The sequence below is a fragment of the Variovorax sp. ZS18.2.2 genome (assembly GCF_024701975.1).
Lineage (GTDB): Bacteria > Pseudomonadota > Gammaproteobacteria > Burkholderiales > Burkholderiaceae_C > Variovorax.
In genome coordinates this window covers 218972-445109 of record NZ_JANLNM010000006.1, presented here as the reverse complement: position 1 = coordinate 445109, position 226138 = coordinate 218972, and the positions used below count along the sequence as shown (strand labels likewise).

Below are 226138 nucleotides of genomic sequence, written 5' to 3'. Positions count from 1 at the left end.
TGCGGCAACGAGGCGCGCGCCCGAGAGGTCGCCACTGCATTGCTGACCATCGAACCACTTTTCACGATCGAGCGGTTCGTCGCCCGATCTCCAATGGCCAATTCACCGCAACTGCAGGAAATCGTGCAAAGCATGCGCATTGCCGGTCTTCCAACCCACTGACCAGGAACAGAAACCATGAACAAGTTCAGCGCTGAAAACATGTCCGGTATGTCGGGAATGTCTGGCATGTCCGGTATGTCTGGAATGATCACCATGGACTTCACGAACGCAGCCAATACGTTTGCTGGGTATTCAGGAGCCATCAGCAACCCTCTGCTTTACGGCGCCATGGATCTCAGCCGGCAATATGCATCGCCAGCTCATGCGCCTGACCCCGTGGAACCCGCCAAATACCCTACAAGTTCACAACCTGCTTACCTTCAGCAGAACGACGCGAGAACCCGGTTTCATCTGCTCACGCAAGAGTGCCTGGAGGGATTGCGCCTCGTAAGCCCGCAACCCGGAAATGGACCTCTCGAAGTTCAACTTCAATACGTGGGATCGCCGTGGGCCGTGCTCAAGCGACCCGAGATAAACACTTTCGGATCTCAAGCGAAGCTCGTGCTGGCTCGAAGGGCCGAGCGACCGGAGCGGATGGCGGAAATCATCTCTCAGGTGACGCCCCAGTTCGCATTCTGGGCCAGCATCTGCAACCTTCATCCCGAGAGAAATCGATACACGATCGAACTGGCATTTGTGCTTTTGCATGTGACGATGCAACTGGTTCAGCGCATCAAGCATGAGCTTGCGTGCCCCCGGCCGGCTGCATGGAGCGCCGATGTCCAGCCGTGCATCCAGACGCCCGCCTATTTCAGTTGGCCGAGCGGGCACGCCACGGAAGCCTTCTTCTTCGCATCGTTGATGTCGCACCTGCGGCCGAATCGGGTCTGGCAGAACGAGCGTCTGCATGCGCTGGCCCATCGCATTGCGGACAACCGGGTGGTAGCCGGTCTGCACTTTCCCATCGACACGCCACCGGGCCAGTTTTTGGGGCACCGCCTGGCGGCCTACTTTGCCGCACGCGCCGGAAACGAGGGGCCAGGCCCACGGCAGGTTGACTGCTGGTCTTTGGCTGGAGACATGTTGCCGATGAACAGCAACCCCGAGATATCCAGAGCCAACGATTCGGGTATCCACCTTCTTGAAGGGAGTGGCGTCACGCGCGGCGTCAATGGCGGATTTGTGATCGAGGTCGAGGAGTCCAAGTCGCTCCATTGGCTTTGGCACAAAGCGCAAGAAGAAATTTCTTACTGATCATTCAGGGAGCTTTCGATGCCCGAACCTACGCGCACCGTCGTTGCCGCATTGACGCAAGACCCCTATATGGAGTGGGCGCTGTTGAAGGGATTGAAATTCACCACCTGCGGCTTGCCGTCGCCTGGACCCAAGAGCCTGCAGTTGGTGCTCGAGTGCGATGAAGCGCTCAAGGACGACCTCCAAGCTCAGGCACAGGGAACAAGCGGGCCGCATGCCGAATACTTCAGCATGGCATTTCATGAGATTGCCGATGGCGAAAGCGACAAGAAGATCTACAGCGTCTCCGCAACTGACGAACAAGTCGCGAGCTGGCGCGACGTGGGGAAGCTTCGTGCCGTTCGCGCGGAGTACTCGACAGCTCGCACCGTACCGCTCATTCGATTCGTGAACTCGTTTTCACCCACGCTCGCTCTTGAAGCAACCCAAGCAGCATGGTCAAGCGCCCCTCCGTCGAATACGTCTGTTCCATCGCTGACCGGCAACGTGATGGTCATCATTGACGACGGACTGGCCTTCCTGCATGACGCCTTTCGCAAATCGGACGGCCAGTCCACGCGGATCGCCTATTTCTGGGATCAGGACCCCTCGCACGTCGTGGTGCGGCAATCAAACGGCCAGATCGAAGAATTCGACCCCTTCGAACCGGAGGGGTCGTCCGGGCCCTATCCAACCGAATGGAGTCCCGTGGCCGACTTCGCCTACGGGCGAGAGCTCGCCGCCGCAAAGATCGACACGCTCATCGAGAACCTCTCCGACAGCCGGTCCGAAACCCGGATGTACAGCGATCTTCGCTACGACCGCGTACGGCTCGCACTCGCGCACGGGACCCATGTGGCGGATCTGGCCGCTGGGAGGCAACCTCCGAGGCACGGCCCCGCTGCCGCGGACGATGCAGGCTCCGACGCAACGCACATCGTCATGGTCCAGCTCCCGCCTCTGGTCTCGCAGGACACATCGGGCGGGGGACTCGCGAAACATGTGCTGGACGCGCTCACCTACGCCTTGCGCAAGATCGACGACACGGCCAGCGTGGTCGTGAATCTCAGCTTCGGCGCAACGGGTGGTCCGCACAACGGCAGCAGTCTGTTCGAACGCGCGCTCGACAGCATCATTCAGCGCGAGCGCAGCAAGGGGCGGGACTTTGCATTGGTACTTCCGGCCGGCAATCACTTCGACGCTGCAGGGCACGCGGCGGGGGTCGTCCGGCCAGCATCACCGGTCCAACTTGGTTGGCAGGTGCGGGTCGAAGACCCGACCGAGAGTTTCTGCGAGCTGTGGATCGAGACAAGCCGCATCGGGGATGTGATGGTCGATCTGATGAAACCGGACGGCTCCCACGGCGGTCGAGCCCAGGTCGGCATGACCGTGTTCGATGGCGACACCGTTGAGTCGTCTTGCTGTGCCATTTCCACGTCGACAGGCAGCGTCCCCTCGGCCCCCGCGATGTCCTTGATCCTGATTTCGTTGCTTCCGACGCGTCTCGAAAAAGATTGCTCTGTTTCTGCACCGCATGGGCTGTGGACCATCAAGTTGTCCATCGCAGACTGGAAGGCGCCCGTTGCCTTCGATGCATGGATTCAGCGCGACGAAGCCATTCCAGGCGCGCGCTATGGCGCGCGGCAATCGCTGTTTCTGTCCACGCGCCCACGTCAGCCGGCCACGGTCGACGACGTCGCGGAGGATCCGGTCAAGCGTCGCGGCACCGGCAACAGCATTTCGAATGGCCTGCACCCCATCGTCGCGGGAGCGTGCTACGCCACGTCGGGGCTTCCATCGCCTTATACGGCCGCCCGTGTCGCTGTTCTATGCAGCGGGCGGCACCAATGGCCAGATCTCGTTGCACCCGGAGACCAGGCAGAGACGGCCCCTGGCCTGCTCGCCGCCGGTTCGCGCAGCGGCACGACCATACGGATGAACGGGACCAGCGTTGCCGCCCCTCAGGTTGCGCGCGCCATCCTGAATCTGTTCGCAGGCAACAGAGGCGGGCCGTCGTCCAAACCGCCGTCCCCGGGCATGGACAGCGCGGAGATCACCAATGCGCTGCTGACAGGCACAGACCAAGGCTGCCGGATCCATTCGGTCAAGGCACCGCTCAACCCGCTGTTACCGCTGGATCCGCTCACACAAGCCCGAATCGGCGCGGGCTGGTTGAATGTGGGCTGTGACAACGCGGCATTCGTGCCGGTCACCGCCAACTCGGCAAGTCGCCTGGCTACCAGCGCGCAGGAAGGTCGCACACAAGAATGAGCATCCGCCGGTCAACGGCGATGTAGCCGCCTTCCTCCAGGTCCTTCATCAACCGACTGACCATCTCCCGCGAACACCCGATCTCGCTAGCGATCGCCTGGTGCGTCAACCGCTCCGCAATGCAACGCCCCCCATCCGGCTGCATCTGCGCCCGCTCCTCGAGCAGTCGCTTCAACCGGCTGTAGACATCCAGCAGCGCGATGCTGCGGGTGCTCTCTGTCGCCAGCCGCGCGCGCCGGATCAGGCGCACGACGAGCTCCAGCGCGAACTCCGGATCGCGCGCCAGGTGCCGCAGCATCGTTTCCCGCGTCAGCACCGCGCACACCGTGGGCTCTGCCGCCTGCACGCTGGCCGAGCGCAAGCCCCCGTCGAGCGACATCTCGCCGACGTAGTCCCCTGGGCCGTGATAGCCCAGCGTGACCTCGCGGCCGCGGGCGTCCGAGACATAGGCACGCAGCCGGCCGCTGAGCACGACAAAAATGGTGTCGCCCGCGTCGCCTTCCTGAATCAGCAGGGTGTGTGTGCGATAGCGCCGCTGCACGCCGAGCGCGGCCAGTTTCAGGACCGCTGGTGGCAGTTCGGGCGGGGCAGGCGTCGGCATGCGCGGACTATAGCCGCGCCCTCTGACACCGATGCCGGGTCAGTTGGGGGCGGCCATCCGCAATGCCGACATCAATTGCGGCATCCGCGACACGCGATGCACGACCTCGCGAATGCTGGTGCTCCCGGTCTTCAGGCGAACGTTCTTGATATGGGTGCGCACGGTCGACAGGCAGACGCCCTGCTGGCTGGCGATCTCTTCGGCGCGCTGCCCGGCGCAGAGCTGTGCCAACACGGTTTGCTCGGCGCGCGTGAGCTGCCTGGCCCGCGCGAACATCTGCATGGTGAGCGCCTCGCAGCCATCGGCGCGGCTGCACATGACGAGCACAGCGTCGATGCCGCGCGAGGCCAGGGGAACGAAGGCCAGCGAAAGCGGCCAGTTGGCATGCTCGAGTTCGACCAGACTGCGGCAGCCGCGCTCCGCATCCTGGAGCGCGCGTCGAATCGCGGTTCGGCCGACGGGTTGCGTGGCACAAAGCAGGCCGTCGCTGTTGCACAGGGCGCGCAGTCCCGACAGCTCACGCCGCGCCAACTGGTTGGCATGCAGGATGCGGCCGCTCATGTCGACCAGCAGCAGCCCATGGTCGATTTCGTCGAGCACGCAAGCCAGGAGGCTCGCTTGCCACGCATCCGGTGGCGGCATCGGCATCGCGTGCTCTGTGGGGCTGCTGTGCGGCAACCGCACATCGGTGGCAGGGCTCATCTTGTTTCTCCTCATCCGTAGGGATGAAGAAAGTGTCTGAAATCCCTGCCCCGGCGGATGGGCACTATTGCCGGGGCGTTTGTGACTTATTCACATCAGCCGGTGAGGCGCTCCAGCGCCTCGCGATACTTTGCAGCAGTCTTCTCGATCACCTCAGCCGGCAGGCGCGGCGCCGGCGGCGTCTTGTCCCAGGGCTTGCCGTTGATCTTCGTGGCCTCGAGCCAATCGCGCACAAACTGCTTGTCGTAGCTCGGCGGATTCGTGCCGGCAGCCAGCGCAGCTTCGTAGCCTTCAACGGGCCAGTAGCGCGAGCTGTCCGGCGTGAGCACTTCGTCCATCAGCACCAGCGTGCCGGCTTCGTCCAGGCCGAACTCGAACTTGGTGTCGGCAATGATCATTCCCTTGGTCAGGGCGATCTGCGCGGCGGTTTCGTAGATGGCGATGCTGGTCTCGCGGATCTGCTGGGCCAGCTTGGGGCCGACGATCTCGACCACGCGCTCGTAGCTGATGTTCTCGTCGTGCTCGCCGGCCGCGGCCTTGGCGGCGGGCGTGAAGATCGGACGCGGCAGCTTGCTCGCGTTGGTCAGACCCTCGGGCAGCGGCACGCCGCAGACCGAACGCGATTCCTGATATTCCTTCCAGCCGCTGCCGGCGAGATACCCGCGCACCACGGCTTCGACCGGGATCGGCTTCAGGCGCTTGACCAGCATCGAGCGCTGGGTGACCTGGGGCACCTCTTCGGCCGTGACCACGCTCTCGGGCGCATCGCCGGTCAGGTGGTTGGGGCAGAGCTGGCCGAGCCGCTCGAACCACCACAGCGCCATCTGCGTGAGGATCTCGCCCTTGCCGGGAATCGGCTCGCCCATGATCACGTCGAAAGCGCTGAGCCGGTCGCTCGCGACCATCAGGATGCGGTCTTCGCCGACGGCGTAGTTGTCGCGCACCTTGCCGCGCGCAAGCAGGGGCAGGCTCTGGATGGAGGAGGTGTGGACGGTGGTCATGGGAGCAAAGAGGGGGAGATGCTGTGGGGAAACGGGTGACGGGAAAGCGGATTGTGCGCGCAGAAAAAAGCCACCGCGAACGGTGGCCTTCGAATCGCGGGGAAGTTTTTAGACGACTTCCTGGGCCAGTTCGCCCTTGGCGTACTTGGCGGCCACGACCTGCAGCGTGTCGCCCTTGATCTTGGCGCCCTGGCCTTCGCAGCCGAATTCGATGTAGCGCTGCTTGCAGATCAGCTTGGCGGCTTCGCGCGCGGGCTTGAGCCATTCGCGGGCGTCGAACTTCTCGGGGTTTTCGGCCAGGAACTTGCGCACCGCGCCGGTCATGGCCAGGCGGATGTCGGTGTCGATGTTGATCTTGCGCACGCCGTGCTTGATGGCTTCCTGGATTTCCTTGACGGGCACGCCGTAGGTTTCCTTCATGTTTCCGCCGTACTGGCGAATGATCGCCAGCAGTTCCTGCGGCACGCTCGACGAGCCGTGCATCACGAGGTGGGTGTTGGGAATGCGGCGGTGGATTTCCTTGATGCGGTCGATCGCCAGGATGTCGCCGGTGGGCTCGCGCGTGAACTTGTAGGCGCCGTGGCTGGTGCCGATGGCGATGGCCAGCGCGTCGATCTGGGTGCGCTTGACGAAGTCAGCGGCCTGCTCGGGGTCGGTCAGCAGCTGCTCGCGCGTCATGGTGTCGTCGGTGCCGTGGCCGTCTTCCTTGTCGCCCTTCATGGTTTCGAGCGAGCCGAGGCAGCCGAGCTCGCCTTCGACGGTCACGCCCAGGCGGTGGGCCATGTCGGACACCTTCTTGGTGACGTCCACGTTGTAGTCGTAGCTGGCGATGGTCTTGCCGTCGGCCTCGAGCGAGCCGTCCATCATCACCGAGCTGAAGCCCAGGTCGATGGCGCCCTTGCAGACGTCGGGGTTCTGGCCGTGGTCCTGGTGCATCACCAGCGGAATGCCGGGGTACTGCTCGATCGCAGCCTGGATCAGGTGCTTGATGAAGGCTTCGCCGGCGTATTTGCGGGCCCCTGCACTGGCTTGCAGGATGACAGGAGCGCCGGTTTCCTTGGCGGCCTCCATCACGGCCTGGACCTGTTCGAGATTGTTGACGTTGAAGGCCGGAATGCCGTAGCCATTGGCTGCGGCGTGGTCCAGCAGTTCGCGCATCGAGACGAGTGCCATGGGGAATTACCTCGCGGGAATTAGGGGAAAAAGAAGGCTGAAAGACGAGAAAAACTACCGTAATTCTACCGAGCCCCCTTGTGGGACAGGACTGACGCCAACCCGAGGAAGTGCATGACCGGCGGCAGCACCGGACCGCCGAGCCACTGGATCGGCTTGCCGAACGCGCCGATCAGCGTGACGTGGCTGAGGTTGTCGAACAGCTGCACCTGCACCGGAACCCCGGCGGCACGCAACGCTGCGGCCATCTGGCCAGTGTTGCGGTCGGGGTAGACGAGGTTGTCCTTCGATGCCGCCATCAGCAGCGCGCGGGGCGACGCCGCGCTCGCATGCGCGAGCGGCTGGGAGTCGCGCGGCGTGTTCGGCCAGTTGAAGGCGGCCTGCGCCTGCGGGTCGCCGATGGGCAGGAAGTCATACGGGCCGGCCAGGCCGATCCAGCCCGCGAGCTGCCTCGGGCTGGCGCCGAGTTCGCCGAGCCAGCGCTCGTCCAGCGCCACCATCGCGGCGTTGTAGCCGCCCGAGCTGTGGCCCATCACATAGACCTGTTTCGGGTCGGCGCCGAGCTGCGCGGCGTTGTCGAGCGCCCATTTCACCGCCAGCGCGCTGTCGCGCACGAAGACCGGGTAGGTGTAGACAGGCGAGAGACCGTAGTCGGGAATCACGACCACCGCGCCCCGGGCGGCCAGCGCCTCACCGACGAACTTGTAGCTCGCGCGGTCGCCGCTGCTCCACGTGCCGCCGAAGAAAAACACCACGAGCGGCCGCACGCCCCTTGCCGGCGGCGTGGCGGGCAGCGGCTGGTAGACGTCGAGCTGCTGCCGCGGTGCGGTGCCATAGGCGATGCCGCCTTGGAACTGGTAGGTGTCTTCCGGCACCAGCCCGTTAAGCACCTTGATCGGGGAGCAGGCCGACAGCACGGCGGCCGCGGTGACGGTGAAGGCTGTGGTGATGGCGCTGCGGCGCCGGCGCAGGGACGCGAAGGTGGGAAAGCTCATCGCACCAGTACGCACGCGGGCGCGCCGCGGTTTCGTCAGATCGGAAGCTGCGTGGTCGACAGCACCTGCTTCAGGACCACGAAGGTGCGGATCTGCCGCACGCCCGGCAGGTACAGCAGCTGCTCGGCGTGCAGGCGGTTGAAGCTGTCGTTGTCGCGGGTGCGCACGAGCATGAAGTAGTCGAATTCGCCCGAGACCACATGGCATTCGAGACAGCCCGAGACCTTCTGCGCGGCCTTCTCGAAGTCGGAGAACGAGTCGGGCGTGGAGCGGTCGAGCACCACGCCGATCATCACGAGCATGCCGACCTCGAGTGCGTCCGGATCGAGCAGGGCGACGATGCCCTTGATGAACCCGGCCTCCTTCAGGCGTTCGACGCGGCGCAGGCACGCGGGCGCGCTGAGGTTCACCTTGGCGGCAAGCGCGACGTTCGACACCGAGGCGTCGCGCTGCAGCGCGCGCAGGATCGCGCGGTCGGTGCGATCGAGCTCCGGCGTGGCACGCAATTTTGTTGCGCTCATGGTGTTCTCCTTGGCTTGAAAATTCTTTGCCTCTCCATCTTGCCTTCTTTCATCGAAGAATCTCTTCGAACTTCGCAAGCACGTTGCGAGCCCTTCTTCCTACGATCGATGGCTTCAATCCCCTCGGAGCCGCGTCGATGAACCTGAAGAAATTTCCCCGCCACGCCCTGACCTTCGGCCCCACGCCGATCCATCCGCTCAAGCGCCTGAGCGCGCACCTGGGCGGCAAGGTCGAGCTCTATGCCAAGCGCGAGGACTGCAACAGCGGCCTCGCCTTCGGCGGCAACAAGACCCGCAAGCTCGAATACCTGATCCCCGAGGCGCTCGAAGGCGGCTACGACACGCTGGTGTCCATCGGCGGCATCCAGTCGAACCAGACGCGCCAGGTCGCCGCCGTGGCCGCGCACCTGGGCCTCAAGTGCGTGCTGGTGCAGGAGAACTGGGTCAACTACTCGGACGCGCTGTACGACCGGGTCGGCAACATCGAGATGTCCCGCATCATGGGCGCCGACGTTCGGCTCGACGCCGCGGGCTTCGACATCGGCATCCGCAAGAGCTGGGAAGACGCGATGGAAAGCGTGCGCCAGGCCGGCGGCAAGCCTTTTCCAATTCCGGCGGGTTGCTCCGAGCATCCGAGGGGCGGCCTGGGCTTCGTGGCCTTCGCCGAAGAAGTGCGCCAGCAGGAAGCCGAACTCGGCTTCAAGTTCGACTATGTCGTGGTCTGCGCCGTGACCGGCAGCACGCAGGCCGGCATGGTGGTCGGCTTCGCAGCCGATGGCCGGGCCGATCGCGTGATCGGCATCGACGCCTCGGCCAAGCCGCAGCAGACCTTCGAGCAGATCCTGCGCATCGCCAAAAACACGGCCGAGCTGGTGGAGCTGGGCCGCGAGATCACCGAGAAGGACGTGGTGCTGGACCGCCGCTTCGGCGGCCCCGAGTACGGGCTGCCGAACGAAGGCACGCTGGAGGCGATCCGCCTCAGTGCGCGCTTCGAGGGGATGCTGACCGACCCCGTGTACGAGGGCAAGTCGATGCACGGGATGATCGAGAAGGTGCGGCTCGGAGAATTCCCGGCGGGATCGAAGGTGCTGTACGCGCACCTGGGCGGGGTGCCGGCGCTGAACGCCTACAGCTTCCTGTTCCGCAACGGCTGAAACGGGCTGGGCCGCACAACGAAAAAGGCCGGCATGCGCCGGCCTTTGCTTTGCTGAGCGCGTGCTCAGCTCGCGCGGCAGATCTTCAGCATGTTGGTGCCGCCGGGGGCACCCATCGGCTCGCCGCAGGTGATGGCGTAGACGTCGCCGCTCTGCACAATGCCGCGCTTCTTCAGGTGGTTCTCGGCCTGCTGCAGCGCGGTGTCGCGATCGCTTTCCGAATCCATCAGCAGCGGGCGCACGTTGCGATACAGCGCGAGCTTGCGCTGCGTGGCCAGCCGCGAGGTCAACGCGTACATCGGGATGTGCGCGCGGTGGCGGCTCATCCAGAGGATGGTGGAGCCCGATTCGGTCAGCGCCACGATGGCCTTGGCGCCCAGGTGGTGCGCGGTGAAGAGGGCGCCCATCGCGATCGACTGGTCGATGCGGCTGTAGGCCTTGCCGCTGAAATCGGCATCGAGCGTCTTGTCTTCGGCCGCTTCGGCGGCTTCGCAGATGCGGCTCATCTCCTGCACGGTTTCCAACGGGTAGCGACCCGAGGCGGTTTCGGCAGAGAGCATCACGGCATCGGTGCCGTCGAGCACGGCGTTGGCCACGTCGCTCACCTCGGCGCGGGTGGGCACGGGGTTGGTGATCATCGACTCCATCATCTGGGTCGCAGTGATCACCACCTTGTCCATGTCGCGCGCCATGCGGATCATCTTTTTCTGCAGCGCGGGCACGGCGGCATTGCCGACTTCCACGGCCAGGTCGCCGCGGGCGACCATGATGCCGTCGCTGGCGCGCAGGATCTCTTCGAGCTTCGGAATGGCTTCGGCGCGCTCGATCTTGGCGATCATGCCGGGCTTGTGGCCGTATTCGGCGGCCGCCACGTTGCACAGCTGGCGGGCCATTTCCATGTCGGTGGCGTTCTTCGGAAAGCTCACGGCCACGTAGTCGGCCTGGAAGCTCATCGCGGTCTTGATGTCTTCCATGTCCTTGGCGGTCAGCGCGGGGGCGGTGAGGCCACCACCCTGCTTGTTGATGCCCTTGTTGTTCGAGAGCTCGCCGCCGAGCTTGACGGTGGTGTACACCGCTTCGCCCTTGACGCCGTCGACCGTCAGCACGATGAGGCCGTCGTTCAGCAGCAGCTTGTCGCCGGGCTTCACGTCACGCGGCAGGTCCTTGTAGTCGAGGCCCACGGCATCGATGTCGCCCAGCTCGGTGCGCGAGGCGTCGAGCACGAACTTGGCACCTGCTTCGAGCAGGATCTTGCCCTGCGCGAACCGGCCGACGCGGATCTTGGGACCCTGCAGGTCGGCCATGATGGCCACTTCGCGGCCCGCCTTGCGGGCGGCTTCGCGCACCATGGTGGCGCGGTCGATGTGGTCCTGCGCGGTGCCGTGGCTGAAGTTCAGGCGCACCACGCTGACCTTGGCCAGGATCATCTTTTCCAGCAGTTCGGGGGTGCTGGACGCCGGGCCGAGCGTGGCAACGATCTTGGTGGCGTGGCGGGGGATGCGATCCGTGCTCATGAAGTTGGTCTCCGTTTTGTATTCGCTACTGTATACACTTTGTGTGTCTGACGGAAGTCACCCTCACGAGATTCCCCGCCGCCGAACTCAACCGGCCGCGCGCTTGGACAGGATTTCAAAGGCCGGCAGCGTCTTGCCCTCCAGCACTTCGAGGAAGGCGCCGCCGCCGGTCGAGATGTAACCGACCTGCTTTTCGATGCCGTACTTGGCAATGGCCGCCAGCGTGTCGCCGCCGCCAGCGATCGAGAACGCGCTGCTCTCGGCGATCGCCTGCGCGATGGCCTTGGTGCCGCCCGCGAACGCATCGAACTCGAACACGCCGACCGGCCCGTTCCAGACGATGGTGCCGGCTTCGCGCAGCTGCGCCGAAAGAATCGCGGCGGTCTTGGGGCCGATATCCAGGATCAGGTCGTCGTCGGCCACGTCGCTCGCGTCCTTGACGGTGGCGGGCGCATCGGCCGCGAAGGTCTTGGCCGTGACCACGTCCACCGGAATCGGCACGTCAGCGCCGCGCGCACGCATGGCCTCGATCACCGCCTTGGCCTGGTCGAGCAGGTCGGGCTCGGCCAGCGACTTGCCGATCGAAAGGCCCGCGGCCAGCATGAAGGTGTTGGCGATGCCGCCGCCCACGATCAGCTGGTCCACATTGGCCGACAGGCTCTTCAAGATGGTGAGCTTGGTGCTGACCTTCGAACCCGCCACGATGGCCACCAGCGGCCGCTTGGGCTGGGCCAGCGCCTTGGTGATGGCGTCGATTTCGGCGGCGAGCAGCGGGCCGGCCGCGGCGATCTTCGCGAACTGCGCGATGCCGTAGGTCGTGGCCTCGGCGCGGTGGGCGGTGCCGAAGGCGTCGTTCACATAGATGTCGGTGAGCGCGGCGAGCTTGCGGGCCAGCGCCTCGTCGTTCTTCTTCTCGCCCTTGTTGACGCGGCAGTTCTCCAACAGCACGACCTGGCCGGGCTCCACGTCGACGCCGTCGACCCAGTTGGCGACCAGCGGCACGTCGCGGCCGAGCAGTTCGCCCAGGCGCTTGGCCACGGGGGCGAGCGAGTCTTCGGGTTTGAACTCACCCTCGGTCGGGCGGCCCAGGTGCGAGGTGACCATCACGGCCGCGCCGGCGTCGAGCGCCAGCTGGATGCAGGGCACCGAGGCGCGGATGCGCGTGTCTTCGGTGATGTTGCCTTGGTCGTCCTGCGGCACGTTGAGATCGGCACGGATGAAGACGCGCTGGCCGGCGGCCTTGCCCTGCGCGCAGAGGTCGGTGAATCGAATGACGTTCATGGGTCTCTGGAGATAGTGGAAAACAGGTCGTCTTGCATTGTAGGTATCGCCCCACGGCCGCTCTATGCGCCTCTTGCAGCGTTCCGATGCTTTTCAACCCTTCGGCTGCGACTTCGCGAAGCGCTCCAGGATCTCGACAAAGCTCGCCGCCGCGGGCGAGAGCGCGCGCCGCGCCGCGCTGTAGACGCACACCTCGCGATGGAAGTCGGGCGACTCGAGCCGCACCATCTGCAGCCCGTGGGCGCGCACCAACGGCGCGGAATACGTCGGGCACACCGTGAGCCCGAGCCCCGCGGCCACCATGCCGAGCGCGGTGGTCATGTACGACACCTCCTGGGTGCCGGGACGCAGCATGTAATCGCGCTCGGCCGGGGCCAGCTCGGGCAGCACACGCTGGCGGAAGTCGCGCGTGGGCGCGATGAAGGTGTAGGGGCCAAGCTCGTGCCAGCGCACCTTGCGGCGCCTTGCGAAGGCATGGTCCGGCGGGCAGATCAGCCAGTGCCGGTCGCGAAACAGCGTGCGGCGGTCGATGGCGCCATCGACCGCCACGTCCTGCCCCACCGCCAGTTCGACATCGCCGGCCATCACGCCGGCCAGCAGGTGCTCGGGCAGCGTGTCGGCCAGGCGCACGTCGACGTCGGGGTACGCCTCGCGGTAGAGCGCGATCACGCGCGGCATCAGCGTGCAGGCCATGAGCTGCGGCGCCGCAAGGCGCAGCACCCCTTTCTTCTTGTCACGCAGATCGGTCACCCCAGCCACGGCACTCGTCAGGTCGCCGAGCAGCCGGTGCACCGAAGGCAGGAACTCGCGTCCGGCCTCCGAGAGCTGCACGCGCCGGGTGTGGCGATCGAGCAGTTGCACGCCCATCTCGCGTTCGAGCTCGCGCACCAGCACGCTGAGCGCCGACTGCGTGAGATGCAGCTGCTGCGCCGCGGCGGTGAAGCTGCCGGCTCCGGCGACGGCGGCGAAGGCGCGCAGCTGGCGCAAGGTCAGATTCATATGGATATTTCATCAATCGATGAATTAATTTCGATTGCATCATAGGACGCGGCATCGCCCAATCAAGGCTTACCGGAGACACGTATGCCGACCACAACTGCCACCACCGCTCCACCTGTGCGCGGGCTGCACCACTTCGCCTGGCGCTGCCGCGACAGCGAGGAAACCCGCCACTTCTACGAAGACCTGCTGGGCCTGCCGCTCGCGCACATCATCCAGAGCGACCACGTGCCCAGCACCGGCGAGTACTGCCCCTACGTGCACATCTTTTTCCAGATGCGCGACGGCTCGTACATCGCCTTCTTCGACCTGGGCGACGACACCGCCTCGCTGCCTTCGCCCAACACGCCCGCGTGGGTGAACCACATCGCGCTGCGCGTCGACTCGGTGGACGACCTGCTCGCCGCCAAGGCGCGACTCGAAGGCGCGGGTGTAGAGGTGCTGGGCGTGACCGATCACCACATCATCGAATCGATCTACTTCTTCGACCCGAACGGCATTCGCCTGGAGCTGACGACGCCGACCGTGCCGCAGGCCGAGATGGATGCGCATGCGCGGCGCGCCCGCGCGGACCTCGATGCGTGGACCGCGCGCAAGGCAACCCTGCGCGCGGCGAAGGGCGCGACGAATGTCTGATCTGCAACTCGCCGTCATCGATGTGAAGCCCGGCGCTGCGATGGAGAGCCAGTCGGGCCTGCAGCTGCTGCGCCCGCGCATCTACGGCGCCTTCCGCGCGCCAGTGAGCCCGAAGAAGATCGGGGCCATCGTGATGCATCCGACCAGCAACTTCATGGGCCACTACCTGATCGGCCCGCTGGCCGAACGCGGCATCTGCTGCATGGGGCTGAACTCGCGCTTCGTGGGCAACGACACGGTGCTGCTGATGGAGCGCGCCATTCAAGACCTTGGTGCCGGCGTCCAGTACCTGCGCGCGGCCGGCTACGAGAAGGTGTTCCTGGTCGGCAACTCGGGCGGCGCAGCGCTCGCGGCCTTCTACCAGGCGCAGGCCGAGAACCTCACCGCCACGCACTTGCCCGACGGCGATCCGACGCACCTGCACGCGAGCGACCTGCCACCGGTGGACGGCATCGCGCTGTGCGCCGCCCACCTGGGCCGCACGCGATTGATGCGCGACTGGATCGACCCTTCGGTCACCGACGAGCACGACCCGCTCTCGGTGGACCCCGACCTCGACATGTACGACCCGCGCCATCGCGTGCCCTACGACGCCGAATTCCTCGCCCGCTTCAGCGCGGCGCAGAAGGCGCGGCTGGATCGCATCGAGCAGTGGTGCATCGAGCGCCTCGCGCTGCTGCGCAGCACGCCCGGCGCGCCGCGCGACCAGACCTTCATCGTCTACCGCACGCATGCCGATCCGCGTTGCGTCGATCTGTCGCTCGATGCGAACGAACGCCTGCCGGGCAGCGTGTGGGGCGACGCGCGCCAGGTGAACTACTCGGCGAATGCGATGGGCCGCACCACGTCGCTGACCGCGTTCCTCTCGCAATGGTCGTCGCGCTCGCAGGCGGACGGACCGGCCAACCTCGCGCGCACCACGGTGCCCAAGCTGCTGCTGACCTACACGGGCGATCAGTCGACTTTTCCGAGCACGCGCGATGCGTGGATGGCGGCGGGTGGCGCGCGCATCCGCAATGTTGACATCGTGGATGGCAACCACTACCTGGCGGGGCAGCCCGAGTTGATTCCGAAAGCGGCGGACGCCATCGCCGAGTTCGCCCATGCGCTGTAGGCGTGCCGTGGAAATCGCTGCGCTACCAGCCGGCCCAGAGGTGCAGCGGCAGGTACACCGCCATGCCCGCCAGCATGGTGCCGAGCACGCCGCGGCGCCAGAAGTAGTAAGCACCGCCGACCACGGCCGCGTACAAGCGTGCGTCGTGCAGCGTGGTGATCAGGTGGCCCTGGGTCATCACGATCTCGGGCGCGATCACGCCGGCCAGCGCGGCCGCTGGCGCGTAGTGCAGCGCGCGGTGCGCCCAGTCCGGCAGGCCCCACGGGCGGTCGAGGATGAAGAAGAAGCAGCGCGTGAGCACGGTGACGAGGGCCAGCCCGGCGATCACGCCCAGCGTCCAGAGGTCGGTGCCTCTCACTTGTCGTCCTCCGCATCGGGGTCGAGCCCGAACTGCTTCTCGAGCCAGAAGCACAGCAGCACCGCGGCGCCGATCGCCACGACGATGTTGAGCTTGAGCGGCAGCGCATAGGCCGCGACGGCCGTAGCGCCCGCGATCAGCGCGGCCAGGATGCGCAGCGGCGTCGTCGCCATCGAGCAGACGATCGCCACCAGACTCAGCACACCGGCAAAGCCGAGGCCCCAGGTCTGCGGAATCAGGTTGGCAAGCGCAACGCCCAGCAGGCTCATGCCCATCCACGAGCACCAGGTCACGAAGTAGTTGCCGGTGAGATAGGCCTCCTGCGACTGCTGCTCGGCGAGGGTCACGGGCGGCACCGGGTACTGCCGGGTGAAGAGCGCGTAGCTCAGGTCCGCCGTCAGGTAGCCGTGCGTCATGCGCCGTAGGCGCGGCATGTGCATGAGGTAGGGCCGCAGGTGCAGGCTGAAGACCACGAAGCGCAGGTTGACGCAGAAGCCCGTTGCCAGGATCACCCAGGCCGGCGCGCCCGCGAACAGGAGCGGAATGGCCGCGAGCTGCGAACTGCCGGCATAGACGAACAGCGTCATCGCCACCGCCTCGACCACGCTCATGTTCGACTTGACCATGGCCACGCCGGTCATCAGGCCCCAGGCACCGATGCCCAGCGCAGCCGAGGACATGTCGCGGATGCCCCTGCGGAATTCGGGGCGCTGGCGGATGGCTGCTGAAAGGAACATCAGCCGAACGCCTGCCCGGGCTTCAGGTCGAAGCCGCGCAGGAAATCGGCCACGGGCAGGCGCTTGCCGCCCGGACGCTGGAGCTCGGTGAGCAGCACGCCCGAATCTCCGGCAACCACCGCGACGCCGGTGTCGTCGACGGCCAGAATCGTCCCGGGCGCGGCCGGCGCGCCGGCGGGCACCGCGTGCGCGGTCCAGAGCTTGATGGTCTCGCCGTCGAGCGGACTGTTGGCGCCCGGGAATGGATCGAAGGCCCGGATGCGCCGCACGATGGCGTCAGCGGGCTGGGCCCAGTCGATCAGCGCTTCGTGCTTCTCGACCTTGTTGGCGTAGGTAACGCCTTCGGCCGGCTGCGGCGTGCAGGTCAACCCGCCGAGGTTCGCCAAAGCCTCGACGATCATCCGGCCGCCCAGCTCTGCCAGGCGATCGTGCAGGCGGGCGGTGTTGTCGCTGCCGATGTCCACGGCTTCGCGCAGCAGCATGTCGCCGGTGTCCAGGCCCGCGTCCATCTGCATGATGGTGATGCCGGTCTCTGCATCGCCGGCCTCGATGGCGCGGTGGATCGGCGCCGCGCCGCGCCAGCGCGGCAGGAGGCTCGCATGGATGTTCAGGCACCCGTGCACCGGAAGGTCGAGCACCCACTGCGGCAGGATGAGCCCATAGGCGGCGACCACCATCACGTCGGGTTGCGCCTGCAGCAGGGCATCGCGACCGGTCGCGGCTTCGTCCGGGTACTTGCCATCCAGGCGCAGGCTGCGCGGCTGCGCCACCGGCCAGCCGTTGGCGACCGCGCACTGCTTGACGGGGGAAGCCTGCAGCTTCATGCCGCGGCCCGCGGGCCGGTCGGGCTGGCTCAGCACCAGCACGATGTCATGACCGGCGGCGGCAATGGCCTCCAGGGCAACGCGCGCGAACTCGGGCGTGCCCGCAAAAGCGATCTTGAGCCGGCTCAATCCCGGACCCGTTCGAATTCGAGGTCATCCCCCGTGTGATAGCGACGGACCACGCCGGTGGGGTCGATATAGATATAGAGCATGCGGCGCTCGTTCACGGCCTTGTAGCGCCAGGTCCAGACGACGCCGTCGAAGGAACTCACGCGGTCGGTCTGGTAGGGCCGGCCGTAGAAGGCCATGACATCGTTCTGGCGCCACTCGTTGACCTTGATGTCGTAGCCAAAGCGCGCCTCGCTCAGCACCTGCGTCACCGAAACGACCTTGCCCGAGGCATCCACGTCGATGTCGGTGACCTCGAAGCCGGCCGGCATGCGCGAATACTGCAGCCGCTCGCCGCCGTTGTTGAGCGGGTAGCGGCCGGTGGGGGCACCCAGGCGTTGCAGGGTGTCGGCAGCGGTGGTGCCAGGCTGGATGCGGGTGGGCTCGTTGGCGCAGCCCGCGACCGTTGCGAGAACCACCAATGCCGCGAGGGAGCCGAGGCTGCGCAAGGTCATGGGATTCAGGCCCGTTCGCGCGTTTCTTCGCGCTGCTGCTTGAGCAGCTTGCTCTTGATGCGGTTGCGCTTCAGGGGCGAGAGGTATTCGACGAACACCTTGCCCAGCAGGTGATCGAGTTCGTGCTGGACGCACACGGCCAGGAGGCCGTCGGCCTCGATGGTGCGCATTTCGCCGTTCTCGTCGAGCGCCTGGACCTTGACGGAGGTGGAACGCATCACGCCGTCATAAATGCCCGGCACCGAAAGGCAGCCCTCTTCATTGAGCACCTTTTCTTCGCTGGCCCAGGTGATTTCGGGGTTGATCAGCACGATCGGCTTGTTGCGCTCTTCGGACACATCGATGACGACGAGCCGCTCGTGCACGTCGACCTGGGTCGCTGCCAGGCCGATGCCTTCGGCGTCGTACATGGTCTCCAGCATGTCGGCGACCAAGGCCTTGATGCGCGCGTCGACGCCCTGCACCGGCTTGGCCACCGTGTGCAGGCGCTTGTCCGGGTAACTCAGAATGATTCGTTTGGCCATGAAATCGGGGGGAAGTTGTGGCTATTTTCGCCAATTCCGCGACGCGAGGCCGCCTCCGGACCCGAAAACGTTGCCCTCTCAAGGGCTTCGGGCGCAGAATTCGTAGCAAATTGTGAGATTCGTATGCGCAACGATACGTCGTGCGCTCACCCATCCAGACATGAAAAAGCTCAGATCCACCGAACGCCAGCGCCCCAATTTCCTCGCCACGCTGACCGCCCTGGCGGTAATCGGCAGTTGCGGCGCCACCACGGCCTGGGCTCAAAACTACCCCGTCACGCCGCAGCAGCGCGCCACCGCCCAGCAGACCGCCCAGGCGGGCGTGCCGCTGAGCGAGCTGTCGCCGAAGGCACCCGACGAATACACGGTCAAGTCCGGCGACACGCTCTGGGCCATCTCCCGCCTCTACCTGCTGCGCCCCTGGCGCTGGCCGGAACTGTGGGGCATGAACATCAACGAGATCGCCAACCCCCACCGCATCTACCCCGGCCAGGTCCTCTATCTGGACAAGAGCGGTGGCCGGGCACGCCTGACCACCCGCCGCGGCGGCGTCAGCGGCGACGGGGGCACCATCAAGCTCTCGCCCCGCACCCGTTTCGACTCGCTGGCCGGCATGGCATTGCCCACGCTCAACCCGAGCCTGATCGAGCCCTTCCTCAGCGAACCGATCGTGGTGGACGCCGGCACACTCGAAAGCGCGCCGCGCATCGTTGCCGGCAATGACAGCCGCGTGCTGCTGTCGCGCGGTGACCGGGCCTACGCCCGCGGCAACCCCGAGTCGCCGCTGGTCGAAGTGCCGGGTCCGATCCAGAACTTCCGCATCTTCCGCAACGCCACACCGCTCAAGGACCCGGGCACGGGCGAAATCCTCGGCTACGAGGCGCAGTACCTGGGCAAGGCCCAGTTGCAACGCGGCGAATCGACCACCATCGAGACGGTCGAGGACAAGGACATCATCACGGTCGTCCCTGCCAGCATCGACATCGTGGCCTCGCGCGAAGAAATGCGCGCTGGCGACCGCCTGCTGCCCGAACCGCCGCGCCAGCTGCTGAGCTACGCACCGCGCGCGCCCTCGACGCAGGTCGATGGCCGGATCATCTCGGTCTACGGCAACGCGGTGCAGTTCGCGGCGCAGAACCAGGTGGTGGCCATCAACAAGGGCACGCGCGACGGCATCGACAGCGGCCATGTGCTGGCCATCCTGAAGAACGGCGAAACCATCCTCGACCGCACCGGCGCGCGCAAGGAAACCATCAAGCTGCCGAACGAACGCATCGGCCTCCTGATGGTGTTCCGCACCTTCGAGAAGGTGTCCTACGCCCTGGTGCTCGAGATCAACGACACCCCGAAGGCGGGCGACTTCCTCGTCAACCCCTGATCGGCTTTCCGGCACCCACGTCCTCGCCCCTACCCGTTTGGAACGCGCAGAACTCGCAGGCTGGCTGCGGCTTTCACTGACGCCGGGCATCGGCGACGGCACCGCGCGCAAGCTGCTCGCGGCATTCGGCCTGCCCGAAGGGGTTTTCGCACAAGGCAATGCCGCGTTGCGGCAGGTCGTCAGCACCGCGCAGGCCGAGGCGCTTCAACAGGCGCCCCACGGCCTGCAGGCATCGATCGACCAGACCTGGCAATGGCTTCAAACGGTCGAGGGCAACGGCGTCACCCGCCGCCTCGTCACGCTCGGCGATGCCGGCTATCCGGCCTCGCTGCTCGAAATGGTCGACCCGCCGCTGATGCTCTACGTGCTCGGCGCCGCGGACTTCGACCTGACGCAGTTGCAGAACAGCATCGCCGTCGTCGGCAGCCGCAATCCGACGCCGCAAGGCGCCACCAATGCACGCAGCTTTGCGCGGGCCTTGGGCGATGCGGGACTGCCCGTCGTGTCGGGCCTCGCGCTGGGCGTAGACGGCGCAGCGCACCAGGGCGCGCTCGATGCAGCCGGCGATGCGCCGCGGCTCGCCACAGTGGCCGTGGTCGGTACCGGCCTGGACCGCGTGTACCCCGCGCGCCACCGCGACCTCGCGCACCGCATCACTTTGCAGGGGCTGATCGTGAGCGAGCTTCCGCTCGGCACGCCGCCCCTCACCCAGAATTTTCCGAAGCGCAACCGGCTCATCGCGGGGCTGGCGCGCGGCACGCTGGTGGTTGAGGCGGCTTTGGCATCGGGCTCGCTCATCACCGCGCGGCTCACCTCGGAACAGGGCAAGGAGGTGTTCGCCATCCCGGGCTCGATCCATTCGCCGCAATCGCGCGGCTGCCATGCGTTGATCCGCCAGGGCGCGAAGCTGGTCGAGTCGGTGGCTGACATCCTCGAGGAGCTGCCGCCGCTGCGCACAAACGGCACAGCCAGCGCCGCCCCCTCGAACGGCCACGCAGGCAACGACGCATCGGCCTCCGAAGACCCGCTGCTCGACGCGCTCGGCTTCGAGCCCGTGAGCCTCGACGCGCTCAGCGCCCGCACCGGCTGGAGTGCCGCTGCGCTGCAAGCGAAGATGCTCGAACTCGAACTGGACGGGCACATTTCACGCCTGCCCGGTGGGCTGTTTCAGCGAATGGCATCCACCTAGCCTGCCTTGCACATTCGTGGGCTATATTGGGCTCATGTTCGAAGTGCTTGTTTTTGTCTACGAAAACTATTGGCGCGGCGATGCCTGCCCCGAACCCGAACAACTGGGCCGCAAGCTCAGTGCCCACGGTTTCGAGGCAGACGAGATCCGCGATGCCCTTCACTGGCTCGACGGCCTGAGCCTCGCAACGCAGGGCATGCAGCTGGAGCTCGATGCCGACGACGATGCCTCCGCCACGGTCACCTTCCGCGGCGCGCCTGAAGCCTCCCTGCCCCAGTCGGACGACGCCATGCGCGTCTACTCCCAGGCCGAGCAGGAACACCTGGGCGCCGAATGCCTCGGCTTCATCCGCTTTCTCGAATCGTCGAACGTGCTGCCGTGTGGATTGCGCGAGATCGTGATCGAGCGCGCGATGGCGGCCCCGGGCGATCCGGTGGCGCTCGACGAGCTCAAGATCATCGTGCTGATGGTGCACTGGAGCACCGGCATCGAGCCCGATGCATTGGTGCTCGACGAGTTGTGCGAAAGCCGCGAAGGGCGAATCGCGCACTGAGCCTGCCGCGTCGGCTGGCTACTAGTTCAGCAAGCGCTCGGGATTCGCGTCGAGCTTCGCCAACGCCTCGCGCGTGGCGCGCACCGTGAGCGTCTCTTCCTCGGCCGGCACCAGCAGGCCGGCCTGCAGATAAGTTGCCAACCGCCCCGCCTGGATCAGGAAGCTGCGGCCGTCCGCCGTGGCGAACAGGTGCAATTGCTTCCGATCGCTGCGCCAGACGAACTGCACCTGGCTCACGCGGTCGTTGTGGTCCAGCATGAACCAGTTGCCCACTTGCAGCTCGTGCGCCCAGGCCAGCATGTCTTCGGGCACCTGCACGCCGGCGGCATCGGGCACCACCTCGATCGAGGCGGCGTCCACGCCCAGCAGCAGTTCGATGCTGTGGGCATCGAGCGGCAGATCGGCGGTGCCGCCGATGTCGCTCACGAAATCCTCCAGATGCGCCAGGCGCTCGGCCATGGCCTCGATCTTGGCCTGCGGGATCGCCTCGGTCTTCGACAGGAAGGCGTCGGACAGCGTGGCGCCGATGGTCTTGATGTGCGCTTCCTGCGGCTCGTCGACGATGCCCAGCAGTGCCATGCCCTGGCGCAGGCGCTGCAGCAGTTGCGGCAGGTCCTGGATCACACGTGCGCGGTCGGTGCGGTTGGGCTTGGCGCTCGCGGCCCAGACCAGCTCGGAGGCCACGCGCTTCAACATCACGGTCTGCTCGCCCTGTACACCGTAGCGCAGCGCGGCAATCGCCAGCACCTCGGCCCAGATCTTGAACAGGAACTCGCGGATCTCGTCGCGCACCGGCATGTCGTTGAGCATCTTGCGCAACTCGATGGTGTACTGGATCGCCATCGTTTCCTTCTGCTCGACCTGCTGCGCCACGCTCATCACGCGCTGCGTGGTGTCGCTCTGCGTGAGGTAGCGGTTGAGGAAAGCGACGAACTCGTCGAACACCAGCTTGAACACGCGCTGCCCGGTCTCGGGGTATTGCTCGATCACCTGCACCACGCGGCGGATTTCGCCCTCGAGCGCGCTGCCGGTGATGGCCGCCGCGTCGAAGCCCATCACGCAGGAGCCCATGCGGTCGATCAGCATGCGCGCGGGATGCTGCAGCGTGCCGAAAAATTCAGGCTCGGCGATGGCCACGCGCAGCACCGGCATCTGCAGCCGCGCGAACCACACGCGCGCCGAGAACGGAATCCGCTCCTCGGCCAGGATGGCCTGGAACATGAGCGCGACGATTTCCACGGTGGCCTTGTCGGCCGTGGTGGGGGCGCGCTTCTTGAGCTCGGTGCTGCGCCGGCGCAGGTCCACCGCGGTCTGCTGGATGACCGTGGCCTGCTCACCCGACGCGTCCATGTACTGCGTGGCAGCCATGCGGTAAGCCGCCTCGGCTTCGGCGATGGCGCCGGCAAAGGTCCTGGAGAACTGCCGCGGGGCGGTGTTGCCGCCGCCGCCCGCGGTGCCGCCGCCGGGACCGGTCGCGCGCCCCCCCGGGGCGGTGCCGGTGATCGAATTCTGGACGGCAACGGTGGTGCTGTCGCCGCCGATGCGCCCCGTGACGAATCGCTTGAGACTCAGCAGCGCGGTCTGGGCGCGCTGCCGCGCGATCATCAGCGGCGAGCCGCCGATCGTCGACGAGGCGGGCATCGGCACGGAGGCCTGCGGTTGCGGCTGCTGTGATTGCTGCGGCGCCTGTGCGCCATAGCCGGGACGCTGCTGCTGGCCGCCGCCGTCCATCATCGGCGCGGTCGCCGAAGCGGCCCCGCCCGAAAAGGAAGTGTTGAAGCCGGCGCTGTTGCCCGCGCCTGCGGCATTGCCGGTGCGCCGCACGAAGCTCTTGAGGTCGATCTCCTGCATCACGCCGTTGGCGATCAGGTAGGCATTGGCGCTCTCGTAGGCCTTGACGATCACGTCGAGCAACTGCAGCTGCACCGTGTCCTGCACGCGGCTCCAGAGTTCGCGGCTCAGGCCGGCGGCCAGCCACTGCTCCACCAGCAGCCTGGCCAACGTCTCGGGCTTGAGCACGTCCTTCGAATCGAGCTCGCTCGTGCCTTCGAGGTGCTGGATGCGCAGGCGCAGGTCGCTGAGTTCGAAGCTCGCCTTGTCGTGGATCACCTGCGCGAGGCGCGAGGCAAGGATGTTGGTCTCGACCACCTCGTCGCCGATCAGCTCGAGCCGCAGCGCCGTGGGAAAGGTCGTCAATCCGCCGGTTTGCGTGGCGGCGCCCAGGGCCTTGCGCCAGCCTGTCTGCGCGAGCGTCACCCATTGCGTCGCCTGGCCCTGGAACGCCACGAAATCGTCGCGGTGTTCCTGCATGGCGCGGGCGTTGCTCACCTCCGAAGCCAGCTGCGTCAGCCGGTCGCGGATCGCGCGGGCCAGCGGGACGATGGCCCCTTCCGTGGCCAATACGAAACGCTCACGCGTCTCGCGTGCGAGCTGCAGGGAAGAGGCGGACCGCGCAATGCTCATTGAAGGATCGGGAAGGCCAGGGGGAACTGTTCGTCGGCAACACCCGCGAGCTTGCATCGGGAAGCGCCACCGCACAAGTGCGGAGCGTGCCCGGCGTTGCATGCGAACAGCGGTGCGGCCGTGCCGCCCGCTTTTTTGTTGAACCCTGAAGTATCCGTCAGACGACGGCGCCGGCGTTCGGGTCGTCCTCGGCGTCGCCTTCGCGCTTGGTCGGCGGGCCGCCGCCCTTGATCAGGTCTTCGCGCTTCACGCCCAGCCACATCGCGATGGCAGCTGCCACAAAACACGAGGAGTAGATGCCGAAGCAGATGCCGATGGTCAGCGCCAGGGCGAAGTAGTGCAGGGTCGGGCCGCCGAAGAAGAACATCGACAGCACCACCAGCTGCGTGGAGCCGTGGGTGATGATCGTGCGGCTGATGGTCGAAGTGATCGCGCTGTCGATGACTCCGGCCGTCGTCATCTTGCGGTAGCGGCGGAAGTTCTCCCGCACACGGTCGAAGATCACGACCGATTCGTTCACCGAGTAGCCCAGCACCGCCAGCACCGCCGCCAGCACCGCCAGCGAGAACTCCCACTGGAAGAAGGCGAAGAAGCCCAGGATGATCACCACGTCGTGCAGGTTGGCCAGCACGGTAGCCAGCGCAAACTTCCATTCGAAGCGAAACGCCAGGTAGATCATGATGCCCGCGACCACCATGGCGAGCGCCTTCAGGCCGTTGCTGGTGAGCTCGTCGCCCACCTGCGGGCCGACGAATTCATTGCTGCGCAGTTCCACCGTCGGCTCGACCGCCTTCAGGGCGCCCATCACCTGGTCGCTCTGCTGGGTCGAGGTCATGCCCTTGGCCACCGGCAGGCGGATCTGCACCGCGGTGCCGAAGCTCTGCACCTGCACCTCCTGGTAGCCCAGCTTGGCGACGACCTCGCGAACCTTGCCGACGTCGGCCGACTGCTTGTAGGCCACTTCCATCACCGTGCCGCCGGTGAACTCCACCGACAGGTGCAGCCCGCGGTGGAACAGGAAGAACACCGCCAGCGCGAAGGTGACGAAGGAAACGATGTTCAGCACCAGCGCGTGGCGCATGAACGGGATGGTCTTGTGGATCCGGAAGAATTCCATGGCTGTCTCTTATTTGGTTTCGGCCACGGCTGCGGCATCGGTGCCATCGGCGACATCGGTCTTCGGACGCCAGACCGTGCCGATCGACACGCTCTTGAGCTTCTTCTTCTGCCCGTACCAGAAGTTCACCAGACCGCGCGAGAAGAACACGGCCGAGAACATCGAGGTGACGATGCCGATGCAGTGCACCACCGCGAAGCCGCGCACCGGACCCGAGCCGAAGGCCAGCAGCGCGATGCCCGCGATCAGCGTGGTCACGTTGGAGTCGAGAATCGTGCCCCAGGCGCGCTCGTAGCCCGCGTGGATCGCCGCCTGCGGCGACGCCCCGTTACGCAACTCTTCGCGCACGCGCTCGTTGATCAGCACGTTGGAGTCGATGGCCACGCCGATGGCCAGCGCCATCGCGGCAATGCCGGGCAGCGTGAGCGTGGCCTGCAGGATCGAGAGGATGGCCACCAGCAGCATCAGGTTGACCGCCAGCGCGATCGACGAGAACACGCCGAACAGCGCGTAGTAGAGGCACATGAACACCATGATCGCGGCGAAGCCGTACATCACGCTTTCATAGCCCTTCTTGATGTTCTCGGCGCCTTGCGTCGGGCCGATGGTGCGTTCCTGGATGATCTCCATCGGCGCGGCCAGCGAGCCGGCGCGCAGCAGCAGCGCGAGGTCGTTGGCTTCAGACACGGTCATCGAGCCCGACACCTGGAAGCGGTTGCCCAGTTCGCCGTTGATCGAGGGAGCGGTGAGCACTTCGCCCTTGCCCTTCTCGAAGATCAGCATGGCCATGCGCTTCCTGTAGTTCTCGATGCTGACCTGCCGCATGATGCTGCCGCCCTTCGAGTCCATCGTCAGGTCGACCTTGGGCTGGTTGGTCTGCTGCTCGAAGCCGGGCTGCGCGTCGGTGAGGTTTTCGCCGGTGACCAGCACCTGCTTCTTCACGATCACGGCACGGCCGCCGCGGTCGAGGAATTTCTCGGAGCCGAACGGCACCGGCCCCGTGCCCTGTTCGGCCGCGCGGCCTTCGGCGCTTTCGTCCACCAGGCGCATTTCGAGCGTGGCGGTGCGGCCGATGATGGTCTTGGCCTGGGCCGGATCCTGCATGCCGGGCAGCTGCACGACGATGCGGTCGATGCCCTGCTGCTGGATCACCGGTTCGGCCACGCCGAGTTCGTTGATCCGGTTGTGCAGCGTCGTCACGTTCTGCTTGAGCGCCGCGTCCTGGAAGCGGCGCGCGGCTTCGGGCTTGATGCTCGCCACGATGCGCGACTCGGTGCCCTGCTGGCTCTCGACGGTGCTCAGGTCGGGCATCTGGTCCTGGATCAGGCGCCGGGCGATCTCCAGGCTGTCGGCATCGCGCAGCGTGATCTCGACGGTCTGGCCGTTGCGGTTCACCGCGCTGCCGCGCACCTTCTTGTCGCGCAGGGCGGAGCGGATGTCGCCGGCGAAGGACTCGGCCTTCTTGTCCAGCACGCCGCGCATGTCCACCTGCAGCAGGAAGTCGACCCCGCCGCGAAGGTCGAGGCCCAGGTACATCGGGAAGGCATGCAGCGCCGTCAGCCAGTGGGGCGAGCGCGACACGAGGTTCAGCGCCACCACATAGGAGGCTTCGTCTGCGTTCGGCACCAGGGCCTGTTGCAGTGCGTCGCGCGCCTTGATCTGGTCGTCGGTGCTGACAAAGCGCGCCCGCACGGCGGTCGGCTCGAGCGTCAGCAGGTCGGGCGCGAGGCCCGCCGCCTTGAGCACGCCCTCGACCCGGGCCTGCGTCGACGCATCGATCTTGATGGTGGACTTGGCCGCCGACACCTGCACCGCAGGCGACTCGCCGAAGAAATTGGGCAGGGCGTAGACGAGCCCCACGAGCAGCACGATCACGATGATCGTGTACTTCCAGACCGGGTAACGGTTCATGAGAAAGCGCTTTTCAAGAAACGGGACACGGCGTGAATTGGGGCCCTGCGCCGCAAAGCGCAAGGATCAGCTCACGCTTTTATTTGACGGCGCCCTTGGGCAGGACCTGCACCACGGCGCTGCGCTGGATCTTGACCTCGATGCCGTTGGCGATCTCGAGGCCGAGGTACTGGTCGCCGATCGAGGTGATCTTGCCGAGCACGCCGCCGGCCGTTGCGACTTCGTCACCCTTGGCCAGGGCTTCGATCATGGCGCGGGCTTCCTTCTGGCGCTTCATTTGCGGGCGGATCATGACGAAATACAGCACCACGAACATCAGCACCAGCGGCAGCATGCTGCCGAGGGAAGACAACATGTCGCCGCCGCCGGCGGCTGCGGGCGCGGTCTGGGCGAAAGCAGAGGAAATGAACAAGAGAGTCTCCAACAGAGGGAAGAGAAGAAAGCGAGAGGAGCGCGGGCCGGGCCTGCCATTCCATCTCTGAGCGGTCGCGGGAAAAACCGGCCGCAAATCAAAGCTCGGCGGGGCTTGGCCACCGCACAGCACCGGGCATTGTATTCGGGGCACGGCGCCCTTCGGAGCCCTAACCCGGCGCGTCGCACGGGGCTTTCAGGAGACTCCATGCACTGCGGGCGCTACGCTTTTGATAGCTCCTATTGCAAGTAATGCCGCATTCGCTGCTCTTTTCAGACTGGCTGGCACCGCAGGCGCGAGGCGCGCCTGCGGCAACCGGACAATTCCGCCCCGCCCCGCCCCGCCCCGCACCACACGCGCAAAGCAAGGAGAACCCATGAGCAAGCGCAACAGCTTGACGACAGCCGATGCCCCCGCCGCCCTTCACAGGGGCGGCTCCGACCTGCTCCTGACAGACCTGCGCCAGTTGATCGAGCAGGCCCGGCAGACAGCCGCAGCGGCGGTGAACGCAGGCCTGACGCTCCTGTATTGGCACATCGGCCAACGCATCCGCACCGAAGTGCTGGGCGGCCGGCGCGCCGGCTACGGAGAGGAAATTGTCGTATCGCTGTCGCGACAATTGGCAAGCGACTACGGGCGCGGCTTCGAGGAGAAAAACCTCCGGCGCATGGTGCAGTTCGCCGAGGTGTTCCCATCCGAGGAAATTGTCGTACCGCTGATGCGACATTTGAGCTGGACGCACTTTCTGGCGCTGCTGCCGGTCAAGGATCCGCTGGCCCGCGACTTCTACGCGCAGATGTGCCAATTGGAAGGGTGGAGCGTCCGCACGCTGCGTGAGCGCGTCGGCTCGCTGCTCTATGAGCGAACCGCACTTTCGCGCCAGCCCGAGGCGTTGATCCGCCAGGAACTCGGCGAGTTGAAGAACCAGAACCCTGCCGAGCCGGCCTTGCTGCTGAAAGATCCCTACGTGCTCGATTTCCTGGGCTTGCAGGATCGCCACCTGGAGAAGGACCTCGAAGACGCCATCTTGCGCGAGCTGGAGGCCTTTCTGCTCGAACTTGGCGCCGGTTTCAGCTTTGTGGCCCGCCAGCGCCGCATCCAGCTCGATAACGACGATTTCTATATCGACCTGTTGTTCTACAACCGCAAGCTGCGCCGACTGGTGGCGATCGAGCTGAAGCTTGGCGAATTCCGCGCCGAGTACAAAGGCCAGATGGAGCTGTACCTGCGATGGCTCGCTCGCCACGACCAGGAACCGGGCGATGCGCCGCCATTGGGCATCATCCTTTGCACCGGCAAGAAGCAGGAGCAGATCGAGCTGCTGGAGCTGGACAGGTCAGGTATCCACGTGGCGGAGTACCTCACCGTCCTGCCGCCACGCGAAGTGTTCGAACAGAAGATCCACGGCGCCCTGATGGCCGCCCGAGCCCGGCTGAACAGCCGGCTCGAGAGCGGCAGCACCGACTGATCAGGCCGCCGCGCGCTGCCCCTGCGGATTACGCCACTTGGCCATCAACTCGCTCCAGCGCGTGCGGGCCGCCACGAGGTTGCGATCCTTCACATGCCCGTAGCCGCGGATCTGCTCGGGCAGGCTCGCGATCTCCAGCGCCAGCGCGTGGTTGTCGGCACGCAGGGCGCCGATCACCTCGTCGATGCTCGCGCGGTACTCGGCGATCAGTGCGCGCTCGGTCTTGCGTTCTTCGGTGCGGCCGAAGATGTCGAGCGCCGTGCCGCGCAGGCCCTTGAGCTTCGCGAGGAAGCGGAAGCCCGTGAGCATCCAGGGGCCGAACTTCTGCTTCTGCAGCTGGCCCTTGGCGTTCTTCTTCGCAATGATCGGCGGGGCGAGGTGGTAGTTGAGCTTGTAGTCGCCCTCGAACATGCCTTCGACGCGGTCAAGGAACGAACGGTCGGTGTGCAGGCGCGCGACTTCGTACTCGTCCTTGTACGCCATCAACTTGAACAGGTAGCGCGCCACCGTCTCGGTGAGCGCCGTCTTGCCCGGCAGCGACGATTCCGACTGCTGCACCTTCGCCACGAACTGCTTGTATTCCTCGGCGTAGGCGGCGTTCTGGTAGCCGGTCAGGAACTCGGCGCGGCGTGCCACCAGGCCCTCGACGGTCTCGCGCTTCTTGAACTCGATGACCTGGCCCGGGCGCACGCGCTTTTGCAGCTCCTCGGGGCGAACCGCAGCCTGGCGGCCCCATTCGAACGCGGTCTTGTTGTTCTCGATGGCCACGGCATTGAGCTCGATGGCGCGCATCAGCGACTCGTGCGCCAGCGGCAACCAGCCCTTTTGCCAGGCGTAGCCCAGGATCATCGGGTTGACGTAGATGCTGTCGCCCATCAGCGTGGTGGCGGCCGCGTCGGCGTCGAAGGTGCCGATGCCGACGATGCCCACGGCGCGCGCGATCTCGGCGGCGCAGGCGTCTTCGGGGTTCTGCCAGTTGGCGTTGCGCACGAAGGCGGCCGTCGGCGAGCTGTGGCTGTTGAGCGCCACGTGCGTGCGCCCTTCGCGCATGCGCGCCATGGTTTCGCCGTTGACGGTGACCAGCGGATCGCAGGCCAGGATCAGATCGGCGGCCGCGGTGCCCACGCGCGTGGTGCGGATGTCGTCCTGCGTGTCGCCGATGAGCACGTGGCTCCAGGTGGCGCCGCCCTTTTGCGCCAGGCCCGCCGCGTCCTGCGTGACGATGCCCTTGGCCTCGATGTGCGCGGCCATGCCGAGCAGCTGGCCGATGGTGATGACGCCGGTGCCACCGACGCCCGCCACCACCACGCCCCAGACCTTGCCGCCGGCCAGCGACGGAATCACGGGCTCCGGCAGCAGGCCGAATTCGGCCGGCGTCGCGCCCTTGCTCTTGCTCTTCTTCTTGAGCTGGCCGCCCTCGACCGTCACGAAGCTCGGGCAGAAGCCCTTCAGGCAGCTCATGTCCTTGTTGCAGCTGCTCTGGTTGATGGTGCGCTTGCGGCCGAATTCGGTCTCCAGCGGTTCTACGCTCAGGCAATTGCTCTGCACGCTGCAGTCGCCGCAGCCTTCGCAGACCAGCTCGTTGATGACCACGCGCTTGGCCGGATCGACGGCCGTGCCCCGCTTGCGGCGGCGGCGCTTCTCGGTCGCGCAGGTCTGGTCATAGATGATGGCCGTGGTGCCGGGCATCGCGCGGAACTCGCGCTGGATCTCGTCGAGCAGGTCGCGGTGCTTCACCTGCACGTGGTCGCCCGGAATCGAGACGCCCTCGTACTTCTCGGGCTCGTCCGTGACGATCACGACCTTCTTCGCGCCCTCGGCATGCAGGCTCTCGGCAATCTGCAACACCGAGTGGCCTTCGGGGCGCTCGCCGACCTGCTGGCCGCCGGTCATCGCGACCGCGTCGTTGTAGAGGATCTTGTAGGTGATGTTCACGCCGGCCGCGATGCTCTGGCGAATCGCGAGCAGGCCGCTGTGGAAGTACGTGCCGTCGCCCAGGTTCGCGAAGATGTGCTGGTCGGTCGTGAAGGGCTGCTGGCCCACCCATGGCACGCCCTCGCCGCCCATCTGCGTGAAGCCGATGGTGGAGCGGTCCATCCAGGTCGCCATGAAGTGGCAGCCGATGCCGCCCATCGCGCGCGAGCCTTCGGGCACCACGGTGCTGGTGTTGTGCGGGCAGCCCGAGCAGAACCACGGCTGGCGCGTGGCGTCGGCCACGCTGGTGGAGGCCTGCTGCACCACCATCGAACGCTCCTTGGCTTCGAGGATGGCGAGCTGCGCGTCGATGCGCGCGGTCATGTCGGCGCCGGCCGCGGCCAGCAGGCCCGTCTTCTTCAGGCGCAGCGCGATCGCCTTGGCGATCATCGCGGGGTTCAGGTCGGCGTTGGCGCGCAGCAGCGTGTGCGAGGTCGGGTTCGGCACCGACCATTCGCCGCCCGAGTAACCCTCGGCCGCATGCACCTCGCCCTCGTCGAACTTGCCGACCACGTTGGGCCGCACATCCGAGCGCCAGTTGTAGAGCTCTTCCTTGAGCTGGTATTCGATGACCTGGCGCTTCTCCTCGACCACCAGGATCTCCTGCAGGCCCGTGGCGAATTCGCGCGTGAGCTGCGCTTCCAGAGGCCACACCACGCCCACCTTGTGCAGGCGGATGCCGAGCTGGCGGCAGGCCGCGTCATCGAGCCCCAGGTCGAGCAGCGCCTGGCGCGTGTCGTTGAAGGCCTTGCCGCTGGCCATGATGCCGAAACGGTCGTTCGGGCCTTGAATGACGTTGTGGTTCAGGCGGTTGGCGCGGATGTAGGCGAGCGCGGCGTACCACTTGTAGTGCATGAGCCGGGCTTCCTGCTCCAGCGCATGGTCGGGCCAGCGGATGTGCAGGCCGCCGGGCGGCATTTCGAAGTCGGTGGGAATGACGATCTCGACACGCTCAGGGTCGATCATGGCCGTGGCGCTCGACTCGACGATCTCCTGGATCGTCTTCATGCCCGACCACACGCCCGAGAAGCGGCTCAGCGCGAAGGCGTGGATGCCCAGGTCCAGGATTTCCTGCACGCTGGTCGGAAAGAACACCGGCGTGCCGCAGGCCTTGAAGATGTGGTCGCTCTGGTGGGCGGCGGTGGAGCTCTTGGAGATGTGGTCGTCGCCCGCCACCGCGATCACGCCGCCGAATTCGGTGGTGCCCGCCATGTTGGCGTGCTTGAAGACGTCGGAGCAGCGGTCCACGCCCGGGCCCTTGCCGTACCAGATGCCGAAGACGCCGTCGAACTTGTTGGTGCCGGCGGGTGAAAAGCCCAGTTGCTGGGTGCCCCATAGCGCAGTGGCGGCAAGTTCTTCGTTCACGCCCGGCTGGAAGACGATGTTCTGTTCCTTGAGGAACTTGCTGGCCTTCCACAGCGCCTGGTCGTAGCCGCCGAGCGGGGAGCCGCGGTAGCCGCTGATGAAGCCGGCGGTGTTCTTGCCGGCCTGCTTGTCGCGCAGTTGCTGCAGCATGGGCAGCTTCACGAGGGCTTGCACGCCGCTCATGAACGCGCGGCCGTAGTCGAGGGAGTATTTGTCGTCGAGCGTGACGGTCTCTAGCGCGCGGCGAATGTGCTCGGGCAGCGGGGCATTCATGTTGTCTGTCTCCGTATTGGCAGGGCCTTGTGGGCCTGGCTGGATTGGCTGTGGGTCTGTGCCCGGTAGGGCGCGAGCCCATGATCACGCAAAGTGTATGCCGGGGTTCGCGACAGGTGTTTGCGTTCTTTGCCCCGAAAAACGCGCTTCCAGAAAGAATCTTGCTTAATATCCATCCCCATGGAAAGCATTGACAAGTTCGACCTCGCAATCCTGCAAGAACTGCAGGCCGACGGCCGCCTCACGAACGCCGAGCTTGCGCAGCGCGTCGGGCTCTCAGCCGCGCCCTGCTGGCGGCGAGTGCGCGCGCTGGAAGAAGCCGGCTTCATCAAGGGCTACCGCGCCGAGATCGACCGCCACAAGATCGGGCTGGGCGTGCTCGCTTTCGTGCGCGTAGACACTGAGCGCGTCACCAACGAGGCCACCCGCAAGCTGGAAGACGCGATCCGCAAGATGCCCGAGGTAGTGGCCTGCCACTACATCAGCGGCACCGGCACCTTCGAGCTGCAGGTGGTGGCGCAGGACCTGAACGGTTTTTCGGCCTTCGCGCGGCAGCATTTGATGAATTTGCCGAACGTGAAGGACCTGCACACGAGCTTCTCGCTCGGTGAGGTGAAGGCGAGCAGTGCGTTGCCGCTGGGGCATCTGGCGAAGTAGCGGCGCGCCTCGGTCCAGCCCATGACTTTTGCCCGCTTCGCGCGGGTTTTGTGCGAGCCCCGCGTGCAGGGGTGACCATTGTTGGCATTGCGAAATCGGTGAGCCGACAAGACTGTGGAAACCAGACCGGGACGGGTCCGGCTCTCCACTTTCTTCTTCACGGTTCGCATGATCCTCAGCCCACCTTTTCTGCCTGCCCGCACGTCGCAATCCGAAGCAGCCTGGCTCGACGCCGCCATGGCGCAGCCGACCTCCCGGCTCTCCAACACCAACGCCCCCGAGGGCTCGTTTCCCCTCAGCCTCCGGCTGGCCTGGCACAACGGCATCCACATCCAGGCACCGCAGGCCGCGGGCGCGTACCTGCCGGTGCGCGCCGTCGCCGACGGGACCGTCGTCTTCGTGCATCCGCCGACCGTGCCCAACAACGACGTCAACCACGCGCTCAACTACAACCCGTTCAACGGAGGCACGCCCAGCCCTGCGTGGACCAGCGACGGTTTCGTCGTCATCGAGCACAAGGGCGAGATCGGGGCGGCAGGTGCGGTGGCCACCGAGTTCGTCTACTACAGCGCCTGCATGCACCTGGGGAGCCTCGCCAACCACGCAAGGACGCGCCAGCCGCTGAAGGCCGGCGACGTCGTCTTTCGCAAGGAAGCGCTGGGCACGCCAGGACAGATCTACGGCCACGACGGGCAGGTTCATTTCGAGATCTGCTGCGACGAGGCGAACCTCGAAAAACTCACCACCCGCCAACGGAACTGGGCCGATCCGCTGGCGCCCCAGCCACCGACGGCCAACGGCCGCACCGACGCCGTCTTCGGCAGCCTCTACATCTATGTGCCCGCAGGCACGCCGACCCGCTCGAGCCAGCCGACCAGTCACTTGCGCTCGGCCGTCCACACAGGCGGCGCAGCGAGCGCCGCCACCGATTTCTTCCTGCCCGACACCTTGCGCGCCGCGCAGTGGGTGCAGATCACTTATGAGCACGGCAGCGCGATCCTCGCCAGCTACGACAAGCTGGGCGCGCCGATCGGCCAACCCCGCAACGACAGCCGCTACGACTACATCACCGTTGCCACCATGCGCCCCGGCGCCTCGCAGAGCTTCGAGTACGACCTGTCCGCCGTCGCCAACGACCGCCACGGCACGCTCGATGCCGCCACGCAAGCCATGAGCAGCCCGAGCGGTTGGTACGAACTGCTGCGCTTCGGCCGCAACCTGGGACCCGACGCACTGCCGGCCAACGCCGCCCACTGGCGCAAGGTCGTCACGCCGGAAGGAGGGCTCTGGGTCGATCTCAATGCGCCCGGCACCTTCAAGTTCAGCGATGCCGATTTCCTGGCGATCACGGGCTGGAATTGCTTCGACGATGACCCGACCCCGACCGACCAGCGCTGCGATTCGCTGCGCATGAAGACGCTGATCCGCGATCCGGACCGGACGAACGACCGGCGCATGGAGCGGGCGCAGTTGGCGCGGCGATTGGGAGAACCCGAGGTGCGCAACAAGTTGCGCCGTGCGATCTGCAAGTTTCCGAGCGAGTGGGACCAGAAGGATGTCGAGAAACGGTACGGCTGGCTGGAAACGGAGGACTTCAAGTCAACGGACGACGACGCGACGGGGGCGCAGAAGTGGGAGCGGTTTGTGAGGCATGCGAAGGCGGTCACGTTTCTTGAATTACCGGAGGCGTTTTTGAAGGCGGACTGGCGGTTTCATCCTCGAGAATTCGTGGGGCATATGAGGAAATGCGGATGGTTAAGTCGCAGCGAGATGGAGAAAATTTACAAAAGCCACGATCTCCGCAACAACAATCCCGCCAGATTCGATGCCATCAGGAAATATCAAATTTCGCTGAATTCGATGACGCGCAAATATCTGCTGAATACATCAAAGAGATTGCCTCATATTTTAGGTCAAGGGGCGGAAGAGTCCAGTTTTCTGACAGCAATGCAAGAAGACTCCATGACCGGGAGTGCGGTGAATGGAGAGGTTCACGGTCAAGTTGGCGGGAAAGACCCGCAATCCCTTCGCAACGAACTCGATTTTGGCCATTGGTGGGGCTTCAGTCCGAATGAAAGAGTGGATTGGTACGGATCAAAAAAATTCAACAGCAAAGGACTTCTCATTGCCAGCTCGTACAACTGGAGAATGGGCAACCTCGGAGATCCGGACGCTCAAAAATTTCGAGGCAGAGGATTCAAGCAATTAACGGGCAGGCTCAACTACGTTCAATATTGGGTATACCGCGGATGGTTGGCCAGAAGCAGCTTTGACAATCAATGGTGGACCGATCCGCAATATGTGGCAAGAAATGCCCGGGGAATGACCAGAACCCCAGGCATTGTCGATAACCCCGAAGTCATTGGAACATCAATTTATAACTGCATGGATGCCGGAGGCTGGTATATGACATTTCAGCGTCCCGCCGTGCTTCGTGCAATGGACGGCGACATGGATTACCTGGCTGTCGGCGCCAACGAGCTGGCTCAAGAAACCACGGTATCCAAAGCGGTCACGCTTGCCATCAATGGCGGAGAGATCGCTTGGGACAGGCGGCTGAAAAACACAAGGTCCGCGAAGAAAATCATCCTCGACCAATGAGATCCAAAATGCTGAAAAAAACAATTCTCGCCGCATCTTTTTTCATGATGCATTCACTCTGCCTGTCACAGGAAATAAGCGCGTTAAAGACCGATCGACAAATTTTGACGCTGAGCAAAAACTCAGAATCTTTGTCCTGTCGAGTCAATCTGGATTTCGAGAGCTTTCGATACTCAGGCGATCGTCATTTTTTGATTTTCAAACAAGTCAAAAAAGGCTTCTACGCTCCCTTTTACACGAATTTTGTCAAACTGACCGATGCGTACGATCAATGCAAAAAAACCTCGCGAATTCAGCTATCACACGACCCGGCCGGCGAGAATATTCTGGACATCAATGCGGTAGGAAAAATTTACATAACCTATTTGGAAGACATGCACCACATCGGCGGAGGCACATTGGCCACCCGGGTTTCTTATGCGGTCAGGCGCCTGCCTGGCTCAAAGGAAATCATGTTCCCATTCAGCGTCAGAAAAAATGAATCCGATGAAAAGGCGATGCAAAGAATAGGTCGCACTGGAGGCATGTCATCTTATGAATTTGGAATTGTTCCAGATGGCATCCGCCTGATATCAAAAAATGGAAAATACATCGCCCCCGCCGGCATTTCTTGTAGTACGGAAAATCCTTACGAAGACGTCTGGAGTCTTGAAACACGAAGGAAGATTTCCGCAAAAGAAATGGAGGGATTGAAGCGGAAGAACGTCCGCTGCGAAGATCTTTTTGGCTGACCGTCAACGAGAGGCGACGTGCCAGCATTTCTGCCAGCCTGAAATCCTCCGGCGCGGTATGCGAGCATCCATCCCTCACCGAGACGAGAAAGAACAGGGAGCCGCATGAATCTCGACCCCAGCCGCCGCGCACTGGACCATCTGCAGCAGGTCCGCCTGCTCACCGACGCCGAACACGCGGCGGCCGCCAACGATCCGGAGTTGCCCAATGCCCTGTTTCGCACGCCAGCCGAAGCCCTCGCCTGGGTCGTCGCCCGCGAGATCGTTCCGCAGGCGCAACTCGCCGACCTCCCTGCCCGCGCCGCCGCCGCGGGCCAGGAGAACGAAGCCCAGGCCATCGTCTCCGAAGCCACCGACCTCATCAGCGGCGAGTTCCCGCTGCCACCTTGGGCGCAGCTGCACATGCGCCTGCTGGACCGCCGCGTGCACGACGGCGTCAGCGCGAACGCGCTCGATCAGTTGCTGAGCCTGCAGTTGATCGACGCGACGCAGCACGCGCACAGCCTCTCGATGCTGCCCACCCACGAGGAAGCCTGGGCCGCGCCCGATTCGCTGCCCGCCACGCTCGCCTGGACGGTGCTCCGGTCGGGCGCGCTGAGCGAGGACGAATTGAGGGCGCTCGCCGGCCGCACGGAGCATGAGGACATCGTCGCGGACGCCATGGCCCGCGTGTCCGGCGCGCGGACGGAGATGCGAACGACGAAGACCACGACGACGTTCTCCATCGATTCGCTCGACTTCACCACCTCGTCGTCTTCGTCGACATCTTCCTTGCCGTCCGTGCCGTTCGCGTTGCCACCGTCTTCCGGCTCGCAGACGCGGACGTTCACCTGGACGTCGTCCTCGCTTTCAGCGCCTGCCCCGAGCAGCTGGAAGAAGAAGTTGATCGGCGTCGTCGTGGTCGCGCTGATCGCGCTCTACCTCCTCTTCGGCCGCTGAAGCAGAAGATCAGCGCCGCTCACTGCGGCTCGCATCGCGCGTCGCGCGGAATTCCGATCCCTGCCCCCATTCGGGCCAGCGCTTGCTGTTCGCCAGCGTCTCGCCCACGCGATAGAGCAGCGGCAGGTCGTGCGCCATGCCGGTGAAGGACCAGTCGGCCTTCCATTCGTCGGCCGGCTGGTGGTAGCGCTCGGCGGTGTAGGCCTTGCTGGACGCTTCGCCGGCCGCGAGGCCACCCTCGACCCAGTCGTTGCCCGAGGCGAACGAGAGCGCCGGCACGCCGCGCTTGGCAAAGGAGAAATGGTCGGAGCGGAAGAAGTAGCCGGCCTCGGGGTGCGGGTCCGGTGCGTAGGCCAGGCCAAAGCCGTTGGCCTGCTCGACCAGCAGGTCCTGCAGCTGCGACACGGCACTGCCCGAGGTGCTGAAGTTGCGCGCCGGGCCTTCGGGGCTTAACGCGTCCATGTTGATGACGGCCACGGTCTTCGCCAACGGGTACAGCGGCTTGGCGCCGTAGAACTCGGAGCCCAGCAGGCCGCGCTCCTCGGCGGTCACGGCCAGAAAGACGACGGAGCGCTCGGGCTTCTTCGGCGCGCTGGCGAAGGCGCGGCCCATCTCGATGAGTGCGGCGAGGCCGGTGCCGTTGTCGACCGCGCCGTTGTAGATCCTGTCACCCTTGGCATCGGGCGCGCCCACGCCCAGGTGGTCCCAGTGGGCGCTGTAGATCACCGTTTCGCCGGGGCGCTGGCGACCCTCGACGCGGCCGACCACGTTCTTCGAGACGATCACCTGCCGGTCGATCGCGTACTCGGCCGTGAGGCTCGCGTCCTTGAGCAACTGGGGCTGGAACTCGCGTGTCTGCGCGAGCTTCTTCTGCGCCTCGAAGTCCAGGCCTGCGCGGCGCAGCAGCTCGACCGCCACATCGCGCTGGATCCACGCCTCCAGCTTGGGATGCACCGCAGCCGGCTGGTCGCGCTCGATGTCGAGCATGGTCGCGGTGTTGGAGTTCTTCACCGTGGCCCAGCCGTAGGCGGCAGGCGCGGTCTCGTGCACGATCAGCACGCCCAGGGCGCCGCGGCGCGCGGCCTCCTCGAACTTGTAGGTCCAGCGGCCGTAGTAGGTCATGGCCTTGCCGCCGAAATCACCGCTCCCGGTTTCGAAGTCGGGGTCGTTCACCAGCACGACGGCGATCTTGCCCTTGAGGTCGACGCCCTTGTAGTCGTCCCAGCGCCGCTCGGGCGCGCTCACGCCGTAGCCCACGAAGACCAGCGGCGCCTGCTGGATCGAGACCGACGTCGAGCCGTCGAGCGCTGCACGCACCGCGATCTGCTCGCCCTGCACCAGCGCATCGCGCTGCGTACCGACCTGCAGCGCGAACTGCGGCGTGCCGCGGAACTCGGTCTTCACCAGCGGCACCGACTGCGTCCAGCCGCGCTTGCCGCCCTCGAGGTCGCCGCCGGGCACGAGGCCCGCGGCCTTGAACTGCGCCACGAGGTAGTCGACCGTCTTCGCCTCCGCCGGCGTGGCGGGTGCGCGGCCCTCGAAGTCGTCGCCGGAGATGGTCTTCACGATCTGCGACAGGCGCTGCGGATCGAAGCGCGGCGCCGGATCGTCGGCGGCCAGCGCGCTCGTGGCGCTCCATGCCAGGCCGATGCCGCAAAGAAGAAAGGCAGGTCCAAGTCGCCGGGTCATGCAGAGCTCCTGAAAGGGGAAGCCCCGGATACTAGACAGCGCGCCATGGCCGCCGGGCGATGTCCCCGGCCCCGCCCGGAGAACCTTAGTTAGCCCTTGGGCGCGCTTGCGGCGAGGACTCAGTCGAAGCACTCACATTCCGCTTTGCGGAGGGCACGAAAGGGAGGCCGATAGCGCCAGCCTAAAATCCTCGCCCACCACCTGCCGCCTTTCGCGGATCGAAGAGGACCCTCGAATGAACCCCATCCGCCGCGCCCTGGCTTCCGGCCTTGTCGGCCTCGCTGCCGCCATGCTCGCCTTCGGCACCCAGGCCCAAACCCCGAACCGCGAACTCACCGTGGCCTCCAGCGCCACCTACGCCCCCTTCGCGTTCGAGAACAAGGACAAGCAGATCGTCGGCTTCGATATCGACATCATCAACGCCATCGCCAAGCAGCAGGGCCTGAAGATCAAGATCGTCAACACGCCGTTCACCGGCATCTTCGGTGCGCTGAACAACGGCGACGTCGACCTGGTGATCTCGGGTGTGACCATCAACGACAAGCGCAAGCAGAGCTACGACTTCACGCCGCCCTACTTCGCGGCCCGCCAGCTGATTGCGCTGCCGAAGAACAGCACGGTCGCCTCGCTGAAAGATCTGGCCGGCAAGAAGATCGCGGTGGTGAGCGCCTCCACCGCCGACGACATCGCCTCGCGCGAATTCGGCAAGACCAGCCCCAACATCCGCCGCTTCGAGAGCACGCCGCTCATCATTTCGGAGCTGGCCGGCGGCGGCGTCGATGCGGCCATGGGCGACAACGGCGTCATTGCCTACCGCGTGGCGCAGCATGCCGACCTGAAGACGCTGGACGACAAGTCCTTCCCCGAAGAGGGCTTCGGCATCGTGGTGAAGAAGGGCGACAAGGCACTGCTCGACAAGCTCAGCGCGGGCCTGGCCGCAGTGCGCGCCGACGGCAGCTACGTCACGATCTACAAGAAGTGGTTCAACAAGGACCCGAACGTGCGCTGAGCCGCACGGCACCTGTGACCCGATCACGGCCGCCCTCGAAGCGGCCGTTTGTTTTTTTGAGAGTGATGACGCGAAGGCGATGAATATGGAACAACCGATCCTCCTGTTTGGATGGTTCCGCTGGGACATCCTGGTCGAATACAAGGACCTGTTCTGGCAAGGCGCGTGGATGACGCTGCGCATGACGGTGGTGTGCGTGCTGCTGGGTTCGAGCTGGGGCCTGTGCCTCGCGCTCGCGCGCCTCGCGCAGCCGCGCCACGCACCATGGACCTGGGTCGCGCGCTTCTTTCTGCGCTGGCCAGCCACGGTGTACGTGAGCTTCTTCCGCGGCACGCCGCTGTTCGTGCAGATCCTCTTGATCCACTTCGCGGTGATGCCGGTGTTCATCCATCCGACGAGCGGCATCCTCATCGACGGCGAGCTCGCGCGCACCTTGAAGCAGGAGCACGGTGCACTCATCTCGGGTGTGGTGGCGCTCACGCTCAACTCGGCGGCGTACATCTCGGAGGTGTTCCGCGCGGGCATCCAGTCGATCTCGCGCGGGCAGTTCGATGCGGGCCGCTCGATCGGTTTTTCGCCCGCACAGGTGATGCGCTACGTGGTGCTGCCGCAGGCCTTCCGCCGCATGCTGCCGCCGCTGGGCAACAACGCGATCGCGCTGCTGAAAGATACCTCGCTGGTCTCCGCCATCGGCCTGGCCGAGCTGGCGTATGCGGCGCGCACCGTGGCCGGCGCCTATGCGCGCTACTGGGAGCCGTACCTCGCGATTTCTGTCGTCTACTGGGTGATGACGCTGGTGCTGACGACGATGCTGCGCAGGCTCGAACATCGCCTCGCGCGCAGCGACCGTGGCTGACGGCAATAAGCCGACGCCACAATAGCGCCACATGCCCCCCATAACGACCGAAGAGACACCCCTTCCGCCCACGCGGCCGCAACCCTCGAAGTTCGCGGCCCTCGAGCCCCTGAAGCTCCCCGTGTTCCGCATGCTGTGGAGCACCTGGCTCATCGCCAACATCTGCATGTGGATGAACGATGTGGCCGCGGCGTGGATGATGACCTCGCTGACCACCTCGCCGATCTGGGTCGCGCTGGTGCAGTCGGCCTCCACCTTGCCGGTGTTCCTGCTGGGCCTTCCGAGCGGTGCGCTGGCCGACATCCTCGATCGCCGGCGCTGGCTGGTGGCCACGCAGTTCTGGCTCGCCGGCACGGCCATCGTGCTGTGCGCGGCACTGGCGCTCGACCTCATGACCGCGCCGCTGCTGCTCGCGCTCACCTTCGCCAACGGCATCGGCCTCGCGCTGCGCTGGCCGGTGTTCTCGGCCATCGTGCCGGAGCTCGTCCCGCGCCCGCAGCTGCCGGCGGCGCTCGGCCTGAACGGCATCGCGATGAACGCCTCGCGCATCATCGGCCCGCTCACGGCCGGCATGCTGATCGCGAGCGCGGGGACCATCTGGGTGTTCGCGCTCAACGCGGTGCTGTCGGTGGCCTCGGGCTTCGTGGTGCTGCGCTGGCGGCGCGAGCACACGCCCAATCCGCTGGGCCGCGAGAAGCTCATCAGCGCGATGCGCGTGGGCGTGCAGTTCGTGCGGCAGTCGCAGCGCATGCGTGCGGTGCTCACGCGCATCTCGATCTTCTTCTTCCACTCGACGGCGCTGCTCGCGCTGCTGCCGCTGCTGGCGCGCAACCTCAAGGGCGGCGATGCAGGCACCTTCACGCTGCTGCTGGCCGCGATGGGCTCGGGCGCAATCGTCGCGGTGCTGTTCCTGCCGCGGCTGCGCCAGGCGCTCGGGCGCGACCAGCTGGTGCTGCGCGGCACGCTGCTGCAGTCGGGCGCCACGGCGGTGATGGCCTTCGCGCCCAATGCGTGGGTCGCGGTGCCGGCGATGTTCTTCGGCGGCATGGCGTGGATCACGGTGGCCAATTCGCTCTCGGTGTCGGCGCAGCTCGCGCTGCCCGACTGGGTGCGGGCGCGCGGCATGTCGATGTACCAGATGGCCATCATGGGCGCGAGCGCGATCGGTGCGGCCATCTGGGGCCAGGTGGCGACCATGACCGCCCTGAACCTGAGCCTGGCGGTGGCTGCGGTGAGCGGCACGCTGCTGATGCTCATCGCCCTGCGCTTCGTGACCGATGTGACCGGTGAAGACAACACCAGCCCCGCCGAAGCCGGCTGGGCCGCGGGTCCGCCGGCCGAGGCGCCGCTGGAAGAAGGGCGCGTGGTGATCACGGTCGAGTACCTGATCGAACCGGCGCGCGCCGCGGCCTTCCACATCGTCATGCAGCAGACGCGCCGCGCGCGCCTGAGCCAGGGCGCCATCGGCTGGGAGCTGCTGCACGACATCGCGCAGCCCAGCCGCTACGTGGAGCAGATCGTCGACGAGTCGTGGACCGATCACCTGCGCCGCTTCAACCGCGCGACGGCCAGCGACATGGTGCTGCGGGAGCGGCGGCTGGCTTTTCACATGGGCGAGACGTCGCCGGTGGTCACGCGGTACATAGTGCGGCGATGAAGGACGCCAGGGGCGCCTGGATTTATCCAGGTCGTCTGATTTGCTGCATGGGCACCGCTCTTGCTTACGGGGTACGGGTAAACGCCGAGCTACTTTTTTTGACCGATCGGATAATTTAGGCCATCATCCAGCCGTCGCGTCACGAGGTACACCCCGATGAATCCGCCCACACTGCGCAGCCGCTTCTGGTCCGACCTGACCAGCGAAGAGTTCTCCCGCCTCGACCGCGAACGGCTCATCGCCGTGCTGCCGGTGGGCGCCACCGAGCAGCACGGTCCGCACCTGCCGATGTCCACCGACACCGCCACCATCGACGGCATGGTGCGCGCCACGCTCCCGCACCTGCCCGACGACCTGCCGGTGCTGTTTCTGCCGACCGTGCCCTACGGCAAGAGCAACGAGCATTCGCGCTACCCGGGCACGCTCACCGTGTCGGCGAACACGCTGATCTCGCTGTGGAAGGACATCGGCGCCTGCGTCGCGAAGGCCGGCGTGCGCAAGCTGGTGCTCTACAACAGCCACGGTGGCCAGATGAGCGTGATGGACATCGTGGCGCGCGACCTGCGTGAGGAACACGACATGATGGTCGTCGCCGCCAACTGGTACACGCTGGGCCTGCCCGAGGGGCTCTTCACCGCGCACGAAGGCAAGCACGGCATCCACGCGGGCGACCTCGAAAGCTCGGTGATGCTGCACCTCACGCCGGACTACGTGCGCCGCGACCAGTTCCAGAACTTCAGCTCGATGACCGAGCAACTGGCCGCAGAAAACAAGTTCCTCTCGATCACCCCCAGCGGCAAGCTCGGCTGGCAGATGCACGACATCAACCCCTCGGGCGCAGCCGGCGACGCCACGCGCGCCACCGCCGAGAAGGGCGCCGCGGTGCTCGACCATGTGGGCCGGCGCTTCGTCGAATTGCTGCACGAGGTGGACCGCTTTCCCCTGTCTCGTCTCGCCAACGAACCTGCCTGGCGCTAGGCTCCCGGCTCAAAGAACGCGCCATGGAAAGCACCACGCCATCCACCCCGCCGCTGGTCAGCCTGCGCCATGTCAGCAAGCGTTTTGCCAACGGCACGCTCGCGCTGCAGGGCATGACGCTCGACATCGGTGAGCACGACTTCATCAGTTTTCTCGGCCCCTCGGGCTGCGGCAAGAGCACGGCGTTGCGTCTGATTGCCGGCCTCACCCGGCTCAGCTCGGGCGAGATGCACTGGTCCGGTGCCAATACCGGTAAGACGCAGAGCGACCGCGACCTGGGTTTCGTGTTCCAGGAGCCCACGCTCATGCCCTGGGCCAAGGTGTTCGACAACGTGTGGCTGCCGCTCAAACTGGCCGGCCAGAGCCGCGATGCGGCGGCGCCGGTGGTGCAGCAGGTGCTGGAGATGGTCGGCCTCTCGCGCTTTGCCGACGTGTACCCGCGCGAGCTCTCGGGCGGCATGAAGATGCGTGTGTCGATCGCGCGCGCATTGGTCACGCATCCGCGCCTGCTGCTGATGGACGAGCCCTTCGCTGCGCTGGATGAAATGACGCGCATCAAGCTCAACAACGACCTGCTCGCCATCTGGCGCGAGCACCGCTTCTCGGTGGTGTTCGTCACGCACAGCGTGTACGAGTCGGTGTATCTGTCGAACCGCATCGTGGTGATGGCCGCGCGCCCGGGCCGCGTCATTGACGAGATCCGCATCGACGAGCCTTATCCGCGCGGCGAAGAGTTCCGCACCTCCAGCCGCTACAACGCGCACTGCACTGCCGTGTCTCAATCCCTGCACGGAGCCCTGCATGGCGTCGACATCGATCACTGAACCCGTGGCCCTCGCGGACGTGGACACGGCGCCTTCCGAGGCCTCGTTGCGCGCGCACGAAGACAAGTTGCGCCGGCGCGAATCGCTGCTGCGCATCGTCGTGCCCGCGGCCATCGTCGTGGTGCTGCTGCTGATCTGGGAATGGACGGTGCGCGCCAACAACATCCCGCACTACATCCTGCCCGCGCCCTCGCTCATCCTGAAGACGCTGTTCGACAACTGGGACACGCTCTCCAGCGCGCTGTGGTTCACCGTAAAGCTCACGCTGCTCGCACTGCTGGCGGCCATCGTCGGCGGCGTGCTGCTGGCCATCGCGTTCGCGCTCTTCAAGTGGGTGGAGATCGGCCTCTTCCCCATCGCGGTGATCCTTCAGGTGACGCCGATCATCGCGATCGCGCCGCTGATCCTGATCTACGTCTCGAGCACGACCGCGGCGCTGCTGCTGTGCGCGTGGATCGTGGCGTTCTTCCCGATCCTGTCGAACACCGTCATCGGGCTCAAGAGCGCCGACAGCAACCTGCGCGACCTGTTCCAGCTCTACAAGGCCTCGCCCTGGCAGACCTTCCGCTACCTGCTCGCGCCGAGCGCGCTGCCGTACTTCATGGCGGGGCTGAAGATCGCAGGCGGTCTGAGCCTGATCGGCGCAGTGGTGGCGGAGTTCACGGCCGGCACGGCGGGCAAGGAAACGGGGTTGGCCTCGCGCATTCTCGAATCGAGTTTTCGCACCGAGATTCCGATGATGTTCGCGGCGCTGCTCCTGGTGTCGTTGCTCGGCATCGTGATCTTCATCGTGTTCGCTGCGTTGTCGCGCATGGTGCTCGGCCACTGGCACGAGAGCGAGATGCGCCGTGAACGCTAGGCCAATGCACACGGTCATCGACTGGGACGCTGTCCGCGAAGACCTGCGCGGGCTCAACCTCGTCACCGCACCGAACCAGCGCAAGCAGCTGTCGAAAGACTTCTACTGGTACAGCCCCATCCTCACCGCGCAGCTCGTGGGCTGCGTGGCCGATCTTGTCGTCAAGGTCAGCACCGAGGACGACGTGCGCCAGGCCGCGGCTGTGGCCGCGAAGTGGAAGCTCCCACTCACCGTGCGCGCGGGCGGCACCGGCAACTACGGCCAGTGCGTGCCGCTGGCAGGCGGCATCGTGCTCGACGTGACGCAGATGTGCCGCGTGCTCGACATCCAGGACGGCCGCCTTCGCGTGGAGGCCGGCGCGCGCATGCACGACATCGACCTCACCGCGCGCGAGACCGGGCAGGCGTTGCGCATGTGGCCTTCGACCTGGCATGTGGCCACCATCGGTGGCTTCATCGCGGGCGGCTTCGGCGGCATCGGGTCGTTCCGCCACGGCATCCTGCGCGACCCCGGCAACCTGCTGCGCGCGCGCGTGATGACGGTGGAGCGCGAGCCGCGCATCATCGAGCTGCACGGCGACGAGATCCAGCAGGTGCACCATGCCTACGGCACCAACGGCGTGATCCTCGATGTCGAAGTGGCGTTGAGCCCGGCCGTCGAATGGGTGCACTGCACGGCGCTCTTCGAGACGTACCGCGGCGCCCTCGACTTCGGCATTGCGGCTCAGGCGCCGACGCTCGACATCTTTTTGCTCTCCACTGTGGAGGCGCGTTTCTCGCCGTACTACACGGCGATGCGCGACCGCTTTCCGATCGACAAGCATGCGGTCTTCACCATGGTCTCGCCCGAGTCGATGGCCGAGTTTCGCGCGCTGGCCGATGCGCACGGCGGCACGATCTCCGTTGCGGGCACCGAGGCCGAGCTGCTCGCCGACGGCCTGCCGCCCGCCTACGAATGCGCGTTCAACCACACGACGCTGCAGGCGCTGAAGGCCGACCGCGGCTGGACCTATCTGCAGGTCGCGTATGCGCAACCGTTCGATCCTTCAGTAGTCGAGCGTCACTTGAAAATCTTCGGCGACGACGTGCTGCAGCACCAGGACTTTGCACGCGCCAACGGCGAGTGCGGCACCTTCGGCATCCTGCTCGTGCGCTGGAAGGGCGAGGCCCACCAGTACGAGGTGATCCGCGAGATCGAGTCGCAGGGCGGCTGCCAGATCTTCAACCCGCATGTGGTCACTATCGAAGACGGCGGCATGAAGACCATCGACACGCAGCAGATCGAGTTCAAGAAACGCAGCGACCCGATGGGCCTGATGAATCCCGGAAAAACACGCGGCTGGACGCCCGAGATGGCCGTCGAACGCTGAAAAGATTTAGTCTCCGCATCCCGTACTTTCCAAAACCTCCCAGGAGTCCGTCCCCATGCGCATCCCCGCTTTCAATCTCCGACCGCTTGCCTTCGGCTTGGCTCTCGCTGGCGCCGCCTTCGCCGCGCAGGCGCAGGAAAAAGTGGTGTTCGCCACCAACTGGAAGGCGCAGGCCGGCCACGGCGGCTTCTACCAGGCGCTGGTGGACGGCACCTACAAGAAGTACGGCCTGGATGTCGACATCCAGCAGGGCGGCCCGATGGTCAACAACCGGCCGATGCTGCCGGCCGGCAAGGTCGACTTCCTCATGACCGGCAACCTGCTGCAGTCCTTCGACAACGTGAAGAACGGCGTGCCCACCGTGGTGGTCGCGGCCTTCTTCCAGAAAGACCCGCAGGCCATCTTCGCGCACCCGGGCCAGGGCTTCGACACCTTCAAGGACATGACCAAGGCGCCCGTCGCCTTCATCGGCAAGGACGGCCAGTTCAGCTTCTGGCAGTGGATGAAGTCGGAGCACGGCTTCAAGGATTCGCAGCTCAAGCCTTACACCTTCAACGTCGGCCCGTTCCTCGCTGACAAGAAATCGATCCAGCAGGGCTATGCGATCTCGGAGCCGCTGTCGATCAAGGCACAAGCGGGCTTCGACCCGGTGGTGCAACTGCTGGCCGACAACGGCTTCTCGACCTACTCGACCACCATCGAGACGCGCGCGGACCTCATCAAGACCAAGCCCGAGACGGTGCGCAAGTTCGTCGAGGCCTCGATCATCGGCTGGAACAACTACCTCTATGGCGACAACAAGGCCGCCAACGAGATGATCGCCAAGATCAACCCCGACTCGCCCGTGGCCTCGTCGCAAGGGTCCATCGAACTCATGAAGAAGATGGGCATCGTGGACAGCGGCGAATCGCTCACCAAGGGCATCGGCGCGATGGACGAAGCCCGCGTGAAGGACTTCTACGACAAGATGGTCAAGGCCGGTCTCTACAAGGCGGGCGAGGTCGATCTCTCGAAGGTCGTGACCACGCAGTTCGTCAACAAGGGCGTCGGTGTCGACGTCCGCAAGAAGCTCGCCGGCAAGTAAGAACACTTTCGATTTTTCCCGTGGGTCGCGCGGGGCTTGCGCCGGGGTCAGATGCCGGCGCCTGGGTTGCCATAAGGCACCGCGCGGCCCTTCACTCCTTGGGCTCTGACCCCGTCTCGCCGACAGGCGAACCGGCCCTTCACCATGAAAACGCTCGTCGTCCACTGCCATCCGAACCCTGACAGCTTCAACCACGCGCTCTACCGCACCGCGCTCGACGCGCTCGAACACCGGCATACCGTCCGGACCATCGACCTCTACGCAGAGGGCTTCGATCCGACGCTCACCCGCGAAGAGCGCATCGCCTACATCGACAACCCCGACCTCATCCGCGAACGTGTGAAGCCACATGTCGAAGCGCTGCTGTGGGCCGAGCACCTGGTGTTCGTGTTCCCCATCTGGTTCTATGGGCCGCCCTCCATGCTCAAGGGCTGGCTGGAGCGGGTCTGGCTGCCGGGCGTGGCCTTCCTGCCGGCCGAGCGCAAGGGCCAGCTCACGAAGTCGGGCATGCGCCACATCCGGCGGCTCACGGTGGTGACCACGGGCGGCTCGCCGCGCTGGTTCCTGCAAGTGATCGGCGACCCCTGCCGGCGGCTGTTCACGCGGGGCCTCCGCGCGCTGTTCGCGTGGCGCTGCAAGGTGACGTGGCTGCAGTTGCACGACATGAACGCCGTCACCGAGCGCGACCGCACGCATTTCATCGAGCGCGTTTCGCGCAAGCTGCAGAACATCTAGAGAGCAGAGAGAGGGAGACAACAACCATGAGCCTCGAACGCACGCTGACCGTCCGCGTCGAACGCATCTCGCGCGAGACGCCGGAGATCCTGGCCTTCGAGCTGGCGCATCCGTGGGGGCGCGCGCTGCCGGGGTACGAGGCCGGGGCGCACATCGATGTGCACATGCCCGGTGGGTTCTCGCGCCAGTACTCGTTGGCGCGGGCGCCGTCGAATGCGCCTTCGTACGTGATCGGCGTGAAGCGCGAGCTTGCGAGCCGCGGCGGCTCGGCCTCGATGCACGAGCGCGTGCGCGAGGGCGACCTGATCGCGATCAGCACGCCGCGCAATACCTTTCCGCTGCGCGAAGAGGCCGCGCACCACTTGTTGATGGCAGGTGGCATCGGCATGACGCCGCTGCTCGCGATGGCGCAGGCGCTCGCGGCGCGCGGCGCGTCGTTCACGCTCTGCGTGTTCGCGCGCAGCGAAGAGCACCTGGCATTCGCCACTGCATTGCGCGACCCCGCGCTCGCGCCGCACCTGCGCCTTCATCTGGACCAGGGCGATGCATTGCAACGCATCGACCTTCAAGCATTGCTGGCCGAGCGCGCGCCAGGCACACACCTCTACGTCTGCGGCCCCGGCGGCTTCATGAAGGCCGTGCGTGAAGCCGCTTCGCACTGGCCCGAAGACGCCCTGCACACCGAATACTTCGCCGCGCCGACCGATGCCAACACCACCACCGGCCTGCCCTTCACGCTGAAGCTCGCGCAGCGCGGCATCACGGTGCCGGTGGCGGCGGACCAGACGGCCGTCGATGCGCTGCACGAAGTGGGCATCGACATTCCCGTGTCCTGCCAGCAGGGCCTGTGCGGCACCTGCGTGGTCGAGGGCGACGGCGAAGGCGCGGAGCACCGTGACTTCTGCCTCACCGGCACCGAGCGGCGCAGCAAGGTGGCGCTGTGCTGCTCGCGCGCCAAGGGCCTCGAACTGGTGCTGCAGCTGTGACGGTAGAGGAAACCGACAGCGAAGCACCGGCCACGCGCGGCCGCTCGCGCAAGTACACGCAGGTGCTGGGCGTCATCTACCAGGCCGCCATCGAGGTGTTCGCAAGCGAAGGGCTGGCCGGCGCCTCGACGCAGGCCATCGCCGACAAGGCCGGGCTCTCGAAGGCGCAGCTGCACTACTACATCGACAGCAAGGAAGCGCTCTACCGGCTGGTGCTGCAGGACATCCTCAACGACTGGATCGTGGTGTTCGGCTTCAGCGACGAGGCCTTCGGCCCGCGCAAGGTGCTGAGCGACCTGATCCATCGCAAGATGGTGTTCTCGTTCCAGCACCCGCTGCGCTCGCGCATCTTCACCGCCGAGATGATGCGCGGCGCGCCGGTGCTCAACACCATGATGGACACGAGCAAGGCGCGCACCGACCAGGCCGCCGCCGTGATCCAGAACTGGATGAACCAGGGCCTGATGGACACCGCCGACCCGATGCTGGTGCTGTTCCACATCTGGGCGGTGACGCAGTTCTATGCGGACCATGCGACGCAGGCCGCGTACTTCCGAAACGTCGCGCAGGACGGCGACGACAAGGACCGAAGCTACCTGATCGCGCAGGTGACGGATTTCCTGCTCAAGGGCGCGGGGGTCAAGTAGCCCGCGGCAAATACATCGTCGCTTCGACCTCGACCAGCACCTCATCGCCCGGCAGGAAGCGCGACACTTCGACCACCGTGCTCACCGGCGGCTCGCCCGGATAGAAGAGGCCGCGCACGCGGTTGTAGAACGCGTAGTGCGGCAGGTGGCGGAAGTACTGCACCAGCTTGACCACGTCGTCCATCGTGCCGCCATGCTCGGCCGCGATCTGGCGGATGCGTTCGAGCACGAACCAGCTCTGCGCGACGATGGGCGCTTCGAACACATCGACCGACATCTGGCCGGTGGCGTAGCCCACGCCCTGCAGGGCGGTGCGGGCTTCTTCGGGAATGTCGTCGTAGCCCGCGACCGCGCGGCGCTTGGCCGGATCGACCGCGACCACGCCGCTCATGAAGACGAAATCGCCGACGCGTTTCGCGGCGGCGTAGTTGGCCATTGGCTTGCCCATGCTCATGTTGTTTTCTCCAGAATTCGACCGGCACGGATGACAGTGCGTTCGCGCCCGCGCGGGCCGACGAGTTCATGCTCGTCGGTCGCCGCGAGCACCACCAGGTCCGCGGGGCAGCCCGGTGCGATGCAGCCGTCCCACGCCAGGCCAAGCGCCTTCGCGGGGCTGACGGTGATCGCATCGAGCCAATCGCCCGCGGGCGCGAGGTGCGCCATCTGCACGCCGAGGCCGAAGGTCTCCACGAGGTCGTAGCTGCCGTAGGGATAGAAGGCGTCCTGCACGTTGTCCGTGGCCAGGCTCGCACGCAAGCCCCGTGCCGCGGCTTCGTGGATGCGCGTGATGCCGCGCGGCACGGGGGTGCGGTCCCAGGCACCTTGCAGGTAGAGGTTGGTAGTGGGCAGCGCGACGATGTGGATTCCTGCACCGGCGCAGAGTGCGAGCGTTTCGTTGGCGACAGCGTCGTCCTGCACCGAGAGCGAGCAGCAGTGGCCGCAAACAACGCCCTGCTTGAAGTCTCGCGCGCGCACGAGTTGGGCGATGCTGCGCAGGCCCGTGGCATCGGCATCGAGCCCTTCGTCAACATGGAAGTCGAGGCCGAGTCCGTGTTGCTGCGCGAGATCGAACACGCGGCCCAGCTTGCGGACGATGCCTTCGTTGCGGTAGACGAACGCGCCGAGCACGCCGCCCGCGCGCTTCACTTCGCTAGCGATGCGCTCGCCGGCCACGAGGTCCGCGAACACATCGAGCGGGGTGAGCGAGACGAACTGCAGTTCGATGCGGCCACGCCACTCCTCGCGCAGCCCTTCGAACACGGCCAGCGCGGCCGGCGCCTCAGGCTGCACCCAGTCGATGTGCGTGCGCAGTGCGCGCGTGCCCGACTGCCAGGCGTCGTGCAGTGCGCGTTCCATGCGCAGGCGCAGCGTTTCGCCGGTCCAGCCGGCGCGGTGTTTCTCCATGCGCTCGATGGCCGCGAACAGGTTGCCCTGCGCCGCGCCCACGTCCTGCACCGTGTAGTTCTTGTCGATGTGCGCGTGCGCCTCGACCAGCGCGCTCAGCAGCGTGCCGCGCGCCTGGGTCTGCGAAGCGCTGGGCACGATGGCAGCGACCTTGTCGCCATCGAGCGTGACGTCGAAGACCTGCGCATCGCCCGCCGCGAAGCCACGCAGCGGCGCCGGGATGCGCAGCGCATCGAGCTTCATGCGCGCTGTTGTTGCAGTGCGCGCAGCCAGCCCAGGCCGGCCGACGTGCCGCCGGGCTCCGAACCGCGCTTGGGTCGGTACTCGCAGCCGACCCAGCCCTGCCAGCCGCTCTGCTCGGAGACCTCGTCGATCACATCGAAGAGATAGCCGTAGTTCTGCTCGCCGATATCCGGCTCGTGCCGCTCGGGCACGCCGGCGATCTGCAGGTGGCCGACGCGGCCGGTCGGCAGGTATTTGCGGATCTTCATCGCCACGTCGCCTTCGACGATCTGGCAGTGGTACAGGTCCATCTGCACCTTGAGGTTGGGTGCGCCGATGGTCTCGACGATCTCGTGCGCGTGGTCTTGCCGGTTGAGGAAGAAACCGGGAATGTCGCGCGTGTTGATCGGCTCGATCAGCACGTCGCGGCCCGCCTTCGCGGCCTCTTCGGCGGCCCAGCGCAGGTTGTCGAGGTACACGGGCTGCACCGCATCGCGCTGCAGATCCGCGGGCACGAGGCCGGCCATGACGTGGATGCGCGGGCAGTCGAGCGCCACGGCGTAGTCGATGGCCTTTGCAATGCCGTCGCGGAACTCGGCATCGCGGCCGGGCAGGCACGCGAGGCCGCGCTCGCCGCCCTCCCAGTTGCCGGGCGGGCCGTTGAAGAGCACCTGCTGCAGGCCGTTGTGCTTCAGGCGCGCGACGATGTCTTCTTTTGCGAAGGCATACGGGAACAGGTATTCGACGGCCTTGAAGCCGTCTTTGGCTGCGGCATCGAAGCGGTCGAGGAAATCGAGCTCGGGATAGAGCATCGAGAGGTTGGCTGCGAATTGAGGCATGGTTTGTCTGACTACCAGCGCGCACCGAAGGTGGTGCGCAGTTCATCGATCTGTTGGGCATCCAGCGGCTCAGGCCTTGCGGCACTCATGAGCATCTGGAGCCTGGCGGTTTCTTCGAGTTCCTCGAGCACGGCCATGGCGGCGGCCGGCGTCTCGTGCCACACGTTGGGGCCGAGGCGTTCGAGCATCACGGCGCGCAGGGGCGTGCCCGCGGCGCCGAAGCGCTCGATGGCTTGCGCCACCTTCTCCGCCGCCTCCGGCGCACCGGGGCGGTGGTACGGAATGAGTGGCACGTGGCCGACCTTCATCACGAAGTACGGCGTGAGCGCGGGCAGCAGTTCGTCGCCCGCTGCATTCAGCGTGAGCGCGACGCAATGCGTGCTGTGCGTGTGGATCACGCAGGCTGTCTGTGCATCGAACTTACGCGCGGCTGCGTAGATGCGCGTGTGCAGCGCGATGGTCTTGCTGGCGCGGTCGCCGCCGGTCTGCCGGCCGTCCGCATCGAGCCGCGCAAGCCGCGCCGGGTCGAGAAAGCCGAGGCACGCATCGGTCGGCGTGATGAGGAACCCATCGTCCAGCCGCACGCTGATGTTGCCCGCCGTCGCATGCACATAGCCGCGCTCGAACAGGCTGCGGCCGACACGGCAGATTTCTTCGCGTGCTTGGTTCTCGGTCATGCCAGCACTGTAAAGGCCTTGGTGAAGAAATCGTCGCCGCCGAAGTTGCCCGACTTGAGCGCGATGTGCATGCCCGCGCCATCAGTGGTTTTGGCGGCTTCGGCCCGCGCATGGCACCACGGCACGCCGGGGTCGATCTGCGGGCCGATCTGCATCTGCGCGATGCCCAGCGCCTGCACGCAGGCGCCCGAGGTTTCGCCACCTGCAACGACCAACTGGCGCACGCCCTGGTCGACCAGGCCGCGTGCGATGGCGGCGATGGTGCGTTCGACCATCGCGCCCGCTTCCTCGACACCGAGCTTGCCCTGCACCGACTTCACGGCGCCGGCCTCGGCGGTGGAATAGACCAGCACCGGTTGCCTGGCGACGAGCGGCGCGGCCCATGCCAACGCTTCGGCCGCGACATCGACGCCCGCCGCGATGCGCAGCGGATCGATGGCCAGCGCCGCGCCGCCGCGCTGGATGAAGTCGAGCACCTGCCGGTTGGTGGCGAGCGAGCAGCTGCCCGACACGATGGCACGCAGCCCGCTCGCTGACGGCAACGCGCTGGCTTGCGAAGAAGGCGAGAGCCCGAAGTTGGCGGGCAGCCCGATGGCCACGCCCGAACCGGCAGTGACCAGCGGCATCTTCGCGAGCGCCGGGCCGAGGCGGAGCAGGTCGTCGTTCGACACCGCATCGACGATCGCGATCGAAACGCCCTCGCCCTTGAGTTGCGCGATGCGTTCGGTGATGGCCGCATCGCCGCGCGCCACCACTGTGTGATCGATCAGCCCCACCTTGCGCGTGCACTGCGCCTGCAGCACGCGCACGAGGTTCGCATCGGTCATCGGCGTGAGCGGATGGTTCTGCATGCCGCTCTCGTTGAGCAGCACGTCGCCCGCGAACAGGTAGCCCTTGAAGACGGTGCGCTTGTTGTCCGGGAAGGCGGGCGTGGCGATGGTGAAGTCGCAGTTCAGCGCCTCCATCAGCGCCTCGGTGACCGGGCCGATGTTGCCCCTGACCTCGCCGGTGAACGTGCTGTCGAAGGTGGAGCAGTACTTGAAGTAGATCTGCTGCGCGCCCTGCGCCTGCAGCCAGCGCAGTGCGTCGAGCGATTGCGCAATGGCCTCGGCCGGCGTGATGGTGCGCGACTTGAGCGCGACCACCACCGCATCGACATCCGCATCGAGCGGCAAAATTTCGGCCCCCACGCTCGGCACTTCGTGTCCTCGCTGCCCCCCAAGGGGGCGCGCGCTTGCTTGGGGCGGCCCGGCGCGGCGCGCCTCCGGCACGCCGATGGCCTGCACCACGCGCATGCCGGCGCGCACGAGGTTGTTGGCGAGGTCGGTCGCGCCGGTGAAATCGTCGGCGATACAGCCGAGCACTAATTTGCCCATCGATCAGTCCTTGGTGGCAACAGGCAACTTCACGGCCTGCGGGTTCTCGCGCACGTAGTCGCGCAGGATGGCGTCGAAGCTCGCATCCGCTTTGAGGCCCAGCGCCTCGGCGCGCGCGGCGTGGATGCGGCTCGGCCAGCTGGTGACGATCTTCGCGACCTGCGCGTCGGGCGTCCAGTCGATCAAACCCGTGGCGTCCTTGCCCGCGATGCGTTCGAGCGCATCGGCCATCTCGCGCACTGTCGTGGTCAATGCGGGCAGGTTGATGGCGGTGCGTGCGCCCCATTCGGCCGCGCTCGCGGTGGCCGCGCGCACGATGCCCGCGACGGTGTTGCCGGGCGAGGCCAGCGCGACCGGTGTTTCAGGCGCCACCGGGCAGCGCGCGCGTTCGCCGGCCAGCGGCTCGCGCAGCATGCCGCTCAGGAAGCTGGAGGCGGCGCCGTTGGGTCGACCAGGGCGCACCGACACCGTCATGAGCCGCACGTTGCGGCCCTGCACGAAACCCTTGCGCGTGAAGTCGGCCACGAGCTGTTCGCCGATGAACTTCTGGATGCCGTAGCTGTTCTGCGGCGTCGGCAGCGTCGTGTCCTCGATCACCGCGGGCAGGCGCTGCTCGGGCGAATCGCCGAACACCGCGACCGAGCTGGAGAACACGAACACCGGCGCATGGCCCGCGCGGCGGCAGGCATCGAGCAGCGCGCGGGTGGTGTCGAGGTTGCTGCGCATGCCGAGGTCGAAGTCCGCCTCGCATTCGCCGCTCACGGCCGCTGCGAGGTGGAAGACGGCATCGGTGTCGGCCAGCAGCAATGCGCCGTTGCCGGCCTGCTCGTAGAGGTCGCCCTGCACGAACTGGATGCGGGCGTCGGCTGCGAGGTCGGCGGGCGGCGGCACGCGGTCGGCCAGCGTGATGCGCGCGATGTCCCTGGCCGGGCCGCCGGCCAGTGCGAGCGGTCCGCCCGCGAGCAGCGTGCGCGCGAGGCGTGCGCCGAGAAAGCCGCAGCCGCCGGTGATGAGGATGTTCATGGTGTCGTCTTGGTCTTGTCTTAACTGGATTCAGGAAATGGCGGGCAGGAAGCGCAGCAGCGCATCGGCCACCGCATCGGGCGCTTCGCGCTGCGGGAAGTGGCCCACGCCGTCGAGCAACTCGCGGCGATAGGGACCGCTGAAGAAGCGCTCCTTGTCGGCCGAGGTATCGGGATGGTTGCAGCTGTCGGCCGCGCCGTGCAGCACGAGCGTGGGCACGGGCAGCACCGGCGCGGGGCTGAGCGCGGCATCGTCCGCCGCATAGCGCGGATCGCCGGGCGCGAAACCCCAGCGGTGGCGGTACGAATGCAGCACCACCTTCGCCCAGTCGTCGCCTTCGAACGCGGCGGCGGTGGCTTCGAATTCGGCCGGGTCGTACCAGCCCTCGGGTGCCCAGGTGTTCCACATCAACCGCGTGAAGGCGATGCGGTCGTCGTGCACCGTGCGCTCGCCGCGCGGCGTGGCCATGTACCAGTGATACCAGTAGTTGCGCGCCTGCTCGAGCGCCATCGGCTGGTCGGGGGCGTTGGTGCCGTAGCCGACCGACATCAGCACCAGCGCACGCGCCACGTCGGGTCGGAGGCCACAGGCATTGGCGACCGCGCGGGCGCCCCAGTCGTGGCCGACCAGCGCGGGCTTGTCGAGGCCGAGCGCATCGATGAAGTCGAGCATGTCGCGGCCCAGCGCCGAGAGCTGGCCGCTGCGCGGCGTGTCGTCATGCAGGAAGCGCGTGGGCGCGAAGCCGCGCAGCGCGGGGGCGAGCACGCGCCAGCCGGCTTCGGCGAGCTTGGGCGCCACGCCGCGCCAGCCGCGCGGGCTGTCGGGCCAGCCGTGCATCAGCACGACCGTGGCGGCGCCGCCCGGGTTCCATTCCTCGTAGCCGATGCGCAGCAGCGGCGTGTCGACTGTCTTGATGTCGCTCATGGTGTCTTTCCTTTTGCAGCCGGCAGTTCGATGCCGGGAAAAATCTTGATGACCGCGCTGTCGTCCTCGCGCGCGAAGCCCGCGGTCGATGCCTGCATGAACATCTGGTGTGCGGTGGACGACAGCGGCAGCGGAAACTTGCTTGCGCGCGCCACGTCGAGCACCAGCCCCAGGTCCTTCACGAAGATGTCCACGGCCGACAGCGGCGTGTAGTCGCCCGCGAGCACGTGCGCCATGCGGTTCTCGAACATCCAGCTGTTGCCCGCGCTGTGCGTGATGACCTCGTAGAGCGCATCGGGGTCCACGCCTTCGCGCAGGCCGAGCGCCATCGCCTCGGCCGCCGCGGCGATGTGCACGCCGGCCAGCAGCTGGTTGATGACCTTCACCTTGCTGCCCGCGCCGGCCGAATCGCCGAGGCGGTAGACCTTGGCGGCCATCGCGTCGAGCATGCCGCCGGCCTTGGCGTAGGCGGCAGGGGTGCCGGCGGTCATCATCGTCATCTGGCCGCTCGCGGCCTTCGCGGCGCCGCCGGAGATCGGGGCGTCGAGGTACAGGATGCCCTGTGCGGCGAGACGTGCTTCGAGCGCGACCGACCAGTTCGGATCGACGGTGGAGCACATCACGAACAGGCTGCCGGGCTTCATCGACGCCGCGCAGCCGGGCGTGGTGCCGTCGCCGAACAGCACCGACTCGGTCTGCGCCGCATTGACGACCACGCTGACCACGATGTCGCACTGCGCGCCGAGCGTGGCGAGCGTGTCGCACGCCGTGCCGCCGTCGCGCGCGAAGGCTTCGGCCACGCCGGGGCGCACGTCGAACACGTGCGGCGCATGGCCCGCGCGGCGCAGCGATTGCGCCATGCCGCTGCCCATGGCGCCGAGGCCGACGAGGCCGACGACGGGGGGAGTGTTGGGGGTATCTGTCATGGTGTCGTTGCTCCGATCAGCGGTTGACGAGTTGCTTGGGCGTGAGCCACACGCCGATGGCCCCGAGCACCAGGGCAGCGGCGAGCACGTACATGCCGATCTGCGTGCTGCCCGTGAGGTCCTTGAGATAACCGATGAGGTACGGGCTCACGAAGCCCGCGAGGTTCCCCACCGAGTTGATGGCCGCGATGCCTGCGGCCGCGGCCGTGCCCGAAAGGAATGCGGTGGGCAGCGACCAAAAGAGCGGGGCGCAGGTCAGCACGCCGGCCGCCGCGAGCGAGAGGAACGCGAGCGACACGGCCGTGTTCTGCGTGTACGACGCGGCCACGGTGAAGCCCACGGCGCCCATCATCGCGGGCACGATCAGGTGCCAGCGGCGCTCCTGCCGGCGGTCGGCGCTGCGGCCGAAGAGGTTCATCGCGACGATCGCGCAGAGAAACGGAATCGCGCTCAGCAAGCCGATGTTGAAGTTGCCCTGCACACCCGTGGCCTTCACCAGCGTGGGCAGCCAGAAGGTCAGCGCGTACTGGCCCATGACGAAGGCGAAGTAGATGAGCGCCATCCACCACACGCGCGCATCGCGAAACACCGCGGCCACCGAATGCGGGCCCTTGGCGCTGTGCGCCTGGTCGCGCTGGACCTCGCGCTGGAGCAAGGCCTTTTCCTCGGGCGAGAGCCAGCGGGCCTGCTGGATGCCGTTGTCCAGATAGAAGAGCACCATCACGCCCACAAGCACTGCGGGAATGGCTTCGATGATGAACATCCACTGCCAGCCGTGCATCGACGAGACGCCATGGAAGGCATCCATGATCCAGCCCGACAGCGGATTGCCGAAGATGCCCGCCACCGGGATCGCCGACATGAAGACCGCGATGATCCGCGCGCGACGGTGCGAGGGATACCACTGGGTGAGGTAGAGGATCACGCCGGGATAGAAGCCCGCCTCGGCCACGCCGAGCAGGAACCGCAGGATGTAGAAGCTGGTGGGCGTTTCCACGAACACGAAGCATGCGGAGAGCAAACCCCAGGTGATCATGATCCGCGCGATCCACATGCGCGCGCCGACGCGGTTGAGCAGCAGGTTGCTCGGCACCTCGAAGAGGAAGTAGCCGAGAAAGAAGATGCCGGCGCCCAGGCCGAACACCGTTTCGCTGAAGCCCAGGTCCTGCCCCATCTGCAGCTTGGCGAAGCCGACGTTCACGCGGTCGAGGTAGGCGACCACGTAGCAGAGCATCAGGAAGGGAACGATGCGCCAGAAGACCTTGGCATAGGTGCGCTTCTCGAGCGCGGTGTCGGCGGGCAGGTCGGCCATGGCCGAAGGCGCGCCGGCCTGGAGGGTTGGAGTCATGGCAGGGAAGTCCGCTTGCAGCTTTGGATGAGAAAAGCCTGGATGAGGGAAGCGAGGTCGTCCCGTCGCCATGCAGCGCGGCCGCCTCTTGATTTGTCAGGTCATCATACAAATTCAAGGCAAGTTGACCGACCCGGGTAAACCCTCAAGCAACACCTCGTTTCCTTCTTATTTGCCCGCGGGCCAACCTTCGACCAGCGGCCGCGCGAGCTGCGCGCCTTCCTGCTGCCAGAAGGCCGGATCGGCCTGCTCGATGCGGCGGATCGCGTTGTCCATGTGGGACTTGGCGGCCTCGCGGGCGCGCAGCGCGTCGCCGGCCTCGATGGCCTCGACGATCTGCGCATGCTCCTCTGCGACCTCGCGCGCGAAGTCCGCGCGGCGCGCCTCGTTGGCGCGGGTGACGCGCGTGGCGCCGTGCAAAAACTGCCGCAGGTATTGCAGCGTGCCGATCAGGAACGGGTTGCGCGCGGCCTCGGCGATGGCGCGGTGAAAACGCACGTCTTCGTCGGCGCCATTGCCGCCGGCCGCCACCGCGGCATGCAGCGCGTCGATGGCATCGCGGATGCGCTGCACGTCTTCGGGCGTGCGGCGCTCGGCGGCCAGCGCGGCCACTTCGGCTTCGAGCGCGCGGCGCAGTTCGACCATCTGGATCACCGCTTCGCGCGAGGCCACGTGCGGCATCTCGAAGCGCAGCGGCTCGACGCCGGCAGCGCGCACATACACGCCGCTGCCCTGGCGCGAATCCACGAGCCCCAAGGACTTGAGCCGTGAGACCGCCTCGCGGATCACGGTGCGGCTCACGCCGAACTGCTCGGCGAGCACCGCTTCGGTCGGCAACCGGTCGCCTTCGGACAGGCGTCCGCTGCGCACCTCGGCCGCGAGCGCATCGGCCACCTGGTCGGCCAGGCGGACGGCGGGGGCGAGGGATTGGAAGCGGGCGGTCATGGACCGCGCGACTCTAACGCAGGCCTGCCCGCTCTACACCCCCGCCGGGGCTCAGCCCAGCGCGTACCGCGCAGCCCGCGCGATGCTCGCCGCGTCCACGCTGAAGAACGCGCGCAACGCGGCGCGCGTGTCGCTGCGCCCGAACCCGTCGGTGCCGAGCGTGAGGTAGCGGCGGCCTTCGGGGAGGAAGGCGCGCACGCTCTCGGGCACGCTGCGCACGTAGTCGGTGGCGGCAACGATCGGGCCCTTGCCCTTGCCGAGCTGCTGCGCGATGAACGCCTCGCCGGCCGCTTCGCCGGCAATCGCGCGCTGCTCGCATGCCACGCCGTCGCGCGCGAGTTCGCTCCAGCTCGTGACGCTGAACACCTCGGCCTCGATGCCTTCGTCGGCCAAGAGCTGCGCGGCCTTCACGACCTCGGTGAGGATCGCACCCGAGCCCATCAGCGTGACCTTCTTCTTGGCTTTTCCAGAAGCCGGCGCATACGTGCCGAAGCGATAGCACCCGCGCAGGATGTCCGCCTCCGCGCCTGCGGGCACGTCGGGCTGCGCGTAGTTCTCGTTCATGAGCGTGACGTAATAGAAAACGTCCTTCTGCTCGACCATCATTTCGCGGATGCCCGCATCGACGATCACCGCCATCTCGCCCGCATAGGCCGGGTCGTAGGCCTTGCAGTTCGGGATGGTCGCGGCCACGAGGTGGCTGCTGCCGTCCTGGTGCTGCAGGCCTTCGCCGCCGAGCGTGGTGCGCCCCGAGGTGGCACCGAGCAGGAAGCCGCGCGAGCGCTGGTCGGCCGCGGCCCAGATCGCATCGCCCACGCGCTGGAAGCCGAACATCGAGTAGTAGATGTAGAAAGGCAGCATCGCCAGGCCGTGCACGCTGTAGCTGGTGGCCGCCGCGGTCCAGCTCGCGATGGCGCCGGCTTCGCTGATGCCTTCTTCGAGGATCTGCCCGTCGGTCGCTTCGCGGTAGCTGAGCACCGAGCCGATGTCTTCGGGCGCATAGCGCTGGCCCACGCTCGAATAGATGCCCACCTGCTTGAAGAGATTCGCCATGCCGAAGGTGCGTGCCTCGTCGGCCACGATGGGCACGATGCGCGGGCCGAGGGCCTTGTCCTTCATGAGGTTGCCCAGCATGCGGACGAACGCCATGGTGGTGCTCATCTCCTTGCCGGCCGCGGCGGTGGCGAACTGCGCGTAGCTCGCGATGTCGGGCTTGGGCACCACGTCGCACGCGGTCTCGCGGCGCGGCATGGCGCCGCCGAGTGCTTCTCGGTGCTGGCGCAGATAGCGCATCTCGGCGCTGTCCTCGGCCGGGCGGTAGAAGTCCATCGCGGTGGCCTGCGCATCGGTGAGCGGCAGGTTGAAACGGTCGCGGAATTCGATGAGGTCCACGTCGCCCATCTTCTTGTGCGAGTGCGTGGTCATCTTGCCCTGCGCGGCGCTGCCCATGCCGTAGCCCTTCTTGGTGTGGGCGAGGATCACGGTGGGCTGGCCCTTGTGCTTGGCCGCCGCCGCATACGCGGCGTGGATCTTCACGAGGTCGTGGCCGCCGCGCTTCAGGCGATCGATCTGCTCGTCGGTCATGCCTTCGGCCAGGCGCGCGAGCTCGGGGTTTTGGCCGAAGAAGTTGTCGCGGTTGAAGCGGCCGTCCTTCGCGGCGAAGGTCTGCATCTGGCCGTCGACGGTGTTGGCGAACACGCGCGCCAGGGCACCGCTCACGTCCTGCGCGAAGAGGCCGTCCCAGTCGCTGCCCCACACGAGCTTGACGACGTTCCAGCCCGCGCCAGCGAAGAGCTTCTCGAGCTCGTCGATGATGCGGCCGTTGCCGCGCACCGGGCCATCGAGGCGCTGCAGGTTGCAGTTGACGACCCACACGAGGTTGTCGAGCTTTTCGCGCGCGGCGAGCGTGAGGGCGCTCATCGATTCGGGCTCGTCCATCTCGCCGTCGCCGAACACGCCCCACACCTTGCGACCCTCGCAGTTCAGCAGATTGCGGTGCGTGAGGTAGCGCATGAAGCGCGCGTGGTAGATCGAGCTGATCGGGCCGATACCCATCGAGCCGGTGGGGAACTGCCAGAAGTCCGGCATCAGGTACGGATGCGGATAGCTGCTGAGGCCGCGCGCGCCGCTGCCTTGCGTGAAGGCCGGCGCGGTGAGTTCCTGGCGGTAGTGCTTGAGGTCTTCTTCGCTGAGACGCCCTTCGAGGAACGCACGCGCATACACACCCGGCGCGCTGTGCGGCTGGAAGAACACGAGGTCGCCGCGATGCTGCTCGCTGCGCGCATGGAAGAAGTGATTGAAGCCGGTCTCGAACAGGTCGGCCGCGCTCGCGTAGCTCGCGATATGGCCGCCGAGTTCGCCATACGCCTGGTTGGCCTTGGCCACCATCGCGAGCGCATTCCAGCGCATCAGCGAAGCCAGGCGCTCTTCCACCGCGAGATCGCCCGGGAACGGCGGCTGGTCTTCGGCGGCGATGGTGTTGACGTACGGCGTCGCAAGCTCGGGCTGCCAGCCGATGCGCTGCTGACGCGCAACGCGGGCCAGCTCGACCAGCATCTGGCGCGCGCGCTGCGGGCCATGCGTTTGCGCGAGCGCCAGGAAGGCGTCGCGCCATTCGGCGGTCTCTGCGGGATCGGGGTCGTGCGACATCGGGCTGTCGAGCAAGAGGGCGCGCATCTGGTCGGCGGAAATCGGGGCGTTCATGACGGCACTTTAAGCCGGTGCGCGGAAAATTGGCTACCGGCGCTAACAATTCTGCGCTGGCTATGCAGCATAAAATTCCGCCATCTCTTGATTTCGAAGCATTTCATGCAACTCGATGCCATCGACCTCCGCATTCTCGACGAGCTGCAGCGCGACGGCGCGCTGTCGAACGTGGAGCTCGCGCGCCGCGTGCACCTGTCGCCCTCGCCGTGCCTGGCGCGCGTGAAGGTGCTCGAAGCGAACGGCGTGATCGACCGCTACGTGGCGCTCGCGAACGCGAAGGCGCTGGGCCTCGGGCTCAACGTGTTCATCTCGATCAGCCTCACGACGCAGAGCAAGCAGTCGCTCGCGGACTTCGAGCAGCGCATCGCCGAGCACGACGAGGTGATGGAGTGCTACCTGATGACGGGCGACAGCGACTACCTGATCCGCATCGCCGTGGCCGACATGGCGGCGCTGGAGCGGTTCATCATGGAACAGCTCACGCCGATTCCGGGGATCGAGAAGATCCGCTCGAGCTTTGCGCTCAAGCAGGTCAGATACAAGACGGCGCTGCCGTTGCCGGCAGCGCCGTCCTGAATCCGCAGCGCCGGTGGCTTACTTGGTGAGCTTGGGCTGGATCGGATCGGCCGTGAGGTAACCGACGGCCGCGGCGTAGCGTTCCTTGTAGTTCGCACGCACGTACGGATCGAGGGTCGCCTGGACCTTCGAGTGGATGCCGCCCCAGTCGCCCGGGTGCTGGAAGTTGCTCATGATGTAGGTCCACCCGTTGATCTCGTCCACGGCATGCAGGCCGGTCGACTCGCCGCCCGCGGGGATCGACATCAGGCGCGCCAGCTTCTTGGTGTCGATGTTGTAGGCCCACAGGAAGTTGTTGACGTGGCTGCTGCTGTCCTCGCCGATGAACAGGGTGCGCATCTTCTCGGAGAACTTCAGGTTGTCGGGGTTGCCGATCGTGTCCGGGTTCGAGGTGTTGCCCAGCGCATCGGGCGTGGGAAGGTCCTCGCCGACGATGAGCGCGTGGGTCTGGGTCGGCGCCCATTCGCTGTTGATCGCGCTGCCTTCGCTGTCCTTCTGACCGCCCGCGAGGTTGTGCGCCATCACGCCACCCGCGCTGAGCTTCTTCGGCAGGGCGATGTTGGTGCCGGCGGACCAGCCCTTGCCGCCGCTGACCATCGAGTCCTGGATGTTCTGCAGTGCCGAGTAGGCGACCTTGTCCTTGGCGTTGACAGTGGTGCCTTCCATCTTGGTGAAGGCCATGCTCGCGCCCTTGAGGTTGGCGTAGCGGTGGGTCTCGAGGAAGGCGGCTGCCTTCTCCATGCCCGGCTTCAGGCGGACCCAGTTGGCGGCGCCGTCGCAGAAAATCTTGGTGTAGCTCGCGTCGGACGGATCGCTGTAGACCACGTCCATGATGTCGCTGGCCTTGAGCGAATTGGCCAGGGCCTCGATCTCGGCGCTGGTGGCGTGGCCGAGCTTGATCCACGATATCTTCGTGGCGGCCGCGGCCGGGTCGATCGAGTAGCCAGCGTCGTACCTGGCGACGTAGAGCGTGCCGGCCGAGAGGTCCTTCTCCTTGTCGGCCACGAACATGAAGAAGCCGCCGTTGGTGTAGTCGTCGCCCATGATGGCGGTACGCATGTCGGGCATGACCTGGATCAGCTCGTGCGAGATGCGGCCGAGGCAATAGTGCTTCTTCACGCTGCCGGTGCCGTCGGCATTGACCGTGATCTCGGGCAGGTGGCCGTAGTGGTACGGGTTGGCCGTGGTCTCGTCGCCGAACACGTTCTTGCTGTAGGCCTTGAACATGGCGTTGCCGGCGATGTTCGCCGCGTCGGGCTCGTACTCCTCGCTCGACAGGTGGGTGCCCCAGGGCGAGAGGCTCGCGCCGCAGGTGATCCACAGGCCGTGCGCGCTCGACATGTCGACGTTGTGGTACTTCACCAGGCTGAGCTTGCCGGTGGCCTGGTCCTGGTCGAGCGTGAGGACCGCGATCGGCGAGGGCAGCGTGCCGTAGGTGCTGTTGCCGGCGAGGTCGCGCGTGGTGTATTCGAACTGGACCACGGCGAAGACCGGCTTGCCCTTGACGCCATCGACCTTGGCGTTGGCCACGGCCAGCAGCGAGGTGCCGTCGGGGCTGTCGGAATAGAACTGGCGCGTGTTGACCGGCACCGACTTGTCCAGGATGGGCTGGTTCTTGATGTCGTAGTAGCCGCCGGCCAGGACCTTGCCGCCCTTGCCGTCCGGCACCAGGTCGCCGGTCAGGAAGAAGGGCTGGTAGGCGAGGCGGTAGTCGGTCGAGCTGCCGTTGTCGAACGAGATCTTCAGCGTGGAGCCGACCGTGGTGGTGGCCATGGCCGCGGGGTCGGCCAGCGTGGGCGCGGCCATGCCGGTGAATTCGGCCGACTTGAACTGCGCGGCGGGAGCCGGGGGCGGCGCCGGCGGGGGCGGAACGATGGGCAGGAAGCCGTTGCCGCCACCACCGCCGCCGCCGCAGGCGGTCAGGAAGGCAACGCCGCCGAGCGGCAGCATCGGCGCGGCACCGAGCAATTTGAGGGCGTGACGGCGCGAGGCGCCGGAGGGCGCCTTGGAATCGGACATGTGAATTCTCCCGAGTTATCGTGGGTGTTGCGGGTGGATGACCGTGCAGCCTCTCTCGCTGCCGGTCAGGCGTGAACCTTAGTTATCCACTGTGACGACGGCATGCATCGCACATGACAAGGCGATGACGCCGCGCACGCGAACGCGACGACAGCCGCGTGTCGTCCACTCTCGGGAGTCACACCTGTGGACCGGCGAGGCCGGTCCACGGTGCGGGGTCTCAGAGACCGATCCGGCCGCCGTCGTTCTTCGTGATCACCACCGTCGCCGAGCGCGGGCGGGAAGTGCCGCCGTCCGGCCAGTGGCTGATGGGCGCCGTGATGTCGCTCGTACCTTCACCCGGATGCTGGATGTTCACGAACAAGGCGCGGCCGTCGCCCGATTCGGCGATGCCGGTGATCTCGCAGTCCTTCGGGCCGACCAGGAAGCGGCGCAGACTCTCGGTGCCGGGTGCCTTGCCGACGAAAGTCGCCTGCGTGCCGGTGGTGCCGCCGTCCACGTTGGTGATGGTCTTGGCCGCGCCGTCGCCGACCTTGCCCGGCAGTGCCGCGAGCAGCATGCAGTTGGTCACGTCGGTGTACTTGCCGTCGTCGGTCTCCAGCCACAGCAGGCCGGGGGCGGCCTCGCTGAACCACATGCCATCGGGGCTGGAGAAGTCGTTGTCGGCGCCCAGGGCCGACAGGTTCACGTCGGCCGACGCGGTGGAGCGCGCGCCGAAGAGGTAGCAGTCCCAGGTGAAGGTCACGGCCGTCGGGTTGCCGCCGGCGTCGGCGAAGCGAACGATGTGGCCGTTCGGGTTGCCCTTCTGCGCGGCCCCGTTCTTCGGGTCGTTGTACGAACGCGGATTGGCCGCGTCGGTGCCACCGACCGGGCGCGCCGTGTTGTTGGTGAGGGTGAGGTACACCTCGCCATTCTTCGGATTCACGGCCGTCCACTCCGGGCGGTCCATCTTCGTGGCACCGGCCGCGTCGGCGGCGTGGCGCGCGTTGATCACAACGTCCGCCGCGTCGGCGAATGCGTATTTGGCGTAGCCCGAGGTGATGTTGTTCACGCCCAGCTTCAGCTCAAGCCAGTTGCCCGTGCCGTCGGCGTTGAACTTGGCGACATAGAGCTTGCCGTCGTCCATGTACTTGTCGCCAGCCGCGATGCCGCCGCCGATGTCGGCCGCATCCCAGGCCTTGGTCGAGACGAACTTGTAGAGGTACTCGTTCTGCGAGTCGTCGCCCATGTACCAGACCAGCGGCTTGCCGACCACGACCGGGCCGAGGCAGGCGCCCTCATGGCCGAAGCGGCCGAGCGCGGTGCGCTTCTTCGGCGTGCTGGCGGGGGTGAACGGATCGATCTCGACCACCCAGCCGTAGGTGTTGTGCCCGTTGCGGAAGTCGTCGGTGGCGGTGGCGCCGATGACTTCGGTGTTCCAGCGGCCGTAGAGGTTGTCGATGGTGTCGGGCGTGACGGTGGCCCAGCGTTCGCGGCCCAGGCCGTCACTGCCGGCGACGCCGTAACGGCTGAAGCTGGCGAGTTCCTTGGCAGTGCGCTTGGCGTCGTCGTTGGCCTTGATGCGACGGAAGTAACCAGCCCAGTTCTCTTCGCAGGTCAGGTACGTGCCCCAGGGCGTGGTGCCGTTGGCGCAGTTGTTGAGCGTGCCGCGGGTCTTGCTGCCGTCGGTGGAGTACTTGGTCTTGAGGTAGTCGGTCTTGGCAGCCGGGCCCGAGAAGCTCATCTCGGTCAGCGTGTGGACGCGGCGGTTGAGGCTCGAGTCCTGCTTGTAGCTCCAGGCGTTGCCGGTCTTGTTGACCTCGATCACGCTCACGCCGTGCAGGTAGAACTCGCGCTGCACTTCGTCGGCGACGGTGCGAACGCCGCCCACCACCGTCTGGCCGGTGGGGTGCAGGAACAGCGGCGTGATGGCTTCGTGGTTCATCACGAGCAGGCCGCGCGATGCGCCGGCCGGGTCCCACTTGTTGGACGCATTGATGCCGAAGAAGGTCATGCCGTCGTGGTGGTCGCCGGCGCGGCGGTCGTACGTGGCCGGTGCGTCGGTGCCGTCGTTGGCATAGGCGGGCACGCCGGCGGCAATCGGGTCGCCCAGGCGATAGAGCACGCTGGCGGTGTAGCCGGCAGGAACGCTCACCACGTCGTCCAGGCTCTTGGCCACGGCATTGAAGTTGAGCTTGAGCGGCGCGGCCGGTGCCGGCGGCGGAGCGGGGGGTGCGGGCGCCGGTGCCGGCGGCAGGATCGGGAAGGAAACGCCACCGTCACTGCCGCCGCCGCAAGCCTGCAGCAGCGCCGTGCCGGCCGTGCCGACACCCAGGCCGAACAGATGGCGGCGGCTCAGGCGCGATGCGATCAGGTCGGTGAACGAGGGGTTGGCGGTGGGGTTGGTACCGATATCGTCGAGATCGATCCCGGATTCGTCGGAGCGGTTGTTTGCGGTCATGCGCAATTTCTTTCGTGGGTTGGAGAAAACAACCCACGAAGCTAGGCACTTCGTATGACACTCCCGTGAATTGATCAGGTTCCCGTCAGGTTGTTCTGAAAGGCGTGGCTCGCCCCCAGGCTTCGCGCACTTCGTGTCGCTTCTCCTCCCCCCCTACCGGGGGCAACACCAGAGGCCCGGCAAAGCCGGTTCCTCGGTGTTTCTGGAAGGGACCAATCCGATCCCCTCTTTGGTCAGGGAGCGGGGAGTTGCCTTGGCCACAGGGCCCAGAGGCGCAGTGGCTGGTTCACGCTCGCAGCGAGCCGGCCTGCATCGGGGCCGGTACCTGCGAAGTAATCGGCGCGCACCGCGCCGAGGATCGCGCTGCCGGTGTCCTGCGCCACCACCAGCTTCTGCAGCTGCGCCGCCGGCCCGCTCGATGCGAGCCACACCGGCGTGCCGTACGGAATGCTCTCGCGGTCGACCGCGATCGAGCGGCCTGCCGTGAGCGGCACACCCTGCGCGCCGCGCGGGCCGAAGGCGGCGTCGACCTCGCTCATGATTTCCTCGCGGAAGAACACGTAGCGCGGATTGCTCCACAGGAGCTGCGACACGCGCTGCGGGTTCTGCACGGCCCAGGCCTTGGTGTCGTCGGGCCACTTGCCGACCTTGCTCACGCCCTGGCTCATGAGCCACTGCTGCACGCTGCGATAGGGCTGCTCGTTGGTGGCCGCGAAGGCCACGCGCACGGTGTGCTGGTAGCCGTTGGCCTCGGTGATGCGCAGGCGCCCGGAGCCCTGGATGTGCAGCATCAGCGCATCGATGGGGTCGGCCATCCACGCGATCTCGCGGCCGCGGAGCGCCGCCTGGGCTTCGGGCAGGGTCTCGATTTCCTGGCGCGTGTACCAGGGGCGCTTGGGCACCAGCCCGTCGGGCGTCTGGTAGATCGGCACATTGAAGGCGGCACTCGGCACGCGGGAGGCTTCGTACACCGGCTCGTAGTAGCTGGTGAGCTTGCCTTCGCTCTGGCCCGCGAGCGATTCGACGCGGTAGGGCTGCAGCCGGTCGGTCATCCACTGGCGCTGCTCTTCGGGGGTGGCGATGGCCAGCTGGCGCACGTCGCGGCACAGCGGCGCGAAGGCGGCGTTGGGGCGCACGCAGTTGGCCAGCAGCGCGATCCAGGCTTCGTGCAACGGGTCTTCGCTGAAGCCCGGGAGCTCCGCCCAGCCGACGGGCACCCAGCGGCTCTTGGGGTGCGCGAGCGATCCGGTGAGCGGTCCGAGCTCGCGCGGCGGGGTGGCGGAAGGTCGGGTGGGGGCGTCGGGCACGCGGGGACCGACGGAACAGCCGGCGAGCGTTGCTACGATCACAAGCCCGACCAGCCACTGGAGTCCATTTCTCATGGGTTTGATTCTGCTTGAAGCCCTCGCCGCGGGACTCGTGTTCATCTTGATCATCTGGTGGACCATGTTTTCCGGCCGCAGCAAGGGTGAATTGCACGACGACACCGAGCCCGAAGCCGACCGCGCGCCCGACGATGGGCGCCCGCCGCCGAAACCGTGAATTGCTCCATGTAGCCCACGGCCGCGCGCCTGTGTCGGAGAAGTGCCTGTTCGCTATTACTTTAGTAGCAATCATCGCAGCATTCACGCGGAACGGCGAAGGTTTTCTTATTTTCCATAGGGCCTTCCGCCCGTACCATCGCGTACCCTCCCCAGCGCTAAGCTGTGCCCCGCTTGACTCAACATCGAAAGGGATCGCCATGAAAAAGTTCGTACTCGCCACCTGTGCCACCGCCATCGTCCTGTCCGGCTGCGCCGGCGGCATGACCGACACCCAACGCAACACCGGCATCGGCGCCGGCATCGGCGCACTGGGCGGCGCCGTCATCGGCTCGGCCACCGGCGGCAACCGCGGTGCCATCGGCACGGGCGCGGTGGTCGGCGCGGCAGCCGGCGCGCTCGGCGGCTACCTGTGGTCGCAGCGCATGGAAAACCAGAAGCGCCAGATGGAAGCCGCCACCCAGGGCACCGGCGTGGCCGTGACCCAGACCCAGAACAACGAGCTGAAGCTGGCCATTCCGAGCGACGTGTCGTTCGACGTGGGCCGCGCCAACATCAAGCCGAACTTCGCACCGGTGCTCGACCAGTTCGCGAGCGGCCTGCGCAACAACCCGAACGCCGAAGTGCGCATCATCGGCCACACCGACAGCACCGGCTCCGACGCCATCAACAACCCGCTGTCGGTCGAACGTGCCACCAGCACGCGCGACTACCTGGTCGCACGCGGCGTGAACGCGGCGGCCTTCCGCATCGAAGGCCGCGGCTCGCACGAGCCGGTGGCCGACAACAACTCCGACGCAGGCCGCGCACAGAACCGCCGCGTCGAAATCTACGTGGGTGAGCGCGGCCCGCAGGGCTAGGATGAAACTTACCCCCAGTCTTCGCGCACTTCGTGTCGCTTTGCCAACCCCCTTTCAGGGGGCGACACCAGCGGCCCGGCAAAGCCGGTTCCGCGGTGTCTCCCGACTGGATCGCGGCAGTTTGATGCGTCGCGGGTCACGCGAGGGCGTGGTGGAAAGCTGAGAAGGCACATCCACCGGGGAAACCGGCCGCGTCGAACGGCCGGTTCCCGTCACTGTTTTTTATTGATCCATAAGAGGGAAAACTCATGAGGAAGCTTCTTGTCACCGGTGCAGCAGCAGCGGCTGCGTTGATGTTCATTGCAGGTTGCGCTTCGCAGTCCGCACCGCCGCCGGCACCCGCACCGGCCGCGCAGCCGGCACCGCCCGCCAACAGCTGGACCGCGCGCCTGGCCGCACTGAAGGCCGACCTGGAAGCCTCGACCAAGGGCACGGGCGTGGTGATCGAGCAGACCGCCGACAACCAGCTGCACGTGGTCATTCCGAATGAGCTCTCGTTCGACACCGGTCGCGCCAACGTCAAGCGCAACCTCGCGCAGGTGCTCGACAAGGTCGCCGAAGGCCTGAAGACCGCCACCGCCGCCAGCGTGCGCGTGGTCGGCCACACCGACAACACCGGCAGCGAAGAAGGCAACGAGCGCCTCTCGGTGAGCCGCGCCGACAGCGTGCGCAACCACCTGGTGGGCCGCGGCGTCTCGACCACCGCGATCACGACCGACGGCCGCGGCTCGCGCGAACCGCTGGCCGACAACGGCACGCCGGCTGGCCGCGCTCAAAACCGCCGCGTCGAAATCTTCGTCGCGGAAAAGGCCTGATCTCCTAGAGATCCCGAAGTCGGTTCGCCAATTCGACGGCCGACTTCACTTCCATCTTCTCGAACACGCGCGCCCGGTGGACCTCCACCGTGCGCACGCTGATCGCCAGTTGATCGGCGATCAGCTTGTTCGGCAGCCCCTCGACCACGAGCCGCATCACATCGCGCTCGCGGTCCGTCAGTTCGGCGATGCGCTCGGTGAGACTACGGCGCACGCTCTGTACCTCGAGCGCCCGCAACGACGCACCGAGCGCCTGCTCGATGCGGTCGACCAGCGCGTTGTCCGAGAACGGCTTCTCGCAGAAATCGAAGGCACCGCGCTTGACGGCGTCGACGGCCGTCGGCACGTCCGCATGGCCGGTGAGAAAGATCACCGGCATCGCGTCCAGCAGGCCGCGCTCCGCGAGCCGGTCGAACAGCACAAGCCCGCTGGTGCCGGGCATCCGCACATCGAGCAGCAGGCAGCGCGGCTGATCGGGCAGCGGACCCTGTGCAAGCAACTGCTCGAAGGCCTCGGCACTGCCGAAATGCTCGCTGGCCAGGCGGCGCGAGCGCAGCAGCCAGGCCAATGCCTCGCGCACGCTGGCGTCGTCGTCGACGATATAGATGAGTCCATCGATCAGCGGTTGCATATCAACAATTCCAGAACAGGCGAGGGCCGCGAGCGCGTCATGTGCTCGGCAGAGTGAATCGGAAAACCGTGCCGCGCGGCCGGTTGGGTTCGTGCATGAGCGCGCCGCCATGCTGCTCCACCACCGTGCGGCACAGGCTCAGCCCGAGGCCCATGCCGTCGGCGCGCGTGGTGAAGAAGGGCGTGAAGAGCCGCTCGGCCACGTCTTCGCCGATGCCGCAGCCGAGATCAGCCACCGAGAACTCGAGCCAGCGCCGTGCGTCCTCTGTGCCCGGACCGCCGACCGCCACGGCGCGCGCCACGCGCAGCCGCAGCACGCGGCTGCCGACGTTGTCGGGGCTGTCCATTGCCTGCATCGCATTGCGCGCGAGGTTGAGCAGCACCTGCTCGACCAGCGTGCGGTCGCACATGGCCGCGGGCAGCCGGTCTTCGAACACCACCTCGATGATCACGCCGAGCTTGCGCGCCTGCAGCCGCACCAGCGGCAGCACCGCGTCGATGAGTGCCTGCGGCGCGACGGCCTCGCGCGTGCGGTCGCGCCGGCGCACGAAGTCATGCACGCTGCGGATCACCTGGCCCGCGCGGTCGGCCTGCTCGGCGATGCGCCTGACGGCCATCGCGACTTCGCCCTGGTCGCCCTTGGCGTTCGGTCCGAGCAGGTTGAGCGAACCGCTCGCGTAGCTGGCAATCGCGGCCAGCGGTTGCGTGAGTTCGTGGCTCAGCAGCGATGCCATCTCGCCGACCGTCGCGAGCCGCGCACTCGCTTGCAGGCGCTCCTGGCTCGCGCGCGAAAGCTCCTCGATGCGGCGCTGTTCGCTCACATCGATGAACGCGCTCATCCAGCCGGTCTGCACGCGGTGCGCGTTGATGAGCGGCGCCTCGAAGATCAGCACCGGAAAGCGCGTGCCGTCCTTGCGCATGAAGACCGACTCGAAGCCCTCGCGCGGCGGCATGCCGCCGGCCAGCCGCCGCGCCTGGCGCTGCTGGTACTCGTGCGCCAGTTCAGTGGGCCAGTAGGGCGCTTCGGGCGCATCGGCGCTGTCGGCCATGAGCTCCTCGGGGGTGAAGCCGACCATCTCGCAAAAGGCTGGATTCACGTAGGTGATGCGGCCCTGCAGGTCGCGTGCGCGCAGGCCCGTGATGACCGAGTCTTCCATCGCCTTGCGGAAGGCGAGCGCATCGGCCAGGTCGCGCTCGGCGCGCAGGCGCATCCGCGTGTCGCGCGCGAGCAGCACCAGCACCGACACCAGCGCAATCGAAATCGCGGTGACCAGCGCCGTGAGCATGTTCGGGAACAGGTCGGGGGCGGCGCGCCAGCCGTCCACCCGCAGCATCAGCGCGGCACCCGGCAGGTCGATCAGTTGCTGCGAGGTGAAGACGCGCGTGCCGACGCGGCGCGAACTGCCGAGCGCTACCAGCCGCGTGCCGTCGGTCTCGGTGAACGCGACTTCCTGTCCGCGCGTGAGCGTAGGGCCGACCAGCTCGATGAGTGCGTCGCGCAGCGAATAGCTCGCGACGAGGAAGCCGCCGGCGTCGATGGGCACGCAGAACTCCATCACCTCGACGCCGCCGCCACCGGCAATCGGCACATAGTGGCTCGGCGAGTACGCGCCCGCGCCGAGCTTGCGGGCGGCCGCGCAGGCCAGCATCACGTCGGACTGCTCGGGGCCGCGGCTCGCCTCGTCCAGAAGGCGCATGCGGTAGGGCGTGTTGATGGCTTCGAGCGGTCGCAGTCCGGCATCGCGCCATTCGAGCCTGAGCCATTCGCGGTGCTCGCGCAGCAGGGCGGCCGCGGCATCGTTCCATTGCGCGCGCCCGGTGCCCGGCGTCTGCGTGGCGCGCAGGCTCTGTGCATTGCGCTGAAAGCCGCTGCGCAGGTCGGAGACGGCATCGGCGGTGTCGCGGTCGAGCTGGGCCTGCACCTGCTCGACCTCGTGCCGCCCCGCGAGCCACACCACCGTGACCAGCAGCACCGACACCAGCACCGCGAGCAGCAGCCACAAAAACCAGCGCTGCCACAGCGAACGCAGCCGCCCGTACGCGGAACGCGCCCACCGCTGCGGTGCGACGGTCAGCAGCGCATCGGACATCGCGGCTAGAGAACGCAGTGCGACAGCACGGGCAGCTGGGTGCGCGTGCGCTCGATCTGCTTCGCATCGATGTCGAACAGCACCACGCCTTCGTCGCTGGCCTGCTGCGCCACCACCGTGCCCCAGGGATCGATGACGAGCGACTGGCCCCAGGTCTGGCGGCCGTTCTCGTGCGTGCCGCCCTGCGCGGGCGCCACCACCCATGCGAGGTTCTCGATGGCGCGGGCGCGCAGCAGCACCTCCCAATGGGCCGCGCCTGTCGTGCGGGTGAAGGCGCTGGGCACCAGCAGCAGGTCGGCGCCCTGCTTGGCAAGCGCGCGGTACAGCTCGGGAAAGCGCAGGTCATAGCAGACGCTCATGCCGATGCGCCAGCTGTGGCCGTCGCGCGAGGGCAGGTCGAACACGACCGGCTTGGCGCCCGGCGCGATGACGCGGCGCTCGTCGTAGCGCTCGGTGCCGTTGTCGAAGAAGAAGAGATGGATCTTGTCGTAGCGCGCCACGCACTGGCCGTCGGGCGCAAAGGCCAGCGAGCTGTTGAAGACGTGCTCGGCGTCGGTGCTCTCGATCGGCAGCGTGCCGCCCACGATCCACAGGCCGAACTCGCGCGCCGCATCGGCGAGGAAGCCCTGCACCGTGCCCGCGCCGGCCGTCTCGCGCAGACCCAGCTTGTCGGTGTCGCGCGCGCCCATCATGCAGAAATACTCGGGCAGCACCGCGAGCTCGGCGCCGGCCGCGGCGGCCTCTGCGAGCAGGTCGTGGGCGCGCGCGAGGTTGGCTTCGCGGGCGATGGCCGACACCATCTGGATGGCTGCGACTTTCATTGCGTGGTCTCCGTTTTCTTGCCTTCTTCCGCCGCCGCGGAACCGGTCCGGCCCGATGATCCCGGCAATCCCGGGAGGCTTGGCAGTTGCAGCGTGCGCGGCACCTTGGCTATTTTGGGGTCGGCCCAGGTGCCTTCGATGTGGAACTCCTGCGTGGCGGCGGCGGCGAGCGGCTTGCTCAGCACCCATTGCGCGAGGAAGGTGCCGAGGCCGATGGCCGGGTTGATGGCGGTGGCCACCAGCGCGGCGGTGCCGGCGTTGATCTCGGGCACCACCACCACGCGCAGGTTCTGCGTCTCGCGCACGATGTCGGCCGAGCCGTCCATGAGCGCGGCGGCATTGACGCCCTTCATCTGCAGGTTGTTGGTGCTCGCGATGCCCTTGTCGATCTTGGCGTCGCCGCGAATGAAGTCGAAGGCGAAGCCCTCGCTGAACACGTCGCGGAAGTCGAGCGTGAGCCGCCTGGGCAGCGCCTGCAGGCTCAGCACGCCGAGCAGCTTGGCCAGCCCCGGGTCGGCCTTGAGGAACTGGCCCGACTCCACATCGACCTGCAGCTGGCCGCCCAGGCTCGGGTAGTCGAGCGAGAACGGCGAGCCGCGCCAGTTGACGTCGCCTTCCAGCCGTCCCTTGCCGCGCCGCAGCACGCCGGGCATGCCGAAGCGCGCGAGCAGGTCGCCGGCATCGGCGATGTCCAGCTTGAAGGTCATGGCCGTGCGGCGCTGGCCCGCGGCGGCGCCGGGGATGGCGGCCCAGGTGCCCTTGGCCGCGAAGCTCGCCTCGGGCATCGTGAAGGTCAGCTTGTTGAGCAGCCACTCGCGCCCTGCGCCGCCGCGGTTGACCGCATCGATCTCGGCGCGGCCCAGGCGCTTGCCGAGCAGCTCGAAGTCGTCGATCACGATGTCGAGCGCGGGCAGCGTGCCCGGCTGCTCGTCGAGCAGGGCCTCGACCTGGGTTGCCTCGGCCGGCGCGATCTTCAGGCGTGCGAGCCGTGCGTAGAGCCGGCCGGCCTGCGTGTGGCGGTATTCGGCGTAGCCGCTCAATTCGGTGGCATCGATGTTGGCGCGCCAGAGCGCGCCCTCGCGCGTGCCGCCCAGCACCACGTTGTGCAGGGTGCGCCCGGCAATGCCCAGCTGCTGCGCGCGCACCGCGATGCGCGTGGGCAGGTAGGCTTGCGCACCCTCTTCGGCAGCGGCGGGCGCTTCGCTCGGGGTGCTGCTCGCGGCGGCGCCCAGCAGGGCGTCCCACGCGGCGATGTCGAGCTTGGCCACGTTGACGTTCGCGAACACGCCCTTGTCGGGCAGGCTCGCGGTCTCGCCCGCCGAGAGACCGACGCCGATGCTGCCGCGCAGCACGCGCGCCTCGGCGCCCGAGATGTCGCGCACGAACTGCACCGCGCCGACGCGGCCCAGCTCCAGCGAAAGCTGGTCCTGCGTGGCGACGGTGGCGCCGCCCTGCCGGCTGTCGCGGGTCTCGCGCACCAGCACCTTCTTCTCGATGCGCAGCGGCATCTGCTCCTCGGCGGTCTTCACCAGCGGTGCCGGCAGTTGCAGGGCAAGGCCTTGCAGGCTGCTCGTCAGCGAGAGCTCCGAGGCGCCATCGCGCACCGAGAACGTGGCCGCATACGGCGTGCTGCCGGTGGCCTTCTCGGCGAGCCGCGCGAGCCAGTCGGCCTCGCGCGCGCCGCGCAGGCCCTCGGCGGTGGCCGTGCCCTGCGCCTTCAGCGCGACCTCGCGGTTGGGGCCGGTGAAGCGGCCCTTGCCTTCGATGCGGATGTCGCCGCCGAGCAGCCTGGCCTGCACGCCGGCCAGCGAAAAGCCGGTTTCGGTGAAGCTCAGCGTGCCCTTGGCCTGCGTGAGCGAGGGTGCCTCGGGCACGAACTGCAGCTCGTTGTCGGCGAGTGCGATGGTGGCCTGCACCTTGGCGTTGTCGATGGCCGCGAGGGGCAGTTCGAGGTGCAGCTTGTAGTCGGCGGAACCGGTGGCGCGCGCGCGCAGCATGTGCTCGCCGACCCCGTCCTTCTCGCTGCCGGCCAGCGGCGCGCCCACGCGCAGCACCTCGCCGAGCGGCCCCTTGGCCTGCACGTCGACGCGCAGCAGCGGCGTGTGGCTCGACAGCTCGGGGATCTGCGCCTCGGCCTTCGTCACCTCGAGGCCGTTGGTGCCGGCCAGCCGGCCGCGCGCATTGCGCACCAGCATGCTGTCGCGCTCGAACACCAGTTCGCCCGAGACGCCGGTGAGCGGCGGCCACACCAGCGCCGGCGCGCCGGTGCGCGCGGGAATGGCGGTGGCGCTCGGCGGCACGTAGGCGTAGTTGACGTCGGCCACCTTGGCCACGATGCGGAACTCGCCCCGCTTCGGGTCCAGGAACGGCATGTCGTGCAGGTCGCCGCGCACGCGGAAATCGACGGTGCTGGCCGTGCCCTTGGTGACCGAGTCGCGCACGTAGTCGCGCGTGTGCTGGGGAATGTCGAGCGGCAGGTAGCGGAACACGCGCGTGCCGTCGGCGCGGGTGAGCTTGCCCTGCAGGTCGAGCACGCCGGGGAAACGGCCCTTGCTGCTGGAGACGGCCGGGTCGCTGGTGCGCCAGCTGGCCTCGGCATCGCCCTCGGCGTCGGTGTTGGCGAAGCGCAGCTTGGAGGCCTGCACCTGCGCGTTGCCGTTGTCGAGCTTCCACTGGAGCTGGGTGGAGAGCCGGTCGATCGGGATCACGGGCTCCTCGAAGACGCCGGGGAATTCGAGCGTGCCCTGTGCAATGGCCAGCGTGGCCGTGCCGCCGGCCTGGGTGGCGTCGAAGTCGATGGTGGCGCCGCTCAGGCCGGGCGTGCCGGGGTGGGCGCGAGGGGGTGTTGCGGCGGCAGCTGTGGTTGTGGGAACCGTTGGTGCAGGAGGCGCGGGTGGTGCCGGCTGCGAGGCGACGCGCAGGCCGCTCACGCGGCCGCGCGCCTGGTACTTGTCGGGCGCGCCCAGCGAGCCCTGCCAGCTCAGGTCGATGTGCTCGACCAGCCCGCGCGGCGCATAGCTGTCGAGCACGCGGTGCGTGGCTTCGCCCAGCGGCAGCCGGTCGGCGATGAGTGCGAGCGCGGCCAGATCGAGCCGGTCGGCGCGCAACGCGCCCTTCTCGGGCGTGCGGCCCTTGGCCGGTGTGTGCTGCAGCCAGAGGTTGCCGCCGGGCCAGCGCAGGCCGTCGGAGGTGTCGAACTGCAGCGCGGTGGTCGAGAACTCGAGGGTGTCGTTGTCCAGCTGGCCCGCGAGGCGGCCGGTGACCGAGCGCAGCACCAGCGGCTGCAGCCCCTTGCCCAGCGAAGCATCGACGCGGTCGAGCCCCAGGTCGGCTGCGCCGCCCACGAACTGGCCGTCTTCCACATCGGCCCAGAGGCGCACCGCGCCGTTGCCCTCGCGGATGCGCGCGTCGAGCGAGACGTATTGGCCCAGACGGGTGACATCGATGTAGGGCAGGTCGGCGTAGATCTGGCCGTCCCAGGTCTGCCAGCGGCCGGTGCGCACCGACAGCAGCGGCTGGCGGAACTGCCCGCGCAGCGTGAAGCGCTGGCCCCAGCCCACAGGCGGCGTGGCGTCGAGCCGGAGGCCGTGGCGGCGGCCGCCGTTGCGCGCCACGAAGCGCACGTCGGTCAGCAGGAGCGGCTCGGCCTGGCGCTGCTCGTCGGTCCAGCGGACGGTGCCGCCTTCGATGACCAGCTCACGCTGCGCGAAAAACCAGTCGGCGGCGCGGGTCTCTCCGGTCGTATCGGTGGCCATGTGCAATCCAGCCACATGGAGTTTTCCCTGAGCATCGCGGCGCACATCGAGCTGCGGACCCTCGATGTAGAGCTGCTCGAAATTCAGGCGCCAGAGCGATCGCGGCGACACACTGGCTACCACGCGCACGAGGCGAAGCGCCTCGCGTTTGTCCGCATCCTGCAGCACCACGTCGCGCAGTTCGAAGGCGGGGAAAAGCCCCTCGGGGCGGGCGGTGATAGACCCGATGCGCACCGGCACGCCGATGGCCTTGCTAGCCTGTGCCTCCAGTGCGCCGCGAAAATCACCGATTCGCGGCACAATCCACGCGTGTAGGACAACGACTGACAGCGCCAGCAGAAGCCATGCAGCGATCAGCAAACCCAACAGCCAGCGCGCCGTCACAGCGGTGATTTTGAGCAGACGTGAAGGGGTAGACGCCGTGTCGTTCATTGAGGATCGCGCTGTGTCGGGAATTATGACCGCCAGCATTCAGAGGGGTTCCACGGAAACCGAAAGCAGTGTGAACCAGTTGCCAGCCACTTCGACGCAGATCGCGCAGATCGCGTTCTCTTCCTGCTCCCGTTTCGTCCAGCGCCTGCGTCGCAGGTATGCGGGCGAACTTGCATTGCTTCCCCCCGGTGCGCCGCGGCGCGAGTCGATGACAGTGGCTTACGAGGCATTGCGCCAACGAGGGGACAGCGTCGGCGATGCATTGAGGATTGTGCGGCAGCTCGTGATGGAGCGGCTGGTCACGCTCGATTGCGACGAACAAGCGCCTCTCGCCGTGGTGACCACCGCGGTCACCGAACTCGCCGAATTCGCGCTCGACGTGGCCTGCGCCGATGCCTGCCGCGAACTCGATGCGGTGCATGGCGCGCCGCTCGGCCCCGACGGCCAGCGCGCGCAGCTCTGGGTGATCGGCATGGGCAAGCTCGGTGCGCGCGAGCTCAACGTGTCGAGCGACATCGACCTCATCTACCTGTACGACCTGGACGGCGAGACCCAAGGCGACGCCGACGGGCGCGGGCGCCTCGCGAACCAGGAGTACTTCTCGCGCGCCGTGAAGCGCATCTATGCGCTGGTGGGCGACACCACCGAGCACGGCTTCGTGTTCCGCATCGACCTGGCGCTGCGGCCCAACGGCAACTCGGGGCCGAGCGTGGTCTCGCTCGATGCGCTCGAAGAATATTTCCAGGTGCAGGGCCGCGAGTGGGAGCGCTTCGCGTGGCTGAAGAGCCGCGTGGTGGCGCCGCGCGACGTCGTGCTCGGCGGCAACGCACAGGGCCTGCGCGGTGCGGTGCTGCCCTTCGTGTTCCGCCGCTACCTCGACTACAGCGTGTTCGATTCGCTGCGCACGCTGCACCGGCAGATCCGCGAGCAGTCGGCGCGCCGCAGCGCCGGACGGCCCGAGCGCGCGAACGACGTGAAGCTCTCGCGCGGCGGCATCCGCGAGATCGAATTCACCGTGCAGCTCTTGCAGGTGGTGCGCGGTGGGCAATTCCCCGAGCTGCGCACGCGGCCCACGCTCGATGCGTTGCAGCGCCTCGCACGCGCCAACCTGATGCCGCAGGAAACCGCCGATGCGCTGGCCCTGGCCTACGAGTTCCTGCGCCGCGTGGAGCACCGCATCCAGTACCTGGACGACCAGCAGACCCACGTGCTGCCGGTGGCCGACGACGACCTGCGCTGGATCGCGCAGTCGATGGGCTATGCCGACTGCTGTCCTTTCCTCGAACAGCTCGACACCCACCGCGAGTTCGTCGCGCAGGAGTTCGACAAGCTGCTCGGCGGCGAGAAGCCCTGCAACGGCAAGTGCAGTGGCAAGAAGGCCGCGGCGCCCGCCGACCTGGCTGATTTGCTGGACGACCTGCCGCCCGTTTTTGCCGAGCGCATCCGCGACTGGTGCGAAACGCCGCGCGTGCTCGCCCTGCGCGAAGAAACGCGGGGGCGGCTGCGCCAGCTGGTGCAGCGCACCGGCCAGTGGCTCAAGGAGCCCGATGGCGACGGCGCGGGGCAGACACCGCGCCACGTCGATGCCGCGATGCGCTGGGCCGACTGGATCGAGCCACTGATGCGCCGCGAGAGCTATCTCGCGCTGCTGGTCGAACGGCCCGCCGTGCAGGAGCGCCTGCTGCGCCTGCTGGGCGCCGCGAAATGGCCCGCGCGCTACCTGATGCAGCACCCCGGCGTGATCGACGAACTGGCGAGCGACGAGATGCTGTCGGGCCGCTTCGTGGCCGAGGAATTCGAGCGCGAGCTGGAGTCACGCCACACCTCGCTCACCCGTACCGGCGAGGCCGACGAAGAGCGCCTGCTGAACCTGCTGCGCCATGCCCATCACGCCGAGGTGTTCCGCACGTTGGCGCGCGACGTCGACGGGCGCATCACCGTCGAGCAGGTGGCCGACGACCTGAGCGCGCTGGCCGACACCACGCTGCGCGTGACCGCCCGCTGGTGCTGGCCGCATGTGCGCAACCGCCATCGCGAGGTGGCGCAGTTCGCGATCATCGGCTACGGCAAGCTGGGCGGCAAAGAGCTGGGCTACGGCAGCGACCTGGACATCGTGTTCGTCTACGACGATGACGACGAGCGAGCCGGCGAGGTCTATGCGGCCTATGTGCGCAAGCTGATCAACTGGCTCACGGTGAAGACGCGCGAGGGCGACCTCTTCGAGATCGACACGGCGCTGCGGCCCAACGGCAACTCGGGCCTGCTCACCACGAGCTTCGAGGCGTACGAGAAGTACCAGCTCGGCCGCGGCAGCAACACCGCGTGGACCTGGGAACACCAGGCCATGACACGCGCGCGCTTCGTGCTCGGCAGTGCGGACCACGGCGCCGAGCTGGGTGCGCGTTTCGACCAGGTGCGCGAGGCCGTGCTGGTGTCGCCGCGCGACCGCGAGTCGCTCAAAGCCGAGATCATCGCGATGCGCGACAAGCTGCGCGGCGCACGGCCGGTGAAGGCCGACCGCTTCGACGTGAAGCACAGCCCCGGCGGCATGGTCGATGCCGAGTTCGCGGTGCAGTTCCTGGTGCTGTCGTCGTCGGGCGAGCACCCGGAGCTGATTCCGAACGTGGGCAACATCGCGCTGCTGCTGCGCGCCGAACTGGCCGGGCTGCTGCCCGAAGGCATCGGCCGCAGCGCGGCGCGGGCCTATCGCGAGTTGCGCCGCGTGCAGCATCGCGCGCGCCTGAACGAAGAGCCGACACAAGTCACGCCTCCCGCACTGGCCGCCGAACGCGACGCCATGCTGGCGCTCTGGAAGGCGGTATTTGGCTGACGGAATCCGCGCCCACACGACCACCGCGCTGGCTGCGTGCGCGGTTGCCGTCGCCGTCCTTCTGGCCGGCTGCGCGAGCGGACCCCGTGGAGGAAGCGGCGGCGGCGTAGCAAGCGGTCGCGACGGCCCGGGCACCAACATCCCCTCGGACCTGGACCGCGTACCCGACGCCGAGCCCCGCATCGAATCCATCCGCAGCAGCGGCGGCACCAGCAAGCCCTACACGGTGCTGGGCCGGGGCTACCAGCCGATCACCGACGACCGGCCATTCCGGGAGTCGGGTCTGGCCTCCTGGTACGGCCGCAAATTCCACGCCGCATCGACCTCCAGCGGCGAGCCCTACGACATGTACGCGATGACGGCCGCGCACAAGACGCTGCCGCTGCCGAGCTATGTGCGGGTGCGCAATCCGGCCAACGGGCGCGAGGTGATCGTGCGGGTGAACGACCGCGGGCCGTTTGTCGACGGACGCGTCATCGACCTGAGCTACACGGCCGCGCTCAAGCTCGACCTGCTGCGCGGCGTGGCGCCGGTGGAGATCGAGCGGATCACGAACGAGGACATCCGCACGGGGGCATGGCGACGGGATTCGGGGACCGCGTATGCGGCCGCCTCGCCGGCCCCGCGCGCAACCGCTGCGTCGGTGCCTGTGCCTTCAGCCTGGGTGGCGCCGGTGGCGATGGTGAATGCGCCGGCGGCTGCCACGATGCCTGTCGCACCGCAAACACCGGCGACGGCGATGGCAGCTGTGGAGCAGCAGCCTGTCGAAGCAGACGCACCGCCGCCACCGCGTCAACCGATCGTGGTCACCGACCTTGCGCCGATGGCACCGCTCGACGTACCTGCACGGCCGGTGTCGGCAGCTTCGGCGGCCGCGTCGTCTGCCGCCGCGGTGGCTGGCTTCTGGGTGCAGCTCGGCGCCTTTCGCGAACGCGACGGTGCGGAGACCCTGCTGAGCCAGGCGGCGCACGGATTGCCTTCGCTGGCGCCCCAGCTGCGCGTATTCAGCGAGGCCGGCACGCACCGGCTGCAGGCCGGGCCGTTCGCCTCGCGCAACGCCGCCGGCGAAGCCGTCACGCAGTTGCGCGAGAGCCTGCGGATCGCGCCGATGGTGGTCGAGCGCCGCTGAGGACGAAACCGCTCAGTCCAGCGCCTTCACGGCGACCGGCACACGCATGCCGACGTTGATGCGGTTCCAGGTGTTGATCTGCGCGACCGCCACGGTGAGCTCGGCGATCTCGACGTCGCTGAACTGCGCCTTCAGGGCTTCGAACTCGGCTTCGCGCTCGTCGTGATGATCGGCCAGCCGCGTGAGCGATTCGGCCCAGGCCAGCGCCGCGCGCTCGCGCTCGTTGAAGAAGCTCACTTCGCGCCAGGTGGCCAGGCTGTTGATGCGCTGCCATCCTTCGCCTTGCTTGCGCAGGTCGCGCACATGCATGTCGAGGCAGTAGGCGCAGCCGTTGATCTGCGAGACGCGGGCAAAGACGAAGTCGAGTGTCGTCTTGCCGACGGTGCTCGCGTCGATGCTGGCGCTGACGGCCAGGATGGCTTCGAAGGTCTTGGGGATCGTCTTGAACCAGTTCAGGCGAGGTGTCGTGTTCATGAGAAGGCTCCAGTGGATGGGTGAAGAAAAATCTGCTTCCTACCCACTGAAGACGGGCCAGCCTTCGGCCCTGTGACACGCCGCGCGAACTATTTATTTCGAGGCAAAGCGCTGCGCGATGCGGGCGAGCTTGTCGGGATTGCGCTGCACGCGGATGCGCGCGATGCGTTCGTCCTCGATCTCGAAGGTCTGCGCCGATTCGAGTTCGCCATCGATGAAGCGCAGAAGGCCGGGCTCGCCGTTGATCTCCACCAGCTCCATGCGCACCACCGGGCCCATGCGACGCCAGAGCGAGAAGTAGAGCTGCGCGAGACGCTGGTTGCCGGCGAGGACCTTGCTGAACGACTGCACCTTGCCGCCGCCGTCGCCGATGAGTTCGACGTCCTCGACCATCAGCGCCTTCAGGTCCTGCATGCTGCCGCGCGCGGCGGCGTCGGCGAAGGCGCGCAGCAAGCGCTGGTGGGTTTCGCGCGAGACCTGGTAGCGCGGGCGCGCGTCCTGCACCTGCGCCTTGGCGCGGTGCACCAGCTGGCGGCAGGCGGCTTCGCTCTTGCCGAGCGTGAGTGCCACTTCGTCGTAGTCAGCGTCGAACACCTCGCGCATCAGGAAGGCGGCACGCGCCTCGGGGGCCAGGCGCTCGAGCACGGCGAGGAAGGCGACGGAGATGTTGTCGGCGCGCTCGAGCGATTCTTCGGGCGTGTCGGGCGACTCGGTCAGCGTCGGCTCGGGCATCCAGGCGCCGATGTAGTGCTCGCGCTGGACCTTGGCGGTGCGCAGCCGGTCGATCGACAGCCGCGTGACGACCGTCACGAGCCAGGCTTCGGCGCTGTCGAAACTGGCCTTGTCGGCTTCATGCCAGCGCAGCCAGGCGTCCTGCACCACCTCTTCGGCCTCTGCAACGGAACCGAGCATGCGGTAGGCAATGCCCTGCAGGCGGCGACGGTGGCTGTCGAAGGTGAGGGTCGGGTCGTCCATGCCCGATTAGACGTTCGGTGCCCGCGGGTTGTGACACCGGTCGCCCAAAAAAATCGCCCCGGGGTGCGGGGCGATTTTTTGTTTGCTTATGCGCCTTGGTACTCAGGCTTGGGACCGAGCGTGGCGGCGATTTCCTTGCGGTACCGGTTCAGCTCCTGCACGGTCTTGAAGCTGCGGTTCATCAAGAGGCTCAGGTTGTGCAGGATGCGCTCCCCGACCTTGGTTTCCCAGACGGCATCGAACTTGATCTGCTTGTCGAGCCAGTGCTCGAGCCAGTCAGGGTCGGGCATGCGGCTCTGGATGGTGTCGTTCGGGAACAGCGACTTGTTGACGTGCAGGTTGGTCGGATGCAGGGCCTGGGCGGTACGGCGCGCGCTGGCCATCAGGACGCCGACCTTGGTGAACGCGGCACGGGCCTCGTCGCCGAACTTCTCGAGCGCACGCTTCATGTAGCGCAGGTACGCGCCGCCGTGGCGGGCTTCGTCCTGGCTCAGCGTGGTGTAGATGTGCTTGATGACCGGCTCGGTGTGCCACTGGGCAGCGCGGCGGTACCAGTGGTTCAGGCGGATCTCGCCGCAGAAATGCAGCATGAGGGTTTCGAGCGGGGGGGCCGGGTCGAAATCGAAGCGCACTTCGTGCAGTTCGGCTTCGGTGGGCGCGTGCTTGGGGCTGAAGCGCTTGAGGTACTCCATCAGCACCAGGGAGTGCTTCTGCTCCTCGAAGAACCAGATCGACATGAAAGCGGAAAAATCGCTATCGTGACGGTTGTCGCGCAGGAACATCTCGGTGGCCGGCAGCGCCGCCCACTCGGTGATGGCATTCATCTTGATGGTCTGGGCCTGCTCTTCCGTCAGCAAGGAAGCGTCGAACGACTGCCAGGGAATGTCCTTGTCCATGTCCCAGCGGACGGATTCGAGTTGTCTGAAGAGTTCCGGATAGAGCATCAAAGTCTTTCTATGGCCGCCGATTTTAGTCGGCCCGTTTGGCGCGACCGTGACAGACGCGCGATGATGCGAATACGTGCGCCGTAGCGGCACGGATGCACACCCCCCTTTTTGAACCAGGAGCCCGCCATGCGAACCCTTTTCTTATTGTCGACGCTCTGGCGCTGCATTCCGGCTGTTTCCCTCGTGGCGGGGCTGTTTGCGACGCTTCCGGCGAGCGCGCAGACACCACCTGCAACGCCAGCTCCGGCAGAGGCTGCCGGGTGCCCCGCCATCCTTCAACACACCTTCGCGCGGCTGCAGGACGAAAAGCCCCAGGCTTTGTGCCAGTACTCCGGAAAAGTGGTCCTGGTGGTCAATACGGCGAGCTTTTGCGGCTTCACGCCGCAGTACAAAGGCCTGGAGGCGCTGGACATGAAATACCGCAACCGCGGGCTCGTGGTGCTGGGCTTCCCGTCGAACGATTTCTCCCAGGAATCGGGTTCCAACAAGGAAATCGCCGACTTCTGCGAAAGCACCTTCGGCGTGAAGTTTCCGATGTTCGCCAAGTCGTCGGTGCGCGGCACGGACGCCAACCCGCTCTTCAAGCAACTCGCCCAGGCCTCCGGCACCACGCCGAAGTGGAATTTCTACAAGTATCTGATCGGGCGCGACGGCAAGGTTGTCCAAGCCTGGTCGAGCATGACGGCTCCGGACGAAAACGGCTTTGTGAACGTCATCGAGAAGCAGCTCGGGACAAATTAAGACTGACCAGTTCACAAAAAAACGAATCGGTAATATTATTTACCGATGCGTCCACACCATCGTGAACTGAACGTCACAAACGCTTACCACTGCGCCGGGAACCGGGCCCCGGGAGGCGCGCTCATAATTTGCGTGGGTGGCCAAAGCCCACCGGTTTTCATGTTGCGAGGTCTTCCAGGCGCTTGTCGTCTGGTCGAAATCCCGAGGCGATTCTTCTCCTCCTCCCTCCCTCCCTCCTTCGCGTCGGGGCGCCTCGCAGCATTTTTGTATTCCCGCCGGATCGGGGGCTCGCGATGACGCAGCCCCTTCGAGTCGCCATCATCGGCGCCGGCATCTCGGGACTGGCCGCAGCGCACGCCCTTCGCGACGCGGCCCGCATCACCCTCTTCGAAGCCAGTGACTACTTCGGCGGTCACGCCCACACGGCAACGATCGAGTTGCCGCGCTCCCCAACCGACCCGACCCGTGTCCCCCACGGCGTCGACACCGGCTTCCTGGTCTACAACGATCGCACCTATCCGAACCTGATCCGCCTGTTCGCCGATCTCGGCGTCGAGACTGCGCTGTCCGAGATGTCGTTCTCGGTCCAGGCCACACGCGACAACGGCGGCCACCTCGAGTGGAGCGGCAACACCCTCAGCACCGTCTTCGCCCAGCGGCGCAACCTCGCCGATCCGCGCTTCCTCGGCATGCTGGCCGACCTCTTGCGCTTCAACCGTCTGACCACCCGCATCGCGCAGGCCGGCACGGAGGGCGAACTGGCCCAGCCGCTCGGCGAGTTCCTGGACGCCCACCGCTTCGGCGCTGCCTTCCGCGACTGGTACTTCCTGCCGATGATGGGCTGCATCTGGAGTTGCTCGACCGCGCAGATGCTGGCGTTCCCGGTCGCGACCATGATCCGCTTCTGCCACAACCACGGGCTGATCCAGATCGCCAACCGGCCGCAATGGCGCACCGTGCGCGGCGGTTCCCGCCACTACGTCGAGAAGATCGTCGCAGGCCTGGAAGACAAGCGCCTGCGCACCCCGGTGCGCCGCATCACCCGCACGGACGACGGCGTGCTCGTCGCCACCGACGCCGGCACCGAGCGCTTCGACCACGCGATCCTCGCCACCCATTCCGACCAGTCGCTCGCCATGCTCGGCGACGCCAGCCCCGCCGAAGCTGCCGTGCTCGGCGCGATCCGCTACCAGCCGAACCACGCCGTGCTCCACACCGACGCCTCGGTGCTGCCGCAGCGCCGATCCGCCTGGGCCGCCTGGAACTACGAGCGCGCGGCGGCCAGCGAGCGCGAATCGGGCCGGGTCTGCCTGCATTACCTGTTGAACAAGCTGCAACCGCTGCCTTGGGAACAGCCGGTGATCGTTTCGTTGAATCCGGTCCGCGAGATCCAGCGTAGTCAGGTCATGGCCGAATACGACTACGACCACCCGGTGCTCGACCTTGCCGCGATCCGCGCGCAAGCCGAGGTTCCCGCCCTGCAGGGCCAGCGCAACACCTGGTTCGCCGGCGCGTGGATGGGCTACGGCTTCCACGAAGACGGTCTCAAGGCCGGCCTGGCTGCGGCCGCCAGCCTGCGGGCGGCGAGGTCTGCGGCATGACCCAGGAGCGCCCGCTCCCGCTGATGGGCTTCGGCGAGGTGCGCCACGCGCGCCTGCGCCCTGCACGCAACGCCTTCATCTACCCGACCTATTTCCTGATGCTGCCGATGCGCTCCCTGCAGGCGGACGGCAGCGATGCACTCGCGCTCAACCGCCGGGCGGGGCTGTCTTTCCATGACATCGACCACGGCGACGGCCGCGCGCCCGCGCAAGGCGGTGCACTGGCCTGGATCGACGAGTTGCTGGCCGCCCACAAGATCCACGACGCGACCGGCGAGGCCTGGCTGCATTGCTACCCGCGCGTGTTCGGCTACACCTTCAAACCAGTGAGCTTCTGGTACTGCCACACGGCCGAAGGCGCGCTGCGGGCCATCGTGGTCGAGGTGAACAACACCTTCGGCGAGCGCCACTGCTACCTGCTGGACCACCCGGCCTACGGCCAGGAGCTTAAGGCCACCAAGGCCTTCCACGTGTCGCCGTTCTGCCAGATCAGCGGCGACTACCGCTTCCGCTTCTTCGTCGATGCCGAGTTCGCCCACACCGTGGTGCGCATCGATCACGACGACGCCGACGGCCCCCTGCTGCAGACCAGCGTGAGCGGCGAACTGGGTCCGCTCACGGCGGCCAGCGCACGGCGTGCGCTCTGGCGCTACCCCGCCATGACCTTCGGGCTCATCGCGCGCATCCACTGGCAGGCCGCGAAGCTCTGGCTCAAGCGCGTGCCTTTCGTCGCGAAGCCCGCGCCGCCCCTTCATTTCGTGTCCAGCGACCACCAGCAGCAGGCGAACCCATGAACCCGACCACCACCGCCTCCCAGGTTCCACGCTTCTCGTTGCCGCAGGACGCCCCCGGCGCCGCGCGCACGGTGCTCGGCCTGTTGCAACGCCTCGCCCACGGCTCGCTCACGGTGCGGCTGCCCGACGACTCGGTGCGGCACTTCGGCGCCGCGCCCGGCAGCAGCAACCTCACGGCCTCGCTCACGCTGCGCAACTGGGAGGTCTGCAAGGCCGCGCTCAAGTCGGGCGACATCGGCTTTGCCGAGAGCTACATCGCGGGCGACTGGACCACGCCGAACCTGGTCGAGCTGATCAAGGTGTTCATCGCCAACCGCCGCGCGATCGAGGACGTGGTCTACGGCAGCTGGTTCGGCCGCCTCGTGTACCGCGTGCGGCACCTGATGCACCGCAACAGCAAGGCCGGCAGCTCGCGCAACATCCACGCGCACTACGACCTGGGCAATGCCTTCTACAAGCTCTGGCTCGACGAGACGATGAACTATTCGTCGGCCTGGTTCGAGGGCAACCTCGACAAGCCGATGCCTGACGCCCAGCGCGCCAAGGTGCGGCGCGCGCTCGACATGGCCGGCGTGAAGCCCGGCGACCGCGTGCTGGAGATCGGCTGCGGCTGGGGTGCGCTGGCCGAGATGGCCGCCTTCGATTTCGGCGCCTCCGTCACAGGCGTGACGCTCTCCACCGAACAGCTCGCCTTCGCCCGCCAACGCACCGCGGGCCTCTCTGCCGACCTTCGCCTGCAGGACTACCGCGACATCGACGACGCGCCCTTCGACGCCGTCTGCTCCATCGAGATGGTCGAAGCCGTGGGCCGCGAATACTGGCCGACCTACTTCCAGAGCGTGAGCCGGCTCCTCAAGCCCGGTGGCCGCGCCTGCGTGCAGAGCATCGTGATCGACGACCAGCTCTTCGACCGCTACATCGACTCGACCGACTTCATCCAGCAGTACATCTTCCCGGGCGGCTGCCTGCCCTGCCCACGCGAGTTCCGGCGCGAGGCCGAGGCCGCGGGGCTTGCGGTGGTGGACGAATTCGCCTTCGGCGCCGACTACGCCGAGACGCTGCGCCGCTGGCGCGAGCATTTCCTCGCGCAGCGCGCACAGATCCTGCAGCTGGGCTTCGACGAGCGCTTCATGCGCATCTGGGAGTTCTACCTCGCCTACTGTGAGGCGGCGTTCTCGCAGGCCAACATCGACGTGGTCCAGTACACGCTGCAAAAACGCTAGCCCTTCGTGTCCACTTTCGGACCTCTGGCTGGTGTGCGCTACGGACTGCTCGGCCTGCCGCTCGCCTTCGTCGCGCTGCCGCTCTATGTGCTGCTGCCGAACCACTACGCCCGCGCCTTCGGCGTGCCGCTCGCCACGCTGGGCGCGGTGCTGTTGGGCGCGCGTCTGCTCGATGCGCTGATCGATCCGCTGCTCGGGCGGCTCAGCGACCGGCTTCATGCGCGCTCGGCGCAGGCGGTGCTGGGTTTCGGCGCTGTCGCCGCGGGTGTCCTGCTGCTGGGCTTCGGGCTGCTTTTCTTTCCCCAACTGCTGGTCGACCCCGCGCGCCATGGCGCGCTGCTCGTGGTGGCCGCCGTGCTGCTCGCGCTGACCTACGCGGGCTACAGCATGCTGAGCATCGCGCACCAGTCGTGGGGCGCGATGCTGGGCGGCGACGCCTCGCAGCGCAGCCGCATCGTGGGTTGGCGCGAAGGGATGGGGCTCGTCGGCGTGGTGCTGGCATCGGTCGCGCCGACGCTGGCGGGACTGCCTGCGATGGTCGCGCTGTTCGGCGTGCTGCTGGTGGCGGGGTGGATCTTCTGGACACAGGCGCCACGGCCGGCGCGCACCGCCGCGCCGCACACGGCGGTCGACCTGCGGCTGCCGCTGCGCCGTGCGCCGTTTCGCCGCCTGCTCGCGGTGTTCGTGCTCAACGGCATCGCGAGCGCGGTGCCGGCCACGCTGGTGCTGTTCTTCGTGCAGGACCGGCTGCGTGCGCCGGCTGCGATGGAGCCCGCATTCCTCGGCCTTTACTTCGTGGTGGCCGCCGCATCGATCCCGGCGTGGCTGCGCATCGTGCGCCGCTGGGGACTCGCACGCAGCTGGCTCGGCGGCATGTGCATGTCGGTGGCGGTGTTCGCATGGGCCGGCGCGATGGGCGCGGGCGACGCGGTGCCCTTTCTCGTCGTCTGCGCGCTGTCGGGTTTCGCGATCGGCTCGGACCTCGTGCTGCCGAGTGCGCTGCTCGCCGGAATCATTGCCGAGGCCGGCGACCAGCCGCATGCCGGCGCGTACTTCGGCTGGTGGAATTTCGCGACCAAGCTCAACCTCGCGCTGGCCGCCGGCCTCGCGTTGCCGTTGCTCGGTCTGGCCGGCTACGTGCCGGGCACGCGCGATGCGTCGGCGCTGCAGGCGCTGTCGCTCGCCTACTGTCTTCTGCCCTGCGTGCTCAAGGTGATCGCGGGTGCGGCGCTGTGGGCGCTGGTGATTCGATCGCCCGCTTCCGCTGCGCCCTTGCCGCTTTCGACGAAGGCTGCGCCGTGAAGCCCTTCAATCCGCCGCTCGCCGACTGGCGCGGCAAGACGGCATGGATCGTCGGCGCGTCCTCGGGCATCGGCCGCGCGACGGCGCTGGCACTGCTCGAAGGCGGCGCGCGGGTCGCCGTGTCGGCCCGCAACGGCGAAGCGCTCGAGGAGCTCGCGGCACTGCACAACGACGCCGCGCGGCCGCCACGCGTGATCGTGCTGCCGCTCGACGTGCGCGATGCCGCCGCGGTCGCCGCCGCGTATGCGCAGCTGCAGGCGATGGCCGGTCCTGTCGACCTCGTGCTCTTCAACGCGGCCATCTACGGCGTACTGCGCGCCGACGCCTTCGCACTCGACGAAATGCTCGCGCACCAGCAGGTCAACTACGTCGGCGCCTTGAACGTGCTGGCTGCCGTGCTGCCCGGCTTCGTGGCGCGTGGCGCGGGCCATGTGTCGCTCACGGCGAGCGTCGCCGGCTTTCGCGGGCTGCCGAAGAGCCTGGCCTACGGCCCGACCAAGGCCGCGCTGACCCACCTGGCCGAGGTGCTCTACATCGACCTGCATGCGCGCGGCATCGGCGTGAGCGTGATCCAACCCGGCTTCGTGACCACGGCGCTCACGGCGAAGAACGATTTCCGGATGCCGGCGCTGATCACGCCCGGGGAAGCGGCCGAGGCCATGCTCGAAGGCTGGCGCCGGGGCGCGTTCGAGATTCACTTTCCGCGGCGCTTCACGCTCTGGATGAAGCTGATGCGGCTGCTGCCGTACCGGCTCTACTTTCCGGCCGTCGCCAGGTTCACCGGGCTCTGAAAAAGAAAAAGGCGCCGCGTGGCGCCTTTGTTCGGACTGTGCCGCCTCAGGGCTTCGTGTCGATGAAACTGGGACGGAGCATGAGCTTGTCGTACAGCTTCGCAAGATTGCCGTGCTCGCCGCGCCAGTCGATATCGGGAAAGCGCAGGCTCAGCCAGCCCAGCGTGCAGCCCACCGCGATGTCCGACAGGCTCAGGTGAATGCCGCTGCAGAAGGGCTTGTCGCCCAACCCCTTGGACATGGCGGACACGCCGTCCACGACCTTCGTGCGCTGGCGCTCGATCCAGGTGGTGCTGCGCTCGTGGTCGTTGCGGCCGGACCAGGTGGATTCGAGGCGCCAGAGCACGCCGGCATCCATGACGCCATCGGCCAGCGCTTCCCAGGTCTTGACCTCGGCGCGCTCGCGGCCCTGCTGCGGGATGAGCTTGCCTACCGGAGACAGCGTGTCGAGATATTCCACGATCACGCGCGAATCGAACATCGCCTCCCCGCCTTCCATGATCAGGCAGGGCACCTTGCCCAGCGGATTGGAGTTGGAGATGGTGGTGTCGGCGGACCAGACGTCCTCGAGCACGAACTGGTAATCGAGCCGCTTTTCGGCCAGCACCACGCGCACCTTGCGCACATAAGGGCTGGCGGCGGATCCGATCAGTTTCATGAAGGCTCTCTCCCTTTGTTCTTGGCTGATGACACTTGTTCATAATCATTTTAGGTGAACGGGACCACCGGGGGCCCGGATACACCCCGATGTGTCGGTACGGCCCCACGGACCGCCGGCCGCCTAAAATTCGGGCATGAGCTTTTCCACCGTCTCCGCCCTCTCCCCCCTTGACGGCCGCTATGCGGCCAAACTCGCGGCCTTGCGCCCGCTGATGAGCGAACAGGGCTACATGCACCGGCGCGTGCAGGTCGAGGTGGCGTGGTTCATTGCGCTGTCCGACTGCGGCTTCGCCGAATTCAAGCCCCTCACCGGCGGCGCCCGCAAGTACCTGCTGGGCCTGGTGTCCCACTTCTCCGAGGCCGATGCGCTGGCCATCAAGGAGATCGAGAAGACCACCAACCACGACGTGAAAGCCGTCGAATACTGGATCAAGTCCAAATTCGAAGCCCGGCCCGAGCTGCTCGCCGCCGCCGAGTTCGTGCACTTCGCCTGCACCAGCGAAGACATCAACAACACCAGCCACGCCCTGCAGATCCAGGCCGCGCGCGAAAAAGTGGTGCTGCCGGCCATCGACGGCCTGATCGCCAAGCTGCGCGAAATGGCGCACCAGTTCGCCGGCGTGTCGATGCTCTCGCGCACCCACGGCCAGACCGCCAGCCCGACCACCGTCGGCAAGGAAATCGCCAATGTGGCGGTGCGCCTGTCGAAGGCCCGCGCGCAGATCGCCTCGGTGCAGCTCTTGGGCAAGATGAACGGCGCCGTCGGCAACTACAACGCCCACCTGGCCGCCTGGCCCGATTTCGACTGGGAAGCCTTCAGCCGCAAGGTCATCGAGACGCCCGCGCCGCTCGGCCTGGGCCTGAGCTTCCAGCCGTACAGCATCCAGATCGAGCCGCACGACTACATGGCCGAACTCTTCGATGCGGTGGCGCGTGCCGACACGATCCTGATCGACTTCTCGCGCGACGTCTGGGGTTATGTGAGCCTGGGCTACTTCAAGCAGCGCCTGAAGAAGGGCGAGATCGGCTCCTCGACGATGCCGCACAAGGTCAACCCGATCGACTTCGAGAACGCCGAGGGCAACCTGGGCCTGGCCAACGCGGTGCTGCGCCACCTGAGCGAGAAGCTCCCCATCAGCCGCTGGCAGCGCGACCTGACCGACAGCACCGTGCTGCGCAACATCGGCGTGGCCTTCGGCTACGCCACGCTGGCCTACGCGAGCCTGGCCACGGGCCTCGGCAAGCTGGAGCTCAACGAGGAAGCGCTGGCCGAAGACCTCGACGCATCGTGGGAAGTGCTGGCCGAGCCGATCCAGACCGTGATGCGCCGCTACGGCGTGCAGGGCGCCTACGAGCAACTGAAGGAAGTGACGCGCGGCAAGACCGTCACGGCCGAGGCGCTGCACGGGCTGATCCGTTCGCTGGCCATTCCAGACGAGGAAAAAGCCCGCCTTCTGGCCATGACGCCCGCCAGCTACGTCGGCAAGGCCGCGGAACTCGCCAGTAGAATCTAAAGTTCCCGTGTATCGATCCACCAACCGCAGCGAACGGTTGGTCTGACGCGCACGCGGACCCCCAACTTCCCAGCCAACGCGTCTTTTCACCGGCGCGCCAGCCAACAACCATGACGGGACTCCTCGAGGTCCCCGTGATTCATGCTGCGCGCTCCGCTGCGACGTCTCTGGCTGAAGATCCACCGCTGGACCGGGCTCACGCTCGGCCCGATCCTGGCCCTCACGGCGCTGCTCGGCGCGGTGCTGGTGGTGAGCCGGCCGATCGATCGCCAGGTCCATTCGGACCTCTTCGTCTCGCGCAGCGCGGGTGATGCCATCGCGGCCGCAGCCGCACTGCCGCTCGAGCCGCTGCGCCAGCGCATCGTGTCCGAATTCGGCCCCGACACCAATTTCACGCTGCGCCCGCCGCACCACGCCGACGAAACGCTTTGGGTACTGGTGCGCGGCAAGTGGAGCGGCACGCTCTACCTCGATCCCGCCAATGGCGCCGAGCAAGGCCGGCGCGGCACCGAGGAAGGTTTCTACAACCTCGCCTACAAGATCCACAACAGCCTGCTGCTCGAGGGCACCGGCAAGGGCATCCTGGCTTTCGTGGCCCTGTCCTACCTGTTCCTGCTGGTGACGGGCCTGGTGCTGTGGTGGCCGGTGCGCTGGCCGCCGTCGCTGCGCATCGTGCTGAACCGCGGCCTCTTGCGCGGGCTGTTCGACCTGCACCGCACGGGCGGCGCGGTACTCGGTCTCCTGATCGCCGTGTCGGTCGCCACGGGGGCCTACATGGCCTGGCGGCCGCTGGGCGATTTCATTTCCGCCGCCATGGGGCAGAAGCCGGTCAAGGCCCCGGCGATCGCCAAGGGCAGCGCGAGCGGCCCGCGCATGCCGCTCGACGAGATCGTGGCGCGCGCCCAGAAGGTCTACCCGGGCCAGCCGATCGGTTACGTGCTGGTGCCCGGCAAGGCGGACCAGCCGATCCGCGTGCGCTTCCGGCTCGCGGACGATCCGCATCCCAACGGCATCAGCTCCGTGTGGCTCCACCCGGTCAGCGGCGAGGTGCTGGCCGCACGCAAGTGGCAGGACCTCGATGCCGGCAACGGTGCGGTGGCGGTGATCTTTCCGCTGCACACGGGCGAACTGGGCGGCGTGGCCCACCAGGTCGTCACCGCGCTGCTCGGCCTCGCGCTCGGCGGCCTGGGTTTCAGCGGCATCTGGCTCTGGTGGCGCCGACGCGCCATGGCCGCCGCGGCCCGCAACAACAACGCGCTTTCCAGTCGAACGACGTCCTGAAGAAAAAAAGCCCCACGGCCTGTCACACGTTTCTTGTTTTTATCCCGGAGGAGTTCCCCTTGTTCCCGCACAAACGCACCGCCATCGCGATGGCCCTGTTACCCCTGAGCCTGCAGAGCTTCGCCGCCGACGCAGACCCTGCCGCCGACCCGTCGAAGTCGCTGGAGACCATCACCGTCACCGGCGACTGGCTCGCCAGCCCCAACGAGACCAAGGTGCTCGAACACGCCGGCGCGCGCAGCATCGTCGAACGCAAGCAGATCCAGGAAAGCGGCGCCTCCAGCGTGCGCGACGTGCTGCGTCAGATCCCTGGCGTGCAGGTGCAGGAGAGCAACGGCACCGGCGGCAGCGACATCTCGCTGAACGTGGGCGTGCGCGGCCTGACCTCGCGGCTCTCGCCGCGCTCGACCATCCTGCTGGACGGCGTGCCGCTGGCCTACGCGCCCTACGGGCAGCCGCAGCTCTCGCTGGCGCCGCTGTCGCTCGGCAGCATCGAGACGGTCGACGTGGTGCGCGGCGCGGGCTCGGTGCGCTATGGCCCCCAGAACGTGGGCGGCATCATCAACTTCGTGACGCGCGCGATCCCCAAGCAGTTCTCGGGTGAAGTCGGCGTGGGCGTCGAAAGCGCGGGCCACGGCGGCGGCACCAAGACCACGCCCACACTGTTCGTCGGCGGCACCAACGAGAACGGCCTGGGCCTCGCGCTGCTGTACTCGGGCACGCATGGCGACGGCTTCCGCGAGAGCAACGACCACACCAGCATCGACGACCTGATGCTCAAGGGCGCCTACCGGATCTCGAGCACCGACGACATCGCGGTGTCGCTGCACCACTTCGAAGGCAAGGGCCGCATGCCGGGCGGGCTGACCACCGCGCAGTTTGCGGCGAACCCGTTCCAGTCGGACCGCCCTTTCGACGAATTCAGCGGCAGCCGCACCGATGGCTCGGTCAAGTACACGCACAACGACGGCGTGAACAAGTTCGAGATGTTGGGCTACTACACCGACTCGTTCCGCAGCAGCTACCTGGAGCAGGAAGGCACCGGCGCCAACGCCGGCCGGCGACGCCTCACATCCTCGCCACGCAACTACAAGACCTTCGCCATCGAGCCCCGCTATTCGCGCCTCTTCGATTCGGGCAGCGTGGTGCAGGAAGTCAGCGTCGGTTTCCGTTACCTCAAGGAAGAAGCCTCCGAGGTGGCAACGCGCAGCACCTACTACACACCGCGCCCGGGCTTCGATGCCTACAGCCTGGCCAACCCCGCCTACCAGACCAGCAAGGGCGGCACGACCGCGCATGCGTTCTACATCGACGACCGCATCGACTTCGGCAACTGGACGGTCACGCCCGGCGTGCGCTACGAATCCTTCAGCTCGCACAACGACGTGTTCACCGTGGCGAACAACCGCATCACGAACGCGATCTATCCGAAGATCGATTCCAACGAAGTGCTGCCGACGCTGTCGGTGCTCTACCGCGCGAGCGAGCGCTGGTCGCTGTTCGCGAATGCCGGCGTGTCGTTCGGTCCGCAGCAGTACGCCCAGCTCGCGCAGTCCACCACCAGCCTGCATCCCGAGAAGGCCAAGACCTATGAAATCGGCACGAAGTACAAGGGCGAGGCCTGGAGCGGCGAGCTGACGCTGTTCAACATCAACTTCGACAAGGAACTGCTGCTGGCGCGCTCCATCACCGGCGACGTCGGCCAGTGGACCGACCTGGGCGCCACGCGCCACCGCGGCCTGGAATCGGCACTGCGCTACGACCTCGGCGACCTGAGCGCATCGCTCAAGGGCCTGTCGGTGTCGGGCACGTACACGTACACGCAGGCCACGTCCAAGGCCGGCAACTTCGCGGGACGCGACCTGCCGTTCTACTCGCGCCAGATCCTGACGCTGGGTGCGCGTTACGAGCGCGGTCCGTGGACCTTCAATGCCGACGTGTATGCGCAGTCGAAGCAGCGCTCGCCGGGCTCGCCGGACGATGGCAAGCCGTACATCACGCTGGAAGATTCGACCGGCCGGTTCGGCAACATCCCGGGCTACAGCACCGTGAACCTGCGCGCCGCGTACGACTTCGGCCCGTCGATGAGCAACCTGAAGCTGGCCGTCGGCATCAAGAACCTGTTCGACCGCCGCTACTTCAACCGCTCGGTGGACAACAACGGCGGCAAGTACGTCGGCCAGCCGCGCACGGTGTACCTGCAGGCGTCGGTGGCGTTCTGAGGCCGGGGGTGCGTGCGTCTGCGGCAGGCATACTCGCGCACCCATGGCCCTCAAATCCACCATCTTCAAGGCCACCCTCGCGGTGGCCGACATCGACCACGGCTACTACGCCGACCACGCGCTGACCCTGGCGCGCCACCCGAGCGAGACCGACGAGCGGATGATGATCCGCCTCGTCGCGCTCGCCCTCAACGCCCACCAGCTGCAGGACATCTGCCAGGGCGACGGCACGCTGGCCTTCGGCGCGGGCCTCTCGAACGTCGAGGAGCCCGACGTGTGGCTGCGCGACTTCACGGGCGAGACCAAGATCTGGATCGAGGTCGGCCAGCCCGAGGACAAGCCCATCCTCAAGGCCTGCGGCAAGGCGGACGAGGTGATCGTCTACTGCTTCAACCATGCGGCCGAGATCTGGTGGCGCGGCATCGAGAACAAGCTCACGCGGCCGCAGAACCTGAAGGTCTACCGCGTGCCGACCGAGGCCTCGCAAGCGCTGGCCGCGCTCGCGCAGCGCAGCATGCAGCTGCAGGCGACGATCCAGGAAAACACGCTGACGTTGGGTGACGGCACGAACAGCATCGACGTAGAACTGCTGCGCTGGAAGTAGCTCTCAGGCCTCCGCAGCGCTAGGCCGCCGGCATCATCTCGCCGCACTGCCAGCACTGCTCGAACCCGCCTTCGATCCGCTCGCCGCAAACGCACTGCCAATTGCGCTGCGGCCGGTGCTGCACCGCGTGCAGCAGTTCTTTCGCACGATCGAACTGGCTCTCGTCGTCGATCCAGATTTCCGGCAGGCACTGGTCGGGCGGCAGCTGACCCATGACGGCGCCGAGGAACTCGCGCTGCACCGTGGCTGCGACGCCGTCCTCGCGCAGGGCGTGCACCCACAGGGTCGCAATCGCAAGATTGGGCGCTTGGGCGAGGCGGCGCATGCGGTTGGGTCTCTTCAGGGCGTGTCGTCAGGGCCGACGGGTTCGGCGGGATCGTCGGGCCACTGTGGCGGCTCGGCTTCGCGCGCCCGCTCGGCGTACTTGTTAAAGCGCCAGGCCGAGTCTTCCATCGTGATGCGGCGCCAGGTCACGCGCTTCTCGACCGGCGTCATGGCGGGCCAGTGCTGCACCTCGTCGAAGCTGCGGCCGCAGCCCTTGCATTCGTCGTCGCCCTGGCTGGTGGAGCAGATCGCGATGCAGGGCGTGTCGGGGGTGCTGTGATACCAGTCGAGCCAGGCGGCCCAGGCCTTGGGCGGAAAGCCGACCTCGTCGACCTCGTCCTCGTGGTGGAACACCATGAGCGCGTAAACCTCGGCCAGCGCGCGCAATTCGGGTGCCAGCGTGATGCCGTCGGGCGAGGGACTTTTCGCGCGCCAGTGGTTGATGGCGGCCTCGATGTCGGTGATGTGGATGGCGGCCATGAAGAGTGAAAAAGCAGCGAGCGGCGATCATAGTCCGCCAATGTCCCGCAGCCTCGAAGGGGCATGAGCGCTACAAATCAGATAGCGCGAAAGCCCCTGTCCATAGGCTCTTCCGGGCGGTTCTCTTTAAATGCCTGAAAACTTTCGGTTGCCACGTCGCGGCCTTCGATGCTCTAATCCCGCCCACGAAGGGGAGTAGCTCCCGACCGCTGCACAACGGCGGAAATCGACAGGTCGTCAATACGAAGCACAACACTTCCGGCCTCTCGGACAACGCATGCGCACTGGCGCAGGCGCTGTCGAGCAAGACCTTCGATTTGAACCTGTGCAGGTTTGGTCGAAGCGTTCGCAAGTCCCCGGAATCACCCGGCGTCTTCGTTTCCTCGCTTTCGACCAGTCCCGCACGGGATGAATCGAAACGCATCGGTATGCGCCCGCCCGTCGAGATCCAATCAAGGAGCGGCAGGAACGGCGCGAAGACAAAGAGGAATCTATGGAACTGTTCATGACCCCGGAGTTCTGGGTCGCTGTCGGTCAGATCATCATGATCGACATCCTGCTCGGTGGCGACAACGCCGTCGTCATCGCGCTGGCTTGCCGGAAGCTGCCGCCGGCCCAACGCACCAAGGGCATCCTGTGGGGTACGGCCGGCGCCATCATCCTGCGCGTGATCCTGATCTTCTTCGCGCTCACGCTCCTGGCCATTCCGTTCCTGAAGCTGGTGGGTGCCATCCTGCTGGTCTGGATCGGCATCAAGCTGCTGGCACCCGAGCATGACGACGCGCACGGCAACATCACCGGCAGCGACAAGCTGTGGGGCGCCGTCAAGACCGTGATCATTGCCGACCTGGTGATGAGCGTGGACAACGTGATCGCCATTGCCGGCGCCGCACAGGGTGCAGGCGAAGGCCACCAGATGCCGCTCGTGATCTTCGGCCTGCTGGTGAGCATTCCGATCATCGTCTGGGGCAGCCAGCTGGTCATCAAGCTGATGGACCGCTTCCCGATGATCATCACGCTGGGCGGCATGCTGCTGGGCTGGATCGCCGGCACGATGGCTGTGTCCGACCCCGCCCTGGCGAACACCGCCGCCTGGAATTGGGTGCCGAAGGTGCCGCAGACCGACACGATCAAGTACGCAGCCGGCATCGGCGGCGCGCTGCTGGTGCTCGCGGTCGGCAAGTGGGTGGCCATGCGCCAGGCCCGCAACAAGCCGGAAACGGCTGTGACAACCGGCTGAGCACTGGCTTACCCCATTGATCGCCAGAAACTTCGCTGAGAAACTTTCCTGTCCAAACCAGTCTCTGCCACTCTAACTATCTGAAGGAGCACTCATGGAAAAGATCATTCTTTATGTCGACGACGCCGTGTATGCCAGCGAGCAGTTCGCCGAACTCGCACCGGACGCGAACAGCGTCGTGGCGCGCCATTGGGTGCTCGTGGCCTGCGCGCCGCGCATGACGCATCGCATCAGCAAGTGGGTGAGCCACAGCGCGCGCGAGAACTGGCGCGCCAAGTGGTTCAGCAAGGTGCAGGCCCAGCTGCTGCCCCTGCTCGAGCGCAATGGCGGACAGGTGACGGCGGTGCTGGCCAAGGGCCCGCTCGCCGAACTGACGCAGCAACTCAAGCGCGAGCACGGCGCCAGCCACGTGGTCGATGCACGCCGCCCGAAGATCGGCGTCGACCTGGAACCGGTCACGCCCGACCAGACGCCCGCGCACCAGTCGGGCTGGGCCTTTCCCGGCGCGGTGATGGGCATGGGCGCATTGCTGGTGCTGGCGAACGAGCTGGCTGAATAGGCGAAGCAGACACTCCCGACGAGCCCCGGCGCGGCAACGCTCCGGGGCTCGTTGTTTTGTTGGGGGGCTCTGGGGTATCCTGCACCGCATGCGCATCATCATCAAATGGCTGCTCAGCGCCGTCGCGCTGCTGGCGGTGGCTTATCTCTATCCAGGTGTCCAGGTCGCGAGCTTCGGCTCCGCACTCATCGCAGCCGCGGTGATCGGGCTGCTCAACATGATCGTGCGGCCGGTGCTGGTGGTGCTGACGCTGCCGGTCACCATCGTCACGCTCGGGCTGTTCCTGTTCGTGATCAACGCGCTGCTGTTCTGGGCCGCGTCGGGGCTTCTCGGCGGCTTTCACGTCAACGGCTTCGTGGCCGCGCTGATCGGCTCGCTGATCTACTCGCTGCTGGGCCTTCTCATCGAGACCGCGCTGGGCGGACTGCTCTCCAAGCGCTGAGCACGGTTACTTCAGCGGCGGCTCTTCCGCCTGCTGCTTCACCAGCACCTCGACGGCCCGCGCGCGGGTGTCGATGATCGACGCCTCGTAGTGGTCGATCGGCGCGCCCGAAGCGCCCGACTTGCGCACCAGTTCCTGCGCCGCCTTGAAGCGATCGCGCGCCGCGGGGTAGTCGAGGATCGCCACATTGGCTTCGGCATCGGCGCGCACCGCGCGCAGCGTGTCGTTCTGCGCGCCGTACAGGTTGCCCAGCACGCGCCACGCCGTGGCATCGCGCGGGTTGGCGGCCACCCAATCGCGCAGCACGGGGATCATCGGCGCGGGTTGGCGTGTCGCGGTCGCGGCTTCGGCCGCGAGGATCATCTCGGGCCGCTCCTTCGACTTGGCATCGAGCAGCGCGGCGGCCTTGACCGGGGCGCCTGAGGCCAGTTCGATCTCGGCACTGAGCCAGCGCGCCTGCTTCGCCGCGGCCGGGTCTTCCGCCGTGCGCGCGACGAGCCGCTCGGCCAGCGTGCGCGCCGCCTTGTAGTCGCGCAGTTCCTTGGCCGCCAGCGCCGCCGCATAGAGCGTCCCTGCCTGCTGGGCCGGCGTGCTTTTGGCGAACTCGCCGCTTGCGGCCGACTGGATCCAGAGCCGCAGCACGTCGACGCCCGGTCGCGTCAGCACGCGGGCGCGCGAGGCGATCATCGCGTGGTCCATCGCGAGCGGCAGCGCGGGTGCGGTGTCCATGCGGAACTGGAAGCGGCCCTGCATGTCGGAGATGCGCTCGGTCGTGAGCGGGTGGCTGCGCAGGTACGGGTAGGAGCCGTTGTCGTTCAGGCGCGAGGCGTACTGCAGCTTCTCGAACATCGCCGCCGCGCCTTGCGGCGCAAAGCCCGCCTGTGTCATCACGCCGAAACCGATGCGGTCGGCCTCGCGCTCCATGTCGCGCGAGAAGCTCAGCTGGTTCTGCATGAAGAGCGCCTGGCTGCCCATGATCACGGCCTGGCCGGCGTCGCCGTTGCGGCTCTTGCTGGCGGCGATCATCCCGAGGATGAGGCCCGCGATCATCAGCGGCATCTGCTTGCCCTGCTTGCTCATCATCCGGGAGATGTGGCGCTGCGTGACGTGCGAGAGCTCGTGGCCGAGCACCGTCGCCAGCTCGTCGCGGCTGCCCACGGCAGCCACGAGCCCCAGGTTCAGGCCCAGGTAGCCGCCCGGCAGCGCAAAAGCATTGATGTTGCGGTCGCGGCCGAGGAGGACGGTCCAGGCGAAGCGCTCGTCGAGCTCGGGCGTGAGCTCGCCGCGCGCGCGGGCGGCAGCGAGCAGGCGCTGCCAGATCTCCTGGACGTAAGCGGCGATCACCGGATCGTCGATGTAGTCGGTGTCGCGATAAAGCTCGCGGGCGATCTGGTCGCCCAGGCTGCGCTCGGCGCTGGCGGTCATTTCGCCGCCGTCGCCCAGGCCCGGCAGGATCGGCTGCATCTGCGCGCCGGCGGGTATCGGCAACAGGGCCTGCGCCGCTATCAAAACGGAAGCGCATAGCGCGCGCAGGGTGGGCGTTGCAGTGGTCTTTGGCTTTGCGGAGAGAGTCAAGCGCAGCATTCCTCGTCCATGGCTCGGGCTCGTATGATGCATCTTCAAAACGAACGTTCACCCATGAGCGCCGCGCCGGGCGGCCCCAAGCAAGCTCGCACCGCAGTGCGAAGCACGAAGGTACCCAATCCATGAACACCCTCACCCATTTTGACGCCCAGGGCCAGGCCCACATGGTCGACGTGGCCGCCAAGCCCGCCACCCACCGCGTGGCCGTGGCCACAGGACGCATCGAGATGCAGGCCGCGACGCTGGCGCTGATCGAATCCGGAACGGCGAAGAAGGGCGATGTGCTGGGGATCGCGCGGATCGCCGGGATTCAGGCGGCGAAGAAGACGAGTGACCTGATTCCGCTGTGCCATCCGCTGGCCTTGACGCGTGTGGCGGTGGCGTTTGCGCTGGCTGAAGGGGGGAGCACGCCGCAGGTCGCTTGTACTGCCACTGTCGAAACCGTCGGGCCTACCGGCGTGGAGATGGAGGCGCTGACGGCGGTGCAGGTGGCGTTATTGACGATCTACGACATGTGCAAGGCGGTGGACCGGGGGATGCGGATTACGGATGTGCATGTGCTGGAGAAGCATGGGGGGAAGTCGGGGAGTTGGGTGGCGGAGCGAGGCACGCCATCCCAACAGCCTTAGCGCCAGCAGGTTTCCTTCGTACCCGGGGTATCTGCGGCCATGTCCTTGGCGCCTTTGGCATCCAAAGTGAAGTCGCCGCACTTGCTATCCGCAGTTTGCGCCCCCGTACGCTGGGCCTTCAATGTGTAGTCCGTGGCGGAAGCATCCATCACACTCAATGTGTAGTAGCCGTTCTGCGACGCGGCGCCGCCCGGTAGCTTCAGCTTCGTCAGGTCGGTGGTATAGCTTCCGTTCTGTGCACGGTAACGCTCTTGTCGTGCGGCAGCATCATTGAGCAGGTTCTGCCCCTCCACCCGCCGGGACCGCTTCACATACTCCTGGTATGACGGGAGAGCAATAGCCGCCAGGATGGCGACGATGGCCACCGTGATCATCATCTCGATCAGGGTGAAGCCCTTTTCAGCATTGCGCACTGGTTTCTCCTTCAATAGACATGCTTCGCGCCGCTTGGGCGAGTACGGGTGGCATCGGGCAACACCCCCGCCTTCGACATCCCGGCGGGGGTGAGCTTGAAACATCAGTTCGGCGGCTGCTTTCGCCAGCTTTGCCGGCCAAACTGCAACCCGTGGTTGACAGCCTTCTTGGGATCTCCGCTGGGGTCCAACACCTGCCCGCCGCCCACGGTCTGACTGCCCCCTCCTGTTGGCGTGCCATTGACCTGGCCCCTCGCGATCATGTCGGCGGAATTGAACACCCCGTCGCTGTTCATGTCGAACACGACGTAGTCGGTGCGGCCGCCACCGTTCGGATCGATGCCGTAGATCGTTCCGTTCAGGCCCGCCGCGCAGGCGTCGTCCGAAGTTCGCACCGACGTGAGGAACAGCCCTCGTCCGTACAACGTCATGTCGTAGACCATCTTTTCCCCGTTGCGCGGCAGATCCACGATCCAGCCCCATTTTTCGACATCGGTGTCTCGTGTGCCGGTGGCGTTGGCCTTGTACCAACTCACCGTGTTGTTCGTCAGCGAGAAGTTGCCCGTACCGGCCCCCAGCTCCTCGAACGACTGGCTCTGCAGGTCGCCGCGCCCCTTGGACACTGTCGGCAACGGCGTGGGTGCCGTCGCCCCCCTGCCGCTGTAGCGGTCCCAGATGCCATACGCGGTCTGCCTCTGCGTGCTGCTCTTGTCGCTGGCCGTCAGCAGGCGGCCCGTACCGAAGATCACCAGATCGCCCGTTCCCGTGGGATGCGGTACCACGTAAGGGGCCGTCGTGATGGCCTGGCGCTTGTCGTTCGCGTCCTTGGCGGTGTAGAGCTTCTGCACCGTCCACGCCGAGATATTGCCGCTGCTCATGTCGAAGCGCCACACATTGCCCGCCAGGTCGCCGGCGTAGGCCAGGTCCACCTTGCCATCGCGGGTGTTGTCCACCGCGCTCACACGCGACAGTCCGTTGCCCAGGGGCAGCGAAGCCGCCAACTCCTCGGCCGTCATGCCGCCATCGAGATCGAATTGCCGGAGCACGGTGCCGTTGGAAATATCCAGGACGAACAGGCTGGCGCCGCCGCCGCCTGCCGTGCTGTTGCCGCCCTGGTAACCACCGGGTACCAACGCGACCCATTTGCCCTTGCCGGTTGCGGGATCGTTGAGACGGGCAATGGTCGGCTTCGGCAACGAGTTGCCCATGTTGGCGTTCTGGTCGGAACCGAACTCCCACAGGAGACTGGGCGACGCGGGGTCGGTCACGTCCAGCGCGAACACCCCCCTGCCGCCCGCACTCAGGCTGCCGATCACCACCTTGTGCCACGCCGCGCCGAAATACACGTCCGAGGCAACGGGCGAGCCATCGACGTAATAGCGATGGGACGTACCGTCCTTCTTGCCGTAGTCGGGCGCGGTGAGCGTGTTCAGGTTATTGCGCACTGCCGTGGGAATGAAGGCGAACTGCTCCACGCCGTCCGCCGCGCGGAAGGCATGGAACATGCCATCGTTGGCGCCAACGTAGATCATCTCGTCCCGTCCCGCCTGAGTCGTGGCATAGGTCGCGTAGTTGCTGCCGGTGCCTTCCAGCGCATCCGCCGGGGCCGCCCTGTAGAGCGCGCCGCCCACGCGCAGAGGCGAGGAGTTGACGATGTCGCCCAGCACGTTGGAGCTGAGGTTGGTGCCGGTGCCGGTGGACACCTTGTTGCGGGCGCGAAACGCGTCGTTCTCGCCGCGCAGGAAAGCGATGCGCTGTTCGGCCTTGCCGTCGGCGCGGGCCGGACTTGTGCCGGGCTGCAGGTTGAGCGCCGTAAGCCACGCCAAATCGGCTGTCTGTGCGGAGATGCCCGTGAAGGTAAAGGGGCGCAGGGTCGGCGTGGTGGCACCGGCGCCCGCGTACAGGATGTTGCGCGTCGTCTTGACGCGCGCAGCCAGTTTCTCCGCAGCGCTCCACTGACGCACGGTGTTGAAGCTGGTGGTGGTGGTGCCGCCAGGGCCGGCGGTGTTCGTCGCGGTGAGCTTGTCCCGGATCACGTCGCCTGCCCAGCCATCGGCCTCGAACAGCGTGCGGTAGACATCGGCGCCCGCGGCGATCGTGCCACCGGGCAGGCTCAACGACACCGCCGTCACCGAATTGTTCTTTTGCAGGATGTCGTTGAAGGCCTTGGTCATCTGCGCCTTCAGCGTGGTGGCGTTGGTGACCAGGAAATAGTTGTCCGGGTCGCCCGCGACCTTGGTCGGATCGCGCCCCGGCATCCCGTACTTGGCCGCATACCACAGCGGATTCTTGAGAAAGCTGCCCGAGGAACCCGTGGTGCTGGGCGTGAAGGTGCGGCTTGCCGTGAGCGGCAGGTTGGCGCACGACGCGTTGTCGGGTTTGTCCGCGCAGAAACCGGGCGGCTGCCCTTGGGGCGTGTTCAGTGCGTAGTAGACAGAGCCGGTGTCCTTGTCCCGCACCTCCAGGTACATGCCGTCCTGGGTGGTGCCCGAGATCACGTAGCCCATGTGCTGGCCGATGCTGCCCGCGGCGTACTCGGACAGCATGTCGACCGTCACCGTGCCGTTCGCCTGCAGCGCGACGGTGTAGCGCGAGATGGCATCCATGTCGTGATCGGCGCCCTGCTCCACGTCCTCGTAGTTGATGCGGAATTCCGCATAGGGCCGCCCCCCGTTGATGCTGGCGTTCTGGTCCGCCGCGCCGGTATTGGCGATGCGGTCCACGTAGTAGTCCACGATCTGGTTGGTGGGTGCGAAGGCCGTGGGATTGATGTTGTAGCCGGCCACCGACTTGGCAAAGGGGGAGATCGTCACGAACCGGCCACTGCCCACCGGAAAGCGGATCTCCGGCAGCGGGGAAGCGATGGCCACGGAATAAGTCATCAGCGCGTTCTTCACCGTGCCACTACCGAACACCGCGTTGTTGGCAGCAAAGCGCGATACCCCTGCGGAGTAATAACTGCCTTCCTTGCTGGGCTCCTGAGGCGACAGTCCGCGGACCAGGGAGAGATCGTCGACCGTCTTCACCGAGGGTGCGCCATTCCCGTTGGTCAAGGTCGACTGGCCGATGAAGAAGTTCTTGCCGTTGATCCCCTCGGCCGTGCCGATGGCCTGCACCTCGTTCGCGACATTGAAGCCGGTCAAGGCGCTCGCATCGGCGTCGATGGCCTGATAGCGGCTGCCCGGCATCTTCGTGTCGTACGAGGGATTGATGTCGCTGAGCACCGTCATCACCGGACGCGCGCAATACGGGTAGCCGCCGCCGCCGTTGGCCTTTGCCGTGTAAGGCGCAACCCATGCGGGCTTGGAAAGATTCAGCGGGTCCGCACTGTCCTTGGCACCGGTGCCATAGTCGTACTGGCTGTGGGCGCCCGAGGCTCCGGCGAAATAGCGCAGCGTCTCGAACATCATCTCGCCCACGGGGTTGCCCCACATCGAACACATCGACGGATCGGCCTTGGTGCTGATCGGGCCGTCTACGATCCAGCCGCAGTCGTTGTACTGGCTGCCGTTGAAGCCGATCAGGCGCAGGCGGTCCATGTTGGTCACGATGCCGGCAACGTCGGTCTTGAACTGTCCTGTCTGCGGATTGACTTCCTCGGAAAATTTGCTGACGTTGCGCCGCAGGATGCCGCCCGCAATGTTTTTCTGGTACGAGCCGGAGAGCAGCCCAAAGTACATCTTTTCGTTCTCGCCGAAGTCGTGCAACAGGCCGGTCGGCTTGAAGATGGCCGTGCCGTTGTTGTTCGGATAGGACTTGCAACTGGCTTCGCGCAACGCCGAGTTGGTGCTGGAGCAGGCCTCCACCCGGATCTTGCGGGTCACGATGGTGCTGACAGGCTGTACGGCCACCTGCAAGGCCAGTCCCCAGTTGTCGTCGCCTGAGCCCTCGACATGGCGGAATACGACCGTGTTCCAGCCCTTCGCGAGGGTGATGCTCTTCGAGTGATTTTTCAAGCCGTCTTGGCTGCGGTCTGCGCCGTGGCCGCCATACCAGCCCCAGCTTGTGCCAGCGATGGTGGCCTCTACGGCGTCATCTCCATCAACGGCAAAGGTGTAGGTCCCTGCCTCCGGAACGTTGACATCGCCCTTGATCTCCGTCAGGTAGTTGTCCTGGCCGCAGCCTTTGCTAGTGCTGGGAAACGGGTTGTTGCCGCCACCGGCGGTATTGATCACTTGAAGCGTGCCCGTGCCACATAGGTTCTTGCTTACTGCGTTGGCGGCGAAGAACGCGGCCATTTCTGTCGCATTTCCCGGTGTCGCATCGTTGTTTCTTGTCTTCTTCCACGTCATGATGCTCAGCTTCTGGAACGAAGTGCTGGGCAACATCTGGAATACCGTGCCCGATGCGCATGGCACGCCACCCAAACAAGCGTCCTGCCCCGCGGTCCCCTCCTTGGACACCCAGTCCCATATCTGGAACTGCGAGTCGTTGAGAACACGCAGGCGGGGAATGGCGCCATCGCCGGTCTCGCCCAGCGTGGTCACGGCAAACAGATGGCGGGTGCCGCTCACCGGTGCAGCCAGCGGCGCGTAGTCGCTGATGTTGTAGACGGTGCCATCGCGAACGGGGTCGTAGGCCTTGCCCCACGCATGCGCGTCCCGCGGTATATAGGCGCCTTGCAGCACGGTGCTGGTGGCGGTGTCGATCACGCGCGTTCCGCCGTAGAGCACCCGGCGGATGGCATCCATGCGCGATGTGGTGAGGTAGTTCAGGAAGTCGCCGCTCCATCGGGTTCCGCCGCAGAGCTTCTTCTTGTCGCCTGTGGCAGCCGCAGCGGGCGTGAACTTCTCGTCGGCGTAGTCGTAGCAGGCGTTGTTGTTGAAGTAGCCGTAGTAGTCGATCTGGTTGGGCTTGTAGCCCACGTCGATCACGCCGTCGCCATTCAGGTCGGAGGCGTCGTTGTAAGCCTCGTAGTAGAGCTTGTGGTCGCGCCCCATCACCAGCATGTTCAGTGGCGGATTGCTCTCGCTCACGAACAGCGGCGTCTGCGCCAGGGCCGTGTCTCCGCCGTCCTGCGCTGTCGCGAGGTGCTGGCCGAACAACATGGCCGCCGCGGCCGCGAGCAAGCCGACCGTGTGGAAGATGCGAAAGGGTGAACGCTTTGAAGGTGTGGAGCGAGCCATTGCAGCCCTCCTCGATTATTGGATGAACAGATTGATCGTGGAACGCAGGCAGAACGCCTGCGGGCCGCAGATTTGCACGCTGGTTTCGGCGGTGGCCTGGGCGTTGAGTTCGTAGAACTCCATGCAGCCGGTGCTGGCGGCTTCGAGCGCGGATGTGGCGCTCCCCCCCTTGGGGCAGACCGTGGAAACGTAGCGCGGATACCAGTAGCCGGACGGGTCTTCGTAACTGGACCCGAATCCGATGGCCTTGGTGTTCACGGCGAACGAGGTGTTGAGCCCGGACTCGTCGGTGCGTGCTTCCCCGACGTAGCACGGCTTGGCGCCGTCAAGAGGGCTGGTCGCAGCGCCGGCGCACTTGGCAAGCGACAGGCCGTACTTCTGGATGACGCGTTCGCCTTGGCGCAGCGCGCCGTCCGCCGTTTCCTGCAGCCTCTGGCTCTGGAGCATGTTGCCGGCGATGCGCGACTCCAGCGTGATGGTGCGCATGCCGACCACGGCCAGCACCAGCACCAGCAGCATCATGATCATTGCGACGAACAGCGCGGCGCCGCGCTGGCGAACCCGCGAGGAAGGGGCGAGGGAAAACGGGGGGTGACGTGGCACGCTCATGGCATCAGGTTTCTCAACGTGAGGGATCCGCTGGACAGCTGGTAGAGCTGGCCCTTGCTGGGGTCGCAACTAGCGCCGGCACCGCCCGCAGCTTCCCAACGGGTGCACACGGTCGATTCCACGCCGCCCGTGACCCTCTGGGCCGTACTGGCCAGCAAGACGGAATAGCGCAATGCACGGATGACGTCGCCGGGTGCGAGGGCGCCGGACTTGAACGCTTCGACCTGCCGCATGGCGAACGAGTCGCTGCCCTTGCCGACGCCAAACTCGAAGAACACACCTTGCACGCCGGCGGCCACTTCCTCCCCGCCCTCGGCTTGACTGCCGGCCTGGCAGACCAGCGCGTTACCGGCGACCTTGTACCTTTCGACAAACAGGCCCGCGCCCAGGGCCGGCGCGGGCGGCGCTTCGTAAGGCTTCAGGCCGGCGATACCCGCCACCGATCCCGCGCAGTCTCTCTCGCTGTTGTCGCGCGGCTGATAGCGGATGCACAGGTCGCTGCCGTTGATGTTGATCGCCTCGCCCCGCGCGAACTGGCAGCCATTGGGAAGGGCGGCGGCATCGGCCGGGAAGGCCTCGTCCATGGACTGCGTCGGGTCGCGCCGGTAGCCGGCCTTCGTGAACTCGTTGTCCAGGGTCGCCAGCGTATAGCGGCTGTTGCCGAGGTTCTCGCTCTGGCTGGTGCGGAAACCGAAGTTGCGCAGGCCTTCCATGTAGATCGTCGTGGCGATCAGGATGATGATGAGGCCCACGGCAACTGCCACCATGAGCTCCACCAGCGAGATGCCCCGCTCGGTTGCTCGAGAGCGGCGGGTGGCGCTGCCGCGCAGCATCAGCGGAAATTTGTGCGACATGGGCTCAGAGCCTCGATCGCAATGTGAAGGTGCAAAACTCATTCTCGGTTCCATCCAGGCATTGGCCCTTCTTGACTGGCCAGGCGACGGTGATCGCGATCACGCCGCTCGCCGCATCCAGACCGACTGCAAAGTCGCTCGTGACAAGGTCATCGGGCAGCTCGGGCATGAGCTGCTTGGCGCGCAGCCCCCAGCAACCCAGCCGCTTGGCGGGAGCGGCGGCCAGCGGCTGGCAATCGCCAGCGGCGGCTTCCACGCCAGTTCCCTTCGCTTTCGCGTAGCCACCCAGATCCCCTTTGGGCGTGCCGTCGGCTTGCAGGATGGTGAGCGTATCGCCGCGCATCGTCTCCATCAATTCGGAGGCGACCATGGATGCCATCTGGCGCCGCTCGGTATCGGTGCCGAATTGGATGGCGCGCACGTGCATGCCTGCGGCGCCGAGCAGGCCGACACTCACCAGCAGGACGGCCATGAGAACCTCGATGAGGCTCAGGCCCGCTTGCCGGGACGACGATGGGGAACGAGGGATGTGCATGGAAGAAACCGTGTCAAAGATGCCGGGGTCTCATGGGCAGGCTTGTCCAGCCGGCACGCTTGGAAGCAGCCGCACCAGGCCCGCGCGGGTCACGCTGAGGCACTGCACGCGTGTCGCATTGGTGGCGGAAAACGTGACTGCGTACGAAGTGGCGCCAGCAGCGGCGCTGGCCTGGCCCGACACGTCGAAGGTCACGCCACCGGCAGAGCCGGGCGCAACGCTCACTGCATCTGGCAGCGTCGCCTCGCGCAGCACCACTGCCCCCGCCTTGGCTTGCCATGTCTGCCCCGCCACGGTCACGGTGGTTTGCGTGCGCTTGTAGACACCCTCGGCACGGGCGAACTGGAGCAAGGTCAGCAGCTCCTGTGCGGCCGAAGTCACCCGCTGATTGGCGATCATGGTCGTGAACGACGGCAGCGCCAGCGCGGCCAAGATACCGACCAGGACGACGACGACCATCATCTCGATCAGAGTGAAGCCCTTCTGCCGCTGCGGTGGGGAAGCTGATTTATTCATTGCGTGCCGGAGCTATCGAGCCGAGGTGTCAATTCAAGTGAAGAACGTTTCTGACAGTAACGTTTGTACCTGCAATTGTTACCATAGCGAGAGTCCGCTCGCCCGCCTGAGGCGACCGTTTGTCTGAAAGCGCCGGGGGCACGCGCCTGAAGCTTTCAGACGTTTGTCGGCGCCGATGGAAGGACGCCCCCCACCCACGGTCGACCGACCGGTACGAAGGCTCAGGCAGCCGATGAAATCAACGGCTGCCCTCGAGCCACCGTTCGTACGCAGCCGGAAACGCCACGCGAAATCGCTCGATCTCGGCTTGGGCTTCGCGGGAATGCCCCGACAGCTGCGCGCTTTCGATCAGCTTGATGATCACGCGGGGCTCGGGCGAGAAATGGACCGTCGATCTGGCCATTTCGTACATGCGCTCCGCATTGGCGGGGGTGACGTCGGTCAGCGTGAGTTCGGCAAATCTCACCTGGTTTGCGAACAGCCAGGAGCCTTGCAGCTTGGCCAGCGTGTCGTCCTGGTAGCCGCTCAGGCGTTCGCTGCGCGGCAGATAGATCTGGCTGATGCGGGTGTAGTCCCAGGCGGCATAACCCAGGCAGCTGAGCAGTGTGACGGCAGCGAGAGTCAGCCACTTGCGCGTCCCGCCGAGCGCGGCGAGACCGCGCTTGCGGACCGGAAATTGCGGCAATTCGTTGCTGCTGCCATGGGTCTGCGGCCACAGCATGCCGAGACAGACGCCAAAAACCAGTTGAAACGGGCCGTACCAAAGTGGGTACTCGAGAAGGCTGTGCAGCAGGATGACACCGAGCAATCCCCAGGCCATCAGTCGTGTGGGAGAGCGTTCGGCCCATGGCCGCGCTGCAATCACCATCCAGACAAAACCGCCGCAGATAAGCAGCGCAGCGGGAATGCCGAGTTCCACGGCCAGGTGCAACGGCAGGTTGTGGGCGTTGTCGAGGATTACGGGGAAGCGCGGGCCCGCATACAGGGTGCTGTAGTGCGCGTAGCTCAGCTCACCCCAGCCCCAACCAAGCCACGGGCGCTGGGCGATCAGCGTCAGCACGTTGCTCCAGAGATCCAGCCTGCCTTGGCCCGCCACTGCGCCTTGGCGCAAGCGTCCGAACATTTCCTGGACCTCACCGCCAACCAGAAGTGGCAGCAGCCAACTTGCGGCGAAGTACAGAGGGATCAGTGCGAGCAATGCGAGGGATGAGGGCAGGCGGAATGTGGAGTCGCCGCCGGCCGTTCTGGCAGCCCGGCGCTCGCGGTGAGCCATGAATGCAGCAAGTCCGACGACGAGAAGCAGCTGCAGCAGTCCGGTTCGCGAAACCGATGCGGCGAGCCCGACAGTCAGCAGGCCAGAAGCGCCCATCAACAAACGTCTGCGCCATACGCCGCGACAGCCGGCATGCAGCCACAGCGCGGCGATCAGTGCCATGCTGAGCAAGGTGGCGAACTGGTTGCGTTGGCGCAAGCTTCCGTAGGCTTGGCCGATGCCCGGCTCAGTAATCCATGGGGCGAACAACTCTGCGAGGTCGTAGTACTGGAGCAGGCCGATTGCGGCGCTGATGAGTCCGGCGATCAGCAGGCCAAAAGCCAATGCATGTTGTGTTCGTATGTCCTCTCGCATCAACCCAGCGCCAACGCATGCGGCCATGCCGATTACGGCGACAGCCGCGCCGGTTGCCGATGAAAGCCCCGCACCAAGCTCTGTGTTGCTCCTGAGAAAAATGGCAATCGCCGTCGTTCCGAGCCACGCCAGAAGTACTCGATGAGGGTCTGCGGCTGGCCCCTTGAATGTGAGCAAACCCACACACAACCACGAGACGAGTAGTTGCCACAGGCTGATGGAGGGACCGGCGGCGAATGAGACAACGAATGGAAGTCCAAACAGCACTGCGCAGATGGACTCGCTCGATGCAAAACTCTGACGAAACGCGACAGTTATTTTGTGCAGAGAGAAAGACGTGCTGGAAGGGATCGAGGCTGTCACTCTTGCTGAAAACTCGAGCAGCCACGCAGAACTATAGCCGGCCTCCGAATCCTCCGAATCCCGTATGAGCTGGATTCACTGAAGTTTTGGATTCACCTCTCAGGATTCGCCGTGCAGGTCAGGGTAGCTGATTTCCGGGAGATTCGCACGATGCCAGATACCAGCGAAACGGCTGATTCGTCCACTACTCAGCACTGCAAGGGCAAGCTTTGCATCGACTGTCGAATGGCCCGTTGATCTTATGAATTCGGCGTGAAGGTCGGCATGACTGTCACGCACAAGCAGAGCTAGTGGTGACACGCGCAGCTTCACGGGTAACTCCTGCAATGACCGCACGCTGATCGAACAAATCGATCTGTGAAGGTGTGCAAAGCGCAGCAAGATTCTCGCGCCAATGCACCCATCTGTTGCGCCTACTAAATGGACAAAACGATAGTTGATGCAATCAATCCGATTCAATTGGAATCTGACTCTAACCCTCTTCAGCGGCTGGCCTGAACTCAACTCAACAAAGCGGCGACTTGGCCGGGGAACGCCTGCGACCAGCAGCTCCAACGTCCCGAATCGGCTGCCGCCCTCAGCAATTCTTTGGACGGTACTTTGCATCGATGGTGCCCTCGCACGACCAGCTGATGCTGCCTGCATTGATTGCGGGGCGAAGGACAAGGGTGCCACCAGCGACCAGCGAACTCGTGCCGCTCGCGCCACCTGCCGCCTGCATCGTGGCCGTGATGACGCCTTCATTGACGGCTGTGCTTGCCACGTATTTGCCGGTGACATCCGTGGCGGCGGGAATATTGCCTGTGCCGCTATCGATTCCGGTCAGCGCAACGTTTTGCATTGCATTTTCGGAGACCTGCATCTTGAGGCCGGCAGCTAACGTCATCGCTTCGGTTACCTGAGTACGCGCGATGTAGTTCTGGTACTGCGGGAGAGCGATTGCGGCCAGGATACCGATGATCGCCACGACGATCATCAATTCGATCAGGGTGAAACCCTTTTGCACATTACGTGCGACAGAGCGATGGTTCATTTCACTAACTCCAGGTTGTTTTTTACCTCCGGGACCAGCCCGGCACACAATGCCTTCCGCAGCATTTATGCCACCTGCATTCAGCGTCTTTGTCACTCCAAAAACTCACGCCCCTCGCCTAGGCATGTGAGTTTTTTAGCTGCCCAAGAGATTCTGGAAAGGAAGTTTGCTCGACCGAATGGACTGTTCCGCGATGGGCTTAGCAACTTCTTCTATCTACTTGGTCAAGATGACTGCCGATCGTTGCCGCCAAGCCCGATAGAACCAATCGGCTAGGGGTAATGCCCCCCAAAACTCATGCTTCTTTTTGCGAGGAGCGAGAAAGAAAACCGCTTGGTAGCAGCTTCACTTATTGACTCGCTGCACTGCCGGAGCATGTTGGCTGCAGACAAACAAAAAGGCCCGCGATCAGATCGCGGGCCTTTCAGATAAGCAGGTTACGTCTTAGCAGCTCTTCGGACGGTACTTGACATCAATGCTGCCACCACAAGTCCAGCTGATGCTGCCTCCGTTCATTTGCGGCGTGAGGATGAGCGTTCCACCGCCGACAAGCGTGCTTGTACCGTTGGTGCCAGAAGCCTGCATCGTCGCGGTGATGATCCCGGCTGCGACCCCCGTGGACAACACGTACTTGCCGGTAACGTCCGCCGCAGCGGCAATACCATCACTGCCACTGGCGACGTTAGCCAGTCCGCCGTTTTGCTGGGCGATTTCTGCGACTTGCGTCTTCAAGCCGGCTGCCAGCGTCATTGCTTCGCTCACTTGAGCGCGAGCGGTGTAGTTTTGGTATTGCGGCAAGGCAATAGCAGCCAAGATACCAATGATCGCCACAACGATCATCAATTCGATAAGGGTAAAGCCGGCCTGTGCGCGGCGGGCGATCTTGCGAACGTTCATAAGAAAAACTCCAGGTTGGTTTGTTGAGCCCGGGAACCAGCCCGGAGCGAAGTACCTTCCGCAGCATCTGTGCCACCCGGTTTCCCACCCTTGCAGTGACCGAACGCGTCACCTTTGTTCACATTGGCGTTACAGCAAGTGACACAACTTGCTTCAAGATGCTACAAGCGGTGACAAATTTGTCATGCCGAGCGGCCAGCCAGCAAGGGATCAGAAAGTCAAAATCCCATCTGCCTTCAGCCAACGAATATCCCTCTGCGCCAGCCCCGCCACCTGCCGCCCCGCCAGCATCTCGATCTGGCTCATGATCTCTTCGGTTTCCGCCGGCTTGGTGTGGGTGATGTAGATCGGGTAGCGCTTGTCCGGATCGATGTGTGCCAGCTCGTCGGCCAGCACCTCGGGCGACAGGTGCAGGCTCCGCTCGGCCAGCGCCTGCTCGCGGCTGCTGAAGGCGGTTTCGATGATCAGCATCGCCACGTCGAGCGCGTTGACGCGGTCCCAGAAGGGCGCGTTGCGCTCGGTGTCGCCGCTGAAAACCCAATGCGCGCCGCCGGTCGCGCGACGCACGGCAAAGCCGCAGGCCGGCACGGTGTGGACGGCCGGCAGCACCTCGATGAGCTTGGGCGCGCTGGTGCCCAGTTGCAGCATCTGGCCGACCGAGATGTCGTGAAAGCTCACGAACGGCGCTTCGGGGCTCGGGATGCTCTCGAAATCGGGCCAGATGACGTTGTTGAACACGTGCGCCCGCAGCGCCTCGATGGTGGCGTGCAGCGCATGCACGCGCAGCGGCTGCGTGCGGCGGCTGCCGATGGCATCGAGCATCAGGGGGAGTGCGGCGATGTGGTCGAGATGGCTGTGGGTGAGCACAACATCGTCGATGCGGGCCATCTCGTCGAGGGTGAGGTCGCCGACGCCGGTGCCGGCATCGACGAGCAGGTCCGTGTCGACCAGGAACGAGGTCGTGCGGCAGTCTTTGGCGATGGCGCCTGAGCAACCCAGCACACGAACCTGCATTGTGAGAGACCCCTTGAAGGTGTTGGGCTGCGCGCATGCGCAGGTGTCTGTCGTCATTTGGTTTCGAACCGGGTTGCGCCGTCCCAGCCTGGGTCTTGCGGACGCAACGCCATCGAGGCTAATCGCTGGGCGTAGAGCTGGTAAAGGACTTTTTTCGCATCGGCGGCGAGCAGGGGGGCGAGCAAGTTCCGGCCCATGGCCCAGTCCTGGCGGCGGTAGGCGGCGAGCACCTGGGCCCAGCGCTGGAGTTGCCCGGTGCGCTGCGCCGCAATGGCGGCCTCGGTGGTGAGCGGCGTGAAGACGGCCACGGCCTGCGCCTTGCCCTTGACGAGCACGCTGTCCAGCTCCTGCCAGGTGCAGCAGTCGGGCGCGAGATCGCGGGTGGTGCCGCTGGCCACGATCTCGACGCCGTAGTGCCCGCTCAGGCCCTCCAGCCGCGACGCGAGATTGACCGCATCGCCGACCACGGTGTAGCTGCGGCGCGCGGCCGAACCCATGTCGCCGACGCTCATCACGCCGCTGTTGATGCCGATGCCCACGCTGATCTCGGGGCGGCCGCTCGCGCGGTGGATGCGGTTGATGTCGCGCACCGCATCGGCCATGTCGAGCGCCGCGCGCACGGCCAGCGCGGCGTGGTCGGGCGTGTCGATCGGCGCGCCCCAGAAGGCCATGACGCAATCGCCCATGTACTTGTCGACGGTGCCGCGGTGCGCGCTGATCACGTTGGTGAGCCGGCTGAAAACGGTGTTCAGGAAGGCCTGCAGTTCGGCCGGTGCCATCTGCTCCGACAGGCGGGTGAAGTCGCGCATGTCGCAGAACAGCACGGTCATCTGCTTGCTCTCGGCGCGCATGCTGTAGCTGCCCGGGCGCTGGAGCATTTCGTCGACCAGCTGCGGCGGCACGTAGGTGCCGAAGAGCCGCACCAGCCCGCGCCGCGCGCGCGATTCGACGAAGTAGCCCCAGCTCATGTTGAGCACGAAGGCCAGCGCCGTCATGACGAGCGCCGACGCGAGCGGCAGCACGAGGCTGTGGCCGGCGTAGAGCCAGGTGTTCAGGCCGATCAGCACCGCGGCCGTTCCCCCGCCCAGCAGCACCGCCCGCGGCGCCGACAGCAGCGACAGTCCGAACGCCAGCACGAGCCCCGCGACCAGCACCGTCAGCACCTCGTAGCCGGGCGCGTAGTCCGGCACGGCGAGCAGGCGCTGATCGAGCAGGCCGGAGACGATGTTGGCGTGCACCTCGACGCCCGGAAACGCCGCGCCGACGGGCGTCGCGCGCAGGTCCTGCAGGCCGGGCGCCGTCGCGCCCATGAGCACGATCTTGTCCTTCAGCTCGCCGGGTGCGAGCCGGCCTTCGACCACGTCGGCGGCAGCCACGTAGCGGAACGAGCCGCCGTCCGCTCCTCCGGGTCCGCGAAACGGCACCTGCATGCTGGCGGTCTGGTCGACGGGGATGCGCAGGCGCCCGAGCGCCAGCGATTCAAGCCGCGGCATGCCGCCGCCCGGCGCGAGGAGCGGCCGCATCGGCGGCGATCCGTTCGCGAGCCGGTAGACCGCGAGGGCCAGCGACTCGTAGTAGCCGGGCGTCGCCTGGTCGCCTTCGTAGCGCGCGATGAGCGGCACGCTGCGGATGACGCCGTCGCCGGTCTCCCCGACCAGCGTGTTGAGGAAACCCGCGACCGGCGCAGCGTCCGCCAGCATCGGCAGGCTGGCGCCGAAACCGCTCCAGCCCGTGGCGTAGGAGGCGCCTTCCGGAAAGGTGTCGGACGGCAGCAGCGGCGCCGCCGGCAATTGCCCTTTTGCGCTCGGCGTCGGCGTCCGGGTGAAGTAGTAGCCGAGCGCGATCCGCCGGTTGCGCAGTGCCGCGGCGAAGGTGACGTCGTGGTCGAGCGTGGGCGCGAGCCGTTCGATTTCGGCGGCAAGACCCGTCATGTTGCGCAGCGGCCCGCTCGCGAGCTGGCGCAGCCTCTGGAGGCCCGAACTCCGGTCGGGCTCGAGGAACATGACGTCGAATCCGAGCACGGCCACCTGCTGGCGGATCAGGAGCTCGGTCGTGAGCCGGGCCATCGTGTCGCGGGCCCAGGGCCACTGCCCCTGGCGCGCCAGGCTCGCGTCGTCGACGTCGACGATCACGACGCGCGTGTCGAGCGTCCGCGGCATGGTGGCGCGCAGGCGCATGTCGTAGATCAGGTGGTCGAGGCGCTCGAGGGCCGACAGCTGCCAGAGGCCGGTGGCATGCGCCAGCGCCAAGAGCACCGGCAACAGCGTGATGGCAATGCGCGGCCAATGCCGCTGCAGCGCGTTCATGGCGCCTCGATCAGCCGGCCTGCGCCGCACCGTGAAAGAAGAAGAAAAAGAGGCTCAGACCCGCACGAACTGCATGCGGGTGGCGCCACCCAGTTCGAGCACGTCGCGCTCCTGCAGGGCGACGGCATCGGTGCCGAGCACCGCGCCGTTGAGCGTGACATCGCCCATGACGCTGGCGGCCACGTAGCCTTGCCGGCGGCGCGTGACGACCGCGACGGCCACGCCGGGCTTGCCGATGGTGGTGACCACCTTCTGCAGCGGCACGTCATGGTTGTCGCTGCCGCCCGAGAGCACGCGAAGCATCGGAATGCCCAGCTCGATGAGCGCGCCGGATTCCGTGGGTGCCGAAGACAGCGGGATGGAAGTGGAGAACTCGCCCGGCGCCGTGCGCGTCGAGGAAGAAGCGCCAACGGCCAGATTGCTGCGGGCGCGAAAGTGGATGCGGCAGCCGCCGACCTCGATGACGTCGTTGTCCTCGAGCGTCTGCTTCTGAACGGCCAGCGCATTGACGTAGGTGCCGTTGGTGCTGTTGAGATCTTCAATTTGGACTTCGCCATCGCTCATGTACAGCACGGCATGCTCGCCGCTGACCGCCAGGTTGTCGATCACGATGTCGTTGTAGGCGCGCCGTCCCAGCGTCGTGCGGTCCTTGGCGAGCGCCACTTGCCCGATGACAACGCCATCGACCGAAATGATCATCTTCGGCATTGCCGACTACCCCCCAAGTGCAGAACTGCTGTATCGACTGCAAGCGCGGCGGCTGGTTGCCGCCCCGGCCTGCTACCCGGCCATGCGCGACGTGTCGCCCACGTCCGCCCTTGCCAGAACAACCGAAATGTTGTCCCGGCCGCCATTGTCGTTTGCAATTGCAACCAAAAGTTGTGCTTTTTTCTGAAGGCCGGCATCGTGTTCTAAAAGCGTGAAAAGCTGCGTATCCGTCACCATCTCGCTCAGTCCGTCTGAGCAAAGCATATACAGGTCGCCGGGTCTTGCGCTGTGTTCATGCATCTCCAGCAAGACCTGGGCCTCCACGCCGACCGCCCGGGTCACGAGGTTGCGGGTGGGCGAACTCAGGGCTTCCTCGGCGGTGATGGCGCCCGCGTCCAGCTGCTGCTGGCGCAGCGAATGGTCGCGCGTGAGCAGTTCCAGCTTGTTGTTGCGCAGGCGATAGCAGCGCGAGTCGCCGATATGGCCGACCAGCACGCGCTGCGTCTGGAAAGCCGCCAGCACCAGCGTCGTTCCCATGCCCTGCAGTTCCTCCTGGGTCGAGCCGGCATGGAGGATCGACGCGTTCGCCTCGTCCGTGGCGGCCTGCAGCGCCCGGCGCACCACGCGCGCCGGCGCCTGCGGCCCGCCCTGGGCGAACCAGCGGCCGAAGTTGGCATGGAGCAGCGAGACGGCCATGGCGCTCGCCACTTCGCCGCCTTTGTAGCCGCCCATGCCGTCGGCCAGCACGGCCAGCCCGAGCGCGGGGTCGACGTGGACGGCATCCTCGTTGTGGGCGCGCACGCGGCCGACGTCCGTCAGCGCGGCGAACTCCCAGCACAGCGCCGGCCGGCTCGAGAAAAGGGAAGCGCCGACGCTCGCCATGGTTTGCAGGCGTCGGCCGGACAAAGGCTCAGTGCGCAGCGGCGTGGGCGCGCCGTTGCAGCAGACGGCCCGCGGCCACGACGAACACCGCACCGGCGGCAGCGGCCGCGTAGTGCAACCAGGGGTTGGCCACCAGCACGTCGCGCAGGGCAACGTCGCTCACGATGGTTTCGCCGCCGACCCAGCCGATCAGCGCGGCGCCCAGCATCACGATGATCGGGAAACGTTCCATGAGCTTGATCATGAGCGTGCTGCCGAAAATGACCAAGGGAATGCTGATCGCCAGGCCCAGGATCAACAGGACCATGCTGCCCTGTGCGGCCGCCGCGACGGCGATCACGTTGTCCAAGCTCATCACCAGGTCGGCCAGGAGGATGGTGCGCACCGCGGCCATCATGCTGCCGTATTCCTTGGATTCGCCCTCGCCGTCCTCTTCTTCGCCCAGCAGTTGCAGGCCGATCCACAGCAGCAGCAGGCCGCCGATGATCTGCAGGTAAGGCAACGCCAGCAGCTTGGCCGCCACCACCGTCAGCACGATCCGCAGCACCACGGCCGCGCCCGAGCCGAACAGCACGGCCTTTTGCTGCTGCGCGGGCGGCAGCGAGCGCGCCGCCATGGCGATCACCACGGCGTTGTCGCCCGAAAGAATGATGTTGATCCAGATGATCTTGACCAGACCGATCCAGAAATCTGTGCTTTGAAGGAGTTCCATGTCTCTGATCCCACTGTGTTTTATTTGAAAAAAGCGCCCGCAATCGAGTGCGGGCGCTTTTTTATTTCTGTGGTCCTCGCATGACCCGGCTCTGTGGCCGGTGTCCTGCAAACATCTCTTACAGCTTGGCCTTGAGCAGCTTGGCCAGTTCCGAGAAGTTGCGCGTCACGGTGAAGCCGCACTCTTCCATGATGGAGAGCTTGGCGTCGGCCGTGTCGGCACCGCCCGAGATCAGCGCGCCGGCGTGGCCCATGCGCTTGCCGGGAGGGGCGGTAACACCGGCGATGAAGCCGACGACCGGCTTCTTCATGTGTTCCTTGCACCAGCGGGCTGCGTCGACTTCATCGGGGCCGCCGATTTCGCCGATCATGATGACGGCGTCGGTGTCCGGGTCTTCGTTGAAGGCCTTCATCACGTCGATGTGCTTGAGACCGTTGATCGGATCGCCGCCGATGCCCACTGCCGACGATTGGCCGAGGCCGATTTCGGTCAGCTGAGCCACGGCTTCATACGTCAGCGTGCCCGAGCGCGAGACCACGCCAATACGGCCCTTGCGGTGGATGTGGCCGGGCATGATGCCGATCTTGATTTCGTCGGGCGTGATCAGGCCGGGGCAGTTCGGGCCCAGCAGCAAGGTCTTCTTGCCGCCGGCCGCTTCCTTGGCCTTCATCTTGTTGCGCACTTCGAGCATGTCGCGAACCGGGATGCCTTCGGTGATGCAGATCGCCAGGTCCAGGTCGGCTTCGACAGCTTCCCAGATGGCGGCCGCGGCGCCTGCCGGCGGCACGTAGATCACCGACACGGTGGCGCCGGTTTGCGAAGCGGCTTCCTTCACCGAACCGAAGATCGGGATGTTGAAGATCGACTCGCCGGCCTTCTTCGGGTTCACGCCCGCCACGAAGGCGTTCTTGCCGTTCGCGTACTCCTGGCACTTCTCGGTGTGGAACTGACCGGTCTTGCCGGTAATGCCTTGCGTGATGACTTTGGTGTCTTTGTTGATATAGATCGACATGACTTGTTCCTTAGGCCTTCTTGACTGCTGCCACGACCTTCTGGGCCGCGTCCGCCATGGTGTCGGCGCTGATGATCGGCAGGCCCGAATCGGCCAGCAGCTTCTTGCCTTCGACTTCGTTGGTGCCCTTCATGCGAACGACCAGCGGCACTTGCAGGTTCACGGCCTTGCAGGCTGCGATCACGCCGGTGGCGATGGTGTCGCACTTCATGATGCCGCCGAAGATGTTCACGAGGATGGCTTCCACGTTCTTGTTCTTCAGCATGATCTTGAAGGCTTCGGTGACCTTCTCGGGGGTGGCGCCGCCGCCCACGTCCAGGAAGTTGGCCGGCTCGCCGCCGAACAGCTTGATGGTGTCCATGGTGGCCATGGCCAGGCCGGCACCGTTCACCAGGCAGCCGATGTTGCCGTCCAGCGAGATGTAGGCGAGGTCGAACTTGGAGGCTTCGACTTCGGCCGCGTCTTCTTCGTCGAGATCGCGCAGGGCCACGATTTCGGGGTGGCGGAACAGCGCGTTGCTGTCGAAGTTGAACTTGGCGTCCAGCGCCATGACGTTGCCCTTGCTGTCACGGTTGAGCGGGTTGATCTCGACCAGCGAGGCGTCCGTCTCCATGTAGCAGGCGTAGAGCTTCTTGAGGATGTCGACCGTTTGCGCGGTCGAGTCGGCCGGCATGCCGATGCCGTCGGCGATCTGCTTGGCCTGTTCGTCGGTCAGGCCCTTTTCGGGGTCTGCGAACACGGTGATGATCTTCTCGGGCGAGGAGTGGGCCACTTCCTCGATGTCCATGCCGCCTTCGCTCGAAGCGATGAAGGCCACCTTCTGGGTGGCGCGGTCGGTCACGGCCGAAACGTAGTATTCCTTGTTGATGTCGGCGCCATCTTCGATGTAGAGGCGGCGCACCTTCTGGCCTTCGGGGCCGGTCTGGTGGGTCTTGAGCTGCATGCCGAGGATTTCGCCGGCGAGCTTCTTGACGTCTTCGATCGACTTGGCGACCTTGACGCCGCCGCCCTTGCCGCGGCCACCCGCGTGGATCTGGGCCTTGACGACCCAGACCGGGCCTCCAAGCTTCTGGGCGGCTTCGACAGCCTCCTGAACCGTATAGGCCGGAATGCCGCGCGGCACCGGCACGCCGAACTTGGCAAGGATTTCCTTGCCTTGGTACTCGTGAATCTTCATGAGGGATGTCTCTCGGAAGGAGGAGGTTGAGAACGGGAGATCTGGGGTCTGAGGCTTATATTGGCTCTGTTGTTCGCGGGCGACGGCAGCCTGACGGCTGGGGGCGGCGAACAACCGCGGACTGTATCATGGTGCGCCGCACCAATACTGTACGTGCGCTTGCGGTCAATACGTACTTTCTTCTAGCCACTCCACACGCACTCCGATATGGCCAAGATTTTCATCGACGGCGAAGCCGGCACCACCGGCCTTCAGATTCGCGAGCGGCTGCAGACGATGCCGCAGATCGAGCTCGTGAGCATCGCGCCCGAGCTGCGCAAGGACGTGAACGCCAAGCGCGAGCTGATGGCCGGCGTCGACCTTGTGGTGCTGTGCCTGCACGACGACGCGGCCCGCGAATCGGTCGCGCTGATCGACCAGTTGCCCGGCAAGAAGCCCAAGATCATCGACGCCTCCACCGCGCACCGCGTGGCGCCCGGCTGGGTATTCGGCTTCCCCGAACTGGCCGAAGGCCACTGGCAGGCGGTGGCGAAGGCCGACCGCGTCGGCAACCCCGGCTGCTACGCGACCGGCGCCATCGCCATGGTGCGTCCGCTGGTCGATGCGGGCATTCTGCCGGTCGACTTTCCCGTGTCGCTGCCCTCGGTGAGCGGCTATTCGGGCGGCGGCCGGGCCATGATCGAGGAGTACGAGAGCGGCAAGGCGCCGCTGTTCGAGACCTACGCGCTGGGCCTGAAGCACAAGCACATTCCCGAAATCATGGCGTACACCGGCCTCACCCGCCGGCCGGTCTTCATTCCCTCGGTGGGCAATTTCAAGCAGGGCATGCTGGTGCAGTTGCCGCTGCACCTCGACCTGCTGCCCGGCAAGCCGAAGTCCGGCGACCTGCAGGACGCGCTCACCGCGCATTACGCGCGCAGCAACACGCCCGAGCAGTTCGTGAAGGTGCTGCCGCCCACTGAAAGCGGCAAGCTCGACGCGCTGGCGCTCAACGACACCAACCAGCTCGAGATCCGCGTGTTCCCGAACGAAGACCACCGCCATGCCGTGGTGATCGCGCGCCTGGACAACCTCGGCAAGGGCGCCAGCGGCGCCGCGGTGCAGAACCTGAAGCTGATGCTGGCGCTCTGAGCGCCACGCACTTTTTTCGTCTTACTTGACGAGCCAGAGGCCCACGCCCAGCAGGACGGCGTGCGCGCCCAGCGCGATGTAGAGCGGCTTGCGCGAAGGCGTCGACATCTCCTGCAGCGTCTCGTTGATGCGGCGCGTGAGCAGCGCGCGAAGCGCCGGATCTTGCGCCGCGCCCTCCCCCGCCACCGGCTCTCCATGCTCGACGCGGCTCTGCTGCCACTCGGCCAGCATGTCGCTCAACGGCAGCCGGTTCACCACGAAGGCCACCACCGATCGCACCGCCCTGCCCTCGCCCAGCACCGGCGCGAGCTGCTTGGTCAATGCATCGACCGACAGCCAGTCGGCCGTACGCTGCAGCGCGCCGTGCGTGCGCGGCATCGCCTCGATGCGGCCTGCGACGGCGCCCGCCAGCCGCTGCGACACCGCCTCGCCGCGCGCCGCGACCAGGTGCTGCATCGCCTTCGCACGCCCCTGGTGAACGCCCAGCATCGTGTACACGACAACGAACAGAAGCAGCAGCACCGCGATCAGCGCCGCGGGCGAAGTGACGAGCGCCACGATGGCCCCGGCACCGCCGGCCCGCGCCGCTGTATTGCCCGGCCCGTTCAGCTGGCTCAGGTAGAAAAAGAAGACACCACCACCGAGCACCACGCCGAGCAATCCGCCCTTGATGACCGAGCCGGCGAAGCTGAGTCCGGCCTTGGCGCCGGTGCGGACGAGAGATGGTTGGTTGACGGGTTCAGATGACATGGAAGCTCCTCCGGTTTTTTTCACGCCGCCTCGTACGAGGCCGGTCGCCGCAGATCATGCCATCGACGTCCAACACCATAATCCCGCCACATCACAACGAGGAGAGAGTCGCCATGGCAGCAGTCAAGTTTCAGAAACCGACCGGCGCATTTGTCGCCGCATCCTGGGCCGCGCTGATCATCGGCGCCATCGTCTACCTGATCGGGCTGTGGAACGCCTCGATGCAGCTCAACGAGAAGGGCTACTACTTCACCATCCTCATGTATGGCCTCTTCTCCGCCGTGTCGCTGCAAAAGACCGTGCGCGACCGCATCGAAGGCATGACCGTGACCAGCATCTATTACGGCCTGTGCTGGATCTCGCTGTTGCTGTCGGTCGCCCTGCTCTCGGTCGGCCTCTTCAACGCCACGCTGGCCGCCAGCGAAAAGGGCTTCTACGCCATGGCCTTCCTGCTGAGCCTCTTCGGCGCTGTGGCGGTGCAGAAGAATGTGCGCGACATCGCGGCGCACAAGGGCGAGGCGCCGGCGTTCGACGACACGCCCGAAGCCAGCTGAAGCCGCCGGCTCAGTCCGCTTCGAGCAGCCGCTTCAGCGACTGCAGGTCGCGCGCGATCCACGCGGCGTCGCGCTCGAAGGCCGCATCGTCCATGTGCGGCTGGCGAAGCAGCGTGAACTGCAGCTCGCAGGCGTCCGGCGCCACGCCGATCACGCGGAACGGCAGGTAGACCTCGGGTACGCCCTCGGGTACGCCCTCGGGGGCGACCCAATGGTCGAGCACGCCGAAGTCGTTGGCGGGCGCAAAGCGCATCTGGGCGTCACCGCTCTCGGTCGTCTTCACGGTCCAGTGATCGCCATTGCGCACCAGCGCGCTCTTGGCAAGGCCGCTGGCCCAGTCGGGCAGGCGCGCCGGGTCGGCGGCGACCCGGTAGGCGCGGCGCCATTCGCAAGCCACGCGCTGCACGATGACGCGCGACTGCACGCCGCGGTCTTCATTCGTCTGCTGATTCATCATCGAAATCGCTCCTGAGCACCTTGGACACGACGGCGCCCGAGAAACCGCGCGCCATCAGGAATCGCATCTGCTTCGCCCGCTCCTTCGCATCGGTCGGCGGCGCATCGAAGCGGCGGCGCCACAGGGCGGTGGCGCGTTCGACCTCGGTGTCCTGCAATCCAGCCACCGCCTCGGCGATGGCCTCGGGCGCAATGCCCTTGGCCTGCAGTTCCTGCCGCACCCGCAGCGCGCCCGAGCGGGCGGCGCGCTGGGTCAGCACCGAGGCCACCACGCGCGGCTCGCTGATGAAGTCCTTGGCGGCCAGTTCGTCGAGCGCCTTCGCCAGCGTGCCGGGCTCTTCTTCGTGCTTCGCGAGCTTGCGCTCCAGCTCCGCGCGCGAATGCTCGCGCTGGCTCAGGAGCCGCAGCGCGCGGCCTTTGAGAGAGGGGGCACCGAAAGCCATTCGAAGGGTCGCTCACGCGGCCCCGCGCAATTCGCGACGGGCCGCCAGCTCGAACTTACTCAGCCGCCTTGTCGGCCTTCGGCGCCTTGGCAGGCTTCTCGGCCTTCTCCGGCTCCGACCCGGCATCGGCGGCCAGCAGCGGAATGCCCAGCGACTCGCGCACCTTGTTCTCGATCTCGCGCGACAGCTCGGGGTTCTCGCGCAGGAACTCGCGGGCGTTGTCGCGGCCCTGGCCGATCTTCTCGCCGTTGTAGGCGTACCAGGCACCCGACTTGTCGACGATCTTGGCCGTGACGCCCATGTCGATGACCTCGCCTTCGCGGCTGATGCCTTCGCCGAACAGGATGTCGAACTCCGCCGTCTTGAACGGGGGCGAGACCTTGTTCTTCACCACCTTCACCTTGGTTTCGTTGCCGATGGCCTCGTCGCCCTTCTTGATGGTGCCGATGCGGCGGATGTCCAGGCGCACCGAGGCGTAGAACTTCAGCGCGTTGCCGCCAGTCGTGGTTTCGGGCGAGCCGAACATCACGCCGATCTTCATGCGGATCTGGTTGATGAAGATGACCATGCAGTTGGTCTTCTTGATCGTGGCGGTGAGCTTGCGCAGCGCCTGGCTCATGAGGCGAGCCTGCAGGCCCGGCAGCGAGTCGCCCATTTCGCCTTCGATTTCGGCCTTGGGCGTGAGCGCGGCAACCGAGTCGATGACGATCAGGTCCACGGCGCCCGAGCGCACCAGCGAGTCGACGATTTCGAGCGCCTGCTCACCGGTGTCGGGCTGGCTGATCAGCAGGTCGGACAGGTTGACGCCGAGCTTCTGGGCGTACTGCACGTCGAGCGCATGCTCGGCGTCGACAAAGGCGCAGGTGCCGGCCTGCTTCTGCATGGAGGCGATGACCTGCAGCGTGAGCGTGGTCTTGCCCGACGATTCCGGGCCGTAGATCTCGATCACCCGGCCGCGCGGCAGGCCGCCGACGCCCAGCGCGATGTCCAGGCCGAGCGAGCCGGTGGAGACCACCTGGATGTCTTCCAGCGCCTCGCCTTCGCCCAACCGCATGATCGTGCCCTTGCCGAACTGCTTTTCGATCTGGGCCAGCGCGGCCTGGAGGGCCTTGGCCTTTTCACTGTTGGCGACCGAGATGCTTGCGCCCTTGACGACTGCGTCCATGTGGAAATCTCCTTGAAAATCAACGGGTTGTGTCTGGTTTCAATCCATCTGCTTTTAACCACAGGCTGGATGCTTGAACAGTAGTGTAGAGGCTCACTGGTTTGCGTAAACCCATTTTTTGGTCAGTTTGCTTTACTATCTGACGCCATGGCCGAAGCCGCTTTCCCGACCGATTCCGACGCCTGGCGCCAGACCCACCTGGGCCGCCTGCTGGGCCATGCGATGCGCCGCTTCGACGAGCGCGTGCTGGCGCTGATGGCGCACGACGTCGACGTGCCGCTGGCCCTGTCGAACCTCGCCGCGCGCGCCCAGGTGAGTGCCGCGCACATCCACATCACCCGGCATCTCGCGCGCGAGGGTTCGCGCCTGACCGAGATGGCCGAGCGCGCCGGCATGACCAAGCAGGCGATGGGCGCGCTGGTGGACCAGTGCGAGGCCTGGGGGCTGGTCACGCGCGGCCCTGATCCGCTCGATGCGCGCGCGCGGCGCGTGCTCTTCACCGCCGACGGCCTCGCCTGGCTCGACGCCTTCCGCAGCGCGGTGACCCAGGCCGAGCGCGAGTTCCGCAGCAGCGTCGGCGATGAGATCGCCACCGTGGTAACCATCGGTCTCGAAGCCTACACAGCGGGCTAGACTCCGCCAGAGAGACAAATGCGAACGGCGCCACCGCGGCGCCCGAACCGGCCGGAGGTGGCTCATGCGAATACTGATTGCCGAAGACGACCAGGTGCTCGCCGATGCCCTGCTGCGCAGCCTGCGCACCTCGGGTGCGGCGGTCGATCATGTGGCCAACGGATCGCAGGCCGACACCGCGCTCATGACCCACAGCGAGTTCGACCTGCTGATCCTCGACCTGGGCCTCCCCAGCCTGCACGGCATCGAGATCCTGAAGCGCCTGCGCGCCCGCGGTTCGCAGTTGCCCGTGCTGGTGCTCACCGCGGCCGACAGCGTGGAAGAGCGCGTCAAGGGCCTGGACCACGGCGCCGACGACTACATGGCCAAGCCCTTCAGCCTGCAGGAGCTCGAAGCGCGCGTGCGCGCCCTCACCCGCCGCGGCATGGGCGCCACCAGCAACGCGATCCGCCACGGCCCGCTGGTCTACGACCAGGCCGGCCGCGTGGCGACCATCGACGGCAAGATGATCGAGCTCTCGGCGCGCGAACTCGGCCTGCTCGAAGTGCTGCTGCAGCGCGCCGGCCGGCTCGTGAGCAAGGACCAGCTGGTCGACCGCCTGTGCGAATGGGGCGAGGAGGTGAGCCTCAACGCGATCGAGGTCTACATCCACCGCCTGCGCAAGAAGATCGAGAAGGGGCCGGTGCGCATCGCGACGGTTCGGGGTCTCGGCTACTGCCTCGAAAAGATCCCGTGACGATGGCGCAGCCGCCCCGCGCGCGCGGCATGCCGGAGGGTTCGGCCCGATGAAGTTGTTCCAGCGCGCCCAGCGCTCGCTTTTCGGCGAGATCCTCGACTGGATGCTCACGCCGCTCCTGCTGCTGGTGCCGGTGAGCATCGGCGTCACCTGGCTGGTGGCACAGGGCATTGCCAATGCGCCGTTCGACCGCGCACTCGAGCACAACGTCAAGGCGCTGGCCGAACTCGTCACGGTGAAGGAAGGGCGCACGGAGTTCGTGCTGTCCCAATCGGCGCGCGAGATCCTGCGGGCCGACAACGCCGGCCACGTGTACTACCAGCTGCTCGACGGCCACGACACGCTGCTCAGCGGCGATCGCGATCTTCCGATGCCCGGCCTCGACGAGCCGCTGCCGCCCGGCCAGGTCTTCCTGCACAACAGCGCCCTGCACGGCAAGGAGGTGCGCGTGGCCTCGCTGTGGATCGCCAGCGGCGTCGAAGACGTGCCGCCCACGCTGCTGCAGCTGGCCGAGACGCGCGAGAAGCAGTCGGTGCTCGCCCTCGAGATCATCAAGGGCGTGCTGCTGCCGCAGTTCGCGATCCTGCCGCTCGCGGTGCTCCTGATCTGGCTCGCGCTGGTGCGCGGCATCAAGCCGCTGTCGGTGGTGGAGGCGCGCATCCGCGAACGGCGGCCGGGCGATTTGAGCCCGCTCGACGAATCGTCGGTGCCGCTCGAAGTGGTGCCGCTGGTGTCGTCGGTCAACGAGCTCCTGAACAAGCTCAACGATTCCATCGACACGCAAAAGCGCTTTCTCGCCGACGCAGCCCACCAGCTCAAGACGCCGCTTGCGGGCCTGCGCATGCAGGCCGACCTGGCGCAGCGCGAGGGCGCGAATGCCGACGAGCTCAAGCAGTCGCTCAAGCAGATCGGCCGTGCCAGCGTGCGCGCCACCCACACGGTGAACCAGCTGCTCTCGCTCGCGCGCGCCGAAGCCCACGGCGCCAACACCCGCCACCAGCCCTGCGACCTGGCGCGGCTCACGATCGAGGTGGTGCGCGAGGCCGTGCCGCGCGCGATCGAGAAGCGCATCGACCTCGGCTACGACGGCGCCGAGACGGGTGCGCCCGGCGTGATGTTCGACGGCAATCCGACGCTGCTGAAGGAGCTGGTGCGCAACCTGGTCGACAACGCGATCAACTACACGCCCTCGACGCCCGAGCACCCCGGCGTGATCACCGCGCGCGTGCTGGCCGACCCCTTCGGCCATGTGCTGCTGCTGCAGGTGGAGGACAACGGCCCGGGCATCGCCGAGTCCGACCGCGAGCTGGTGTTCGAGCCCTTCTACCGCGTGCTCGGCAACGAGGCCGACGGCTCGGGGCTGGGCCTGCCGATCGTGCGGGAGATCGCGAACCAGCACCTTGCACAGGTGAAGCTGGAAGATGCGCACCCGGGCAAGCATCCGCCCGGCGCACGCTTCACGGTGCGCTTCGAGAGCGGGGCGCTTTCATGAATCGCACGGCCGAGGAATCCCTTGCCATCGAATCGCTGCGGCAGCGCTTCAATGCGATCCGCATCGACACCGACGTGTCGGACATGTTCGACTTCGGCGCGGATCTGCTCGAACTGCAGTCGCCTGAAGCGCTCGACTTTCACTACGCGTTGCTGCGCGACACCGGCATGGACGGCGAGCTGTACGACTGGCTCTGCCGCAAGTTCTCCGACCGCGGCGATGCCGGCGAGGACCATCTGCATGCCCGCTTCGCGCAGGAGCAGGACGCATCGCTGCAGGCCACGGTGCTGCAGATGCTCGGGACCTTCAAGTACCGCAAGGGCCGACGCCTGAAGGACACCGCGGCGCTCGCCCGCGCTGCTCTCGGCTCGCCGCACGATGACCTTCGCTGCAAGGGCCTGTGGGTGATCGGCTGGCTCGGCACGACGGCCGACATCGCCAAGGTGGCGCCGCTGCTCGCGAAAGACCCCGTGCCCGCGAACCGGCACTGGGCCGCGAGCGCGCTGATGCAGATCTTCTTCAATCACCGCAGCGCGGCGCCCAGGGCGCTGGCGTGCCTGCGTGAAGCACTCGAAGCCGAGACCGACGCTGTCGTGCTCGGCGGCATCCTGGTCGCGGTCCAGGAGATCGCGGGCAAGAAGTTCGGGCTCGCCTCGAACTCGCACGAGGCGCCGTCTGCGGAAAAACTGGAGGCCGCGCTGGCCAAGGCGCGCCGCATGTTTGCGCGCGCTGCCTGAGCCTGGTTACGGCGCGGGTGCGCCGGCCTTGGCTTCCTTGCGCACCTGCACCCACTCGGGCTTGATCTGCCGCGACACGCGCTGCGGCTCGCGCTCGTTGAGGCTCGCCGGCGCGAGGCCGAAGCCCACCAGATCGCCGCGTGCCCACAGGAAGTAGCCGGCATTGGCCAGCAGCAGAACGATCAATGCCAGGCGCAATTTCATGGTGATGCTGTTCAGAGCGCCATGCCGCGAGGGCGCACGCTCACTTCGTCGCTCGTGATGGTCTGCAGGCCCGCGGCCGTGCGCACCTGCAGCTCGCCGCTCCAGGCCACGCCTTCGCAGAGCCCTGCGGTGCCGTCGCTGAGCACCACCTCGCGGCCGCGCAGCACGTCGCGCGCGGCAAAACGTTCGGCGAACTGCGCGAAGCCCTGCGCCTCGAACGCGAGCACGTTGCGCACCAGCGGCTCGGCGACTTCGCGCAGCACGTCGGGCGCGGTCGCGTCGGGACGCCATTGATGCAGCCACGCGGGCGGCGTGCGCATGCCGTCGGATTCGCGCGCGCCGATGTTGATGCCGATGCCGATCACCACGTAGCGCTGCGCACCGGGTCCACCGGCGTGCGGCAATGCGGTTTCGATGAGGATGCCGACCAGCTTGCTGTCGTTCACCCAGATGTCGTTGGGCCACTTGAGGCCGACCTTGTGTGCGCCCGATGGATCAAGGCTCTCGGCCACGCTGACACCGACCGCGAGCGACAGGCCCGACCAGTCGGCCGGTGCGAGCGGCAGGCCGACCGAGAACAGGAGCGACGTCTGCTCCTGGCTCTGTGGCGTGCTCTGCCATGCGCGGCCGAGGCGACCGCGGCCCGCGGTCTGGCGCTCGGCCACCAGCAGCACCGGCTCGACGCGGCCGGCGCGCGCGCGGCGCATCAGCTCGGTGCTGGTGGAATCGATCTCGGCCACGGCCTCGACCGCGAACCCCGGCAGCAGCGGCGCCACCGACGCGGCGATCCGGTCTTCCTGCCAGGCGACCGTGGTGCTGCTCATTGGAGTACCTTCGTGCTTCGCACTGCGGTGCGAGCTTGCTTGGGGCGGCCCGGCGCGGCGCTCATGCTCAGTCCTTCTTGGACTTCTTCTTGTCGGTTTTTTCAGCCTTGTTGTCGGCTTTCTCCTCGGCCTTCTTGGCTTCTTTTTTCTTCTCTTCTTTTTTCTCGGCCTTTTTCTTTTCGGCCTTCTTCTTGGCTTTCTTCTTCTTTTTCTTCTCTTCGTCCTCATCCTTGGGTGTCAGCAGCGTGCCGCGGCACTGCTCGGAGCCGCACCAGCAAGGAAATTCGGACAAGAGCTTCGGCGTGTACGGCTCGTCGATGATCAACCCGTAGTCGTAATTGAGCTCTTCTCCTGCAGCGATGTTGCGCAGTGCCTTGATATAAACGCGCCCATCGGTTTCGTCGGCCTCGCAGTTCGGCTCGCACGAGTGGTTGATCCAGCGGGCGTCGTTGCCCTTGACGTTGCCGTCGATCACACGACCGTCGTCGATGTGGAAGTAGAAGGTGTGGTTGGGCTGGGCCGGGTCGTGCGGATGGCGGCGCAGCGCCTCCTTCCAGTTGATGAGCTCGCCCTTGTATTCGATCAGCGTCTCGCCTTCGGCCAGGTCGTCGACGGCGAACACGCCGTTGCCATGGACATCCGAGCGCCGCATCTGGATGCGGCGGCCGGCGAGTTGTGGGGATTTGGAAGGCATCGCCGAAGTCTGTTAGTTTGAATATGCACACATGCGTGTGCGCGCGTGCGTACGCGGGAAGCCGCAGAGTATAGAGAGCCCTTAGATGACAAAGACGTTGGTAATCGCAGAAAAGCCGTCGGTGGCCCAGGACATCGTCCGTGCCCTCACGCCGGTGGCCGGCAAATTCGACAAACATGACGAGCATTTCGAGAACGACAGCTATGTCGTGACCAGTGCGGTCGGTCACCTGGTCGAAATCCAGGCGCCCGAGGAGTTCGACGTCAAGCGGGGCAAGTGGAGCTTTGCCAACCTCCCCGTGATCCCGCCGCACTTCGACCTCAAGCCGGTCGACAAGACCAAGACGCGCCTGAACGCCGTGGTCAAGCAGGCCAAGCGCAAGGACGTGACGCAGTTGATCAACGCCTGTGACGCGGGCCGCGAGGGCGAACTGATCTTCCGCCTGATCGAGCAGTACGCCGGCGGCAAAAGCCCGCTGGGCAAGCCGGTCAAGCGCCTGTGGCTGCAGTCGATGACGCCGCAGGCGATTCGCGACGGCTTCGATGCGCTGCGCACCGAAAAGCAGATGCAGGGCCTGGCCGACGCCGCGCGTTCGCGCTCCGAGGCCGACTGGCTGGTGGGCATCAACGGCACGCGCGCGATGACCGCATTCAATTCGCGCGACGGCGGCTTCTTCCTCACGACCGTGGGCCGCGTGCAGACGCCGACGCTCTCCGTCGTCGTGGAGCGCGAGGAGCAGATCCGCAAGTTCGTTTCGCGCGACTACTGGGAAATCCACGGCAGCTTCGCGGCCGAGGCCGGCCATTACCCGGGCAAGTGGTTCAACCCCGACTGGAAGAAGGCCAACGCGCCGCTCCTGGCCAACGGCGAACCCGATGCCGAGCAGCGTGCCGACCGGGTGTGGAGCGAGCAGGAAGCCCGCGCCATCGCCGACGCCTCGCGCGGCAAGCCCGCCACCGTCACCGAAGAGAGCAAGCCCACCACGCAGGCCTCGCCCGCGCTGTTCGACCTGACCTCGCTGCAACGCGAGGCCAACGGCCGTTTCGGCTTCAGCGCCAAGACCACGCTCGCGCTGGCGCAGAGCCTGTACGAACGCCACAAGGCGCTGACCTATCCGCGTACCGATTCGCGCGCGCTGCCCGAAGACTATCTGCCGGTGGTCAAGGACACCATGGGCATGCTGGCCAACAGCGGCATGAAGCATCTGGCGCCGTTCGCCAAGCAGGCGGTCGACGGCAACTACGTCAAGCCCAACAAGCGCATCTTCGACAACGCCAAGGTGTCGGATCACTTCGCCATCATCCCGACGCTGCAGGCCCCGAGCGGCCTGAGCGAAGCCGAGCAGAAGCTGTATGACTTCGTGGTGCGCCGCTTTCTCTCGGTGTTCTTCCCGAGCGCCGAGCACCAGGTGACCACGCGCATCAGCACGGTGGAGCAGGGCGGCAAGAAGTACCCGTTCCGCACCGACGGCAAGGTGCTGGTCAAGCCGGGCTGGCTCGCCATCTACGGCAAGGAAGCGCAGGACGACGAGAAGGAAGACGACAAGGACGGCAAGCGCCTCGTGCCGGTGAAGCCGGGCGAGATCGTGCAGAACGAGTCGGCCGACCTCAAGGGCCTGAAGACGCGCCCGCCCGCACGCTACTCGGAAGCCACGCTGCTGGGCGCCATGGAAGGCGCCGGCAAGACCATCGACGACGACGAGTTGCGCGAAGCCATGCAGGAGAAAGGCCTGGGCACGCCAGCCACGCGCGCGGCCACCATCGAAGGGCTGATCGCCGAGAAGTACATGCTGCGCGAAGGCCGCGAGCTGATTCCGACCGCCAAGGCTTTCCAGCTCATGACGCTCTTGCGCGGGCTGGGCGTGGAAGAACTCTCCAAGGCCGAGCTCACCGGCGAGTGGGAATACAAGCTCGCGCAGATGGAGAAGGGCGCCTTGAGCCGCGACGCCTTCATGCGCGAGATCGCCGAGATGACGGAGCACATCGTCAAGAAGGCCAAGGAATACGACCGCGACACCGTGCCGGGCGACTACGCCACGCTCGCGACGCCGTGCCCCAACTGCGGCGGCATCGTGCGCGAGAACTACCGCCGCTACGGCTGCGTGGGCAAGAGCGGCACGGGCGAGGACGCCTGCGGCTTCTCGTTCGGCAAGTCGCCGGCCGGGCGCACCTTCGAGGTGGCCGAGGCCGAGGCGCTCGTGCGCGACAAGCACATCGGCCCGCTGGAAGGCTTCCGCTCCAAGGCGGGCTGGCCCTTCACCGCCGAGATCATCCTCAAGTACGACGAGGAAGAATCGAAGAACTGGAAGCTGGAGTTCGACTTCGGCGACGACAAGAACGGCGACACCGGCGAGATCGTCGACTTCAGCGAGCAGGACACCGTGGGCCCGTGCCCGGTGTGCGGCGCGCCGGTGTTCGAGCACGGCAGCAACTACGTCTGCGAGAAGTCGGTGCCGACCAATGCGCAGCCGACACCCAGCTGCACCTTCAAGACCGGCAAGATCATCCTGCAGCAGCCGGTGGAGCGCGCGCAGATGGAAAAGCTGCTCGCCACCGGCAAGACCGACCTGCTCGACAAGTTCGTGAGCATGCGCACCCGCCGCGCCTTCAAGGCCTTCCTCACATGGAACGCCGAAGAAGGCAAGGTGACCTTCGAGTTCGCGCCGCGCGAAGGCGGCAGCAAGTTCCCACCGCGCAAGACCTTCGGCAAGCCGGCGGCCAAGACCGCGGCTGCGAAGAAGGTGGCGGCGAAGAAGACGCCTGCGGCCAAGAAGGCTCCGGCCGCGAAGAAGGCGGCCGCGCCACGCAAGCCCGGGGCAGGTCTGAAGCCGAGCGACTCGCTGGCCGCGGTGATCGGCGCCGAACCGGTGGCGCGCACCGAGGTCATCAAGAAGCTGTGGGACTACATCAAGGCCAACGGCCTGCAGGACGCGACCAACAAGCGCGCGATCAATGCCGACGCGAAGCTGAAACCCGTGTTCGGCAAGGACCAGGTGACGATGTTCGAACTCGCGGGCATCGTGGGCAAGCACCTCTCGGCGCCTTGAGGCGAGATGCGAAGCCCGGACACGGGCCAATCAATGGTGGGGTGGGGGTGTTGTTACAAGGCCGCGCAGGGTGCCGGCCTATAGTGGCCGCTACCCCCATCCTCTGGAGTTTTTCGTGAACCCATTCATTGCAGCTGCTTTCGCCATTGCCATGGCCGCCCTGGTGGCGGGCTGCGCCGGCACGGGTTCGGCGGGTTCGACCAGCGGTGCATCCAGTGCCTCATCCGGCAACGGCGTCACCGTGTTCGGCACCATCGACGCCAGCGTCAGCGGCAGCACGAACCGCTCGGACCGCCGCTGATCCTTTTTCAGCGCCGCAGCAGCGCCTGGCGCAGCACCCGCGCCGCGCGGTCGCGGATCTTGCCGGAGCCCGAGCCCGGCGGCGTCTTCGGCGCGACCTTGGCGGTCGCGCAGGCCCAGAGGAAGTCATGCAGGATCGGCGTGTCGTCGACCGTCTCGGTGCTGCCGTACTTGTGGAATTCGGGGTGCCACTGCGTGGCGGCGATGTAGCTGCGGCCGCGCTCGGGCCGGCGGCGGATGGCTTCGGGCACGCGGTCGGGCAGGCTCCAGGCCTCGATCTCGAAACCCGGGGCGAGCCCCTTGATGCCCTGGTGGTGGATGCTGTTGACGCGCGCGGTGTCCACCTGCGGGTAGAGCTTGGAGAGGCGCGTGCCCTGCACGATCTCGATCTGGTGGAAGTTCTGGTCGTAGGTCACCGGGTCGCGATGGCGCAGGCCCCCTTCGTGCTGTTCCTCGATGTCCTGGTAGAGCGTGCCGCCGAAAGCCACGTTGATGAGCTGCAGCCCGCGGCACACGCCGAAGACGGGCTTGCCGGCCTGCTCGAAGGCCTCGACCAATGCGAGGTCGTAGAGGTCGCGGATCTGGTCGCCGATCCATGCGTCCTTCAGCGGCACCTCGCCGTAGCTGCCGGGCCAGACATCGGCGCCGCCGTGCATCACCACGCCGTCGAGCCATTCCGCGTAGTGCGAGAGCTTGGTGTCGCCGCGCGCGGTTTCGCCGGTGGGGCAGGGCACCATCACGACCATCGCGCCGGCGGACATGAGCCAGTGCGCGATCGACTGCTCGACGTACTGCAGCGTCTTGTTGGTGAACAGCGACCGGGCCGGGTCGGCGTGCGAGAAGCAGGCGGACAGGCCGATCTTGAGCCGGGCGGAAACAGGTTGTGTCATCGCGGGACTGTCAGCGGGAACTGAGCGGGAGGTGCGAAAAGGAAAATCCATTGTGGCTCGTTGGCCTCTCGCACGGGGTCGGACGACACGCCAAGTATGCTTTCAACGCCGCCACGACGCATAAGGAAGACAAGCCATGAAAACGATCAAGGGCCCCGCCATATTCCTGGCCCAGTTCGCCGGAGACACCGCCCCCTTCAACACGCTCGACGCCATTGCCGGATGGGCCGCAGGCCTCGGCTACAAGGGCGTGCAGATTCCGAGCTGGGACGCGCGCCTGTTCGATTTGAAGAAGGCGGCCGAAAGCAAGACCTACTGCGATGAAGTGAAGGGCACGCTCGCTCAGCACGGGCTGGAGATCACCGAGCTTTCGACGCACCTGCAGGGCCAACTGGTCGCGGTGCACCCGGCCTACGACGCGGGCTTCGACGGCTTCGCGGCGCCCGAGGTGCGCGGCGACCCTGTCAAACGCCAGCAGTGGGCCGTCGAGCAGCTGCACTTCGCGGCGAAGGCCTCGGCCAACCTCGGGCTCACGGCGCATGCCACCTTCTCGGGCGCGCTGGCGTGGCCATACCTTTATTCGTGGCCGCCGCGCCCGCCGGGACTCATCGAGGAAGCCTTCGACGAACTCGCGCGCCGCTGGCGCCCGATCCTCGATGCCTTCGACGCCGCGGGCGTGGACGTGGGCTACGAGATCCACCCCGGCGAAGACCTGCACGACGGCGTGAGCTATGAGATGTTTTTGGAGCGCGTGGGCAACCACCCGCGCGCCTGCCTGCTGTACGACCCGAGCCACTTCATGCTGCAGCAGCTCGACTACCTCGCGTACATCGACCACTACCACGAGCGCATCAAGATCTTTCACGTGAAGGACGCCGAGTTCAACCCGACCGGCAAGCAGGGCGTGTACGGCGGCTTCCAGAGCTGGATCAACAGGGCAGGGCGCTTCCGTTCGCTCGGCGATGGGCAGGTGGACTTCAAGGCCATCTTCTCGAAGATGGCGCAGTACGACTTCCCCGGCTGGGCGGTGCTCGAGTGGGAGTGCTGCATCAAGCACCCCGAAGACGGCGCGCGCGAGGGCGCGAAATTCATCGCCGACCACATCATCCGCGTGGCCGACCGGGCCTTCGACGACTTCGCGGCGGGCGGCGTGGACGTGGCGGCGAACAAGCGGATGCTGGGGATCGGCTGAAGCCTTTTCAGAGCAGCGCGACGAGGCGGCGGATCGCGCCGTCGATCTGCGATTCGTCGATCAGGCCGTAGCCGAACGCGAGGCCATTGGGCGCGTCGGGCGCCTGCGGGTCCAGCGCGTAGCGCGAGAGCGGCGGCAGCGTGATGCCGGCCGCGACGGCGCGCTCGACCACGGTGCGGTCACGCGTGTCCGTGCGCAGCCAGGCCGACAGGTGCAGCCCCGCATCGGAGGGAATCACCTCGAGCCGCCCCGCGCCGTGCTTCGCCAGCGCGTCGAGCAATGCGGTACGCCGCGCGCCATAAATCTTGCGCATCTTGCGGATGTGGCGCGCGAGATGCCCTTCGGCGATGAACGCGGCGAGCGCCTCCTGCCCGAGCACCGGCCCGTGCCAGTCGGCCAGTTCGCGCGCCCGCACCAGCGCCGCGCGCGCCCACGGCGGCGCCACCACGAAGCCCAGCCGCAGCGCGGGGAACAGGCTCTTGGAGAAGGTACCGACGTAGCAGACCGACTCGGCGCGGTCGAGCGTCTGCAGCGCGTCGAGCGGGCGGCCGGCGAAGCGGAATTCGCTGTCGTAGTCGTCCTCGATGACGACCGCGTTGCGCGCCCGCGCGAAGGCCAGCAGCGCCGCGCGGCGCTGCGGCGACATCGCGACGCCGGTCGGGAACTGGTGCGAGGGCGTCACGCAGATCACGCGCGCCTCGGGCGGCAGGCGATCGACGCACAGGCCCTCGACGTCGGTCGGCACGGTGACCACCTTCGCGCCCGCGACGGTCATGGCCTCGCGCAGCGACGGATAGAAAAGCTGCTCGACCGCGACCACGGTGCGCCCCGGTACGACGAGGATGCGCGCGAGCAGCCCGAAGGCCTGCTGCGCGCCGGCGGTGACGACGATGTCGTCCGCCGTGCAGCCGACCGCGCGGGTGAACGACACGTGCCTGGCGATCGCCTCGCGCAGCGCGGCCTGGCCCTGCGGCTCGGCGTAGTCGGCCGGCTCGCGCGCGATGCGGCGCAGCGCGCGATCGGACAGGCGGCGCCAGATGTCGAAGGGAAACGTGCCGATGTCGGGCAGGCCGACGCGAAAGTCGTCGCGCGCGCGTTGCGGCTGCAGCGTGGGCGCGAGGTCGGCGCCCGCCACGTCCAGCGGCACCAGCCGTGGATCGCGCCGGCTGGACACGCCTTTGAGCACGCGACCGCGGCGCGACTGCGGCAGCGTGTCGGCTACATAGGTGCCGGCGCCCGGGCGCGCGAGCAGGTAGCCCTCGCTCAGCAGCAGGTCGTAGGCCGCGAGCATGGTGTTGCGCGACACGCCCAGCCGCCCGGCGAGCGAGCGCGTGGCAGGCAGGCGCGCGCCGGGCTGCAGCCGGCCGTCGAGGATGGCGTCGCGCAGCTGCCGGTGCACCTCGCGCAGCAGGTCGCGCGAGCCGGTGCCCGGCAGGCGAATGGCGAGTTCGAAAAGTGGCTCCATGAAGTTCGCAGATTGTGGTTCTTTTGAAGAGCCAATCGCAAGCCTATTCTGAAGGCCTCAGAACGCTCACCGGAGTCTCTTCATGAACACCGAACCCCTTGCACTGCAACCCGCCGAACGCCTGCCCATCAGCCTGGCCTGGCTGGCACTGGGCGCCTTCGCCCTGGGCACCGAGAGCTTCATGGTCGTCGGCCTGCTGCCGATGCTGGCGGCCGACCTGCAGGTGAGCGCCACGCGCGCCGGGCAGCTGGTGCTGCTGTTCGCGCTCAGCTACGCGATCGGTTCGCCGCTGATGGCGGCGCTGCTCGCGCGCTTCGGCCGGCGGCCGCTGCTGGTTGCCAGCCTCGCGGCGTTCGCGGGCATCACGCTGGCGGGCTCGATGGCGCAGGGCTTCGCGCAACTGGCGCTGGCGCGGGTCGCACTCGGATTGGTTGCCGGCGTGTTCCTGCCGACCGCGAGCGCGGTGGCGGCGTCGATGGTGTCGCCCGCGTTGCGCGGCCGGGCGCTCGCCATCGTGACGGGCGGCGGCACGGTGGCGGTCGCGCTCGGCGTGCCGCTGGGCGCGTGGATCGCGGGCTGGGGCGGCTGGCGCACGGCCTACCTGCTGGTCGCCGCGGTGGCGGCGCTGGCCGCCTGGGGCGTGGCCGTCGGCCTGCCGCGCGGGCTGGCGGCCCCGGCGACTGCCGTGCGTGCGCCGTCGTCATCGTTCTCCGTGACCCGCGCGCCCGGCGTGCTGCCGGCGCTCTTGACCACCGTGCTGTGGACCACCGGCGGCTTCAGCTTCTATACCTACATCGCGTCGTTCCTGTCGGGCACGGCGGGCTTCGGCGCCCAGGGCGTGAGCGCCGTGTTCTGCGCGATCGGCATCGCGGCCGCCCTCGGCACCGCCACCGGCGGCTGGGCCACCGACCGCTTCGGCGCCGACCGCGTCGCACAGGGCTTCGCGCTCGTGCTGGTGGCGATCTTCGGCGGACTGTCGTTTTCGGCGCAGATGCTGCCGCGCGACCTGGCGCTGCCGCTGATCGTGGCGCTGTCGGCGCTCTGGGGCTTTGCGGGCTGGGGCTTCGGCCCGGCGCAGGCGGTGCGGTTGATCCGCCTCGCACCAGACCGCGCGCCAATGACGCTGTCGCTCAACGCCTCGGCGATCTACCTGGGCATCGCGGCGGGTTCGGCGCTGGGCGGCGTGGTGATCGAGCTGTTCGGCGTGAGCGCGGTGGGCTGGGCCGGCGCCGCCAGCCAACTCGTCGGACTGGGCCTGATGTTGCGTGCGGCCCACAGGTCGCGGGCCGCGCTTTCGCCGGTGACATCGCCGCTGGCTGCCTGATTGCGGCGGGTTTCGCTACATTTTCAATAGCAAGCTTCGCAGGAGCAATCGTCCTTCGCGGGGCCATGCAGGCCCCGCTTTCTTTCAAGACGAGCAACTGTCATGCCCGTCAAGCTATAATCGCGGGTTCGTTTCGATACCACGACGAAGCACTTCGTCAAATTGCCGGCTGACCTGCACTGTCCCTTGGATTCTTCAGGCCCCCACACTTTCAGCCGGCTTCACAGTGTGTTGGAGCGCCAGACCGGGCGCCCATGATTGCCACCACTGCCTTCGTTCTTGTTGAAGCGAATAGCGCGTCCGCCGCGCCATTCCGGCCGGCCCACGCCCGTTTTCAATTATTTTTCAGGCACTTCGCGTCCAACATTCGCGCGCTGTGCCAAGGCTCCATGGACATCATTCAACACAGTATCGCGGTGGGCAAGTACCTTGTTTCCCCGCTCATTCGACACCAGGACGACGGCAATTTCGCCGCCTCCGTCTCGATCCGCTCCGGCCACGGCAGCGGCATGCACGACCGCGTGATGCGTTTCACGCCGCGTTTTGCAAGCCACGCCGCCGCCGTCGGCTATGCCATCGACCAAGGCCTGGGCTGGGTGCGCGAGCGCAACGCGCCTCTCGCCTTGCCGTGCGCAGGCTGAAACAATCACGCCCATCTTCATATCCAACACACATCGAACGAGATTCAGAGGTAACCAAGCATGCCCAAGGAAGAACTGATCGAAATGAACGGCGCAGTGACCGAAGTCCTGCCCGACTCGCGCTACCGCGTCACGCTGGACAACGGCCATCAGCTGATCGCCTACAGCGGCGGCAAGATGCGCAAGCACCACATCCGCATCCTGGCGGGTGACAAGGTGTCGCTCGAACTCTCGCCCTACGACCTGACCAAGGGTCGCATCACCTTCCGTCACCTGGAACGTCGCGGCCCGCCGCCGACTTCCGGCGGCAACAACTCACCTCGCCGCTGATCCGCGACGAACGAAGGGCCTTGCGGCGCCGAAGGGTGCCGGCAAGGCCTTTGTTTTTCCCGGGTCCCGGCTGCTGAAACGATGACTACGACCACTCCCACAGCCGACGGCCCCCAGGTCGAGAACGGCTTTGCCACCCTGGCGCTCTCGCCCCAGATGCTGGCCAACCTCACCCAGCTCGGCTACACGCAGATGACGGCCATCCAGGCCGCCGCCCTGCCGCCGGCGCTGCTCGGCAAGGACCTGATCGCCCAGGCCAAGACCGGCAGCGGCAAGACCGCCGCCTTTGCACTCGCACTGCTCGCCAACCTCAACGCACGCCGCTTCGCCATCCAGGCGATGGTGCTGTGCCCGACGCGCGAGCTGGCCGACCAGGTCACGACCGAGATCCGGCGCCTGGCGCGTGCGGAAGAAAACATCAAGGTGGTCACGCTCTGCGGCGGCGTCGCGCTGCGCGGGCAGATTGCCAGCCTCGAGCACGGCGCGCACATCGTCGTGGGCACGCCGGGCCGCATCATGGACCACCTGGAGCGCGGCAACCTCGACCTCTCGGCGCTCAACACGCTGGTGCTCGACGAAGCCGACCGCATGCTGGACATGGGCTTCTTCGACGACATCGTGAAAGTCGCGCGCCAGTGTCCGAAGGAACGCCAGACGCTGCTGTTCTCGGCCACGTACCCCGAAGGCATCGCCAAGCTCGCGCAGCAGTTCATGAAGAGCCCGCAGCAGATCACGGTGCAGGCGCAGCACGAAGGCAGCAAGATCCGCCAGCGCTGGTACCAGGTGAAGGACAGCGAGCGGCTGCACACCGTGAGCCTGCTGCTCGACCATTTCCGTCCCGTCAGCACGCTGGCCTTCTGCAACACCAAGCAGCAGTGCCGCGACCTCGTCGAGGTGCTGCAGGCGCAGGGCTTCAGCGCGCTGGCGCTCTTCGGCGAGCTCGAACAACGCGAGCGCGACCAGGTGCTGGTGCAGTTCGCCAACCGCAGCTGCTCGGTGCTCGTGGCCACCGACGTGGCGGCGCGGGGCCTGGACATCTCGCACCTCGAAGCGGTGATCAACGTCGACGTGACGCCCGATTCCGAAATCCACATCCACCGCGTCGGCCGCACCGGCCGCGTGGGCCAGTCGGGCGATGCCGAAGGCCTTGCGCTCAACCTCGCCAGCATGAACGAGATGGGCAGCGTCGGAAAGATCGAGCAATTGCAGGGCCGCGAATCCGAATGGCACGAACTGGCCGAGCTCACGCCCGGCAAGGGCGCGCCGCTGCAGCCGCCGATGGCCACGCTGCAGATCGTCGGCGGGCGCAAGGAAAAGATCCGCGCCGGCGACGTGCTGGGCGCCCTCACCGGCGACTGCGGCTACACGAAGGACCAGGTCGGCAAGATCAACGTCAACGAGTTCTCGACGTATGTGGCGGTGGACCGCGCCATCGCTGCAGAAGCGGCGCACAAGCTCGGCAGCGGCCGGGTCAAGGGCAAGTCGGTCAAGGTGCGCCTGCTGACGCTGCAGGACCAGTAACGGCCACCGGCTGCGGCGTGGCGAGCGCCGCGGCATCGCCATGCGCCGAGGTCGGCGCCACCGGTGCATCGAGCACCGGTGCAAGTGCAGGTACAGGCGCCTTCATCGACGGCTCCTGCCGAGCCAGTTTGGCCGCCAGCCGGAACGCCACCACCACCGCCAGCAACCCGAAGATCGACGAGCCCACGGCCTGTCCGATCAGCACGCCCGCCGCGCCGTGGTGCGAGCCCCACCAGGCGAACGGAATCGTGCCCAGCGTGGCCCGCCCCCAGTTGAAGAAGGTCGACAGCAGCGGATGCCCGAGGTTGTTGAACGACGCGTTCGCCACGAACAATCCGCCCGAAAAGAAGAAGCTCGCCGCGAGCCAGGTGCAGAAGAGCGCGATCAGCTCGGCCGCTTGCCCCTCGGCCGAGAACGCACGGATCAGCACGCCCTGTCCCAACGCCAGCACGAGCCAGGCGACGGCCACCGAGGCCACCATGAACAACAGGCTGTCGCGCAATCCTTCCTGCACGCGCCGGTACTGCCCGGCGCCGAGGTTCTGCGCGAGGATCGGCCCGACCGCACCGCTCAGCGCGTAGACAAGGCCGAAGGCCACCGGACTCAAGCGGTCGATGGTGGCCGCGCCCGCCACCGCCGACGGGCCGAACTGCGCGATCGCATGCGTGACGAACGCGGCGCCCACGGGCGTCGCGAGGTTCGTCAGCACTGCCGGCCCTGCGACGCTCGCCAGGGCGCGCGCATCGCGGGCCAGCTGCGCCGCCTCGAAGCGACCGAGCATCCGGTGCTTCACCATCACGCCATGCAGCCCAATGCCCGCGAGCACGAAGCGCGAGACCACCGCGCTGATCGCCGCACCGTCGAGCCCCAGGCCGAAACCGAAGATCAAGATCGGATCGAGCACCGCCGTCACGAAGGCCGCCGCGAGCGTGACCGTCATCGAGCGGCGCGCATCGCCGATGGAGCGCAAGAGCGCCGAGCACGCCATGCCGAGGCCCAGCAGCGGCAGCGTGTGCACCGTCACCGCGAGGTAGCGCTGCGCGAGCCGCGCCGTCTCGCCCTCGGCGCCGAGCGCATGCAGGGCAGGGTGCAGGAAGAAGGCCGTGCCGCTGCCCACCACCACCGATGCGGCCGTCATCAACACGAGGCTCGAGGTGGCGATGCGCCGCGCATCCATCGAACGGCCGGCGCCCACGGTGCGCGACACCACGGCCGCGATGCCGATGGTGAGGCCGATGCACAGCGACGCATGAAAGAACCCCACCACGCCCGCGAAGCCGACCGCCGCCGCCGTCTCTTTCTCCCCGAGCAGCGAGATGTAGAAGAGGTTGATCAGGTCGACTGCGAACACCGCGATCAGACCGATGGCACCGGTGCCGGCCATCACGCAAACATGGCGCAAGAGCGAGCCCGAAACGAAGCGCGGACGCTCGACGGCACCCGTCGTTTCGGTTATTGGCATATGAAATCCTCGATGTGGCCTAATTGCGGGTTCGAACATTACTTTTACCCGAGCTTTTCATGCCCAAGACATTCCGTACCGAAGCCGAACGCGTTGCCACCCCGAAGCCGACGCCGCTGCCCGGCTACGCCCTGCCCAAGACCGGCGGTGGCCAGAAGGTCAGCCTGGAACGCGGCACCGCGACGCGCAGCAAGAAGAACCCTGGCAAGCGCGCCAAGAAGGGCGGCTGATCCAGCCCCTCTGGCTCCTCCGGAGCCACGACGAACGCGCCCTTGGGCGCGTTTTGTCATTGGGCCAGCTATAAACAGGGCCGCGATGTCCGACGACAACCAGATCTTCATCCCGCCCTCGTTCTTCGCGGTCTACAGCGATGCGCGCCAGCGTTTGAGCGAGCCGATCGGCGTGGTGCGCGCGCGCTACGAGATCTGCGAGGACCTGGCCAGCCACCTCGTGGGCCACGCGCAGATCCAGCACCACACCGAGGTGCCGGTCGAGGCCGAGATCCTGCGGCGCATCCATGCGGGGCTCGCGACGCCGGAATCCGGCGTGTCGCCCACCGAGGCCGAATGGATCGTGCAGCGGCTGGCCGAGCTGCTGGGCTGGCAAGGCCCCGAGCCGGCGCCTTCCGACGACTGACGCAGGAGGCGCGCGATGCTGCTCAAGGTCGGCGAACTCGCCAAGCACACCGGCCTCACGGTGCGCACGCTGCACCACTACGACGCCATCGGGCTGCTCGCCCCCTCGGCACGCTCGGACGCCGGCTACCGGCTCTACAACGCCGCCGACATCGGCCGGCTGCACGCCATCCAGGCGCTGCGGCTGCTGGGGCTTCCGCTGGCGGAAATCGGCGGGCTGCTCGGTGCCGAAAGCGGCTCGCTGCCCACGATCATCCAGCGCCAGATGGCCTCGCTAGACCAGCAGATCGCCCAGGCCACGGCCTTGCGCGAACGGCTCGGCCTGCTCTCGCAGCGGCTCGCCGAAGGCGCCCAGCCCGACATGAAGGACTGGCTCGTCACGCTGGAGCAGATGACCACCTACGGCCGCTATTTCAGCCCCGCAGAGATCCAGTCGGTGATGGCCAACTGGCGCGCCGTGGCCGACCAGTGGCCCCCGCTCATCGCCGAGGTGGCCGCGTTGATGGCGCGCGGCGTGCCCGCCGATGCGCTCGAGGTGCAGCCGCTCGCCTTTCGCTGGATGAACCTCATGGGCCAGTGGATGGACGGCAACTACGACCTCGTCACGCGCTGGGGCGAGATGTACCGGCGCGAGCCGGTGGCGCGGCGCGACGACGGGCCGCCGGCCGAACTGATCGACTACATCGGCGTGGCCATGGGCGCGCGGATGGCCGCGCTGCTGCGTCACCTGGACACCGAAGACCTCGCGCGATTGGGCAAGCCGCCCGAAGACGAATGGCGCCGTCTCGGCGACGAGCTCGCCGCCCTCCAGGCGCGCGGCGCATCACCGGAAGACAAGGCGGTGCAGGCCATCGCGCTCGCCTGGGTGCGGCTCTTCGAGGCCTTCACCGACCACGACCCGGCACTGGCCGTGCGGCTGATGAAGGCCATGGCCACGGAACCGGTGCTGCAGGCGGCCGCCGTGGTCGGCCCCGCGGTGCGCGACTACCTGCTGCAGGCCATCGCCGTGCTTCAGCAAAAAAGTTCGGCGACGGGTCCTTCCACCCCTTGACCCTGACGTTGCGTGAGGCCCAACAGTCGGCCTCATGAACAACGCAAACACCCCTCACCTCCACCCGAGGCTCCACGCGCTCGACAACCTCCGCGCCCTGATGATGTGGCTCGGCATCGTGCTGCACGTGGCCATCAACCACCTCACCATCAATTCGCCGCTGCCCTGGCGCGATCCGCAGACATCGCCGGTGGCCAACCTGCTGCTGCTTTTCATCCACAGCTTCCGGATGCCGGTGTTCTTCGTGCTGGCCGGCTTCTTCGTCGCGTTGCTGGTCGCGCGGCGCGGTGCGGACGGCATGCTGAAGAACCGCGGCCTGCGGCTCGCGCTGCCCTTCGCGATCTTCTGGCCGCCGCTCTTCGTGCTGACCACGGTGCTGGCGATGGTCTACATCCACCTGACCGTGCGCGGCGTGCCGGGCATCGACACCGCGCTGACGCCCGCGCGGCAACCCGGCGGCTCGCCCTTCAACACGATGCACCTGTGGTTCCTCTACCAGCTCTTCTGGTTCAGCGTGTTGGCCTGGGCCGGCGTGCGGCTGCAGCGCTTCGTGCCGATGCGGTTGCGCGGTGCCGTCGCCCGCGGCTTCACGCTGCTGGCGGAACGCCGCTGGGGCTTCGTGGTGCTTGCGCTGCCGCTGGCATTGACAGGCGCCTTCCATCCGTCCGGCATGGTGATGGAGAGCGGCTCGTTCCTGCCGCCGTTGTCCGAGTGGGTGCAGAGCGGCCTGTTCTTCGTGTTCGGCTGGTACCTGCATCGCGATCAGGAGCGACTGCTCGCACTATTCGCTGCGCGCTGCAAGGGCCATGCGTTGGCCGGACTGGCTTTCTTCGTCGCGACGGTCGCACTGCTGGGCGCGCTGCACGGGCCCGGTGCGCACCGCCTGCCGCACCCCGAGTTCTGGATCGCCTTCGCCTACAACGCGACCTCCTGGCTCTGGAGCATGGCGCTGATCGGTGGCTTCCTGCGCTACCTGCCGCGCCAGAACGCGGTGCTGGCGTACCTCTCGCAGAGCTCGTACTGGGTGTACCTGGTGCACATGCTGGGCACCATCGGCTTCGGCATCCTGCTGTTCAACGCGCCCTTCGGCGCGGTCACGAAGATGGGGCTCAACATCGCGGCCACCTCGCTGGTGGCGCTTGCGAGCTACCAGCTGCTGGTGCGCTACACGCCCATCGGCAGGCTGCTGAACGGCCGGCGCGCCGAGAAGCGCTCGACCAGGAAGTCGACGAAGGCGCGCGTCTTGACCGCCAAGTGACGCGAGGGGTAGACGGCGTAGACGGGCGTCCGGTCCGCCTCCCAGTCTTCGAGCACCGCCTGCAGGCGCCCCGACGCCAGTTCCTGTTCAACGTAGATGCGCGGAATCAGGCTCAGGCCGAAGCCCGCGAGCACCGCGTCGCGCACTGCAATGCTGGAGCTGACCTTGTAGCGCCCATCGATGGGCACCGCCACGCTGCGGCCGGCGCGGCTGAAGGTCCACTTGTTCGCGTGGCCCGACAGGGTGAACTGCACGCAGTTGTGGGCCTTCAGGTCTTCGGGCGCGGCGGGCCGGCCGGCGGCGGCGAAGTAACCGGGCGCGCCGCACAGCACGTGGGTCATGGTCATGAGTTCGCGCGCGACGAGGCTCGAATCCTCGAGCCGGTCGCTGCCGCGGATCGCGAGGTCGTAGCCCTCGCCGATCAGGTCCGTGAGGCTGTCCTGCAGGTTCAGCTCGAGCCGCAAATTCGGATAGCGGCTCATGAAGACGGGGATGTCCGGCGAGATGCAGGTGAGCGCGAAGGTCAGCGGCGCGCTCACGCGCAGCACGCCGCTCGGGCTCGTGCCCATCGGGGCGAGCGCGGCATCGGCTTCGGTGAGCTCGTCGAGGATGCGCGACAGCCGCTCGTGGTACGCGGCGCCGGCTTCCGTGAGGCTCATGCTGCGCGTGGTGCGGTTGATGAGCCGCACCTTCAGGTGCGCCTCGAGCTCCGCGATGTTCTTGCTGACGGCCGCGGCCGAAAGCCCCATCTGCCGCGCGGCGCCCGCGAAGCTGCCGGTGCTCGCGGTGGTGCGAAAGACCTTGAGGGCGGTGAGATGGTCCATGCCGGATCGATTGACAACTGCAGGTGGATGATCAATTCATTATTCCGGCATTCACAACCCATGGTCAACGGACTAGATTCGCGCCATGACCCGCCGAACCACCGACGTGCTCCTTACCGCCACCGCGCCCGCCATCTGGGGCAGCACCTACATCGTCACCACTGAACTGCTGCCGCCGAACTACCCGCTGACGGTCGCGCTGCTGCGTGCGCTGCCGGCGGGGCTCTTGCTGCTCCTGATCGTCCGCCAGCTGCCCGAGCGGGCGTGGTGGGGGCGCATCTTCGTGCTGGGCGCGCTGAATTTCTCGATCCTCTGGGCGATGCTGTTCGTCGCGGCCTACCGCTTGCCGGGCGGCGTCGCGGCAACGATCACCTCGGTGCAACCGCTGCTCGTGGTGTTTCTCGCGAGCGTGTTCCTGGGCTCGCCGATCCGCGCGCTCTCGATCGCAGCGGCGGTGGTCGGCATCGGCGGCGTCGCGCTGCTGGTGCTGACGCCGAATGCCGCGCTCGATGCCATCGGCATCGCCGCAGCCATTGCCGCCGCGGTGTCGATGGCCTTCGGCACGGTGCTCAGCCGGCGCTGGCAGCCGCCGGTTTCGGCGCTGACCTTCACGGCGTGGCAACTGACGGCGGGCGGCCTGCTGCTGTTGCCAGTCGCGCTGCTGCTGGAGCCGCCGCTGCCCGCACTCACCATGCAGAACTGGATCGGCTTCGCCTGGCTCGGCCTCGTGGGCGCCGCGCTGACCTACATCGTGTGGTTCCGCGGCGTGGCGCGGCTGGAGCCTTCGGCGATCGCGCCGCTGGCCTTCCTGAGTCCGGTGACGGCGGTGATCCTCGGCTGGGCGCTGCTGGGGCAGAGCCTGTCGGTGCTGCAGGTCGTGGGCATCGGCATCGTGATCGCGAGCATCTGGCTGAGCCAGCATGCGCAGCGCGGCGCGCAGCCGCCGGTGCTCGCGAGGCCGGTGCCCCGTTAGGCCGGCTGCGCCGCCGTCGCCTGCTTCAGCAGGTGCAGGTAGCCAGGCTGCACTTCCATCCGATCGGTGATGCCCCTGCGCAGCAGCAGGCGGTGCGCCTTCGGCAGCGCCCAGCAGGGCAGGTTGGTGAACATGTGGTGTTCGCAGTGGTAGTTGACCCAGTAGGGCGCGATGAAGATGCGCTCGACCAGGTTGGCATGCGTGGTGCGCGCCTGGCGCAGCGGATCGGCCTCGTTCTGTGCCACCAGCGCGTGCTCGGCGATGTTGCGCACGCGGCTCACCAGCGGCAGCCAGGTCGCCATCGGCAGCAGCCACATCAGCACCCAGGCCCACCAGTAGCCAGCCACGGCGAAGGCCAGCAGGCCGAGGCCGTTACCGATGAGGAAGCGCCGGTCCTTCGCGATCTCGCCGCCGAACACCTTCAGCGCCGATTCGCCCGGCGCGCGCCGGCGGATGCCTTCGGCGATGTGGCCGAAGCGCTGCTTGAAGAAGGTCTGCCCGCTGAGGTCGCGCACGACCTTGCGCCACATCGATTCGCGCGTGATCGGGAAGGGCGCCGACAGCACGAGGTCCGGGTCTTCGGTCTGCTGCACGAAGCGGTGGTGCTGCAGGTGATAGGGCCGGTAGTCGCGCAGCGTGTACGAGCACAGCCAGTGGCCGACCCAGTCGTTGACCTTGCGGCTGCGATGCAGGCCCGCATGCGCCGCGTCGTGCATGAGGATGAAGAGCCCCAACTGCCGCGCGCCGACGATGGGCACCATGAGCGGAATGGTCCACGGCCACACGATGCCCGCGAGCATCGCGGCGCCGATCACACCCCAGCAATGCGCCACCAGCCACAGGCCCTTCCATGACGAACGGCTGGTGAGCGACTGCCACTCTTCGGGCGTGAAGAAGTCTTCGGGTTGGGCGCGGGGTGCGACGGCCATCGGGCCAGTATGCGCTGGGGGCCGCGGCAAATCACGCGTAGTTCCCCGGTGTGGAAATGCAGTCCTTCGACCTATTTGTCGATGATCTTGCGGGCGAAAAGCTCCAGGTAATCCATGAGGCGTTCGGCGCCTGCAACCGCCGCAGCTTCGTCGCCGGTCGCGATGCCCTGCGCAAGTTCGAGGTGCGCGTTCGCGCCTTCGACGATCTCGCCTTCGTGCTGGTAGGCGTACCAGAAGCGGCGGCATTGCACGATGGGCGGGATCACCGCCTTCACCGCCGAATCGTTGTGGCTCGCCTGGTGGTTGACGAGGTCCAGCGCGTGGTCGGCGCGCATGTAGTCGGTCAAGTCGCCGCGGCCCGCGGCCTCGACCATTTCCTCGGCGCAGCGCACGATGTCCTTGCGCTGCAGCGCGGTGGCGCGGCGCGCCGAGCAGCCCGCGATCACGCGCTCGAGCACGCGCCGGGTCTGGATCACGTCGAGGTGGTCGGCCAGGTCGATGGCCGACACCAGGAGCCCGCGGCGCGGCTGCTGCACGATGAGCCCGATCGACACCATGCGCATCAGCGCCTCGCGCACCGGCGTGCGGCCAAGGCCCGTGCGCTCGGCGAGGTCGGCCTCGACGATCTGGCTGCCGGGCTGCAGCTGCATGGTGGACAGCAGCGTCTCGATGGCGTCGTAGGCCACGTCGGCGGCGCGGCGCTTGGGCGGGGGGCGGGGAGTGGTCTTCGGGGGGGCCATGGTTGTTCTCGGATGCTGCCTCATTGTCGGGCGTCGCCCTCGCCAACCAAACCCGCCAGCGTCGCGATGCGCACCGGCGACAGCGGCGGGCGCGGCGCGGGCGGCGTCCAGCCGAAGAGAAACTGCGCCGCATCGCCGCACACGCGACCCTGGCAGGCGCCCATGCCGCAGCGGCGGTGCAGCTTGGCATCGGTCCAGCCGGTGCAGTCCGCGAGCGCGGAGAAGGGCACGTCTTCGCAGCGGCACACGAGGGTGTCGGGCTGGGGCATCCGTTTGATCTCCGGGGCCAGCGCGAAGCTGCGGTGCAGTTGGGCGGCGAACGCATTCCAGCGGGCGCGTTCGCCTTCATGTTGTTTCGCGGCGCGCTCGTTGCCGACGGCTGCATAGCCGGCGATGGAACCTTGCGCGAGCGCGCGCTCGCTGCCGCCGAAGCCGGTGCATTCGCCGGCGGCGTAGACATCGGGCAGGCTGGTGAGTTGCCGCGTGTCGACGGCCAGCGCCTGCGCGCCGACACCTTCGGTCGTGAGGGCGCAGCCGAGCAGGCGGCCGAGTTGCGTGTTGGGCGTGAGGCCGAAGCCGCAGGCCACGCGGTCGCAGGCGATTTCCACCTCACGGCCACCTTGAAAAAGCCGAACCGACTCGACCTGCGTGCTGCCTTGCGCCGAGACGATGCGCGACGAAGTGCGGTACTGCGGATCGGCCAGCGTCACCGACTGCGCGGCCTTGCCCGGCCAGCGCCAGAGGTTCGCGGCGAAGCCCGCGACGGCAGCGAACGAAGCCTGCTCCGCGATGCGCACGACCTTCGCGCCGGCAGCGCGTGCAGTGGCCGCAGCGGCGAGCAGCAACGGCCCGCTGCCCGCGATCACGATGCGCTCGCCTTCGACCGGCAGGCCCGCCTTGATGAGCGCCTGCAGGCCGCCCGTGCCCGTCACGCCGGGCAGTGTCCAGCCGGGAAAAGGCAACAGCAGTTCGCGCGCGCCGGTGCAGAGAATCAATTTCTTCCACCGCATGCGCCAGCCGCGCTCGGCGTCTTCGAGCAGCAGTTCGTTGCGGGCAGGCGCGGCGATCACGCGCGTGCCGCTGCAGACGCGGATGTTGGCGTGGCGTTCGAGCGCATCGCGCCACTTGCGCGCGGCCGCGGGCAACGAGGCGCCGGGGCCGTCGCGCCAGATCTGTCCGCCGGGCGCGGGGTTGTCGTCGATCACGACGATCGATGCGCCGCTCGGCGCGGCAGCGACCGCCGCCGCCATGCCGGCCGGGCCCGCGCCGACGATCAGCACATCGCAGTGTTCGAGCGCGGTCATTCCGAAGTCTCCACGCGCATGCCTTCACCGCAGACCGTCTGGCAGGCGAGCCGGCGCCGGCCGTCGATCAGTACGCGGCATTCCTGGCACACGCCCATGCCGCAGAACGGTGCGCGCGGCTGGCCGGTGACGGAGGTGCGTGCCACGCCCATTCCGCCCGCTATCCGCAGTGCAGCAGCAACCGAACTGCCCGCTTTCACGCGCACCAGATTGCCATCGATGTGCAGCAAGGTGTGGGCGCTCATGCCATCTCCAGCAGACCACGCGGCGCATAAGGCGCCGCATCGAATTCAGGTGCGGCACCTGTCATCAGCGCCGCGAGCAGGTGCGCGCTGCCCGGCGCGGTGGTCACGCCCAGGCCTTCGTGACCGACGGCGAGCCAGAGCTTCTCGCGCCAGGGGTGCCTGCCCAGCAGCGGCAGGCCATCGGGCGACGCTGCGCGCATGCCAGTCCACGAACGCACCGCGTTGAGGTTCGCGAGCCCCGGCAGGTAGTCGAGCGTGCGCTGCAGCATGCGCGCGAGCATCGGCGCTTCCACGGCCGGGTCGGTCGTGTCGAACTGGCGCGAGGAGCCGACCAGCAATTGCCCCGTCGGCCGCGGCTGCACATTGAACGCGACCGAGTCGCCCTCGCTGTGGTGTGCGCTGGTCACGTAGCCGAGCTCGACGAGCTGGTGATGCACCGTGCCCGGGTAGCGGTCGGTGATCAGCAGGTGGCCCTTCTTCGGGCGGATCGGGAGCTCGGGGCAGAGCGTCGTCGCCTCGATGCCGTTGGCCAGCACGATCTGCGGGGCGCTGCGGTGGCTGCCGCCCGCGAGCCGCAGCGTGCCGTCGTCTTCGATGGCCTCGACTTTCGCGTGTTCGATACGGATGGCATCGCCGCCTTGAGCGAGCAGCCAGCGTGCCGCGTTCGGCGCGTAGAGGATGCCGTCACCCGGCACTTCGAGCGCGCCCGCGAGGCCTTTGCGCAGTGCGGGTTCGGCACGCGCCAATGCGGCGGCATCGAGCAGGCGGGCGGCTATGCCGTGTTCTCGCAGGCGCTGCTGCTTGCGTTCGGCCTCGGCCATTTCTTCTGCGTTGGCGGCGATCCAGAGCGTGCCGCAGGTGCTGTAGGCGCAGTCTTCGGGCATGTGCGGCGCGAGGGCGCGCCATCGCGCCGTCGAATCGCGGCTCAATGCGAGTTCGGCCGGGTTGTCGTCCATCACCACGAGGTGGCCCATGCCGGCGCCGGTGGCACCGCCGATGCGCGCATCGAGCACCAGCACGTTGCAGCCGGCCTGCGCCAGCGCGTGTGCGCAGGCGGCGCCGACGATGCCGGCGCCGATGACGATCACATCCTCGTTCATGCCAGCGGCGTCAGAGCCGGATGCCCCATCCGAACGGGTCTTCGTCGTCGACCAGCAGCGTGGCCTCGGCGCTGATGTGCGCGCGGCCGCGCAGCGTCGGGATGACCTTGTCGCCGTCCAACGCGTAGCTGGCCTCGAAACGGCTGCCGATCACGCTGGCCTGCGTCCAGGTCTCGCCCGGCGCGAGCTTGCCGTCGGCGGCGAGGCAGGCGATCTTGGCACTGGTGCCGGTGCCGCAGGGCGAGCGGTCGTAGGCGTTGCCGGGGCAGAGCACGAAGTTGCGGCTGTCCGCGCCGTCGCCATCGTTCGCGAAGAGTTCGATGTGATCGATCTCCGCGCCGTCCGCGCCCGTGATGCCCTGTGCTGCGAGCGCTTTGCGCAAGGCGGCCGTGTAGTCGGTCAGCGCGGCGAGGTTGTCGCTCGTCACGCGCTGGCCGTGTTCACTGACCAGGAAGAACCAGTTGCCGCCATACGCCACATCGCCGCGCACGGTGCCATGGCCCGGCAGCTCGACCGCCACCTGGTGCAGATGCCGGTACGCCGGCACGTTGCGCACGCTCACCGAGCCGTCGGTATGCAGCGTGGTCGTGACCGTGCCGACCGGCGTCTCGATGCGGTGCTCGCCCACGCCGATGCGCCCCATGTGCGCCAGGCTCGCGACCAGCCCGATGGTGCCGTGGCCGCACATGCCCAGGTAGCCGGCGTTGTTGAAGAAGATCACGCCCGCGGCGGCGTCGGGCGACACCGGCTCGCACAAGAGCGCGCCGACCACCACGTCGCTGCCGCGCGGCTCCAGCACAGTGGCCGCGCGCCACCTGTCGTGCTGGTCGGCCAGCAGTGCGCGGCGCTCGGCCATGCTGCCGCCACCCAGGTCGGGAAACCCGCCGATCACAAGGCGCGTGGGCTCGCCGCCCGTGTGCGAGTCGACGATCTGGATGCGTTGCATGTTGTGGCGTCGTCCGTTCAGTAGCTGGCGATGGGGACGGGGGCGGCGTTCTTGAAGGTGAACACCGTGATCGGCGCCTGCTTCATGTTGCCCTTGTCGTCATACGAATAGGTCGCGGCCACGCCCTTGTAGGTGTCCTTGTAGAGCTGCGCGCCCACCTTGTCGGGGTCGATCGAGTTGGCCTTCTTCATCGATTCGCCGATGAACAGCACCTGGTCGTAGTACGAGGCGGCGTAGGCATCCGCATCGGCGTTGAAGCGCTTCTTGAACTTCTCCTTGAAGGCCGGGCCGCTCTGCGCCTTCTCGAGGATCGAGCCGCCCTGTGCGCAGTACACGAGGTCGTTGACCGCATCGCCGCCGAGCTTGCCGGTGGCGGGGCTGCAGACGGTGTCGCCGCCCAGCAGCTTGCCAGGCACGGCGAGCTGCTTCATCTGGCGCGCCATCGGGGCGGCCTGCGGTGCATAGCCGCCGAAGAAGATCGCCTCGGGTGCCTTGGCCTTCAGGTTGGTCAGGATGGCGGTGAAGTCCACGGCCTTGTCGGTGGTGAATTCCTTGCCGACCACGGTCAGGCCCTGCTTCAGCGCCTCCTTGGTGAACTCTTCGGCGAGGCCCTGGCCGAAGGCGGTGCGGTCGTCGATGACGCCGACCTTCTTGACCTTCAGCTCCTTGGCTGCGTACACGGCCATGCTGGAGCCGATCTGGTTGTCGCTCGCGATGATGCGGTAGAGGTTCTTGTAGCCGCCCTGCGTGACCTTCGGGTTGGTGCCCACGGTCGAGACCATGGTGCCGCCGTCGCTGTAGACGCGCGAGGCCGGAATCGCCACGCCCGAGCAGTACGGGCCCATGACGAACTTGACGCCGTCGTCCACGAACTTCTGCGCCACGCTCACGCCGGTCTTGGCATCGCACTGGTCGTCTTCGGAGACCAGCTCGAACTTCAGCGTCTTGCCGCCGACGCTGAGCTTCTTGGCGTTGAGCTCCTCGATGGCCAGGCGCACGCCGTTTTCATTGTCCTTGCCCGCGAACGCATTGGGACCCGAGAGGGGACCGCTGTGGCCGATCTTGACGACCTGCTCCTGCGCGCTGGCCTGACCTGCGATGGCGAGCGCCACCAGGCCGATGCCGCCGATGAATGGAACCATGCTTGCTTTTGTCTTCATGCTTCTTCCTAGGTTGGGACAATGAAAGGGCGGTTATTACACAACCGATTGGTACTGCACCGGCCGCGTCGAGAGCGCCTTTTTCACGACGCGCTCGATGAAGGCGCGCTCCTCGCCGATGAGCGGCAGGCGCGGGCGGCGCATGTGCTCCGTGCCCACGCCGACCAGGAGGTCGATGAGCTTCAAGTTCTGCACCAGCTTGGTCGATACATCCAGGTGCAGCATCGGCGTCATCCACTGGTAGAGCTTCAGCGCCTCGGCGAACTTGCCGGCCTTCATCAGGTCGTAGAGCGCCACGGTCTCGCGCGGGAAGGCGCAGCCCACGCCGGCCAGCAGGCCATCGCAGCCGAGCGCCAGGCCTTCGTAGGCGAGGTCGTCCACGCCGAGGAACAGCTGGTAGCGGTCGCCCACCGTGTTGCGCAGGTCCGTGATGCGGCGGATGTTGTCGGTGCTTTCCTTGATGGCCGCGATCCACTCGCAATCGGCCAGCTCGACCATGTGCTCGGGCTTCAAGTCCACGCGGTAGGCCACCGGGTTGTTGTAGACCATGATGGGTTTCTGCGCGGCGTTGGCGATGGTGCGCACGTTGAGCATGGCTTCGCGCGCGTCGGCCACGTAGATCACCGAGGGCATCACCATGAAGCCGGCCACGCCGAGCTTGTTGGCGCCGTCCACGTAGCGCAGCGCCTCGCGGGTGCTGGTTTCCGACACGTTGGCCAGCACCGGGATGCGGCCGTCGGCGGCTTCGAGCGCGATCTTCGCGACCTGCAGCTTTTCTTCGAGCGTCAGCGTGCTGGCTTCGCCGAGCGAGCCGCAGGTGACGAGGCCGTGGATGCCGTTGCGGATCTGGAAGTCGATGTGGCGCGCGGTGCCCTCGGCATCGATGCTCTCGTCGGCGTGGAACTTGGTGGTGATGGCGGGGAAGATGCCTTGCCAGCGGGGATTGCTCACGGGTTGCTCCTGGGGTGTGACGGTGGGAAAGGTCTGCACTTTAAATATATTAAGGATATATCGTCAAGCTCCGCGTGGGCAAGCGCTCTTCCGGACCGCGTGGGTTGTGTGATATCGCCGGGTGGCTCGCAAGCCGCTGGCGCCGCTTTTACTTGTGGCCGTCCGCCGGACGCAGCAGGCCTTTTCGGAGCGTGACCGGCTTGCCGATCGGCGGCGCGGTCTTCGTCTCGACCGTGCGCAGCGAGCCGTTGTCCATGCGCACGGCCACCTGGTAGACCGTCACCTTGCGCACGTGCTTTTCGACGGCATTGCCCGCAAAACCGCCACCGACCGCACCGAGGACGGTCGTGGCGACCCGGCCGTTGCCGTGGCCGAACTGGTTGCCCACCAGTCCACCCACCACCCCGCCGGCCACCGCGCCCACGCCACTGGTCGGCTGGGCGCGCTGCACCGGGTGGACCGATTCGACGTGGCCGCAGACGGCGCAGGGCGGCGGCGCGGCGGCCTGCGCCGGCTCCGCAGCGACGGGGCCTGGACCTGCAGCCGCTTGCGCCGCCGCGACCCGGGGCGCCTCGACAGGCGCGGCCGGTGCATTGCCCGCAGGCGGCACCGAGGGCAAGGCCGGGCGCGCGTCAGGCTTGAAGTCATCCGGCGCCTGCGTTGATGGCGATGTGGCCGCAACCGCCATCGGCGGCGGGGCACCGGCAACCTGCCCTTGCCGATGCAGAAGCGTTCCGCCCAGCGCGATCACGGCGGCCCCGAGCACGCCGATGGCAATCCACAAGGCCTTGGGCGATTTGCCCGCAGGCGGATGGGGTGATGTCGAGTCCATGAGAGATGTCCTTTCAGTCCGAGCGGATGCGTCGGAACTCATGAAAGGAGCATGGCCGCGGCAAGGCCGTTGTCAATTGACCGGCGTCCTACAACGCGGCGCGCAGTGTCAGGGCACGGTGCCAATCGCGGCGATTCCCGCGAGAAATCTTTTCGCCTCGCTGCGCATGCCCTGCGAGACGGCCTCCCAGGTGCGCTGAGGAAAGTCCGCGGGCAACGCCGACTCGACTTCGCCCAATGCCTCGTCAAGCGACTCCACCATATCCAGCATGGCATTCCACACGTCGATGCCGCCGTTCTTCATCGCCAGCCGGTGCCAATGGCGCGTCTGGATGGTGTGGAAAAGGTAGTGCTTGCTTTTGGAGCGAACCGCCATGGCCAGGCCCGCCTTGCGCGGCTGGAACTGGTTGGGGCCGTTGCCGAAGTAGGGCCACATCGAAATGATGTCGTAGAGCGGCGTCATGTCGTAGACGTCGCCCTGGTACAGGCGGACCGAGAAGTTCTTGGCGTGGCCGTCTGTCGCGGCGAGAAGAAAGAAAGCCAGCTGGGTCAGCAGGAACCGGGTGCGGTCGTCGGCGCTCCGGCTTCCTTGCAGGAGCTGCAGGCAATTGGGCATGCCGGGGCCTTCGTCGTGCTCGTACTTTTGGGTCGACGGCAGCCCCATGGCCTGGCAAAAATCTTCTTGCGGCAGGCGCGCGATCCATGCGCCGCCGTCCATCCGCTCGCGATCGAAACGCTCCACCACCAGGACCGTCTGGCCCTCGAAAGTCGCCATGGATGTAGGCGCCACAGCCAGGCCGAGCGCCTCGACGATCTGCGCGCAAACCCATTCGTTCTGCACCGAGTCGGATGCGTCCACGCGCCTGGAGCCGCCGATGAGCCCGAGCGGCAACTTGATGATGTGCGTGGTGGGCGTGGCGCCGTGCGGGCGGCACCACGCGCCGTCCCAGCGGGTCAGGGCGGTCTTTTCCTGCGCACCGGCAAGGGAGATGCGAAACAGGTCTTCGTCGCGCATGCTTTCGGGGGTGGCGTCGGACGGCACGGCCCGCAGCAGCTCGGCGATTTCCTTGTCGCCCAGGGGCTCGCAGTTCATTGCGTTCCAGCCTTCGGGCTCCACGCCTTCAGGCAACAGCTGCACGGCGCCGACGCAGTCACGCCCGATGGCTTCGAGCAGGTCGAAGGTGTCGATGTCCTTGAGCTTGAAACGGTGGCCCAGGCGCACCCGGATCCCGATGTTGTCGGGCAGCAGGTTGTCGAAGTAGTTCCTGACAACGTCGCCCCGGACTTCGAGCGTGCTGTTGATCGGAATCGACAGCGACAGCGATCGCTGTCGCGGCGATTCCAGCCATCCGGGGTGATACCTGAACGTGTGGGAATCGCGATCGACAGACCAGGTGCCGACCAGCTCCCCGTTCATCCACGCATTCAGCGCCTGCATCACCAGGAGCCCGTCTTTGACCGGATGACGAAGCTGCGGCGCGATGTCGGCTTGACGTCCTTGCCCGGGTTCAGGGCTTGAAGCTGCCGGAGCAATGCACCCGGCGCGGTCGATCGAACCTGGGCTGCCCCGTCCTCGGACGATTGCGCAGCCGCAGCGTCCGGCTCTTCCGGAGACAACGTCGCCAGCACGGACCCGTCATTCATCTTCCGGGTCGCCCACCCCGCGGGGACGTTCACGGCCGTGTCCTGGGGCAACGCGTATTCCGGGCGCTCCTCCATGGCGTACACGGGGCCGCTTGAAGGCGCTTCGTCCCGCAAGTAGAAGGACGCCCCCAGCGCCGACAGAAGCTTCGCCAACTGCTCGAGACCGACAGCACCGGGATTCGCCTCGATCTCTGCGATCCGGGCCTGGCTGACGCCGACGAGCGCACCCGCTTGCGCCTGTGTCAGGCCACGTTTTTTTCGCAGCGCCTTCAGGTGGGGCCGCAACTGGTCGACGAAGCGAAGGGGATAGTCCATCTTGCAAGCAAGATATCGGCCCTGGCTTGTTTTGTCAACATACAAGCTTTGGCATATTTTTACTGATTACAAGCCCAAGCTTGTATCAGCTGAAAACAAGACAAGTCTTGTAATTCACATTTAGTCGATCTTCGCGCCCGACGCCTTCACCACCACGCCCATCGCATCCCAATCCGCGCGCAGCAGCTTCTGAAACTCTTCCGCACTCTGGCTGCGCGGCTCCACGCCCAGTCGCTTGAAGCGTTCCTGGATCGCCGGATCGGCCAGCACCTTGTTGGCCGCAGCGTTGATCCGCTCGACCTCCGCCTTGGGCGTACCGGCCGGTGCGAGCAGGCCGATCCACGAATCGAAGGCGTAGCCCGGCAGGCCGCTCTCGGCCACGGTCGGCAGCTTCGGCAGGAAGGGGCTGCGCGTCTGGCCGGTGGAAGCGAGCAGCTTCATGCGCGCATCGTCCTGGAAGCCCATGACGCCGATACTCGACGAGATCACGGCCTGCACCCGGCCCGCGAGCACTTCGTTGACGGCTTCGCCGGTGGACTTGGTCGGGATGTGCGTCATCTGCAAGCCGGCCTTCGCGAGGAACGACGCCATCGCCAGGTGCGTGGCACTGCCGTTGCCCGCCGAGGCGTAGTTGTACTTGCCCGGGTTGGCCTTGACCTCCTTGATGAAGTCGGCCGTGCTCGACACGTTCATGCCGCTCGCCACCGCCAGCACATAGCCCGCGTTGCCCACGTTGGCCACGCCGACGAAGTCCTTCAGCGGGTCGTAGGACAGCTTGCTGTACAGGAAGGCCGCGATGTTGTGGCTCGCGGCCGCGAGCACCAGCGTGCTGCCATCGGCCGGCGCCTTGGCCACGACGGCCGCGCCCACGGTGCCGCCCGCGCCCGCGCGGTTCTCGACAATGGCGCTGGCGTTGAGCGCCGCACCCAGTTCGCTGTTGAAGGCGCGCGCCACCGTGTCCTGCACGGCGCCAGTGCCGAAGGGCACGATGATGTGGATCACGCGCTGCTGTGCGTGGGCAGCAAGGCCGACACTGCAGAGGGCCATGGCGGCGGCAACCGCGGCCAGCGAACGTCGGGTGAGCAGGGTGGAAGTCATCTTTGCGGCCGCTTTCATCATCATCAACAGGAAGAAGAACTCAGGTGCCCGACGGCAGCCAGCGCTGCACCAGATTCACGAAGTAGCTGGCACCGATCGGGATGATCTCGTCGTTGAAGTCGAACGAGGTGTTGTGAATGATGCAAGGGCCGGGCCCGTGTCCATCGAGCCGGTGGTCGCCGTCGCCATTGCCGAGGAAGGCATAGCAACCGGGCCGCGCGAGCAGCATGTGCGCGAAGTCCTCGGCGCCCATCACGGCGGGAAAGTCGTCGGTGACCATGTCGTCGCCCACCACCTCGCGCATCACGCCCGCGGCAAAGCGCGCCTCGGCTGGATGGTTCACCGTCGGCGGCGACGAGCGGTTGAAGTACACCTCGGCCGTGCAGCCATGCGCCGCCGCCACGCCGGCCGCCACTTCGCGCAGCCGCGCCTCGATCTTGTCGATGGCCTCGATCGAGAAGGTGCGGATCGTGCCGCCGACCGTGGCCACGTCGGGGATCACATTGGGCGCATCCGAACCCTGCAGTTGCGTGACCGCAAGCAGTGCGCGCTCGGTGCTGGGAATGGTGCGCGCCACGATGGTCTGCAACTGCTGCGCGAGCGTGACCACCGCGGCCACCGGATCGATGCCCGTGTGCGGCATCGAGGCGTGCGTGCCGCGGCCGTGCACGGTGATCCTGTACGTATTGCTCGAGGCCATCAGCGCGCCTTCGTTGAGCGCGAAGCGACCCACGTCGCCGACCGGGAAGTTGTGCAGCCCGAAGACCGCATCGCACGGGAAGCGCTCGAAGAGGCCCTCATCGATCATCTTCTTGGCGCCGGCCTTGCCCATCTCCTCGGCAGGCTGGAAGATGAAATTCACGGTGCCGTCGAAGTCATCCGGCCCCTGCTGCGACAGATGCCACGCGGCGGCCAGCAGCATCGTCGTGTGCCCGTCGTGCCCGCAAGCGTGCATGCGGCCGGGGTTCGTCGACTTGTGGGCGAACTCGTTGGCTTCGTGGAGCGGCAGCGCATCCATGTCGGCGCGCAGGCCGATGGTGCGGCTGCCCGTGCCCTTGCGCAGCACGCCGACAAGGCCGGTGCCGGCAATGCCGCGATGCACCTCGATGCCCCATTCGGTGAGCAGGTTCGCAACCTTCTCGGAGGTGCGGTGTTCCTCGAAGCCGAGTTCGGGATGCGCGTGGATGTCGCGCCGGATGTCGACGAAGCGGGCGACATTGGCGAAGGAGTCGACGATGTTCATGGTGGCAAGGGGACGGTCGTGGGAGGCGAACGATTCTGGCGCAAGGCGGCGCTTGCCGCCATGGCCACGCACGGGGGGAACGGTCAGAGCGCGGACAGCACCTTGTCCAGCGTCTCGACCAGCAGGTCCGCATTGGCTTCGGAAAACACCAGCGGCGGCCGGATCTTGAGCGTGTTCGCGTGTTCGCCCGTGGCGCTCAACAACACCTGCCGCTCACGCAGGCCGTTGACGACGCGCACGGTCTCCGCGGTGGCGGGCGTGCGCGCCTGGCGGTCCGTCACCAGCTCCAGGCCGATGAACAGGCCAGCGCCGCGCACGTCGCCGATCAGCGTGTGGCGCTCGGCGAGCTTCGCGAGCCCGGCGCGCAGGTGGCGGCCGACGCGCTGCGCATTGGCCATCAGGCTTTCGCGCTCGATCACGTCGAGCACGGCCATGCCGGCGGCCATCGAGACCGGGTTACCGCCGAAGGTGTTGAAGTAGCGGCACTCGCGGCCGAATGCGGCCAGCACCTCGGGGCGCACCGCGAGTCCGGCCAGCGGATGGCCGTTGCCGAGCGGCTTGCCCATGGTCACGATGTCGGGCACCAGGCCCTCGTGACGCATGAAGCCCCAGAAAGCGTCGCCGGTGCGCCCGAGGCCGGGCTGCACTTCATCGGCAATGAAGATGCCGCCGGCTTCGCGGATGGCCGCCACCGCCTCGTGCAGAAAACCTGCGGGGTCAGTGAAGATGCCATCGCTCGAGAACACCGTGTCGACCATCAACGCGGCGGGCTGCATGCCATGGGCCTGCAGGTCTGCAATGGCGGCGCGCACACCGGCGGCAAAAGCCTTGCCCTGGTCCTCGGGCGATACGCGATAGCTGTCGGGCGGCGGCACGGTGCGCACCGCCTTGCCCAGCTGCACGAAGCGCCCGAGCGAGGGCGAGGCCTGCGCGATCGACTCGGTCACGCCGTGGTACGCAAAGCGCGTGACGATCAATCCTTCGGCCTTCGTGTGCGCCTTGGCAATGCGCATCGCCAGATCGTTGGCCTCGCTGCCGGTGCAGGTGAACATCGCATGGCCCAGCGCGGGTGGCATGGTGGCCAGCAAACGCTCGGCATAGTCGAGCACGCCTTGGTGCAGGTAACGGGTGTGGGTGTTGAGCACCCCGGCCTGCCTGGCAATCGCCTCCACCACATGCGGATGGCAATGCCCCACCGACGCGACGTTGTTGTACGCGTCGAGGTAGCGCTTGCCGTCGGCATCGTCGAGCCACACGCCCTGGCCGCGCACCGGGTGCAGCGGCGCTTCGTAGAACAGGCGATAGGCCGGGCCGAGCAGGCGCGCGCGGCGCTCCACAAGAGATTCAGGCATGTTCGTGACTCTGGTTCATGCCGCAGGCGCGCCGGAACGCGGCACTGGCGGCGTCGTTGCCGATGCGGTCGCAGGCCTGCAGGCGGGCCCACGACAGCGGGTTGTTGCGCAGCAGGTAGGCCGCGTTGTCGGGCTGGCGCGCGGCACGCCAGCCGCTGATCGCCACCACCATCACGAGCCGCGCGGTGATGAGCGTGAACAGCACGTTGACCTCCTCGCGCGTGAGCGGCAGCACCGCGTGGTACGCCGCGACGAAAGGCACGATGCCGGCCAGCGCATCGCCCGCGGGATCGAGCTGGTAGGCCGCGGCCACGGCCAGGTCGTCGATCAGCGGTGCGCGCACCATGTCGCCGAAATCGAGCACGCCCGCGATGCGGTCGGTGTCGCCGGGGTCGACCAGCACGTTGTAGATGTTGAAGTCGTTGTGGATGGGCTGCGTGCGCAGGCCCGCGAGCACCGGCTTGGCATCGCGCCCGAAACGGTCGAGCGAACGCTCCGCCAGTGCGCGGCGTTCCGGGTCGGCGATGTGCCGGAGCAGGCCGCGCACGCTGTCGGCGCGCTGGATATCCCAGGGCAGCGCCAGTGCGCCGGCCGGGTGCTCGAAGCCGCGCAGCGCAAGATCGAGGCGGGCCAGCGTGCGCGCGAGATTCAGTTGTTGTGTGGAAGTGCGCGGCGCATCGGGCATGGGCGTGCCCGGCAGGTAGCTGAACAGCCGCGTCACGCGTGGCAGGCCGTCGCCCGGGTCGCTCGAAAAAGAAGGCAGGCCGTCGCGCGTGGGCACGATGCGCTGCACAGGCAGCTCCGGATCGGTGGCCGCGATGTGCAGCAGCGCCTGCGTCTGAAAGTCCGCCACCAGCGGCGTCTCGGACGGATGCGAGATCTTCAGCATGAAGCGCTCGCCGGTGCGTGCCGATTCGAAGCGGTAGTTGCGGTCGCGCTCGCCGGTCAGCGGCCGCATCTCGCCCTCGATGCCGTAGTGGCGCAGCGCGAGCGAGCGCACCCAGTCGGCATCGAGCGCGGGCGAGCCTTCGCTCAAGACCTCGTCGTCGAAGCCGGCCTCCGCCGTCATGCGGCGCCCGCGAAGCCGCGCAGCGCGCTGGCGAGGTTGGGGCCCAGGTCATCGGAGAGATAGCCGCCCTCCTGCACCAGCACGGTCGGCAGGCCCAGGCCCGCAATCTCCGCGAGCAGTTGTGCGAAGCCGGGCGTCGTGATCTTCATGCCCTTGTAGGGATCGCGCTCGTGCGTGTCCAGGCCCAGCGCCACCACCAGCGCGCCGGGCGCGAAGGCGCGAATGCTCTGGCAGGCATCACGCAGGGCCGGCAGGTAGCCGTCGATGTCGGTGCCCAGCGCGAGCGGTTTGTTGATGTTGTAGCCCAGGCCCGCGCCCTCGCCGCGCTCGTGCGCGTAGCCGGTGAAGAAGGGCGTGAAGTTGCGCGGGTCGCCGTGCAGCGAAATGGTCAGCACGTCGGCGCGGCGGTAGAAGATGCCCTGCGTGCCGTTGCCGTGGTGCACATCGATGTCGAGGATGGCCACGCGGTCGTGCACGGCACGCAATTGCTGCGCGGCAATGGCCGTGTTGTTGAGGTAGCAGAAGCCGTTGGCGCGGTCCGCATACGCATGGTGGCCCGGCGGGCGGCACAGCGCATAGGCTGCGCGTTCGCCCTGCAGCACCAGCTGCGCGGCATGCGTGGCCACATGCGCCGAGGCCACGGCCGCCTCCCAGGTGTGCGCACCGATGGAGCAGGCGTTGTCGCCCATGTGGTAGCCGGCCTGTCCGACCACGCTTTCCGGGTAGGTGCAAGGCTCGCCGGGAAAGGGGTGGATGTTGGGCATCACCTCGTCGGAGGGGTCGTCCAGCAACCGCCAGCGCGCGTAGGCGGTCTCCAGAAAGCGCAGGTACTCCGGCGTGTGGATCGCGGCGCGCGGGCCGGCGCCGAAGTCTTCGCTCGCGACGACCTCGTGGCCATCGTGCTCGACCGCCGACAGCAGCCGGAAGGCGCGCTCGGGCTGCTCGTTGCTGCGCTTCAGGCGGCCGCGCACCATGAAGAGCTGCGGGTCGTGGTCCTTGTGCACGTCGCTGTAGACGATCTTCATCGCGCGGGTCCTTGTGGGGAAGTGGAGGTGGTTGGGGACGCGGTGCCGTGCTGCTTCACGAACAGCGCGCGCACCTGCACCCAGGCGTCGTCCAGGTGCTCGCGCATGGCCGCGCGCGATGCGTCGACGTTGCGGCTCTCGAGCGCGTCGACGATCGGGTAGTGCGTGTTGGCCATGGTCTCGGGGTCGTGGTAGACCGCATCGATGAGCGCGATGATCATCTGCATCTCGGTCTGCGTGTTCGAGAACATGCGGTGCAGGTGGGCATTGCCCGAGAGCTCGCTGATCAGCGTGTGAAAAGCCAGGTCGGTCGCGATGCGCACGTGCTGCGGCTGCGTGGGCGCGTCGCGCACCATGGCGTCGACCAGCGCGCGCAGGCGCGCCAGGCCCGCGTCGTCGGCCTTGCGGCAGGCCAACTCGACCGAGGTCATCTCCAGGCTCAACCGCACTTCGAACAGGTCGTCGATTTCCTGGACGCTGATGGTGCGCACCGCGAAGCCGTGGCGCGGCCGCGCCACCAGCACGCCTTGCCGTTCGAGCCGGCGCGCGGCCTCGCGCACCGGGGCGCGGCTCACGCCCATGCGGCGCGCGATCTCGGCCTCCACGATGCGGCTGCCGGGCGCGAGGTGTCCTTCGACGATGGCGCGGGTCAGCTGCGCCTCGACCAGCCCGACCAGGTCGGGCGCCTCGACGGACTCGAAAACGGCGCTGTCGGAAGGGGAGGAGAAAGCCATGTTGTTTGTCTCGTCATGTGAGGGGAAGCGGGGGGCCATTTTTTACCGGCCGCCGCGCAAGGTAGACGCCTGCCGCCACGATCAATGCAATGCCCGCCATGGCCAGCCCGTCGGGCGGCCGGTGAAACCAGAAGGTGCTGAAGGCTACCGCGAGCAGCAGCTGGAAGTAGTTGAGCGGCGCCAGCGTGGCGGCCTCGACGCGCTCGAAGGCCGCCAGCAACAGCCATTGCGCAAGGCCGCTGCAGGCGCCGCCCGCAAGCAGCAACAGCACGGCGCCGGCGGCGGGTCGTTCGGTGGGCAGGAAGAAGGGCGCGGGCAGCGCCGTCACGACGAGGCACACCACCGCGGTGTACGCGTACTGCACCGGGCTCGCGACCAACCCCGCAAGGCGCCGCGTGAGCAGCTGGAAGATCGCATAGCAGACGGCCGACACCGCCATCAGCACCGTGCCCAGCCAGGGCAGGTTGCCGCCGGGCCGCACGATCAGCAGCATGCCGGCAAAGCCCACGCTCACCGCCACCCACTGGCTGCGCCGCACCGATTCGCCGACCAGCCAGGGCGACAGCGCCACCATGAGCAGCGGCGCGGTGAAGTAGATGGCGGTGGCCTCGGCCAGCGGCATCCAGATCAGGGCCGTCATGAAGCAGGTGGCCACCGTCGCGAGCATGGTGCCGCGCAGCAGCAGCAACTTCTTCTGCGGTGCGCGCCAGATGCGCAGGTCGCCATGGCGCAGCAGCATCGCGAAGGCGATGAAGATCACCGACAGGTAGCGCATCACGTTGATGAACGGCGCCGGGTAGAACTGCAGCATGTATTTGCAGAAGGCGTCGTAGCTCGCAAAGGCCATCAACGCGCAGAAGAAGAGCGCAACGCCGGTGCTCCTGGCGCCCGGCGCGCGCAGACCCGTTGCAGCGCTCGCGGCGCTTGCCGTGGTCACGCCAGCGAGGCCTCGAAGCGGACCATCGCGCGGTCGAAGCGCTCGAACATCTCGTCGACCTCCGCGGCCGTGATGATGAGCGGCGGGCAGAAGGCCACGGCATCGCCCATGGCGCGCACGATCAGGCCCTCGGCCAGCGCGAGTTCGGCCAGCCGTGCGCCGGCCTTCATCGCCGGATCGAAGGGCGTGCGCTTCGCCGGATCGGCTGCGAGTTCGAGCGCGCCGAGAAATCCCACGCCGCGCACCTCGCCCACGTGCGGATGGCCGGCGTAGCGGCGCAAGCCGGCCTGGAATTTCGGCGCCAGCGCCTGCACGTGCGCGAGCACCGCTTCGTCTTCGTAGATGCGCAGCGTTTCGAGCGCCACCGCGGCCGTCACCGGATGGCCCGAGTAGGTGAAGCCATGGCCGAAGGTGCCGATCTTTCCGCTGTTGGCGGCCACCGCCGCATGCACCTTCTCGGACACCATGACGGCCGAGATCGGCACATAGCCCGACGACAGCGCCTTGGCGGCCGTGAGGATGTCGGGCCGCAGGCCGAAGGTGGTGGAGCCGAACATCTCGCCGGTGCGGCAGAAGCCGCAGATCACCTCGTCGGCGATCAGCAGCACCTCGTACTTGCGCAGCACGGCCTGCACCTTCTCGAAGTAGGTGGCGGGCGGCACCAGCACGCCGCCGGCACCCATGACCGGCTCGGCGATGAAGGCGCCCACGGTGTCGGGGCCTTCGGCCAGGATGCGCTGCTCCAGCGCATCGGCCAGCCGCGTGGCGAAGGCCTCTTCGGTTTCGCCGGGCTCGGCGTAGCGGTAGTGGTGCGGGCAGTCGACGTGCAGGATGCGGTCGATCGGCAGGTCGAAGTCGCGGTGGTTGGTGACGAGGCCGCTCAGGCTGGCCGCGGCCACGGTGACGCCGTGGTAGGCATTGCGGCGCGCGATGATCTTCTTCTTGTCGGGCTTGCCGATGGCGTTGTGGTAGTACCAGACCAGCTTGACGGCGGTGTCGTTGGCCTCGGAACCCGAGTTGGCGAAGAACACCTTGGACATGGGCACCGGCGCCATCGCAATCAACTTTTCGGCCAGCGCGATCGCGGCGGCGTTGGAGCGGTGGTTGAAGGTGTGATAGCAGGGCAGCGTGTGCAGCGCATCGCTGCCCGCCTTGGCCAGGCGCGCGTTGCTGAAGCCCAGCGAGACGCACCACAGGCCCGACATGGCTTCCAGGTAGCGGCGGCCCTGGTCGTCTTCCACGTAAATGCCGTCGCCGCGCTGGATCACGAGCGGATCGACTTGCGGATGCGCCGCGAGGTTGGTGAAGGGATGCAGGTGGGCCGCGATGTCGTTGGCGGCGCGTTCGGCATGCGCCGATTGCAGGGCAGAAGCGGAGATGGGTGCGTTCATGGGCCTGTCCGTTGTTTTGGGAGGGAATGCGTGAATCCGGACCTCGCGGCTCAGTAGCCCCGTTCGAGGTCGACGGCCGTAGCTGGTCGCTGCCCGCGCTGCAGCAGCGCGAGGTTGTGGAGTGTCTGCTGCGCGATCACCGACACGTCGGTGCGGGTGGCGATGTGCGGCGTGACCAGGATGCGCGGATCGCGCCAGAACGGATGCTCCGGCGGCAGCGGCTCCTGCGTGAAGGCATCGAGCGTGGCGGCGGCGAGTTCGCCGCGGTCGAGCGCGCGCAGCAGGTCGGCTTCGACCAAGTGTGCCCCGCGCCCGACGTTGATCAGGTGCGCGCCGCGCGGCAGCTTCGCGAACAGGTCGGCATCGAGGAAGCCCTGCGTCTGCGGCGTGAGCGGCAGCAGGCACACCAGCGTGTCGCAGCCCGAGAGGAATTCGCCGAGCTGCGCATCGCCATGAAAGCCCGCGACGCCGGTCGGCAGACCGGCCTTGGCACTGCGACTCCAGCCGCGCACCGCATAGCCAATGGCGGCCAGCGCTTCGGCGCAGGCCAGCCCCAAGGTGCCGAGCCCCGCGATGCCGACGCGGTGGCGTCCCGGCGGGCTCATCGTCTGTTCCCGCCACGCGCCGACAGCCGCGCTCGCAAGATAGGCCGGCATCTGCCGCTGATGCTGGATCACGGCCCAGCACACATAGGCCTTCATGCCGGTCGCCATCTCCGGATCGACGATGCGGCACAGCGGCAGCGCGCGCGGCAGCTGCGGATCGGCCGTGATGTGGTCGACGCCCGCGGCCAGCGACTGCACCAGCTGCAGTTGCGGCAACTGCGCGAGCAGGCCGTGCGGCGGATACCAGCAGACGGCGGCATCGATCTGGTCGAGCGGGCCGAGGTCGGTGCCCAGGCGCAGGTCAATGTCCGGGCAATGCGCGCGGAACGCGGGCGCGAGATAGTGCATGTCGAGCACATCGCTCAGGAGCGCAACGCACGGCATCAGGCCACCCTTGCCATGGCGTCGGACTGACCCGCCAGACGCGGCACTGCGTCGATCAGCTTGCGCGTGTACGCATGCTGCGGATCGTTCAGCACCTTCTGCGTTTCGCCGTACTCCACGACCTCGCCGCGCTGCATCACCGCGATGCGGTCGCACATCTGGCCCGCCACGCGCAGGTCGTGCGTGATGAACACCATCGCGAGCTGGAACTGCTCGCGCACCTGGGCGAAGAGCTCCAGCACCTGCGCCTGCACCGACACATCGAGCGCGGACACCGGCTCGTCGGCCACCAGCAGCTCGGGCTGCATTGCCAGCGCGCGGGCAATGCCGATGCGCTGACGCTGACCGCCCGAGAACTCGTGCGGGTAGCGCTGCGCCGCATCGGCGCCCAGGCCCACGAGCTTAAGCAGCTCCATCGCGCGCGCCATCGCCTCGGCCTTGCCCACGCCCTGCGCGATCGGCCCGCCCGCGATGGCCGCGCCCACGCGGTGGCGCGGATTGAGCGAGGCATACGGGTCCTGGAACACCATCTGGATCTTGCCCGCCACGCCACGGCGGAAGTTCTTGCCCTGCGCCAGCGTGCGGCCCTTGAAGATGATGCGTCCGCTGTCGAAGGGCGCGAGCCCCACGAGGCAGCGCCCGACGCTCGACTTGCCCGAGCCCGACTCGCCCACCAGCCCCAGCGTTTCACCGCGGTGCAGTTCGAAGCTGATGTCCTTGGCGGCTTGCACCGAGCGGCCGCGCTTGAACAGGCCGCCGCTCGAACGGTAGGTCTTGCACAGGTCCTGCACCTGCAGCACGCGCGTCAGGTCGTCGTGCGGCACGGTCTGCGCCTTCCCGTCGGGGATGGCGGCGATGAGCTTGCGCGTGTAGGGATGCTGCGGCGCGCCGAGCACCTGCGCAACCGGACCGGACTCGACGACGTGCCCGGTCTGCATGACCACCACGTGGTCGGCGATTTCGGAGACCACGCCGAAGTCGTGCGTGATGAAGAGCACGGCCGTACCGCGGCGCTGCTGCAGCTCGCGGATGAGCTTGAGGATCTGCGCCTGCGTGGTGACGTCGAGCGCGGTGGTGGGCTCGTCGGCGATCAGCAGCACGGGCTCCAGCACCAGCGCGCACGCGATCATCACGCGCTGGCGCTGCCCGCCCGAAAGACGGAAGGGATAGGCGTCGATCAGCAGTTCGGGGTCGGGCAGGCCCACGTCGACCAGCGCCGCGAGGATGCGGCGCCGCTTCTCGGCCGCGGGCACGCTGCCGTGCGCATCGAACACCTCGCCGATCTGCTCGCCGATGCGCATCACCGGGTTCAGCGCGGTCATCGGCTCCTGGAACACCATGCCGATGCGCCGTCCGCGCAGCTCGCGCATCTGCGGTTCGGCGAGCTGCAGCAGGTCGTGGCCGTCGAACAGGATGCGGCCCGCCACCGGCGCCACGTGCGGGCGCGGCAGGAGGCCCATGACCGCGTTGGCGATCATCGATTTGCCCGAACCCGACTCGCCGACCACGCACAGCGTCTGGCCCGGCATCACCGAAAGCGTGGCGCCTTCGACGGCCAGCGCGCGGTCGGCGCCCGCGGGCAGCGAGATGCTCAGGTCGACGATGTCGAGAACGGGATGCAGGGGCTTCATCGGCGTCACGGTGGCGTTCATTTGCCTCTCCCGTCGAGCCGCGTGTTGAGCCCGTCGCTCAAGCCCTCGCCCACGAGGTTGAGCGCAAGCACCGTCAGCACGATGGCCAGGCCGGGGAACAGCGCCATCCACCAGGCCTGGCGCAGCACGGTGCGCGCCGCGCCGACCATGTAGCCCCAGCTCATCTGGTTCGGATCGCCGAGGCCCAGGAAGCTCAGGCTGCTCTCGAGCAGGATGGCGGTGGCCACCATCAGCGAGGCCATCACGATGATCGGCGACATGGCGTTGGGCAGGATCTGCGTGAGGATGATGCGCGGCGTCGACTGTCCCGCGAGCAGCGCGGCCTGCACGAAGTCGCGCTGGCGCAGCGTGAGGAATTCGCTGCGCACCAGCCGCGCCACCGGCGGCCACGAGACGATCGCGATGGCCACGACGATCGAGTTGATCGAGGGCTCGAAGATCGCCACCAGCACGATCGCCAGCGCAAAACTCGGCACCGCCTGGAACAGCTCGGTGAAGCGCATCAGCGCCGCATCGATCCAGCCGCCGAAGTAGCCGGCCACCGCGCCCAGCGTGACGCCGATGAGCAGCGCCACGAGCGTGGACACCACGCCGATCAGCAGCGACACGCGCGCGCCGTAGACCAGGCCCGAGAGGATGTCGCGCCCCAGCGTGTCGGTGCCCATCAGGAAGCCGGGCTCGGTCCAGGGCCGCACGAAGGGCTGCTCCACCATGGCCCACGGGTCGTTGGTGGCGAGCCACGGGCCGAGCAGCGCCACCGCCGCCACGATCAGCAGCACGACCATGCCGGCCACCGCGCCCTTGTTGCGCCGAAATCGCCGCCAGAAAGGACTGTTCATCGTCATGTCAGTTCGATCCGTGGGTCGACCAATGTGTAGACAAGGTCGGTGATGAGATTGAAGAGCACCGCCATCGCGGCCGTCACGAGGAAGGCGCCGAGCAGCAGGCTGTAGTCGCGCTGCAGCAGCGCGTCGAACATGAGGCGGCCGATGCCGGGCCAGGCGAACACGGTCTCGGTGAGCACGGCGCCGCCGATCATCCCGCCGGCCTGGATGCCCGCGAGCGTGACCACCGGCAGCAGCGCGTTGCGCAGCACGTGGGCGCGCAGGATGCGGCCGGGCCGAACGCCCTTGGCGCGCGCGGTTTTCACGAAGTCCATCTGCGCCACCTCGAGCATCGCGGCGCGCGTCATGCGCGCATAGACGGCCATGTAGAACAGTGCGAGCGTGAGCGCCGGCAGCACCAGGTGCCTGGCCACATCGAGCACCAGCGCGAAGCCGGTGGCGCCCGAGCCCACGGTCATGAGGCCGAAGCCCGGCAGCCATTCGAGCTGCACCGTGAACACCAGCACCGCCATCAGCGCGAGCCAGTAGAGCGGCGTGGCATAGAACAGCAGCGCCACCACGGTGATGGCGCTGTCGACCCAGGTGCCCGCGCGCCGCGCCGACAACGCGCCCAATGTGATGCCGAACAGCAGCGAGAGCGCGAAGGCCGTGCCGGTGAGCAGCAGCGTGGCCGGCAGCCGGTCCATGATGAGTTTCAGCACCGGCTGCTGCTGGCGGTACGAGTAGCCGAGGTCGAGCTGCACCACCTTGCCGACGTAGGTTGCGAGCTGCGTCGACAGCGGCTGGTCGAGCCCGAACTGCGCGCGCAGCTGCGCGACGAACTGCGGATCGGACGCGCCGGCCTCGCCGGCCAGCACCGACACCGGATCGCCCGGCGCGGCCCTCACCAGCATGAAGTTGACCGTGGCGATCAGCAGGATCGCCACCAGGCCCTGCAGCACGCGGGCAAGCATGAACTGCGTGCGTTTCATCTGCGGCTCCCGTGTTGCGCTTGCTGGCGTGCCGTCATGCGACCGATGCCGTACCGAGGCTGTCGTTCAGCCCGATGCCCGAGCTGATGATGTTGCCGAGCTTGGTGCGGTAGAGCGTCGGGAAGTTGAGCTCCAGCATCCAGGCCACCGGCACCTCGTCGAGCAGGATCTTCTGCGCCTGCAGGTAGATGGCCTTGCGCTTCTCTGGGTCGGTCTCGCGCGCGCCCGAATCGAACAGCTCGTCGACCTTCGGGTTGGAATAGCCCTCGACGTTGTTGAAGGGCGAGCCCTTGGCGATGTTGGCGGTGGTGTAGTTGCGCGCCACGCCCAGGGCCGGGTCGCCGTACTGGTAGACGTAGGTGAAGGCAAGGTCGTAGTCCCAGTCGTTGAGGCGCTGGTTCCAGCCCGCCACGTCGGTGGCGGTCATCTCGACCTTGATGCCGGCCTGGGCCAGGTTCTGCTTCAGGATCTCGGCCTGGCGCGACCAGGTCTCGCCGTAGGGCAGCGGCAGCAGCCGCAGGGTCTCGCCCTTGTAGCCCGATTCGGCGAGCAGCTTTTTGGCCGTCTCGATGTTGCGCGGGTACTTGGCGACGTCGGTGCTGTAGAACTTGATGTTGCTGTTGAACGGTCCGGTCGCCGGCTTGGCGAAGCCCTGCCACGCGATCTTGGCCATGGCCTCGCGGTCCATGGCGAACATCACGGCCTGGCGGAACTTGACCTTGTCCATCGGCGCCTTGCGGTTGTTGAGCCACAGCCACGAATGCGGCGCGAAGAACTCCCAGCCCTTGGTGGTGACCGCAACGCCGGGCAGCTTGGACAGGCGCAGCACGTCGAAGTATTCGACCGCGCCGCCCGGCACCAGGTCGACCTTGCCCGATTCGAAGGCCGCCGCGCGCGAGGCCGCATCGGGAATGACGTGGAAGTAGACGCTGTCGACCAGCGGCACGTCCTTCACGTGGTACTTGTCGTTGGCCACGAGCTGGATGTACGAGCCCTTGACCCATTCCTTGAACTTGAACGGCCCGGTGCCGATGGGCGTGGCATTGGCGGGGTTGGTCGCGAAGTCGGTGCCGTCGTAGATGTGCTTGGGCACCATCGGCATGCTGCCGACCTCGAAGATGCCGATGAAAGGGCCAAAGGGGTACTTGAGCTTGAACTCGACCGTCAGCGGATCGATGGCGCGGATGCTTTCCACCGCAGCCAGGTTGGCGCGCAGGCGGGCGTGCGTCTTGCGCAGGAACACGTCGGCCGAGAACACCACGTCGGCCGAGGTGAAAGGCTTGCCGTCATGCCAGGTGACGCCGGGCTTGAGCTTGAAGGTGTAGAGCGTGCCTTCCTTGTTGACGGTCCACGCGGTGGCCAGCGAAGGCAGCGGGTTGATCTTCTCGTCGTAGCGCAGCAGGCCTTCGTAGATGTTCCCGGAGATCATCTGCGTCGGGCCGTTCTGCGTGATGCCCAGCATCAGCCCCGGCGGCTCGGGCTGGACGACGGCGTTGATCACGCCGCCCTTCCTGCCCGCGGCCAGAAGGTGCAGGGGAACGCCGGCCAGCGTCAGGCCGGCGGTGGCAGCGGCACCCATCTGGATGAGGTTGCGACGTTTCATGAGGGCGAACTCCTTCTGGCTCTTTCGAGGTGGTGGACAGGGTCAGGGGGACGGGAGGGGAAAACGGGGGAATGGCGGATCAGTCGCGGAACGACGTGGCCGGTGCGGGCTCGATCCGCTGCAGCATCGCGCGCCATTCGCGCGCATTCGGGTCGGAATGGCCGGGCAGGTCGCTGCCGCCACCGGCCTCGTACTGCTGCGCGGTCTTCTCGCAGACCTCGGCCGGCACCGGGTACACCGGCAGGCCGCTCGACTGGATGGCCACCTGCACGCGGCAGGCGCGCTCCAGGTTCAGCATCAGGATGAAGGCTTCGGACACCGTGCGGCCCAGCGTGACCAGGCCGTGGTTGCGCAGGATCAGCGCACGGGCCGTCGGGCCCAGGTCGGCCACCAGGCGCTCGCGCTCCTCGGGGTCGAGGGCGATGCCCTCGAAGTCGTGATAGACCACGCGCTGGTAGAACTGCAGCGCCCACTGGTTGCAGGGCTGCAGCCCGCCGGCGAGCGAGGACACCGCCACGCCCGCCACCGTGTGCGTGTGCAGCACGCAGGCCGCGTCGTGGCGCGCCGCGTGCACGGCGCTGTGGATGGTGAAACCGGCCGGGTTCACGTCGTGGGGCGAGTCGTCGAGGATGCGGCCCGCCAGGTCGATCTTGACCAGCGACGAAGCCGTGATGTCGCGGAACAGCATGCCGAAGGGGTTGATCAGGAACTGGTCTTCGGTTCCGGGCACACGCGCCGAGATGTGCGTGTAGATGCTGTCGTCCATGCCGTAGTGCGCCACCAGACGGTAGGCCGCGGCCAGGTCTTCGCGGACCTGGCGCTCGGCGTGGGAGGCGGAGACGGAAACGGGTGGGGCCTTGCGGTCCACTGCCTGCAATTGCATATCGCGTTCCTTTTTCAGGCCCGGCGGGGAGTCGTCGGCACCTTGTTCGGGTTCATCGGATCAACTTGTAAGCTGTCGACAGTTGACCCGCGACAGTCTTAAGCAATTTGCAAGCCCGCCCCATGGGGTAAGCCCTTGGTGCAAGGGTCGGCGGCCGGAGAAATGGCGGCGTGCGAGGAGAGAAACGCCAAAACGCCGACGGCGCGCACAAGAAAGTGCGCGCCGTCGGCGTGGCTGGAGGTCGTCGTTCGTGCGCGCGGGCGCACCGATGAAGTGCTAGGCCAGGCGCCCTTCCTGACGCAGCCGTGCACCGATGCGCCGGATCTCGGCCTCGCCCTGGTCCAGCGTCGCCTTGCTGGTGTGGACCGAGTAATGGCCCATCACCAGTTCGTGCGGATGCTTCACGGCCGAGCCCAGCACGAAGGACACGTCGCCGCGGGCCGTGAAATCGATGGCCTCGCCGGACTCCTCGAACACCGCGAGTTCGCCGGTGTCGATGGGCCCGCCTGCATCGAGCCGACCCGCATTGACCGCGACCCAGCCCACCGTGTGGCCGGCCGGCGGCGTGTAGCGCCAGTGCTCGCCGTCCTTCAGTTGCACGGCCAGGTAGTTCATTGGCGCCGGTGCCGGAATGGCGCTCTGCGCCGCGCCATAGCGCCCGAGCAGCACGCGCGCCGGGCCCTCCTGCGGCACCTGCGAGGGCGCGAGGTAGATGCTTTGCGCCGGCGCGTTTTCTTCCGAGGCCGGCAGCGCCACCCAGAGCTGGAAGCCGCGCACGCGCTTCACGTCCGGCGCGGGCGCGCCGGTGTGCCACACGCCGTTGCCCGCGCGCATCCACTCGACGCCGCCGCCGCGCAGCACGCCCTGCTCACCGGTCGTGTCTTCGTACAGCGTGTCGCCTTCGATCAGCCAGGTCAGCGTCGCGATGCCCGAGTGCGGGTGCATGCCGAAGCCCTTGTGGCCGCCGCCGACATCGAAGCCGAACAGGTCCAGGAACACGAAGGGCTTGAGGAATTCGCCCAGGTCGCCCGGGCTCATGAGCCGCGTGATCGGCCCGTGCTGCGCGCCGCGCGTGCGGTAGACGATGGCGCGGGCTTCAGTGGCAATAGCTGTGGTCATGCGGCCTCCCTCGCTGTCTTCAGCGCCCGGGTCCACCACGCGAGGTCGTCCAGCATGCCGGAGGCGGACTGCGCAAGGTGCGGGAAGTCGTCGAAGCTCTTGCCCTGCTGCCAGATGCCCAGGAACTCGACCATGCCGATGTGCACCGCGTTGCGCACCGGCGCCATCTGCATCTCGACCGCGACCAGCCGCAGCTGCTCCACCGCGCGCGCCGCGCCCACGCCGCCGTAGCCCACGAAGCCGATGGGCTTGCGCACGAACTCCTTGTAGGCCCAGTCGATCGCGTTCTTCAGCACCGCGCTCGGGCCGTGGTTGTATTCGGGCGTGACGACGACCAGGCCGTCGAAGGTCGCGAGCTTGGCCTGCCAGCGCTGCGCGGCCTCGTTCTTCACCGGGCCCCAGGCGGGCGCGCCGGCTTCGTTGAAGAAGGGCAGCGGATGGTCGCGCAGGTCGACCAGCTCGAAGGCGAGGTCGGTGCGCTGCTTCGCGATCTCGTGGATCCACTGCGCAGGCTTCTCGCCGAAGCGGCCTTCGCGGGTCGAGCCGAGGATGATGCCGATGCGGGGTTGTTGTTGGGTCATGAAGTACTCCTGAATGGGGGATGAGGAAGAAGAGGGATCAGGCCGCGATGGCCGCCGGCCGCGGCACGGGCCGCAGCCGCCACGCCACGAAAGCCGACAGCAGCGCGAGAACGATGGCCGGCGCCGGGTTGCCGCCGATCAGCACGAGGTGCGTGGCCACGGCACAGGCCATGGTCACGGCCAGCAGCAGCCCGCCGAAGAAGCCAGTCGCGGGCACGAGCAGCAGCAGCGCGCCGCCGACCTCGACCACGCCCGTCACATAGAGGAACCACTGGCCGAAGCCGATCGCATCGAACACCTGGACCATCTGCGGCACGCCGGCCAGCTTGGAGAGGCCGGCTGCGCCGAAAGCCAGCGCCAGGAGGATGCGAACGCCCCAGACGATGCGGCGCTGGAGGGGAGAAAGAGAGGATGAAGTAGTCATGGGCACAAGGTTAGGGTCGCACCCATTGATCGACTAGACGGTAGAGTCGGATTGCACTCGTCCATCCATCGAAGGAATCAACCCCATGCTCGACCTCAACGACATCGCCATGTTCGTGCAGGTGGTGCGCTACGGCAGCTTTGCCGAAGCCGCCCGGCGCCTCGGCCTGCCGCCCAACACCGTGAGCCGGCGCATCCAGCAGCTCGAGGCGCAGCTGGGCACGCGGCTGATGCAGCGCTCGACCCGCAAGCTGACGCTCACGAGCGCCGGGCAGGCGTTTCACGAACGCTGCGCGGGGGCGGTCGATGGGCTGGTCGATGCCGGGCAGGCGCTGATCACCGGCAGCCAGGAACCCAGCGGGCTCGTGCGCGTGGCGGCGACGGCGGATTTCTTCGACTTCTTTCCGATGGAGTGGGTGGCGGACTTCCTGGCGGCGAATCCGCTGGTGCGCGTCGACTTCGTGCTGAGCGATGCGAAGGCCGACCTGATCGCCGATCAGATCGACGTGGCGTTTCGCGGCGGGGCGCTGCCGGATTCAGGCTATGTCGGGCGCAAGTTGCTGGGGCCGCGCACGGATGGGATGGTGGCGAGCCCCGCGTACGTCGCCGCGCGCGGGGCGCCAGCGACGCTGCAGGAGCTGGCGGATCACGACTGCGTGACGGCAGCGCATCCGAGCGGGCGGGCGACGTGGCGAATGACCGGGCCGGACGGGGTGGAGGAGGAAGTGCAGGTCAGTGGGCGCTTCAGCGGGAATACGGCGCAGGCGCTGAGAAGGGCAGCGGTGGCCGGTCTTGGGATCGCGCTGTTGCCGCCGTCGATGGGGCGGCTGGATGTGGAGGCGAGGCGGCTGGTGCCGGTGCTGCCGCAATACCAGCGCACGGGGCAGGGGTTGAGCGTGCTGTATCCGAGTCGGAAGCACCTGCCGCTGGCGGTGTCGGCGTTTATTGAGATGGTGATGGAGAAGTTGAGTACGGTGGAGACGCTGCCGGACGCGTTCAAGTCGTGGAAAGCCTAGCTTCGACGGTGAATCGGTTTCCACAGAAAATGCCCGCATGAAAATCGAAAAAGACACCGTCGTCACCATCAAGTACAGAGTCTCCGATGCCCAGGGCAAGCTCATCGAAGCCAGCCCCGAGCCGATGGCCTACCTGCATGGCGGTTACGAGAACACCCTGCCCAAGATCGAGGAAGCGCTCGACGGCAAGGAACAGGGTTACCAGACCGTTCTGAACCTCTCCCCCGAAGACGCCTTCGGCCAGCGCGACGAAGCGCTGGTGCGCACCATCCCCAAGACCGAATTTCCGCCGGGCGTGAAGGTGGGCGGGCAGCTTCAGGGCCGGCTCGACGATGGCACCGAGCACGTCTTCACCGTGACCAAGATCAAGGGCCTGGTCGTGCTGCTCGACGGCAACCATCCATGGGCCGGCAAGGCGCTGAAGTTCAGCCTGCAGGTGACGGACGTGCGTGCGGCGCTGCCGGTGGAAATCGAGCACCGGCATGTGCATGGTGCGCACGGGCACCATCACTGATCCTTCGCCCTTTCGCGTCAGCGGGGGCGTGCCGCCTTCTTCCAGAACCGCGGCGCCTCCTCGATCCCGCCCAGCGCCTTGCGGCAAGCCTTGGCGTGGGCTTCATGCCTCGCGGTGAACCATCCCACCGCAAACCACGCGCGCCCATCGCGCGCCGTGGCTTCGCGGTAGAGCGCGAGCGCGACGGCTTCGTCGTTGAATTCGCCCAGCGCGTCCTGCGCGGGACGCAGGTACTTCAGATAGCGCTCGGCGGCTGACGACGACGACTTTCCCTCCGCCTCGAACAGCGGCGCGACGAACTCGGCGAGGTAGCGCAGGCGCTTGAGCCGCTTGCGCACGCGGTGCTGGCTTTCGGTGTCGAGCGACTCGAAACGCTTGCCGTCGCGCACCGCCTGTTTGTGCAGGTGCTGAAGGCGCTTGCGCAGGAGGCGGCGGGCGTCGCCGAGGCTCATCGGGGTCGGCGCTGGAGGGGCTTCGTCGGTTGCTTCGGCATCGGTAGTGGCCTTCGGCGCGGGTTCTGCCGGTGGCGCTGCCGCGGTGAAACCGATCAGCGAAACCAGCACCGACTGGAACGCCGGGGCACGCACGATATCGCCGGACGACCGTACATCGGCCGCCGCTTCGTCGCCCGCCAGCGGATCGAACTCGGGCGCGCCGGCTTCGCGCAGTTGCGGCTGCGCCAGCTTCACCACCTGCTCGCGGTCACGCAGATCGCCGAGTGCGCGGAAGGCTTCGACGAGCGGCGGCTCCCATGCGGCCACGTCGAAAAGACCGGTGCCCGCATCCAATTCCGCCAGTTCGCGCAGCGCGGTGCGCAGGCGCCGGATGCCGATGCGCAGCTGGTGGATCTGTTCTTCATCGCTGCTGCCCGCGGCGATCTCGCTGGCGTTGGGCAGCATCTGCGCGAGGCACGACGCGACCACGGCCTGCTGGATGGCGCGGCCGTCGAGCTTGTCTTTTCCTTCGGGGAAGCGGGGTGTCGCAGCCTTCACGGCCGGCACGACCTCGACCTTCGCCAGCAGCCGCGCGCCGCGCTCGGCCTTGGACACGGTGCTGAACCACAGCCCGTGCTGCTGCGACCAGCGGCGCGCGAGGGACACGAGCCCCTGCACGTCGCCGCGCTTGAGTTCGAGTTCCAGCTCGCAGACGGGCGACTCGCACTGGTCGGCCGTGCCCGCGTAAGCCACGACCTTGCCGACATCGAGCGCCATCTCCACGACCGCGCCGCCGGGCCCGGTGACGCGCACGTCGCGCGTGAGCCGCACGATGTCGGTGGACTGCCGCTCCACCAGCGGCGCAGCACCGCTCGCGGCCAGCACCTTGGCGAGCCGGTCGCCCACGGGCGTGCCCTGGTGGCGCTGCGGGTCGATGGCCGGCGATGCGGCGGCGGTGCCCAGGTCGACGTTGTGCTCCAGCCGGTGCAGCGCGTTGTCACCCGTCGCCTTGACGGTCTGCACCCAGCGCCGTCCTTCCTTGCGCAGCCGCAGCACGATGCCCTCGGCGGCGAGCGCCTGGTCGGCGGTGTCGAAATAGCGCGCCTGCAGGCGGGTGCGCACGACGGCGCCGCGCCGCATTGCGGTCTCGACGGCCTTCAGCCGGTCGGCCGGGATCTGAAACTTGAACTCGATTTCCATGGCGGCCATGATGCCCCGCCTTCTTCGGCCCGGACGCAATCCCCCAAGGGCCAGACCGGGCAAAAACAAAGATTCGAAAAATCATGTGGACGCCGTCCATTTTCTTTGGTATCTTTTGTGGACGGTGTACACAAGACACCGGCAAACCTCCAGATCCAACCCTTCATCGACACAGGAAACACCATGGCCAACAAGCAGATCTTCGTGAACCTCCCCGTCAAGAACCTCGAGAAGACCAAGACGTTCTTCGCCGCGCTGGGCTACACCTTCAACGCGCAGTTCACCGACGCCAACGCCGCGTGCATGGTGATCGAGAAGGACAGCATCTTCGCGATGCTGCTGGTCGAGGACTTCTTCAAGACCTTCACCACCAAGAGCATCACCGACACGAGCAAGAGCACCGAGGTGCTGGTGTGCCTCTCGTGCGAGAGCCGTGCCGAGGTCGACGCGCTGGTCGCCAAGGCTGTGGCCGCGGGCGGCACCACGCCGCGCGAACCGCAGGACTACGGCTTCATGTACGGCCACGGCTTCCAGGACATCGACGGCCACCTCTGGGAACTGATGTACATGGACCCCAACGCCGTCGTGCCGCACCAGAACGCCTGATGCGCTGAAGAAAAAGAACAGGAAAGCGCGATGCCCATCGTTCCATACGCGCTCTTCACTGTTGCAGGCAAGGCCCCTACCGGAAGACGGCGGCGCCCCGATATTCCTGGCACTGGCACGGCATCATCGGCCGAGCTCCCCATGGAAAGGAATATCGCTATGTCCGACAACAACAAGGGCCCCATCGTCCAGGTCAAGCCGCTCGGCTTCCCCTGGCAGACGATCGACCCGTTCCTGTTCTGCGTCTATCACGACGACGCCTACCCGAAGGCCAACGGGCACATGGGCCCCGAGGCCTCGCTGGCCGGCCGCCAGATCGGCCAGGACTTCAGCCGCAAGGACGGCTGGAGCATGTACCACGGCGACACGGTGCCGGGCTTTCCCTCGCACCCGCACCGCGGCTTCGAGACGGTGACCATCGTGCGCAAGGGCCTGGTCGATCACTCCGATTCGCTGGGCGCCACCGCGCGCTTCGGCGGCGGTGATGTGCAGTGGCTCACGGCCGGCAAGGGCATCGTGCATTCGGAGATGTTCCCGCTGCTCGACGCGGGCGCGCCCAATCCGCTGGAGCTGTTCCAGATCTGGCTCAACCTGCCGGCCAGGAACAAGATGGCCGAGCCGCACTTCACGATGTTCTGGTCGGACGCGATTCCGCGCTTCGCCTCGGACGACGCGAAGGGCGGCCGCACCGAGGTGGCCGTCATCGCGGGCCGGCTCGGCGACGCGGTCAACGGGCAGGATCCGATCCAGCCGCTCGCGCCGCCGCCCGCGTCATGGGCCGCGCAGGCCGATGCCGACGTGGCGATCTGGACGATCAGGATGACGCCCGGCGCGCAATGGACGCTGCCGGCCGCTGCGGGCGAAGGCACGCGGCGGATGCTCTATTTCTTCAAGGGCGCGGTGGCGCAGATCGCCGGCCAACGCATCGAAGGGCCGGTGGCGGTCGAGCTGCGCGCGGACGCGGCCGTCGAGCTGGTCAACGGCGACGACGAGAGCGAGTTCCTCGTGCTGCAGGGCCGCCCGATCGCCGAGCCGGTGGCGCAGTACGGCCCCTTTGTGATGAACACGCAGGCCGAAATCAGCCAGACCATGGCCGACTACCGCCGCACGCAGTTCGGCGGCTGGCCATGGGACGACGCGGCACCGGTGCATGACGCCAAGGCCGCGCGCTTTGCGCGGCATCCGGGCGGACGCGAAGAAGTGCCTGGGGCTTGAGCGAAAAAAGACGTCCTGGGAAAAATCAGAACGTCTTCAGGATCTCGATGCTCGGGGCGGTCATGCTGGGGACGAACTCCGTCACGTCCACGCGCGCCACGCCGCCCTGCACGAACGGGTCGCGCGCCAGCACCGCTTCCAGTGCCTCGCGATCGCCCGACCGCGCGAGGATCACACCACCCGTGCGCGGCACCTGCCGGCCCGAGGCCACGAACAGGCCGCTCTCGTAGTGCTTCTTGAGCCACACCATGTGCGGGTCCATCAGCGAATCGACTTCTTCGAGGGGACGGGTGTAGGTGAGGGTGACGATGAACATGTGCAGGATGGCGGTGAATGCGGAAGCCCCGATCCTATGGCCTCAGTGAGGCACCTGCACCACCAGTGTGTGACGCACTGGTAACGATGCGCGTCGCTCTAGTCGATCGCCACACCACCTTCTTTCACCAACTTCGCGAATCTCGCGGTTTCCTCGCGGATCTGTCGCGCCATGTCATCAGGCGAACCACCTAGCGGCTCCGCACCGATGGCCTGCATGCGTTGCGCGAAGTCGGGCGACTTGATGATCTTCACCATCTCGGCGTTGAGCCGCGCGACGATGTCCTTGGGCGTCGCGGCCGGCGCGAGCACGCCGAACCAGGTGCCGATGTCGAAGCCCTTGAGGTCCGCCTCTTCGAGCGTGGGCACGTCGGGCAGCACCGACGAGCGGCGCGCCGTGGTCACGGCCAGCGCGCGCAGCTTGCCGCCCTTGATGTGCTGCAGCACCGGCGTGATGGTGTCGAAGGACATCGCCACCTGCCCGCCGAGCAGGTCGGTGGTCAGCGGGCCACTGCCTTTGTAGGGCACGTGCAGCAGCGTGGTGCCGGTGCTGGCCTGGAACTGCGTGCCGATCAGGTGCTGCGCCGTGCCGTTGCCGTTCGAGCCGTAGGCCAGCTTGTCGGGCGCGGCCTTGGCGAGTGCGACCAGCTCGGCCACGTTTTTCGCGGGCGTGTTGGCTGGGTTGATGACCAGCACGTTCGGCACCATCGCCACGACGGTGATCGGTGCCAGGTCTTTCTGGAAGTCGTAAGGCAGCTTCTTGTAGACGCTGGTGGCGATGGTGTGGTGCACCGCGCCCATCAGCAGCGTGTAACCGTCGGGCCTGGCCTTCGCGACGTAGTCGGCGCCGAGCGTGGCGCCCGCGCCGGGCTTGCTCTCGACCACCACCGGCTGACCGAGCGACTGCGAGAGCTTGTCGGCCAGCTCACGCGCCAGTACGTCGGTGGTGCCGCCGGCCGGGAACGGCACGACGAGGCTGATCGGCCGCGTGGGCCAGGCGGCCGGCTGCGCGAAGGCCAGCGCGGCGACGCCGAGGCCCAGCGCCGTCGCGCCGGCCTGGAGCATCGTGCGACGGCTCGGACTCTTCTGGGTGAAAGTGAAAGCTGCCATGTCTTGTCTCCGGCTCGTTGTGGTCGTGAGGTCCGCGCGCATCGAGGCGCGCTGTGACTGCGGTGAAGAAGAAGAAATCAGGCCGCGAGGCGCTGACGCGCGCCCGTGATGTGTTCGCAAACGGCGCGCGTCACCTGCTCGGTGGTCGCGCTGCCGCCGAGGTCGCGCGTGTGCAGCGAGGGGTTGGCGGTGACGTGCTCGACAGCTGCCATCACGCGGTGCGCCGCCTCCGCTTCACCAAGGTGCTCAAGCAGCATCACGACCGACCAGAAGGTGCCGACCGGGTTCGCCAGCCCCTTGCCCATGATGTCGAAGGCCGAGCCGTGGATCGGCTCGAACATCGACGGGTAGCGGCGCTCCGGATCGATGTTGCCGGTGGGCGCGATGCCCAGGCTGCCGGCCAGGGCGGCCGCGAGGTCGCTCAGGATGTCGGCGTGCAGGTTGGTCGCGACGATGGTGTCGAGCGAGGCAGGCCGGTTGACCATGCGCGCGGTGCAGGCGTCGACCAGTTCCTTGTCCCAGGTCACGTCGTGAAATTCCTTGGATATCTGCAGCGCGATCTCGTCCCACATCACCATTGCGTGGCGCTGCGCGTTGCTCTTGGTGACCACGGTGAGCAGCTTGCGCGGCCGCGAGCGGGCGAGCTTGAAGGCGAACCGCATGATGCGTTCGACGCCGGCGCGGGTCATCATGCTCACATCGGTCGCGGCCTCGATCGGATGGCCCTGGTGCACGCGACCACCGACGCCGGCGTATTCGCCCTCGGAGTTCTCGCGCACGATCACCCAGTCGAGCTGCCCCGGCGCGCAGCGCTTGAGCGGACCGTCGATGCCCGGCAGGATGCGTGTGGGCCGCACGTTGGCGTACTGGTCGAAGCCCTGGCAGATCTTCAGGCGCAGGCCCCACAGCGTGATGTGGTCGGGAATGTGCGGATCGCCCGCGGAGCCGAAGAGGATGGCGTCCTTGCCGCGCAGTGCGTCAAGGCCGTCGGCCGGCATCATCTCGCCGTGCGCGCGGTACCAGTCGCCGCCCCAGCCGAAGTCTTCGAAGGCGAAGTGCAACGTGCCGCCCGAGGCCGCGGCCAGCGCCTCCATCACTTCACGCCCGGCCGGGATCACTTCCTTGCCGATGCCGTCGCCGGGAATGGTGGCAATGCTGTAGCTGCTCATCGCTGTCTGTCCTTCATGGAATGCTTCTGGGAGCTGCCACTGTAGGATTCGATGCGCCGAACGATTCACGCCCAAAGTGAATCCATCCTTAACCTCAGTTCAACAATCGGACTGCCCATGGTTTCTCCGATCCAGCCCGCCGAACTCGGCTTCTTCTCCACGCTTGCGGCCTGCGGCAGCCTGAGCGCCGCGGCCCGCGAACTCGGCATCAGCACGCCGGCCGTGAGCAAGCGGCTCGCGCAGATGGAGGCGCGCATCGGCGTCACGCTGGTGAACCGCACCACGCGGCGCATGAGCCTCACGCCCGAGGGCGAGCTCTATGTGGAACATGCGCGCGGCATCCTCGGCGCGATCGACGACATGGCGCAGTTGCTGGGCGAGGCGAAGGCCGAGCCGCGCGGCCTGCTGCGCGTGAACGCGACGCTGGGCTTCGGGCGCAGCCACGTGGCGCCGCTGATCTCGAAGTTCGCGCGCAAGCACCCGGAAGTCGAGGTGCAGTTGCAGCTTTCGGTGAACCCGCCGCCGCTGACAGACGATGCCTTCGACGTCTGCATCCGCTTCGGCGCGCCGCCCGAATCGCGCGTGATCGCGCGGCGCATCGCATCGAACCGGCGCCTGTTGTGCGCCTCGCCCGCCTACCTTGCGCGCGCCGGCCAGCCCAAGGTGCCCCACGACCTCGCACGCCACCGCTGCATCGGCATCCGCCAGGGCGACGAGGCCTACGGCGTGTGGCGCCTGAGCTCCGGCCGCGGCGCCGCGCAGCACACCGAGGCCATCAAGACGCGCGGCGCACTCAGCACCAACGACGGCGAGATCGCGGTCAACTGGGCGCTCGACGGCCACGGCATCCTGATGCGCGCCGAATGGGACATCGCGCGGTACCTGCGCAGCGGCCGGCTGGTGCAGGTGCTGGCCAACTACCGCACGCCCGATGCCGACATCTACGCGGTGTACCCCCAACGTCATCAGCTGTCGGCGCGCGTGAGAGCTTTCGTTGACTTCATCGCAACCGCGCTCGAAAACGGCAGCATCCGGTGACACCTGCAGAGGGACTGCAGCGACACGGATCAACGGCTTTCTGCTACCGTATTTTTCATCGCTGAACGCTCACCGGAGAACCGCTCATGCCGCTTCGCCCGCCACCGATCCTGCCGCCCAGCTTCGTACCGCCGTACCTGCTGGACCGGCTCGCGGCGCACGCCGATGCGCCCGTCAGTGCGCGCGCGGCCAACACGCTGATGATCGATCGCGAGCACCGCGGGCTGCGCGAATTTCTCGCGCCCCAGGTGTCGTCGGCGCCCTCGCCGCCGTACGCGAAGCGCGGCTCGCCCGAACGCAAGATCCATGACGCGGGCAACACCACGCAACTGCCCGGCAAGCTGATCCGCTCCGAGGGCCAGGTCGCGAGCAAGGACCTTGCGGTCGACGAGGCTTACGACGCGCTCGGTGCCACATGGCGCCTGTACCACGACATCTACGAGCGCAACTCCATCGACGGCGCGGGCATGCCGCTCCTGGGCAGCGTGCACTACGGCAACGACTACGACAACGCCTTCTGGAATGGCACGCAGATGGTGTTCGGCGATGGCGACGGCGAGGTGTTCAACCGCTTCACCATCGCGGTGGACATCATCGGCCACGAACTCACGCACGGCGTGATCGATCACGAGTCGGGCTTGATCTATCAGGGCCAGTCGGGCGCGCTCAACGAATCGATCTGCGACGTATTCGGCGCGCTCGTCAAGCAGCACGTGCTCAAGCAGACGGCGCAGCAGGCCGACTGGCTGGTGGGCGCGGGGCTCTTCAAGGAGAAGGTGAAGGCGCGCGCGCTGCGCTCGATGGCCGAGCCCGGCACCGCCTACGACGACCCGGTGCTCGGCAAGGACCCGCAGCCGGCGCACATGAAAGACATCGTCGTCACGCGGCAGGACAATGGCGGCGTGCACATCAACTCCGGCATTCCGAACCGCGCCTTCTATCTGGCCGCGACCGCCATCGACGGTCCGGCATGGGAGACGGCCGGGCGCATCTGGTACGACACCGTGTGCGACCGCCGGTTGAAGCAGGATGCGGATTTCGCCGCCTTCGCCGAGCTGACCGTGAGCGCCGCCGCGAGGCGCTTCAGCCCCGGCAGCACGGCGCACAAGGCGGTCATCGCCGCATGGAACACCGTGGGAGTCGCCGCATCATGATCCAGCTTCCGCCGCTCAGTGAAGCCACCATCGTGCGCGTGACGCGCGAGGGCGGCATCGCCTACATGCCTGGCCTCGCGCAGCCGCGCAGCTTTCAATTGGGCGACTGCACCGAAGAACTGCGCCAGCAGATCGACGCTGCGCTGCAAAGCGCCGTGCCGCATGCCGAGGAAAGCAGCGCCGCGTCGCCGGGCGGCGACCAGCGCGTCTACCGTGTGGAGGTGGTGATGGAGAACACGGCCACCGCCAGTTCAGTCAGCTTCGATGTGCCCGAGACCGAGGCGCCCGCGGCGCTGGTGCATCTCTGGAAGGATGCGGGCAAGCAGCGCTGACCTTCAGCCCTTGCCGAGGATCACCGAGCCGATCAGCCATACGTTGGCCGCGCCGATCACGCCGAACAGACCCCAGGCCAAGAGCTTCACCACCGGGCCATTGGCAAAGCCGCCCATCATGCTGCGGCTGCTCGTGAAGCGGATCAGCGGCCACATCGCAAAGGGCAACTGGAAGCTCAGCACCACCTGGCTGAGCACCAGCATCTTGCCCACGCCGCCGTCGCCGAACCACCAGACGCCGAGGAACGCCGGCCCCAGCGCAAGCGCGCGCGTGAGGAGGCGCCGCTGCCAGCAGGGGATCTTCAGGTCGAGAAAACCTTCCATGATGATCTGGCCCGCGATGGTGCCGGTGAAGGTCGAGCTCTGCCCCGAGGCCAGCAGCGCGATGCCGAACAGCGTGGCCGCGAACGCGCTGCCGACGATGGGCTCGATGAGCCGGTAGGCATCGTCGATCTCGGTCACCTCCTGGTGACCGGTGGCGTGGAAGGCGCTGGCCGCGAGCACCATGATGGCCGCGTTGACCAGCAGCGCGAGCGACAGCGACACCACCGCGTCGAGCGTGCAGAAGCGCACCGCCTCGCGGCGCGCCGAGTCGGTGTCGGCGATGAGCCGCGTCTGCACGATGGACGAATGCAGGTACAGGTTGTGCGGCATCACCGTGGCGCCGACCACGCCGATCGCGAGGTACAGCGCGCCCGGCTGCTGCAGCCGCTCGAAGCTCGGCGCAAAGCCCATCGCCACGCCGAACCAGTTGGGCGGCGCCATCGCGAGTTCGACCACGAAGCAGCCCGCGATGGTGCCCACCAGCCCGAGCACGATGGCCTCCACGCGCCGGAAGCCCGCGCCCTGCAGCCCCAGCACGAGCAGCGTATCGAAAGCCGTGATGGCGATGCCCACCGGAATCGACACGCCGAACAGCAGGTGCAGCGCGAGCGCGCTGCCCAGCACCTCGGCGAGGTCGCAGGCCACGATGGCGAGCTCGGCGCCGAGCCAGAGGAAGCGGTTCACGCGCGGCGAATAGTGCTCGCGGCAGGCGCGCGCCAGGTCTTTCTGCGCGACCAGCCCGAGCCGCACGCACAGCGTCTGCAGCAGCATCGCCGCGAGGCTCGCGAGCAGCACCACGAAGAGCAGGCCGTAGCCGAAGCGCGAGCCCGCCTCGATGTCGGTCGCCCAGTTGCCCGGGTCCATGTAGCCCACGGAAACCAGCAGGCCCGGGCCCGCGTAGCGCAGCAGCTTCTTGCCGAAGGGCAGGTCCTGCGGGACCGCGATGCTGCCCTTGACCTCGGACGGACAGAAGGGCGCGGTGGCCGTGCGGGGGAGCGGAAAGAACATGCGCGCGATGATAGGGTGGGGCACCGGGTCTCGTGCGAGACCTGCGCCGCGGCGCCGGATCTTTTAGATTCGACGCTCGCCATCCCATCACCTTCACACCACCCGGAGTTCATTCCAATGATTCACGTAGTCGCTGTCCTCACCGCCAAGCCCGGCCAACGCGCCAAGCTGCTCGAAGCCTTTGCTGCCAACCGCGCGGCCGTGCTGGCCGAAGAGGGCTGCATCGAGTACGGCGCCACGGTCGATGCGCAGGGCGTTCCCACCTCCAAGGCCAGCTTCGGCTCCGACACTTTCGTGGTGATCGAGAAATGGGAAACGCTCGCGCACCTGCAGGCGCATGCCGTCGCGCCGCACATGAAAGCCCATGGCGAGAAGACCAAGGAGCTGGTCGAGAGCAAGCTGATCCACGTGCTCGAACCGGTCTGAGAAAAAAGGTTTACGCCATGTTACTGTCGCGCCTCCAAACAACTCTGGAGGAGAAGGAACATGGCAACCACCCGCCTGCTTGGCGTTGTCATCTGCGCATTGGCCGTCCTTGCGACGGGCTGCGCATCGCCCAAGGCACCGGCCTATTCGCCGGATTACGCGGCCCTTGACCAGCTCAAGGCCGCGAAGCCTTCCACCATCGCGGTGGTCAAGGTTCAGCCGACCGATCCCAACGCGCCCGTCAACCGGATCTCGCTGCGCGGCACCCGGCTCGATTCGCCCAGCGGCACCTTCGCCAAGTACCTGGAGGACGCGATCGTCCGCGACCTGAAGGAAGTCTCGGCCTACGACGCCAAGTCGCGCACGCGGCTCGATGCACGCATCCTGGAGAACGACGTCAGCGTCGGGAACATCTCCACAGGCACCGGCGTGATGACGGTCGAGATCGAAGTCACGCGCGAAGGCGTGCAACGGCTGAAGAAGACCTACAAGGCCAACATCAGCTTCGAGTCCAGCTTCGCAGGCATGGTGGCCATCCCGGCCGGACAGACGGCCTACCCGACGCTCGTGCGTGCGCTGCTCGGCAAGGTCTACGCCGACCCGCAGTTCGCCGCCGCCATCGGCTCCTGACGCCATCCGAACGAAAAGGGAAAACCCATCATGTCCGTTGTTTCCAGAACCTTGCGCATCGTCCTGGCACTGGCTGCCGCCGCGGTGCTCGCAGGCTGCGCGCACCCGATCTCGCTGAACACCGACGCAGCGCCTCCACAGCGCGTCGATGCCCATCTGGTGCAGAAGAAGGTGGCCTACGCCATGACCGAGGCCGATCGCAGCAAGCAGGCGATCACGCCCGGCGGTGGCGGCGACCGCATCAGCTACTACCCGTACCGCGATCTGGAGAAGTCGATCCGCGACGCGTTGCGCGCGGTGTACCAGGACGTGGTGGTCATCAACTCGGCGGCCGATGCCAATGCCGTGAAAGCCTCGGGGGCGTCGTTCGTGTTCACGCCGGTGATCACCACCAACTCGAGCTCCTCGTCGGTCCTCACTTGGCCGCCGACGGATTTCAGCACCGAGATCGCGTGCACCGTCACCGACTCGGCGGGCGTCGAAGTCACCCGCGTCAAGGCGACCGGCAAGGGTGCGGCGGAGTTCAGCGAGTTCAAGCACGACCTCGCGCTGTCGGCCAAGCGCGCGTCGGCCGACGTGGCGAACCAGTTGGCGAGCGAAATCCGCAGGAACGAAAAGCTGCGCTGAGCAGCCCTTTCGGTCGCCCATGAAAAAACGCGCCCTCGGGCGCGTTTTTCGTTGAAGCCGCGAAGCCTTCTTACTTCGACACGACCTTCACCATCTCCAGGCACTTGTTCGAGTAGCCCCATTCGTTGTCGTACCAGCTCACGAGCTTCACGAACGTGCTGTCGAGGGCAATGCCGGCTTCGGCATCGAAGATCGAGGTGCGCGGGTCGCCGCGGAAGTCAGTGGCCACGACCTTGTCTTCGGTGTAGCCCAGCACGCCCTTGAGCGCGCCTTCGCTCTGTGCCTTCATTTCGGCGCAGATTTCCTTGTACGTGGCTTCCTTCTCCAGCTCGACCACGAGGTCGACCACCGACACGTCGGAGGTCGGCACGCGGAAGCTCATGCCGGTGAGCTTCTTGTTGAGCTCGGGGATCACCACGCCCACGGCCTTGGCAGCGCCGGTGCTCGAGGGAATGATGTTTTCCAGGATGCCGCGGCCGCCGCGCCAGTCCTTGTTGCTCGGGCCGTCCACGGTCTTCTGCGTGGCGGTGGCAGCGTGCACGGTGGTCATCAGGCCGCGCTTGATGCCCCACTTGTCGTGCAGCACCTTGGCCAGCGGCGCCAGGCAGTTGGTGGTACAGCTGGCGTTGCTGATGATGGCTTCGCCGGCGTACTTCTTGTCGTTCACGCCGTAGACGAACATGGGGGTGTCGTCCTTCGACGGAGCCGAGAGAATCACCTTCTTGGCGCCCGCGTCGATGTGCTTCTGCGCCGTTTCCTTCGTGAGGAAGAGGCCGGTCGATTCGAGCACGATGTCGGCGCCGACTTCGTTCCACTTGAGCTGCGACGGGTCGCGCTCTTGCGTCAGGCGGATCTTCTTGCCGTTGACGATCAGCGTGTTGCCTTCGACCGTGACTTCACCCTTGAAGCGGCCATGCACCGAGTCGTACTGGAGCATGTAGGCCAGGTAGTCGGGCTCGAGCAAGTCGTTGATGGCAACGATCTCGATGTCGTTCTTGAAGTTCTGCACCGCTGCGCGCAGCACGTTGCGACCGATGCGGCCGAAGCCGTTGATACCGAGTTTGATAGCCATCTGACTTGCTCCTAAGGTTGAAAAACTTGTGATCGGACGGGAAGAAGTACCGGGGGACGATCAGTCCCGCAGCGCCGCTTCGACGGTGGCGGCAACGTTCTCCGCCGTGAACCCGAAATACTTGAACAGCTCCGGCGCCGGTGCCGACTCGCCGTACGTGTCGATGCCGACGACGGCAGCGCAGCCGTACTTCCACCAGCCGCCGGTGCAGCCCATCTCGACGGCGATGCGCGGAATCTTCTTCGGCAGCACGGCCTTCTTGTAGGCCACGTCCTGGCGGTCGAAGGTGGTGGTCGAGGGCATCGACACCACGCGCACGGCGATCTTCTTGTCGGCCAGCAGCTTCTGGGCGGCCAGCGCGAGCGGCACTTCAGAACCGGTGGCGATGATGACGGCCGCGGTCTTCTTGCTCTTCAGGCCCACGGTCTCGGGCTCGGACAGCACGTAGGCGCCACGGCTGATGTCGCCCAGTTCCTTCTTCGGCGCGTAGGCGATGTTCTGGCGGCTCAGCAGCAGCGCGGTCGGGCGCGACTCGTTCTGCAGCGCCACAGCCCAGGCCACGGCGGTTTCGGCCGTGTCGCCCGGACGCCAGACGTCCAGGTTCGGAATCAGGCGCAGCGAGGCGGCGTGCTCGATCGACTGGTGCGTCGGGCCGTCTTCGCCCAGGCCGATGGAGTCGTGCGTGAACACATGGATCACGCGGCGCTTCATCAGCGCGGCCATGCGGATGGCGTTGCGGCTGTAGTCGCTGAAGGTGAGGAAGGTGCCGCCGTAGGGGATGTAGCCGCCATGCAGCGCCACGCCGTTCATGATGGCCGCCATGCCGAACTCGCGCACGCCGTAGTTGATGTGGCGGCCGATGGTGCCGTGCGGCACTTCGGCGGGGGCTTCGGGCTTGGCTTCGTCTTCGGCGCCTTGCTTGGCTTCGACGGCGGGCACGTTCATGACCACGGCGCTGGTCTTCGCATCGAAGCGAAGCGCGGCGGTGCTCTTGGTGTTGGTGAGGTTCGAGCCGGTCAGGTCGGCGCTGCCGCCGAGCATTTCGGGCAACGCGGCCGTGAAGGCTTCCAGCGCGAGCTGGCTGGCCTTGCGGCTGGCGACGGTTTCGCCCTTGGTGTGGGCGGCGACCACGGTGTCGAAGGCGACCTGGTGGAAGTTCTTGGGCAACTCGCCCTTCATGCGGCGGGTGAACTCGGCGGCGAGCTCGGGGAACGCGGCGGCGTAGGCGGTGAACTTCTCGTTCCAGGCGGCTTCGGTCTTGGCGCCGGCGTCCTTGTGGTCCCAGTCGGCGTACACCTCGGCCGGGATTTCGAAGGGCGCGTAGTGCCAGTCGATCGCGTCGCGCGTGAGCTTGATTTCCTCGGCGCCGAGCGCCTCGCCGTGCGCCTTGGAGGTGCCGGCGCGGTTCGGGCTGCCCTTGCCGATGACGGTCTTGCAGTTGATGAGCGTGGGCTTGTCGGTCGACTGCTTGGCCTTGGCGATGGCCTTGGACACGGCCTTGGCGTCGTTGCCGTCGATCGGGCCGATCACGTGCCAGCCATAGGCGTGGAAGCGTTCGGCGACGTTGTCGATGTACCAGGGCTTCACTTGGCCGTCGATGCTGATGCCGTTGTCGTCGTACAGCGCGATCAGCTTGTTCAGGTGCCAGGCGCCGGCGAGGGCGCAGGCTTCGTGGCTGATGCCTTCCATCATGCAACCGTCGCCCAGGAAGGCGTAGGTGTGGTGGTCGACGACGTCATGGCTCTTGCGGTTGAACTCGGCCGCGAGCAGCTTTTCAGCCAGTGCGAAGCCGACCGCGTTGGTGATGCCCTGGCCCAGCGGGCCGGTGGTGGTTTCCACGCCGGGGGTCACGTCGATCTCGGGGTGGCCGGCCGTCTTGCTGTGCAGCTGGCGGAAGTTCTTCAGTTCGCCGATCGGCAGGTCGTAGCCCGTGAGGTGCAGCACCGAGTACAGCAGCATCGAGGCGTGGCCGTTGGAGAGCACGAAGCGATCGCGGTCGAACCAGTGCGGGTTGGCCGGGTTGTAGCGAAGGTGATCGCCCCAGAGTGCGACGGCCATGTCGGCCATGCCCATCGGTGCACCGGGATGGCCGGAATTTGCTTGTTGGACGGCATCCATAGCCAGAGCGCGGATTGCGTTGGCCATCAGGGCGTGGTTTGCCATGTGCGGTGGACTTTCGGAGGGAAAAGGGAGGTTTGGGGTCGGGAGAACCCGCGATTTTACCGGGCGAGCCCCGGCCCGCCTCGATACGCCCCGAACACCCTTCCGATGTTCTCTTGTGCAGCGGGCCGGCTGCTAGAGTTGCCACCCATGCACGGGCTGCACCTCACCGCCGATCTCCACGACTGCCAATGCGGCCTCCAATGGCTCACCGACGGGCCTGCGCTGGGGGCGGTCTGCATCAAGGCGGTGACGGCCGCGGGGCTGCAGGCGGTGGGCAAGATAGTCCATTCTTTTCCCGCCACGCCGCAAGGACCGGGCGGCGTAACGGCAACAGTGCTGCTGGCCGAATCGCACCTGTGCATCCACACCTGGCCCGAGCAGCGCGGCGTGACGCTGGACGTGTACGTCTGCAATTTCGGCGGGGATCATTCGGCCAAGGCGCATGCGCTGATGGAGTGCCTCGTGTCGCTGTTCCAGCCAAGTCACAGCGAACGCAACGAGCTGCAACGCGGCCGCATCGCAGCGTGAGCACCCCGGTTTCCGTGCGGGCGATGATCCTGGCCGCGGGCCGCGGCGAGCGCATGCGGCCGCTGACCGATGCCACGCCCAAGCCCCTGCTCGAAGTGCGCGGCAAGCCGCTGATGCAGTGGCCGATGGAAGCGTTGGCCGATGGCGGGTTCACGCAGCTGGTCGTCAATACCGATTGGCTGGGCGCGCAGATTCCAGCCAGATTCGGCGAGACCCCTTTGCTGGACGGGCATGGCGCGCTATCGATTTCATACTCCGACGAGGGCCGCGACTTCGGCGGCGCGCTGGAGACGGCCGGCGGCATCGTGCGCGCGCTGCCCCTGCTGGGCGAGGTGTTCTGGGTCGCAGCGGGCGATGTCTTCGCGCCGGACTTCCGCTTCACGCAGGCCTCGGTCGACCGCTTCCTGGCCAGCGGCAAGCTGGCGCATCTGTGGCTGGTGCCGAACCCGGCGCACAACCTCAAGGGCGACTTCGGCCTCTCCGCCGAAGGCCTGGCCCTCAACACGGCCGCCGGGAAGCACACCTTCTCGACCATCGGCCTCTACCGCGCGCCCCTGTTCGCGCCGCCGTACTGCGGCATCCCGCCCGGCAACCCGGCCGGCATCAAAGCCCCATTGGCGCCGATCCTGCGGGCCGCGATGGACAATGAACTCGTGAGCGCCGAGCTCTACACCGGCCCCTGGACCGATGTGGGAACCCCCGAACGGCTTGCCCAACTGAACACCACGCCAAGATGACCTCAGCAGACACCACCACGATCTACGCCGAGCGCCGCGCGCGCCTCGCCTCGCAACTGGGCAAGGACGGCATCGCCATCATCCCCACCGCCCCCGAGCGCCCGCGCAACCGCGACACCGATTTCCTGTATCGCCACGACAGCTACTTCTATTACCTGACCGGATTCACCGAGCCGAACGCGTGGCTGGTGCTGGCGGGCGACGGCCGCGCCACGCTGTTCTGCGCGCCCAAGGACCTGGAGCGCGAGATCTGGGACGGCTACCGCCTCGGCCCCGAAGCCGCACCCGCGGCGCTCGGTGTCGACGAAGCCTTCTCGGCGGCCGACCTCGACGCCAAGCTGCCCAAGCTGCTGGAGAACCGCTCGACCGTGTGGTTTCCGTTCGCGATCCACAAGGGGCTGGAGACCCGCATCGACGGCTGGCTGCAATCGGTGCGCGCGCGCGTGCGCTACGGCGCGCTGTGCCCCGAGGAGCAGCGCGACCTGTGCGGCCCGCTCGACGAGATGCGCCTCGTGAAGGACGCGCACGAGCAGGACATCATGCGGCGCGCCGCGCAGATCAGCGCCCGGGCGCACATCCGCGCGATGCAGCTGTCGTCCCGCATGCTGCGCGAAGGCAAGGACGTGCGCGAGTACCACCTGGATGCCGAGCTACTGCACGAATTCCGCTTCGGCGGCTCGCAGTACCCGGCGTACTACTCCATCGTCGCGGCTGGCGCCAACGCCTGCGTGCTGCACTACCGCGCCGACGCCGCGCCGCTGCGCCAGGGCGAGCTGGTGCTGATCGACGCAGGCTGCGAGCTCGACGGCTACGCGAGCGACATCACGCGCACCTTCCCGGCCGACGGCAAGTTCACCGGGCCGCAGCGCGCGCTGTACGACCTGGTGCTCGCGAGCCAGGACGCATCGGCGGCCGCCACCAAGGCCGGCAACCGCTTCACCGACCCGCACGACGCCGCGGTGCGGGTGCTGGCGCAGGGCATGCTCGACTTCGGCCTGCTCGACAAGAACAAGGTCGGCAGCGTGGACGACGTGATCGATTCGCGCGCCTACTTCCAGTTCTACATGCACCGCACTGGCCACTGGCTCGGCATGGACGTGCACGACTGCGGCAGCTACGTGGAGCCCACGCAGGTGGGCGAAGTGAGCGAGCGGAAGGATCCGCTCTCGAACGAGGTCATCAAGAACCGCCCCAGCCGCATCCTGCAGCCCGGCATGGTGCTGACGCTTGAGCCTGGCATCTACGTGCGGCCCGCTGATGGCGTGCCCGAACAGTTCCACAACATCGGCATCCGCATCGAGGACGACGCGATCGTCACGGCCACCGGCTGCGAACTCATTTCGCGTGGCGTGCCGGTGAAGGCGGATGAGATCGAGGCGCTGATGCGCGGCTGATCGCGCGCACCAAGCTGCTTGTTACGTCCCTACGTGGCGAGCAGCAGACAGACCAGCAGCCCGAGCAGCACAACGACCGCAGCCGCGGACGCAATCCAGTGAAAGCGCCGCGGCGCGCATCCCAGCAACCCCGCGGTCGCGAGCGCCGTCGCAGTGAGCGCGCCCAGCCAGAGCACCCAACCGATCGCGCTGCCCGCCGCCCGCAGGCTCGCGCCCAGCGACACGCACAGCAGCAAGGTGCCGCCCAGTTGCAGCCAGCGGCGCCACGGACCCGGCGTGCTGCCGCGGCCGAAGACGTCTTCGCTGTGGCGGTCCATCGCGAGGCTCAGCGCGCAGAAGCCGGCGAGCGAGGCGACGAACACCAGGGCGAGAAGCAGTGCGCCCATCTCAGGAACCCTGGCCCGATGCGGCGAGCCCAGGTGGCGTGGCCGTCGCCTGCCTTGAAACTGCCTTGCGACGCTTGCGCTCCACGAGCCAGGCTGCGCTGGCAAGCCCCAACCCCAATGCGATCGCGACGAGATCAAAGCCCGCCACCGCGCTCGGGCCCGAGCGCAGGCTCACCGTCAACGGCGCGGGGCCGGTGAACGCATTCAGCACCGGCAGCAGCACGAACAGCAGCGCGCCGAGCGCAAGCTGCGCCTGCCACATGCGCAGCGTCGGCCGCAGCAGGCCCAGCACGGCGGCGGCACCCCAGACGATGAAGAACCAGCGGATCTCCGCCTCGCCGCGGTCGGCCACATCGAGCGGCAGCAAGCGGTTGGCCCAGAAGAAGGCCGCCATCGCCATCGGCAGGCCGGCGATCGCGCCGAGGTTCAGGCCGTCGACCAGGCGCAGGCCCCAGCCGATGCGGCCGCCCTGCCTGAGCGTCTTCGCAAACTTCTGGCGCTCCTTCACGGCCCAGAGCAGCAGGCCGGTGGCCACCATCAGGCAACCCGCGAGCCCCGAGACGAAGAACAGGCCGCGCAGCAGCGGATCGGCAAAGCGGCCGACGTGAAGGCCGTAAAGCACGCCGCGCGTTTCGGCCGCCGCCTTGGGCACATCGCCGAACGCGCCGATCAGCGCGCCGGTGGCGCCGTTGAACTGCATCGAGGGCCGCTCGTACGAGAGCTGCGGGCCTTCGGCGCGGGTGAGCGAGACCACCGCGTTCGCATCGTTGGGGTTGTGCACCGTGATGCGGCCCACGGGCGCGCCGTTCCAGTGGGCGGAGGCCTGCGCGAGCATCGGCGCGATGGGCGCGAGCGTGGCCTTGGTGCCGGCGGCCTTGAACTGGTCGCGGCCGCTGCCCGGGAACGCCTCGGCGAAGAAGGCATCGGTGCCGCCGCGGTCCTTGTAGGCGACCTGCGGGCCCCACGGCATGTACATGAACATCAGCGTGACCAGCCCGGTGTAGGTGATCATGGCGTGATAGGGCAGCGCGAGCACCGCGGTCACGTTGTGCGCGTCGAGCCACGAGCGCTGGCCCTTCTTCGGGCGGAAGGTGAAGAAGTCCTTGAAGATGCGCCGGTGCGTGACGATGCCGCTGAAGATCGCGACCAGCATGAACATCGCGCAGAAGCCGACGATCCAGCGCGCCCAGATCGCGGGCATGTAGTGCAGGTCGAAATGCAGCCGGTAGAAGAACTCGCCGCCGCGCGTCTCGCGCGGCGCGGTGATCGCCTGGCCCGTCGCCGGATCGAGCATCGCGCGGTCGAAACGGCGGCGCCGCTCGACCGGTGCGGCGCCGGGCGGCGGGGGCGGCTTCAGGTACAGCACGTTGGTCGATGGCTCGCGCGCGGTCGGCAGCGTGATGAACCAGCGCGGCGCATTGGCGGCGCGCTGCTGCAGGAAGGCGACGGCGCTTTCCGCGGCCTTCGCCTGCGGCGCGGCGTTGGGCGACACGGCGTGCAGCCCCGGCTTCATCCAGAAGGTGATCTCGTCCTTGAAATACGAGGCGGTGCCGGCGGCGAACACCATGAAGAGCACCCAGCCGACTAAGAGGCCCGACCAGGTGTGCAGCCAGGCCATCGACTGGCGAAAGCCTTCTTTCATGCGCCGCCTCCGCCGCCTCGGGTGAGCAGCAGCACCAGCAGGCCCGGCAGCAAGGCCGCGATGACAAGGCCCGACCACGCGCGCCACGCGGTGCGCGCGGCAAAGACCCACATCACGGCGAGCGCGAAAACGATGAAGGAAGCCAGCGTGCCGGTCATCGCGGCTTCGCTGCGTGCCATGCCGAAGGCGGCGGGCAGGCACAGGGCCAGGGCGGCAGCAGAAAGGGCTGCAACGCCGTAGCCACCGGCGATGGCAGCGAGTGCGCGCGAGGCCACGCCGAGGCGATAGCGAAAGCTTGCGCTCACAACGCGTGCCGGACGGCGTACGAAGTCGTTCGGGAATTCATGGAAAGAGGGGGGAAAGAAACGGGAGCCAGATGAGAATCATACGCATCTGGCCGGGTTTCCCCCTCAACGCCCGGCCATGGGCCGGGGATATCGCGGCTCAGCCGAAAGCGCTTTCCTCGCATTCGCCCATGCGTTCGAGCTCGTTCGCTTCCGCCGCATGGCGCTGGCCCCATTCGCACAGCGCACGCAGCAGGGGCTTGAGGCTGCGGCCCAGCGCCGTGACCGAATATTCGACGCGCGGCGGCATCTCCGGAAAGATCTCGCGCGCCACCAGTCCGTGTTCCTCGAGCTCACGAAGCTGCTGGATCAGCACCTTCTGGCTCGTGTCGGGGAGCTTGCGCTTGAGCTGCGACAGCCGCCGCGGCCCGGCGAACAGGTGGTAAAGAATGATCGCCTTCCAGCGCCCCGAAAGCACCTTGAGCGCGCGCTCGGCAGGCAGCGTGGGAAGTTGCTTGATGGCCTCCGCCATGGTGACCTCCTGGTGGGTATGGCACGTCGTTGTGGGTATGAACAGCGCGGAGGGTACGGCAATATTTCGCATCGATTTTTTGTGATGCGAAGTGCCAATGAAAGCCGTACAGCTAAGCCGGACCGGAGCCCCCGACGTGCTCGAAACCGTCGACATTCCCACGCCCGCTCCCGGCGCGGGCGAAGTGCTGGTGCGCGTGCGCGCCGCCGGTGTCAACTTCTTCGAGACGCTGGTTCGGCAGGGCCGCTATGCGGAGGCGCCGCCGTTGCCGATGGTGCCCGGCGTCGAGGTGGCGGGCGTTGTCGAGGCGCTGGGCGCAGGCGTCGAACCGGCGCTGCGCGGTGCGCGCGTGGCCGTTCCGCTGTTCGCGGCGGGGCGTGGATCGGGCGGCTATGCGGCGTACGTGGCGGTCGACAGCGCGTATGCGTTTCGCATCCCCGACAGCCTCTCCTTCGAGGACGCCGTGGCGCTGCTAGTGCAGGGGCTGACCGCGCTGTTCCTGATTCGCCGCAGTTCGCCCGAAGGCAAGACGGTGCTGGTGACTGCGGCCGGTGGCGGTGTCGGTTCGCTGCTCGTGCAACTCGCCAAACGCGCCGGTGCAACGACCGTCGTTGCAGCAGCGGGAAGCGCCGAAAAACTGGCGCTTGCGCGCAAGTTGGGCGCCGACCTCGCCGTCGACTACACCCAGCCGGACTGGCCCCGCCAGATCGCATCGCTCACCGAGGGCCGCGGCATCGACACCCTCTACGAGACCGTGGGCGGCGCATTGACGCATGCCGCGCTCGAAGCGCTCGCGCCGCAAGGCGAACTGGTCTTCGGCGCGGTCGGCCGCTTCGACCTCGACAAGTCGCAACTCGAAGCGATGCTGCTCCGGAACCAGTCGCTGAAGGGATTTGCGCTGCTTCCCTTGCTCACGGTGCCGCAACTCGCCGACAGCCTGTCGGACCTCTTCCAGCTGGCATCGACGGGCAAACTCACCGTGGTGCACGGTGGCCGCTACCCGCTCGATGAAGCGGCAGAGGCGCACCACGCCCTCGAAAGCCGGCGCACGTCCGGCAAGGTCGTGCTGGTGCCCTGAGTCTCCTTACTTGGCCTGCAGCAACGCGCCGGCTTCGAGCAGCACCAGCTCGTTGTCGTCCGCCTTGTTCGGCTCGCGGCTGCTCGAGAACGGCAGGTTGTTGTCGTTGCCGACCACGATATGCGTGGCGTCGATCACGTCGACGTTCTCGATCGTGAAGAACGGGAACTTGAGCACGCCGTCGTTCAGCGGCTTGCGCGCGAGCTTGTCGGGGTCGGCGATGTTCAGCAGGTCGATGTAGCCGATCTTGCGCACCGCGCCGCCCGCGTTCGCATCGCTCAGCTCGACCTTGTAGACGCGCTTGAACTTCGCGATGTCGTGGAAGCAGTCGGTGCGCTTCTGGCCTTCGGGGCAGGCCTTGTCGCTGGTGCCTTCGCCGTTGTCGCGTTCGATGATCAAACCGGTGGTGCCGTCGATCATGTTGAAGTCGCCGATGGCGTTGCCGTTGGCTTCGAGCACGTACTTCCAATGGCGGCCCGTCCATTTTTCCGAGGCCACGTCGAACTCCAGCACGCGCAGGGCCTCCTTGCCGTCGACGCGCTCGTAGTCCTTGGCCTCGGCGTTCCACACCGGGCCTTCGAGCAACGCGTAGAGCTTGCTGCCGTCCTTCGACGAAGCCATGCCTTCGAAGCCCTTGGAGCGCTTGATCTGGAAATCGACCGCGCCGCCCGGCACGCCCGGCGTGGTGACTGCGGGGTGATCCGGCGATCGCACGGCCTTGCCGTCGACTTGCGTGTCGAACACCGCGAGCACCTTGCCCTTCAGGTCGGCCTTGATCAGGAAGGGGCCGAGCTCCTCGCCGATCCACAGCGCGCCGCCGGCGAACTGAAAGCTCTCGGGGTCGAAGTCCGAGCCCGTCAGGTAGCGCTGCTTGGTGCCTTCGTGGACGATGCGGAACGGCACCTTCTTGTCGGGGTCGTGCAGGAAGATGGTGTTCAGGCGATTGAACTTGCCGCTCTTGAAGTCCACCTTGTAGTGGTTCAGGTAGAGCATGAAGTCGGGCGAGTTGGCCTTCGCGCCGGCGCCGTTGTCTGTGAGGATCCAGAACGAGCCGTCGTCCATCTTCTTGATGCCCGAGTGCCCCTGCAGCGGCTGGCCCTTGAACGGCACCGACACGCCCGTGCCGCGGCCGCCCGAGAGCCCTTCGATCGTGCCCAGTGCCTCGACGCGCTTGCCCGAGGTGAACTTGCCACTGACCTGCAGGTCGGCCGGTGCGTCTTTCGGTGCAGCGACGAAGCTTTGCGCGGGCAGCACGGCGTGGCCGGCGAGCGTGGCGGGGAAGGCGGTCTGTGCGGCCGCGCCGCCGCAGGCGAGTGCGGTGGCAAGGGCGATGAAGGAGAGGGGGGCAAGACGCGTCATGGGTGGCAGAAGAAAGGTTTCAGTCGAAACGCGAGACCATGCCGATTTCGCGTGACGACGCCGTGACATCCACCGCATCAAGGTGCGATGTCGACGACTACTTCACGCGACTCGGCGCGACCCTGGTCGTCGACCGCGCGCAGCACGTAGCGCCGGCCCGAGTCGGCCATGTCGGGCATCCAGGTGATGCCTTCGCCGGGCGCGGCCTTGCCGATCAGCGCGTCATCGGCGAACCAGTAGATCGCCTGCGTGCCCGCCGCCGCTTCGGCGCGCAGCACGAGCGGCTCCGGCTTCTTCACGCGCAGCGTGTGCCGCACGCCGCGCAGGGGCGAGGTGATGAGCGGCGCCGTCTCCGAGGCCTCGCCCTTCTCGCAGCCATCGGTCGGCAGGCTCGCGCGCGGCAGGCCGGCCTGGCGGAACAGCCGCCGCATGTCGCTGCCCCATTGCTCGACCACCTGCTGACGCGCGTTGGGCTGCGGCCCGCACACCACCTTGCCGGTGGTCTCGTCGATCCACACCGCGCGGTGCAGGTTGCTGACCTGAATCGGCGATTTGCCGGCGATGAACCATGTCGTGGTGCGCACCGGGCACAGCGCATCGGGCAATCCGCCCGTCGCCATGCACACCTCGACCTGCCGCAGATCGGCCGGCTGCCGCGTCGCGATCTCGCCGGGGTCCAGCCGCTCGGCGCGCAGCGCATCGACCATGCGCAGGAACAGTGGCGCGGCCGCATCGACGCCCACCAGCGCAGGGTTGCTTGTGCCGTCGAAGTTGCCGACCCACACCACGAGCACATGGCGGCCGAACACGCCCGCGGTCCACGCATCGCGAAAGCCCCACGAGGTGCCCGTCTTCCACGCGATGGCGGGGCGTGCGGGCAGCGTGGTGTCGGGGCGCGGCGTGTGGCGCAGCATGTCGAGCGTGATGAACGACGCCTCTTCGCTCAGCAGGCGCAGCGGCTGCGTGGGCCGCTCGTCAGGCGCGGGCTGCGTGTAGCGAATCGGCTGCGAGATGCCTCCGTTCGCCAGCGTGGCGTAGAGACCCGCGAGCTCCTCGGGCGTGACCTCGCCGCCGCCCAGCACCAGCGCAAGGCCGTAGTGCGATTCGCTCTGCAGCTTCTGCACGCCCGCGAGCCGCATGAAGTCGTAGAGCCCCGGCTTCGACAGCTTCGCGGCGACGGCCACTGCGGGAATGTTGCGACTGCGGATCAGCGCCTCCTGCGCGGGCAGCGGGCCGGCGAAGCGGTGGTCGAAGTTCTCGGGCGTGTAGGGACCGAAGGAGGTCGGCGCGTCCTTCAGCATGGTCTTGGGATGCAGCAGCCCCTGGTCGAGCGCGAGCGCATAGATGAAGGGCTTGAGCGTGGACCCCGGCGAGCGCTTGGCCTGCGTGCCGTTGACCTGTCCCGCGATCGCGTCGTTGTGCCAGTCGGCCGAACCGATCAGCGCGCGCACCTGCATGGTCGAGGCATCGAGCAGCAGCGCGCTCGCGTTGGTCATGCCCACGTCGGCGTGCGTGCGCAGGTACTGGCCCATTACGCGTTCGAGTGTGGCCTGCATGCGCAGGTCGATGGTGGTGCGCACTTCCTGCACGCCGCGCTCCTGCGCGAGCAGCATGTCGGTGGCGTGCGGCGCGAGAAAGGGAAGGCTGCCGCGCGATTGCGCCGAGAGCGCGAGTTGCGCATCGGGCGCATGCTGCTTCGCGGTCGGGTCACGCTCGGCCCACAGGGCCCACAGGCGTTCGCGTGCCGACTGCAGTTCGGCATTGCGGCCACGCTCGGCGATGCGCTTGACGGGGTTCTGCGGAATCACCGCGAGCGTCAGCGCCTCGGGCAGGCTGAGCTTGGCGGCGTCCTTGCGGAAGTAGATGAGGCTCGCGGCCTGCACGCCTTCGATGTTGCCGCCGTAGGGGGCGGTGTTGAGGTACGCCTCGAGGATCTCGCGCTTGCCGAAGCGTGCTTCGAGCCACAGCGCGGCGCCGATCTGCGCGATCTTGCCCAGGGTCGTGCGGCTGTCGATGCCGTAGACGCGCCGCGCGAGCTGCATCGTGAGCGTCGAGCCGCCCTGTCTGCGCTCGCCGCTGGCGATGCGCCAGGCGCTGCGAACCAGCGCGGCGGGGTTGACGCCGGGGTGCGCGTAGAAGCGGCGGTCTTCGTACAGCAGCACGGCATCGACCAGCGTCGGCGAGATCCGGTCGAGCGGCACCCAGAGGCGGTATTGCTCATCACTTGCGAGCGTGAGGCGCAAGAGCTCGCCGCCTTGCGCGTACACGGCGCGCGAGCTGCCGACGGTTTCGCTGAGCGGGGCGTGCGGCCAGAAGCGCAACAGCGCGAGCAGCAATGCCACCGCTGCAAAGGCGACCGCAACCTTCTTCCCTCTGCCCCTCTTACTCCCTCTCCCGCTTGCGGGAGAGGGTTGGAGTGAGGGCAGCGACGAGGAATCGAGCACGGTATTCATGGAAGCGCGGCACCCTCACCCTAGCCCTCTCCCGCAAGCGGGAGAGGGGACAAGGCAGGGAATGCCGAGGTCAATTCGCCACCACCTGGAAGCGGGCACCCGCCGAGCGCGAATACACGCGCCGGTCGTACATCGCCTCGCCATACGCCGCCGGCACCACGAAGTCGCCCACGTTGGTGGCACGTGCCTTGTAGGTCACTGCGAGCAGGTTCTTGTCGACGGTGCCGTAGAACACGACGCGGTCTTCGCGGATGTCGGCGTACTGCACCTTCCACGAACCGCCGCCGCCCAGGCGCTTCTTCCAGATCGGCGCGTCGGCGTTGGCTTCCTCGTCATCGCCCACGGCCTGCAGCACCGGCTCCAGCCCACCGGGCAGCAGGTCGACCAGCGCCACGTCGTTGAGCTGCGCACGCTCCAGGCTGCGCACGAGCACCCGTACGGTGACCTCTTCGCCGAGCTTCGCCTTGGTGATCGGGTTGCCCTTGGCATCGAGCACTTCATGGAAGATCTCGAGGCCCTGGTTCACCGGCGTGGTGGGCACGTTGCGCTCGAAGCCCTGTTCGGCCCAGCTGTAGTACAGGTTGAAGTCGCTGTCGTTCGACAGCTTGAGCTTGGCCGTGCCGGCCGGCACCGCAGCACGCGTGATCGGGTTCACCGAACCCAGTGCAAGTGCCGCGGCCTGGCCTTGCGCATTGACGCTCTGCGCCGTCAGCTTGCCCTCGACGTTCTGCGCCACCGCGTCGAAGTAGGCATCGACCGCCAGCAGCATCGAGGCCGACGACAGGCTGTTGTACCAGCCGTCGCGCACCATCGCGCCCATGCCTTCCCACACCTCGGGCTTGAGCGTCTTCAGGCGCGCCGGGAAGTGGCGGCCCACCAGGTGCAGCGTCATGCTGTCGTGCACCAGCGGGTCGTAGTAGGCGCCCCAGACGTTGCGGCGCTGCTTCTTCTCGGTGCGCGCGAGCAGGTCGGACCACACCGGGTTGAGCAGCTCGCTGGCCACCTGTTCCTGCTTCACGAGCTGGTAGCTCGCGGCGAGGTACACGGCGCCCAGGTCGTCGCTCCAGCCCTGCGTCTGCTTGTTGCGCCAGGCTTCGCGCAGGTTGGCCAGTGCGGCCGGCGCGATGATGCCCTGGCGCGTGAGCAGGTAAGCCGCCTGCGTGCGCTGGCGCCAGCCGTCCAGCGAGCTGTCGCCGCTGCCGAGCCAGCCCTGCAGATAGGTGTTGGCCTTCTGCAGCAGGTCTTGCGGCACGGGCAGCTTGTGGTCCTTGGCTTCGATGAGCAGGTGCACCGCGTAGAGCGTGGCAAACGGATCGGTGCCCGCGCCGGGCCACAGCGAGAAGCCGCCGTCGGCCGTCTGCCGTGCGCGCAGCTGTACGAGGTAGCGCTCGAAGGTCTTGCGCGCCTCGGGCATCGGACCCTGTTCCGGGGTGCGGCCGCGCGCCATTTCCTTCACCAGCTCAGGGCGGCCCGACAGCAGCACGGCCGGGAAGGTCTGGCTCGTGATCTGCTCGGTGCAGCCGTGCGGGTAGACCTCCAGGTACCGCATGAGCCCGGTCGCGAAGGCCCACGGCGCAGCCGATACCGCCACATCGCTCTTGCGGAAGTTCGGGTACAGGTCGGCCTTGCTGCTCAGTTCGCCCGCACGCTGGAAGCTGCCCGCCTGCACCAGCGTGACGAACGGCGACGCGGGCCGCACGCTCACTTCGGTCGAGAGGCGCGCGCTGAAGGTCTTGTGCGTGGAGGTGAACACCAGCGCCGACGAACCCAGCACCGCCTGCTCGCCCGGCTTGGCGCGCACGTTGAACTTGGTGCTCGCTTCGCCACGCTCGTTGACCTTGAGCGTCTGCGTCGCATCGCCCACCACTTCGAGCCCGCCCGAGGCGGTGAGCGTGAGCGCGATCGGCACTTCCTTGCCCGAACCCACGATGTTGTTCGCGAGGCCCACGCCCACTTCGACGGTGTCGCCGGGCGCCATCGCGAGCGGCGCGTTCGGCAGGATCACCATGTCGCCGCGCACCACGGTGCGGGTGCTCTTGGCGGCGGTGGTCTCGTCGTTCACCGCGACGGCCATCACGCGCAGGCTGCCGTTGAAGCTCTCGGGCACGGTGTAGCTGAATTCGCGGCTGCCGTTCACATCGACCAGGCCCGACCAGTAGGCCACCGGCTTGTCGCGCTTGCGCTTGAACGGGTTCAGGTGCTTGCCGAGTTCGCCTTCGCCATCGCCGCCGGGGGCAGCGCCCTGCATGAGCTTCTTGAACTCCGGCAGGATCAGGTCGAGCGTCTGCAAAGTGCCCACTTCGAGCGCGCGCTTCTGGAAGAAGTGCTTGAGCGGATCGGGCGTCTTGTAGCGCGCCACCTGCAGGATGCCTTCGTCCACCGCGAACAGCACGGCGCGCGTGGGCTTGTCGCTGGTGAGCTTCATCTTCACCGTCTGGCCGGGCTTCACCAGCTCGCTGCTGGTGAGCTGCAGGTTCGCGGTGCGCTTGGCCAGGCTGGTGGCAAAGGGGATGACGCCGTACGACAGCGGGCTCATGTAGACCTCGTCCGAAGCCGGGTCGCGCACGAAGTGCACGTTGATGTAGCCGGTGCCCTCGAAGTCCTTGGGCAGCACGATCTTCTGCACCGAGGCGGTCTTGTCGGTCTTGAACCACGCGTGGGCGTAGACCTTGTCGCGCTCGATGGTGATGAGGCCCGCGCCCACGTACGGCGCACGGATGCTCACCTCGATCTCCTGGCCCGGCTCGTAGTCCTTGCGGTCGAGCGTGAGTTGCAGTTCGGCGTTGCGGTCCAGCGAGCGGGAGACATTGGCGTTGCCCGCCACGCTGTACTCGACGCGGTTCAACTCCAGCCCGCCCGCATTGCGCACCACGTAGGCGAAGTTGCCGGGCGTGGCGGTGTTGAGCGCGATGGTGTTGCCCGCCGCGACGATGGCCAGTGGCTTCTCGTCGATCACGATTTCCTTCTTGCGCGACTCGTAGCGGTAGAGGCCGTTGTCCTGCTTCACGAGCACCGACAGCACCTTGCGCTCCACGCGCTCGATCTTCAGGTCGTCCACGGCCGTCTTCTTCGCCTGCGGGTCGATCGCGATCACGGTGGCGTTGCGCGCGGCGCCCTTGCTCACATAGCTGGTGTCGCCATCGACCTTCACGCCCACGAGGTACGGCATGTCGCTCACCAGCGTCTGGGCTTCGGCCGACACGCTGCGCCCGCCCTCGGGCTCGAAGGCCTTGGCAAGCACATGCACCTGGTAGGTGGCGGCATCGAAGCGCGAGAGGCGCAGGTCGAACTCGGCCTTGCCCTCGGCACTGGTCTGCGCGCTGCCCAGGTCGTCGACCTGTTTCTCGGTGGCGCGCTGCGGATCGAAGAAGGCGTAGTCGGCGAACGCGCGGAACACCGGGAAGGCCGGGCTCAGCGTGAGCGTGCCTTCGACCTTGCGGTCGGGCGCGGGCGTGCCGAAGAGGTTCTGCACGTCGATGAGCGCCTTCAGGTCTTTGGGCTTGACCCAGCCTTCGGCGACTTCGCTGCTGAGCTTGGCGACGACCTTGGTGCGGTCGGGCAGGAACTCCTGCACCTTCACCGTGGTGCTGCCGACCAGGAGGCCTTCCACCTCCGGGTTGCCGGGCGACGACTCGCGCGGCAGGTAGAGGTTGACGGTGTAGTTGCCGGTGGGCGAGGTGTCCTGCGTGGTGTGGGCGATTTCCGCCGCGCCACCGGGGCCGAGCTTGAGCTTTTCGCGGCGCACGCTGAGGCCCCGCGCATCGATGATCTCGGCCTCCAGCGGCAGGTCGCGCAGCGACGTGGCCCAGTTGCCGGCCTTGACCATCATCGCGATGTGCATCGTGTCGCCCGGGCGGTAGATGCCGCGGTCGCTGAACACGTACGCCGTCATCTGATTCGGCACGCCGGCCGCGCGCAGGCCGCCGACGTCGAAGCGCGAGATGTCGAGCGTGCGGTCGGTGCGGTTGAAGGGCAGGAAGCTCAGGTCGCCGTCCTTGCGCACGACGAGCACCACGGGTGCCTTCTCGCGCTGGTAGCCGGCGAGGTTGGGCAGCTTGGCGGCGCCCGTCGCATCGGTGGATTGCGACGCGACGATCATGCCGTTGCGGCCCCACACCTCGACCAATGCGCCTGCCACCGGCTGGCCGTTGGCGATGCTCTGCACGAACACGTCGCGCGTGCCGTCGAGCGACTTCTTCGCGACGATGCCGAGATCCGTGACGAGCACCAGGCGCTGGTCCTTCTGGTCTTCGGGGTTGCCGCTCTCGGGGTCGCCTTCGCCCTCGGACTGCTGCTCTTCCTGCTGCTCCTCTTCGGGCTGCGCCTGTGCAGCCTCACCCTCGGCCGCCTCCGGCTTCTTCTTGGCCTTGGGGTCGTAGCCCTGCACCTTGAGCAGGAACACGCCGCGGCGGTCCGCCACGTCGCTGCGCAGGTACTCGGCGAAGTCGACGGTTTCGTAGTGCGCCTTGCCGGCGGGGATGCTGAGCGGAATCTCCTTCTGGAAGCGGTCCACGAGGTTGTCCGACTGCAGGCCGCCATTGAACTGCGGATGCGCGAAGTCGCCGTTGGTCTGCGTGACGAGATGCTGCAGCTGCTGTGGCAGCAGGCGGCCGATCTCGAGGCGGATGCCCGGCAGGTCGCGCACCAGGATCGGCAGCTTGCGCTCGCCGGAAAGTGCGAGCAGCGAGCCCTGGCTCATGATGGTGAGCTCGGGCGCGAAGGTCTTGAGCAATCGAACGTCCTGTCGCGCCGCGCCAAGCTGGTAGCCGCCGGGCGTCTTCAGGCCCTTGGCCACGCGCACCAGCAGGTAGCGGCCGCCCTCGGCTTGGGGGAGGCGGAAGCTGACCATCTCGGTCACTTCGCGCTCGCTGGCGATGGGCTGCAGGGTGATCTTCTTTGCGCGGCGCAGCACGGCATCGGTGACCTTCGACGGATCGGCGGACCAGTCGAACTTTTCCTCCGGGTCGCCCTTGGCTTCTTCGGTAGCCGGCAGCAGCCAGGCCTGCACCACGCGCGCCATTTCGCGCTCGTGCACCGGCATCGAGGCGGTGACGTGCATGACATGCTCGGGCTCGCCGTTCTCGCCCGTGACGATGGTCGGGTCGATGCTGGAGATGTCGAGGCTGAAGAGGCCGGGGATGTCGACAGCACGCGAGATGTCGTTGCGCTGGGCGGGGCCGCCCTTCTGCGCGACCGCGCCGGCCGCAAGGCTCAGCACGACGGGGCGCGTCTTCTCGGGAATGGGCAGCGGCTCGGACTGCAGCGTGGCGGTGAGGCGCAGCTTGTCGTAGCTGACGGTGAACTTCTCGCTCGCGCACTTGCCCACGCTGAAGATCGAAGTGCCGCAGGCCTGGTCATAGGTCAGCACCAGGCGCTTTTCGAACTCTGCCGTGTTGACCGGGTGCGAGAAGCGCACCTGGAAGAGCGCGCGCCGCACGTTGGCCTGCACCGGGTCCTGATAGAACTCCGCGCCCGCGATGCGCGCGTTGAACTCGGGCGAGGTGAACTCGTACTTGCGCTGCTCGATCTCGATGTGCGGCGCGAGCGCGTCCTTCGCGAGCTGCACCTTGTAGGGCTGGCCGACTGGCCAATCCTGCGCGGGCAGGAATTCGAGCTTCTTCTGGCTGCTCCACGTCCAGCGCCCGGCAATGGCGGGCTCGATGCTGACACCGGCCGCCTCCTGGCCGATGCGCGCAATTGGCGCGACCGAGGCGGAGAAGTTGATGACGACCGGGTTCGGCCCCTTGTCGTTTTCGATCTGCGTGCGCGGCGGCGGCACGATCTGCGCGGTGGAAACGACGGGCTCGACGCGGTCAGGCGTGAGGCCGTGCCACCACTTCATCACATGCGGGCTGGCGAACCAGCCGGCCAGCACCAACAGCGCCAGAACGACCAACCAGGCCAGCCGCTGCTGCAGCCACTGCAGCCCAAAAAGAAGAAAGGCGCCCACGATGCGCAGCCACCCCGGGGGTCGCCAGGAACCGACGAGTCCGCGTGCCAGAGGACGCAGAAAACCGAGCGCACGGCCCAGTCCGGTGAAGAGCACGTCGCTCAGCGACGCGAGTTTTCGATTGGCAACTTGAAGCATGGAAGCTCCCCCGATGTTTTTGTTGGCGCCTGGCAGTTTCTTGCCGGTCTGTGAAACCACGGCGCTGTGTGTGAAGTCTGCGTGAAAACTGCACAGGGCCCGCGCACCGGCCCGTCTCGAGAGTCAGAACGAAAGTGCGGGCTTGTTCACCATGAGCCAGAACACGACGGCCATGGCCACGAAGGCCGGGTAGCCGAGCAGTTCCCAATAGCGTTGGTAGCGCGCATACAGCGGCGGCAGCGGCATCGCGTCCTGATGCGCTTGCCCGGCCATCGCCGCCATGCGGATCTGCAGCCACACCACCGGCAGCCAGCAAAGGCCCGCGAACACGAAGAGCCCCAGCGACACCGCAAGCCACGGCGTCGAGAGCGGCCAGCCCGCCATGTGCGCCAGCGCGAAGCCGGTGGCCGGCTGCAGGATGACCGTGGGCGTGGTGAACCACCAGTCCGCGCGCACCACCAGCCGGCTCACGACCGCCTGCGCCGGCACGCTGCCGCTGCGGTTGGCAAAGAACATGTAGAAGGCCGAACCCAGCCCCGTGCCGACCATCAGCACGCTGGAGACGATGTGCAGCCACTTGAGGACGAGGTAGGTGTTCATGGCGTGGCGCGCCGGTACAGGTGCCAGAGCAGCGCGGCGATGGGCAGGTTCTTGAGCAATGGGCCGAGCGGGTGCAGCCACAGGGTGGGCTGCAGGAAGGTCGCGACGGCCGTCATGAACAGCATGAGGCCGAGGGCCGCGAGATAGCTGGCGCGACCGGGCCGCCACCAGAGCACCAGGCCGATGGCGAGGTCTGCCGCCGCACCGCCAACGATCAGCGCCTGAACCAGCCATGGCGGCGATGCGATGCCGGCATCGGCCAGCACCTGGCGGCTCTGCCCGTTCAGCTCGACGATGCTGGCGAAGGCCGTGAACAGCCAGACCGCGACGAGGCTCAGGCGAAGCAGGCGGTCGTCGGCGGCGGGGCGGGTCATGGAGCGGGCGCCGTCTCGTCGATCACATCGGTCACCATGCCCCAGCGTGCGAACTCGGGCTCGAATTCCGGCAGCGTGAGGAGCCCGGCAGAGGCGTGAGCGCCGACAGGGAGGGCATCGCCGCGTGCGAGCCGGCGTGCCAGCAGGATCGCGGCCATGCAGGGAATCTCGGGGCCATGGTTGTCGTCCGCCGCGATGTGCCAGGCGCGGCGCGCGACAGCGCCTTGCGCATCAGTGCCCTCGACGCGCACCACCATGCCGCCCAGCGCGGTGCCAAGCGCATCGAACACGCCGCCTGCGGAGTGCAGCAACGGCGCCAGCTTCTGCGGCGCGCGCAGCAGGCCCGCGCGGTGCATGAACGCCATGAAGGCGAAAGCCTGCTGCGCCATGCCGACTTCGAGCGCCGCACGGAACATGACCGACTGCACGCCCGCATAGCGCGCCGGAAAGAGTTCGAGGTCGGGGATGTCGCACAGCGCACCCCGGCGCGGCCGCATGCGCGCGAACTGCACCTTCACCGGGTTCGCCCAGCCCGGTTGCTTGGTCCATCGGCCGTCCTGCCAGACGCGGATCGGCTCGCCGCAGTACGCAAGCACGCCCGCGAGCGTGGCCTCGCCGCGCGGCGCGCCTTGCGCTGGCGCGATGCAGATGTCGATGCTGCGGATGCCTTGCCAGCCCGCCGCGAGATGGTCGACCACCGCCGACGAAAGTGCCGGTACGGTGCTGGCGCCTGCAACGGCCGTCCGCCCCGCACTGCGGAAGACGGCATCCATCGCGGCCGGAAAGTCGCAGACGAAACGGCGGCCATCAGCCAGGTCGATGTAGTGCGCGCCAGCGGCCGCCACGGCCTGCGGCACGCGGTAGTCCTGGTTCTGGAACGGGCCTGCCGTGTGGATGACGAGATCAACGCCCAGGTACCCCAGGCCCTGCGCAAGATCGGGCGACTGCGCATCGACCCGAACGCCGCGCGCATTGCCGCCCAGTGATTGCGCAAACGCCGTCGCCCGCTCCAGGTCGCGCCCGCCGATCAGCAACTCGATGCCCGCATCCGCCACCAATGCACGGCAGATGCGCGCGCCGAAGTTGCCGTAGCCGCCGAGCACCAGCGCCTTCATGCGAGGCTCGCCCCCGCGACGTGGCCGCGCGTGAATGCTTCCTCGAAGATCGAGTAGCCCGACCAGTCGGCATGCGCAAACGACAGGCGCCCCGCGATGACGCTGCCGCGGTGCGCATCGTCCGGTGCCGTGCGCTGCGAGCCGATCTCCGCCAGCAGCCCGGGCCGGGGAATCGACATGGCGTGGCCGTAGCGCGTGATCTCGATGCGCGTGGCAAGCGAGGGCAGTTCCGGATGCGGCACCGACAGCTCGGCGAGCAGGTCGTCGCGCCAGCCGGTCCAGGGGCGCTCCAGCAGCAGCTTGCGACCGTCGGCGGTGTCGTAGCTGCTCGGCCCCAGCGGCCGGTACCAGCTCAGCACGGTGCCGCGCGGCGTGGGGTCCAGCGTCTGGTGGCGCGCATCGACGTAGCCGAGGCCGCGCGTCCCGTAGATCACGTTGTCCCAGCTCGGCGCGGCGCCCACGCGGTCGGCCAGCGGGCCGCGCAGGTGCACGTTCGCCACCAGCCACGGCGCGTAGCGCACATGCGCGGCGGCGTGCTTCAGCACCTCGGGCGCGTTCTCGACCACGCGCGCGGCGATGAACACCGGCAGCGCGACGATGCAGCGCTCGGCCTGCCAGCGCACCAGCGATTTCGATGCGGCATCCCAGGCATCGACTTCGACCCCGCCGCGCAACTCGGCGATGCGCGTGACGACCTGCCCCGTGCGCAGGCGCTCGCCAAGCGGCGCGGCCAGTTGCTTCGTGAGCCAGCCGTTGCCTTCGGGCCAGGTGAGCACGCCACTGTTCTCAAGGTTTGGCTCGGGGTTCGCGTCGTTGGCGCTGCCGCTCGGGTCGCCGGGCGCATGGAAGCCGTGCCGGCTCGCGAAGTAGTGGATGCCGGCCCAGGCCGACACCTGCTCGATGCCGGCGCCGTAGTCGTCGCGACAGCAGTAGTCGAGGTACCAGCGCAGCTGCACGTCGCTGAAGCCTTCGCTGTCGAGCCAGCGTGAAAAGGCGATGGCATCGAGCGCCAGCAGTTCAGGCGTGACTGCCACCTTGAGCGTCGGAATGGCGAAGTGCGCCGCGTGCTGCAGCGCGTCGATGCGCTGCGCGAACTTGCGGTACTGCGCCAGCGTGTCGACGGCCACGCCGTGCATGGGGAGCAGGCCGTCCTGCCACTCGCCGCGGAAGAAGAGGCGCTCCTGTGGGCTGTGGCAAAGGGTGCGCTCGTCGTATTCCCAGCGGCCCGCGACGCGCTGGCGCAGGCCCAGTTCCTCGAGCAGGTCCTGCACCTCGCGCGCATCGTCACCGGGCACCGGCAGGTAGTGCGCGCCGAGCGGGCAGGCGATGCCGTTGACCATGCCGCCGCGCGCATTGCCGCCAGCACTGTCTTCGAGTTCGAGCAGGGTGAAGTCTTCGATGCCTGCGAGCCGCAAGGCACGCGCGGCAGCAAGACCGGCGACACCGCCACCGGCGATCACCACGCGCGTGCGCTTCACGGTCGCGGGCGCCTGGCTCTTGAGCGCGCCGTCGCGCATCGCATGGCCGCGTGCGACATCGATGCCGGTGAAGCCGCCTTCGATGGGCGGTGGCACCTCGCAGCCGGCCAGCGCCAAGGCGCCCGCCGCACCTGCCACGCCGAGGAAGTCGCGCCGTTGCATGTGTCGAAGCTAGTGCGCCACGACCTTGCCCCATTCCTGTTCATAGGTGGTGACAAGAGTCTGGTTCGACAGGCGGTTCACCTCGGCCGGCACGCGCGCCATGTCGAGCGGAAAGTCGAACATCAGGGGCAGCGTCGAAGGCGAGAGGAAGCGCAGCCCCGCAGGCAGCGCGTCGGGCATCCGATAGGGCCGGCGGCTCGCGATGATGTAGCCCCATTCGCCGAAGCTCGGCACATGCGCGTGGTAGGGCGTCGCGCGCAGGCCCACCGACTCGATGGTCGTCGCCACGGTCCAGTAGCTCTTGCGCGCCACCAGCGGCGAGGTCGTCTGGACCACGGCATAGCCGCTGGCCGACAGGCGCTTTTCGAGCAGCGAATAGAAACTGTTGGTGTAGAGCTTGCCGATCGCGAAGTTGGTCGGATCGGGAAAGTCGACCACGATCACGTCGAACATGTCGCCCGGCTGCTGCAGCCACTGGAAGGCGTCGGTGTTGACGATCTTCACCTTGGGCGACGACAGCGAATGGCCGTTGAGCGCCGCCAGCGTTTCGTGCTCGGTGAAGAGCTTCGTCATGTTCGGATCGAGCTCCACCAGCGTGACCGATTCGACGGAGGGGTACTTGAGAATCTCGCGCACCGCCATGCCGTCGCCGCCGCCGAGCACCGCCACCTTCTTGGGCGCGCCCTGCGCGGCCATCACCGGATGCACGAGCGCCTCGTGGTAGCGGTACTCGTCGCGCTCGGCGAACTGCAGGTTGCCGTTCAGGAACAGCCGATGCCCAAGCTGCCCGCGCGTGACCACGATGCGCTGGTAGGGCGAGGTGGCGCTGAAGACGATGCGGTCCTGATAGAACTTGTCTTCGGCCAGCGTGGTGATGTGGTCGGCCCAGACGAAGGCGGCGAGCAGCGCGGCCAGCGCCAGGAAACACGCCATCGCGTGCGCGCCGATGCGCCGCAGCTCATGGCGAAAGAGCCACAGCGCCCACACCGCGACCGCCGCGTTCATGAAGCCGAACAGCAAGCCGGTGCGGATCATGCCGAGCTGCGGCACGAGGATCAGCGGAAACGCCACCGACACCGCGAGCGCGCCGAGGTAATCGAAGGTCAGCACCTGCGACACCAGGTCCTTGAGCACGATGTTGCGCTTGAGGATGCGCATGACCAGCGGAATCTCGAGCCCCACCAGCGTGCCGACGACCATCACGAGGCCGTAGAGCAGCAGGCGGAACGCGCCCGGCACGTAGGCATTGGCCAGGAACAGGATCGCCGGCAGCGCGCCGCCGATCAGCGCCACGAGCAGTTCGATGCGAAGAAAGTGCGCCGGCAGCTGGCGGTCGAAATAGCGCGAGAGCCACGAGCCCACGCCCATCGCGAACAGGTAGGTGCCGATGATGGTGCTGAACTGCAGCACCGAATCGCCGAGCAGGTAAGAGCTCAGCGCCGCCGCGCTCAGTTCGTAGACCAGCCCGCAGGCCGCGACCACGAACACGCTGGCGAGCAGGGCGATCTCGACGGGCTGCGGCCCGCGCGCATCGGCTGGGCGCGCGGACACGGCCGCCTCCTCGTTCAATGGATTGCTGCGGCGACGATGATGCAGATGCCGAGGCTCATGGCGGCCACGACCAGGCCCAGCGCCACGTTCTGCTTCTCGACGATCTCGCCCCACAGGTCATAGGGCGTGATCTTGTCGATGATGAGGAAGCACAGCCAGAAGATCACCACGCCGATGAGCGCGTACACGAGCGATCCGAGGACCACGCCCGGTTTCAGCCATTCAAATCCCATGGGGACCTCCAGTCGTAGTAGTAAGAAGTGAGGCGAGCGACATCTTCGTCATTTGTGGCCGCCACCGCTCGAATAGCCCCCGTACGAGCCGCCCGAACTGCGGTAGCCGCTCGACGATCTGCCGCTGCAGGTGCTCAGGATGATCAGCAGGATGATGATCACCACGATGATGATGATGATCGTGCCGCAGCCCATGCCCGAGGCGGCGCTCACGGGCAGCGCGTCGCCGCGCTTGAACATGTCCTTCTTGGCATCGAGCTTGAAGGCGGTCGCGACCACGCCGCTGTCCAGCTTGATGCCCGACGACCAGGTCAGCTCGTTTGCCGAGCGCTCCATCGACAGCAGCGCGGGGCCGCTGGCGAAGTCGCGGTTGAAGGTTTTTTGCCCGCGCTCGACCTGCCAGTAGAACTCGCCCGCCACGTAGGTGGTCTCGGCGTTGTAGGCGTACTGCTGCTGGTAGCTTTTGCTGAGGTAGGTGGCGGTGCTGCCGTTCTCGGCCATCACCGGCGCGCCGGTGGTCGGCTTGACCATGCTCCAGCCATCCTCGGCATCGACCAGGAAGCTGAAGCCGCGCTTCTGGTTGTAGAGCAGGTACTCGTCCCAGCCGAAATGCTCGTCGTCGCCGGGCTCCACGCCCATGCGGTGCTGGAAGCCGACCACCTGCCACTGCGCGCCCTGCAGCTGGCCCATGGTGCCGAGGGCGATGAGCGGGCGCACCGGCTCGTCTTGTGTCGCGTGCTTGAGCTCGCCGCCGATGCCCTGCGACAGGTCGATGATGCTGTGGCAATTGCCGCAGGTGATGCTCTTGCTGTCGGCAAGGTTGACGGAGACGGGCGAGCCGCAATTGGGGCAGTTGAAGCTGCGGCCTTTTTCGTCCTTGGCGGATTCGTCGCGCAGACCGGTGAGCTTCAGGTCGTCCAGCTGCACCGAGCGGCCGAGGTAGGCGCTGGGCTGGGCGGTGCCGTAGTCGATGCTGAGCACCAGCCCCTTGTCGTTGCGCAGCTCGACCATCGCGAAGGGCCGGCCGAGATCGGGCAGGTGCGGCAGCTCGCCCTGCGCCGAGGTGAGCGCGACCTGCTCGTTCGAGGTGACGGTGTAGCTCTGTCCGGCAAAAGCGCTGGTGGCGCCCACGCGCAGGTCGACCGGCGGTGGCGCGGTGCGCTGCAGGTCGAAGGGCAGCGCGAAGACGTAGGCGCCGTTGTCTTCGCTGAGGATGGCGGTGCGCTCGTCGTCGAGCGCGGCGATCCATTCGGTCCAGCGGCCACCGGGGTAGGTGTATTGCAGCCGGCCGATCAGCGTGAAAGGCTTGTCCTGGATGCGGCCGGTGGCGAACAGCTGCAGCGGGCTGAAGTCGTCGAACAGCTCGGCCATCTTGCCGGTGCGCGCGAGCGTCTCGCCCTGGCGCACGACGGTGCTCTGGCAGTAGGGGCAGACCGCGTGCGTCGATTGCGCCGAGCGGAACTCGACCGGCGCGCCGCAGCCGGGGCAGGGCGCGCGGTAGTAGCGTTGGTTGCCGGTTTCCTCAGCCATGACGCACGCGCCATGGCTCGGGCGGCCAGGATTTTTTCAAGCCAAAGAGGCTTCTGACGCCCGTCGACCAGGCGTCAGGCGCTATCGGGAACATAGCGCGCGCTCAGACGAGCTTCTTGAGCAGGTCTGCCTTCTTCGCGTCGAACTCTTCCTGGGTGAGGATGCCCTTGGTCTTGAGCTCACCGAGCTTTTCGAGCGTGGTCATCACGTCGGCGGGGCTCACCACCGCAACCGCCGGCTGTGCGGCGGCAGCGGCCGCCGCGGCTGCGTTGGCGTTGTTCGGGTTCAGGCCCTGCGCGAGGTTCTGCGCCATCACCTGGCCGAGCGCCACGCCGGCGCCCAGGCCCATGGCATCGCCCGCGATGCCACCGCCACCGGCCGCGCCCTCGGCGAACTTCGGAATCGCCTGCGCCGTCTGGTACTGCATGAACTTGCCCATGTCGTTGCCGACCATGCCCATGCCGATCTTCTGGTCGAGGATCTTCTGCAGCTCTTCGGGCAGCGAGACGTTCTGCACCGTGATGTTCTCGAGCTTGATGCCGATCTTCTCGAACTCGGGCACGAGCTGCGCGGCGAGCGCCTGCGCAAACTGGATCTGGTTGGCCGCGAGGTCGAGGAAGGGCACGCCGCTGGAAGCGATGGCATTACTGATGTTCTGCAGCACCAGGCCGCGCAGCTGGCCGTCGAGGTCGGCCACGCTGTAGATGTCGCGCGTGCCGGAGATCTCGGTGTGGAACAGCTTGGCATCGCCGATGCGGAAGCTGTAGTTGCCGAAGGCCCGCAGGCGCACGGCGCCGAAGTCCTTGTCGCGGATGGTGATCGGCTGGGGCGTGCCCCACTTCTGGTCGACCTGCTGGCGCGTGCTGAAAAAATAGACGTCGCTCTTGAAGGGAGACTCGAAGAGCTTGTCCCAGTTCTTCAGGTACGTGAGCACGGGCAGCGTCTGCGTCGTGAGCTTGTACATGCCGGGGGCGAACACATCGGCCACCTTGCCTTCGTTGACGAAGACGGCCACCTGCGATTCGCGAACGGTGAGCGAGGCGCCGTTCTGGATTTCCATCTCGGCCATCGGGAAGCGCCAGGCCAGCGTGCCATCGCCGGTCTCGGTCCACTGGATGATGTCGATGAACTGTTTCTTGATGAAATCCATCAGGGCCATGGTTGCTCCTCTACAGGTTTTTTCAGGTTTTGTCCGCGTCGTGCATATTGCCACATCGCCTTGACAACACCCCGTGCTTTTGGTCATGCCTCACACCGGCCATGCGGCGTATGGCTTTACGAACCGAGGTCTACAATCGGCGCCCCCAGAAGAAGCGCCACCAGGAGCTACGGCACATGTCAGATTCGACCCCCTCGACCTCATCGACTCCCACGCCCGAAGACAAACGCGCCGAGTTGCGCCGCGCCGCCCTCGAGTACCACGAGTTTCCCGTTCCCGGAAAGATCGCCATCGCGGCGACCAAGCAGATGGTCAACCAGCGCGACCTGTCGCTGGCCTACTCGCCCGGCGTGGCGGCGCCCTGCGAGGAAATCGTCAAGGACCCGCTCAACGCCTTCAAGTACACCTCGCGCGGCAACCTGGTGGGCGTCATCACCAACGGCACCGCGGTGCTGGGCCTGGGCGACATCGGCGCGCTGGCTTCCAAGCCGGTGATGGAAGGCAAGGGCGTTCTCTTCAAGAAGTTTGCCGGTGTCGACGTGTTCGACATCGAGATCGACGAGAAGGACCCGGTCAAGCTGGTCGAGATCATCGCTTCGCTGGAGCCCACCTTCGGCGCCATCAACCTCGAAGACATCAAGGCACCGGACTGCTTCTACATCGAGCGCGAACTGCGCAAGCGCATGAAGATCCCGGTGTTCCACGACGACCAGCACGGCACGGCCATCACGGTGGCGGCGGCCATGCTCAACGGCCTCAAGGTGGCCGGCAAGAACATCGCCGAGGTCAAGCTGGTTACCTCCGGCGCGGGCGCCGCGGCGCTGGCCTGCCTGAACCTGCTGCTCAAGGTGGGCCTGAAGCGCGAGAACGTGTTCGTCACCGACCTGGCCGGCGTGGTCTACGAAGGCCGCGAAGAGCTGATGGACGACGACAAGCGCCAGTACATGCAGAAGACCGATCTGCGCAAGTTGTCTGAAGTGATCGTCGGCGCCGACGTGTTCCTGGGCCTGTCGGCCGGCGGCGTGCTCAAGCCCGACATGGTCGCGAAGATGGCGGCCAAGCCGGTGATCTTCGCGCTGGCCAACCCGAACCCCGAGATCGCGCCCGAAGACGCCCATGCGGTGCGCAACGACGTGATCATGGCCACGGGCCGTACCGACTACCCGAACCAGGTCAACAACGTCCTGTGTTTCCCGTACATCTTCCGCGGCGCGCTCGACTCGGGCGCGACCACGATCACGGACGAGATGGAAATCGCCGCGGTGCACGCCATTGCCGACCTCGCGCAGGCCGAGCAGAGCGAACGCGTCGCCGCCGCCTACGTCGGTGAAAAGCTGTCCTTCGGCCCCGAATACCTGATTCCGAAGCCCTTCGATCCGCGTCTGATGATGAAGATCGCGCCGGCGGTGGCCAAGGCGGCAGAGGAAAGCGGCGTGGCGTCGCGTCCGATCAAGGACATGGACGCCTACCGCGACAAGCTGCAGAACTTCGTCTATGCCTCGGGCACGACGATGAAGCCGATCTTCGAAGCGGCCCGCCGGGCGCAGAAAAAACGCGTGGCGTACTGCGAGGGCGAGGAAGAGCGCGTGCTGCGCGCCGCGCAGATCGTGGTCGACGAAGGCATCGCCCGCCCGACGCTGATCGGCCGCCCCGCCGTCATCGCGCAACGCATCGAGAAGTTTGGTCTCCGCCTGAAGGAGGAGCTCGACTACGACATCGTCAACGTCGAGCAGGACCACCGCTACCGCGACTTCTGGCAGACCTACCACCGCATGACCGAGCGCAAGGGCCAGACGGTGCAGACCGCCAAGATCGAGATGCGCCGCCGCCTCACGCTGATCGGCGCGATGCTGCTGCACAAGGACGAGGTCGACGGCATGATCTGCGGCACCTGGGGCACCACGCTGATCCACCTGCACTACATCGATCAGGTGATCGGCAAGCGCCCCGGCGGCTGCGAGAGCACACCGCAGGACGTGCCGGTGTACGCCTGCATGAACGGCCTGCTGCTGCCCGACCGCCAGGTGTTCCTGGTCGACACGCACGTCAACTACGACCCCTCGCCCGAGGAACTGGCCGAGATCACGACGATGGCGGCCGAGGAAATGATGCGCTTCGGCCTGAAGCCGAAGGCGGCGCTGCTGTCGCATTCCAACTTCGGCACCAGCAACGAGCCCAGCGCCATCAAGATGCGCAAGACGCTCGACCTGCTGCGCATTCAGGCGCCCTGGCTCGAAGTCGACGGCGAAATGCACGGCGACGTGGCCCTGGACAGCAAGCAGCGCGCGGTCGTCATGCCGCACAGCGCGCTGGCCGGCGACGCCAATCTGTTGGTTTTTCCGAACATCGACGCAGCCAATATTTCTTACAACCTGCTCAAGACGGCGGCAGGCGGCAACATCGCGATCGGGCCGGTGCTGCTCGGCGCGGCCAAACCTGTGCACATTCTCACGGCCAGCGCGACCGTTCGCCGCATCGTGAACATGACAGCCTTGACAGTGGCTGACGCAAACGCAGAGAGATAGGCCATTCGGCGATAGTGTTCGCTGACTTAACGAGCCACTTTCGCCCCTCGCGACTGCTCAAACTTTGAGCAGTCGCTTGCTATTTTCGCCAGCGTGGTGCACACTCGCGGGCTTGAATTTGCGGGTTAACCCCGAGGTTGAGCGCAATTCGAAACCCCCCGCTCCTTTCTCCTGTGGTGTCCCATGGCGGCTTACGCCTCGATCACGTCCTCTGTCTCAAAGTTTGCGCTCACCAGCCTGATGCTGTTGGCGTTGACGACGGGGGCCGAGGCCCGCGGATGGTTCGGCGCAGGAAAAACGTCCGCTGAGGAATCGATTGCACTGACCGATCTCCCGGTCCAGGGCCAGCGAACCTATCAGGCCATCTTGAACGGTGGCCCCTTCCGGTACGAAAAGGACGGCACTGTATTTGGCAATCGCGAGCGTCTCCTGCCGCCGGCACGGCGCGGCCACTACCGCGAGTACACGGTGACGACACCGGGTTCTCGCAACCGGGGTGCCCAGCGAATCGTCTGCGGTGGCGAACAGCGCACGACGCCCGAGGCCTGCTGGTACACGGCAGACCACTATGCAAGTTTCAGACGGATTGCGCCATGAGCGATGAAAACGACCTGAGCGGCGCCCCGAAGCGCCCCGAAGAAATGATGATGACTATGGAAAGACCAGCGGAGATGACTTTATCCCTTCGTGCCGTACGCCCGAACATCGTGCAATCGATCCGCGCGTTCCGCGTGAACGACCTGCAGGACGCTGCCAACGCAGCCGGCCAGCACTTCCTGTACGCCAACCTGGGCAATGCCCAGACCAAGCAGGACGTGCTCGACCTGATCGCCCAGCAGTTCACCTTCCCGGCGCACTTCGGCAAGAACTTCGACGCGCTGTACGACTGCATGACCGACCCGTTGCATAAATCGGGCCCGCAGCCAGGTTTTGTCATCGTGCTCGAACAGATCCCGGCCAACGCCAAGTTCGACAAGGAAGCGCGCGAGCAGCTGCTCGACATCTTCCGGGACGCTTCGGATTACTGGGGCGACCGCAAGGTCCCCTTCCGGTGCTTCTATTCTTTTCTGTAGCCCGTTCTGCATCTACCAGCCAAGCAGAACGGGCGAACGAGGCTCAGCCGAACGCTGAAACCCTCGATGGCATCGAAGTGAACCCCAACGCCGCAGCAACGGCCGCCGCCAGCACCGAGCCGGCCGGCGAAAAAATGCCGACCGACAAACTGGTCGACGTGTCGCCGCTGGCGCTGCGCATGAGCAGCCCCTTCAACGCGGGGTATTGGCTGGCCGCCGCTTGATTGCAGCAACCGCCTGAATGAAAAAAGCCCGTCGTCGACGGGCTTTTTTCATGGGGGAACGGCCTGGGCCAGTGCGACGTATTCAGCCACCGGCATCTCCTCGGCGCGCCGCTGGGGATCGAACTCGCCCTCGAAGCCGTGTTCCTCCAGCCATTTGCCCAGCGTGTGCCGCAGGATCTTGCGGCGCTGGCTGAAGGCGACCTGCACGATCTCGCCAAGCCGCGCCGCATCGACCACCGGCGGCTGCGCCAGCGGCACCATGCGCACCACGGCGCTGTCCACGCGCGGCGGCGGATCGAAACTCTCGGGCGGCACGAACAGCACGTTCTGCATGTCGTAGCGCCACTGCAGCATCACGCTCAGGCGGCTGTAGTCCGAGGTGGCGGGTTTCGCCACCATGCGGTCGATCACTTCCTTTTGCAGCATGAAGTGCTGGTCTGCGATCAGGTGGGCAAAGCCCAGCAGGTGGAACAGGATCGGCGTCGAGATGTTGTAGGGCAGGTTGCCCACCACGCGCAGCGGCTTCGGCGCAGCCTTGGCCGCGAGCTCGGCGAAGTCCACCTTCAGCACATCGGACTCGATGACCTCCAGCTGCGGATGCTCCCGCAGGCGCTTGGCCAGGTCGCGGTCGAGCTCGATGACGGTCAGCCGGCCGAGCCGTTCGACCAGCGGCTGCGTCAGCGCCGCGAGCCCCGGGCCGATCTCGACCATCGCATCGCCGGGCTGCGGCGCGATCTCATGCACGATCGCATCGATGATCCCGCCGTCGGACAGGAAATGCTGTCCGAACCGCTTCCTGGCGATGTGTGCCATCGGATCAGGACTGCGGCGGGTCGCGGTATTCCACGTACGCGCGTGCGCGCACTTCCTGCACCCAGGTGGTGAAGGCTTCCTCGACGCGCTGTTCGCGCAGCACGGCGCGCGCGGCTTCGCGCTGCTCCGTCTGGGTCAGCTTGGAGTCGCGGCGGCCGACCACCTGGATCAGGTGCACGCCGAAGCGCGACACGACGGGGTCGCTGATCTGGCCCGGCGACAGCCGGTCCATGGCTTCCTCGAACTCGGGCACGAACTGGCCGGGGCGCGACCAGCCGAGATCGCCGCCTTCCTTGGCGCTGGCGTCCTGCGAGTTGTCGCGCGCGAGGCCGGCGAAGTCGGCCGTGCCGGCCTGCACGCGGCGCTTGAATTCCGCGAGCTGCGCCACCGCCTGCGCCGTGGTGCGCTTGGGGTCGTTGAGCAGCAGGATGTGGCGCACCTGGGTCTGCGTGACGGTCGCATCGAGCGAACCGATCTGCGCCTTGGCCAGGACCTTGAGCACGTGGAAACCGGCGCTGGAGCGCACCGGGCCGGCAATGCCGTTCACCGCCGTCGACTGCACCGCGTCGACGAACAGCGGCGGGTAGCGGTCGGCGCTGCGCATGCCGATCGCGCCGCCGTTGGCGCGGTCGGGCGAATCGGAGTTCTCGCGCACCAGCTTGTCGAAGTCCTCGCCGGCGCGGGCGCGCTCGGCGAGGCCCTGCGCCTTCTTCTGCGCGGCGGCCACCTGGGCGTCGGTGGCGTTCTCGGGCAGGGCCACGAGCACCTGTGCGAGGTTGAGGTTCTGCAAGGCCGCGTTCTTGACGTTCGAGTTGCGCTGGTCGCGCAGGTACTCGTCGGCCTCGGTGTCGCTGATCTTGACCTTCGACTCGACTTCGCGGTCGCGCAGGCGCGTGAGCAGCAGCTGGTCGCGCAGGTCGTTGCGGAAGTCCCCCAGCGCAATGCCTTCGGCGGCCACGCGGCGGCGCAGTTCGACCAGGCTGATCTCGTTCTGGCGCGCCACGGTCTGCTCGGCCTGGTCGATCGCCACGTCGTCGACCTTGATGCCGTTTTCCTTGGCGAGCTGCAGCTGCGCGCGCTCGACGATCAGGCGCTCGAGCACGAGGCGCGTGAGCTCGCCGCGCGGCACGCGTTCGGCGTCGGGGTTCTCCTTGATGAGGCGCGTCACCCGCGACTGCACGTCGGTGTTGGTGATCGGCTCGGAGTTGACCAGCGCGACGATGAATTCAGCCGCCCGCTGCACGGGCGCCGGCGACGGCGAGGCCGGCGCGCGCTGAACGGGCGGGGGGCCAAGGCGCGGACCGGCGCGCATGATGTCCGTGATGCCGCTGCCAGAGCGGAAGCCCTGCGCACCCGACGTTGCGGCCATTGCCGCGAGGCAGCCCAGGGTGATGATGGAACGGATGTGTTTCATGGCGGTGCTCAATCAGTCGTCTCAGTCGTAATTGGTGAAGCGGCTCGGCGCCTCGCCAGGTTGGCGCAGGGGTTCGTAGCGCTGGATGTTCTGCCGCAGGGCCTGCATCGGGCTGGAGCCGATGCTGGAGAAGCCGACGAATTCGAGCTGGAACATGATGCGGGTGTTGGCCGTCACCTGGCCGGTGGTGATGCGCTGCAGCACCACGCGTCCGATCCAGCAGCAGCCGTCGTACTCGAAGCCGAGCACGCCGTCCGTGAGTTTCTTGTCCTGCAGGTCGTAGTTGAGACGGCCCACCGCATACCAGCGGCCGCCGCCCTGGCCCTTGCCGAGGCCGAGGTTCTTGCCCTTGTCGCCCCACAGGTCGTTGAGCGGCCACTGCCAGCCCACGTCGATCGACTTGTTGCCGTCGTTCACCGCCGTGGTGTTCGGGTTGGCCAGCAGCGCCGCCTGGTAGGCGGCACTCGGCGCCTGGTAGCGGAACGCCACGCTGAGGTTGTGGTACGGCTCGGGGTTGTAGCGTGCGCTGAGCGCCGCGCGGGTCGACTTGCGCGTGTCGGGGTTGTACTGCACGAGCGCGTCGGTGCTCCACTTCGGCGTCCAGTTGATCTGGCCGCCGACGAGGAAGTCGCTCGCACGGTCGGTCACCGGCAAACCGCCGGGCAGCGTGACCTTCTGGTCGGCAAAGCGCAGCCGCTGCGCGATGCCGATGCGTGCCGCCTCGACGCCGGTGGCGGGGTCGATCAGGCGGGAGGTCACGCCGAGCGTGAGCGCGTTGGTGTCGGAGATCCGGTCGTTGCCCGAGAACGCGTTCTCGGTGTAGATCGTCGCGAAGCTGAAGTCGTTGGCGGCCGAGTCGTAGTTCGGCAGCCCGCTCTGGTCGCGGTACGGCGTGTAGACGTAGTAGGCGCGCGGCTCCAGGGTCTGGCGGAAGGCGCGGTTGAAGTAGTTGGCGTCGCGCTCGAAGATCAGGCCGCTGTCCAGGCTGAAGGTCGGCACCGTCCGGTTGGCCGAGGTGGGGAAGAAGTACAGCGAATTCGCGTTGTAGGGCACGCCGTTGACGTACTGCGTATTGCCGATCGTGATCTTCGGGATGTCCGACTGCGGCAGGTAGAAGTTGTACGCCGCCGTGTTCAGCTGCACCTTCGGAATGACGAACGAACTCGGCGTGATGAACGGCCGGCTGATGGCCAGGTTCGCGAAGGCGCGATCCCCATCGGGCTGCGACTGCTGGGTCAGGTCGAAACCGGGCTGGCCGCTCAGGATGGTGTTGACGCGGAACCGCGTGTAGTCGAGGTTCAGCGCAACGTCGAAGCCATGCCAGTCGTACTTGTTGTAGTTGGCCGTGATCTGCGGCATGCGGTCGTACGACGGCACGATCGGCGACAGGTTGTACTGCAGCGTCTGGTAGCGCAGCGTGCGGACCGCGCCGCTCCAGTCGTCCTTGCTCCAGTTGAGCGATGCCTCGTTGGGCAACTGGCGCTGTGCCAGCGTCGGCGTGCGCGTGAAATCGCGCCAGTAGTCGTTGTCGCTGACGCGGTTGATGTTGATGCTGGCCGACAGCGAATCCAGGCCGAGCGCCTTGGCGTCGAAGTCCTGGTGGTGGTTTGCCCAGATGCCCCAGCGCTTGGTGCTGCCGGGTGGCGCGGTCAGGTCCTTGGCCTGGATTTCGCCATTGGCCAGCTGCTGCAGCTGCGAGGCGCGCAGCTCGTTGTA

Annotated in this window: 207 protein-coding genes (2 of these 207 cut by a window edge); 81 read left to right on the top strand and 126 right to left on the bottom strand. The window is 67.0% G+C overall.

The features are described 5' to 3' along the window. The 3 genes in view from NU688_RS23675 to NU688_RS23665 are tightly spaced (at most 18 nt apart) and all read left to right on the top strand, a layout consistent with a single transcriptional unit that may run on beyond the window. A protein-coding gene (locus NU688_RS23675; RefSeq protein ID WP_257863250.1) for a hypothetical protein crosses the window boundary here: on the top strand, positions 1-162 show its end. The gene continues 1623 nt to the left of window position 1, outside the view; only the last 162 of its 1785 coding nucleotides appear in the window; the start codon falls outside the window, past its left edge; it ends in the stop codon at positions 160-162. Between the two features lie 15 nt (positions 163-177). Beyond that, positions 178-1296, top strand: a complete 1119-nt coding sequence (locus tag NU688_RS23670) for a phosphatase PAP2 family protein (protein ID WP_257863249.1) — start codon at positions 178-180, stop codon at positions 1294-1296. An 18-nt stretch (positions 1297-1314) separates the two neighbouring features. Then, on the top strand, positions 1315-3546 hold the full coding sequence (locus tag NU688_RS23665; RefSeq protein ID WP_257863247.1) for a S8 family serine peptidase: 2232 nt from the start codon (positions 1315-1317) through the stop codon (positions 3544-3546). Here NU688_RS23665 and NU688_RS23660 read toward each other — a convergent pair. From NU688_RS23660 to NU688_RS23635, 6 genes are all read right to left on the bottom strand, one after another. Further along, positions 3512-4147 (bottom strand): Crp/Fnr family transcriptional regulator, encoded by a 636-nt coding sequence (locus NU688_RS23660; RefSeq protein ID WP_257863246.1) that lies wholly within the window; start codon positions 4145-4147, stop codon positions 3512-3514. The two genes, NU688_RS23665 and NU688_RS23660, sit on opposite strands and share 35 nt — an antisense overlap. A gap of 39 nt (positions 4148-4186) precedes the next feature. Next, positions 4187-4795, bottom strand: a complete 609-nt coding sequence (locus NU688_RS23655; protein ID WP_257863245.1) for a helix-turn-helix domain-containing protein — start codon at positions 4793-4795, stop codon at positions 4187-4189. 149 nt (positions 4796-4944) lie between these two features. After that, the gene (locus NU688_RS23650; RefSeq protein ID WP_257863244.1) at positions 4945-5850 is read right to left on the bottom strand and encodes a phosphoribosylaminoimidazolesuccinocarboxamide synthase; all 906 of its coding nucleotides are present in this window, start codon (positions 5848-5850) and stop codon (positions 4945-4947) included. 108 nt (positions 5851-5958) lie between these two features. Next, a complete protein-coding gene (gene fba, locus NU688_RS23645; RefSeq protein WP_257863243.1) occupies positions 5959-7023 on the bottom strand; it encodes a class II fructose-bisphosphate aldolase in 1065 nt (354 codons plus the stop codon). A gap of 65 nt (positions 7024-7088) precedes the next feature. After that, the gene (locus NU688_RS23640; RefSeq protein WP_257863242.1) at positions 7089-8018 is read right to left on the bottom strand and encodes an alpha/beta hydrolase; all 930 of its coding nucleotides are present in this window, start codon (positions 8016-8018) and stop codon (positions 7089-7091) included. Positions 8019-8053: 35 nt separating this feature from the next. After that, a complete protein-coding gene (locus NU688_RS23635) occupies positions 8054-8539 on the bottom strand; it encodes an Lrp/AsnC family transcriptional regulator (RefSeq protein ID WP_257863240.1) in 486 nt (161 codons plus the stop codon). 137 nt (positions 8540-8676) lie between these two features. On the opposite strand from NU688_RS23635, the gene NU688_RS23630 reads away from it, so the two are divergent. Further along, entirely contained in the window at positions 8677-9693 is a 1017-nt protein-coding gene (locus tag NU688_RS23630; RefSeq protein ID WP_257863239.1) for a 1-aminocyclopropane-1-carboxylate deaminase, read from the top strand. 65 nt (positions 9694-9758) lie between these two features. Here the strand turns inward: NU688_RS23630 and pyk are convergent, their stop codons facing one another. From pyk to NU688_RS23615, 3 genes are all read right to left on the bottom strand, one after another. Next, positions 9759-11207, bottom strand: a complete 1449-nt coding sequence (pyk, locus tag NU688_RS23625) for a pyruvate kinase (RefSeq protein WP_257863238.1) — start codon at positions 11205-11207, stop codon at positions 9759-9761. Between the two features lie 87 nt (positions 11208-11294). Beyond that, positions 11295-12488, bottom strand: coding sequence for a phosphoglycerate kinase (locus NU688_RS23620; RefSeq protein WP_257863237.1), 1194 nt, complete (start codon positions 12486-12488; stop codon positions 11295-11297). Between the two features lie 93 nt (positions 12489-12581). Then, on the bottom strand, positions 12582-13487 hold the full coding sequence (locus NU688_RS23615; RefSeq protein ID WP_257863236.1) for a LysR family transcriptional regulator: 906 nt from the start codon (positions 13485-13487) through the stop codon (positions 12582-12584). Between the two features lie 84 nt (positions 13488-13571). On the opposite strand from NU688_RS23615, the gene NU688_RS23610 reads away from it, so the two are divergent. Together NU688_RS23610 and NU688_RS23605 are read left to right on the top strand one after the other, a co-directional pair. Further along, complete coding sequence (locus NU688_RS23610; protein WP_257863235.1) at positions 13572-14123, top strand: VOC family protein; 552 nt, start codon at positions 13572-13574, stop codon at positions 14121-14123. After that, the gene (locus NU688_RS23605) at positions 14116-15237 is read left to right on the top strand and encodes an alpha/beta hydrolase (RefSeq protein WP_257863234.1); all 1122 of its coding nucleotides are present in this window, start codon (positions 14116-14118) and stop codon (positions 15235-15237) included. The genes NU688_RS23610 and NU688_RS23605 overlap by 8 nt, the downstream gene beginning before the upstream one ends. Positions 15238-15259: 22 nt before the next feature. On the opposite strand, the gene NU688_RS23600 is transcribed toward NU688_RS23605, so the two are convergent. The 5 genes from NU688_RS23600 to def are packed head-to-tail and all read right to left on the bottom strand — an operon-like array spanning position 15260 to position 18303. Next, entirely contained in the window at positions 15260-15595 is a 336-nt protein-coding gene (locus NU688_RS23600; RefSeq protein ID WP_257863232.1) for an AzlD domain-containing protein, read from the bottom strand. Further along, positions 15592-16332, bottom strand: a complete 741-nt coding sequence (locus NU688_RS23595; protein ID WP_257863231.1) for an AzlC family ABC transporter permease — start codon at positions 16330-16332, stop codon at positions 15592-15594. The genes NU688_RS23600 and NU688_RS23595 overlap by 4 nt, the downstream gene beginning before the upstream one ends. Next, positions 16332-17285 carry a methionyl-tRNA formyltransferase gene (gene fmt, locus NU688_RS23590; RefSeq protein WP_257863230.1) on the bottom strand — a complete coding sequence of 318 codons (954 nt, stop codon included), beginning with the start codon at positions 17283-17285 and terminating at the stop codon, positions 16332-16334. Before fmt ends, NU688_RS23595 begins: the two co-directional genes overlap by 1 nt. Next, positions 17282-17779, bottom strand: coding sequence for a hypothetical protein (locus NU688_RS23585; RefSeq protein ID WP_257863229.1), 498 nt, complete (start codon positions 17777-17779; stop codon positions 17282-17284). The genes fmt and NU688_RS23585 overlap by 4 nt, the downstream gene beginning before the upstream one ends. A 5-nt stretch (positions 17780-17784) precedes the next feature. Further along, positions 17785-18303: a peptide deformylase gene (def, locus tag NU688_RS23580; protein ID WP_257863228.1), complete on the bottom strand. Its 519-nt coding sequence runs from the start codon at positions 18301-18303 to the stop codon at positions 17785-17787. 160 nt (positions 18304-18463) lie between these two features. Between def and NU688_RS23575 the strand changes: the two genes are divergently transcribed. The 3 genes from NU688_RS23575 to NU688_RS23565 are packed head-to-tail and all read left to right on the top strand — an operon-like array spanning position 18464 to position 21423. Continuing rightward, a complete protein-coding gene (locus tag NU688_RS23575) occupies positions 18464-19681 on the top strand; it encodes a LysM peptidoglycan-binding domain-containing protein (RefSeq protein WP_206176185.1) in 1218 nt (405 codons plus the stop codon). A gap of 37 nt (positions 19682-19718) precedes the next feature. After that, complete coding sequence (gene dprA, locus NU688_RS23570) at positions 19719-20870, top strand: DNA-processing protein DprA (protein ID WP_257863227.1); 1152 nt, start codon at positions 19719-19721, stop codon at positions 20868-20870. Positions 20871-20904: 34 nt separating this feature from the next. Continuing rightward, positions 20905-21423, top strand: coding sequence for a DUF494 family protein (locus NU688_RS23565; RefSeq protein WP_176661299.1), 519 nt, complete (start codon positions 20905-20907; stop codon positions 21421-21423). Between the two features lie 21 nt (positions 21424-21444). On the opposite strand, the gene NU688_RS23560 is transcribed toward NU688_RS23565, so the two are convergent. From NU688_RS23560 to yajC, 4 genes are all read right to left on the bottom strand, one after another. After that, positions 21445-23886, bottom strand: a complete 2442-nt coding sequence (locus tag NU688_RS23560) for a DUF1631 domain-containing protein (protein ID WP_257863226.1) — start codon at positions 23884-23886, stop codon at positions 21445-21447. Positions 23887-24043: 157 nt separating this feature from the next. After that, complete coding sequence (secF, locus tag NU688_RS23555; RefSeq protein ID WP_257863225.1) at positions 24044-25003, bottom strand: protein translocase subunit SecF; 960 nt, start codon at positions 25001-25003, stop codon at positions 24044-24046. A 9-nt stretch (positions 25004-25012) separates the two neighbouring features. Next, positions 25013-26914, bottom strand: coding sequence for a protein translocase subunit SecD (gene secD, locus NU688_RS23550; protein WP_257863224.1), 1902 nt, complete (start codon positions 26912-26914; stop codon positions 25013-25015). 79 nt (positions 26915-26993) lie between these two features. Next, positions 26994-27326 carry a preprotein translocase subunit YajC gene (gene yajC / locus NU688_RS23545; protein ID WP_257863223.1) on the bottom strand — a complete coding sequence of 111 codons (333 nt, stop codon included), beginning with the start codon at positions 27324-27326 and terminating at the stop codon, positions 26994-26996. A gap of 376 nt (positions 27327-27702) precedes the next feature. On the opposite strand from yajC, the gene NU688_RS23540 reads away from it, so the two are divergent. Continuing rightward, positions 27703-28794, top strand: a complete 1092-nt coding sequence (locus tag NU688_RS23540; RefSeq protein WP_257863222.1) for a YhcG family protein — start codon at positions 27703-27705, stop codon at positions 28792-28794. Here the strand turns inward: NU688_RS23540 and NU688_RS23535 are convergent, their stop codons facing one another. Then, positions 28795-32406 (bottom strand): indolepyruvate ferredoxin oxidoreductase family protein, encoded by a 3612-nt coding sequence (locus NU688_RS23535; protein ID WP_257863220.1) that lies wholly within the window; start codon positions 32404-32406, stop codon positions 28795-28797. It abuts the gene before it with no gap. 180 nt (positions 32407-32586) lie between these two features. Here NU688_RS23535 and NU688_RS23530 point away from each other — a divergent pair, with 180 nt between their 5' ends. From NU688_RS23530 to NU688_RS23515, 4 genes are all read left to right on the top strand, one after another. Then, on the top strand, positions 32587-33063 hold the full coding sequence (locus NU688_RS23530) for an Lrp/AsnC family transcriptional regulator (RefSeq protein ID WP_042577412.1): 477 nt from the start codon (positions 32587-32589) through the stop codon (positions 33061-33063). A gap of 114 nt (positions 33064-33177) precedes the next feature. Beyond that, positions 33178-35664: a M23 family metallopeptidase gene (locus NU688_RS23525; RefSeq protein ID WP_257863219.1), complete on the top strand. Its 2487-nt coding sequence runs from the start codon at positions 33178-33180 to the stop codon at positions 35662-35664. Between the two features lie 8 nt (positions 35665-35672). After that, positions 35673-36395, top strand: coding sequence for a hypothetical protein (locus tag NU688_RS23520; protein WP_257863218.1), 723 nt, complete (start codon positions 35673-35675; stop codon positions 36393-36395). A gap of 105 nt (positions 36396-36500) precedes the next feature. Next, a complete protein-coding gene (locus tag NU688_RS23515; protein WP_257863217.1) occupies positions 36501-37334 on the top strand; it encodes a hypothetical protein in 834 nt (277 codons plus the stop codon). Positions 37335-37343: 9 nt separating this feature from the next. Here NU688_RS23515 and NU688_RS23510 read toward each other — a convergent pair whose 3' ends face one another. Further along, positions 37344-39023, bottom strand: coding sequence for a M28 family metallopeptidase (locus NU688_RS23510; protein ID WP_257863216.1), 1680 nt, complete (start codon positions 39021-39023; stop codon positions 37344-37346). Positions 39024-39258: 235 nt separating this feature from the next. Between NU688_RS23510 and NU688_RS23505 the strand changes: the two genes are divergently transcribed. The 11 genes from NU688_RS23505 (at position 39259) to NU688_RS23455 (ending at position 50027) form a co-directional block, all read left to right on the top strand. Continuing rightward, on the top strand, positions 39259-40032 hold the full coding sequence (locus NU688_RS23505) for a basic amino acid ABC transporter substrate-binding protein (protein ID WP_257863215.1): 774 nt from the start codon (positions 39259-39261) through the stop codon (positions 40030-40032). Positions 40033-40117: 85 nt separating this feature from the next. Then, positions 40118-40888 (top strand): amino acid ABC transporter permease, encoded by a 771-nt coding sequence (locus NU688_RS23500; RefSeq protein WP_257863214.1) that lies wholly within the window; start codon positions 40118-40120, stop codon positions 40886-40888. Between the two features lie 31 nt (positions 40889-40919). Next, on the top strand, positions 40920-42545 hold the full coding sequence (locus tag NU688_RS23495; protein WP_257863213.1) for an MFS transporter: 1626 nt from the start codon (positions 40920-40922) through the stop codon (positions 42543-42545). A gap of 156 nt (positions 42546-42701) precedes the next feature. Then, on the top strand, positions 42702-43523 hold the full coding sequence (locus NU688_RS23490; protein ID WP_198788872.1) for a creatininase family protein: 822 nt from the start codon (positions 42702-42704) through the stop codon (positions 43521-43523). A 23-nt stretch (positions 43524-43546) separates the two neighbouring features. After that, positions 43547-44347: an ABC transporter ATP-binding protein gene (locus NU688_RS23485; RefSeq protein WP_206176200.1), complete on the top strand. Its 801-nt coding sequence runs from the start codon at positions 43547-43549 to the stop codon at positions 44345-44347. Continuing rightward, the gene (locus tag NU688_RS23480; protein ID WP_257863211.1) at positions 44325-45206 is read left to right on the top strand and encodes an ABC transporter permease; all 882 of its coding nucleotides are present in this window, start codon (positions 44325-44327) and stop codon (positions 45204-45206) included. Before NU688_RS23485 ends, NU688_RS23480 begins: the two co-directional genes overlap by 23 nt. A 4-nt stretch (positions 45207-45210) precedes the next feature. Next, complete coding sequence (locus NU688_RS23475) at positions 45211-46575, top strand: FAD-binding oxidoreductase (protein WP_257863298.1); 1365 nt, start codon at positions 45211-45213, stop codon at positions 46573-46575. A 55-nt stretch (positions 46576-46630) separates the two neighbouring features. Continuing rightward, a complete protein-coding gene (locus NU688_RS23470; RefSeq protein WP_257863210.1) occupies positions 46631-47659 on the top strand; it encodes an ABC transporter substrate-binding protein in 1029 nt (342 codons plus the stop codon). Positions 47660-47803: 144 nt separating this feature from the next. Further along, on the top strand, positions 47804-48394 hold the full coding sequence (locus NU688_RS23465; protein ID WP_257863209.1) for an NAD(P)H-dependent oxidoreductase: 591 nt from the start codon (positions 47804-47806) through the stop codon (positions 48392-48394). 26 nt (positions 48395-48420) lie between these two features. Then, the gene (locus NU688_RS23460) at positions 48421-49380 is read left to right on the top strand and encodes a PDR/VanB family oxidoreductase (RefSeq protein ID WP_257863208.1); all 960 of its coding nucleotides are present in this window, start codon (positions 48421-48423) and stop codon (positions 49378-49380) included. Further along, positions 49377-50027, top strand: coding sequence for a TetR family transcriptional regulator C-terminal domain-containing protein (locus NU688_RS23455; RefSeq protein ID WP_257863207.1), 651 nt, complete (start codon positions 49377-49379; stop codon positions 50025-50027). The genes NU688_RS23460 and NU688_RS23455 overlap by 4 nt, the downstream gene beginning before the upstream one ends. On the opposite strand, the gene NU688_RS23450 is transcribed toward NU688_RS23455, so the two are convergent. From NU688_RS23450 to mdeB, 11 genes are all read right to left on the bottom strand, one after another. Further along, positions 50020-50481, bottom strand: a complete 462-nt coding sequence (locus NU688_RS23450) for a RidA family protein (RefSeq protein ID WP_257863206.1) — start codon at positions 50479-50481, stop codon at positions 50020-50022. The two genes, NU688_RS23455 and NU688_RS23450, sit on opposite strands and share 8 nt — an antisense overlap. Next, positions 50478-51674, bottom strand: a complete 1197-nt coding sequence (locus tag NU688_RS23445) for an amidohydrolase family protein (protein ID WP_257863205.1) — start codon at positions 51672-51674, stop codon at positions 50478-50480. Before NU688_RS23445 ends, NU688_RS23450 begins: the two co-directional genes overlap by 4 nt. After that, positions 51671-52492 carry a 2-oxo-tetronate isomerase gene (gene otnI, locus NU688_RS23440; protein WP_257863204.1) on the bottom strand — a complete coding sequence of 274 codons (822 nt, stop codon included), beginning with the start codon at positions 52490-52492 and terminating at the stop codon, positions 51671-51673. Before otnI ends, NU688_RS23445 begins: the two co-directional genes overlap by 4 nt. Before the next feature lie 11 nt (positions 52493-52503). Continuing rightward, positions 52504-53169, bottom strand: a complete 666-nt coding sequence (locus NU688_RS23435) for an aldolase (protein WP_257863203.1) — start codon at positions 53167-53169, stop codon at positions 52504-52506. Next, positions 53166-54545: a 3-oxo-tetronate kinase gene (gene otnK, locus NU688_RS23430; protein ID WP_257863202.1), complete on the bottom strand. Its 1380-nt coding sequence runs from the start codon at positions 54543-54545 to the stop codon at positions 53166-53168. The genes NU688_RS23435 and otnK overlap by 4 nt, the downstream gene beginning before the upstream one ends. A gap of 3 nt (positions 54546-54548) precedes the next feature. Beyond that, a complete protein-coding gene (denD, locus tag NU688_RS23425; RefSeq protein ID WP_257863201.1) occupies positions 54549-55568 on the bottom strand; it encodes a D-erythronate dehydrogenase in 1020 nt (339 codons plus the stop codon). 30 nt (positions 55569-55598) lie between these two features. Next, positions 55599-56492, bottom strand: coding sequence for an alpha/beta fold hydrolase (locus tag NU688_RS23420; RefSeq protein WP_257863200.1), 894 nt, complete (start codon positions 56490-56492; stop codon positions 55599-55601). Continuing rightward, on the bottom strand, positions 56489-57418 hold the full coding sequence (gene ltnD, locus NU688_RS23415; protein WP_257863197.1) for an L-threonate dehydrogenase: 930 nt from the start codon (positions 57416-57418) through the stop codon (positions 56489-56491). Before ltnD ends, NU688_RS23420 begins: the two co-directional genes overlap by 4 nt. A 16-nt stretch (positions 57419-57434) precedes the next feature. Beyond that, a complete protein-coding gene (locus tag NU688_RS23410; RefSeq protein WP_257863196.1) occupies positions 57435-58766 on the bottom strand; it encodes an MFS transporter in 1332 nt (443 codons plus the stop codon). A 168-nt stretch (positions 58767-58934) separates the two neighbouring features. Then, the gene (locus NU688_RS23405; protein ID WP_257863195.1) at positions 58935-59711 is read right to left on the bottom strand and encodes a FadR/GntR family transcriptional regulator; all 777 of its coding nucleotides are present in this window, start codon (positions 59709-59711) and stop codon (positions 58935-58937) included. Between the two features lie 51 nt (positions 59712-59762). After that, positions 59763-62414: an alpha-ketoglutarate dehydrogenase gene (gene mdeB, locus NU688_RS23400; RefSeq protein ID WP_257863194.1), complete on the bottom strand. Its 2652-nt coding sequence runs from the start codon at positions 62412-62414 to the stop codon at positions 59763-59765. Between the two features lie 105 nt (positions 62415-62519). Between mdeB and NU688_RS23395 the strand changes: the two genes are divergently transcribed. Beyond that, positions 62520-62993, top strand: coding sequence for an Lrp/AsnC family transcriptional regulator (locus NU688_RS23395; protein WP_257863193.1), 474 nt, complete (start codon positions 62520-62522; stop codon positions 62991-62993). A gap of 18 nt (positions 62994-63011) precedes the next feature. On the opposite strand, the gene NU688_RS23390 is transcribed toward NU688_RS23395, so the two are convergent. The 3 genes from NU688_RS23390 to NU688_RS23380 form a co-directional block, all read right to left on the bottom strand. Further along, positions 63012-65012 carry a PhoX family phosphatase gene (locus NU688_RS23390; protein WP_257863192.1) on the bottom strand — a complete coding sequence of 667 codons (2001 nt, stop codon included), beginning with the start codon at positions 65010-65012 and terminating at the stop codon, positions 63012-63014. Between the two features lie 220 nt (positions 65013-65232). Continuing rightward, the gene (locus NU688_RS23385; RefSeq protein WP_257863191.1) at positions 65233-67452 is read right to left on the bottom strand and encodes a PhoX family phosphatase; all 2220 of its coding nucleotides are present in this window, start codon (positions 67450-67452) and stop codon (positions 65233-65235) included. Positions 67453-67685: 233 nt separating this feature from the next. Next, positions 67686-68834: a murein transglycosylase A gene (locus tag NU688_RS23380; protein ID WP_257863190.1), complete on the bottom strand. Its 1149-nt coding sequence runs from the start codon at positions 68832-68834 to the stop codon at positions 67686-67688. On the opposite strand from NU688_RS23380, the gene NU688_RS23375 reads away from it, so the two are divergent. From NU688_RS23375 to NU688_RS23365, 3 genes are all read left to right on the top strand, one after another. After that, positions 68833-68994, top strand: a complete 162-nt coding sequence (locus NU688_RS23375; RefSeq protein ID WP_257863189.1) for a hypothetical protein — start codon at positions 68833-68835, stop codon at positions 68992-68994. The two genes, NU688_RS23380 and NU688_RS23375, sit on opposite strands and share 2 nt — an antisense overlap. A 199-nt stretch (positions 68995-69193) precedes the next feature. Beyond that, positions 69194-69853 carry an OmpA family protein gene (locus NU688_RS23370; RefSeq protein WP_257863188.1) on the top strand — a complete coding sequence of 220 codons (660 nt, stop codon included), beginning with the start codon at positions 69194-69196 and terminating at the stop codon, positions 69851-69853. A gap of 248 nt (positions 69854-70101) precedes the next feature. Continuing rightward, positions 70102-70668: an OmpA family protein gene (locus NU688_RS23365; RefSeq protein ID WP_257863187.1), complete on the top strand. Its 567-nt coding sequence runs from the start codon at positions 70102-70104 to the stop codon at positions 70666-70668. 4 nt (positions 70669-70672) lie between these two features. Here NU688_RS23365 and NU688_RS23360 read toward each other — a convergent pair whose 3' ends face one another. From NU688_RS23360 to NU688_RS23345, 4 genes are read right to left on the bottom strand one after another with little or no spacing between them, the layout of a single operon-like run. Next, a complete protein-coding gene (locus tag NU688_RS23360; protein WP_257863186.1) occupies positions 70673-71299 on the bottom strand; it encodes a response regulator transcription factor in 627 nt (208 codons plus the stop codon). Positions 71300-71336: 37 nt separating this feature from the next. Then, entirely contained in the window at positions 71337-73388 is a 2052-nt protein-coding gene (locus NU688_RS23355) for a nitrogen regulation protein NR(II) (protein ID WP_257863185.1), read from the bottom strand. A 5-nt stretch (positions 73389-73393) separates the two neighbouring features. Continuing rightward, positions 73394-74209, bottom strand: coding sequence for a carbon-nitrogen hydrolase family protein (locus NU688_RS23350; protein WP_257863184.1), 816 nt, complete (start codon positions 74207-74209; stop codon positions 73394-73396). Beyond that, entirely contained in the window at positions 74206-78396 is a 4191-nt protein-coding gene (locus NU688_RS23345) for a YhdP family protein (RefSeq protein ID WP_257863183.1), read from the bottom strand. The genes NU688_RS23350 and NU688_RS23345 overlap by 4 nt, the downstream gene beginning before the upstream one ends. A 25-nt stretch (positions 78397-78421) precedes the next feature. Between NU688_RS23345 and glnE the strand changes: the two genes are divergently transcribed. Together glnE and NU688_RS23335 are read left to right on the top strand one after the other, a co-directional pair. Beyond that, a complete protein-coding gene (gene glnE / locus NU688_RS23340; RefSeq protein WP_257863180.1) occupies positions 78422-81226 on the top strand; it encodes a bifunctional [glutamate--ammonia ligase]-adenylyl-L-tyrosine phosphorylase/[glutamate--ammonia-ligase] adenylyltransferase in 2805 nt (934 codons plus the stop codon). After that, entirely contained in the window at positions 81219-82355 is a 1137-nt protein-coding gene (locus NU688_RS23335; protein WP_257863179.1) for a septal ring lytic transglycosylase RlpA family protein, read from the top strand. The genes glnE and NU688_RS23335 overlap by 8 nt, the downstream gene beginning before the upstream one ends. Positions 82356-82367: 12 nt before the next feature. Here NU688_RS23335 and NU688_RS23330 read toward each other — a convergent pair whose 3' ends face one another. The 3 genes from NU688_RS23330 to NU688_RS23320 form a co-directional block, all read right to left on the bottom strand. Next, a complete protein-coding gene (locus tag NU688_RS23330; RefSeq protein ID WP_257863178.1) occupies positions 82368-82829 on the bottom strand; it encodes a carboxymuconolactone decarboxylase family protein in 462 nt (153 codons plus the stop codon). Between the two features lie 93 nt (positions 82830-82922). Next, the gene (locus NU688_RS23325) at positions 82923-83804 is read right to left on the bottom strand and encodes an RNA polymerase sigma-70 factor (protein WP_257863177.1); all 882 of its coding nucleotides are present in this window, start codon (positions 83802-83804) and stop codon (positions 82923-82925) included. A gap of 86 nt (positions 83805-83890) precedes the next feature. After that, positions 83891-84748 (bottom strand): ferritin-like domain-containing protein, encoded by an 858-nt coding sequence (locus NU688_RS23320; protein WP_257863176.1) that lies wholly within the window; start codon positions 84746-84748, stop codon positions 83891-83893. 129 nt (positions 84749-84877) lie between these two features. Here NU688_RS23320 and NU688_RS23315 point away from each other — a divergent pair, with 129 nt between their 5' ends. The 6 genes from NU688_RS23315 to NU688_RS23290 all read left to right on the top strand — a co-directional run bounded on the left by NU688_RS23315 (position 84878) and on the right by NU688_RS23290 (position 91203). Beyond that, positions 84878-85492, top strand: a complete 615-nt coding sequence (locus tag NU688_RS23315; protein WP_257863175.1) for a glutathione peroxidase — start codon at positions 84878-84880, stop codon at positions 85490-85492. A gap of 293 nt (positions 85493-85785) precedes the next feature. Beyond that, positions 85786-87093, top strand: coding sequence for an NAD(P)/FAD-dependent oxidoreductase (locus NU688_RS23310; protein WP_257863174.1), 1308 nt, complete (start codon positions 85786-85788; stop codon positions 87091-87093). Then, on the top strand, positions 87090-87887 hold the full coding sequence (locus tag NU688_RS23305) for a DUF1365 domain-containing protein (RefSeq protein WP_257863173.1): 798 nt from the start codon (positions 87090-87092) through the stop codon (positions 87885-87887). Before NU688_RS23310 ends, NU688_RS23305 begins: the two co-directional genes overlap by 4 nt. Further along, positions 87884-89110 carry a cyclopropane-fatty-acyl-phospholipid synthase family protein gene (locus NU688_RS23300; RefSeq protein ID WP_257863172.1) on the top strand — a complete coding sequence of 409 codons (1227 nt, stop codon included), beginning with the start codon at positions 87884-87886 and terminating at the stop codon, positions 89108-89110. Before NU688_RS23305 ends, NU688_RS23300 begins: the two co-directional genes overlap by 4 nt. A gap of 6 nt (positions 89111-89116) precedes the next feature. Continuing rightward, complete coding sequence (locus NU688_RS23295) at positions 89117-90412, top strand: MFS transporter (protein WP_257863171.1); 1296 nt, start codon at positions 89117-89119, stop codon at positions 90410-90412. Further along, positions 90409-91203 carry an SDR family NAD(P)-dependent oxidoreductase gene (locus tag NU688_RS23290; RefSeq protein ID WP_257863170.1) on the top strand — a complete coding sequence of 265 codons (795 nt, stop codon included), beginning with the start codon at positions 90409-90411 and terminating at the stop codon, positions 91201-91203. The genes NU688_RS23295 and NU688_RS23290 overlap by 4 nt, the downstream gene beginning before the upstream one ends. Before the next feature lie 46 nt (positions 91204-91249). Here NU688_RS23290 and NU688_RS23285 read toward each other — a convergent pair whose 3' ends face one another. Then, entirely contained in the window at positions 91250-91861 is a 612-nt protein-coding gene (locus NU688_RS23285; RefSeq protein ID WP_257863169.1) for a glutathione S-transferase N-terminal domain-containing protein, read from the bottom strand. Between the two features lie 136 nt (positions 91862-91997). Here NU688_RS23285 and purB point away from each other — a divergent pair, with 136 nt between their 5' ends. The 4 genes from purB (at position 91998) to NU688_RS23265 (ending at position 97484) form a co-directional block, all read left to right on the top strand. Next, entirely contained in the window at positions 91998-93377 is a 1380-nt protein-coding gene (purB, locus tag NU688_RS23280; RefSeq protein ID WP_257863168.1) for an adenylosuccinate lyase, read from the top strand. A 141-nt stretch (positions 93378-93518) separates the two neighbouring features. Further along, the gene (locus NU688_RS23275) at positions 93519-94658 is read left to right on the top strand and encodes a PepSY domain-containing protein (protein ID WP_257863167.1); all 1140 of its coding nucleotides are present in this window, start codon (positions 93519-93521) and stop codon (positions 94656-94658) included. A gap of 89 nt (positions 94659-94747) precedes the next feature. Further along, positions 94748-96880 (top strand): TonB-dependent siderophore receptor, encoded by a 2133-nt coding sequence (locus tag NU688_RS23270; RefSeq protein ID WP_257863297.1) that lies wholly within the window; start codon positions 94748-94750, stop codon positions 96878-96880. Positions 96881-96923: 43 nt separating this feature from the next. Next, positions 96924-97484, top strand: coding sequence for a YaeQ family protein (locus NU688_RS23265; protein ID WP_257863166.1), 561 nt, complete (start codon positions 96924-96926; stop codon positions 97482-97484). Positions 97485-97503: 19 nt separating this feature from the next. On the opposite strand, the gene NU688_RS23260 is transcribed toward NU688_RS23265, so the two are convergent. Further along, entirely contained in the window at positions 97504-97809 is a 306-nt protein-coding gene (locus NU688_RS23260) for a putative signal transducing protein (protein ID WP_257863165.1), read from the bottom strand. Positions 97810-97823: 14 nt separating this feature from the next. Further along, positions 97824-98288 carry a DUF3717 domain-containing protein gene (locus tag NU688_RS23255; RefSeq protein WP_257863164.1) on the bottom strand — a complete coding sequence of 155 codons (465 nt, stop codon included), beginning with the start codon at positions 98286-98288 and terminating at the stop codon, positions 97824-97826. Positions 98289-98781: 493 nt separating this feature from the next. Here NU688_RS23255 and NU688_RS23250 point away from each other — a divergent pair, with 493 nt between their 5' ends. The 3 genes from NU688_RS23250 (at position 98782) to NU688_RS23240 (ending at position 100529) form a co-directional block, all read left to right on the top strand. After that, complete coding sequence (locus NU688_RS23250; protein WP_257863163.1) at positions 98782-99528, top strand: TerC family protein; 747 nt, start codon at positions 98782-98784, stop codon at positions 99526-99528. A 94-nt stretch (positions 99529-99622) separates the two neighbouring features. Continuing rightward, complete coding sequence (locus NU688_RS23245; RefSeq protein ID WP_257863162.1) at positions 99623-100087, top strand: hypothetical protein; 465 nt, start codon at positions 99623-99625, stop codon at positions 100085-100087. Between the two features lie 88 nt (positions 100088-100175). After that, entirely contained in the window at positions 100176-100529 is a 354-nt protein-coding gene (locus tag NU688_RS23240; RefSeq protein ID WP_198785351.1) for a phage holin family protein, read from the top strand. Positions 100530-100535: 6 nt separating this feature from the next. Here the strand turns inward: NU688_RS23240 and NU688_RS23235 are convergent, their stop codons facing one another. Then, positions 100536-102113, bottom strand: a complete 1578-nt coding sequence (locus tag NU688_RS23235) for a M48 family metalloprotease (protein WP_257863161.1) — start codon at positions 102111-102113, stop codon at positions 100536-100538. Positions 102114-102235: 122 nt separating this feature from the next. On the opposite strand from NU688_RS23235, the gene moaC reads away from it, so the two are divergent. Then, positions 102236-102742, top strand: a complete 507-nt coding sequence (gene moaC, locus NU688_RS23230; RefSeq protein ID WP_257863160.1) for a cyclic pyranopterin monophosphate synthase MoaC — start codon at positions 102236-102238, stop codon at positions 102740-102742. On the opposite strand, the gene NU688_RS23225 is transcribed toward moaC, so the two are convergent. The 17 genes from NU688_RS23225 to sucC all read right to left on the bottom strand — a co-directional run bounded on the left by NU688_RS23225 (position 102739) and on the right by sucC (position 122526). Beyond that, positions 102739-103155: a type IV pilin protein gene (locus NU688_RS23225; protein ID WP_257863159.1), complete on the bottom strand. Its 417-nt coding sequence runs from the start codon at positions 103153-103155 to the stop codon at positions 102739-102741. The two genes, moaC and NU688_RS23225, sit on opposite strands and share 4 nt — an antisense overlap. Before the next feature lie 104 nt (positions 103156-103259). Beyond that, positions 103260-108281: a pilus assembly protein gene (locus NU688_RS23220; protein WP_257863157.1), complete on the bottom strand. Its 5022-nt coding sequence runs from the start codon at positions 108279-108281 to the stop codon at positions 103260-103262. A gap of 15 nt (positions 108282-108296) precedes the next feature. Next, entirely contained in the window at positions 108297-108890 is a 594-nt protein-coding gene (locus NU688_RS23215; protein WP_257863156.1) for a PilX N-terminal domain-containing pilus assembly protein, read from the bottom strand. Continuing rightward, positions 108887-109744, bottom strand: a complete 858-nt coding sequence (locus NU688_RS23210; RefSeq protein WP_257863155.1) for a PilW family protein — start codon at positions 109742-109744, stop codon at positions 108887-108889. Before NU688_RS23210 ends, NU688_RS23215 begins: the two co-directional genes overlap by 4 nt. Before the next feature lie 4 nt (positions 109745-109748). After that, entirely contained in the window at positions 109749-110279 is a 531-nt protein-coding gene (gene pilV / locus NU688_RS23205) for a type IV pilus modification protein PilV (RefSeq protein ID WP_257863154.1), read from the bottom strand. A gap of 30 nt (positions 110280-110309) precedes the next feature. After that, entirely contained in the window at positions 110310-110795 is a 486-nt protein-coding gene (locus NU688_RS23200; protein ID WP_308340320.1) for a GspH/FimT family pseudopilin, read from the bottom strand. A gap of 238 nt (positions 110796-111033) precedes the next feature. Next, complete coding sequence (locus tag NU688_RS23190; protein WP_257863153.1) at positions 111034-112392, bottom strand: PglL family O-oligosaccharyltransferase; 1359 nt, start codon at positions 112390-112392, stop codon at positions 111034-111036. A 492-nt stretch (positions 112393-112884) separates the two neighbouring features. Next, a complete protein-coding gene (locus tag NU688_RS23185) occupies positions 112885-113391 on the bottom strand; it encodes a hypothetical protein (protein WP_257863152.1) in 507 nt (168 codons plus the stop codon). Then, complete coding sequence (locus NU688_RS33995; RefSeq protein WP_308340319.1) at positions 113363-113818, bottom strand: pilin; 456 nt, start codon at positions 113816-113818, stop codon at positions 113363-113365. The genes NU688_RS23185 and NU688_RS33995 overlap by 29 nt, the downstream gene beginning before the upstream one ends. A gap of 444 nt (positions 113819-114262) precedes the next feature. Then, on the bottom strand, positions 114263-114715 hold the full coding sequence (locus tag NU688_RS23170) for a pilin (protein ID WP_308340318.1): 453 nt from the start codon (positions 114713-114715) through the stop codon (positions 114263-114265). Positions 114716-114925: 210 nt separating this feature from the next. Then, the gene (locus NU688_RS23160; RefSeq protein ID WP_257863293.1) at positions 114926-115729 is read right to left on the bottom strand and encodes a 3',5'-cyclic-nucleotide phosphodiesterase; all 804 of its coding nucleotides are present in this window, start codon (positions 115727-115729) and stop codon (positions 114926-114928) included. A gap of 53 nt (positions 115730-115782) precedes the next feature. Then, the gene (locus tag NU688_RS23155; protein WP_257863151.1) at positions 115783-118035 is read right to left on the bottom strand and encodes a CHASE2 domain-containing protein; all 2253 of its coding nucleotides are present in this window, start codon (positions 118033-118035) and stop codon (positions 115783-115785) included. A 54-nt stretch (positions 118036-118089) separates the two neighbouring features. Beyond that, positions 118090-118743: an FHA domain-containing protein gene (locus tag NU688_RS23150; RefSeq protein ID WP_257863150.1), complete on the bottom strand. Its 654-nt coding sequence runs from the start codon at positions 118741-118743 to the stop codon at positions 118090-118092. Between the two features lie 72 nt (positions 118744-118815). Further along, on the bottom strand, positions 118816-119625 hold the full coding sequence (locus tag NU688_RS23145; protein WP_257863149.1) for a Stp1/IreP family PP2C-type Ser/Thr phosphatase: 810 nt from the start codon (positions 119623-119625) through the stop codon (positions 118816-118818). 28 nt (positions 119626-119653) lie between these two features. Beyond that, on the bottom strand, positions 119654-120337 hold the full coding sequence (locus NU688_RS23140) for a TerC family protein (protein WP_257863148.1): 684 nt from the start codon (positions 120335-120337) through the stop codon (positions 119654-119656). 118 nt (positions 120338-120455) lie between these two features. Next, the gene (gene sucD, locus NU688_RS23135; RefSeq protein WP_257863147.1) at positions 120456-121349 is read right to left on the bottom strand and encodes a succinate--CoA ligase subunit alpha; all 894 of its coding nucleotides are present in this window, start codon (positions 121347-121349) and stop codon (positions 120456-120458) included. A gap of 10 nt (positions 121350-121359) precedes the next feature. Further along, a complete protein-coding gene (gene sucC / locus NU688_RS23130; RefSeq protein ID WP_013544259.1) occupies positions 121360-122526 on the bottom strand; it encodes an ADP-forming succinate--CoA ligase subunit beta in 1167 nt (388 codons plus the stop codon). Positions 122527-122733: 207 nt separating this feature from the next. Here sucC and argC point away from each other — a divergent pair, with 207 nt between their 5' ends. Further along, positions 122734-123657, top strand: a complete 924-nt coding sequence (gene argC, locus NU688_RS23125) for an N-acetyl-gamma-glutamyl-phosphate reductase (protein WP_257863146.1) — start codon at positions 122734-122736, stop codon at positions 123655-123657. A gap of 21 nt (positions 123658-123678) precedes the next feature. On the opposite strand, the gene NU688_RS23120 is transcribed toward argC, so the two are convergent. Beyond that, on the bottom strand, positions 123679-124407 hold the full coding sequence (locus NU688_RS23120) for a hypothetical protein (protein WP_257863145.1): 729 nt from the start codon (positions 124405-124407) through the stop codon (positions 123679-123681). 113 nt (positions 124408-124520) lie between these two features. Here NU688_RS23120 and yiaA point away from each other — a divergent pair, with 113 nt between their 5' ends. Next, positions 124521-124961 (top strand): inner membrane protein YiaA, encoded by a 441-nt coding sequence (gene yiaA, locus NU688_RS23115; RefSeq protein WP_257863144.1) that lies wholly within the window; start codon positions 124521-124523, stop codon positions 124959-124961. A 10-nt stretch (positions 124962-124971) separates the two neighbouring features. Here yiaA and NU688_RS23110 read toward each other — a convergent pair whose 3' ends face one another. The 3 genes from NU688_RS23110 to recA are packed head-to-tail and all read right to left on the bottom strand — an operon-like array spanning position 124972 to position 127025. Continuing rightward, positions 124972-125418, bottom strand: a complete 447-nt coding sequence (locus NU688_RS23110) for an SRPBCC family protein (RefSeq protein WP_257863143.1) — start codon at positions 125416-125418, stop codon at positions 124972-124974. Further along, a complete protein-coding gene (recX, locus tag NU688_RS23105; protein WP_257863142.1) occupies positions 125396-125860 on the bottom strand; it encodes a recombination regulator RecX in 465 nt (154 codons plus the stop codon). Before recX ends, NU688_RS23110 begins: the two co-directional genes overlap by 23 nt. 55 nt (positions 125861-125915) lie before the next feature. After that, positions 125916-127025, bottom strand: coding sequence for a recombinase RecA (gene recA, locus NU688_RS23100; protein WP_198785371.1), 1110 nt, complete (start codon positions 127023-127025; stop codon positions 125916-125918). A 147-nt stretch (positions 127026-127172) separates the two neighbouring features. On the opposite strand from recA, the gene NU688_RS23095 reads away from it, so the two are divergent. The 4 genes from NU688_RS23095 (at position 127173) to NU688_RS23080 (ending at position 130623) form a co-directional block, all read left to right on the top strand. After that, positions 127173-127658 (top strand): MarR family winged helix-turn-helix transcriptional regulator, encoded by a 486-nt coding sequence (locus tag NU688_RS23095; RefSeq protein ID WP_257863141.1) that lies wholly within the window; start codon positions 127173-127175, stop codon positions 127656-127658. A gap of 64 nt (positions 127659-127722) precedes the next feature. Continuing rightward, the gene (locus tag NU688_RS23090) at positions 127723-128394 is read left to right on the top strand and encodes a response regulator transcription factor (RefSeq protein WP_257863140.1); all 672 of its coding nucleotides are present in this window, start codon (positions 127723-127725) and stop codon (positions 128392-128394) included. A 49-nt stretch (positions 128395-128443) separates the two neighbouring features. Continuing rightward, entirely contained in the window at positions 128444-129886 is a 1443-nt protein-coding gene (locus NU688_RS23085) for a sensor histidine kinase (protein ID WP_257863139.1), read from the top strand. Beyond that, positions 129883-130623: a HEAT repeat domain-containing protein gene (locus NU688_RS23080; protein ID WP_257863138.1), complete on the top strand. Its 741-nt coding sequence runs from the start codon at positions 129883-129885 to the stop codon at positions 130621-130623. The genes NU688_RS23085 and NU688_RS23080 overlap by 4 nt, the downstream gene beginning before the upstream one ends. 6 nt (positions 130624-130629) lie before the next feature. On the opposite strand, the gene NU688_RS23075 is transcribed toward NU688_RS23080, so the two are convergent. The 3 genes from NU688_RS23075 to NU688_RS23065 all read right to left on the bottom strand — a co-directional run bounded on the left by NU688_RS23075 (position 130630) and on the right by NU688_RS23065 (position 132345). Further along, complete coding sequence (locus NU688_RS23075; protein WP_013544271.1) at positions 130630-130827, bottom strand: hypothetical protein; 198 nt, start codon at positions 130825-130827, stop codon at positions 130630-130632. Positions 130828-130838: 11 nt separating this feature from the next. Then, entirely contained in the window at positions 130839-131651 is an 813-nt protein-coding gene (locus NU688_RS23070) for a biotin--[acetyl-CoA-carboxylase] ligase (protein ID WP_257863137.1), read from the bottom strand. 67 nt (positions 131652-131718) lie between these two features. Further along, positions 131719-132345: an SET domain-containing protein gene (locus NU688_RS23065; protein WP_257863136.1), complete on the bottom strand. Its 627-nt coding sequence runs from the start codon at positions 132343-132345 to the stop codon at positions 131719-131721. 85 nt (positions 132346-132430) lie between these two features. Here NU688_RS23065 and NU688_RS23060 point away from each other — a divergent pair, with 85 nt between their 5' ends. Then, the gene (locus NU688_RS23060) at positions 132431-135391 is read left to right on the top strand and encodes a DNA topoisomerase III (RefSeq protein WP_257863135.1); all 2961 of its coding nucleotides are present in this window, start codon (positions 132431-132433) and stop codon (positions 135389-135391) included. A gap of 115 nt (positions 135392-135506) precedes the next feature. Continuing rightward, positions 135507-135692 carry a hypothetical protein gene (locus NU688_RS23055; RefSeq protein WP_257863134.1) on the top strand — a complete coding sequence of 62 codons (186 nt, stop codon included), beginning with the start codon at positions 135507-135509 and terminating at the stop codon, positions 135690-135692. A 7-nt stretch (positions 135693-135699) separates the two neighbouring features. Here NU688_RS23055 and NU688_RS23050 read toward each other — a convergent pair whose 3' ends face one another. After that, entirely contained in the window at positions 135700-136581 is an 882-nt protein-coding gene (locus tag NU688_RS23050) for a gamma-glutamyl-gamma-aminobutyrate hydrolase family protein (RefSeq protein ID WP_257863133.1), read from the bottom strand. A 136-nt stretch (positions 136582-136717) separates the two neighbouring features. On the opposite strand from NU688_RS23050, the gene NU688_RS23045 reads away from it, so the two are divergent. Next, positions 136718-137773 (top strand): sugar phosphate isomerase/epimerase, encoded by a 1056-nt coding sequence (locus NU688_RS23045; protein ID WP_257863132.1) that lies wholly within the window; start codon positions 136718-136720, stop codon positions 137771-137773. A gap of 7 nt (positions 137774-137780) precedes the next feature. Here the strand turns inward: NU688_RS23045 and NU688_RS23040 are convergent, their stop codons facing one another. Then, positions 137781-139238: a PLP-dependent aminotransferase family protein gene (locus NU688_RS23040; protein WP_257863131.1), complete on the bottom strand. Its 1458-nt coding sequence runs from the start codon at positions 139236-139238 to the stop codon at positions 137781-137783. Between the two features lie 82 nt (positions 139239-139320). On the opposite strand from NU688_RS23040, the gene NU688_RS23035 reads away from it, so the two are divergent. The 4 genes from NU688_RS23035 to dbpA all read left to right on the top strand — a co-directional run bounded on the left by NU688_RS23035 (position 139321) and on the right by dbpA (position 143054). Further along, on the top strand, positions 139321-140562 hold the full coding sequence (locus tag NU688_RS23035) for an MFS transporter (protein WP_257863130.1): 1242 nt from the start codon (positions 139321-139323) through the stop codon (positions 140560-140562). Between the two features lie 389 nt (positions 140563-140951). Next, positions 140952-141203, top strand: coding sequence for a hypothetical protein (locus NU688_RS23030; RefSeq protein ID WP_257863292.1), 252 nt, complete (start codon positions 140952-140954; stop codon positions 141201-141203). A 60-nt stretch (positions 141204-141263) separates the two neighbouring features. Beyond that, positions 141264-141533 (top strand): translation initiation factor IF-1, encoded by a 270-nt coding sequence (gene infA / locus NU688_RS23025; protein ID WP_013544282.1) that lies wholly within the window; start codon positions 141264-141266, stop codon positions 141531-141533. 81 nt (positions 141534-141614) lie between these two features. Continuing rightward, entirely contained in the window at positions 141615-143054 is a 1440-nt protein-coding gene (gene dbpA, locus NU688_RS23020) for an ATP-dependent RNA helicase DbpA (RefSeq protein WP_257863129.1), read from the top strand. On the opposite strand, the gene NU688_RS23015 is transcribed toward dbpA, so the two are convergent. Beyond that, the gene (locus NU688_RS23015) at positions 143020-144516 is read right to left on the bottom strand and encodes an MATE family efflux transporter (protein ID WP_257863128.1); all 1497 of its coding nucleotides are present in this window, start codon (positions 144514-144516) and stop codon (positions 143020-143022) included. The two genes, dbpA and NU688_RS23015, sit on opposite strands and share 35 nt — an antisense overlap. Before the next feature lie 59 nt (positions 144517-144575). Here NU688_RS23015 and NU688_RS23010 point away from each other — a divergent pair, with 59 nt between their 5' ends. From NU688_RS23010 to NU688_RS22995, 4 genes are all read left to right on the top strand, one after another. Continuing rightward, entirely contained in the window at positions 144576-144746 is a 171-nt protein-coding gene (locus NU688_RS23010) for a hypothetical protein (protein ID WP_177224862.1), read from the top strand. A gap of 85 nt (positions 144747-144831) precedes the next feature. Beyond that, a complete protein-coding gene (locus NU688_RS23005) occupies positions 144832-145152 on the top strand; it encodes a hypothetical protein (RefSeq protein WP_257863127.1) in 321 nt (106 codons plus the stop codon). Positions 145153-145167: 15 nt separating this feature from the next. Beyond that, a complete protein-coding gene (locus tag NU688_RS23000; protein WP_257863125.1) occupies positions 145168-146202 on the top strand; it encodes a MerR family transcriptional regulator in 1035 nt (344 codons plus the stop codon). Between the two features lie 34 nt (positions 146203-146236). Beyond that, positions 146237-147460 (top strand): acyltransferase family protein, encoded by a 1224-nt coding sequence (locus tag NU688_RS22995; protein ID WP_257863124.1) that lies wholly within the window; start codon positions 146237-146239, stop codon positions 147458-147460. Here NU688_RS22995 and NU688_RS22990 read toward each other — a convergent pair. Then, positions 147367-148284, bottom strand: a complete 918-nt coding sequence (locus tag NU688_RS22990) for a LysR family transcriptional regulator (RefSeq protein ID WP_257863123.1) — start codon at positions 148282-148284, stop codon at positions 147367-147369. The two genes, NU688_RS22995 and NU688_RS22990, sit on opposite strands and share 94 nt — an antisense overlap. A gap of 85 nt (positions 148285-148369) precedes the next feature. On the opposite strand from NU688_RS22990, the gene NU688_RS22985 reads away from it, so the two are divergent. Then, positions 148370-149257 (top strand): DMT family transporter, encoded by an 888-nt coding sequence (locus NU688_RS22985; protein ID WP_257863122.1) that lies wholly within the window; start codon positions 148370-148372, stop codon positions 149255-149257. Here the strand turns inward: NU688_RS22985 and NU688_RS22980 are convergent. From NU688_RS22980 to NU688_RS22845, 28 genes are all read right to left on the bottom strand, one after another. Beyond that, the gene (locus NU688_RS22980) at positions 149254-150186 is read right to left on the bottom strand and encodes a fatty acid desaturase family protein (protein WP_257863120.1); all 933 of its coding nucleotides are present in this window, start codon (positions 150184-150186) and stop codon (positions 149254-149256) included. The two genes, NU688_RS22985 and NU688_RS22980, sit on opposite strands and share 4 nt — an antisense overlap. A 71-nt stretch (positions 150187-150257) precedes the next feature. Continuing rightward, on the bottom strand, positions 150258-150926 hold the full coding sequence (locus NU688_RS22975) for a GntR family transcriptional regulator (protein WP_257863119.1): 669 nt from the start codon (positions 150924-150926) through the stop codon (positions 150258-150260). A 20-nt stretch (positions 150927-150946) separates the two neighbouring features. Beyond that, the gene (locus NU688_RS22970; RefSeq protein WP_257863117.1) at positions 150947-152230 is read right to left on the bottom strand and encodes an FAD/NAD(P)-binding oxidoreductase; all 1284 of its coding nucleotides are present in this window, start codon (positions 152228-152230) and stop codon (positions 150947-150949) included. Then, positions 152227-152475 carry a (2Fe-2S)-binding protein gene (locus NU688_RS22965; protein ID WP_013544291.1) on the bottom strand — a complete coding sequence of 83 codons (249 nt, stop codon included), beginning with the start codon at positions 152473-152475 and terminating at the stop codon, positions 152227-152229. The genes NU688_RS22970 and NU688_RS22965 overlap by 4 nt, the downstream gene beginning before the upstream one ends. Continuing rightward, the gene (locus tag NU688_RS22960) at positions 152472-153575 is read right to left on the bottom strand and encodes an FAD-binding oxidoreductase (protein WP_257863116.1); all 1104 of its coding nucleotides are present in this window, start codon (positions 153573-153575) and stop codon (positions 152472-152474) included. The genes NU688_RS22965 and NU688_RS22960 overlap by 4 nt, the downstream gene beginning before the upstream one ends. A 10-nt stretch (positions 153576-153585) precedes the next feature. Beyond that, a complete protein-coding gene (locus NU688_RS22955; protein WP_257863115.1) occupies positions 153586-154521 on the bottom strand; it encodes a 4-hydroxyproline epimerase in 936 nt (311 codons plus the stop codon). 17 nt (positions 154522-154538) lie between these two features. Then, the gene (locus tag NU688_RS22950; RefSeq protein WP_257863114.1) at positions 154539-155681 is read right to left on the bottom strand and encodes a branched-chain amino acid ABC transporter substrate-binding protein; all 1143 of its coding nucleotides are present in this window, start codon (positions 155679-155681) and stop codon (positions 154539-154541) included. 36 nt (positions 155682-155717) lie between these two features. Continuing rightward, the gene (locus NU688_RS22945; RefSeq protein WP_257863113.1) at positions 155718-156632 is read right to left on the bottom strand and encodes a dihydrodipicolinate synthase family protein; all 915 of its coding nucleotides are present in this window, start codon (positions 156630-156632) and stop codon (positions 155718-155720) included. A gap of 148 nt (positions 156633-156780) precedes the next feature. Continuing rightward, the gene (locus tag NU688_RS22940) at positions 156781-157464 is read right to left on the bottom strand and encodes a glycine zipper 2TM domain-containing protein (RefSeq protein WP_257863112.1); all 684 of its coding nucleotides are present in this window, start codon (positions 157462-157464) and stop codon (positions 156781-156783) included. A gap of 108 nt (positions 157465-157572) precedes the next feature. After that, positions 157573-158901, bottom strand: a complete 1329-nt coding sequence (locus NU688_RS22935; RefSeq protein WP_257863111.1) for a type II toxin-antitoxin system HipA family toxin — start codon at positions 158899-158901, stop codon at positions 157573-157575. Next, positions 158901-159422: a helix-turn-helix domain-containing protein gene (locus NU688_RS22930; protein ID WP_257863110.1), complete on the bottom strand. Its 522-nt coding sequence runs from the start codon at positions 159420-159422 to the stop codon at positions 158901-158903. Before NU688_RS22930 ends, NU688_RS22935 begins: the two co-directional genes overlap by 1 nt. Before the next feature lie 120 nt (positions 159423-159542). Then, on the bottom strand, positions 159543-160520 hold the full coding sequence (locus NU688_RS22925; protein WP_257863109.1) for a tripartite tricarboxylate transporter substrate-binding protein: 978 nt from the start codon (positions 160518-160520) through the stop codon (positions 159543-159545). Positions 160521-160560: 40 nt separating this feature from the next. Next, positions 160561-161763, bottom strand: a complete 1203-nt coding sequence (locus NU688_RS22920; protein ID WP_257863108.1) for a M20 aminoacylase family protein — start codon at positions 161761-161763, stop codon at positions 160561-160563. 83 nt (positions 161764-161846) lie between these two features. Next, entirely contained in the window at positions 161847-163115 is a 1269-nt protein-coding gene (locus tag NU688_RS22915) for an aspartate aminotransferase family protein (protein ID WP_257863107.1), read from the bottom strand. Beyond that, on the bottom strand, positions 163108-164184 hold the full coding sequence (locus NU688_RS22910; RefSeq protein ID WP_257863106.1) for a phosphotransferase: 1077 nt from the start codon (positions 164182-164184) through the stop codon (positions 163108-163110). The genes NU688_RS22915 and NU688_RS22910 overlap by 8 nt, the downstream gene beginning before the upstream one ends. Beyond that, the gene (locus NU688_RS22905) at positions 164181-165209 is read right to left on the bottom strand and encodes a histone deacetylase family protein (RefSeq protein ID WP_257863105.1); all 1029 of its coding nucleotides are present in this window, start codon (positions 165207-165209) and stop codon (positions 164181-164183) included. Before NU688_RS22905 ends, NU688_RS22910 begins: the two co-directional genes overlap by 4 nt. Beyond that, positions 165206-165943, bottom strand: a complete 738-nt coding sequence (locus NU688_RS22900) for a GntR family transcriptional regulator (protein ID WP_257863104.1) — start codon at positions 165941-165943, stop codon at positions 165206-165208. The genes NU688_RS22905 and NU688_RS22900 overlap by 4 nt, the downstream gene beginning before the upstream one ends. 13 nt (positions 165944-165956) lie before the next feature. Beyond that, the gene (locus NU688_RS22895; RefSeq protein WP_374684676.1) at positions 165957-166880 is read right to left on the bottom strand and encodes a DMT family transporter; all 924 of its coding nucleotides are present in this window, start codon (positions 166878-166880) and stop codon (positions 165957-165959) included. Then, positions 166877-168271, bottom strand: a complete 1395-nt coding sequence (locus tag NU688_RS22890; RefSeq protein ID WP_257863103.1) for an aspartate aminotransferase family protein — start codon at positions 168269-168271, stop codon at positions 166877-166879. Before NU688_RS22890 ends, NU688_RS22895 begins: the two co-directional genes overlap by 4 nt. A 50-nt stretch (positions 168272-168321) precedes the next feature. Beyond that, positions 168322-169260, bottom strand: coding sequence for a glyoxylate/hydroxypyruvate reductase A (locus NU688_RS22885; RefSeq protein ID WP_257863102.1), 939 nt, complete (start codon positions 169258-169260; stop codon positions 168322-168324). Beyond that, the gene (locus NU688_RS22880; RefSeq protein WP_257863101.1) at positions 169260-170912 is read right to left on the bottom strand and encodes an ABC transporter ATP-binding protein; all 1653 of its coding nucleotides are present in this window, start codon (positions 170910-170912) and stop codon (positions 169260-169262) included. Before NU688_RS22880 ends, NU688_RS22885 begins: the two co-directional genes overlap by 1 nt. After that, complete coding sequence (locus tag NU688_RS22875; protein WP_374684682.1) at positions 170909-171751, bottom strand: ABC transporter permease; 843 nt, start codon at positions 171749-171751, stop codon at positions 170909-170911. Before NU688_RS22875 ends, NU688_RS22880 begins: the two co-directional genes overlap by 4 nt. Positions 171752-171753: 2 nt before the next feature. Continuing rightward, complete coding sequence (locus tag NU688_RS22870; RefSeq protein WP_257863099.1) at positions 171754-172728, bottom strand: ABC transporter permease; 975 nt, start codon at positions 172726-172728, stop codon at positions 171754-171756. 34 nt (positions 172729-172762) lie between these two features. Beyond that, positions 172763-174331: an ABC transporter substrate-binding protein gene (locus tag NU688_RS22865; protein WP_257863098.1), complete on the bottom strand. Its 1569-nt coding sequence runs from the start codon at positions 174329-174331 to the stop codon at positions 172763-172765. Between the two features lie 79 nt (positions 174332-174410). After that, positions 174411-175214 carry a class II aldolase/adducin family protein gene (locus tag NU688_RS22860; RefSeq protein WP_257863096.1) on the bottom strand — a complete coding sequence of 268 codons (804 nt, stop codon included), beginning with the start codon at positions 175212-175214 and terminating at the stop codon, positions 174411-174413. A 276-nt stretch (positions 175215-175490) separates the two neighbouring features. Beyond that, positions 175491-176333 carry a pirin family protein gene (locus tag NU688_RS22855; RefSeq protein WP_257863095.1) on the bottom strand — a complete coding sequence of 281 codons (843 nt, stop codon included), beginning with the start codon at positions 176331-176333 and terminating at the stop codon, positions 175491-175493. Further along, a complete protein-coding gene (locus NU688_RS22850; RefSeq protein ID WP_257863093.1) occupies positions 176330-176914 on the bottom strand; it encodes an NADPH-dependent FMN reductase in 585 nt (194 codons plus the stop codon). The genes NU688_RS22855 and NU688_RS22850 overlap by 4 nt, the downstream gene beginning before the upstream one ends. Positions 176915-176951: 37 nt before the next feature. Next, positions 176952-177338 (bottom strand): DoxX family protein, encoded by a 387-nt coding sequence (locus tag NU688_RS22845; protein WP_257863092.1) that lies wholly within the window; start codon positions 177336-177338, stop codon positions 176952-176954. Positions 177339-177423: 85 nt separating this feature from the next. Here NU688_RS22845 and NU688_RS22840 point away from each other — a divergent pair, with 85 nt between their 5' ends. Then, positions 177424-178353: a LysR family transcriptional regulator gene (locus NU688_RS22840; RefSeq protein ID WP_257863091.1), complete on the top strand. Its 930-nt coding sequence runs from the start codon at positions 177424-177426 to the stop codon at positions 178351-178353. Positions 178354-178390: 37 nt separating this feature from the next. Next, complete coding sequence (locus NU688_RS22835) at positions 178391-178867, top strand: peptidylprolyl isomerase (protein ID WP_257863090.1); 477 nt, start codon at positions 178391-178393, stop codon at positions 178865-178867. Positions 178868-178884: 17 nt separating this feature from the next. Here NU688_RS22835 and NU688_RS22830 read toward each other — a convergent pair whose 3' ends face one another. Next, entirely contained in the window at positions 178885-180510 is a 1626-nt protein-coding gene (locus tag NU688_RS22830; RefSeq protein ID WP_257863088.1) for a CYTH and CHAD domain-containing protein, read from the bottom strand. 174 nt (positions 180511-180684) lie between these two features. On the opposite strand from NU688_RS22830, the gene NU688_RS22825 reads away from it, so the two are divergent. Then, a complete protein-coding gene (locus NU688_RS22825; RefSeq protein ID WP_257863086.1) occupies positions 180685-181107 on the top strand; it encodes a VOC family protein in 423 nt (140 codons plus the stop codon). 159 nt (positions 181108-181266) lie between these two features. Next, a complete protein-coding gene (locus tag NU688_RS22820) occupies positions 181267-182322 on the top strand; it encodes a pirin family protein (protein WP_257863084.1) in 1056 nt (351 codons plus the stop codon). Positions 182323-182347: 25 nt separating this feature from the next. Here NU688_RS22820 and NU688_RS22815 read toward each other — a convergent pair whose 3' ends face one another. From NU688_RS22815 to NU688_RS22805, 3 genes are all read right to left on the bottom strand, one after another. Continuing rightward, positions 182348-182638: a YciI family protein gene (locus NU688_RS22815; protein WP_257863083.1), complete on the bottom strand. Its 291-nt coding sequence runs from the start codon at positions 182636-182638 to the stop codon at positions 182348-182350. 98 nt (positions 182639-182736) lie between these two features. Then, positions 182737-183747, bottom strand: coding sequence for a tripartite tricarboxylate transporter substrate binding protein (locus NU688_RS22810; protein WP_257863082.1), 1011 nt, complete (start codon positions 183745-183747; stop codon positions 182737-182739). Positions 183748-183824: 77 nt separating this feature from the next. Continuing rightward, the gene (locus NU688_RS22805) at positions 183825-184916 is read right to left on the bottom strand and encodes a tartrate dehydrogenase (protein ID WP_257863081.1); all 1092 of its coding nucleotides are present in this window, start codon (positions 184914-184916) and stop codon (positions 183825-183827) included. Positions 184917-185033: 117 nt separating this feature from the next. On the opposite strand from NU688_RS22805, the gene NU688_RS22800 reads away from it, so the two are divergent. The 3 genes from NU688_RS22800 to NU688_RS22790 all read left to right on the top strand — a co-directional run bounded on the left by NU688_RS22800 (position 185034) and on the right by NU688_RS22790 (position 187440). Next, positions 185034-185954 (top strand): LysR family transcriptional regulator, encoded by a 921-nt coding sequence (locus NU688_RS22800; RefSeq protein WP_257863079.1) that lies wholly within the window; start codon positions 185034-185036, stop codon positions 185952-185954. An 86-nt stretch (positions 185955-186040) separates the two neighbouring features. Beyond that, positions 186041-187108 carry a M4 family metallopeptidase gene (locus tag NU688_RS22795; RefSeq protein WP_257863078.1) on the top strand — a complete coding sequence of 356 codons (1068 nt, stop codon included), beginning with the start codon at positions 186041-186043 and terminating at the stop codon, positions 187106-187108. Next, positions 187105-187440: a protealysin inhibitor emfourin gene (locus tag NU688_RS22790; RefSeq protein ID WP_257863077.1), complete on the top strand. Its 336-nt coding sequence runs from the start codon at positions 187105-187107 to the stop codon at positions 187438-187440. The genes NU688_RS22795 and NU688_RS22790 overlap by 4 nt, the downstream gene beginning before the upstream one ends. Before the next feature lie 3 nt (positions 187441-187443). On the opposite strand, the gene NU688_RS22785 is transcribed toward NU688_RS22790, so the two are convergent. Next, a complete protein-coding gene (locus NU688_RS22785; RefSeq protein WP_257863076.1) occupies positions 187444-188772 on the bottom strand; it encodes an Nramp family divalent metal transporter in 1329 nt (442 codons plus the stop codon). A 117-nt stretch (positions 188773-188889) separates the two neighbouring features. On the opposite strand from NU688_RS22785, the gene NU688_RS22780 reads away from it, so the two are divergent. The 3 genes from NU688_RS22780 to NU688_RS22770 are packed head-to-tail and all read left to right on the top strand — an operon-like array spanning position 188890 to position 190455. Further along, on the top strand, positions 188890-189198 hold the full coding sequence (locus NU688_RS22780; RefSeq protein WP_257863075.1) for a putative quinol monooxygenase: 309 nt from the start codon (positions 188890-188892) through the stop codon (positions 189196-189198). 60 nt (positions 189199-189258) lie between these two features. Beyond that, positions 189259-189828: a hypothetical protein gene (locus tag NU688_RS22775; RefSeq protein WP_257863074.1), complete on the top strand. Its 570-nt coding sequence runs from the start codon at positions 189259-189261 to the stop codon at positions 189826-189828. Positions 189829-189858: 30 nt separating this feature from the next. Then, entirely contained in the window at positions 189859-190455 is a 597-nt protein-coding gene (locus NU688_RS22770; protein ID WP_257863072.1) for a hypothetical protein, read from the top strand. A gap of 70 nt (positions 190456-190525) precedes the next feature. Here the strand turns inward: NU688_RS22770 and gap are convergent, their stop codons facing one another. After that, positions 190526-191527 (bottom strand): type I glyceraldehyde-3-phosphate dehydrogenase, encoded by a 1002-nt coding sequence (gap, locus tag NU688_RS22765; protein WP_257863071.1) that lies wholly within the window; start codon positions 191525-191527, stop codon positions 190526-190528. A gap of 60 nt (positions 191528-191587) precedes the next feature. Continuing rightward, the gene (locus NU688_RS22760) at positions 191588-193690 is read right to left on the bottom strand and encodes a transketolase (RefSeq protein ID WP_257863070.1); all 2103 of its coding nucleotides are present in this window, start codon (positions 193688-193690) and stop codon (positions 191588-191590) included. 147 nt (positions 193691-193837) lie between these two features. Between NU688_RS22760 and speD the strand changes: the two genes are divergently transcribed. From speD to NU688_RS22745, 3 genes are read left to right on the top strand one after another with little or no spacing between them, the layout of a single operon-like run. Continuing rightward, entirely contained in the window at positions 193838-194218 is a 381-nt protein-coding gene (gene speD, locus NU688_RS22755; RefSeq protein ID WP_257863069.1) for an adenosylmethionine decarboxylase, read from the top strand. Between the two features lie 23 nt (positions 194219-194241). Then, a complete protein-coding gene (locus NU688_RS22750; protein WP_308340322.1) occupies positions 194242-194955 on the top strand; it encodes a nucleotidyltransferase family protein in 714 nt (237 codons plus the stop codon). Then, positions 194952-196349, top strand: coding sequence for an aminopeptidase P N-terminal domain-containing protein (locus tag NU688_RS22745; RefSeq protein WP_257863068.1), 1398 nt, complete (start codon positions 194952-194954; stop codon positions 196347-196349). The genes NU688_RS22750 and NU688_RS22745 overlap by 4 nt, the downstream gene beginning before the upstream one ends. A gap of 29 nt (positions 196350-196378) precedes the next feature. Here the strand turns inward: NU688_RS22745 and NU688_RS22740 are convergent, their stop codons facing one another. The 4 genes from NU688_RS22740 to NU688_RS22725 all read right to left on the bottom strand — a co-directional run bounded on the left by NU688_RS22740 (position 196379) and on the right by NU688_RS22725 (position 199193). After that, positions 196379-196735, bottom strand: coding sequence for a DUF3325 domain-containing protein (locus NU688_RS22740; RefSeq protein ID WP_257863067.1), 357 nt, complete (start codon positions 196733-196735; stop codon positions 196379-196381). A 1-nt stretch (position 196736) separates the two neighbouring features. Continuing rightward, positions 196737-198377: a PepSY domain-containing protein gene (locus NU688_RS22735; protein WP_257863066.1), complete on the bottom strand. Its 1641-nt coding sequence runs from the start codon at positions 198375-198377 to the stop codon at positions 196737-196739. Continuing rightward, positions 198374-198682, bottom strand: a complete 309-nt coding sequence (locus NU688_RS22730) for a DUF3649 domain-containing protein (protein WP_257863065.1) — start codon at positions 198680-198682, stop codon at positions 198374-198376. The genes NU688_RS22735 and NU688_RS22730 overlap by 4 nt, the downstream gene beginning before the upstream one ends. Positions 198683-198821: 139 nt before the next feature. After that, complete coding sequence (locus NU688_RS22725) at positions 198822-199193, bottom strand: helix-turn-helix domain-containing protein (RefSeq protein WP_257863064.1); 372 nt, start codon at positions 199191-199193, stop codon at positions 198822-198824. Positions 199194-199329: 136 nt separating this feature from the next. Between NU688_RS22725 and NU688_RS22720 the strand changes: the two genes are divergently transcribed. Next, positions 199330-200271 carry a zinc-binding dehydrogenase gene (locus NU688_RS22720; RefSeq protein ID WP_257863063.1) on the top strand — a complete coding sequence of 314 codons (942 nt, stop codon included), beginning with the start codon at positions 199330-199332 and terminating at the stop codon, positions 200269-200271. A 6-nt stretch (positions 200272-200277) separates the two neighbouring features. Here the strand turns inward: NU688_RS22720 and NU688_RS22715 are convergent, their stop codons facing one another. From NU688_RS22715 to NU688_RS22665, 11 genes are all read right to left on the bottom strand, one after another. Beyond that, the gene (locus tag NU688_RS22715; RefSeq protein WP_257863062.1) at positions 200278-201630 is read right to left on the bottom strand and encodes an esterase-like activity of phytase family protein; all 1353 of its coding nucleotides are present in this window, start codon (positions 201628-201630) and stop codon (positions 200278-200280) included. A 77-nt stretch (positions 201631-201707) separates the two neighbouring features. After that, entirely contained in the window at positions 201708-203972 is a 2265-nt protein-coding gene (gene pbpC, locus NU688_RS22710; protein ID WP_257863061.1) for a penicillin-binding protein 1C, read from the bottom strand. A 181-nt stretch (positions 203973-204153) separates the two neighbouring features. Beyond that, positions 204154-210171: an alpha-2-macroglobulin gene (locus NU688_RS22705; RefSeq protein ID WP_257863060.1), complete on the bottom strand. Its 6018-nt coding sequence runs from the start codon at positions 210169-210171 to the stop codon at positions 204154-204156. 123 nt (positions 210172-210294) lie between these two features. After that, the gene (locus NU688_RS22700; RefSeq protein WP_257863059.1) at positions 210295-210771 is read right to left on the bottom strand and encodes a DUF2269 domain-containing protein; all 477 of its coding nucleotides are present in this window, start codon (positions 210769-210771) and stop codon (positions 210295-210297) included. Further along, a complete protein-coding gene (locus tag NU688_RS22695) occupies positions 210768-211145 on the bottom strand; it encodes a DoxX-like family protein (RefSeq protein WP_257863058.1) in 378 nt (125 codons plus the stop codon). The genes NU688_RS22700 and NU688_RS22695 overlap by 4 nt, the downstream gene beginning before the upstream one ends. Continuing rightward, positions 211142-212260, bottom strand: coding sequence for a saccharopine dehydrogenase family protein (locus NU688_RS22690; protein ID WP_257863057.1), 1119 nt, complete (start codon positions 212258-212260; stop codon positions 211142-211144). Before NU688_RS22690 ends, NU688_RS22695 begins: the two co-directional genes overlap by 4 nt. Further along, positions 212257-213900 (bottom strand): FAD-dependent oxidoreductase, encoded by a 1644-nt coding sequence (locus NU688_RS22685; protein ID WP_257863056.1) that lies wholly within the window; start codon positions 213898-213900, stop codon positions 212257-212259. Before NU688_RS22685 ends, NU688_RS22690 begins: the two co-directional genes overlap by 4 nt. A gap of 9 nt (positions 213901-213909) precedes the next feature. Next, on the bottom strand, positions 213910-215451 hold the full coding sequence (locus NU688_RS22680) for a polyamine aminopropyltransferase (protein ID WP_257863054.1): 1542 nt from the start codon (positions 215449-215451) through the stop codon (positions 213910-213912). A gap of 14 nt (positions 215452-215465) precedes the next feature. Continuing rightward, positions 215466-215684 (bottom strand): DUF350 domain-containing protein, encoded by a 219-nt coding sequence (locus NU688_RS22675; protein WP_093055038.1) that lies wholly within the window; start codon positions 215682-215684, stop codon positions 215466-215468. A gap of 48 nt (positions 215685-215732) precedes the next feature. Next, positions 215733-217214, bottom strand: coding sequence for a DUF4178 domain-containing protein (locus tag NU688_RS22670; RefSeq protein WP_257863053.1), 1482 nt, complete (start codon positions 217212-217214; stop codon positions 215733-215735). A 103-nt stretch (positions 217215-217317) separates the two neighbouring features. Then, entirely contained in the window at positions 217318-218373 is a 1056-nt protein-coding gene (locus NU688_RS22665; RefSeq protein ID WP_257863052.1) for an SPFH domain-containing protein, read from the bottom strand. A 176-nt stretch (positions 218374-218549) separates the two neighbouring features. On the opposite strand from NU688_RS22665, the gene NU688_RS22660 reads away from it, so the two are divergent. The 4 genes from NU688_RS22660 to NU688_RS22645 all read left to right on the top strand — a co-directional run bounded on the left by NU688_RS22660 (position 218550) and on the right by NU688_RS22645 (position 222195). Then, positions 218550-220898, top strand: a complete 2349-nt coding sequence (locus NU688_RS22660) for an NADP-dependent malic enzyme (RefSeq protein ID WP_257863051.1) — start codon at positions 218550-218552, stop codon at positions 220896-220898. A gap of 183 nt (positions 220899-221081) precedes the next feature. Further along, positions 221082-221495: a ribonuclease domain-containing protein gene (locus NU688_RS22655; RefSeq protein ID WP_206176332.1), complete on the top strand. Its 414-nt coding sequence runs from the start codon at positions 221082-221084 to the stop codon at positions 221493-221495. A 50-nt stretch (positions 221496-221545) separates the two neighbouring features. Continuing rightward, positions 221546-221971 (top strand): barstar family protein, encoded by a 426-nt coding sequence (locus NU688_RS22650; protein ID WP_086011111.1) that lies wholly within the window; start codon positions 221546-221548, stop codon positions 221969-221971. Between the two features lie 77 nt (positions 221972-222048). Continuing rightward, positions 222049-222195, top strand: a complete 147-nt coding sequence (locus tag NU688_RS22645; protein WP_155403714.1) for a hypothetical protein — start codon at positions 222049-222051, stop codon at positions 222193-222195. A 48-nt stretch (positions 222196-222243) separates the two neighbouring features. On the opposite strand, the gene rsmA is transcribed toward NU688_RS22645, so the two are convergent. The 3 genes in view from rsmA to NU688_RS22630 are tightly spaced (at most 21 nt apart) and all read right to left on the bottom strand, a layout consistent with a single transcriptional unit that may run on beyond the window. Next, positions 222244-223008, bottom strand: a complete 765-nt coding sequence (gene rsmA, locus NU688_RS22640) for a 16S rRNA (adenine(1518)-N(6)/adenine(1519)-N(6))-dimethyltransferase RsmA (protein WP_257863050.1) — start codon at positions 223006-223008, stop codon at positions 222244-222246. Between the two features lie 4 nt (positions 223009-223012). After that, entirely contained in the window at positions 223013-224422 is a 1410-nt protein-coding gene (locus tag NU688_RS22635) for a peptidylprolyl isomerase (protein WP_257863049.1), read from the bottom strand. A gap of 21 nt (positions 224423-224443) precedes the next feature. After that, on the bottom strand, positions 224444-226138 hold the 3' portion of the coding sequence (locus NU688_RS22630) for an LPS-assembly protein LptD (RefSeq protein ID WP_257863048.1). The gene runs 921 nt beyond the window's last position; 1695 of the gene's 2616 nt are visible here — the last part of the coding sequence; its start codon lies off the right edge, out of view; the stop codon is at positions 224444-224446.

Excerpts from the sequence above, each read along its gene's own strand:
- NU688_RS23670 (WP_257863249.1), top strand. The coding sequence starts at position 178 with ATGAACAAGTTCAGCGCTGAAAACATGTCCGGTATGTCGGGAATGTCT.
- NU688_RS23665 (WP_257863247.1), top strand. The coding sequence starts at position 1,315 with ATGCCCGAACCTACGCGCACCGTCGTTGCCGCATTGACGCAAGACCCC.
- NU688_RS23660 (WP_257863246.1), bottom strand. The coding sequence starts at position 4,147 with ATGCCGACGCCTGCCCCGCCCGAACTGCCACCAGCGGTCCTGAAACTG.
- NU688_RS23655 (WP_257863245.1), bottom strand. The coding sequence starts at position 4,795 with ATGCCGATGCCGCCACCGGATGCGTGGCAAGCGAGCCTCCTGGCTTGC.
- NU688_RS23650 (WP_257863244.1), bottom strand. The coding sequence starts at position 5,850 with ATGACCACCGTCCACACCTCCTCCATCCAGAGCCTGCCCCTGCTTGCG.
- fba (WP_257863243.1), bottom strand. The coding sequence starts at position 7,023 with ATGGCACTCGTCTCGATGCGCGAACTGCTGGACCACGCCGCAGCCAAT.
- NU688_RS23640 (WP_257863242.1), bottom strand. The coding sequence starts at position 8,018 with ATGAGCTTTCCCACCTTCGCGTCCCTGCGCCGGCGCCGCAGCGCCATC.
- NU688_RS23635 (WP_257863240.1), bottom strand. The coding sequence starts at position 8,539 with ATGAGCGCAACAAAATTGCGTGCCACGCCGGAGCTCGATCGCACCGAC.
- NU688_RS23630 (WP_257863239.1), top strand. The coding sequence starts at position 8,677 with ATGAACCTGAAGAAATTTCCCCGCCACGCCCTGACCTTCGGCCCCACG.
- pyk (WP_257863238.1), bottom strand. The coding sequence starts at position 11,207 with ATGAGCACGGATCGCATCCCCCGCCACGCCACCAAGATCGTTGCCACG.
- NU688_RS23620 (WP_257863237.1), bottom strand. The coding sequence starts at position 12,488 with ATGAACGTCATTCGATTCACCGACCTCTGCGCGCAGGGCAAGGCCGCC.
- NU688_RS23615 (WP_257863236.1), bottom strand. The coding sequence starts at position 13,487 with ATGAATCTGACCTTGCGCCAGCTGCGCGCCTTCGCCGCCGTCGCCGGA.
- NU688_RS23610 (WP_257863235.1), top strand. The coding sequence starts at position 13,572 with ATGCCGACCACAACTGCCACCACCGCTCCACCTGTGCGCGGGCTGCAC.
- NU688_RS23605 (WP_257863234.1), top strand. The coding sequence starts at position 14,116 with ATGTCTGATCTGCAACTCGCCGTCATCGATGTGAAGCCCGGCGCTGCG.
- NU688_RS23595 (WP_257863231.1), bottom strand. The coding sequence starts at position 16,332 with ATGTTCCTTTCAGCAGCCATCCGCCAGCGCCCCGAATTCCGCAGGGGC.
- NU688_RS23585 (WP_257863229.1), bottom strand. The coding sequence starts at position 17,779 with ATGACCTTGCGCAGCCTCGGCTCCCTCGCGGCATTGGTGGTTCTCGCA.
- def (WP_257863228.1), bottom strand. The coding sequence starts at position 18,303 with ATGGCCAAACGAATCATTCTGAGTTACCCGGACAAGCGCCTGCACACG.
- NU688_RS23575 (WP_206176185.1), top strand. The coding sequence starts at position 18,464 with ATGAAAAAGCTCAGATCCACCGAACGCCAGCGCCCCAATTTCCTCGCC.
- NU688_RS23565 (WP_176661299.1), top strand. The coding sequence starts at position 20,905 with ATGTTCGAAGTGCTTGTTTTTGTCTACGAAAACTATTGGCGCGGCGAT.
- NU688_RS23560 (WP_257863226.1), bottom strand. The coding sequence starts at position 23,886 with ATGAGCATTGCGCGGTCCGCCTCTTCCCTGCAGCTCGCACGCGAGACG.
- secF (WP_257863225.1), bottom strand. The coding sequence starts at position 25,003 with ATGGAATTCTTCCGGATCCACAAGACCATCCCGTTCATGCGCCACGCG.
- secD (WP_257863224.1), bottom strand. The coding sequence starts at position 26,914 with ATGAACCGTTACCCGGTCTGGAAGTACACGATCATCGTGATCGTGCTG.
- NU688_RS23540 (WP_257863222.1), top strand. The coding sequence starts at position 27,703 with ATGAGCAAGCGCAACAGCTTGACGACAGCCGATGCCCCCGCCGCCCTT.
- NU688_RS23535 (WP_257863220.1), bottom strand. The coding sequence starts at position 32,406 with ATGAATGCCCCGCTGCCCGAGCACATTCGCCGCGCGCTAGAGACCGTC.
- NU688_RS23530 (WP_042577412.1), top strand. The coding sequence starts at position 32,587 with ATGGAAAGCATTGACAAGTTCGACCTCGCAATCCTGCAAGAACTGCAG.
- NU688_RS23520 (WP_257863218.1), top strand. The coding sequence starts at position 35,673 with ATGCTGAAAAAAACAATTCTCGCCGCATCTTTTTTCATGATGCATTCA.
- NU688_RS23515 (WP_257863217.1), top strand. The coding sequence starts at position 36,501 with ATGAATCTCGACCCCAGCCGCCGCGCACTGGACCATCTGCAGCAGGTC.
- NU688_RS23510 (WP_257863216.1), bottom strand. The coding sequence starts at position 39,023 with ATGACCCGGCGACTTGGACCTGCCTTTCTTCTTTGCGGCATCGGCCTG.
- NU688_RS23505 (WP_257863215.1), top strand. The coding sequence starts at position 39,259 with ATGAACCCCATCCGCCGCGCCCTGGCTTCCGGCCTTGTCGGCCTCGCT.
- NU688_RS23500 (WP_257863214.1), top strand. The coding sequence starts at position 40,118 with ATGGAACAACCGATCCTCCTGTTTGGATGGTTCCGCTGGGACATCCTG.
- NU688_RS23495 (WP_257863213.1), top strand. The coding sequence starts at position 40,920 with ATGCCCCCCATAACGACCGAAGAGACACCCCTTCCGCCCACGCGGCCG.
- NU688_RS23490 (WP_198788872.1), top strand. The coding sequence starts at position 42,702 with ATGAATCCGCCCACACTGCGCAGCCGCTTCTGGTCCGACCTGACCAGC.
- NU688_RS23485 (WP_206176200.1), top strand. The coding sequence starts at position 43,547 with ATGGAAAGCACCACGCCATCCACCCCGCCGCTGGTCAGCCTGCGCCAT.
- NU688_RS23480 (WP_257863211.1), top strand. The coding sequence starts at position 44,325 with ATGGCGTCGACATCGATCACTGAACCCGTGGCCCTCGCGGACGTGGAC.
- NU688_RS23475 (WP_257863298.1), top strand. The coding sequence starts at position 45,211 with ATGCACACGGTCATCGACTGGGACGCTGTCCGCGAAGACCTGCGCGGG.
- NU688_RS23470 (WP_257863210.1), top strand. The coding sequence starts at position 46,631 with ATGCGCATCCCCGCTTTCAATCTCCGACCGCTTGCCTTCGGCTTGGCT.
- NU688_RS23465 (WP_257863209.1), top strand. The coding sequence starts at position 47,804 with ATGAAAACGCTCGTCGTCCACTGCCATCCGAACCCTGACAGCTTCAAC.
- NU688_RS23460 (WP_257863208.1), top strand. The coding sequence starts at position 48,421 with ATGAGCCTCGAACGCACGCTGACCGTCCGCGTCGAACGCATCTCGCGC.
- NU688_RS23450 (WP_257863206.1), bottom strand. The coding sequence starts at position 50,481 with ATGAGCATGGGCAAGCCAATGGCCAACTACGCCGCCGCGAAACGCGTC.
- NU688_RS23445 (WP_257863205.1), bottom strand. The coding sequence starts at position 51,674 with ATGAAGCTCGATGCGCTGCGCATCCCGGCGCCGCTGCGTGGCTTCGCG.
- otnI (WP_257863204.1), bottom strand. The coding sequence starts at position 52,492 with ATGCCTCAATTCGCAGCCAACCTCTCGATGCTCTATCCCGAGCTCGAT.
- NU688_RS23435 (WP_257863203.1), bottom strand. The coding sequence starts at position 53,169 with ATGACCGAGAACCAAGCACGCGAAGAAATCTGCCGTGTCGGCCGCAGC.
- otnK (WP_257863202.1), bottom strand. The coding sequence starts at position 54,545 with ATGGGCAAATTAGTGCTCGGCTGTATCGCCGACGATTTCACCGGCGCG.
- denD (WP_257863201.1), bottom strand. The coding sequence starts at position 55,568 with ATGAACATCCTCATCACCGGCGGCTGCGGCTTTCTCGGCGCACGCCTC.
- NU688_RS23420 (WP_257863200.1), bottom strand. The coding sequence starts at position 56,492 with ATGAGCGACATCAAGACAGTCGACACGCCGCTGCTGCGCATCGGCTAC.
- ltnD (WP_257863197.1), bottom strand. The coding sequence starts at position 57,418 with ATGACAGATACCCCCAACACTCCCCCCGTCGTCGGCCTCGTCGGCCTC.
- NU688_RS23410 (WP_257863196.1), bottom strand. The coding sequence starts at position 58,766 with ATGACTCCAACCCTCCAGGCCGGCGCGCCTTCGGCCATGGCCGACCTG.
- NU688_RS23405 (WP_257863195.1), bottom strand. The coding sequence starts at position 59,711 with ATGACCGCCCGCTTCCAATCCCTCGCCCCCGCCGTCCGCCTGGCCGAC.
- mdeB (WP_257863194.1), bottom strand. The coding sequence starts at position 62,414 with ATGAACGCCCCGATTTCCGCCGACCAGATGCGCGCCCTCTTGCTCGAC.
- NU688_RS23395 (WP_257863193.1), top strand. The coding sequence starts at position 62,520 with ATGCAACTCGATGCCATCGACCTCCGCATTCTCGACGAGCTGCAGCGC.
- NU688_RS23390 (WP_257863192.1), bottom strand. The coding sequence starts at position 65,012 with ATGTCCGATTCCAAGGCGCCCTCCGGCGCCTCGCGCCGTCACGCCCTC.
- NU688_RS23385 (WP_257863191.1), bottom strand. The coding sequence starts at position 67,452 with ATGACCGCAAACAACCGCTCCGACGAATCCGGGATCGATCTCGACGAT.
- NU688_RS23375 (WP_257863189.1), top strand. The coding sequence starts at position 68,833 with ATGGGTTTGATTCTGCTTGAAGCCCTCGCCGCGGGACTCGTGTTCATC.
- NU688_RS23380 (WP_257863190.1), bottom strand. The coding sequence starts at position 68,834 with ATGAGAAATGGACTCCAGTGGCTGGTCGGGCTTGTGATCGTAGCAACG.
- NU688_RS23370 (WP_257863188.1), top strand. The coding sequence starts at position 69,194 with ATGAAAAAGTTCGTACTCGCCACCTGTGCCACCGCCATCGTCCTGTCC.
- NU688_RS23365 (WP_257863187.1), top strand. The coding sequence starts at position 70,102 with ATGAGGAAGCTTCTTGTCACCGGTGCAGCAGCAGCGGCTGCGTTGATG.
- NU688_RS23360 (WP_257863186.1), bottom strand. The coding sequence starts at position 71,299 with ATGCAACCGCTGATCGATGGACTCATCTATATCGTCGACGACGACGCC.
- NU688_RS23355 (WP_257863185.1), bottom strand. The coding sequence starts at position 73,388 with ATGTCCGATGCGCTGCTGACCGTCGCACCGCAGCGGTGGGCGCGTTCC.
- NU688_RS23350 (WP_257863184.1), bottom strand. The coding sequence starts at position 74,209 with ATGAAAGTCGCAGCCATCCAGATGGTGTCGGCCATCGCCCGCGAAGCC.
- NU688_RS23345 (WP_257863183.1), bottom strand. The coding sequence starts at position 78,396 with ATGAACGACACGGCGTCTACCCCTTCACGTCTGCTCAAAATCACCGCT.
- glnE (WP_257863180.1), top strand. The coding sequence starts at position 78,422 with ATGACCGCCAGCATTCAGAGGGGTTCCACGGAAACCGAAAGCAGTGTG.
- NU688_RS23330 (WP_257863178.1), bottom strand. The coding sequence starts at position 82,829 with ATGAACACGACACCTCGCCTGAACTGGTTCAAGACGATCCCCAAGACC.
- NU688_RS23325 (WP_257863177.1), bottom strand. The coding sequence starts at position 83,804 with ATGGACGACCCGACCCTCACCTTCGACAGCCACCGTCGCCGCCTGCAG.
- NU688_RS23320 (WP_257863176.1), bottom strand. The coding sequence starts at position 84,748 with ATGCTCTATCCGGAACTCTTCAGACAACTCGAATCCGTCCGCTGGGAC.
- NU688_RS23315 (WP_257863175.1), top strand. The coding sequence starts at position 84,878 with ATGCGAACCCTTTTCTTATTGTCGACGCTCTGGCGCTGCATTCCGGCT.
- NU688_RS23310 (WP_257863174.1), top strand. The coding sequence starts at position 85,786 with ATGACGCAGCCCCTTCGAGTCGCCATCATCGGCGCCGGCATCTCGGGA.
- NU688_RS23305 (WP_257863173.1), top strand. The coding sequence starts at position 87,090 with ATGACCCAGGAGCGCCCGCTCCCGCTGATGGGCTTCGGCGAGGTGCGC.
- NU688_RS23300 (WP_257863172.1), top strand. The coding sequence starts at position 87,884 with ATGAACCCGACCACCACCGCCTCCCAGGTTCCACGCTTCTCGTTGCCG.
- NU688_RS23285 (WP_257863169.1), bottom strand. The coding sequence starts at position 91,861 with ATGAAACTGATCGGATCCGCCGCCAGCCCTTATGTGCGCAAGGTGCGC.
- purB (WP_257863168.1), top strand. The coding sequence starts at position 91,998 with ATGAGCTTTTCCACCGTCTCCGCCCTCTCCCCCCTTGACGGCCGCTAT.
- NU688_RS23275 (WP_257863167.1), top strand. The coding sequence starts at position 93,519 with ATGCTGCGCGCTCCGCTGCGACGTCTCTGGCTGAAGATCCACCGCTGG.
- NU688_RS23270 (WP_257863297.1), top strand. The coding sequence starts at position 94,748 with ATGGCCCTGTTACCCCTGAGCCTGCAGAGCTTCGCCGCCGACGCAGAC.
- NU688_RS23265 (WP_257863166.1), top strand. The coding sequence starts at position 96,924 with ATGGCCCTCAAATCCACCATCTTCAAGGCCACCCTCGCGGTGGCCGAC.
- NU688_RS23260 (WP_257863165.1), bottom strand. The coding sequence starts at position 97,809 with ATGCGCCGCCTCGCCCAAGCGCCCAATCTTGCGATTGCGACCCTGTGG.
- NU688_RS23255 (WP_257863164.1), bottom strand. The coding sequence starts at position 98,288 with ATGGCCGCCATCCACATCACCGACATCGAGGCCGCCATCAACCACTGG.
- NU688_RS23250 (WP_257863163.1), top strand. The coding sequence starts at position 98,782 with ATGGAACTGTTCATGACCCCGGAGTTCTGGGTCGCTGTCGGTCAGATC.
- NU688_RS23245 (WP_257863162.1), top strand. The coding sequence starts at position 99,623 with ATGGAAAAGATCATTCTTTATGTCGACGACGCCGTGTATGCCAGCGAG.
- NU688_RS23240 (WP_198785351.1), top strand. The coding sequence starts at position 100,176 with ATGCGCATCATCATCAAATGGCTGCTCAGCGCCGTCGCGCTGCTGGCG.
- NU688_RS23235 (WP_257863161.1), bottom strand. The coding sequence starts at position 102,113 with ATGCTGCGCTTGACTCTCTCCGCAAAGCCAAAGACCACTGCAACGCCC.
- moaC (WP_257863160.1), top strand. The coding sequence starts at position 102,236 with ATGAACACCCTCACCCATTTTGACGCCCAGGGCCAGGCCCACATGGTC.
- NU688_RS23220 (WP_257863157.1), bottom strand. The coding sequence starts at position 108,281 with ATGGCTCGCTCCACACCTTCAAAGCGTTCACCCTTTCGCATCTTCCAC.
- NU688_RS23215 (WP_257863156.1), bottom strand. The coding sequence starts at position 108,890 with ATGAGCGTGCCACGTCACCCCCCGTTTTCCCTCGCCCCTTCCTCGCGG.
- NU688_RS23210 (WP_257863155.1), bottom strand. The coding sequence starts at position 109,744 with ATGTCGCACAAATTTCCGCTGATGCTGCGCGGCAGCGCCACCCGCCGC.
- pilV (WP_257863154.1), bottom strand. The coding sequence starts at position 110,279 with ATGCACATCCCTCGTTCCCCATCGTCGTCCCGGCAAGCGGGCCTGAGC.
- NU688_RS23200 (WP_308340320.1), bottom strand. The coding sequence starts at position 110,795 with ATGAATAAATCAGCTTCCCCACCGCAGCGGCAGAAGGGCTTCACTCTG.
- NU688_RS23185 (WP_257863152.1), bottom strand. The coding sequence starts at position 113,391 with ATGCAAAGTACCGTCCAAAGAATTGCTGAGGGCGGCAGCCGATTCGGG.
- NU688_RS33995 (WP_308340319.1), bottom strand. The coding sequence starts at position 113,818 with ATGAACCATCGCTCTGTCGCACGTAATGTGCAAAAGGGTTTCACCCTG.
- NU688_RS23170 (WP_308340318.1), bottom strand. The coding sequence starts at position 114,715 with ATGAACGTTCGCAAGATCGCCCGCCGCGCACAGGCCGGCTTTACCCTT.
- NU688_RS23160 (WP_257863293.1), bottom strand. The coding sequence starts at position 115,729 with ATGCAGGTTCGTGTGCTGGGTTGCTCAGGCGCCATCGCCAAAGACTGC.
- NU688_RS23155 (WP_257863151.1), bottom strand. The coding sequence starts at position 118,035 with ATGAACGCGCTGCAGCGGCATTGGCCGCGCATTGCCATCACGCTGTTG.
- NU688_RS23150 (WP_257863150.1), bottom strand. The coding sequence starts at position 118,743 with ATGCCGAAGATGATCATTTCGGTCGATGGCGTTGTCATCGGGCAAGTG.
- NU688_RS23145 (WP_257863149.1), bottom strand. The coding sequence starts at position 119,625 with ATGGCGAGCGTCGGCGCTTCCCTTTTCTCGAGCCGGCCGGCGCTGTGC.
- NU688_RS23140 (WP_257863148.1), bottom strand. The coding sequence starts at position 120,337 with ATGGAACTCCTTCAAAGCACAGATTTCTGGATCGGTCTGGTCAAGATC.
- sucD (WP_257863147.1), bottom strand. The coding sequence starts at position 121,349 with ATGTCGATCTATATCAACAAAGACACCAAAGTCATCACGCAAGGCATT.
- sucC (WP_013544259.1), bottom strand. The coding sequence starts at position 122,526 with ATGAAGATTCACGAGTACCAAGGCAAGGAAATCCTTGCCAAGTTCGGC.
- argC (WP_257863146.1), top strand. The coding sequence starts at position 122,734 with ATGGCCAAGATTTTCATCGACGGCGAAGCCGGCACCACCGGCCTTCAG.
- NU688_RS23120 (WP_257863145.1), bottom strand. The coding sequence starts at position 124,407 with ATGTCATCTGAACCCGTCAACCAACCATCTCTCGTCCGCACCGGCGCC.
- yiaA (WP_257863144.1), top strand. The coding sequence starts at position 124,521 with ATGGCAGCAGTCAAGTTTCAGAAACCGACCGGCGCATTTGTCGCCGCA.
- NU688_RS23110 (WP_257863143.1), bottom strand. The coding sequence starts at position 125,418 with ATGATGAATCAGCAGACGAATGAAGACCGCGGCGTGCAGTCGCGCGTC.
- recX (WP_257863142.1), bottom strand. The coding sequence starts at position 125,860 with ATGGCTTTCGGTGCCCCCTCTCTCAAAGGCCGCGCGCTGCGGCTCCTG.
- recA (WP_198785371.1), bottom strand. The coding sequence starts at position 127,025 with ATGGACGCAGTCGTCAAGGGCGCAAGCATCTCGGTCGCCAACAGTGAA.
- NU688_RS23095 (WP_257863141.1), top strand. The coding sequence starts at position 127,173 with ATGGCCGAAGCCGCTTTCCCGACCGATTCCGACGCCTGGCGCCAGACC.
- NU688_RS23090 (WP_257863140.1), top strand. The coding sequence starts at position 127,723 with ATGCGAATACTGATTGCCGAAGACGACCAGGTGCTCGCCGATGCCCTG.
- NU688_RS23085 (WP_257863139.1), top strand. The coding sequence starts at position 128,444 with ATGAAGTTGTTCCAGCGCGCCCAGCGCTCGCTTTTCGGCGAGATCCTC.
- NU688_RS23080 (WP_257863138.1), top strand. The coding sequence starts at position 129,883 with ATGAATCGCACGGCCGAGGAATCCCTTGCCATCGAATCGCTGCGGCAG.
- NU688_RS23075 (WP_013544271.1), bottom strand. The coding sequence starts at position 130,827 with ATGAAATTGCGCCTGGCATTGATCGTTCTGCTGCTGGCCAATGCCGGC.
- NU688_RS23070 (WP_257863137.1), bottom strand. The coding sequence starts at position 131,651 with ATGAGCAGCACCACGGTCGCCTGGCAGGAAGACCGGATCGCCGCGTCG.
- NU688_RS23065 (WP_257863136.1), bottom strand. The coding sequence starts at position 132,345 with ATGCCTTCCAAATCCCCACAACTCGCCGGCCGCCGCATCCAGATGCGG.
- NU688_RS23060 (WP_257863135.1), top strand. The coding sequence starts at position 132,431 with ATGACAAAGACGTTGGTAATCGCAGAAAAGCCGTCGGTGGCCCAGGAC.
- NU688_RS23050 (WP_257863133.1), bottom strand. The coding sequence starts at position 136,581 with ATGACACAACCTGTTTCCGCCCGGCTCAAGATCGGCCTGTCCGCCTGC.
- NU688_RS23045 (WP_257863132.1), top strand. The coding sequence starts at position 136,718 with ATGAAAACGATCAAGGGCCCCGCCATATTCCTGGCCCAGTTCGCCGGA.
- NU688_RS23040 (WP_257863131.1), bottom strand. The coding sequence starts at position 139,238 with ATGGAGCCACTTTTCGAACTCGCCATTCGCCTGCCGGGCACCGGCTCG.
- NU688_RS23035 (WP_257863130.1), top strand. The coding sequence starts at position 139,321 with ATGAACACCGAACCCCTTGCACTGCAACCCGCCGAACGCCTGCCCATC.
- NU688_RS23030 (WP_257863292.1), top strand. The coding sequence starts at position 140,952 with ATGGACATCATTCAACACAGTATCGCGGTGGGCAAGTACCTTGTTTCC.
- infA (WP_013544282.1), top strand. The coding sequence starts at position 141,264 with ATGCCCAAGGAAGAACTGATCGAAATGAACGGCGCAGTGACCGAAGTC.
- dbpA (WP_257863129.1), top strand. The coding sequence starts at position 141,615 with ATGACTACGACCACTCCCACAGCCGACGGCCCCCAGGTCGAGAACGGC.
- NU688_RS23015 (WP_257863128.1), bottom strand. The coding sequence starts at position 144,516 with ATGCCAATAACCGAAACGACGGGTGCCGTCGAGCGTCCGCGCTTCGTT.
- NU688_RS23010 (WP_177224862.1), top strand. The coding sequence starts at position 144,576 with ATGCCCAAGACATTCCGTACCGAAGCCGAACGCGTTGCCACCCCGAAG.
- NU688_RS23005 (WP_257863127.1), top strand. The coding sequence starts at position 144,832 with ATGTCCGACGACAACCAGATCTTCATCCCGCCCTCGTTCTTCGCGGTC.
- NU688_RS23000 (WP_257863125.1), top strand. The coding sequence starts at position 145,168 with ATGCTGCTCAAGGTCGGCGAACTCGCCAAGCACACCGGCCTCACGGTG.
- NU688_RS22995 (WP_257863124.1), top strand. The coding sequence starts at position 146,237 with ATGAACAACGCAAACACCCCTCACCTCCACCCGAGGCTCCACGCGCTC.
- NU688_RS22990 (WP_257863123.1), bottom strand. The coding sequence starts at position 148,284 with ATGGACCATCTCACCGCCCTCAAGGTCTTTCGCACCACCGCGAGCACC.
- NU688_RS22985 (WP_257863122.1), top strand. The coding sequence starts at position 148,370 with ATGACCCGCCGAACCACCGACGTGCTCCTTACCGCCACCGCGCCCGCC.
- NU688_RS22980 (WP_257863120.1), bottom strand. The coding sequence starts at position 150,186 with ATGGCCGTCGCACCCCGCGCCCAACCCGAAGACTTCTTCACGCCCGAA.
- NU688_RS22975 (WP_257863119.1), bottom strand. The coding sequence starts at position 150,926 with ATGGCCCCCCCGAAGACCACTCCCCGCCCCCCGCCCAAGCGCCGCGCC.
- NU688_RS22970 (WP_257863117.1), bottom strand. The coding sequence starts at position 152,230 with ATGACCGCGCTCGAACACTGCGATGTGCTGATCGTCGGCGCGGGCCCG.
- NU688_RS22965 (WP_013544291.1), bottom strand. The coding sequence starts at position 152,475 with ATGAGCGCCCACACCTTGCTGCACATCGATGGCAATCTGGTGCGCGTG.
- NU688_RS22960 (WP_257863116.1), bottom strand. The coding sequence starts at position 153,575 with ATGAACGAGGATGTGATCGTCATCGGCGCCGGCATCGTCGGCGCCGCC.
- NU688_RS22955 (WP_257863115.1), bottom strand. The coding sequence starts at position 154,521 with ATGCAACGCATCCAGATCGTCGACTCGCACACGGGCGGCGAGCCCACG.
- NU688_RS22950 (WP_257863114.1), bottom strand. The coding sequence starts at position 155,681 with ATGAAGACAAAAGCAAGCATGGTTCCATTCATCGGCGGCATCGGCCTG.
- NU688_RS22940 (WP_257863112.1), bottom strand. The coding sequence starts at position 157,464 with ATGGACTCGACATCACCCCATCCGCCTGCGGGCAAATCGCCCAAGGCC.
- NU688_RS22935 (WP_257863111.1), bottom strand. The coding sequence starts at position 158,901 with ATGCAGGCGCTGAATGCGTGGATGAACGGGGAGCTGGTCGGCACCTGG.
- NU688_RS22930 (WP_257863110.1), bottom strand. The coding sequence starts at position 159,422 with ATGGACTATCCCCTTCGCTTCGTCGACCAGTTGCGGCCCCACCTGAAG.
- NU688_RS22925 (WP_257863109.1), bottom strand. The coding sequence starts at position 160,520 with ATGACTTCCACCCTGCTCACCCGACGTTCGCTGGCCGCGGTTGCCGCC.
- NU688_RS22920 (WP_257863108.1), bottom strand. The coding sequence starts at position 161,763 with ATGAACATCGTCGACTCCTTCGCCAATGTCGCCCGCTTCGTCGACATC.
- NU688_RS22915 (WP_257863107.1), bottom strand. The coding sequence starts at position 163,115 with ATGCCTGAATCTCTTGTGGAGCGCCGCGCGCGCCTGCTCGGCCCGGCC.
- NU688_RS22910 (WP_257863106.1), bottom strand. The coding sequence starts at position 164,184 with ATGACGGCGGAGGCCGGCTTCGACGACGAGGTCTTGAGCGAAGGCTCG.
- NU688_RS22905 (WP_257863105.1), bottom strand. The coding sequence starts at position 165,209 with ATGAAGATCGTCTACAGCGACGTGCACAAGGACCACGACCCGCAGCTC.
- NU688_RS22900 (WP_257863104.1), bottom strand. The coding sequence starts at position 165,943 with ATGGCTTTCTCCTCCCCTTCCGACAGCGCCGTTTTCGAGTCCGTCGAG.
- NU688_RS22890 (WP_257863103.1), bottom strand. The coding sequence starts at position 168,271 with ATGAACGCACCCATCTCCGCTTCTGCCCTGCAATCGGCGCATGCCGAA.
- NU688_RS22885 (WP_257863102.1), bottom strand. The coding sequence starts at position 169,260 with ATGCCGTGCGTTGCGCTCCTGAGCGATGTGCTCGACATGCACTATCTC.
- NU688_RS22880 (WP_257863101.1), bottom strand. The coding sequence starts at position 170,912 with ATGAACGCCACCGTGACGCCGATGAAGCCCCTGCATCCCGTTCTCGAC.
- NU688_RS22875 (WP_374684682.1), bottom strand. The coding sequence starts at position 171,751 with ATGAACAGTCCTTTCTGGCGGCGATTTCGGCGCAACAAGGGCGCGGTG.
- NU688_RS22870 (WP_257863099.1), bottom strand. The coding sequence starts at position 172,728 with ATGAAACGCACGCAGTTCATGCTTGCCCGCGTGCTGCAGGGCCTGGTG.
- NU688_RS22865 (WP_257863098.1), bottom strand. The coding sequence starts at position 174,331 with ATGAAACGTCGCAACCTCATCCAGATGGGTGCCGCTGCCACCGCCGGC.
- NU688_RS22860 (WP_257863096.1), bottom strand. The coding sequence starts at position 175,214 with ATGCAATTGCAGGCAGTGGACCGCAAGGCCCCACCCGTTTCCGTCTCC.
- NU688_RS22855 (WP_257863095.1), bottom strand. The coding sequence starts at position 176,333 with ATGACCACAGCTATTGCCACTGAAGCCCGCGCCATCGTCTACCGCACG.
- NU688_RS22850 (WP_257863093.1), bottom strand. The coding sequence starts at position 176,914 with ATGACCCAACAACAACCCCGCATCGGCATCATCCTCGGCTCGACCCGC.
- NU688_RS22845 (WP_257863092.1), bottom strand. The coding sequence starts at position 177,338 with ATGACTACTTCATCCTCTCTTTCTCCCCTCCAGCGCCGCATCGTCTGG.
- NU688_RS22840 (WP_257863091.1), top strand. The coding sequence starts at position 177,424 with ATGCTCGACCTCAACGACATCGCCATGTTCGTGCAGGTGGTGCGCTAC.
- NU688_RS22835 (WP_257863090.1), top strand. The coding sequence starts at position 178,391 with ATGAAAATCGAAAAAGACACCGTCGTCACCATCAAGTACAGAGTCTCC.
- NU688_RS22830 (WP_257863088.1), bottom strand. The coding sequence starts at position 180,510 with ATGGCCGCCATGGAAATCGAGTTCAAGTTTCAGATCCCGGCCGACCGG.
- NU688_RS22825 (WP_257863086.1), top strand. The coding sequence starts at position 180,685 with ATGGCCAACAAGCAGATCTTCGTGAACCTCCCCGTCAAGAACCTCGAG.
- NU688_RS22820 (WP_257863084.1), top strand. The coding sequence starts at position 181,267 with ATGTCCGACAACAACAAGGGCCCCATCGTCCAGGTCAAGCCGCTCGGC.
- NU688_RS22815 (WP_257863083.1), bottom strand. The coding sequence starts at position 182,638 with ATGTTCATCGTCACCCTCACCTACACCCGTCCCCTCGAAGAAGTCGAT.
- NU688_RS22810 (WP_257863082.1), bottom strand. The coding sequence starts at position 183,747 with ATGGCAGCTTTCACTTTCACCCAGAAGAGTCCGAGCCGTCGCACGATG.
- NU688_RS22805 (WP_257863081.1), bottom strand. The coding sequence starts at position 184,916 with ATGAGCAGCTACAGCATTGCCACCATTCCCGGCGACGGCATCGGCAAG.
- NU688_RS22800 (WP_257863079.1), top strand. The coding sequence starts at position 185,034 with ATGGTTTCTCCGATCCAGCCCGCCGAACTCGGCTTCTTCTCCACGCTT.
- NU688_RS22795 (WP_257863078.1), top strand. The coding sequence starts at position 186,041 with ATGCCGCTTCGCCCGCCACCGATCCTGCCGCCCAGCTTCGTACCGCCG.
- NU688_RS22790 (WP_257863077.1), top strand. The coding sequence starts at position 187,105 with ATGATCCAGCTTCCGCCGCTCAGTGAAGCCACCATCGTGCGCGTGACG.
- NU688_RS22785 (WP_257863076.1), bottom strand. The coding sequence starts at position 188,772 with ATGTTCTTTCCGCTCCCCCGCACGGCCACCGCGCCCTTCTGTCCGTCC.
- NU688_RS22780 (WP_257863075.1), top strand. The coding sequence starts at position 188,890 with ATGATTCACGTAGTCGCTGTCCTCACCGCCAAGCCCGGCCAACGCGCC.
- NU688_RS22775 (WP_257863074.1), top strand. The coding sequence starts at position 189,259 with ATGGCAACCACCCGCCTGCTTGGCGTTGTCATCTGCGCATTGGCCGTC.
- NU688_RS22770 (WP_257863072.1), top strand. The coding sequence starts at position 189,859 with ATGTCCGTTGTTTCCAGAACCTTGCGCATCGTCCTGGCACTGGCTGCC.
- gap (WP_257863071.1), bottom strand. The coding sequence starts at position 191,527 with ATGGCTATCAAACTCGGTATCAACGGCTTCGGCCGCATCGGTCGCAAC.
- NU688_RS22760 (WP_257863070.1), bottom strand. The coding sequence starts at position 193,690 with ATGGCAAACCACGCCCTGATGGCCAACGCAATCCGCGCTCTGGCTATG.
- speD (WP_257863069.1), top strand. The coding sequence starts at position 193,838 with ATGCACGGGCTGCACCTCACCGCCGATCTCCACGACTGCCAATGCGGC.
- NU688_RS22750 (WP_308340322.1), top strand. The coding sequence starts at position 194,242 with ATGATCCTGGCCGCGGGCCGCGGCGAGCGCATGCGGCCGCTGACCGAT.
- NU688_RS22745 (WP_257863068.1), top strand. The coding sequence starts at position 194,952 with ATGACCTCAGCAGACACCACCACGATCTACGCCGAGCGCCGCGCGCGC.
- NU688_RS22740 (WP_257863067.1), bottom strand. The coding sequence starts at position 196,735 with ATGGGCGCACTGCTTCTCGCCCTGGTGTTCGTCGCCTCGCTCGCCGGC.
- NU688_RS22735 (WP_257863066.1), bottom strand. The coding sequence starts at position 198,377 with ATGAAAGAAGGCTTTCGCCAGTCGATGGCCTGGCTGCACACCTGGTCG.
- NU688_RS22725 (WP_257863064.1), bottom strand. The coding sequence starts at position 199,193 with ATGGCGGAGGCCATCAAGCAACTTCCCACGCTGCCTGCCGAGCGCGCG.
- NU688_RS22715 (WP_257863062.1), bottom strand. The coding sequence starts at position 201,630 with ATGACGCGTCTTGCCCCCCTCTCCTTCATCGCCCTTGCCACCGCACTC.
- NU688_RS22705 (WP_257863060.1), bottom strand. The coding sequence starts at position 210,171 with ATGCTTCAAGTTGCCAATCGAAAACTCGCGTCGCTGAGCGACGTGCTC.
- NU688_RS22700 (WP_257863059.1), bottom strand. The coding sequence starts at position 210,771 with ATGAACACCTACCTCGTCCTCAAGTGGCTGCACATCGTCTCCAGCGTG.
- NU688_RS22695 (WP_257863058.1), bottom strand. The coding sequence starts at position 211,145 with ATGACCCGCCCCGCCGCCGACGACCGCCTGCTTCGCCTGAGCCTCGTC.
- NU688_RS22690 (WP_257863057.1), bottom strand. The coding sequence starts at position 212,260 with ATGAAGGCGCTGGTGCTCGGCGGCTACGGCAACTTCGGCGCGCGCATC.
- NU688_RS22685 (WP_257863056.1), bottom strand. The coding sequence starts at position 213,900 with ATGCAACGGCGCGACTTCCTCGGCGTGGCAGGTGCGGCGGGCGCCTTG.
- NU688_RS22675 (WP_093055038.1), bottom strand. The coding sequence starts at position 215,684 with ATGGGATTTGAATGGCTGAAACCGGGCGTGGTCCTCGGATCGCTCGTG.
- NU688_RS22670 (WP_257863053.1), bottom strand. The coding sequence starts at position 217,214 with ATGGCTGAGGAAACCGGCAACCAACGCTACTACCGCGCGCCCTGCCCC.
- NU688_RS22665 (WP_257863052.1), bottom strand. The coding sequence starts at position 218,373 with ATGGCCCTGATGGATTTCATCAAGAAACAGTTCATCGACATCATCCAG.
- NU688_RS22660 (WP_257863051.1), top strand. The coding sequence starts at position 218,550 with ATGTCAGATTCGACCCCCTCGACCTCATCGACTCCCACGCCCGAAGAC.
- NU688_RS22655 (WP_206176332.1), top strand. The coding sequence starts at position 221,082 with ATGGCGGCTTACGCCTCGATCACGTCCTCTGTCTCAAAGTTTGCGCTC.
- NU688_RS22650 (WP_086011111.1), top strand. The coding sequence starts at position 221,546 with ATGACTATGGAAAGACCAGCGGAGATGACTTTATCCCTTCGTGCCGTA.
- rsmA (WP_257863050.1), bottom strand. The coding sequence starts at position 223,008 with ATGGCACACATCGCCAGGAAGCGGTTCGGACAGCATTTCCTGTCCGAC.
- NU688_RS22635 (WP_257863049.1), bottom strand. The coding sequence starts at position 224,422 with ATGAAACACATCCGTTCCATCATCACCCTGGGCTGCCTCGCGGCAATG.